Origin of the sequence: Adlercreutzia equolifaciens (assembly GCF_029076695.1) — a bacterium.
Classification (GTDB): domain Bacteria; phylum Actinomycetota; class Coriobacteriia; order Coriobacteriales; family Eggerthellaceae; genus Adlercreutzia; species Adlercreutzia equolifaciens_A.
This window is the reverse complement of record NZ_JARFIK010000002.1, coordinates 519,045-749,730: the sequence shown is the minus strand read 5'-3', so window position 1 is coordinate 749,730 and position 230,686 is coordinate 519,045. Positions and strand designations below refer to the sequence as shown.

At 62.9% G+C, this 230,686-nt stretch carries 184 protein-coding genes, 11 tRNA genes and 1 pseudogene (2 of these 196 only partly in view); 40 read left to right on the top strand and 156 right to left on the bottom strand.

What is annotated here, in order from left to right; genetic code table 11:
* Window positions 1-759, bottom strand: partial view of an MFS transporter gene (locus PZH32_RS08935; protein WP_275207640.1) — the 5' portion only. 588 nt of this gene lie to the left of the window's left edge; the window shows 759 of its 1,347 coding nt (coding positions 1-759); it begins with the start codon at window positions 757-759; its stop codon lies off the left edge, out of view.
* Window positions 760-1,124: 365 nt separating this feature from the next.
* Here PZH32_RS08935 and PZH32_RS08930 point away from each other — a divergent pair, with 365 nt between their 5' ends.
* Complete coding sequence (locus PZH32_RS08930) at window positions 1,125-2,588, top strand: LuxR C-terminal-related transcriptional regulator (protein WP_275207638.1); 1,464 nt, start codon at window positions 1,125-1,127, stop codon at window positions 2,586-2,588.
* Between the two features lie 470 nt (window positions 2,589-3,058).
* On the opposite strand, the gene PZH32_RS08925 is transcribed toward PZH32_RS08930, so the two are convergent.
* The 3 genes from PZH32_RS08925 to serC all read right to left on the bottom strand — a co-directional run bounded on the left by PZH32_RS08925 (window position 3,059) and on the right by serC (window position 7,509).
* Window positions 3,059-4,579 (bottom strand): 2-isopropylmalate synthase, encoded by a 1,521-nt coding sequence (locus tag PZH32_RS08925; protein ID WP_275207637.1) that lies wholly within the window; start codon window positions 4,577-4,579, stop codon window positions 3,059-3,061.
* A 106-nt stretch (window positions 4,580-4,685) separates the two neighbouring features.
* A complete protein-coding gene (gene serA / locus PZH32_RS08920; protein ID WP_275207635.1) occupies window positions 4,686-6,263 on the bottom strand; it encodes a phosphoglycerate dehydrogenase in 1,578 nt (525 codons plus the stop codon).
* A 163-nt stretch (window positions 6,264-6,426) separates the two neighbouring features.
* The gene (serC, locus tag PZH32_RS08915; RefSeq protein WP_275207632.1) at window positions 6,427-7,509 is read right to left on the bottom strand and encodes a 3-phosphoserine/phosphohydroxythreonine transaminase; all 1,083 of its coding nucleotides are present in this window, start codon (window positions 7,507-7,509) and stop codon (window positions 6,427-6,429) included.
* Between the two features lie 795 nt (window positions 7,510-8,304).
* On the opposite strand from serC, the gene PZH32_RS08910 reads away from it, so the two are divergent.
* Window positions 8,305-8,559, top strand: a complete 255-nt coding sequence (locus PZH32_RS08910) for a glutaredoxin family protein (protein WP_275207630.1) — start codon at window positions 8,305-8,307, stop codon at window positions 8,557-8,559.
* Window positions 8,560-8,651: 92 nt separating this feature from the next.
* Here the strand turns inward: PZH32_RS08910 and PZH32_RS08905 are convergent, their stop codons facing one another.
* Complete coding sequence (locus PZH32_RS08905) at window positions 8,652-10,169, bottom strand: helix-turn-helix domain-containing protein (RefSeq protein ID WP_275207629.1); 1,518 nt, start codon at window positions 10,167-10,169, stop codon at window positions 8,652-8,654.
* Window positions 10,170-10,343: 174 nt separating this feature from the next.
* Here PZH32_RS08905 and PZH32_RS08900 point away from each other — a divergent pair, with 174 nt between their 5' ends.
* Together PZH32_RS08900 and PZH32_RS08895 are read left to right on the top strand one after the other, a co-directional pair.
* Window positions 10,344-12,263 carry an FAD-dependent oxidoreductase gene (locus PZH32_RS08900; protein ID WP_275207628.1) on the top strand — a complete coding sequence of 640 codons (1,920 nt, stop codon included), beginning with the start codon at window positions 10,344-10,346 and terminating at the stop codon, window positions 12,261-12,263.
* Window positions 12,264-12,451: 188 nt separating this feature from the next.
* Window positions 12,452-13,228, top strand: a complete 777-nt coding sequence (locus PZH32_RS08895) for a dimethylarginine dimethylaminohydrolase family protein (RefSeq protein ID WP_275207625.1) — start codon at window positions 12,452-12,454, stop codon at window positions 13,226-13,228.
* Window positions 13,229-13,304: 76 nt separating this feature from the next.
* Here PZH32_RS08895 and PZH32_RS08890 read toward each other — a convergent pair whose 3' ends face one another.
* From PZH32_RS08890 to PZH32_RS08870, 5 genes are all read right to left on the bottom strand, one after another.
* Window positions 13,305-14,924, bottom strand: a complete 1,620-nt coding sequence (locus PZH32_RS08890; protein WP_275207624.1) for a hypothetical protein — start codon at window positions 14,922-14,924, stop codon at window positions 13,305-13,307.
* Window positions 14,917-15,492: an RNA polymerase sigma factor gene (locus tag PZH32_RS08885; protein ID WP_275207623.1), complete on the bottom strand. Its 576-nt coding sequence runs from the start codon at window positions 15,490-15,492 to the stop codon at window positions 14,917-14,919. Before PZH32_RS08885 ends, PZH32_RS08890 begins: the two co-directional genes overlap by 8 nt.
* Before the next feature lie 115 nt (window positions 15,493-15,607).
* Window positions 15,608-15,913: a hypothetical protein gene (locus tag PZH32_RS08880; RefSeq protein ID WP_275207622.1), complete on the bottom strand. Its 306-nt coding sequence runs from the start codon at window positions 15,911-15,913 to the stop codon at window positions 15,608-15,610.
* Window positions 15,903-19,652: a UvrD-helicase domain-containing protein gene (locus tag PZH32_RS08875; RefSeq protein WP_275207620.1), complete on the bottom strand. Its 3,750-nt coding sequence runs from the start codon at window positions 19,650-19,652 to the stop codon at window positions 15,903-15,905. Before PZH32_RS08875 ends, PZH32_RS08880 begins: the two co-directional genes overlap by 11 nt.
* Window positions 19,649-22,420: a PD-(D/E)XK nuclease family protein gene (locus PZH32_RS08870; protein ID WP_275208225.1), complete on the bottom strand. Its 2,772-nt coding sequence runs from the start codon at window positions 22,418-22,420 to the stop codon at window positions 19,649-19,651. Before PZH32_RS08870 ends, PZH32_RS08875 begins: the two co-directional genes overlap by 4 nt.
* Before the next feature lie 225 nt (window positions 22,421-22,645).
* Between PZH32_RS08870 and PZH32_RS08865 the strand changes: the two genes are divergently transcribed.
* The gene (locus PZH32_RS08865; RefSeq protein WP_275207619.1) at window positions 22,646-22,963 is read left to right on the top strand and encodes a hypothetical protein; all 318 of its coding nucleotides are present in this window, start codon (window positions 22,646-22,648) and stop codon (window positions 22,961-22,963) included.
* Window positions 22,964-23,043: 80 nt separating this feature from the next.
* Here the strand turns inward: PZH32_RS08865 and PZH32_RS08860 are convergent, their stop codons facing one another.
* A complete protein-coding gene (locus tag PZH32_RS08860; RefSeq protein ID WP_275207617.1) occupies window positions 23,044-24,033 on the bottom strand; it encodes a tetratricopeptide repeat protein in 990 nt (329 codons plus the stop codon).
* Window positions 24,026-24,352, bottom strand: a complete 327-nt coding sequence (locus tag PZH32_RS08855) for an HIRAN domain-containing protein (RefSeq protein ID WP_275207616.1) — start codon at window positions 24,350-24,352, stop codon at window positions 24,026-24,028. The genes PZH32_RS08860 and PZH32_RS08855 overlap by 8 nt, the downstream gene beginning before the upstream one ends.
* 168 nt (window positions 24,353-24,520) lie before the next feature.
* Between PZH32_RS08855 and PZH32_RS08850 the strand changes: the two genes are divergently transcribed.
* Window positions 24,521-24,772 (top strand): hypothetical protein, encoded by a 252-nt coding sequence (locus PZH32_RS08850; protein WP_275207615.1) that lies wholly within the window; start codon window positions 24,521-24,523, stop codon window positions 24,770-24,772.
* Window positions 24,773-24,857: 85 nt separating this feature from the next.
* Here the strand turns inward: PZH32_RS08850 and PZH32_RS08845 are convergent, their stop codons facing one another.
* From PZH32_RS08845 to PZH32_RS08835, 3 genes are all read right to left on the bottom strand, one after another.
* The gene (locus PZH32_RS08845) at window positions 24,858-26,480 is read right to left on the bottom strand and encodes a DUF2130 domain-containing protein (protein ID WP_275207614.1); all 1,623 of its coding nucleotides are present in this window, start codon (window positions 26,478-26,480) and stop codon (window positions 24,858-24,860) included.
* A 102-nt stretch (window positions 26,481-26,582) separates the two neighbouring features.
* Complete coding sequence (locus PZH32_RS08840) at window positions 26,583-28,697, bottom strand: beta-propeller domain-containing protein (RefSeq protein WP_275207613.1); 2,115 nt, start codon at window positions 28,695-28,697, stop codon at window positions 26,583-26,585.
* A complete protein-coding gene (locus PZH32_RS08835) occupies window positions 28,697-29,176 on the bottom strand; it encodes an RNA polymerase sigma factor (RefSeq protein ID WP_275207612.1) in 480 nt (159 codons plus the stop codon). The genes PZH32_RS08840 and PZH32_RS08835 overlap by 1 nt, the downstream gene beginning before the upstream one ends.
* 233 nt (window positions 29,177-29,409) lie before the next feature.
* Here PZH32_RS08835 and PZH32_RS08830 point away from each other — a divergent pair, with 233 nt between their 5' ends.
* Window positions 29,410-31,590 carry a lectin like domain-containing protein gene (locus PZH32_RS08830; RefSeq protein WP_275207611.1) on the top strand — a complete coding sequence of 727 codons (2,181 nt, stop codon included), beginning with the start codon at window positions 29,410-29,412 and terminating at the stop codon, window positions 31,588-31,590.
* Here PZH32_RS08830 and PZH32_RS08825 read toward each other — a convergent pair.
* From PZH32_RS08825 to PZH32_RS08755, 15 genes are all read right to left on the bottom strand, one after another.
* Complete coding sequence (locus PZH32_RS08825) at window positions 31,517-31,936, bottom strand: hypothetical protein (RefSeq protein ID WP_275207610.1); 420 nt, start codon at window positions 31,934-31,936, stop codon at window positions 31,517-31,519. The two genes, PZH32_RS08830 and PZH32_RS08825, sit on opposite strands and share 74 nt — an antisense overlap.
* Window positions 31,929-33,308 carry a DNA repair protein gene (locus PZH32_RS08820; protein ID WP_275207609.1) on the bottom strand — a complete coding sequence of 460 codons (1,380 nt, stop codon included), beginning with the start codon at window positions 33,306-33,308 and terminating at the stop codon, window positions 31,929-31,931. Before PZH32_RS08820 ends, PZH32_RS08825 begins: the two co-directional genes overlap by 8 nt.
* Window positions 33,309-33,565: 257 nt before the next feature.
* On the bottom strand, window positions 33,566-35,806 hold the full coding sequence (locus tag PZH32_RS08815) for a BspA family leucine-rich repeat surface protein (RefSeq protein WP_275207608.1): 2,241 nt from the start codon (window positions 35,804-35,806) through the stop codon (window positions 33,566-33,568).
* 334 nt (window positions 35,807-36,140) lie between these two features.
* Window positions 36,141-37,472 (bottom strand): NADP-specific glutamate dehydrogenase, encoded by a 1,332-nt coding sequence (gdhA, locus tag PZH32_RS08810; RefSeq protein WP_343074513.1) that lies wholly within the window; start codon window positions 37,470-37,472, stop codon window positions 36,141-36,143.
* Window positions 37,473-37,652: 180 nt separating this feature from the next.
* Window positions 37,653-38,381, bottom strand: coding sequence for a hypothetical protein (locus tag PZH32_RS08805; protein ID WP_275207606.1), 729 nt, complete (start codon window positions 38,379-38,381; stop codon window positions 37,653-37,655).
* Window positions 38,382-38,461: 80 nt separating this feature from the next.
* Window positions 38,462-41,386: an excinuclease ABC subunit UvrA gene (gene uvrA / locus PZH32_RS08800; RefSeq protein ID WP_275207605.1), complete on the bottom strand. Its 2,925-nt coding sequence runs from the start codon at window positions 41,384-41,386 to the stop codon at window positions 38,462-38,464.
* A gap of 215 nt (window positions 41,387-41,601) precedes the next feature.
* Complete coding sequence (locus PZH32_RS08795) at window positions 41,602-42,912, bottom strand: MFS transporter (protein WP_275207604.1); 1,311 nt, start codon at window positions 42,910-42,912, stop codon at window positions 41,602-41,604.
* Window positions 42,913-43,499: 587 nt separating this feature from the next.
* A complete protein-coding gene (locus PZH32_RS08790; RefSeq protein ID WP_275207603.1) occupies window positions 43,500-44,456 on the bottom strand; it encodes a site-specific tyrosine recombinase XerD in 957 nt (318 codons plus the stop codon).
* An 8-nt stretch (window positions 44,457-44,464) separates the two neighbouring features.
* Window positions 44,465-45,841, bottom strand: a complete 1,377-nt coding sequence (trmFO, locus tag PZH32_RS08785; RefSeq protein ID WP_275207602.1) for a methylenetetrahydrofolate--tRNA-(uracil(54)-C(5))-methyltransferase (FADH(2)-oxidizing) TrmFO — start codon at window positions 45,839-45,841, stop codon at window positions 44,465-44,467.
* An 89-nt stretch (window positions 45,842-45,930) separates the two neighbouring features.
* Entirely contained in the window at window positions 45,931-46,884 is a 954-nt protein-coding gene (dprA, locus tag PZH32_RS08780; protein ID WP_275207601.1) for a DNA-processing protein DprA, read from the bottom strand.
* On the bottom strand, window positions 46,884-48,374 hold the full coding sequence (locus tag PZH32_RS08775) for a YifB family Mg chelatase-like AAA ATPase (protein WP_275207600.1): 1,491 nt from the start codon (window positions 48,372-48,374) through the stop codon (window positions 46,884-46,886). The genes dprA and PZH32_RS08775 overlap by 1 nt, the downstream gene beginning before the upstream one ends.
* Before the next feature lie 27 nt (window positions 48,375-48,401).
* Window positions 48,402-48,953 (bottom strand): YraN family protein, encoded by a 552-nt coding sequence (locus PZH32_RS08770; protein WP_275207599.1) that lies wholly within the window; start codon window positions 48,951-48,953, stop codon window positions 48,402-48,404.
* 235 nt (window positions 48,954-49,188) lie between these two features.
* Window positions 49,189-49,977 carry a ribonuclease HII gene (locus PZH32_RS08765; protein WP_275208224.1) on the bottom strand — a complete coding sequence of 263 codons (789 nt, stop codon included), beginning with the start codon at window positions 49,975-49,977 and terminating at the stop codon, window positions 49,189-49,191.
* An 82-nt stretch (window positions 49,978-50,059) separates the two neighbouring features.
* Entirely contained in the window at window positions 50,060-50,407 is a 348-nt protein-coding gene (rplS, locus tag PZH32_RS08760; RefSeq protein WP_275207598.1) for a 50S ribosomal protein L19, read from the bottom strand.
* A 168-nt stretch (window positions 50,408-50,575) separates the two neighbouring features.
* Complete coding sequence (locus PZH32_RS08755; RefSeq protein ID WP_275207596.1) at window positions 50,576-51,493, bottom strand: SPFH domain-containing protein; 918 nt, start codon at window positions 51,491-51,493, stop codon at window positions 50,576-50,578.
* 213 nt (window positions 51,494-51,706) lie between these two features.
* Between PZH32_RS08755 and PZH32_RS08750 the strand changes: the two genes are divergently transcribed.
* Window positions 51,707-52,981 carry an isochorismatase family protein gene (locus PZH32_RS08750; RefSeq protein WP_275207594.1) on the top strand — a complete coding sequence of 425 codons (1,275 nt, stop codon included), beginning with the start codon at window positions 51,707-51,709 and terminating at the stop codon, window positions 52,979-52,981.
* Between the two features lie 3 nt (window positions 52,982-52,984).
* On the opposite strand, the gene PZH32_RS08745 is transcribed toward PZH32_RS08750, so the two are convergent.
* Window positions 52,985-54,430, bottom strand: a complete 1,446-nt coding sequence (locus tag PZH32_RS08745; protein ID WP_275207592.1) for a helix-turn-helix transcriptional regulator — start codon at window positions 54,428-54,430, stop codon at window positions 52,985-52,987.
* Window positions 54,431-54,697: 267 nt separating this feature from the next.
* Between PZH32_RS08745 and PZH32_RS08740 the strand changes: the two genes are divergently transcribed.
* The 3 genes from PZH32_RS08740 to PZH32_RS08730 are packed head-to-tail and all read left to right on the top strand — an operon-like array spanning window position 54,698 to window position 59,804.
* Window positions 54,698-57,334 (top strand): molybdopterin-dependent oxidoreductase, encoded by a 2,637-nt coding sequence (locus PZH32_RS08740; protein WP_275207590.1) that lies wholly within the window; start codon window positions 54,698-54,700, stop codon window positions 57,332-57,334.
* A gap of 14 nt (window positions 57,335-57,348) precedes the next feature.
* A complete protein-coding gene (locus PZH32_RS08735; protein ID WP_275207588.1) occupies window positions 57,349-57,960 on the top strand; it encodes a DMSO/selenate family reductase complex B subunit in 612 nt (203 codons plus the stop codon).
* A 26-nt stretch (window positions 57,961-57,986) separates the two neighbouring features.
* Complete coding sequence (locus PZH32_RS08730; protein ID WP_275207587.1) at window positions 57,987-59,804, top strand: flavocytochrome c; 1,818 nt, start codon at window positions 57,987-57,989, stop codon at window positions 59,802-59,804.
* Between the two features lie 68 nt (window positions 59,805-59,872).
* Here the strand turns inward: PZH32_RS08730 and PZH32_RS08725 are convergent, their stop codons facing one another.
* The 21 genes from PZH32_RS08725 to rlmD all read right to left on the bottom strand — a co-directional run bounded on the left by PZH32_RS08725 (window position 59,873) and on the right by rlmD (window position 81,110).
* Window positions 59,873-60,811, bottom strand: a complete 939-nt coding sequence (locus tag PZH32_RS08725) for a PLP-dependent cysteine synthase family protein (protein ID WP_275207585.1) — start codon at window positions 60,809-60,811, stop codon at window positions 59,873-59,875.
* A gap of 150 nt (window positions 60,812-60,961) precedes the next feature.
* A tRNA-Asp gene (locus PZH32_RS08720) sits at window positions 60,962-61,038 on the bottom strand.
* 21 nt (window positions 61,039-61,059) lie between these two features.
* Window positions 61,060-61,136 (bottom strand) — tRNA-Asp (locus tag PZH32_RS08715).
* Window positions 61,137-61,389: 253 nt separating this feature from the next.
* Window positions 61,390-61,749 carry a histidine triad nucleotide-binding protein gene (locus PZH32_RS08710; RefSeq protein WP_275207583.1) on the bottom strand — a complete coding sequence of 120 codons (360 nt, stop codon included), beginning with the start codon at window positions 61,747-61,749 and terminating at the stop codon, window positions 61,390-61,392.
* A 112-nt stretch (window positions 61,750-61,861) separates the two neighbouring features.
* Window positions 61,862-62,506, bottom strand: coding sequence for a TIGR03936 family radical SAM-associated protein (locus PZH32_RS08705; RefSeq protein WP_275207582.1), 645 nt, complete (start codon window positions 62,504-62,506; stop codon window positions 61,862-61,864).
* Between the two features lies 1 nt (window position 62,507).
* Window positions 62,508-64,523, bottom strand: a complete 2,016-nt coding sequence (locus PZH32_RS08700) for a TIGR03960 family B12-binding radical SAM protein (RefSeq protein ID WP_275207580.1) — start codon at window positions 64,521-64,523, stop codon at window positions 62,508-62,510.
* Complete coding sequence (locus PZH32_RS08695) at window positions 64,513-65,688, bottom strand: YcjF family protein (RefSeq protein ID WP_275207578.1); 1,176 nt, start codon at window positions 65,686-65,688, stop codon at window positions 64,513-64,515. The genes PZH32_RS08700 and PZH32_RS08695 overlap by 11 nt, the downstream gene beginning before the upstream one ends.
* Window positions 65,685-66,917, bottom strand: coding sequence for a rod shape-determining protein RodA (gene rodA, locus PZH32_RS08690; RefSeq protein ID WP_275207575.1), 1,233 nt, complete (start codon window positions 66,915-66,917; stop codon window positions 65,685-65,687). The genes PZH32_RS08695 and rodA overlap by 4 nt, the downstream gene beginning before the upstream one ends.
* Window positions 66,918-66,926: 9 nt before the next feature.
* Window positions 66,927-69,095: a penicillin-binding protein 2 gene (gene mrdA, locus PZH32_RS08685; RefSeq protein WP_275207573.1), complete on the bottom strand. Its 2,169-nt coding sequence runs from the start codon at window positions 69,093-69,095 to the stop codon at window positions 66,927-66,929.
* A 15-nt stretch (window positions 69,096-69,110) separates the two neighbouring features.
* Window positions 69,111-69,635, bottom strand: coding sequence for a rod shape-determining protein MreD (gene mreD / locus PZH32_RS08680; protein ID WP_275207571.1), 525 nt, complete (start codon window positions 69,633-69,635; stop codon window positions 69,111-69,113).
* Window positions 69,635-70,669 (bottom strand): rod shape-determining protein MreC, encoded by a 1,035-nt coding sequence (gene mreC, locus PZH32_RS08675; RefSeq protein ID WP_275207570.1) that lies wholly within the window; start codon window positions 70,667-70,669, stop codon window positions 69,635-69,637. The genes mreD and mreC overlap by 1 nt, the downstream gene beginning before the upstream one ends.
* A 13-nt stretch (window positions 70,670-70,682) precedes the next feature.
* Complete coding sequence (locus PZH32_RS08670; RefSeq protein WP_275207569.1) at window positions 70,683-71,738, bottom strand: rod shape-determining protein; 1,056 nt, start codon at window positions 71,736-71,738, stop codon at window positions 70,683-70,685.
* Between the two features lie 141 nt (window positions 71,739-71,879).
* Entirely contained in the window at window positions 71,880-73,169 is a 1,290-nt protein-coding gene (locus tag PZH32_RS08665; protein WP_275207568.1) for a Ni/Fe hydrogenase subunit alpha, read from the bottom strand.
* A gap of 3 nt (window positions 73,170-73,172) precedes the next feature.
* Window positions 73,173-73,958 carry an NADH:ubiquinone oxidoreductase gene (locus PZH32_RS08660; RefSeq protein ID WP_275207567.1) on the bottom strand — a complete coding sequence of 262 codons (786 nt, stop codon included), beginning with the start codon at window positions 73,956-73,958 and terminating at the stop codon, window positions 73,173-73,175.
* A 1-nt stretch (window position 73,959) separates the two neighbouring features.
* On the bottom strand, window positions 73,960-74,865 hold the full coding sequence (locus PZH32_RS08655) for an FAD/NAD(P)-binding protein (protein WP_275207566.1): 906 nt from the start codon (window positions 74,863-74,865) through the stop codon (window positions 73,960-73,962).
* A gap of 2 nt (window positions 74,866-74,867) precedes the next feature.
* A complete protein-coding gene (locus tag PZH32_RS08650; protein ID WP_275207565.1) occupies window positions 74,868-75,893 on the bottom strand; it encodes a 4Fe-4S dicluster domain-containing protein in 1,026 nt (341 codons plus the stop codon).
* Between the two features lie 129 nt (window positions 75,894-76,022).
* Window positions 76,023-77,045, bottom strand: coding sequence for a hypothetical protein (locus PZH32_RS08645; protein WP_275207564.1), 1,023 nt, complete (start codon window positions 77,043-77,045; stop codon window positions 76,023-76,025).
* Between the two features lie 167 nt (window positions 77,046-77,212).
* Window positions 77,213-77,617 carry a nucleoside-diphosphate kinase gene (gene ndk, locus PZH32_RS08640; protein WP_275207563.1) on the bottom strand — a complete coding sequence of 135 codons (405 nt, stop codon included), beginning with the start codon at window positions 77,615-77,617 and terminating at the stop codon, window positions 77,213-77,215.
* A gap of 77 nt (window positions 77,618-77,694) precedes the next feature.
* The gene (locus tag PZH32_RS08635) at window positions 77,695-79,077 is read right to left on the bottom strand and encodes a tetratricopeptide repeat protein (RefSeq protein WP_275207562.1); all 1,383 of its coding nucleotides are present in this window, start codon (window positions 79,075-79,077) and stop codon (window positions 77,695-77,697) included.
* A gap of 92 nt (window positions 79,078-79,169) precedes the next feature.
* Window positions 79,170-79,703: a peptidylprolyl isomerase gene (locus PZH32_RS08630; RefSeq protein ID WP_275207561.1), complete on the bottom strand. Its 534-nt coding sequence runs from the start codon at window positions 79,701-79,703 to the stop codon at window positions 79,170-79,172.
* Between the two features lie 90 nt (window positions 79,704-79,793).
* Entirely contained in the window at window positions 79,794-81,110 is a 1,317-nt protein-coding gene (rlmD, locus tag PZH32_RS08625; protein ID WP_275207560.1) for a 23S rRNA (uracil(1939)-C(5))-methyltransferase RlmD, read from the bottom strand.
* A 102-nt stretch (window positions 81,111-81,212) separates the two neighbouring features.
* Between rlmD and PZH32_RS08620 the strand changes: the two genes are divergently transcribed.
* Both PZH32_RS08620 and PZH32_RS08615 read left to right on the top strand, forming a co-directional pair.
* Window positions 81,213-81,288, top strand: a tRNA-Arg gene (locus tag PZH32_RS08620).
* A 74-nt stretch (window positions 81,289-81,362) separates the two neighbouring features.
* On the top strand, window positions 81,363-82,433 hold the full coding sequence (locus tag PZH32_RS08615; protein WP_275207559.1) for a chitosanase: 1,071 nt from the start codon (window positions 81,363-81,365) through the stop codon (window positions 82,431-82,433).
* Between the two features lie 53 nt (window positions 82,434-82,486).
* On the opposite strand, the gene PZH32_RS08610 is transcribed toward PZH32_RS08615, so the two are convergent.
* On the bottom strand, window positions 82,487-83,440 hold the full coding sequence (locus PZH32_RS08610; RefSeq protein WP_275207558.1) for a diacylglycerol/lipid kinase family protein: 954 nt from the start codon (window positions 83,438-83,440) through the stop codon (window positions 82,487-82,489).
* A gap of 155 nt (window positions 83,441-83,595) precedes the next feature.
* A complete protein-coding gene (locus PZH32_RS08605) occupies window positions 83,596-84,000 on the bottom strand; it encodes a GtrA family protein (RefSeq protein ID WP_275207557.1) in 405 nt (134 codons plus the stop codon).
* Between the two features lie 105 nt (window positions 84,001-84,105).
* Here PZH32_RS08605 and PZH32_RS08600 point away from each other — a divergent pair.
* Window positions 84,106-84,180: transfer RNA gene (locus PZH32_RS08600), tRNA-Glu, on the top strand.
* A 152-nt stretch (window positions 84,181-84,332) separates the two neighbouring features.
* Here PZH32_RS08600 and PZH32_RS08595 read toward each other — a convergent pair.
* Entirely contained in the window at window positions 84,333-85,334 is a 1,002-nt protein-coding gene (locus tag PZH32_RS08595) for a glycosyltransferase family 2 protein (protein WP_428994023.1), read from the bottom strand.
* Window positions 85,335-85,461: 127 nt separating this feature from the next.
* On the opposite strand from PZH32_RS08595, the gene PZH32_RS08590 reads away from it, so the two are divergent.
* The 3 genes from PZH32_RS08590 (at window position 85,462) to PZH32_RS08580 (ending at window position 89,234) form a co-directional block, all read left to right on the top strand.
* Window positions 85,462-86,856, top strand: coding sequence for a glycosyltransferase (locus tag PZH32_RS08590; RefSeq protein WP_275207556.1), 1,395 nt, complete (start codon window positions 85,462-85,464; stop codon window positions 86,854-86,856).
* Window positions 86,857-87,067: 211 nt separating this feature from the next.
* A complete protein-coding gene (locus tag PZH32_RS08585; RefSeq protein WP_275207555.1) occupies window positions 87,068-88,552 on the top strand; it encodes a DEAD/DEAH box helicase in 1,485 nt (494 codons plus the stop codon).
* A gap of 274 nt (window positions 88,553-88,826) precedes the next feature.
* Window positions 88,827-89,234, top strand: coding sequence for a NifB/NifX family molybdenum-iron cluster-binding protein (locus tag PZH32_RS08580; protein ID WP_275207554.1), 408 nt, complete (start codon window positions 88,827-88,829; stop codon window positions 89,232-89,234).
* Window positions 89,235-89,365: 131 nt separating this feature from the next.
* On the opposite strand, the gene rplT is transcribed toward PZH32_RS08580, so the two are convergent.
* The 6 genes from rplT to PZH32_RS08550 all read right to left on the bottom strand — a co-directional run bounded on the left by rplT (window position 89,366) and on the right by PZH32_RS08550 (window position 95,329).
* Complete coding sequence (rplT, locus tag PZH32_RS08575; RefSeq protein WP_275207553.1) at window positions 89,366-89,719, bottom strand: 50S ribosomal protein L20; 354 nt, start codon at window positions 89,717-89,719, stop codon at window positions 89,366-89,368.
* 27 nt (window positions 89,720-89,746) lie between these two features.
* Window positions 89,747-89,944, bottom strand: coding sequence for a 50S ribosomal protein L35 (rpmI, locus tag PZH32_RS08570; protein WP_275207552.1), 198 nt, complete (start codon window positions 89,942-89,944; stop codon window positions 89,747-89,749).
* Entirely contained in the window at window positions 89,944-90,516 is a 573-nt protein-coding gene (infC, locus tag PZH32_RS08565) for a translation initiation factor IF-3 (protein WP_275207551.1), read from the bottom strand. Before infC ends, rpmI begins: the two co-directional genes overlap by 1 nt.
* A 266-nt stretch (window positions 90,517-90,782) precedes the next feature.
* Window positions 90,783-91,937, bottom strand: a complete 1,155-nt coding sequence (locus PZH32_RS08560; protein ID WP_275207550.1) for a histone-lysine N-methyltransferase — start codon at window positions 91,935-91,937, stop codon at window positions 90,783-90,785.
* Between the two features lie 47 nt (window positions 91,938-91,984).
* Complete coding sequence (locus PZH32_RS08555; protein WP_275207549.1) at window positions 91,985-92,338, bottom strand: hypothetical protein; 354 nt, start codon at window positions 92,336-92,338, stop codon at window positions 91,985-91,987.
* Between the two features lie 75 nt (window positions 92,339-92,413).
* Window positions 92,414-95,329: an insulinase family protein gene (locus PZH32_RS08550; RefSeq protein WP_275207547.1), complete on the bottom strand. Its 2,916-nt coding sequence runs from the start codon at window positions 95,327-95,329 to the stop codon at window positions 92,414-92,416.
* 159 nt (window positions 95,330-95,488) lie between these two features.
* On the opposite strand from PZH32_RS08550, the gene PZH32_RS08545 reads away from it, so the two are divergent.
* Window positions 95,489-96,265, top strand: coding sequence for an ABC transporter ATP-binding protein (locus tag PZH32_RS08545; RefSeq protein WP_275207546.1), 777 nt, complete (start codon window positions 95,489-95,491; stop codon window positions 96,263-96,265).
* Between the two features lie 170 nt (window positions 96,266-96,435).
* Window positions 96,436-97,365, top strand: coding sequence for a SufB/SufD family protein (locus PZH32_RS08540; protein WP_275207545.1), 930 nt, complete (start codon window positions 96,436-96,438; stop codon window positions 97,363-97,365).
* Between the two features lie 114 nt (window positions 97,366-97,479).
* On the opposite strand, the gene PZH32_RS08535 is transcribed toward PZH32_RS08540, so the two are convergent.
* Window positions 97,480-98,526: a substrate-binding periplasmic protein gene (locus PZH32_RS08535; protein ID WP_275207544.1), complete on the bottom strand. Its 1,047-nt coding sequence runs from the start codon at window positions 98,524-98,526 to the stop codon at window positions 97,480-97,482.
* Window positions 98,527-98,954: 428 nt separating this feature from the next.
* Here PZH32_RS08535 and PZH32_RS08530 point away from each other — a divergent pair, with 428 nt between their 5' ends.
* Window positions 98,955-99,716 (top strand): ComF family protein, encoded by a 762-nt coding sequence (locus PZH32_RS08530; RefSeq protein ID WP_275207542.1) that lies wholly within the window; start codon window positions 98,955-98,957, stop codon window positions 99,714-99,716.
* Window positions 99,717-99,775: 59 nt separating this feature from the next.
* Here the strand turns inward: PZH32_RS08530 and PZH32_RS08525 are convergent, their stop codons facing one another.
* From PZH32_RS08525 to rpe, 29 genes are all read right to left on the bottom strand, one after another.
* On the bottom strand, window positions 99,776-101,101 hold the full coding sequence (locus PZH32_RS08525; protein WP_275207541.1) for a glycosyltransferase family 2 protein: 1,326 nt from the start codon (window positions 101,099-101,101) through the stop codon (window positions 99,776-99,778).
* A gap of 221 nt (window positions 101,102-101,322) precedes the next feature.
* Window positions 101,323-101,895 carry a rhodanese-like domain-containing protein gene (locus PZH32_RS08520; RefSeq protein ID WP_275208222.1) on the bottom strand — a complete coding sequence of 191 codons (573 nt, stop codon included), beginning with the start codon at window positions 101,893-101,895 and terminating at the stop codon, window positions 101,323-101,325.
* 72 nt (window positions 101,896-101,967) lie between these two features.
* Window positions 101,968-103,272 carry an XdhC family protein gene (locus PZH32_RS08515; protein WP_275207540.1) on the bottom strand — a complete coding sequence of 435 codons (1,305 nt, stop codon included), beginning with the start codon at window positions 103,270-103,272 and terminating at the stop codon, window positions 101,968-101,970.
* 209 nt (window positions 103,273-103,481) lie between these two features.
* A complete protein-coding gene (locus PZH32_RS08510; RefSeq protein WP_275207538.1) occupies window positions 103,482-103,979 on the bottom strand; it encodes a hypothetical protein in 498 nt (165 codons plus the stop codon).
* 19 nt (window positions 103,980-103,998) lie between these two features.
* Window positions 103,999-105,081, bottom strand: coding sequence for a hypothetical protein (locus tag PZH32_RS08505; protein WP_275207536.1), 1,083 nt, complete (start codon window positions 105,079-105,081; stop codon window positions 103,999-104,001).
* A 24-nt stretch (window positions 105,082-105,105) separates the two neighbouring features.
* Complete coding sequence (locus tag PZH32_RS08500; protein WP_275207535.1) at window positions 105,106-106,044, bottom strand: FAD binding domain-containing protein; 939 nt, start codon at window positions 106,042-106,044, stop codon at window positions 105,106-105,108.
* A gap of 15 nt (window positions 106,045-106,059) precedes the next feature.
* Window positions 106,060-108,354, bottom strand: coding sequence for a xanthine dehydrogenase family protein molybdopterin-binding subunit (locus tag PZH32_RS08495; RefSeq protein WP_275207534.1), 2,295 nt, complete (start codon window positions 108,352-108,354; stop codon window positions 106,060-106,062).
* Window positions 108,354-109,073, bottom strand: a complete 720-nt coding sequence (locus tag PZH32_RS08490) for a 2Fe-2S iron-sulfur cluster-binding protein (RefSeq protein ID WP_275207533.1) — start codon at window positions 109,071-109,073, stop codon at window positions 108,354-108,356. Before PZH32_RS08490 ends, PZH32_RS08495 begins: the two co-directional genes overlap by 1 nt.
* 141 nt (window positions 109,074-109,214) lie before the next feature.
* Entirely contained in the window at window positions 109,215-111,860 is a 2,646-nt protein-coding gene (locus PZH32_RS08485) for a LuxR C-terminal-related transcriptional regulator (protein ID WP_275207532.1), read from the bottom strand.
* A 32-nt stretch (window positions 111,861-111,892) separates the two neighbouring features.
* Window positions 111,893-112,408, bottom strand: a complete 516-nt coding sequence (locus PZH32_RS08480) for an iron-sulfur cluster assembly scaffold protein (RefSeq protein WP_275207530.1) — start codon at window positions 112,406-112,408, stop codon at window positions 111,893-111,895.
* Between the two features lie 5 nt (window positions 112,409-112,413).
* Window positions 112,414-113,658 carry an aminotransferase class V-fold PLP-dependent enzyme gene (locus tag PZH32_RS08475; protein ID WP_275207528.1) on the bottom strand — a complete coding sequence of 415 codons (1,245 nt, stop codon included), beginning with the start codon at window positions 113,656-113,658 and terminating at the stop codon, window positions 112,414-112,416.
* Entirely contained in the window at window positions 113,651-114,328 is a 678-nt protein-coding gene (locus PZH32_RS08470) for a nucleotidyltransferase family protein (protein ID WP_275207526.1), read from the bottom strand. Before PZH32_RS08470 ends, PZH32_RS08475 begins: the two co-directional genes overlap by 8 nt.
* Window positions 114,329-114,448: 120 nt before the next feature.
* Complete coding sequence (smc, locus tag PZH32_RS08465; protein WP_275207524.1) at window positions 114,449-118,027, bottom strand: chromosome segregation protein SMC; 3,579 nt, start codon at window positions 118,025-118,027, stop codon at window positions 114,449-114,451.
* 5 nt (window positions 118,028-118,032) lie between these two features.
* A complete protein-coding gene (gene rnc, locus PZH32_RS08460) occupies window positions 118,033-118,872 on the bottom strand; it encodes a ribonuclease III (protein ID WP_275207522.1) in 840 nt (279 codons plus the stop codon).
* Window positions 118,873-118,892: 20 nt separating this feature from the next.
* Complete coding sequence (gene plsX / locus PZH32_RS08455) at window positions 118,893-119,981, bottom strand: phosphate acyltransferase PlsX (RefSeq protein WP_275207520.1); 1,089 nt, start codon at window positions 119,979-119,981, stop codon at window positions 118,893-118,895.
* Window positions 119,982-120,179: 198 nt separating this feature from the next.
* Complete coding sequence (gene rpmF / locus PZH32_RS08450; RefSeq protein ID WP_275207518.1) at window positions 120,180-120,359, bottom strand: 50S ribosomal protein L32; 180 nt, start codon at window positions 120,357-120,359, stop codon at window positions 120,180-120,182.
* A gap of 128 nt (window positions 120,360-120,487) precedes the next feature.
* Complete coding sequence (locus PZH32_RS08445) at window positions 120,488-121,759, bottom strand: chloride channel protein (RefSeq protein WP_275207517.1); 1,272 nt, start codon at window positions 121,757-121,759, stop codon at window positions 120,488-120,490.
* A gap of 111 nt (window positions 121,760-121,870) precedes the next feature.
* Window positions 121,871-122,413 carry a YceD family protein gene (locus tag PZH32_RS08440; RefSeq protein ID WP_275207516.1) on the bottom strand — a complete coding sequence of 181 codons (543 nt, stop codon included), beginning with the start codon at window positions 122,411-122,413 and terminating at the stop codon, window positions 121,871-121,873.
* A 70-nt stretch (window positions 122,414-122,483) separates the two neighbouring features.
* Window positions 122,484-122,954 (bottom strand): ATPase, encoded by a 471-nt coding sequence (locus tag PZH32_RS08435; protein WP_275207514.1) that lies wholly within the window; start codon window positions 122,952-122,954, stop codon window positions 122,484-122,486.
* 120 nt (window positions 122,955-123,074) lie between these two features.
* Window positions 123,075-123,680: a 16S rRNA (guanine(966)-N(2))-methyltransferase RsmD gene (gene rsmD / locus PZH32_RS08430; protein ID WP_275208219.1), complete on the bottom strand. Its 606-nt coding sequence runs from the start codon at window positions 123,678-123,680 to the stop codon at window positions 123,075-123,077.
* Window positions 123,681-123,830: 150 nt separating this feature from the next.
* A complete protein-coding gene (locus tag PZH32_RS08425) occupies window positions 123,831-126,017 on the bottom strand; it encodes an ATP-dependent DNA helicase RecG (protein WP_275207512.1) in 2,187 nt (728 codons plus the stop codon).
* Window positions 126,018-126,351: 334 nt separating this feature from the next.
* Window positions 126,352-127,983 carry a DAK2 domain-containing protein gene (locus PZH32_RS08420; protein WP_275207510.1) on the bottom strand — a complete coding sequence of 544 codons (1,632 nt, stop codon included), beginning with the start codon at window positions 127,981-127,983 and terminating at the stop codon, window positions 126,352-126,354.
* A 66-nt stretch (window positions 127,984-128,049) separates the two neighbouring features.
* Complete coding sequence (locus PZH32_RS08415; protein ID WP_275207508.1) at window positions 128,050-128,397, bottom strand: Asp23/Gls24 family envelope stress response protein; 348 nt, start codon at window positions 128,395-128,397, stop codon at window positions 128,050-128,052.
* Between the two features lie 193 nt (window positions 128,398-128,590).
* Window positions 128,591-128,782 (bottom strand): 50S ribosomal protein L28, encoded by a 192-nt coding sequence (rpmB, locus tag PZH32_RS08410; RefSeq protein WP_028027152.1) that lies wholly within the window; start codon window positions 128,780-128,782, stop codon window positions 128,591-128,593.
* A gap of 89 nt (window positions 128,783-128,871) precedes the next feature.
* Window positions 128,872-129,591 carry a zinc ribbon domain-containing protein gene (locus PZH32_RS08405; RefSeq protein ID WP_275207506.1) on the bottom strand — a complete coding sequence of 240 codons (720 nt, stop codon included), beginning with the start codon at window positions 129,589-129,591 and terminating at the stop codon, window positions 128,872-128,874.
* Between the two features lie 176 nt (window positions 129,592-129,767).
* Window positions 129,768-130,691, bottom strand: a complete 924-nt coding sequence (locus PZH32_RS08400) for a Nif3-like dinuclear metal center hexameric protein (RefSeq protein ID WP_275207505.1) — start codon at window positions 130,689-130,691, stop codon at window positions 129,768-129,770.
* Window positions 130,692-130,833: 142 nt separating this feature from the next.
* On the bottom strand, window positions 130,834-131,649 hold the full coding sequence (locus tag PZH32_RS08395; RefSeq protein ID WP_275207504.1) for a histidinol-phosphatase HisJ family protein: 816 nt from the start codon (window positions 131,647-131,649) through the stop codon (window positions 130,834-130,836).
* 8 nt (window positions 131,650-131,657) lie between these two features.
* Complete coding sequence (locus PZH32_RS08390; protein WP_275207503.1) at window positions 131,658-132,863, bottom strand: cysteine desulfurase family protein; 1,206 nt, start codon at window positions 132,861-132,863, stop codon at window positions 131,658-131,660.
* A gap of 77 nt (window positions 132,864-132,940) precedes the next feature.
* The gene (gene rpe / locus PZH32_RS08385) at window positions 132,941-133,645 is read right to left on the bottom strand and encodes a ribulose-phosphate 3-epimerase (RefSeq protein WP_275207502.1); all 705 of its coding nucleotides are present in this window, start codon (window positions 133,643-133,645) and stop codon (window positions 132,941-132,943) included.
* Between the two features lie 121 nt (window positions 133,646-133,766).
* Between rpe and PZH32_RS08380 the strand changes: the two genes are divergently transcribed.
* Window positions 133,767-134,243 (top strand): methylated-DNA--[protein]-cysteine S-methyltransferase, encoded by a 477-nt coding sequence (locus tag PZH32_RS08380; protein ID WP_275207501.1) that lies wholly within the window; start codon window positions 133,767-133,769, stop codon window positions 134,241-134,243.
* Window positions 134,244-134,652: 409 nt separating this feature from the next.
* Here the strand turns inward: PZH32_RS08380 and PZH32_RS08375 are convergent, their stop codons facing one another.
* From PZH32_RS08375 to PZH32_RS08270, 22 genes are all read right to left on the bottom strand, one after another.
* A complete protein-coding gene (locus PZH32_RS08375; protein WP_275207500.1) occupies window positions 134,653-135,651 on the bottom strand; it encodes an NAD(P)H-dependent glycerol-3-phosphate dehydrogenase in 999 nt (332 codons plus the stop codon).
* Window positions 135,652-135,821: 170 nt separating this feature from the next.
* Window positions 135,822-136,520, bottom strand: a complete 699-nt coding sequence (locus PZH32_RS08370) for a glycerol-3-phosphate acyltransferase (RefSeq protein WP_275207499.1) — start codon at window positions 136,518-136,520, stop codon at window positions 135,822-135,824.
* A gap of 3 nt (window positions 136,521-136,523) precedes the next feature.
* Entirely contained in the window at window positions 136,524-137,837 is a 1,314-nt protein-coding gene (gene der, locus PZH32_RS08365; RefSeq protein ID WP_275207498.1) for a ribosome biogenesis GTPase Der, read from the bottom strand.
* Between the two features lie 19 nt (window positions 137,838-137,856).
* A complete protein-coding gene (locus PZH32_RS08360; RefSeq protein ID WP_275207497.1) occupies window positions 137,857-139,443 on the bottom strand; it encodes a DUF512 domain-containing protein in 1,587 nt (528 codons plus the stop codon).
* Between the two features lie 3 nt (window positions 139,444-139,446).
* Window positions 139,447-140,313, bottom strand: a complete 867-nt coding sequence (ispH, locus tag PZH32_RS08355) for a 4-hydroxy-3-methylbut-2-enyl diphosphate reductase (RefSeq protein WP_275207496.1) — start codon at window positions 140,311-140,313, stop codon at window positions 139,447-139,449.
* A 2-nt stretch (window positions 140,314-140,315) separates the two neighbouring features.
* The gene (locus PZH32_RS08350) at window positions 140,316-141,227 is read right to left on the bottom strand and encodes a lysophospholipid acyltransferase family protein (RefSeq protein ID WP_275207495.1); all 912 of its coding nucleotides are present in this window, start codon (window positions 141,225-141,227) and stop codon (window positions 140,316-140,318) included.
* Window positions 141,228-141,382: 155 nt separating this feature from the next.
* On the bottom strand, window positions 141,383-142,057 hold the full coding sequence (gene cmk, locus PZH32_RS08345) for a (d)CMP kinase (protein ID WP_275207493.1): 675 nt from the start codon (window positions 142,055-142,057) through the stop codon (window positions 141,383-141,385).
* The gene (gene aroA, locus PZH32_RS08340; RefSeq protein ID WP_275207492.1) at window positions 142,057-143,400 is read right to left on the bottom strand and encodes a 3-phosphoshikimate 1-carboxyvinyltransferase; all 1,344 of its coding nucleotides are present in this window, start codon (window positions 143,398-143,400) and stop codon (window positions 142,057-142,059) included. Before aroA ends, cmk begins: the two co-directional genes overlap by 1 nt.
* Window positions 143,387-144,577, bottom strand: a complete 1,191-nt coding sequence (locus PZH32_RS08335) for a prephenate dehydrogenase (protein ID WP_275207491.1) — start codon at window positions 144,575-144,577, stop codon at window positions 143,387-143,389. The genes aroA and PZH32_RS08335 overlap by 14 nt, the downstream gene beginning before the upstream one ends.
* A gap of 186 nt (window positions 144,578-144,763) precedes the next feature.
* Entirely contained in the window at window positions 144,764-146,116 is a 1,353-nt protein-coding gene (locus PZH32_RS08330; RefSeq protein WP_275207490.1) for an ABC transporter substrate-binding protein, read from the bottom strand.
* Window positions 146,113-148,413: a hybrid sensor histidine kinase/response regulator gene (locus tag PZH32_RS08325; RefSeq protein ID WP_275207489.1), complete on the bottom strand. Its 2,301-nt coding sequence runs from the start codon at window positions 148,411-148,413 to the stop codon at window positions 146,113-146,115. The genes PZH32_RS08330 and PZH32_RS08325 overlap by 4 nt, the downstream gene beginning before the upstream one ends.
* A gap of 150 nt (window positions 148,414-148,563) precedes the next feature.
* A complete protein-coding gene (locus PZH32_RS08320) occupies window positions 148,564-149,505 on the bottom strand; it encodes a ketopantoate reductase family protein (RefSeq protein ID WP_275207488.1) in 942 nt (313 codons plus the stop codon).
* A gap of 288 nt (window positions 149,506-149,793) precedes the next feature.
* A complete protein-coding gene (gene panD, locus PZH32_RS08315) occupies window positions 149,794-150,192 on the bottom strand; it encodes an aspartate 1-decarboxylase (protein ID WP_275207487.1) in 399 nt (132 codons plus the stop codon).
* 3 nt (window positions 150,193-150,195) lie between these two features.
* A complete protein-coding gene (panC, locus tag PZH32_RS08310; protein ID WP_275207485.1) occupies window positions 150,196-151,047 on the bottom strand; it encodes a pantoate--beta-alanine ligase in 852 nt (283 codons plus the stop codon).
* Between the two features lie 9 nt (window positions 151,048-151,056).
* The gene (gene panB / locus PZH32_RS08305; protein ID WP_275207483.1) at window positions 151,057-151,881 is read right to left on the bottom strand and encodes a 3-methyl-2-oxobutanoate hydroxymethyltransferase; all 825 of its coding nucleotides are present in this window, start codon (window positions 151,879-151,881) and stop codon (window positions 151,057-151,059) included.
* Between the two features lie 147 nt (window positions 151,882-152,028).
* The gene (locus PZH32_RS08300; protein WP_275207482.1) at window positions 152,029-152,868 is read right to left on the bottom strand and encodes a pseudouridine synthase; all 840 of its coding nucleotides are present in this window, start codon (window positions 152,866-152,868) and stop codon (window positions 152,029-152,031) included.
* 144 nt (window positions 152,869-153,012) lie between these two features.
* On the bottom strand, window positions 153,013-153,957 hold the full coding sequence (scpB, locus tag PZH32_RS08295; protein ID WP_275207481.1) for an SMC-Scp complex subunit ScpB: 945 nt from the start codon (window positions 153,955-153,957) through the stop codon (window positions 153,013-153,015).
* 67 nt (window positions 153,958-154,024) lie between these two features.
* Window positions 154,025-154,816: a segregation and condensation protein A gene (locus PZH32_RS08290; RefSeq protein WP_275207479.1), complete on the bottom strand. Its 792-nt coding sequence runs from the start codon at window positions 154,814-154,816 to the stop codon at window positions 154,025-154,027.
* A 15-nt stretch (window positions 154,817-154,831) separates the two neighbouring features.
* Entirely contained in the window at window positions 154,832-155,509 is a 678-nt protein-coding gene (locus PZH32_RS08285; RefSeq protein WP_275207477.1) for a site-2 protease family protein, read from the bottom strand.
* A gap of 178 nt (window positions 155,510-155,687) precedes the next feature.
* Window positions 155,688-157,634 carry a cation:proton antiporter gene (locus tag PZH32_RS08280; protein ID WP_275207476.1) on the bottom strand — a complete coding sequence of 649 codons (1,947 nt, stop codon included), beginning with the start codon at window positions 157,632-157,634 and terminating at the stop codon, window positions 155,688-155,690.
* A 240-nt stretch (window positions 157,635-157,874) separates the two neighbouring features.
* Entirely contained in the window at window positions 157,875-158,336 is a 462-nt protein-coding gene (locus PZH32_RS08275) for a tRNA (cytidine(34)-2'-O)-methyltransferase (protein WP_275207475.1), read from the bottom strand.
* 192 nt (window positions 158,337-158,528) lie between these two features.
* Window positions 158,529-160,676, bottom strand: coding sequence for an ABC-F family ATP-binding cassette domain-containing protein (locus PZH32_RS08270; RefSeq protein ID WP_275207474.1), 2,148 nt, complete (start codon window positions 160,674-160,676; stop codon window positions 158,529-158,531).
* A gap of 208 nt (window positions 160,677-160,884) precedes the next feature.
* On the opposite strand from PZH32_RS08270, the gene PZH32_RS08265 reads away from it, so the two are divergent.
* A complete protein-coding gene (locus PZH32_RS08265) occupies window positions 160,885-161,931 on the top strand; it encodes an inorganic phosphate transporter (protein ID WP_275207473.1) in 1,047 nt (348 codons plus the stop codon).
* A 572-nt stretch (window positions 161,932-162,503) separates the two neighbouring features.
* On the opposite strand, the gene PZH32_RS08260 is transcribed toward PZH32_RS08265, so the two are convergent.
* Window positions 162,504-162,578: transfer RNA gene (locus tag PZH32_RS08260), tRNA-Val, on the bottom strand.
* Between the two features lie 181 nt (window positions 162,579-162,759).
* Between PZH32_RS08260 and trpS the strand changes: the two genes are divergently transcribed.
* Window positions 162,760-163,773: a tryptophan--tRNA ligase gene (gene trpS / locus PZH32_RS08255; RefSeq protein ID WP_428994028.1), complete on the top strand. Its 1,014-nt coding sequence runs from the start codon at window positions 162,760-162,762 to the stop codon at window positions 163,771-163,773.
* Between the two features lie 120 nt (window positions 163,774-163,893).
* Here trpS and PZH32_RS08250 read toward each other — a convergent pair whose 3' ends face one another.
* From PZH32_RS08250 to PZH32_RS08225, 6 genes are all read right to left on the bottom strand, one after another.
* Window positions 163,894-164,337 carry a hypothetical protein gene (locus tag PZH32_RS08250; RefSeq protein WP_275207471.1) on the bottom strand — a complete coding sequence of 148 codons (444 nt, stop codon included), beginning with the start codon at window positions 164,335-164,337 and terminating at the stop codon, window positions 163,894-163,896.
* 165 nt (window positions 164,338-164,502) lie between these two features.
* A complete protein-coding gene (locus tag PZH32_RS08245) occupies window positions 164,503-166,542 on the bottom strand; it encodes a cation:proton antiporter (protein ID WP_343074508.1) in 2,040 nt (679 codons plus the stop codon).
* Between the two features lie 205 nt (window positions 166,543-166,747).
* The gene (locus PZH32_RS08240) at window positions 166,748-168,601 is read right to left on the bottom strand and encodes an NYN domain-containing protein (RefSeq protein ID WP_275207470.1); all 1,854 of its coding nucleotides are present in this window, start codon (window positions 168,599-168,601) and stop codon (window positions 166,748-166,750) included.
* A 315-nt stretch (window positions 168,602-168,916) separates the two neighbouring features.
* Window positions 168,917-168,992 (bottom strand) — tRNA-Lys (locus tag PZH32_RS08235).
* 78 nt (window positions 168,993-169,070) lie between these two features.
* Window positions 169,071-169,147 (bottom strand) — tRNA-His (locus PZH32_RS08230).
* A 239-nt stretch (window positions 169,148-169,386) separates the two neighbouring features.
* Window positions 169,387-170,118: a tRNA threonylcarbamoyladenosine dehydratase gene (locus PZH32_RS08225; RefSeq protein ID WP_275207469.1), complete on the bottom strand. Its 732-nt coding sequence runs from the start codon at window positions 170,116-170,118 to the stop codon at window positions 169,387-169,389.
* Window positions 170,119-171,071: 953 nt separating this feature from the next.
* Here PZH32_RS08225 and PZH32_RS08220 point away from each other — a divergent pair.
* A complete protein-coding gene (locus tag PZH32_RS08220) occupies window positions 171,072-172,364 on the top strand; it encodes a DNA/RNA non-specific endonuclease (RefSeq protein WP_275207468.1) in 1,293 nt (430 codons plus the stop codon).
* A 125-nt stretch (window positions 172,365-172,489) separates the two neighbouring features.
* Here the strand turns inward: PZH32_RS08220 and PZH32_RS08215 are convergent.
* The 5 genes from PZH32_RS08215 to arcA form a co-directional block, all read right to left on the bottom strand.
* Window positions 172,490-172,564: transfer RNA gene (locus PZH32_RS08215), tRNA-Ile, on the bottom strand.
* A gap of 262 nt (window positions 172,565-172,826) precedes the next feature.
* Window positions 172,827-174,554 carry an arginine--tRNA ligase gene (gene argS / locus PZH32_RS08210; protein ID WP_275207467.1) on the bottom strand — a complete coding sequence of 576 codons (1,728 nt, stop codon included), beginning with the start codon at window positions 174,552-174,554 and terminating at the stop codon, window positions 172,827-172,829.
* A gap of 205 nt (window positions 174,555-174,759) precedes the next feature.
* Window positions 174,760-176,361: a YfcC family protein gene (locus PZH32_RS08205; protein WP_275207465.1), complete on the bottom strand. Its 1,602-nt coding sequence runs from the start codon at window positions 176,359-176,361 to the stop codon at window positions 174,760-174,762.
* 261 nt (window positions 176,362-176,622) lie between these two features.
* The gene (argF, locus tag PZH32_RS08200; protein WP_275207463.1) at window positions 176,623-177,618 is read right to left on the bottom strand and encodes an ornithine carbamoyltransferase; all 996 of its coding nucleotides are present in this window, start codon (window positions 177,616-177,618) and stop codon (window positions 176,623-176,625) included.
* Between the two features lie 97 nt (window positions 177,619-177,715).
* A complete protein-coding gene (gene arcA, locus PZH32_RS08195) occupies window positions 177,716-178,939 on the bottom strand; it encodes an arginine deiminase (protein WP_275207462.1) in 1,224 nt (407 codons plus the stop codon).
* Between the two features lie 422 nt (window positions 178,940-179,361).
* On the opposite strand from arcA, the gene PZH32_RS08190 reads away from it, so the two are divergent.
* Window positions 179,362-179,438 (top strand) — tRNA-Pro (locus tag PZH32_RS08190).
* A 273-nt stretch (window positions 179,439-179,711) separates the two neighbouring features.
* Entirely contained in the window at window positions 179,712-180,767 is a 1,056-nt protein-coding gene (locus PZH32_RS08185; protein WP_275208216.1) for a DUF3810 domain-containing protein, read from the top strand.
* Here PZH32_RS08185 and PZH32_RS08180 read toward each other — a convergent pair.
* On the bottom strand, window positions 180,764-182,281 hold the full coding sequence (locus PZH32_RS08180) for a response regulator transcription factor (RefSeq protein ID WP_275207461.1): 1,518 nt from the start codon (window positions 182,279-182,281) through the stop codon (window positions 180,764-180,766). The genes PZH32_RS08185 and PZH32_RS08180 overlap by 4 nt on opposite strands.
* A 206-nt stretch (window positions 182,282-182,487) precedes the next feature.
* Here PZH32_RS08180 and PZH32_RS08175 point away from each other — a divergent pair, with 206 nt between their 5' ends.
* Complete coding sequence (locus tag PZH32_RS08175) at window positions 182,488-184,245, top strand: FAD-dependent oxidoreductase (RefSeq protein WP_275207459.1); 1,758 nt, start codon at window positions 182,488-182,490, stop codon at window positions 184,243-184,245.
* Window positions 184,246-184,344: 99 nt separating this feature from the next.
* Here PZH32_RS08175 and cimA read toward each other — a convergent pair whose 3' ends face one another.
* Window positions 184,345-185,931: a citramalate synthase gene (cimA, locus tag PZH32_RS08170; protein ID WP_275207458.1), complete on the bottom strand. Its 1,587-nt coding sequence runs from the start codon at window positions 185,929-185,931 to the stop codon at window positions 184,345-184,347.
* A 168-nt stretch (window positions 185,932-186,099) separates the two neighbouring features.
* Here cimA and PZH32_RS08165 point away from each other — a divergent pair, with 168 nt between their 5' ends.
* From PZH32_RS08165 to PZH32_RS08155, 3 genes are all read left to right on the top strand, one after another.
* Window positions 186,100-187,566 carry a helix-turn-helix transcriptional regulator gene (locus tag PZH32_RS08165; protein ID WP_275207457.1) on the top strand — a complete coding sequence of 489 codons (1,467 nt, stop codon included), beginning with the start codon at window positions 186,100-186,102 and terminating at the stop codon, window positions 187,564-187,566.
* Window positions 187,567-187,718: 152 nt separating this feature from the next.
* On the top strand, window positions 187,719-189,278 hold the full coding sequence (locus PZH32_RS08160) for a flavocytochrome c (RefSeq protein ID WP_275207456.1): 1,560 nt from the start codon (window positions 187,719-187,721) through the stop codon (window positions 189,276-189,278).
* Between the two features lie 251 nt (window positions 189,279-189,529).
* Window positions 189,530-190,576 carry a hypothetical protein gene (locus PZH32_RS08155; protein WP_275207455.1) on the top strand — a complete coding sequence of 349 codons (1,047 nt, stop codon included), beginning with the start codon at window positions 189,530-189,532 and terminating at the stop codon, window positions 190,574-190,576.
* Here the strand turns inward: PZH32_RS08155 and PZH32_RS08150 are convergent.
* On the bottom strand, window positions 190,573-191,085 hold the full coding sequence (locus PZH32_RS08150) for a GNAT family N-acetyltransferase (RefSeq protein WP_275207454.1): 513 nt from the start codon (window positions 191,083-191,085) through the stop codon (window positions 190,573-190,575). The two genes, PZH32_RS08155 and PZH32_RS08150, sit on opposite strands and share 4 nt — an antisense overlap.
* Window positions 191,086-191,447: 362 nt before the next feature.
* On the opposite strand from PZH32_RS08150, the gene PZH32_RS08145 reads away from it, so the two are divergent.
* Window positions 191,448-192,365, top strand: coding sequence for a DMT family transporter (locus tag PZH32_RS08145; RefSeq protein WP_275207453.1), 918 nt, complete (start codon window positions 191,448-191,450; stop codon window positions 192,363-192,365).
* 58 nt (window positions 192,366-192,423) lie between these two features.
* Here the strand turns inward: PZH32_RS08145 and PZH32_RS08140 are convergent, their stop codons facing one another.
* The gene (locus PZH32_RS08140) at window positions 192,424-193,209 is read right to left on the bottom strand and encodes an aminoglycoside 3'-phosphotransferase (protein WP_275207452.1); all 786 of its coding nucleotides are present in this window, start codon (window positions 193,207-193,209) and stop codon (window positions 192,424-192,426) included.
* Between the two features lie 116 nt (window positions 193,210-193,325).
* Between PZH32_RS08140 and PZH32_RS08135 the strand changes: the two genes are divergently transcribed.
* On the top strand, window positions 193,326-193,544 hold the full coding sequence (locus PZH32_RS08135; RefSeq protein ID WP_275207451.1) for a hypothetical protein: 219 nt from the start codon (window positions 193,326-193,328) through the stop codon (window positions 193,542-193,544).
* Between the two features lie 14 nt (window positions 193,545-193,558).
* Here the strand turns inward: PZH32_RS08135 and PZH32_RS08130 are convergent, their stop codons facing one another.
* On the bottom strand, window positions 193,559-194,434 hold the full coding sequence (locus tag PZH32_RS08130; RefSeq protein WP_275207450.1) for a LysR family transcriptional regulator: 876 nt from the start codon (window positions 194,432-194,434) through the stop codon (window positions 193,559-193,561).
* Window positions 194,435-194,549: 115 nt separating this feature from the next.
* Here PZH32_RS08130 and PZH32_RS08125 point away from each other — a divergent pair, with 115 nt between their 5' ends.
* A complete protein-coding gene (locus tag PZH32_RS08125; RefSeq protein WP_275207449.1) occupies window positions 194,550-195,788 on the top strand; it encodes an MFS transporter in 1,239 nt (412 codons plus the stop codon).
* Between the two features lie 91 nt (window positions 195,789-195,879).
* Window positions 195,880-196,644, top strand: a complete 765-nt coding sequence (locus PZH32_RS08120) for a GTP pyrophosphokinase (RefSeq protein ID WP_275207448.1) — start codon at window positions 195,880-195,882, stop codon at window positions 196,642-196,644.
* A 9-nt stretch (window positions 196,645-196,653) separates the two neighbouring features.
* On the opposite strand, the gene PZH32_RS08115 is transcribed toward PZH32_RS08120, so the two are convergent.
* Window positions 196,654-199,095, bottom strand: coding sequence for a hypothetical protein (locus PZH32_RS08115; RefSeq protein ID WP_275207447.1), 2,442 nt, complete (start codon window positions 199,093-199,095; stop codon window positions 196,654-196,656).
* 220 nt (window positions 199,096-199,315) lie between these two features.
* Between PZH32_RS08115 and PZH32_RS08110 the strand changes: the two genes are divergently transcribed.
* The 3 genes from PZH32_RS08110 to PZH32_RS08100 all read left to right on the top strand — a co-directional run bounded on the left by PZH32_RS08110 (window position 199,316) and on the right by PZH32_RS08100 (window position 201,648).
* Window positions 199,316-199,389, top strand: a tRNA-Gly gene (locus PZH32_RS08110).
* A 222-nt stretch (window positions 199,390-199,611) separates the two neighbouring features.
* Window positions 199,612-200,247, top strand: a complete 636-nt coding sequence (locus PZH32_RS08105) for a DUF2318 domain-containing protein (protein WP_275207445.1) — start codon at window positions 199,612-199,614, stop codon at window positions 200,245-200,247.
* 3 nt (window positions 200,248-200,250) lie between these two features.
* On the top strand, window positions 200,251-201,648 hold the full coding sequence (locus PZH32_RS08100) for a sulfite exporter TauE/SafE family protein (protein ID WP_275207443.1): 1,398 nt from the start codon (window positions 200,251-200,253) through the stop codon (window positions 201,646-201,648).
* A gap of 152 nt (window positions 201,649-201,800) precedes the next feature.
* Here the strand turns inward: PZH32_RS08100 and PZH32_RS08095 are convergent.
* From PZH32_RS08095 to PZH32_RS08025, 15 genes are all read right to left on the bottom strand, one after another.
* Window positions 201,801-201,876, bottom strand: a tRNA-Arg gene (locus PZH32_RS08095).
* 144 nt (window positions 201,877-202,020) lie between these two features.
* On the bottom strand, window positions 202,021-202,938 hold the full coding sequence (locus PZH32_RS08090; RefSeq protein WP_275207442.1) for a thiamine pyrophosphate-dependent enzyme: 918 nt from the start codon (window positions 202,936-202,938) through the stop codon (window positions 202,021-202,023).
* Window positions 202,935-204,152, bottom strand: a complete 1,218-nt coding sequence (porA, locus tag PZH32_RS08085; RefSeq protein WP_275207441.1) for a pyruvate ferredoxin oxidoreductase — start codon at window positions 204,150-204,152, stop codon at window positions 202,935-202,937. Before porA ends, PZH32_RS08090 begins: the two co-directional genes overlap by 4 nt.
* Entirely contained in the window at window positions 204,153-204,575 is a 423-nt protein-coding gene (locus tag PZH32_RS08080) for a 4Fe-4S dicluster domain-containing protein (RefSeq protein ID WP_275207439.1), read from the bottom strand. It abuts the gene before it with no gap.
* On the bottom strand, window positions 204,559-205,248 hold the full coding sequence (locus tag PZH32_RS08075) for a 2-oxoacid:acceptor oxidoreductase family protein (protein WP_275207437.1): 690 nt from the start codon (window positions 205,246-205,248) through the stop codon (window positions 204,559-204,561). The genes PZH32_RS08080 and PZH32_RS08075 overlap by 17 nt, the downstream gene beginning before the upstream one ends.
* A 113-nt stretch (window positions 205,249-205,361) precedes the next feature.
* On the bottom strand, window positions 205,362-206,042 hold the full coding sequence (locus PZH32_RS08070; protein ID WP_275207436.1) for a molecular chaperone TorD family protein: 681 nt from the start codon (window positions 206,040-206,042) through the stop codon (window positions 205,362-205,364).
* An 8-nt stretch (window positions 206,043-206,050) separates the two neighbouring features.
* Window positions 206,051-206,893, bottom strand: coding sequence for a hypothetical protein (locus PZH32_RS08065; protein ID WP_275207435.1), 843 nt, complete (start codon window positions 206,891-206,893; stop codon window positions 206,051-206,053).
* Window positions 206,890-208,137, bottom strand: coding sequence for a 4Fe-4S binding protein (locus PZH32_RS08060; protein WP_275207434.1), 1,248 nt, complete (start codon window positions 208,135-208,137; stop codon window positions 206,890-206,892). The genes PZH32_RS08065 and PZH32_RS08060 overlap by 4 nt, the downstream gene beginning before the upstream one ends.
* 94 nt (window positions 208,138-208,231) lie before the next feature.
* Window positions 208,232-208,852, bottom strand: a complete 621-nt coding sequence (locus PZH32_RS08055) for a TorD/DmsD family molecular chaperone (protein ID WP_275207433.1) — start codon at window positions 208,850-208,852, stop codon at window positions 208,232-208,234.
* A 135-nt stretch (window positions 208,853-208,987) separates the two neighbouring features.
* Window positions 208,988-209,611 carry a 4Fe-4S dicluster domain-containing protein gene (locus tag PZH32_RS08050; protein WP_275207432.1) on the bottom strand — a complete coding sequence of 208 codons (624 nt, stop codon included), beginning with the start codon at window positions 209,609-209,611 and terminating at the stop codon, window positions 208,988-208,990.
* Between the two features lie 3 nt (window positions 209,612-209,614).
* Window positions 209,615-212,098 carry a molybdopterin-containing oxidoreductase family protein gene (locus PZH32_RS08045; protein ID WP_275207431.1) on the bottom strand — a complete coding sequence of 828 codons (2,484 nt, stop codon included), beginning with the start codon at window positions 212,096-212,098 and terminating at the stop codon, window positions 209,615-209,617.
* 110 nt (window positions 212,099-212,208) lie between these two features.
* Window positions 212,209-212,871 (bottom strand): MarR family winged helix-turn-helix transcriptional regulator, encoded by a 663-nt coding sequence (locus tag PZH32_RS08040; protein ID WP_275207430.1) that lies wholly within the window; start codon window positions 212,869-212,871, stop codon window positions 212,209-212,211.
* 3 nt (window positions 212,872-212,874) lie between these two features.
* Window positions 212,875-213,531 carry a LysR substrate-binding domain-containing protein gene (locus PZH32_RS08035; protein ID WP_275207429.1) on the bottom strand — a complete coding sequence of 219 codons (657 nt, stop codon included), beginning with the start codon at window positions 213,529-213,531 and terminating at the stop codon, window positions 212,875-212,877.
* Window positions 213,532-213,686: 155 nt separating this feature from the next.
* A complete protein-coding gene (locus tag PZH32_RS08030; protein WP_275207428.1) occupies window positions 213,687-215,030 on the bottom strand; it encodes a phenylacetate--CoA ligase family protein in 1,344 nt (447 codons plus the stop codon).
* 221 nt (window positions 215,031-215,251) lie between these two features.
* Window positions 215,252-216,727: a response regulator transcription factor gene (locus PZH32_RS08025; protein ID WP_275207427.1), complete on the bottom strand. Its 1,476-nt coding sequence runs from the start codon at window positions 216,725-216,727 to the stop codon at window positions 215,252-215,254.
* A gap of 191 nt (window positions 216,728-216,918) precedes the next feature.
* Here PZH32_RS08025 and PZH32_RS08020 point away from each other — a divergent pair, with 191 nt between their 5' ends.
* Window positions 216,919-218,682 carry an FAD-binding protein gene (locus tag PZH32_RS08020; protein ID WP_275207426.1) on the top strand — a complete coding sequence of 588 codons (1,764 nt, stop codon included), beginning with the start codon at window positions 216,919-216,921 and terminating at the stop codon, window positions 218,680-218,682.
* A gap of 120 nt (window positions 218,683-218,802) precedes the next feature.
* Here PZH32_RS08020 and PZH32_RS08015 read toward each other — a convergent pair whose 3' ends face one another.
* Window positions 218,803-219,114 carry a holotricin-3 gene (locus tag PZH32_RS08015; protein ID WP_275207425.1) on the bottom strand — a complete coding sequence of 104 codons (312 nt, stop codon included), beginning with the start codon at window positions 219,112-219,114 and terminating at the stop codon, window positions 218,803-218,805.
* A gap of 562 nt (window positions 219,115-219,676) precedes the next feature.
* Here PZH32_RS08015 and PZH32_RS08010 point away from each other — a divergent pair.
* Window positions 219,677-220,348, top strand: coding sequence for a hypothetical protein (locus PZH32_RS08010; protein WP_275207424.1), 672 nt, complete (start codon window positions 219,677-219,679; stop codon window positions 220,346-220,348).
* A 90-nt stretch (window positions 220,349-220,438) separates the two neighbouring features.
* On the opposite strand, the gene gatB is transcribed toward PZH32_RS08010, so the two are convergent.
* The 9 genes from gatB to PZH32_RS07965 form a co-directional block, all read right to left on the bottom strand.
* Window positions 220,439-222,019, bottom strand: coding sequence for an Asp-tRNA(Asn)/Glu-tRNA(Gln) amidotransferase subunit GatB (gene gatB, locus PZH32_RS08005; protein WP_275207423.1), 1,581 nt, complete (start codon window positions 222,017-222,019; stop codon window positions 220,439-220,441).
* Window positions 222,020-223,513 carry an Asp-tRNA(Asn)/Glu-tRNA(Gln) amidotransferase subunit GatA gene (gene gatA, locus PZH32_RS08000; protein WP_275207422.1) on the bottom strand — a complete coding sequence of 498 codons (1,494 nt, stop codon included), beginning with the start codon at window positions 223,511-223,513 and terminating at the stop codon, window positions 222,020-222,022. It abuts the gene before it with no gap.
* Complete coding sequence (gatC, locus tag PZH32_RS07995) at window positions 223,513-223,824, bottom strand: Asp-tRNA(Asn)/Glu-tRNA(Gln) amidotransferase subunit GatC (RefSeq protein WP_275207421.1); 312 nt, start codon at window positions 223,822-223,824, stop codon at window positions 223,513-223,515. The genes gatA and gatC overlap by 1 nt, the downstream gene beginning before the upstream one ends.
* Window positions 223,825-224,097: 273 nt before the next feature.
* On the bottom strand, window positions 224,098-225,009 hold the full coding sequence (locus tag PZH32_RS07990; protein WP_275207420.1) for a proline iminopeptidase-family hydrolase: 912 nt from the start codon (window positions 225,007-225,009) through the stop codon (window positions 224,098-224,100).
* 81 nt (window positions 225,010-225,090) lie between these two features.
* A complete protein-coding gene (locus PZH32_RS07985) occupies window positions 225,091-226,611 on the bottom strand; it encodes an APC family permease (RefSeq protein WP_275207419.1) in 1,521 nt (506 codons plus the stop codon).
* A gap of 251 nt (window positions 226,612-226,862) precedes the next feature.
* Complete coding sequence (locus PZH32_RS07980; protein WP_275207418.1) at window positions 226,863-227,537, bottom strand: 7-cyano-7-deazaguanine synthase; 675 nt, start codon at window positions 227,535-227,537, stop codon at window positions 226,863-226,865.
* Complete coding sequence (locus tag PZH32_RS07975; RefSeq protein ID WP_343074530.1) at window positions 227,534-228,286, bottom strand: TIGR02452 family protein; 753 nt, start codon at window positions 228,284-228,286, stop codon at window positions 227,534-227,536. Before PZH32_RS07975 ends, PZH32_RS07980 begins: the two co-directional genes overlap by 4 nt.
* A gap of 251 nt (window positions 228,287-228,537) precedes the next feature.
* A complete protein-coding gene (gene crcB / locus PZH32_RS07970; RefSeq protein WP_275207415.1) occupies window positions 228,538-228,918 on the bottom strand; it encodes a fluoride efflux transporter CrcB in 381 nt (126 codons plus the stop codon).
* Between the two features lie 11 nt (window positions 228,919-228,929).
* Complete coding sequence (locus PZH32_RS07965) at window positions 228,930-230,111, bottom strand: MFS transporter (protein WP_275207414.1); 1,182 nt, start codon at window positions 230,109-230,111, stop codon at window positions 228,930-228,932.
* 296 nt (window positions 230,112-230,407) lie between these two features.
* Here PZH32_RS07965 and PZH32_RS07960 point away from each other — a divergent pair.
* Window positions 230,408-230,686: pseudogene (locus PZH32_RS07960) on the top strand (DUF6020 family protein); its annotated part runs 1,332 nt beyond the window's last position; the annotation flags it as partial.

Here is a 230,686-nt window from a genome sequence, read left to right as displayed (position 1 = left end):
GGTGGTGTAGGTAGCGCCCTGGTACACGGCGTACACGCAGAAGTAGGCAATGCAGGCCCAGATAACGCCCGGGTGCTTGATGGCCTCGACGGCCTCCTTCAGGCTGAACAGCTTGGCGTCCTTGTTGATCTCGCCCTTGAAGTCGGGGATCAGGAAGATGGAGGCCACGCCCAGCACGGCAATGATGACGGCCAGGAAGATGAGCATGACCTGAACGCCCTGCACCACGTTGGAGATAGCGGCAATAATGGCAGCATTGATGAGGCCGATAACCAGACCGGTAACACCATAGATGGAGTAGCTGATACCGATCTTGCTAGCGTACTCGTCTTCCTCGCAGCACAGGCGGATTACCTTGAAGCGGGTGCCCCACCATACCAGAATAGAGGTCACGCCCATGAGCACGAACAGCACCAGGCAGATGGTCACCGACGGCAGCATGGCGTAGACGCCCACCAGCACGGCCGTGGCCAGGAAGCCGCCCGTCGCCAGGGTGCGCATGCGGAACTTGTCAGCCACAATGCCCGAGGGCAGGTAGCAGATCATGGCGGCAATGCCGTAGGCCGACACCATGAGGCCCAAGTCGGCGTTGGTGCAGCCAAGGGCCTGCATCAGCGGATCGTAGAACACGTTCTTCAGATACATGGGCGCGTAAATGATCGACGAGCCCATGGAAATGAGCACCACGAGGGCCCATTTGTGGAGCGACGTCAGATCCTTGTACGTCACTTCCCCTTTGCTTTTCGCAAGCAACGACATGACAGTGCTTCCTTTCTCTCAGGACACCCGACCCTTCGTCGGGCTTCGCCGGTGCCTGCGACCCCCGCCGCAACACCGACTGAACTGATGAGAATTTTGCCGACCTGTCAACAAGTCGCCATCACTCGTTGTCTGCGAAAACCCACTTACCTAAATTCTTGCGACTCCCCGTTTCAGGAACTACACCGCTCTTTTTCATCGCAAAATCGGCGGTAAAACGTCGCTACTTAAAAACGTGCGATGCCTCGATGAGGCTCACCACCCTATACTCAACTCAAGACATGGCTGGTATGATCTCATCGGGTACCTCGGCGTACCAGAATCGCCCCAGCCGCGTGAACGAGCTTGAGCGTGAAGGAAGATATATGAATGCCAGCGCTGCCGAACCTGCTATTCAGTCCCCCGTACCCCGCGTTTTTCAAGGAACCGTCCTCGACCGACCTCTCTTCAAATACGTAGGATTCGCGCTGCTTCTCTCGTGGCACTATGTATTCTGGTTCGTTCCCTCCATCTTTGCCGCGGTTAATCTCATGGACGACCGCGTCACCTACTCGTGGCTCACCAACTTGCTGGCCACCGCTGTGTTCGCCTTCGCTTTTGCCCTTATTTTGGGACGCAAGCGCCATCTCTCATCCTGCCTGCCCATTGTGGTGGCCGCTCCCCTCACCTTGGCCCTGGGCTCCTTTGCCCTAGCCGTGCTGCCCTTCGATCTGGTTCCCAGCTTCCTGTGGTATGCCTTGGTAATTGCCCTCGGTGCCTGCGAGGCCATCTTCTGGATCCTGTGGGGCGAGCGCTTCGCCTGCGAAAAGGCCAACTTCACCATCCGCCACATCGGCACCACCTTTGGTCTTACCCTGCTGGGCTCCATCGCTATCGCCCACTTCCTGCCCGCTTCGCTCACGGCTCCCTTCGCAAGCCTTCTTTTGGTGGCCTCCGGGGCTCTGCTCTTCGCCGCCTGCCGCAACGGCAGCACCACCTTCCCCGTGCTCCTGCCGCGCAATGCGGCCATGGGCGGCGTGCGGAACATGCTCATGGTGGGCTTTCTCACGCTGTTCGCCACCGCAGCCTGCTACTTCCTGGTTGCCATCATCCCCTGGGAGGAGCTGCCCTTCGGCGACCATTCGTTCACCGTTGGCATACTCCTGGGCGCTTTGTTCATGCTTGCCATTGGCGGTGTGGCGTTCCTGGCCAAAGATCGCCTGAACGCCTTCAAGATCTACCCCTGGCTTTTCGTGGGCGTCATCCTCGCCTTCGCCCTCTTCCTTGCCGATCACCACTTCTTTGTCGGAGCCTTCGACATCGGTGTGGGCCTCTCCTCCATCTTCGAGGTACTGCTCATCATGTACTTCGGCATCCTGATCACCAAAGGCTACGTGACAGCCTCCATGGGCTTCGCCTGCGCCTGCGGGTTCTCGCGCCTGGGTATCTGCCTGGGCAACGCCATGGCCGTCACCTACGAGAACATGCCCGAGGTGGCCCTTGCCATCACGCCCGAAACAGCCCTTGCCTTCATGTGCCTTCTGGCCGCGCTGCTCATTCCTCTGGTGCGCCAGGAGTTCAGCATCATCGCCTTGACTACGTTGGCACCTACGAAAAGCGAGATCGAGGAGATCTGCGCCGAAGCTGCCAAGGAGTTCAGCCTGTCCGGCCGCGAAGAGGACGTGCTGCTGCTTATCGCCCGCGGGTACACCACGAAGGCCATTGCCGACAAGCTGGTTCTGTCCCCCTATACCGTGAACACCCACATCCGCCACATCTACGACAAGATGCAAATCCACAAGCGCAGCGAGCTCATCAACTACCTCAACATGCAGCGCAGCGACTTCTAAGCGGGTTGCTCCACTGGTCCGCGGGCGGGGGCGCCATCCCGCTCCAGGCACGCGCCGCTCCGCTGCTCGCTTCGCTCGTGCGCTGCGCTCCCTCATGCTTTTACCTGGCGGCCTACGGCCGCCTTTTCTTTTTGGTGTTCAGACGGTGCCCTCCGGGGATACTGCCCCCGCCCGCTGCTCTGCCTCGACAGCTTGGGACTTCAACGTCGAAGCGGTTAGCATCTGAGACTCGCAATCAGGCCAATCCCTCGGTTCCAGAATTGAGCGGTTTGGTTCCCACGCGCAATGCTGATACGAGCGTCCGACCTGGTATTTTGTCGAGAACTAATACCAAATCGCCCAGTTTTGACATGCGGCACGAAACCAAACTAGCGGTTCTCGGAACCTGTAATCTTACCGACCGTAAAGCAAGGAAGGGACGGCCTCGGCCGCCCCTTCCTCAAGCTCTTCAATTTGTAGCGAGACGCTCTCTAGCGCTTCTCCCCCAGCAGACGGTTCAAAGCGTTCAGGTAGGCCTTGGCCGAGGAGACGATGATGTCGCCGTCGGCGCCGCGACCCGTGTACACTTCGCCGCCCGCGGCCTTTACGCGCACCGTTACCTCACCCAGTGCATCGATACCGCGGGTGACGGCGGTCACCGCGAACTCGGACAGGTCGTTGTCCACCTGGACGATCTTGTCGATGGCCTTGTACACGGCGTCGATGGGGCCGGTACCCCACTCGCATACCGTGCGGTCGATACCATCGGGGCCCTTCAGCGTGACCGTGGCCGTGGGCTTCAGCGGGAAGCCGCAGCTTACCTGCACGCCGTCCAAGCTGTAGATGGCCGTCTCCTCGCGGTCGCGCTCGTTGACCAGCGCCTCCAGGTCCTCGTCGTAGACTTCCTTCTTCTTGTCAGCCACGTCGAGGAAGGCGGTGTACAGACGGTCGAGCTCTTCGCCCTCGTAGTTGTAGCCCAGCTCCTCCAGACGGTGCTTCAGGGCCGCATGGCCGCTGCGCGCCGTCAGTACAATCTGGCTGGCGCCCACGCCCACCTCGGCCGGATCGATGATCTCGTAGGTGTCGCGTTTCTTCAGCACGCCGTCCTGGTGGATGCCAGAGGAATGCGCGAAGGCGTTGGCGCCCACAATGGCCTTGTTGGCCTGGACGTTCATGCCCGTGATAGAGCTGACCAGGCGGCTGGCCTTAATGAACTCGCGCGTGTTGATGTCCGTATGGGCATCCAGCTCCTCGCCGTGCATGCGCATGGCCATGACCACTTCCTCCATGGCCGTGTTGCCCGCGCGCTCGCCCAGACCGTTGATGGTGCACTCGATCTGCGTGGCGCCGTTGCGCACGCCGGCCAGCGACAACGCCGTGGCCATGCCAAGGTCGTTGTGGCAGTGCACCGACACCGTGACGTCGTCGATGCCCTTCACGTTGTCCATCAGATACTTGATGCGGGCACCGAAGTCCTCGGGCAGCGAGTAGCCCGTCGTGTCGGGGATGTTCACCACCGTGGCACCGGCGCCGATAACGGCCTCGATGACGCGAGCCAGGAAGGCGAAGTCGGAACGGCCGGCATCCTCGGCGTAGAACTGCACGTCGTCGACGAACGTCTTCGCGTAGCTTACGCACTTTACCGCGCGCTCGATGCATTCCTCCTCGGTGATGCGCAGCTTGTCGCGCATGTGCGAGGGCGACACGCCGATGCCCGTGTGGATACGGGGGCGCTTGGCGTACTTAAGGGCATCGGCGGCGGAGTCGATGTCCTTCTCCACAGCACGGGTGAGGGCGCAGACCGTAGCCTGATCGCCAGCCAGCTCGGCAATGCGGCGCACGCTCTCGAAATCGCCGGGGCTGGAGATGGGGAAACCGGCCTCGATGACGTCCACGTTCAGGCGAAGCAGCTGACGCGCGATAACCAGTTTCTCTTCCGTATTCATAGACGCGCCGGGCGACTGCTCGCCATCGCGCAAGGTAGTGTCAAAGATGGCAATCTTGCGAGTCATAGGCTCCTTCTTTCTCTCAAACTAACTGGAAGCATCATAACAAAACAAAACGGCGCCCCCTACCAGGGCGCCGCTAAAAAATTTCCTATCGGACCCTCAGCCCTGCCTACAGCACAATCTTCCACAGATTGCGCAGGTCGATGGTCTCGCGAAGACGTGCGAGCACCGCGTCATCCACGTCGCCCTCAACGTTGATGTACACGAGCGCGCAACCCTCTCCCGCCTTAGTGCCAATCTGCATAGTGGTGATGTTCACCCCGGCGTCGCCCAAAATGGTGCCGATGACACCGATGCGGCCCGGCGCATCCACGTACTCGAACACCAGCGAGCACTTGGCCGGGGCAATGTCGATCTTGTAGCCCATAAGCGACACGATGCGCGGAGCATGGTCGGTACCGTACAGCGTGGCGGCCACCTCCACGTCGTCGGCCACAATGCGCACCGCCGAGGCGTACTCCTGGGCATCGTGAACCGCCGAGGTAGTGACGGCGATGCCATGGCGCGACGCGATGGACTCGGCGTTGGCCGCAGTGAAGGAGCCGATGCGACGGTAGGACAGACCACCATCGAGCACGGCCGCCACCAGCGGCGCCGGGTCGGCATCGCGAATGGAGCCGGCCAGCTCCACCTTGAGCGTCTTGGGGGTGCCGGAAAGAATCTGGCTGATCATGTGCCCCATCATTTTGCAGGCGGGCACATAGGGACCCACGGAATCGAGCACCTCGGGCGGCAGCGGCGACAGATTCACCGCCGTGGCCACCATGGCCCCCTCCAGGCCAGCGCTGACGTAGTCGGCAATCTGCGTGCTGGCGCGGCGCTGGGCCTCGAAGGTCATGGGCGACAGATGCGGCGTGAGAATGGCGTTCTCGAACTCGTGGAGCGGCGAGTCGGTGCAAGGCTCCACCTCGAAGGAGTCCAGAGCCACGGCGTTGATCTTACCCGCCGCCACGAAATCGGCCAGGGAATCCACATCGAAGATGCCGCCGCGAGCGGCATTCACCACCACAACGCCGTCCTTCATGGCCGCGAACTCATCGGCGCCGAACATACCCAGGGTGTCCACGGTACGGGGCAGGTGCACCGTGATGAAATCGGCCATGGCCAGCACTTTCTCTACGTCCTCGTAGAGCGTGACGCCCAGATGGAGGGCGCGCTCCGGCGAGCAGTAGGGATCATGGCCAATGAGGTTCATACCGAAGGCCGCCGCGCGCTCGGCCACCAGGCCGCCCACGCGGCCCAAGCCGAAGATGGCCAGGGTCTTGCCATAGAGCTCGGTGCCCATGAACTGCCCGCGGTTCCATTCGCCGCGATGCATGGAGGCGCTGGCGGCGGGAATATGGCGCGCCGCCGACAGCAGCAGCGCCATGGTGTGCTCGGCAGCGCTGATGATGTTGGACGTGGGCGCGTTGCAGACGATAATGCCGCGCTCGGAGGCCGCGTCGATGTCGATGTTGTCCACGGTCACGCCAGCGCGACCGATGATCTTGAGATTTTTGGCCGCGTCGAGAAGCTCGGGCGTCACGCGCGTGTTCGGATGCACAATCAGCGCCTCGTAGGGTTCGATGGCCGCCACCAGCTGCTCGGCCGAGGGGTCGATCAGCACGTCCACCTCGTAGCCGCGCTCGCGCAGGGCGTCGATGCCCTCCTGCACCAAATCTTCCGTGACCAGAATCTTCTTCGTCATATGCGCCGCCTTCCCGAAAGAGCGCCCCAGCGCTCCCCCGTTGCCAGAACAGAAGCCTCGCCCCCCTACCAGGGCCGATGACCCCGTCCTCTCGGTCATCAAAGAAGGGCGGCGCGCACTCCCAGAGCCGCAACCGCCCTTTTCTCGCTGAAAGCAGGATACCTTACCCGTTGTTCTTTTCAAACTCGGCCATGAAGGCAACCAGCGCCTCGACGCCGGCCTTGGGCATGGCGTTGTAGATGGAGGCGCGCATGCCGCCCACGGAGCGATGACCCTTGATGGACTCGATGCCGTGGCTCTTCGCCTCGGCCACGAACAGGGCATCCAGCTCGTCGGAGCCCGTGACGAAAGGCACGTTCATGAGCGAACGGTCCTCCTTGCGGGCCGTGCCCTTGAACAGCTTCGATTGATCCAGGTAATCGTAGAGAATGGCGGCCTTCTCGACGTTGCGCTCCTTCATGACGGACAGCCCGCCCATGTTCTTCAACCACTTGAACACAAGGCCGCAGATGTAGATACCGTAGGCCGGCGGGGTGTTGGACAGCGACTTGGCCTCCACCTGAGTGGTGTAGCGCATGATGGAGGGCGTAAAGGGCAGCACGTCCTCGCGCACCAGGTCATCGCGCACAATGACAATGGTAACACCGGCCGGGCCGATGTTCTTCTGCACGCCGCCGTAGATGAGGCCGAACTTCGACACATCCATGGGCTCGGACAGGAACATGGAGCTGACGTCGGTGACCAGCGGGATGTTGCCGGTGTCGGGCAGCTTCGGATAGGTGGTGCCGTAGATGGTCTCGTTCTGGCAGATGTAGACGTAGTCGGCATCGGGCGAGAACGTGAGGCCATCCACGTCGGGGACGTAGGAGAAGTTCTCGTCCTCGGAGGAGGCCACGCAGTTGGCGGTGCCGTAGAGCTTCGCTTCCTTCCAAGCTTTCTTCGACCAGGAGCCGGACACAATGTAGTCAGCCACCTTGTTCTGCATGAGGTTCATGGGGATGGCGGCAAACTGCTGGGTGGCGCCTCCCTGAAGGAACAGCACCTGGTAGTTGTCGGGGATGGCCAGAAGGTCGCGCAGATCGGCCTCGGCGGTCTCGATGATCTTCGCGAAGGGCTTGGAGCGGTGACTCATCTCCATGACGGACATGCCCGTGCCGTCGTAGTCGAGCATCTCGGCAGCTGCCTGGCGCAGCACCTCCTCGGGAAGTACGGCCGGACCGGCAGAAAAGTTGTAAACCCTACCCATGGAGCAGTTCTCCTTCGTAACGCGTCCCGGGTCGCCGTGCCAGCAGACCCCGCGGACAGCTTTCATTCACGGCCCCATTGTACTCCCAACCCTGACCACCAGGCTGAACATAAGAGCCGAGCGGCGCCCCCGCCTAAAGCGGCGGCTCTGCGACGACAGCCCCAGGCCGAGACCCAAGCTGTCGCCACCGTCCCACCCCCAGATCGAAATCAAGGCCGCTGTCACCCGCGCCCCTTCGCTCCGCCACCCGACGCCCCACATCCACTGGCCGCCGTTGGTCCCATTGCTCACTTCTGGCTCAACCCCAACAGCCGTCCCCCGCTGGTCAAAATCAGCGCGAAGCGGGGGTTTTGCCCGAAACGAGGGTTTTAAGGTCGAAAACGGCCCGAGGCGGGGTTTTTGCCCAAGGGCGCGATGGAAACCACGCCCTGATTGACCACTTCCGCAAATTCAACGCTCTAGCAAAAAATTTGACCTGGGCTTTTGCCCTTCAAGAGCCCTCGATACACTAATGCGTGCGGGCAAAAACATTGAAACGAGCCGTTTTTGACCTTAAAACCCTCGTTTCGGGCAAAAGCATCAACCTCGAGCCCAAAATGACCACGCCCGCGACAGCGATCAGCGCGCTCCGTCTCGCAGCTTACGCCCGCGGCGAACGCCTCGATCGTGGAAGCAAACGGACGCCACCCGCATCCCTGCGTGCGACGCCCACACCTGGACACGCCAGCATTTGCCGCAAGCGTCCGCACTCCGGCCCGCGGCGAACGCCCGCGCATTTTACGGAAAGGATCCCCTATGTACTTCGACAATATGGTTCTGTATTACAAACCCACCTGCCCCTATTGCCACAAAGTGCTGGCCTACATGGAGCAGGAAGACATCGCCATGCCCATGCGCAACACCCTGGAGCCCGGCGTGAAAGACGACCTCATTCGCATTGCCGGCAAAGGCCAGGTCCCCTGTCTGGTGGTAGACGGCGTGCCCATGTTCGAGTCCGACGACATCATCCGCTTCCTGGCCGACCTCATCCTCGAGCGCGAAGAAGGATAGAACAACCCATCAAGCCATAAAAGTACCTACACCGCCGAACACTCATCACCGAAGTCGCACCCTTCCCCGAAGCCCGCGACCACCGAGAACCGCTAACCACGAGGAGGCTCGCCCACAAGACGCCGAAGCTCATCGCGACTATGCACGTTGAGCTTCTGATAGATCCTCCGCGTGTGCGATTTGAGCGTTCCGTTAGCTATGCAAAGCTCATGCTCGATGGACGCTGGACTTTTGCCCAGCGCAAGCAACTGAAACACCTCGCTCTCGCGTGGACTAAGACGATAAGCGTCTGCCATGGACGCGCAACGCGCCAGAAAACGATCGCGCTCATCGGCCTCCGCAGAAAGACCGCCGACGCCAAAGAACGTCAACCCCCAGCGTCGCTCCCCAAACAAGGTGCAAGCGCTAGCCAGCAGAACCACAACCACCAGCGCCACGCGAAGCGCAGACTCATCCACGAAACCAACCAGCGCGCCATCCTCCAGAGCCAACGCGCATCGATGCCCCGCGATCATGAAAATCGCCATGAGTTCTTCAACGCCGCAAAGCACAAGGACGGAAATGCCATAACGATGGGATAAATCGCAAAGAAGAATAGTGATCAGAAGAAACATCAAGCTGTAGCCCAAGGCAACCAAAAACACCGAGAAGGCTCCAGGAGAGCCCATCGAAAGAAACGTAGCAAGCAGCCCGCACGCCACGAAAAGGAAAGGCGTGCGAAACATCTGGGCGAAATCAAATCGATGAGAGAGAAGAAACGTAGTCAGAAACACCAGGGCGGCAGCTGTGGACGCGCCCAAAAGAAAGGCAGCCCCCTCATCCGCTGGCGCCATCGCCTCGTTGAAGCCCAGGACAAACTCGTAGACCCCGAGGACCAGAACGAGACGCCACGGAAATCTCAACGTACCCCAATCACTCGGCGGCCTCTCGTCGTTAGGAATAGAGCGATAGGAAGCCACCAGGCACCCAAGCGACAGAAGGGGAAGCGCTCCCACCCCCAACACACGCCGAAAACCCTCCAAATCTTGCAGCACCCATCCAAGTGCATCTCCGAAGAGAAATGCACCGCTGACGTATAGAACAATGCGCAGCGTATTAAGGCAGCTTTCTAATTCAGCCCACAGCAAAATTGATACGGCGCCACCCGCAGCCCCAAGAACAACAAAGAGAGCGGCAACGTTCGACGGTACAGCAGACCCCCACCCTTGTCCCAGCGCCGATACCACCATGGCCATAGTCGCAACTCCTACAAGAAGGCGATGGGACCAAAGAGGCGCGAGCTTGCGAGCGAAAACGACACCCAGAAAAAAGAGGGCGATCATGGTTGCGCTCAAAATGTCTTGGCCAAACCAGATATCGACCCCAAACGCCTCAGCGGAAAACGCCAGCGTTGCACCATTAAAAGCACGCACGAAAGCAAACCCGAAGAATGGCATAAAGAGACGACCCAGCTCTTTTATCCGTCTCTGACGAAAGAGCTGAAAACCCCCGCACTCGCGTTGATTGCCGGAGCCGCCTTCCTGTTGTTTGTTGCGTGGTGTCATGATCGGGATTGTAGCGCAGATACGCTCCCTATGCGTGGAGCAAACCCTGGGAATTACCGAAAGCAAATTCCGTTTCTCCTTTTCAGAGCACGGTTACAAAGTGCGGGTTACAAAGATCATCCCCTGATTTCTCTCGAGGAGATGGCAGCTGAGCTCATTTTTTCTAGGCTTGTCAACGTCAATCGGCGCCAGCCCCTCCCCGCTTCGGCGTCCCAGCCCCATAATCCTCAAGGAGAAAAAATGAAGCATCTTCCCTCTCTGTCGCGTCGCTCGTTTGTGCGAAGCGCCACCATCGCTGGTGTTGGCGTGGCCCTCTTCGGGTTGCACGGTTGCGCTCCTGGCGGTTCCGATACCGTTAGCGCCACCTACACCCCCGGAACCTACACAGCCCAAAGCCAGGGCAAGTTCGGGCCTATCACGGTAGAAACCGTGTTCAGCGATCACGCCATCGAATCGGTTTCGGTGGTTGACCACGAAGAGACAGCGCTTATCTCGGACCGCGCCTTGGAGGAGATACCCGCGTCCATCGCCGAGCATCAGAGTCTTGCCGTTGACACCATCACAGGAGCAACGCTGTCATCCATGGCCGTCCTGGCCGCCACTGAAGACTGCGTAATCCAGGCAGGCGGCGATCCCGCTCAGCTGCAGGAGGCACCGCTGCGTACCGCATCCACGGGAACTGAAGCGCTTGAAGCCGAAATCGTTATCGTAGGCGCCGGCGGTTCCGGCATGGCCTGCGCTGTGGCAGCAGCAAAACTAGGCGTCGACAACATCATTGTGCTGGAGAAAAGCTGCACCATGGGAGGAAACGCCCTGGTTTCAGGCGGCTACCTGGAATACGTCAACGCTCCTGAATCGCTACGAGAGACCATGACCGATAGCCAGCGTGCCCAACTTGAAGACGACCTGGCCGCCGCCGAAGGCCTCGTCCCTAACGATGCCATTGACCTCATTCGCTCTCAATGGGCGCAGTGGCAAGCCGACGGCAAAGAGACCTGCTTCGACAGCATTGAATTGCAGGCATTGCAGTACACGATTGCCGGCGAGGGCGACTTTGAGGGCAATATGCTGTTCTGCCAGAACATCGCCGATCTCGATAGCTGGCTGTGCGAGGACGGCTTCGAGTTCAAAGAACTTGTGGGTATTGTCGGCTACTCGTGGCCCCGCTGGGCCTCTCCCGCCTCAGGCCGCTGCGGTCAAGGCTACTTCCAACACTACCGCTCCGTACTCGAAGACCAGGATCTTCCCGTCAGCATTATGCTCAACACACCCGCTACCGAGCTGCTGACGGAAGGCGATACCGTCGTGGGCGTCAAAGCCCAAGGAGAGGATGGGACCGCCTACGAAATTCGCGCCAAGCGCGGCGTAGTGCTAGCCACGGGCGGCTTCTCCGGCAACCCCGACATGCTGCGCCAGTACAACACCCAATGGCCTTTTGATGAGAATTCACCCATTCCCACCACCAACACGTACGGGCACACCGGCGACGGCATCAATATGGCGCTAAGTCTGGGGGCCGGCGTGGCGCTCATGGATGACCAAATGCCCTTCCCTATGGCCGACTGCAAGAATTCAAGCGACGAAACCACTGTTGGAGACGACATCGACTGCATGATGGTAAACAAAAACGGCCTTCGCTTCATGGATGAGGTGCGCGATCGGTATTCCATGACTGCCGACATCATGCAGCAACCCGAGCAGATGATGTTCATGATCACGGACGCCGACACTTGCCGCGTAGAGGGCGACCTGAATCGTTATGGTCACCGCCTGCAAAGCCTCATCGACCAAGGGCAGCTGTTTGTCGCCGACACCATTGAGGAGCTGGCCCAGCAGATCGAATGCGATCCCCAAACGCTGGAAAGCACTGTGCAAGCCTACAACCAGGCAGCACGCTCTGGCAAAGATGAGGAGTTCGGACGAACGAGCTTCAGCGATATCTCGCCTATCGAAAATCCGCCCTTCTATGCCTCTCCGCGCACCTGGGCGATGCACATCACAGTCGGCGGCCTTCTTTACGACGACAACTTCAACGTAACCACGGAAGACGGCACCCCCATTCCTGGGCTCTACGCCGTGGGTGAAACCATCGTCGGAAGCAGCGGCGTGGGTACCCAAGGCGAGGGTCTAGCGGTAGCGCACCTTTTGGCCCAAGGCTAACCACGGCGCCTTCACGATGCCCGCGCATGGTCCGTCGTAGCCCATCACGCTCAATCACCCCCAAGGGGGTCGCGCTCAGGCGCGGCCCCCTCTTTGCTGCCCTTGCAAAACGTCCCCTGTTGACTCTCTGTTCGTGATACCCTGTTGCCAAGCGCACAAAGCGTGTCAACGACGACAAGGAGTCATCCATGACCAAGTTCGAAAACGTCATTGTCCGCCGCCCCGGCAAGTCGCTCTGCGACGGCATCACCAGCGCCCCTGAACTGGGCCAGCCCATCTACGAGCGCGCCATCGAGGAGCACGACGACTACATCGAGGCCCTGAAGCAGTGCGGCGTGGCCGTCACGGTGCTGCCGGCCCTGGAGGAGTTCCCCGACTCCTGCTTCGTGGAGGACCCGGCGGTCATCACGCGCTGCGGCGCCATCATCACCAACCCCGGCGCCGACAGCCGCAACGGCGAGAAGGAGGCCATCGAGCCCACCATCCGCCTGTTCTTCGACGACGACAAGGTCAAGCACATCGTGGCACCCGGCACCCTGGACGGCGGCGACGTCATGATGGTGGGCGACCACTTCTACGTGGGACGCTCTGCGCGCACCAACGAGGAGGGCATCCGCCAGTTTATCGAGATCCTGGAAGGCTGGGGCCTCGAGGGCTCCGAGGTGCCGCTGGAGGAAGTGCTGCACCTGAAGACCGGCGTGAACTACCTAGAGGACGGCAACATGCTGGTATCCGGCGAGTTCATCGACAAGCCCGACTTCGCCGAGTACAACAAAGTGGTCGTGCCTGAGGACGAGGCCTACGGCGCCAACTGCATCTGGGTGAACGGCACCGTCATTGTGCCCGAGGGCTATCCCACGGTGCTCAAGGCCGTGCAGGATCTGGGCTATAAGACCCTGGTGGTGGACACCTCCGAGTACCGCAAGGTGGATGGCGGCCTGTCCTGCCTGAGCCTGCGCTTCTAAACCACCCTGCCGCAAACGCACCGAGGCCCGCGATCCATCGCGGGCCTCGTTTTATATCACGAGGGCATCTTCCAGCCTAGCTGCGCTCGAGATCCACCCGCGTGCCGTTGATGATCAAGGCCGCTATATCCTCGTAATCCTCGAACGAGCCAATGGAGGAAAGCGTCACGTTCCCCCGCTCTAAAAGCGCCTCGGAATCCCAGGTCTGCTCGTGAAACACCCCGGGATACTCCACGGTCCTCCCATCTTGGTAGACAATGCTCACGTGAGGGCTGTTGTCCCAGAACTTCTCTTCGACCAGGTCGTGCACTAAGAACCCGATGGAGAACGGCGTGACCGTCACGGATTCAATGGTGCCGAAATTCTCACAGGAAATGTGAGTAGTGGCCTCAAGAGCATCACTGGCCACCGTCGAGGGCATCGTGAAGGACAGGTTCCAGGTACCCTTGGTTTGCCAGGCCGAATAGGACGAGCGCACGCACAGCTCCATGCGGTCGAGCTTGTCCAGCGATGCAGGATAGAACGCCGAGTCAGTGTAAGTCCAGGTAGGAGCATCGTCGATACGGGCCAGACCGCCTCCTGCCTTCGTGCCGTCCTCGCCGTAATAGTAGGAAATGGAGTACTCCCGTTCCAGCATCTCGCCCGTCGTGGGGTCCTGCAAGTAAGGATACTCGTTGCCGGGGTCCACACCGCCACAGCGCGTGAGCACGTGCAGCACACCGTCGCGCAGATCCACCCCTACCACCGACAAGGTGGGATCGCCCTCAACGGGCAGGTTGAGATCGCCGCTGGTCAGAACATCGGCAATACCCGTCAGACCGCCCCTGTCGGGATCGAAGAGCCTGCCCTGCATGCTCTCGCCCCACAGACCCAGCTCGCCATCACGGGCCTGAAGCGTCGTCGGCCTCTTACGGTACGTGCCCGGCGTATCCCCTACCAGCTCGGACACCGGCTGCGAGCTCACCACCACATCGAGTTCCTCGTCCTGATCGCGAAGAGCCTCGATAGGCAGCTCCACGTGGGCGCCGGGCTCGATGGCTCCCTCGCTAGTCAGCACATAGGAAACGGTCTTCCGCTCCTCGTCATAGCTGATAGCCGTTTGGTTCGTGCCCAATGCTCTGCCATTAGCCCAGAGCAACGCCCAAGCCAGTTCAGTGTGGTCGTCGAGAAGCCCCTGGCCCTCGTCATGAGCCTCCACCAGGAAATAGGCGTGGTTCGCATCGGAGATGGCCGACACCACTTCGACGGTGACGCCCGCATCCGTAGCCTGCACGCCCACGGCAGCCGCCCGTTCGGCGGCATCGCTTGAGTGAAACCACTGGCGCCACAGGTCCTGTCCTTGCGCGGCCACGGTAAAGCCCGTCAGCAACACAAAACCTGCCGCCGCCAGGGCCACCGCCCAACGCAGCGGTCGGTGTGCCCGCGGTTGACGCGCACGCGCTCCGTCGCTCCTCCCAGAGGAAGCAACCTTTGCAGGCGAAGCAAACGGTAGCGGCCTGACGTCAGACGCGGCCGACGCAACCGACGCAGGAGGCATGGCTGCCCCGTCCGCCGCAGACGCCATCTCGACCACCGTCGCCTGGGCAAGCACACGCTCCTTCAGGGCCTCCTTCGCCTCATGGTCCAGAGCCACTCTGTCCATCTCGCAGCGATAGACGCGCCCCACGTCCTTGTCATTGTTCTTCCCGTTATTCATGGCACACCCCTTCCAGCGCCGCGCGCATCTTCTTGCGCGCTCGGCTCAAACGCGCGCGAACGGCCACTTCGGAACTGTCCGTCAGAGCGGCAATTTCGCGCGTGGAATATTCTTCGTAGTAGTAGAGATAAACGACTTCCCGATAGGCCGGAGGAAGGGCCAGCACGGCCTCAGTCACGGGGCCGGGCGCCTCACAAGATGAGGCCACAGAATCAGTCGCCTCGGGAAAGGGCGCGGCCCCAGCATCGGGAGCGCGCTCATCGAGCGCCACGGGCACCGCGCGGCGCTTCCGCGCTCGCAGCGCGTCTTTGCTGGCATTGGCCGTCACGCGGATGAGCCACGCCTTCTCGTGCTCCCTATCGCTGAACGACGGAGCGCTGGCAAAGGCTTTGAGAAACACCGTCTGCACCAGATCCTCGGCATCGGCGCGATTGCCCAGGTAGGTGTAAGCCAGGCGAAGCACCAGATCGGCGTAGCGATCCATCAGCTGCTCAAGGGCCGCCTCGGTCATAGGCGCCGCCATACAGACGTCGCCTCCTGGGTTGTGATCCCGTTTTACCACCGACATGCACCTCCTTCGGTTGCCGGGTTTCGCAAGTTGCAACTCACCCGACAACACGATGGAAGGCACCGTTTCGTGACAAGGGGAAGAATATTTTTCAGAAAAGGGCGAGCGAGCGCCGTTAGACCACCGTGCCGTAGACCTGCCCCCAGGCATGGCCGGCCAGGGCGCTGTTCAACTGGGTGCACAGGCGCTCGCGGGTGTACTCGCCCGGCGGCAGCAAGGTCACAATGCGCAGCAGCTCTTCGGGCAGATCGGCCGCTTCGGCCGCCAGCACCACATCAAGACGGCGCACCTTCGCCCCGATGGCCTCGGCAATAAGCGGATCCAAATCGCCATACTCCGAGAACAGGCTGTCAACCACATCCTGGAGCGCCCCGTAGTACTCGCTGCGCTCGATATTCGTTCCCGTATGCTCACGCGCCATAGACGGCCTCCTGTTGCTTCTGGATGATCAGCGCCTCAAGCGCCGGCAGATCAGTGTGCTCGAAATGATAGGGCACAATCTGCGGATCGCGCGGGTTGGTCGCCGAAACGTGCTCGATGCGCAGAAAATGCGCATCCACCGAGGTGTAGCCCGCGCGCATGAGCGCATAGGCGTAGCAGCTGGCCTGCAGACGATGCTTGGCATCCAAGGCCTCGGGGGTCTCCTCCGCGCTGCCGCCGGTCTTGTAGTCGATGAGGAACGCCGCACCATCGCCATTGTCGGCCAGGCCGTCGATCTCGCCCTCCAGGAAGAAGGAGCCAGGCGCAGCGCCATCCTCCCCTGCCGGGGCCTCCAGTTCCACCATGAACGGCACCTCGGCGCCGCGGTGGGCAAAGCCGGCGAACCGCGCGGCCTCGTCGCTGGCAAGCCAGCGTGCCAAGGCCGTGCGCAACCGATCCTGCTGGCCCGCGGACAGCCCCTCTTTCTGGATTTGCGCCGCAACGGCGGCCTCGTCGGGGCGGAAGAGCGCCCCGTTCGCACTGCGCTCGATAGCCTGCTGAGCCAGACGATGGAAGGCCGTGCCCAGGGCCGTGGCGCTCTCGGCGGAATCAGTTTCACGGGCGCCCCCGATCGGCATGGGTTCCCGCAACGGCTCGGAGCCCGTTCGCATCTCGTCCACCGCGCCCGTCTCGTCGGCCAGCACGACGCCGTCCTCGCTCTCGACCACTGGCTCGTCGCTGTGCTCGTGGACGCCCGAAAGCGACGTATAGGAGTACAAGCCTTCCCGGGCGAAGTTGTGCGGCAGCATGAGCGGTTCGGGCAGCGGCTCGCGCACGGGCACCAGGAAGGGCGCCGGGGCCGCGGCGTCGACGGGCACCTCAGTTTCCTCAGCATCCACGGCAGCTTCCCAGGCCGCCCTCGCTTCGGCTTCCGCCGCGTCCGAGCCGCCCGCGCCGGCGCCTTCCCCCTCATCAGGCTGCTCGCCTCTCAGGTAGCGCATCGATACCCGCGCCGGAGCCGTACCGCCGTAGTCGGCCATGGTCACCGAGTGGTCCGCCGTCACATCCCATTGCAGCGCTTGGTACAGGTCGTTGAAGATCCCGGTCTTCTCGTAGCCTTTGGACGGGTCGCTTGCTCCGCCCAGCACGGCCACGAACAGCGACTTACTAGCGCGCGTCAGCGCCACGTACAGCAGGCGACGCGCCTCGGCCAGGGCCTGATCCTGGGCAAAGGCCGCCAGCGCTCCATGGCGGGCCCCCGGCTCGAGTGTTTCCAGGCACTTGACCAGCTCGTCGGGAGTCAGGTTCGATACCTCGAAAGGCTCGCCGTCCTCGACCTTGGCGGCCTTTTCGCTGATTTTCCTAGCAGCATCCTTCCACTCCTCGGGCACGAACCGCGCGCTGGCGTAGGTGGCCTGGCCGATATTCTCCACTACCAAGCGGTCGGCACTTTCGCGACCGGTCTTCAGCTCGGCCACGGCCACATGGGGAAACTCCAAACCCTTGGAGGCATGGACGGTCATGATGCGCACGAAATCGCCCTCAGCGGTGGCCAAGGCGCCCGGCGCCTCCTTGGCCGTGGCCAAATGTGCATCGAAGGCCAGGGAGGTCGAGGCCAGCCCCGTGGCATCCTGCTCGAAGGAGCGCACCAGACGCAGGGCCTTCGCGTAATTCGCCGCCGCCGCCAGGCCGTCTACCCCCTGGGCTTGCAGTCGGTCGAGGACGCCCGTGGCCACCAACAACTGCCGCAGGGCTACCGACGGCGAGCCCCGATGAGCCTGCACGGTGAAACGGCGCAGCGCATCGCGGCAGTCAAGCACCGCCCGGCCCTCGTCCTCGGAAAGCCCCATGGCGCGCATCTCGTCCTCCAGCTGCGGCGAGCGGAAGCCCCGCGAGAGCCCGCGGCGCACCCAGCCGCCCTCTTCGGCCGGTCGCGAGGCCAGGGCCAAAAGCCCGTCGTCGGATACGGCGAACAAGGGCGACGCCAGCACCGCGTACAGGGCCTCCTCGTCCTCCACGTTCACCGCCAGACGCAGCAGCGCCGACACCAGCGCCGGCTCGGGCATGGAGGCGAAAACCGAGCCGCCGGCAATCATCGAGGCAATGCCCCGCTCGCGCAGGGCGGCCGCATAGACATCGGCGCGGGACATAGCGCCCAGCAAGATAACCATATCCCCCGCCGAGGCTCCCTCATCGCGCAGGGCCGCAAAATGCTCGGCAATGGCGGCGGCACTGGCGGCGCGGGCCTCGTCCCGCGACACCTTGCGGTTCTCGTTGTGAACCACGTCCACCGACACGCGCGGGCGCGCGGCGAACAGCGGGTCCTCCACCATGTTCACCGCGCCGCCGGCCTCAAGGCGCAGGAATGCGTCGCCGAACACCTCGGGCTGGCTGAACACGTGCTCCACAAAGGCCAGCACGTCGCCGTGACTGCGGAAATTGCGGGCCATGGACACCACCGGGTCACCCGCAATCTGGCTCTCCAAGTTCGCCCGATACTCGGTGAACACGTTCACGTCAGCGCCGCGGAACCGGTAGATGCTCTGCTGGGCATCGCCCACGGTGCACACGTTCGCCAACCCCGGTTGGGCCAGGTGGCTGATGGCCTCCACCTGCAAGCGATCGGTGTCCTGGAACTCGTCCACCATAATGAGCTTGAACTTGTCGCGGTATGCCGCGGCGATGGCGGGATAATCGCTCAGGGCCTGGGCGCAGCGCACCAGCATGTCGGTGTTATCCAGGCGCGTCGGCCCCTTTAGCTCCCGGAAGGCCTCCTCCACCAGCAGCGCCACCTTCAGGATGGCACGCTGCCAGCGCAGGGCAAGCCCCGCTTGGGCCTCCCCGTCAAGCTCCGCTAGGGTGCTCCACCAAAGGTCGAAGTCCTCCTGGCATTCCTCCCGTATCTTCGAGCTCAGCGAAACCGGCAGCCCGTACAGCGCGGCGCAGAAAGCCTCGGAGTCGAAGTCGGCCTGATCGAACGCCGTATCTCCCGCAGTCTCGAACCAAGAGCGCAGCCCCTCGATGCCGTCTTCCAGCTGCCCCTGGAACCGCGTCATGGTGGCCGTGGGCTTGGCCCATCCCGCAGCCGCGGCCGCCATGGCCTCAGCGGCCGCCAGCGCACGGCGCAGTATCGACGACGGCGAAGCGGCCGCCTCGCTCATCTGCAGCGTAGCGAAGCCCCCCGGCATGGCGTGCACGCGCTCGAGCACCGCCTTCACGTAGTCCACCACGCCCTTTCCGCCCAACTTCGATCCCCGCAGCTTCTCGGTGGTCAAAAGCTCGGTCACCTCGGGGTCGTTCGACTCCCGTGACCGAACAATAACCTGCTCAAGCGCTTCGTCCAGCAACTCCTCGGCCTCGGCGTCCTCCACCACCTCGAAGGCCGGATCAATGCCGATCTCCAGGGCGTGCTCGCGCAAAATGCGGGACGCCATACCGTGGATGGTGGTCACCCAGGCCTCATCGGTCTTGAGCGCCTCCTCGGTCAGACCCTCCGCCAAAAGCAGCCCCTTGATGCGGCTTTTCAGCTCGGCGGCGGCCTTTTTGGTGAAGGTGATGGCCAGAAGCTCGTCAACCGAGGTCAAATAAGGAGCCTCGGACCCCTGGGGCGAAAGCGCATAGGCCACGCGCTGGGTCAGGGTAAACGTCTTGCCCGAGCCGGCCCCTGCGGCCACCATAAGCGGCGCATCCAGCGTGGTCACGACGCGACGCTGGGCATCGGTGCACTGATCCAAGTTCACGAGAGCCTCCTTTCGCAATCGGGCACCGGACAGTAGGTGCAAGCTCCGGCGTAGCGCGGCTGCTGGGGAATGCGCCCCTCAGCCAGACCGGCGATGCCCTCGGCCACCAGATCCTCTATGGCGTCAAGAAGCGCGTCGAAGGAAAGCGACGCGCAATCGTTCTTCTTGATAAAGGACGCGTCTTCGAACACGGTGCCATCCACCGCCCCTCGGACCAGGTCCTTGTCCGTCTTGGCGCGGTATCCCAGATACAGGGCGCCGGCGCAGTGCAGAGCATCCATGCGACCGCGCAGGGCCTGGGCGTACATGAGCGCCTGGGGGTGCTTGGGCAGCGTCGGATCGGCGTCCTTCTTCGCCCCCAGACCGTAGTCGGAACCCACCGATCCCTTGTAATCGACCACGGCGAAACGGCCGGCCTCCTCGTTCACGTCGACGCGATCGGCCCTACCGCGCAGTCGCACGCCGGCGTACTCCACACCGTCCTGCTCGTCGATAACCACCTCGTGGGCCGCCACGGCAAAGCCCGGGGCGAAGCGCGCCTGGTGACAGAGGCTCTCGGCCATAAGTTGGTACAGGCGTTGCAGATGCAGTTCCTCCGCAGAAGACACCGCCACGTAGCGCCCACGGCCCGGAGCCGCTTGCTTCTCGCGCTGCACCTGGTCGCGGAAAACCTCGTCGAGCAGACGCTGGTCTTCGACCCAGGGGCGCTCCCCCACGCGACGGCAGCCCTCCTTGGCCAGCGCCTCGTAGAAGGCGGCGAACACGGCATGGACGAAGCTGCCCTCCTCGCGCGGCCCGAACTGCTCGTCGAGCGTGGCCGGCGCCACGCGGCTCTGTATGAACCAGGTGTAGGGGCAGTCCAAATAGCGCTCGATGGCCGAGGGCGACAGCACCAGCAGGGTGCGTCCCTCTTCGCGCACGCGGCGCAGAAAGTCGACAAGGTGCAGCCGCTGCAATCGTCCGCGCTGAACGGCCGGCAGCGCAACGGTGGCGACGGGCTCCTGGAACGCGTCGCCCACGGTTTCCACCAGACAGTCCTCGCCAAGGCGGCAAGCCACGGCGCTCAAAGCCCGAGGCAAGTCGAACAGCGCGCGATCAGTTTGCTCCCAGGCAGCGCGCTCGGCAGCATCGGGGGGCTGCGCTTCCAGGGCGGCCTTGGCCAGGGCCTCTCCGTATTCCTTCAGCAGGAAGGCGGGATAGGCCTCCTCGCCCTCGGGCGTGCGGCAGGGCACCACGCAGGCGAACTGGCGCCGCGCAGCCGCCATGGCGCCGGCGAAGAGGCGACGCTGCTCGTCGAAGAGCGAGAACGGCTGCGCCCAGCCAAGCTTCTCGGCCAGCTCATCGAGGGCCGTGGCCCCCGCGCGGGCCCCGAAGCCCGCGTCGCTCACATCGGAGAGGAGCACAAGATCGTAGCTTGACGGCCCAAGCGACTTCAGTCGATAGGGCGACGCGAACTCCACCGAAGGGCCTGCGCCCTCGGCCGCCGCCTCGGTGCGCACCGCGCCTTCAAGCCATAAGACCGGCACCAGATCGGGAGATCCTCCCAACGCCTGCGTCACCTCCAGGACCTCGCGCAGAGCCGCCACCACTGCCGATTCGCACCGGCGCGCCAGCGGGGACAGCGCGGCCGCCTCGGCCACCGCCGCCTCCAGGGCATCGGCGCAGGCCGCCAGCGACGCAAACGCCGCCTGGCCCCCGCCAAAGGCTCCCGTCGCTTCCCCGTCCAGTGCCTGAACCGCGCGCGCCACGGCAGCGCACAGCGGCGAGGCCTCGGCCAGCTGGCCCAGCATCTCCTCGGCCGTCAGCGTGCGGTCTCGCCGCAAAGCGCCGTTGAAGTCGCTCACTTCTCGTAGACCAATGCCAACGAGGGGATTTGCCAGAGCATCGGTGGCCGCGGCCACGCCGTGATGCCCCGCGGCCACCGCCTGCACGCTGCGCCACAGGCGCGCGGCGGCCGTGGACTCCACCGGCGACTCCAAACGCTCGGCGCAGCTGAGGCCCTCGGCCGCCAACGAGGGCGCCAGAGCTTCGCACAGCACGGGAGCGTTCGGCCCGCACACCAGCACCGAGCGGGCGCCGTCGGCCACAGCCTCCAGCACGCTGGCGCGTACCAGCGCCGCGGTGGCCGTTGACCCTGCCGGCACCAGGAACTGCGGCTCAACTCCCGCCGCAAGGGGCGGCATAACTACGGAGCCGCCAGCCGCTCCAGCCATGGGCACGGGCATGTCACCGGCAGCGTCGGCGGTAGCAGCCGCCGCAGCCACCAGCGCCCGCATACCAGGCGTTCCATCGATCGCGTCCACCATGTGCACCGGCGGCAACGGCACCGCGCCCGCGGCCGCTGCAGCAGCCAGGAGGGCCGCCGCCTGATCGGGCTCCACCAAATGCGCCTGACTCAACGCGGCCTCATAGGCTTGCGCCAGGGCTAAGACGGCCTCTTCGTGACTTGAGAGATTCCCAGCCGCCGCGTTTCCGCCCATCGACGCCAGGCAGCTGGCGTAGCGGCGGAAAAACGATGCCAGCTGACGGGCAGCTCCGGGCGAGGCTGTCAAGGCCTGCTGGTTCGCCAGCAGGCGCGATACCAGCACGGTGCGCTGCGTGGCATCGACCAGCGCCCGTCCATCGCCCCACAGCTCCCACAGCTCTTGCACCCAAGCCGCGGCCGTCATACGGCGCACGCCCAGGCTGGCTCCGGCCCCTGCTCCTTTCGCCGCACGCTTGGCCTGGTCGTTTGCCCGCTCGATGGTGCGGTACAACTCCACGCTCATCTCAAACAATGACGCCTCTTTCCTCGTTTCTTTCAGCGCCTATTCTACCGTGAAAGCGACGGCTCTTCCCCACCGTGAACGCTCGGCAACAAATTCCCCTCCATCCGTTGACCCGTCGCCGCCACGGCGCTTCAAAAACCGAACTCCTTCTACCATAGAACCAGGTTATCGCGCAGGGTCGCCCCTTGCCGACACCCGCATACCGCATTTGCTAGGAGGCACGTTATGACGTATCAAGAACTGGTGACCAAGCTCATCGAAATCCAGAAGCACATGATGCCCGACCTGGAGAAGTACGATCACGAGGATCGTCTCCCCGAGGGCCTGCGCGTCGCCAAGGCCGAAATCATCGAGTGGGAGCACAAGGTCGACGGCTGGGGAGGCCTGGAGGAGGCCCCCGAGATCTGGCCTGTGGAGAAGTTCGCCCGCGAGCTGCGCGAGAACGAGGACATCTTCAACGACTTCATGCGCCGCAACATCGCCGAGTACGAGTCTCTGGCAGCCCAGCTTCCCGCCGCCTACGATCATCCGCTCGGCCAGTAGCTCGGCAGAGCCCATCGGCTCACCCCGCCTATAAACCACCTGATGGCCGCTTTCCCAAGCGGCCATTTTTATTTTGCGGCTTAGTAGCGGCCATCCAGCTCTTGGGCCATGCGGGCCACCCCGCGGCGGGCCTCGGCCCGCTCGCGCTTGTAGTGCCACTGCCCTTGGTCGAAGGCGGCCCCCAAACTGCAGGCGGCCACCCGGTACCAGGTGCGGGCGCGTCGGAAGCTCTGCGCGCAGCCGCGCCCCAGTTCGAAGGCACGGGCTAAACGAAGTGCTGCATTGCCCGTGCTGGCCCGATCCTCGTCGAAGGCCCCGTTTTCCAGCTCGAAGGCTCGCCGATACAGCTGCCAGGCCCGTCCGACATCGGCAACGCAGCCGCGTCCGGCCGCCACCATGTCGCCCAAACGCCAGCAGGCCTCGCCGTGGCCGTGATAGGCCGCATAGGAGAAGTGCCGCCAGGCCCGCTCGTCGCAGGGAGTTTTCGCGCTATGGAGGGCACGGCTCTCCAACAGGCCCTCCCAGTAGCGTCCCTCGCCCAAATCGCCCTCGTAGATGATGCCGAGGCGCCAATGGGCCGCCACGTGGCCCCGAGAGGCGGCATGGAGCAGCAGGATCTCGGCCGCCCGATAGCACTCGACGCGCTGAGCGCGGTGCTCCTCGCCCGCCAGCGAGAGCGCTTCGGCGAAGTAGATCTCGGCTAAATCGAAGGCGCGCCAGCCGCCCTTGTCGGGGCCCGAGGGATAGGAGGCCACAAAGGCACGGCCGCACCCGTCGCCGCCTTGGGCGCGTTCGGTAATCCAAATGCGCGGCAGTCGCTCGGCCGCCTCAGGCCCCTTGCGGTCCACGGCGAACACCGAGGTGGTTTCCTGACGGCGACGCCACTGCGGGCCGCGCAGCACCCGCGGCACAAAACTGGCCTCGGCGCCTCCGTTGGCGCGCCGGGCGCTGGGGGCGCCGAACACCGTGTTGACCGCCCGCTGCATCCAGGACACCTCGGAGGCGCGGCGCGCCGGGACGGGCGTTGCCACGGTTTGCTCGGCCACAGCACAAGTAGCGATGCTAGTCATTGAGATGCACCTCCATCACCAGGCGCGTCCACGCACCGATCTGCTCCTTGGCCGCAAGGCGCCCCTCCACGCTTTTGCCGCCGTCCAGCAAACGGCCGATGAACTCGTTGCACTCGCAGGACACGTAGCCAATGCGCTCGTTGCCGCCATCGCGCACTTCCACGGCCCACGGATCGAAGGGGTTGCCGTCGTCCCGAACCAGGGCAAAGCGCTCGCCGGTCTGGTAGGCGGCTGCGCGCTCAGCCATGGCGGGAATATGGCGCGTGCCGGCCACGGTAGTGTTCTCCACGACGCAGATGGATTGAGGTGCGGTTGTCATGGGTCCTCCTTTGGTTCGTTGCTGGATCCCATGATACGGACGCCGTCCAGATTAAGTGTCCCTAAGAAGGGACACTTAATAGAAGGAATCGCCGTGGGGCAGTTGTGCGTCGCCCGCGAAGCTGGTAGGCTTGTCTCCTCTGCGAAGCTTCCATCACGAGGGGGAACCATGGGCAAGCACAAAGACAAGAAAGCCAAGAAGGCCAAAGAGGACAAGAAGGCCGATCAGCTCAAGCGTAAGAAGAAGCACACCGGCTGCAAGGGCGAGAAGAACGCCCAGGACTGCAAGGGCTGCGCGAAGGCGAAAAGCGCCCTGAAGCTGGAGCACTGCACCTGCTGCAAGAAACATTGCCCGCTCTCGAAGCCCAAGTGCGGCAAAGGCCGTCGCTTGGCCGCCGCCCTCAAACGGCGCAAGGGCTAGGAGCCCCGAGCACACCAAAAAACGGTGCCCCTGCAGTCATCGGGCTGCAGGGGCACCGTTGCGGTAGAGCGGGGTGCGGCTGGCGCTAGTCCTCGTCAAGAATCTCCGTTTCGGCGACCGCTGGCTGGCCAGCGTCGACCTCCGACAACGCCGACCCATCGCCCTCCCTCGCCTCGCGCGCCTCGTCAAAGAGCGCCTTCATGGTGGGGTTTTTCCGCGTGAGCTTCTTCACCGTCAAATCCTCGGCCTTGTCGTTGGCCAGGCGCAGCTGGTTCTCGCTGCCCAGCAGGTTGTCCTTGATCTTCTGCAAATGGTCAATGGACTTGTCGATCTCCTCGATGGCCTTGCGGAACTTATCCGAGGCAATGCGATAGTTGCGGCCGAACTTGTCCTTGAAATCGGCCAGCTGGTCCTCGAAGGTCGTCACGTCGATGTTCTGCTGACGCACCAGCGCCAGCTCCTTGCGGTACTCCAGCGATGAGAGCGCCGCGTTGCGCAGCAGCGTGATCAAGGGAATGAAGAACTGCGGACGAATGACGTACATCTTATCGTAGCGGTAGGACACGTCGGTGATGCCATTGTTGTACAGCTCGTTCTCGGGCTCCAGCAGCGACACGAGCACCGCGTACTCGCAGCCCTTCTTCGTGCGGTCGGCATCAAGCTTCTTGAAGTGCGACTCGTTGGTCTTCTTATGGACGGAGTCGTCGGCTTCGTTTTTCATCTCGAACATGATGGACACAATCTCGTTGCCGTCGGCATCAAAGTCGCGGAACACGAAGTCGCCCTTGGTGCCCCCCACCACCTCATTGTCCTTCTCGAAGTACGCATGGGGAAAGGCCGTGGGCCGCAAGCGGTTGAACTCGATCTCGCAGTGCTGCTCCAAGGTCTCGCCGAGCATCTTCGTGGACAGACGCGCCTTCATGTCGCGAATGCGCTCGATCTCGCGATCGCGGTCGGCAATGAGCTCGTCCTTAGCCGCCAGCTTCTCGGCAAGACTGGCCTTGTGCTCGGCCTCCACGCGTACCAGGGCCTCCCGCTCGCGCTCCAGGCGCGCCGCCAGGTCGTCACGCTGCCGCTCCACGGCCACCTGGGCGTCCTTGGCCTCAGCCTGGGCCTGCTGCACGGCCAGACGGGTTTCCACAGAAGCCTGCTGGCGCTGGGACTCCAGCTGCTGGGCCAAGCCGTCGCGCTCCCGCTCCACCGCACGGCGCTTCTCCTCCTCAGCCGAGAGCGCCTCGTTGACCGCCAGCTTTCGCGCCGCCTCCGCTTCGGCGGCCTGAGCGTTCAGCTGGGCGCGCAAGCCCTCCAGCTGCTTTTCCAGCTCGGCCCGCTCCGCGGCGGCCTTCAGTTGGAAATCCTTCGCCTGGGTTTTGAACTGCTCGGTGTGGGCTACCAGCTTCTGCTGCTCTTCGGCCAGCGCCGCGGCGTCGGCCGCCTGCCGGTCGGCCATTTGCTGCGTCAGCTTCTCACGCTCGGCGGCTACGGCCAGCTCGATGGCCGTAGCGCGGCTCTCTTCCAGCAGGCGCTCGCGCTCGGCCAGCTCGCGCTGGAACTCCTGGTCGCGCACTTGGCTGAGGATGGCCGAGTAGCCGCTTTCATCGACGGTGAAAGGCGTGTGGCAATGGGGGCAGATAATCTCGCTCATAGCAGGCTCGCTCTCGCTGGTAGGCGCCATCCCATCGGTGGCGCAGGGCCGCAGGAGCGCCACTTGCGCCCCTGCTCGTCAGTCTGCCTCTATCCTACCCAACCTCGTGTCCCAAAAGAAACCCAACGAGGCATTTTCTTGCAATTTCGCGCAAGAACAAGCGGACTACAGCGCCACGGACTCGATCTCGCGATAGCCCTTCAGGTGATAACTGGTCGCCTGATCTTCAGCCACCACATAGAAGATCTCGCCGATGCGCACGCCGCGCGCGCTCTGGTACCCCCACCGAGCCTGCCGCTCTGCCAGCTCTTCTCGGAAGCCACGCTTGTCGCTATAGGAGAACAGCAAGTAGCAATCATCGCTGCCCTCGATAGAAAAGCCCACCAACCCCCGTTCGGCATCGACGAAAGCAGCGCGGTAATCGGAGAGCACGGCGCCCCAGAACGTGCCCTCAAGAGCATAGCTTGCCACTTCGCGCACGTTCGCGGGATCGGACGTGTCAAACATACTCAGCTTGAAGCCGGTGGTCACCGAACTGCCCGGCTCCGTGGTCATGCCAATGCCCAGCAGCCGCCCCTCTCCAAAGGGGTGCAGATACTCGGAGAACCCGGGCACCTTCAGCTGACCGGCAATGCGCGGATGGCGCGGATCGGAAAAATCTACCGTGAACAGCGGGTCGACATCCCGGTAGGTGACGAAGAAGCCGACATCGCCCATGAGGCGCGCCGCATAGATGCGCTCGCCAGGGGCCAGGTCCTTCACTTCGCCGATAAGTTGCAGCTGCTCGTCAAGCACCGATACGCGATTGGAGACGGGCAAGAACTCCCCCTTTTGATACAGGGTAGTCAGCACGCGCGTCGTCCCCTCGTACTCGTCGATGGAAAAGCTGTCATCGATCACGCCCGTCACAATGGTCTCCCCCACCGCCTCGATGCTGCCCTCCTGGTAAGCGAGCTTGCAGATGACCGTCTGATCGGATTTATACGAACTGGCCTGAGAAGAGGGCGCTACCACATAGTCATCTGCCATATTATCGGCGTCATCGCCCGTCGAGCTATTTTGATTGCCATCAGCCCCATCAGCTGCTGCGCCCCCGGTTTCTTCCCCCGCGTCGTCCTCAACCGTCGTGACAACCTCGTCGTCCTCCAGCTCCTGCGGCCCATACACATAGATGCTCTGAGAACCGACGTACACATCGTCCACATTGCAGAGCACGGCTTTCTGATCGGTTGTGACCGAAGGATCTTTGGTGTCCACTGCGCTGATTACCAGACAGTCTGGCGATGTTGTTTCATTCGGAAGGTAAATGTCGCCGTGGGCCAGCGTTTCGCCATTCACGGAGGGAACGTACCCTTCAGTCTGCTCCGCCGAAACAGCGGGATCGGCCATGAAGCCGGTGAACAAGTAGAGGAATCCCCCGGTAAGGCGAGCGCTGTGGTAGTAACCCTCCTGCTGCATGGCAGCCACCACCTGGGGAGAAGAGGGATCGCTCACATCGTAGGTGGTCACTACGGTCCGAGGATTCACCACCATCGGAACGCCCGGCAGGTTGTCCACTTCGGGATAGGTTTCCGCGATGGCGTAGAGCCGCTCACCTTCCAGAAACAACTCGCACCACGTTCCATCCTCGGGCTTCATGGATCCCACCAATTCCATGGCCCCGTCACGAGTCTCAACGATCACGATTCTGTTGCCGTTATCCTGCAGAGCATAGAGCCGCGAGCCATCGGTCTTCACCACGTCCGCCTCGTCCACTCCCGCAGTGCGCACGTTCGTCGTCGAAAAAGCACTGCTGACTTGGGCGGAAGAAGAGGCATCTGCGGCAGCTGCATCGCCCGCCTCAAGCGCTTCGGTGATGGAGAGCTCATCGCCCTGGGGTCGCTCCCCCGCCCCCTGCAGACGCTGATAGAGCTCCTCGTAGCTCCCGGCCACGGGCACCGCCCTCACGACGGAGGCATCGAGCGGCCCATCGTCTTCCTCAGCGCCTGAATCCTCAGCAGGGTCAGCAACCGTCGTCAAAGAGGACAAGCTCGGCGTGGTCACCCCGCCAGCGGCCACGGCCATGACACCGAGCCCCGCCACCAATGCAAGGCAGGCTGCGGCAGCCAAAGCCGGCACCCAACGCCGGCGTTTCGGTCGGAGCACACGGGCGGTTGCCTCTTCCGTCTCCAGAGTCTGAAGCCGAGCCTCTATCGCCGCCGGCGCCACCGACGCAGGCACGCCAATCGACTCGGCTGCGCGGGCCAGAGCTTCGAGAGTTTTTTTCTCATGGGCATCCATTAGTTCGCACCTCCCAAGAAAGCCGCCATGCGCTCCAGGGCGCGCTTGCGCCGCGACCGCACCGTGCTGGGATTCATCGTCAAAAGCGCGCCAATTTCCCGGCTGCGATAGCCGCCGAATACCGCCAGTCCCACTATGAGGCGATCCTCTTCGCAGAGTTGCGCGAAGGCCTCGCGCACCGCCAGCGCCTCGGCCGCATCAAGCGTGCCATCCTCTGGACGCTCGAAGGTCGCATCCTCGGCGGGCTGAGTGCGCTGCGCCTGCCGCAAACGGCGCCGACAGGCATTCGCCGTAATTTGAAAGAGCCACGACTTGAAGGCCTCTTCGCGACGCAGCTGCGCACGCTTCTCCCACGCGGCCAGCACTGCTTCGCCCAGCACGTCCTCGGCCTCCACCGCATCGCCCATTATTGAGAGAGCAAAGCGGTACAGGTCCCGATGGATGAGTCCATAGCGTTCAGCGAATTGACGCGCATTCATCGTTCTCGTTCCTTACCTAACAAAAGACGTCTCGCCCATAAGAGTCCCCAAGATGCGCCTTTGTTGCAAAATTTTTCTGTATTCAGCATCGACGCGGTCATTTCATCGACGGTCCTCGCGCTCTGGCTTCCGCAGCACGCACTTGCTATACTGCTCGGACACACTGACCGCTCTTATCGGAGCCGCCCGTGCCCACCAGCGCACGGCACGACATCATAGAACGGGGTGCTTTTATGCCTCAGCGACTATCTGCTCTTCTTCTTACCGCCCTACTGGTCTGCGGCCTTTCCCTTCCGCCCGCCGCCTTCGCCGACAATTCCGACGACGCATCATCCGACCCCGCCGTCGCGGCCCGAGCCGCATCGGCCCGGGAGCTTCTCCGCGACGTCCAATCCGACTCGCCCTTGCTGGCCCCCTCGTTCGACACGCGCCCTGTTGAGGGAGCGGCGGAGAACGCCTCGTCAGACGGCACTTCCGTGCTTGCCCTCTTGGCTGACAATGATCCGCTGCCGGCTCGCTACGACCTGCGCGAACAGGGACTTTCCACTCCGGTAAGAAGCCAGAACTACTTTAACACCTGCTGGGCCTTTGGCGCGATGGCCACCATGGAAAGCGGCCTGCTGCGCCAACGCGGAGGCAATCCCGACACCCTGAACCTCTCCGAGTTGCAGATTGCCTACTTCCAAAATTGGCAGGCCACCGAGGAAGAGGCCTCCGTTCTCGGCGCCCCGAACCAAGCCGGCGAAGGCCTCACCACCGAGGGCAACATCCTCGATGCTGGGGGCGGTACGTTCACGGCCGCCTCTATTATGGTCCGTGGCACGGGCGCCATCGATGAAGCCGAGGCACCCTACGCCAACGCCGAACAGAAGCAAGTGACCTTTTTAGCTCCTGGATGGGACGGAGAATCCCACGAAGCCAACTTCTGGTGGTGGGAAGGAGACTGGAGCGTTCCGCGGCCCCTGGCCACGCGCAGCACCTATCAGCTTGACCGATTCGGCGTCCTGCAAATAAGCCCCGTTGCCGCCTCATCGGTTTTCGGCGATGCCTACGAAGCCGAAAACTCTGGTGCCCTCATCGCTGACCCTTCCTATATCGACAAGGCGAAATCGGTAATCATGAACAGAGGCGCAGTGAGCATGATCTATTGCACCCTTAACGACCCCGAAACGGCCCTTCCCGATGCGAGCATCTTCAACCTGGCCACGGGCGCCCAATTCATCGATAGCGAGGCGGCAGCCAACCATGAGGTCACTGTCGTGGGATGGGACGACAATTTCAGCCGTCACAATTTCGTGCGATCGGCCCCCGCCGATGGTGCCTGGATCGTCAAGAACAGTTTCGGCAGCATGGACGCGCCCTTAGGCGATCGATATCCTTGGGGCATCGACAATTCAGGCTACTTCTACTTGTCTTACTACGACGCCTCCATCGCCGAAATAGACTGGATCGATCCCGTTGCTCCTGAAGACGAGACACAGATCGTCCAGCAATACGACCTGCTCGGATACACTCTGGGGCCCTCCCTCAATCTCCTCAGCCCCGACCCCTTGAAAGCCGCCAATGTCTTTACCGCTCCCGAGGACATGACGCTGGAATCGGTGACGGCATTCCCCGCTTACCTCCAGTGCAACGTCAACGTGCAGGTATACCTGCTGAAAGACAACAACACAACTCCGGAAGACGGCAACTTGGTTGCCAGTCAAACCTTTTTCATGGGCGACCATTACTATGCCCGTATTCCCCTGGACGAACCCGTCAAAATTGCGAAGGGGCAGCGCTATGCCGTGGTCCAATCCGTAGAGGTCACGCTTGAAAACCAGCACGTCTGGGTGGCAGCGGTCGAGGCCAGCGCCCAAGCCGAGTCCTTCGATGGCTCGATAGCCACGGCCACAGCCGTGGTCAACCCGGGAGAAAGCTTTATGTTCTACGAAGAAGAGTGGACCGACCTGGCCGATCTCAACCAAGAAACCGACGACTCCGAGAACGAGCCTCCCGTGGGCAATATCATGATCAAAGCCTTCGGCAATCCCGCCCAGCTGGCCGACGGCGAAGGCGTCTACGTAGCCGAAACCGATGACAACCCCGCCCAGCCCGAACAACCGGCAGGAACGGACAGCCCCGATGCCTCAAGCCCGGACGCGGCCGATCCCACGGCCCCTGGCTCCCAAGACTCCGCGGCCGTGGGGGCAGCCTCCACCACCCCCGATGAGCGCCAAAAGGGAGAACCCCTGGCGGCCACGGGCGACAACACTCCTGCAGCGCCGCTGGGCGCCGCGGCCCTTGGGGCTGCCGTCGTTCTAGCTCTCTCGCTTGCATCAAGGCGCCGAAACGCCGCTGCTACAGCACTTCCAGTCCGTGAATGCAGTCGAACGGAACGGCCGTGCGCACAATCCAAAGCGTGCGATAAATAGTATCTACCTGGCTTACCGCTCCCGTGCAGGTACGGTAAGCTCCCTCGGCATAGTAGGTGCAGCGCACCACGGCCCCGCGCTCTACCTGGCCGATTAACTCGTTGAGCTCCCGCGCCTCCTCTTCCGTGAGGGGGCGTTCCTCTTCGGGCACAACTTCTTGATTGCGCACCAGATCGTAGTAGCCGCGCAAAGCGGCGAAGGGCATGAACTGCCGCGCCCGATCCGGATGGGGACGGCCGATGGTGTGGCGCTGCACGTACTGGCGACGGGCTCCTTCCTCGGAGGGACCCCCGGTCCGATGGCTACGCCGCGCCGAGGCTCCGCCAGATGCTCCTCCCCTAACCACGGTGGCCTCCTACCAGGTTGTTGCGCTCGCGGCCCATGGCATGCTCCTGCAAACTGGTGCCCTTGATAAGGGCGTTCTTGCCGAACTTCTCCTTGATGGCCAGCACGGCCTCCTGAGTGCGGCGCTCACGGCCCTCGGCCTCGTGATCGGTGAACAAATCGAAGGTGGCGAAATCCTCGTCCACCAAGTTGCCGAAGCCCAAGCTGATCTTGCGAATGAGCCGCGTTGGGTCAACGGTTTCACGATAGAGCGCCTCCAAGTAACCGTGCAGCTTCTTGAACGAGTTCGTGCGCTCGGGAATTTTTCGAGAGCCCCCACCGTGGCCGAAGGGGTCGCGCCGCAGACTCCGCACTCCGTGCTCGGCTTGGAAGAAGCCTTCTTCGGGCAAGACATCGTGCCCTGAGACGCTCGCAGCCCCCGGGGACTCAGCGCGGCCGGCCGCATCTGCGCCATCGGCAGCAGCGGCACCCTCCCCTCGCTGGTAGCTCACATGCAGCGACACATGATCGGTGACCAGCTGCTTCTCCACCAGTTCGAGCACCGTGTCGTCGCACATCTCCCGCATGACGATAAGCCCGTCGTCAAAGGAATAACCGCAGGGCAGCACCTGGCCGTTCATCAGTGAGCTGGATTCCGGCTCGTAGGCCTTGATCTCGGCAATGGTGCAGGGTTCCACACCCCAGGCATGGTCGATCAGATACTCGGCATTCACCCCGAACTCATCGTAGAGCACATCAGGGTCCAGCTCCGTAACGCCCTTGAGGTCGAACACATGGTACTTCGCCAGACGACGGGCAATACCCGGCCCAATGTTCCAGATGTCCGTGATCGGCCGATGACGCCAAATACTGGCGCGGAACGACTCGTCGTTCAGTTCGCCAATGCCGTCAGGTGCATGCTTGGCCGAAATATCCAGAGCCACTTTCGCCAAAAACAGGTTCGGCCCGATGCCCGCCGTGGCCGGGATGTCCGTTTGCGCCCGCACGGCATCGCGCAGCATCTCAGCGAACTGGCGCGCCGTCACGTCGTAGAGCGACAAGTAGGCCGTGGCATCGATGAAGCATTCGTCGATGGAATACGGGTGGATGTCCTCCGGCGACACGTAGCGCAGGTAGATGCCGTAAATTTCCGCCGAGGCCGCCATATAGGCGCGCATGCGAGGGCGCGCCATGATGTAGTCGATCTCCGGGGGAATCTCAAATACGCGACAGCGGTTGCGCACCCCGGCCGCCTTCATGGCGGGGCTGACCGCCAGGCAAATGGTGGTAACCGTACGCTCGGGATCGGCCACTACCAAGCGCGTAGTCATAGGGTCAAGCCCCCGCGCCGCGCACTCCACCGAAGCGTAGAAGCTCTTCAAATCAATGCACACATATGTCCGCTGCCGTTCCATGCCCCCAGTGTAACATGGAACATCGGTTCTATATTTAAATTCGTCCGTCATTCCGGCGCGCAATCATCAGTTCTTGCCTGCGCTCTACGCGTTGCTGCTCTAGTCGCATTCTTAACACTGCTTTGTTGCTCATCGCTGCGCAGAAGGATCTTGCCCTTTCCAAAGCAAAAGCCCTCGTTCCCTGCAATCGGAAACGAGGGCAGCTTACTTGCGAGAGGATCTCTCCCAAATATCCCTTACTTCACTTTTACGGATTTGGCCTTTGACCAACTTGAATAGTAATTTGTTCCACCAACTTTTTTATAGGTACGCACTTGGATGTAGTACGTCTTGCCACTCTTAAGACTCGAGACCTTTACCGATGACTTGGTGGCCTTTTTAACAGTGACCGTCTGAGCCTTTTTCATCGATTTATCAGTGGAGAGTCGTACCTGATAGCCGGTCACTGTTTTCTTGATTGTCGATGTTGGTTTCCACGACACTGTGCAGCTTTTTTTCGCAGCCTTTACCTTAGATAGGGCCACAGGCTGAGGGAGTATCTTGAACTGAACAGTTCTCGACCCGCTATACGCGCCCTTGCCCGCAATCAAAATCTTACCCGTCCCAATATTCTTATTGTTCTTATACGTGACAGTGTAGTCGGTCCCCTGCTTGAGAACCTTCCCCTTCCACGTTAGCGTTACCGATGGCTTTTGGGATTTTGCGTTGTAGACCAAAGAGCTCTTGCCAAGCTTAACAGTCACCTTAGACAAACTCGTAGGAGCTGGCTTTGGGCTAGCTGGCGAGTCACCGACTTTGGTATAGGTATCCGCTACGCCGACGGGAACGGCATTCCACGTAAACTTCGCTCCAGCTTCGTTGCGCCAAACACCATCGGGGAAAAGGTTCGGGAGGGTAAGTTTTGTTCCAGTTTTAATTGTCGACAACGAGGAACAGCCGCCAAGGATTTCGTGATAGTCAACAGACTGCACCATGTAATCATCCCAGCTTTCCACATGAGTGGTGTCGAAGCTTGAAAGATCGAGCGCCTCCAAGCTTGAACAGCCCTGAAACATCACGGCCATTTTAGTCACTTTAGATGTATCAAAACGGGAAACATCAAGCCTTTTCAGGCTGGAACAACCGCCGAACATGTACCGCATGTTCGTCACGTTTGAAGTGTCGAAGCCAGAGACGTCGAGATGGGTAAGACCGGAGCAGCCTTCAAACATCATCCACATATTCGTTACGTTCGACGTATCGAACCCAGAAACATCGAGATCGGTAAGACCAGAGCAGCCGCCGAACATGCCGCTCATATCAGTAACCTTAGAAGTGTCGAAGCCAGAGACGTCGAGATGGGTAAGACCGGAGCAGCGCATAAACATTACCCACATATCTGTTACGTTGGATGTATCGAAATGAGAGACATCCAACTCCTTTAAGTTTGAACAGTCAACAAACAAGTTATCCATATCAGTAACTTTGGATGTATCCCATTTTGATACATCCAAAACCTTCAAGGATTTGCACCCATCGAACATGTTACGCATGTTAACGGCGCTTCCCGTATCAAATCGAGACACATCAAGGTTCTCCAGCTTCGAGCAGCCAGTAAACATGCTATCGAAATTACTGACCGACGACGTATCGAAGCCAGAAACGTCAAGAGAGGAGATCGATAGCAACCGGAAGAACATGCCATCCATGTCAGTGACGCTGGACGTATCGAAGCCAGAGACATCGAGAGTTTTTAAATTCGAGCAACCGGAAAACATGTCCGACATGTTGGTGGTGCTCGACGTATCAAATCCAGAAACATCAACCGACGCAAGGCTCGAGCAATTATGGAACATAGAGGCCATGCTTACGACGTTCGATGTGTCGAAACCCGAAAGGTTAAGCGAGACAAGGCTCGAACAGCCCTGAAACATATACGACATATATCCCACGCCTGAAGTATCGAAACCCGAGAGGTCTAGCGTGGTAAGGCTCGAGCAACCGGCAAACATACCCGACATACTAGTAATGCCCGATGTGTCGAAGCCAGTAAAATCAACAGAAGTGAGACTGGCGCACGAAACAAACATCTGGTCTAGATTCTGGGTATTAGTCAAATCGAGATTTGCTAGACCGATTACTTCTTGAAGCGAGGATAGAAAACGAAAATTCAACTGGCGGCCACAATCGATTGCGCCCTCAAAGACAATTTTGACTAAATCGGTCCGACCCTCCCATGGAAGGCTATCCAGGCTTCCGTACTTCCCGTCAGCCGGACGAACAGTCATCGTACCCGATCCATCGACTTTCCATTCACAGGTTCCATTGACAGTCCAACCAGTTTCAGCGAAAGGAGCAATGGAGAGTTCTTGCGCTTCAGCCGTGCTTCTTGCCCCTACAACAGTAAAAGACAATGCACACATAAGCATCGCCAACAAAGCAAGCCCCAAAACACAAAACTGCCTCCCGCGCCTACTCGCACTATCAATGCTTTTCATAGCCACCACTCCTCTATTGGCCCAGATAAAGGCGACTTTCATACCTGACCCATCATATCAAATTTAGCGCTATAGCTTCCGAAATCAGCGAGACCGACGAGCAGCACCTTACGTACTCGGTCAAAAAAAGAAGACCCCGAAGGGTCTTCTAAAAAAGAGAAGTCGCCGGTTTGCCCAAGGAAGTCAGCGAGGGTCCGACAGGCGTCTGGAATTGCCCCGCCTTGGGGCCAAGTTGGCTTCGGCCAACGCCGTGCCCCAAACAAGGGGCAAGGCCAGGTGCCTGTCGGAGCCGCAGCGTCGACGTTCCCGTTCGTCCCGTCAGGGCGAACGGAACTTAAACGATACCCTCGGCCATCATGGCGTCGGCCACCTTCTCGAAGCCGGCGATGTTGGCGCCCATGACGTAGTTGCCCTCATGGCCGTAGCGCTTGGCGGCGTCGTCGATGGCATGGTAGATGCTCACCATGATGCCGTTGAGCTTCGCGTCCACCTCTTCGAAGGTCCAGGACAGACGCTCGGAGTTCTGGGACATCTCCAGACCGGAGGTAGCCACGCCGCCGGCGTTGGCCGCCTTGCCGGGGAAGAACACCACGCCGTTGTTCTGCAGGTACTCGGTGGCCTCCAGGGTGGTGGGCATGTTGGCGCCCTCGGCCAGGATCTTGCAGCCGTTCTTCACCAGGTTCTGCACGTCCTCCATGTGCACCTCGTTCTGGGTGGCGCAGGGCAGGGCGATGTCGCAGGGGGTGACCCACACGCCGCGGCCCTCGTGGTACTCCACGCCCTCGCGGCGCTTCGCGTACTCGGTGAGGCGCGCGCGCTCCACTTCCTTGACCTGCTTGAGCAAAGCCACGTCGATGCCGTTGGGATCGTACACCCAGCCGGTGGAGTCGGACACGGTAACCACCTTGGCGCCCAGCTGCTGAGCCTTCTGGGTGGCGTAGATGGCCACGTTGCCGGAGCCGGAAATGCAGACGGTCTTGCCCTCGAAGGAGTCGTCATGGCACTTCAGGTACTCCTGTACCAGGTACACCACACCGTAGCCGGTGGCCTCGGTACGGGCCAGGGAGCCGCCGAAGGACAGACCCTTGCCGGTCAGCACGCCCTCGAACACGTTCTTGATCTTCTTGTACTGGCCGAACATGAAGCCGATCTCGCGGCCGCCCACGCCGATGTCGCCGGCAGGAACGTCAGTGTCGGCGCCAATGTGACGCTGCAGCTCGGTCATAAAGGCCTGGCAGAAGCGCATGACCTCCATGTCGGACTTGCCCTTCGGGTCGAAGTCGCTGCCACCCTTGCCGCCGCCCATGGGCAGCGTGGTCAGGCTGTTCTTGAAGATCTGCTCGAAGCCCAGGAACTTGATGATGCCCAGGTTCACGGACGGATGGAAGCGCAGACCGCCCTTGTAGGGGCCGATGGCGCTGTTGAACTGCACGCGGAAGCCGCGGTTCACCTGCACCTTGCCGTTGTCGTCGACCCACGGCACGCGGAACATGATGACGCGCTCGGGCTCTACGATGCGCTCCAGGAGGCTGGCGGCCTCGTACTCGGGATGGGCCTCGATGACCGGCTCGAGGGACTGCAGTACCTCGGTGACGGCCTGGATGAACTCGGGCTGCTCGGCGTTCTTCGCCTTAACCTGCTCGATGACGTTGTCGACGTAACTCAATGCGGACCTCCTAGTTGCTCGGACGGCGAAAAACCGTCGCATCCTGCACGACGTCCCGTGCGTTGCGGTCATTATAAGACGGCGTTTTTCGAAACGATGACTTATTAACTGACCAGAAACAAAAGGAGAAACAAGGGGGTGAAACCGAGGGTCAGCGGCGGCAACAGGCCGCAGAAACCCTTAGAGCGACGAATACACCTTGGAGGAGGGCACGTTGAGGGCCGTCAGCAGCAAGACGCCTACCTGCTCCTTTTCGGGAGCGTAGATCACCAGCGTGCCGTTGCCGTTGTCCACCGCCTCCCCTGCCGTAGCCTGGGAGTCATCGGCAACAATGACCGCCTGGAACCCGTCAGTGGTGGCCAGGCACGAAAGCCGCGGCACCAGGCACACGAAGGACTCGGCGCCCAAGTCGACCAGCTGTTGGCGCAGTTGGGCCACGCGCTTTTTGGTGGCGTAGTAATCCACCGCCACCACCCCGATCTTCCGATCGCCGGCCCGCAGCACCGCCGGCTCGGCGTAACGCTGCAGATCGTCAAGATCCAGCGTGATGACTCCGGAGCCCTTCTCCTCGTAGGACGAGCGCACGTCCGAGGCATACACAGGCCGCTCGATCATGTCCAAGGGCAAACGGGAAAGCTCTGCGGCCACCATGGCGCCAATGGTCTCGGGGGCCTTGGTTTCCTCGTCGGTGGGGTCCACCGCCGGGCGCAGGGCGTCGAGCGGATCGTAGGTGCCGTCGTAGACAATGGTGGTGTAGCCCTGCATCTGCCCGAACACGTCGTCCACCGCCGAGGCCGCCACATTCCACGATCGCCCCGTCTCGAAGTAGCGCATAAGCACAGCACCCCCCAGGATGACCAGGAGGGCGAAGACCAAAAGAGCTACTTTTTCGCGGGTTCGCTTCTTCATACTGCCCGCTATTATACCGTGGCCCCGCCCCCGACTGGGGACAGGGCCACAGCTTCACTATTTCCTTGGGGACTCGGCCGCTACTCCGCCAGTTCCACCACCGGCTGCTTGGCCGCCTCCAGCATGCGTTTCACGAAATGCCCGGTGAAGGAGCCCTCCACCTCGGCCACCTCCTCGGGCGTGCCCTGGGCGATAATCTGGCCGCCGCGGTCGCCGCCCTCGGGGCCCAGGTCGATGATATGGTCGGCGCACTTGATGACGTCCAGGTTATGCTCGATGACCAGCACCGTGTTGCCGGCATCCACCAAGCGCTCGAGCACCTCGAGCAGCTGGCGCACATCCTCGAAGTGCAGGCCCGTGGTGGGCTCGTCCAGGATGTAGAAGGTCTTGCCGCTCTGGCGCTTCTGCAGCTCGCTGGCCAGCTTCACGCGCTGGGCCTCGCCGCCGGAAAGGGTGGTAGCCGGCTGGCCCAGACGCACGTAGCCCAGACCCACATCGTAGAGCGTCTGCAGCTTGCGCTTGATGCCGGGGATGTTCTCGAAGAACGCCAGGGCGTCCTCCACCGTCATGTCGAGCACCTGGGCGATGTTCTTGCCGCGATAGGTGACCTGCAGCGTCTCGCGATTGTAGCGCTCGCCGTTGCACACCTCGCAAGGCACGTAGACGTCCGGCAGGAAGTGCATCTCGATTTTGATTTGGCCGTCGCCCTTGCAGGCCTCGCAGCGGCCGCCGCTGACATTGAACGAGAAGCGTCCCGGCGAGTAGCCGCGGGCCTTGGACTCGCTGGTGCTGGCGAACAGGGCGCGGATGTCGTCCCACAGGCCAATATAGGTGGCCGGGTTCGAGCGCGGCGTGCGGCCGATGGGGCTCTGGTCGATGTTGATGACCTTGTCGAGCTTGTCCAGGCCGGTTATCTTGCGGTACGGGCCCGTGCGGCGGTGCGCATGATTCAGGCGGTTGGCCAACGCCGGCGCCAGGGTATCGGTGACCAGCGACGACTTACCCGAGCCCGACACGCCCGTGACCACCGTCAGCGTGCCGATGGGCACTTCCAGGGTGACGTTCTGCAGGTTGTTCTCGGTAGCGCCCGTCATCTTGAGCGAACCGCGACCGGGCTTGCGGCGCTCGGCCGGCACCTCGATACGCCGACGGCCCGCCAGATAATCGGCGGTGATGGAGCCCTTGGTGGCCATGACCTCGGCCGGAGTGCCGGCGGCAATGACCTCGCCACCGTGCTCGCCGGCGCGCGGCCCCATGTCCACCACGAAATCGGCAGCGCGAATAGTATCCTCGTCATGTTCGACCACTACCACCGTATTGCCCAAATCGCGCAGGCGCTCCAGAGTGGCAATAAGGCGCTCGTTATCGCGCTGGTGCAAGCCAATGGAGGGCTCGTCCAGAATATAGAGGACGCCCATGAGGCCCGCGCCAATTTGCGTGGCCAGGCGAATACGCTGAGCCTCGCCGCCCGACAGCGTGGCCGTGGCGCGCTCCAGCGTCAGATAGTCCAGGCCCACGTCCACCAAAAAGCGCAGACGCTCGCGAATCTCCTTGACAATGGGCAGGGCGATGACGGCTGCCTGGCCCTTGAAGTCCAGGTCATCGAAGAAGCGCAGGGAGTCGACGGCGGCCATCTCGGTAACATCGTGAATAGAGCGGCCGTTCACCGTGACGGCCAGAATTTCCGGCTTCAGGCGCTTGCCGCCGCAGGTCTCGCAGGGCACCGTGGCGAAGTAGGCGCCCAGCTTCTCGCGCTGAGCGTCGGACTGGGCCTCGGTGTAACGGCGCTTGACCGCGGCCAGAGCGCCCTCCCACTCGATGTACCAATAGGTATCGCGCCCGTCCACCGTGCGGTAATCCACCCGCACTTTCTCTTTTCCCAAGCCGTTCAGCAGCGCTTTCTGGGCCTTTTTGGGCATGTCCTCCCACGGCGTGGAAGAATCCACCCCCATATGCTTGGCCACGGCCCGTAGAACCTGCGGGTAATAGTTGCCGCTCTTGAACGGCGCGATGGCGCCCTCGTCCAAAGACAGCGACGGATCGGGCACCACCAGCGACGGGTCCACCTCGTCGCGGCTGCCAATGCCCAGACAGTCGGGGCAGGCACCGTAAGGTGCGTTGAAGGAGAAGTCGCGCGGCTGCAGCTCGTCCATGGAGTGGCCGTGCTCCGGACACGCCAGGGCCAGCGAGAACAAATGCTCGCCCTCGCCCAGGCCGCCCGTGGCGCCCGAAGAGGTACCCCCGGCAGCCCCCAGAGGCTTGCCGTCGGAGCCCAGCACCTGCACAAGCACGCGGCCCTCGGCCAAACGAGTGGCCAGTTCCACCGCCTCGGCAATACGGCTGGTGGCCGACTCCTTGAGCGTGACGCGGTCCACCACCACATCGATGAAGTGCTTGATCTTCTTGTTGAGCGTAATGGGCTCGCCGGTGAGCTTCACAATCTCGCCGTCGATGCGCACGCGGGAGAAGCCCTCCTTCTGCAGGTCGGCGAAGAGCTTCGTGAACTCGCCCTTGCGACCAGCCACCACCGGCGCCAGGATGATGGCCTTGGTGGCCTCGCCCTGGGCCCCGTCGCCCAGGCGCAGGATCTCGTCAGTAACCTGATCGGTGGTTTGCTTCTTGATTTCCCGACCGCACTCCGGGCAGTGGGGCACGCCCACGCGGGCGAAGAGCAGACGCAGATAGTCGTAGATTTCCGTCGTAGTGCCCACCGTGGAGCGCGGGTTTTTCGAGGTAGTTTTCTGGTCGATGGACACTGCCGGCGACAGGCCGTCGATGGAATCCAGGTCGGGCTTCGACATTTGCCCCAGGAACATGCGCGCGTAGCTGGACAGACTTTCCACGTAACGGCGCTGGCCCTCGGCGTACATGGTATCGAAGGCAAGGCTGGACTTGCCCGAGCCGGAAAGACCGGTGATGACCACTAGCTGGTCGCGCGGAATGGTAAGGTCGATGTCCTTCAGGTTGTGCTCGCGAGCGCCCTTGATGACAATTTCATTGGCCATAATGTGCTGTTGTTCCCTCTCAGACGTAAAGCAACGGACGCCCTGAGGCCGCCCGTTGCCGTATAAGTTGTTTTCGTCTGCGTATTCTATCGGGAACGAAGGCGAAAGACCATTAATTTATCAAACTTTTGTTCGTGTTCATGAATTTCGCATAGATGAGCCCTGAGATAATCTCAGCGCTGGCCGCGAATGATCGGCAAGCCCGACCCAGGACCCTAAAGCGCAGCTGCCGCCGGCTCGTCGGGCAGCGCTACCGCGCCCTCGGCCTCGGCTGTCGCGGGCTCGTCGCTCCCCTTCATCTTATGAAACGCCTTAAGGGTAAGGCGATGGCTTTTGCGCTGCTCCTGCGGTGCGCGCAGCGAGGCGAACACAAAGCTGCTGGCCGCCACCAGCAGCACCACCATGGCAAAGAACACCACCGGGTAGCTGGAAGCATCCAGAAGCGCGCCCGTTCCCAAGCCCGTCAGCGCGGACCCAGCGTAGGCCACAAGATTCACCGAGGACAGAATGGCCGACACCTGCAGCACGCTCACCTCAAGCAGCAGCATGCGCAGCGATGTGGCCACGCACACGCCCATGGCCACGCTGAACACCGCGCACACGGCCATAAACGCATACTCCTGCCCCACGCCCACCAGAACGCCCAGGGCCGCCGTGGTCAACGTCACCACCACCAGGCTCGCCATCAAAGCACGCCGCGGATCCATGCGCGCCACCAAAGGCGATCCCAAAAGCGACGGCGCCATGACCAGAGCCAAAATTAAAGAGCCCGCCATGGGAGACGTCTCCCCGAAACACTGATAGGCAATGGGTGCCGCGAAGGACTGGAAGAAGTTGCTCACCGTCCAGGTAACCACATAGCACACGCCCACCACGGCAAAAAGACGGCGATGGTGCAGAGGAATAAACAGGCGCGGCTTGATGGAGGCGCGCAGAGACACCGTGCGGTCGAGAGGCTCGTGAACAATGGGCAGCAGGAACAGGCACACGGCCAGAATGGCAATCATCACGCCGTAGATGACGCTCAGGCGGGGAACAAGCCCGTAGAGAATGCCCACGCCCACCGAGCCGATCATGATGCCGAACATCGAGCCGCAACTGGCCACGGTAGAGCCCCAGCTCAAATGCTTCTCCCCTACGCAGTCGATGACCAGGGCCGACACGGCACTCATGCCGAAACCGGCGGCCAAGCCCTGCACAAAGCGCGCCGTCAGCACATCGGCGCCGCTTTCCGCACGCAGAAACAGGATGCAGCCGAGAATGGCCAGCATCACCGTCAGGCTGGTAATAGGCGTGCGCCCGAAGGAATCCGAGATGCGACCGGCGAAGAGCAGCGTCAAGGCCACCGCCGTCAGATAGGTGAACATCGTGTTCGAGATATCCGCCGTGGTAAGCCCGATAGTGGCTTGATAGTCGGCGTACAGCGGAATGGGAACCGCGGTCGACGCGAAAATCGCCATGAACGTGACGGTTGCCAAGATAAAACCGCGCAGGGACTGAGCGTCCGAGAGCTGTGCCTTCTGCATCCTTTCCTCCGTGAGAACGAAACTGCCAGCCATCCTTCGCAGGAACGGAACATCCCGAGAAGGTGAGCGCAGTATGAACCCCTTGAACGGGGAATTCAAGAGGAAAGGTCAACTTTTCCGTTCGGCGATGAAACCCCTCCACTGGACGCGCCACGCATCGGCAGTCGTCACGGTTCCTTCACGGATTTTCGGACAGAACGAACGGAATGAGGAAAGCGGGCCCACGGCCCACCGAACGAAATCATGGGCTTCAAGCCCTGACAGTCCCGTTGGCGTCGCCATCAGAAACCGCCGCCAAAGCACCACTACATGATGGCGTGGCTGGCTGTTTGCATAAGGTAAGGGATATAGGCGAGCACAACGAGGGCCGCCCAGAACAACATCTTTGCCTTCTTGCGACTCATGGCTCCTCCCTTCACCTGCGGTCTCGGCATGATCAACACCGACGAACCCTCTAAAAATTCAATTAGCATTTTGAGGGAAGCAGTCCGCGCTCAAAGGCGCAGAAAGAAAGCGTGAGAACAGTGCAACCGCCTTGAAACGCGGCCGCCGCCTCACTGTTCACGAGCCGTCAAAAAAGATGAACCCTAGGCGCGAGGATGGGCCTGGCCGTGCACGTTTTTCAGACGGTCCACCGATACGTGAGTATAGATTTGGGTGGTGGACAAGCTGGCATGGCCCAACATGTCCTGCACGCTGCGCAAATCGGCTCCGCCCTCCAAAAGCGTGGTGGCAAACGAATGGCGCACCGCATGGGGCGAGAGGCTTTCATCGAGCCCCGCTAAAGCCAAGGCGCGCTTGAAGCGCTTGCGCAGGCTGTCGGCGCTCATGGGGTTGCCCCGATTCGAGATAAAGAACCGATCGCTCTGCTTCTCCCCCAGCAGCTGAGGACGAGCCTCGCGCAGGTACCGCTCCATGACCTCGGCCGCTCCCCGACTCAGAGGGATAAGGCGCTCCTTGGCGCGCTTGCCGAACACCTTGACTTCCAGCGCGGGAAAATCCACCCATTCCACCAGCAGCCCCGAAGCCTCGGAAATACGGGCGCCGCAGGAGAAGAGAAATTCAAGCAGGGCCTGGTCTCGCAGGTCATCGGGCGTTTGGGGACGCGGGTTGCCCTCTCGATCCACCGGACCCATCACCGAGAGCAGCGCCTTCATGTCGTCCACCGTCATCACTTTCGGCAGTCGATGGGCGCTCTTCGGCGCTTGCATGACGCTGACGGGATCGTTGTCAGTGCGGCCCTCCGCATTGAGCCAGCGGAAGAAGGACCGCAGAGCCGACAGATGACGCTTGATGGTGGTGCGGGCATAGCGCGCCTGATCGAGCTCGGCCAAATAGCGGCGCAACTGGCGATAGGTAACCGCCAGCGGATCGAGCCCCATACGCGCCGCCCAGCGCAGATAAGCCAGCAAATCGTCGCGATAGGCACGAACCGTATGATCGGACGCCCCCTGCTCCACCACGAGCATGGCACAGAAATCGTCGACGTCCGCCCTATGGGGAAGCGCCGCATCGTCCAACACGGCCGCCTGCCTGCCCACCACGGCGCCCCCTAGGCCGGCAGCGGCGTCATAAGACCCGCCGCCTCAAGAGCCGACCGGTAGTCGGCCAAAGCCGCATTGGCGCGATCGGCGTAGGCGCGATAGCGCTCCTTCTTGTTGCGGATACGCTGCTCGAACGGACACATAATACCGAAATTCACATGCATGGGCTGATAGTCAACGGTAGCCTCGTCGGTCGCGTAGTTCAAGAGCGCTCCGTAAACCGTGTCCACAGAAAGCTCCGGCAAAGCCACGCCCCGCAGATCGGCCGTCACCGCCAGGGCACCGTGCAGCCCCGATCGGATGGCCTCGCAGTAGCCCTCGGTGCCAGCCAGCTGCCCCACCACGTACACCGGCACGCCCAAAGCCTCGGCCTGAGGCGTGCGAAGACGATTGTGGTTGTCCAGCAGGCGCGGCGCGTCAATGAAGGTATTGCGATGCATGACCCCATAGCGCGCAAACTCGGCCTGCTCCAGGCCGGGAATCATCGAGAACACCCGACGCTGCTCGGGGAAGGTCAAATTCGTCTGGAAACCCACCAAGTTGTAGCTGGTGCCGAAGGCGTCCTCGGCCCGCAGCTGCAACGCAGCCCAGGGGCGACGCCCCGTGCGTGGATCCGTGAGCCCGACGGGCTTCAAGGTACCGAAGCGCGGCGCGTCGTGACCGGCCCGGGCAATCTCCTCGATAGGCTGACAGGCCTGGAAGAGATCCTTCGACTCGAAGTCCTTCTTGATAACGCGCTCGGCCCCCAGCAGCTCCTCGATGAACGCATCGTACTCCTCGCGCGTAAACGGCGCGTTCAGATAGTCGCCGCCGCTCTCGGCATCCTCATAACGGCTCTGGCGAAACACCTTGTCCATGTCGATGGAGTCCGCCATGACCACCGGCGCCGCTGCGTCGTAGAAGGCAAGGGCGTCGCGCCCCGTCAGGTCCATAAGCGCGGACGAGAGTCCGTCGGACGTAAGGGGACCCGACGCCAGTACCAGGGCGTCGCTTTGACGGGCAAGGGCGCCCAGATCCGTGGCCTCCTCGCGTATCACCTCGATAAGCGGATGCGCTGTTATTTGCTCGGTGACGGCGGCGGCGAACTGCACGCGGTCGACGGCCAGGGCACCCCCGGCCGCCACGGCGTGGCGCTTCGCGGCGGCCAGCACCGGCGAGCCCAACACCGTCAGCTCTTCCTTCAGAAGACCCGCGGCACTGTCCGGCTTCATGCTCTTCAGGGAGTTCGAGCACACGAGCTCGGCGAAGTCCCCGCTGTGATGCACTGCCGTCTGCTGGACGGGACGCATCTCCCACAGACGCACGGCAATGCCGCGGTCCGCCAAACTCAAAGCCGCCTCGCTGCCCGCCAGACCGCCGCCGATTATGGTTACGTGTTGTGTCATGGCTCAACAGGATACCAAATAACAGGGTTTCCACGGCAGTCAAATCGGAACGGGACGGCCGCCGTTCACAAACCGATGCGCTCATAGCGCTACCTCCTTCTTCCCGCCGTCAAAGCGGGGCCGTAACGACCATCGGGATACTGGGCGATAAGTCCATCGCGTTGAGCGGTGGCCAGCCAGACCATGAGCCATGTGAACGAGTCTTCCCCGGGACGCGCCGCTTGGGCCAGATTGCGCAGCGCCTCCATGCCCAGCGGCTCAGCGCGCAATGCCTCGAGCAAAGTCTCCGTCGGTGTCTCCACCCCCGGCCGGGCCGGCGCGGGCGCTTCCTTTTCAGCCTCCTCGTCGGGAAAGCGCAGGCATCCGAAGGTTTGGAGCAGCGCATCGTCAAAGGCATCGTCGTCGACGATGGGCAGCGCGCCCTGGTAGAGCAGGCGGTTCGATCCGCGCGAGCTGGCAGAGGTGATGGCCCCGGGTACCACCCACACCTCGCGCCCAGCCGTCAGCGCCTCATCGGCCGTAGAGAAGGTGCCTGAGGGCAAGCCCGCCTCCACAATGAGCGTCGCCCGGGCCAAACCGGCAATCAGGCGATTGCGCGCCCGAAACGTGTAGCCCTGGGGCGGGAAATCCCACGGATGCTCGGACACCACCGCTCCTCCCCCGCCTATGATGCGCTGAAAGAGCCCAGCGTTCTCGGCCGGGTAGATCTGATTGCAGCCGCCGCCGAGAAACGCCACCGTGGGCGCGCCAGCTGCCAGAGCTGCCTCGTGGGCCACGGCATCGCAGCCCCGCGCGCCGCCCGAGATGATCACCACGCCGCGCTCGGCCGCTCGACCCGCAAAGCGCTTGGCCGCCGAGCGCCCGTAGGGCGTGGCCCTCCGGGCGCCCACCACGGCCAAACCCTCGCGCAGCACGTCGGGGTTTCCCACCCCGAAGAGCCGCTCGGGCGGATTGGATATGGCGGCAAGAGCGGCGGGAAACGCCGCATCGTCGCGACCAATCTCGAATCGCGGCCCCTCCAAAACCATCGTCCGCACTCCCATCAGCTGCCTCCCACTCCTTCCCGCACGCGAAAGTTGATTGCTTCCGCCACATGCTCTTCCAAAACTTCAGACGACTCCGCCATATCGGCAATGGTGCGCGCCACCAGCGCCGTGCGCACCATTGCGCGACCGCTCATCGCACGGAGCTCGGCCACCGACACCAGAAACTGCCGGGCGCTATCGGCCAGAGCGCACGTCTCCAACGGCGATCGGGATCCGTGCGTCCCCACCGCGTCCTCCTGCGCTCTGCGCCAAGCGGCAAAGGCGCGGCCGCGCACCACCGCCTCCCGCAGCTGGGCCGACGAGGTGCCCCGCCCCGCTTCAAGCACCCGGCCAGGCGGGATGCGCCGCACATCCAGGTGCAAATCGATGCGGTCCATCAGCGGCCCTCCGATGCGATTCTGGTATCCGTGAATCTGAGGGACCGTGCAGTGGCATTCGTGCTGATCGTCACCGTAATAGCCGCAGGGACACGGGTTGGTGGCCGCCACCAGCATGAAGCGTGCCGGAAAGGTGACATTGCCGTCGGCCCGGGTCAAGCTGACGGCACCAGACTCAAGGGGCTGACGAATGCTTTGCAGCGCCGACACGCGAAACTCCGCCAGCTCGTCCAAGAACAGCACGCCGTGATGAGCCAGTGAAATTTCACCCGGGCGGATTGGGTTGCCCCCGCCCACCAGTCCGGCCTGCGTGGCGCTGTGGTGGGGGCTGCGGAAGGGCCGACGACCCGCAATGATGCCCTCAATGGGCTCGTTGGCTACCGAGTGAACCACGGCCGCCTCGATGGCCTCATCCTCCGTCAGGGGCGGCAGAATGGTGGCGATGCGAGAGGCCAGCATGGTTTTCCCCGATCCCGGAGGGCCCATCATGAGCAGTCCGTGAGAGCCTGCAGCGGCAATCTGAAAGGCACGTTTCGCCACCTCATGGCCAGCCACATCGGAGAAGTCGAGCGACGGGAGCGCCGCAGCCTGCCGCGGCGCTGAGTCATGGGCGGAAAGCACCCGGACGGCTCCACCTTCCTGGACCAGCTGACCCAAATGCCGCAAGGAGAACGTCGCCACCCCCTCCAAGGGAACGGGATCGCTCTCTTGGGCGCAAACAAAGGCGCAGCCGCGCTCCCGCGCGCAAATAGCGCAGGGAAGCGTACCCGAGACGGGGCGCACGCGCCCTTCCAGGGACAGCTCCCCCACGTACAACGTGTCCTTTACCCAGGCGGGGTCAATCTGCTGGCTCGCCGCCAAGATACCCACGGCCATGGGCACATCGAAGCCCGATCCCGTCTTTCGCACATTGCTCGGCGCCAGGTTGATGACAATCTTCTCGTTGGGAACGGTGAAACCCGCCGCGCGAATGGCGGCCTTCACGCGCTCCCGCGCCTCCTGAATGGCCGCATCGGGCATACCCACAATGGAAATGCCCGGAAGGCCACCCGATACGACCACCTCTACGGCAACGGGAATGACATCTACCCCGCGCACTGTGGCGCTCATGACGGCGCATTGCCCGTGTTGCATGGTCTAGCACCCGCAGAAGGCGCCGGGATGGTGGCGGATAAGGGCGCGACCCCCGTCCACGGCCACCACCGAGACGACGTCGAAGCGCACCGCCACTTCGCCGACATAGTGCTGCTGGACGTAGGCCAGGGCGATGTTCTCGTATTTGCGGCGCTTCTTCTCGTTAACGGCATCGGCGGGAAAGCCCTTGTCGACGCCTCGACGCGTCTTTACCTCCACAAACACCAGGGCGTCGCCGTCCATGGCCACGATATCGGCCTCTCCGGCAAAGCAGGTCCAATTGCGATCGAGGATGAGAAAACCGCGACGACGCAGAAAATCGGCCGCCGCCTCCTCGCCGCGCCGGCCAAGCTCCTTGTTGCGCTTGCCTGCCGACTTCTTCCCCGAAGCGTTCTTGCTCTTTTTCGAGGCCGGCTCTTTATCGGTGCCCTTACGGCCCTTGCGCTCCTTGCGCTTTTCCCCTTCGGGGAAATCGTCCCAGCAAGGACGATCGTCCCAAACAGGAATATCGCTTTCGAACTCGAAAAACTCCTCATAGCAACGCGGTTGATCCATAGGTTTGCTCCTTTCGTCAAAGCGAAGGGCAACCTTATGGACCGAGCGTCCAAAACAATTCGGATCAAAGTCGCATTGCGTTCGCAGCAGCGTCGCACGTGCGCCACGCCGCTCCCTCAAACGGCAGATCAGCGACGGTCAGTCAGAAAACGCCTGCGAAAACGAACTGCCTCCCATTTCTCGTGGTCCAAGAAAGGGGAGGCAGTTCAAAACTCGCCAGAAGCAACTCGAAAGACTAGAAAAGCGATTCCTGCGTAAAGGCCGTGCAGAAGCTGCGACGGTGCAGCGGGGTAAGTCCCTTCTGCCTAATGGCCTCAGTGTGATCGGCTGAGCCATAGCCTTTGTTCGAGGCAAAGCCATAGCCGGGATACTGCCGATCGTAGGCTTCCATAAGCTCATCGCGGGCCACTTTCGCCACCAGCGACGCCGCGGCAATGGCAGCGCATTTACTGTCGCCCTTGACCACGTTGATCTCGCGCTCGTCCAAATGGAGCGGATTGCCGTCCAGCAGGATGATGTCTACCGTCACACCCTGGCGTTCCACCTCGGCAATGGCGGCCCGGAAGGCCTGGCGCAGCGAGGCAGTCATGCCCTGGCGGTCGATGACGGCAGGCTCGATATACTGCACGGCCCAAGCCACGGCCTGCTCGCGCACCTGGGCCGCAATGGCCGTGCGATTCTCGGGCTTCACCTGCTTCGAGTCGTTGAGGCCGGCAATCAGCGGCTCGGCAGGCAGCACTACGCCGCCCACGGCCAAGGGACCGGCCAAAGGCCCGCGCCCTACCTCGTCGAGCCCGAGCACCACCCTACCGCCGCGCTCGGCCGCCAGAGCCTGCTGATAGGCGTAGAGCCCCTGCAGACGGTCGGCCTCGGCCCGCTCGGCCTCCAGACGGCGCCGCGCCACTTCGACTGCGCTGCGCACGCCCTTGCGGGTGTCGGCCACCAGGGAGCGCTCCAACACGGCGAACTGGGCCTCGTCGGCCTCCTGCAGCTTGCGGCGAATCTCGGGGACGGTGAGGTCGATCACCGGGGCTCCTTTCCAAAGGGTGCACTACCATGAAAAAAAGGCCCCCGAAGGAGCCTTTTCAAAACAAGAGAAATAAGGCCTAGCGGAAAGCCTTCTCCTTGATCTTGGCAGCCTTGCCCACCTTGTTGCGCAGGTAGTACAGCTTGGCGCGACGCACATCGCCCTTACGAGTGACCTCGATCTTCTCGATCTTCGGGGAGTGCACGGGGAAGGTACGCTCAACGCCCACGGAGAAGCTGATCTTGCGCACGGTGAAGGTCTCGCGGGAAGAGGCGCCCTGACGACGGATGACGTCGCCCTGGAACACCTGAATACGCTCGCGGTTGCCCTCGGTAATACGGTAGTGGACCTTAACGTTGTCGCCCACGTTGAACTCGGGGAGGTCCTGCTTGATCTGCTGCTGCTCGATAGCGCGAATGATATCCATTGCCATGTCCTTCTATATTCACCGTTGGTCTTGCATCAAATTTGGTTTGGACGCGATTTGACAGTATATCGCCCTGCCGCACCCCGTGCAAGGGGAAATTTCCCCTCCTTCGAGGAATGTCCACGAACGGCCTGCGCGGCGCGGCGGCCGTTTTCGGGAGCCCGCAGCCTACTGACGATTCGGATCCTCGGTATCGGTTTCCTGGGCCACGAGCATCTGCTCGAACATAGAAGCCGTGGCCGTGAAATCGCTGGGCAGCACCACCGTGGACTGGCGGCCGTTGCGGGCGAACTCGCTCATCATGTCGGTCCACTGGGTAAAGATGAACAGCTGGTTGGCCTCGGCCGCCGACACCCCGGAGCTCTTGATAACGGCCAGGGACTCGGAAATGCCGTCGGCAATGGCCTTGCGCTGGGCGGCAATGCCGCGGCCCGCCTGCTCCATGGCCTCGGCGCGGGCGCGGGCCTCGGTGACCACTTTGATGCGCTCGGCCTCGGCCAGCGACTGGGCCGCTTCCTTCTCGCGCTGGGCGGAGTTGATGCGGTTCATGGACTGCTCCACATCGGCGGGAAGATCAATGGAGGTGATCAGCGTGGACACCACGTCGTAGCCGTAGGCCACCATGAGACTGGAAACCGTCTGGTTCACATCGGAGGCAATGGCATCCTTCTTGTCGAACACCTCGTCAAGGGTGTACTGGGGCACGCTGGAACGCAGCGCGTCGATGAGGTAGGAGCGCATCTGAGCCGTGGGATTGGCCAGCATATAGTAGCTGCGCCACACGCCGGAAGGCTGGCCCTGGGAGGCCGGCTGGGTGCTCACGCGGTACTGGGCGGCAATGGCCATGGTGACGGTCACGTTGTCGCGGGTCTTCGCGTCGATGCCGAACTGTTCCTGGCGCGTGCGCATGTCCACCTTGGCGGCGATGGTCTCGAAGAAGGGAATCTTCACGTTGAGGCCGGCGCTCACTGAGCGGTTGAACTTGCCCAGACGCTCGATGATGTACACGTTCTGCTGCGGCACGATGAACAGCGCCTGAGGCAGCAGAAGAACGACGAGAACGACAATGATGGCCAGCAAGATCATAGGGACTCCTTTCCGATTGCGCCCGGGCCGCAGGAGCGGAACAGCAGATCGCATCCCCGTGGTTCCGACTTGAGCGCACGCCAATACCCAGAGGCTTTTCCAGCAGTATAGCATTGAGGCAACGGCCCTGCTCAATTCGCGCGCCTTCAGCCAAGTCGCAGTAAAATGAAGCGGAAACATCCGCACCATCAACCCTGACAGCGAGGAGCCCCCATGATCGATCCCCAGCGCGCCGCCCTTATTCTCATTGACATGCAGGAGGGCTTTATCGATACCGCCTCTCCCCTCTGCATTGCCGGCGCCGCCGCAACGGTGCCTGCCTGCGCCCGCGCCCTGGAGGGCGCCCGAGCCCATGGTATGACCGTCGTACACGTGCGCCGCCAGTACGCCGCGGACGGCAGCAACGTGGAGGCAGTGCGCTGGGAGGCCTGGGCCGAGGGCGGCCGCCCCCTGTCCACGGCGTGGCCCGAGAGCCTTGGCTGCCCCAAGGAGCTGGCTCCCCTTTCCGGCGAGCCCGTCATCTTCAAGCCCAGCTTCTCGGCTTTCTTCGGCACCGAGCTGGCGGCGCTCCTGCGTCAGAAGGGCATCACCACCGTGGTGCTGGCCGGCACCACCACTCCCAACTGCGTGCGCTCTACCGCTTACGACGGGCTGTCCCTGGGCTTCAACGTGGCCGTGGTGCGCGACGCCACCTCTTCGCGCACGCCCGAGGTGCAAGAGGCCAACCTGGCCGATATGGAGTTTATCGGAGTGTCGCTTATCCACGCCGACGAGCTGGCCTCAGGGGGCCTTGAGTACGTACGGGACACCGAAGACGAGGTCGCCCGCGCCGTGGCCCTCGAGCGCAAAATAGCCGGCGAAGAGGCCGATGCGGCAAGCGCCCCCGAGCCAGTGCCCCACCTTGACTCCATTGAGACCGTGTCCACGGGCTGGATCAACAAGTACCTGCTGCACTACATCACCGTCGACGGCAAGCCCTATACCTACGAGGCTGCCTCGCGCAAGGGACCCGAGGCCTTTGCCGCCCAGCTTGCCCATCTGGGCGCCGGTGAGGCGCCGCGCACGGACGCCGTGGGCATGGTGCCCATTCTGCCCGACGGCTCCATCCTGCTCATTCGCGAGTTCCGCTATCCGCTGAACTCGTGGTGCATCTCCTTCCCCGCTGGGCTCATCGACGGCGACGAGTCGCTTCGGGAGGCCGTGGCCCGCGAGCTGGCCGAAGAGACGGGCTACCGCCTGCGCGAGGATTTGGGCGAAGAGGCCGTGCGCGTACTGCCGCAGACCGGCTTCTCATCGACGGGCATGTCGGAAGAAAGCGTACAGGTGGTGTACGCTTTCGTGGAGCCAGCCGGCGAAGCGCGGCCCGAGGATGCGGAGCTCATTCGCCCCTTCGTGCTGAAGCGCAGCGAGATTCGCCCCTTCCTGGAGAGCAACCGCACCCCCATCGGCACCCGCGCCCAGCTCATTCTGGAGTCGCTGGCGCTGTAGGTCTTAGCCGGCCAGTCGACGCTCGGCCGCTTCGAGCGCGGCGTAGAATTCGTTGCGGCTATGCACGTCTAGCTTCGTATAGATATGGCTGACATGGGCCTTAAGCGTGCCCTGGGCAATAACAAGGTGCTTCTCTATTTGCAGGTTGGTTCTCTTCTGAGCCAAGAGCAGTGCTATTTCCTGCTCGCGCGCCGTGAGCCCGAATTCCTTCGCAAGGGACTCGCAGGCCAGGGCGCGCAAGGCCTGGTCATCATAGTCGATGCGCACCTCCGGCTCGCCGGCGCCCTCCGACGGCCGAACCACCTGCACGCCCCAGCGGGCGAACATGTCGCTATTGCCCATGAAGAGCACGACGAACAGAGCCACGGATATCACGGAGAGCGCCACACGCAGGCCGAAAACCTGATCATCGGTTAAAGCCGGCAGCATCAACTCGCCCAGAAGCCAGCCGACAATGTAGGCCGCGTAGCGAGCCCCGCGCTCGATGCCGTTCAAACGCACCGCACTCAATCCGTACCGGTAGCTGATGCCGGAAAACACAATCATCACGACGATGGCAAATCCGATATCGCCCGCGCTAAAAAGACCCGCGGACAGGCCACCATGCACCCCCAAGCCCGGCATGAGTGTAATCATCGCCACAATGACGAGTGGCACCACCACGCGGTAGACGCGATCCACGCGAAAGCGTGTCGATCCGCTCAACACGGCAACGACAATAAGGCAAGGTAGCGCCACGCTGCACAAAAGCACAAACACTGACGACGGGTCCTCCGAGACAAGATAGAAACTCTCGGCAAAGGAGACCACGGCCATGAGCACCACCAGCTTGACCGGATAGGTCACGCGCCCGGATTTGCCGTCCCCGAAGAGCGGGGCATCAATACGAGAACCTGGCTCGCGGGCCGAGCGCACGCAGCTGTCCCAGGCCCATACTATGTTGAACAACGGCATGACGATCATCAAAGGCCAAAGACGCTCGGCCGGCATACTCGAGAGGAAGAACGTCAGCAGCTCGCCGAGCACCAGAGCCGCTGAGTAAAAGAGCGCGACGCGGGTCACGTTGAGGGAGCCGAAGAACTCGCACCACACAAGCATGCTCGCGCCCGTGGCCGTCATGGCCAGCATCGTGCCCGCGAACGACAGCACGCCCCGACCTATCAGCAACGTATCCACCACAATGAGCGCCGATCCCAAGCAGGCAAACCCCGCCACGGCACCAATGAGCCACGAACGACGGTAGAGCGGGCACAGGCGCGGCGCAAAAGCAGCCAGCAGAACATTCACCACTACCGTGCAGGCCATGCCAGCCACATAGGCCTCGACGCTCGAAGTAGCGAAGATGCTCCCATCGAAGAGCAGGGCGGCCCAGGCGCGCTGCACGCCAATGCCCAGGAACACGAGCGGTATGCCCGCCAGCCCTCGATAGAGCTTCTCCAGCCGGTTCATGCGCATCCTCCCCCTCGCTGTTTCGCTGGTATCAGCATACTTCATTTTCGAAAAATATCGGTCCGCTCGCAAGGATCGGTCTATCTATATCTAACTGAAAATAATTTTGATCAGGAGTTTCAGAGGACTATCTTTCGGGTTATCAAAGATAACCCCTTCTTTTTCCCACGGCTGATGCGCCCTGCACCGCCGCTGCGCACAATGGGGCCCATCGATGGGGGCCTTGAGGCACCCATGAGCAGCAAAGCCCTAACGGGAGGAGAGGACATGACCAAACTCGTTGACAAACTTATGGAAAGCCGTCTCACGCGACGCGGCTTCACAGCAGCGGCTGCTGGCGCGGCTACGCTCGCCCTCACAAGCTGCGCGCCCAAAAATGCGCAGGACACCCTGGCCGAGACCGGCTCGACGGAAAGTGCCTGGAAACCCGCAAGCTTGGAAGGCGGCGAATGGAAGACAGCGGCCTGCTGGCTTACCTGCCACTGCGGCTGCAAGAACATGGCCTACGTGCAGGACGGAAAGGTGGTGCGCCAGAAGACCGATGACGGCCATGCCGACACGCTGGAATGCCCCCAGCAGCGCGGCTGTGTGAAGGGCCGTTCGCTGCGCCAGTTCGTCTATGGCGCCGATCGCATCAAGTACCCCCTGAAGCGCGCCCATTGGGAGCCGGGCGGGGGCGACGTCACCCTGCGCGGAAGGGACGAGTGGGTGCGCATCAGCTGGGACGAGGCCCTGGACTTGACGGCTGCGGAGCTCAAGCGCATCAAGGAGACCTATGGCAACGAAGCCTTCGGCAACGTCGAGCTGGTGCCGGCTCCCCTGCTGGCGGCCTACGGCGGCTACGTCTCCATGTGGGGCCAGCAATCCAAGGGCGCCTGGCCGCTGGTGGCCAACACCATCAAGGGCAGCTTCTTCTCTGCGGCCAATGATCGCTTCTCCCTCATGGATGCCCAGCTGGTAGTGCTGTGGGGCTACAACCCCATCTGGGGCGCAGGCGGCTCGAACACCTACTATATCCAGCAGGCCCGCGAAGCCGGCGCGCGCGTCATTATCGTCGACTCGTGGTTCAGCCCCTCCTGCCAGGCCCTGGGCGCCGAATGGGTACCCTGCCGTCCCACCACTGACGGCGCCCTTTTGGCTGCCATTGCCTATCATATGATCGAGAACAACCTGCAAGACCAGGACTTCCTCGACACCTATTGCGTTGGCTTCGACGCCGACCACATGCCCGAAGGGGAAGACACCAAGGGCAACTTCAAAGACTACATCCTGGGCACCTACGACGGCACACCGAAGACCCCGGAATGGGCCAGTGCGCTGTGCGGCACGGCACCGTCGGTCATTCGCGAGCTTGCCGAGGCTATGGCCACCGTGAAGCCCATGACCCTCAAGGCCGGTCAGGCTCCGGCCCGCAACGGCAACGGAGACGAATTCGCCCATATGCTCTACACCGTGGGCTGGATGACCGGCAACGTGGGCCGCATGGGCGCCGAGGTGTCCTGCGCCGACGGCTCCCAGGGCGTCCAAGGCGGTCCGGGTATCGTCGAGGAAGGCTGGGGCACCTGCGATTACTTCGGCGTTGAAAATGTGGGCTGCACGGGACCGCGCGGCGATTACACCCTGGAGAAGGGCGGTTACGACTCCAGCGTTTACTACGGCATTCCCGGAGCCCAGTGGTGGAAAGCCATCAAAGAGGGCAAGCACACCGACTTCGTCAACGGCGAGCACCCCGTGAACATCAAGTGCATCTACAAGATCGGCCTCGGGGCGCAGTTCAACCAGAACAACGATCAGACCACGGCCATTGAAGTGCTGCGCACGCCCGGCCTTATCGAGTTCATGGTGTGCTCCGAGCTGGTCATGTCGCCCGACGCGCAGTTCAGCGACATCGTCCTTCCCGCCATCTCGCCCTGGGAGCAGAAGGGCGGCTACACCCGCACGCTCAACCGCGAGACCATCGTCTTTTCCGAACAGCTCATCGAGCCGCTCTACGAGGGTCGCTTCGACTTCGACATCATGAAGGACCTGGCCGATCGTTTGGGCATCGACTCCTCGGGGTTCATCACGGGCAGCACCGAAGCCGACGGTTACACCATCATGGCCGATGCCGTCTACTGCGACCCCGAGACGGGCGAGTACAGCCCGCTCGTTACCGTCACTCAAGAAGATGTGGACACCTATCAGCTGGGCATCGAGCCCCACGAGGGCATGGTTTCCTTCGGCGACGTCATCAAGAACGGTGGCTACCAGGTCGAGCGCTCCAAGGGCGATGCCCACACCTATATTGCTATGAAGGACTTCGTCGACGACCCCGAGGCAAACCCACTGCCCACGGCTACGGGCAAGCTGGAGATCTTCTCGCGCGCCCTAGTGGACAACTTCGCCGTGTTCCACACCACCCCGAAAGAGCCCATTGCCACCTACAAGCCGTCCGTTGAGGGCTTCGAAGAAGCGGCAGCCAATCGCGAGCGCGACGGTCTTGAGGGCGCGGTGTTCCAGATGATCTCGCTGCACCATGTTCGTCAGGCCCATTCCCATTCGGCGGAAGTGAAGTCATTGAACGAGATGTTCGCCAATGCCGCGCTGATAAGCAGCTACGACGCCGAGCAACTGGGACTCGCCACGGGAGACATCGCGCTTATTGCCAACAGCCACGGCCAGACCGTGCGCACCGTGCAAGCGTCGAGCCGCGTCATGCCCGGCGTGGTGATCATCGGCCAGGGCAATTGGACGCGCCTCAACGAGGAAACCGGCATCGACGAGGGCTGCAACGTCAACACCTTGACGGGCGATCATCTGGGCGGCCAGGGCCAGTGCCAGTTCAACAACGTGCTCGTCAGCATCAAGAAATGGGACGGCGAACTTGAGCTCGACCATCTGCGTCCGTCTGTCGTCGTCGCTTAATCAGGAGGAAGATCATGCAATACGGTTTTTATTTCGACGCCGATCGCTGCGGCAGCTGCAAGGCCTGCGTCATGGCCTGCCGCGACAAGAACGATACCCTGCTTGGCCTGAAGCTGCGCAACGTCATCGACTACGGTGGGGGCACCTGGACCGAGAAGGACGGGATCATGCAACCGGACGGCGTGTTCGTGTACGCCGTGTCCCTTTCCTGCAACCATTGCGCAAACCCGGCCTGCGTGGCCAACTGCCCCACCGGCGCTATGACCAAGCGCGAGGAGGACGGCATCGTCTACGTGGACGAATCGGTCTGCATCGGCTGCGGCACCTGCGCCCAAAGCTGCCCCTACGGCGCACCGCGCCTCGACACCGAACGCGGCGTGTCGCGCAAGTGCAATTTGTGCATGGACTACCTGGAGGAGGGCGGTCGGCCGGCCTGCGTCGACGCCTGCCTCATGCGCTGCCTGGATTTCGGCGACATCGATGAGCTGCGCGCCCAATATGGCGACACCTGCGATATCGCCCCCTTGCCCGAATCCAGCGCCACCAACCCTTCGCTGGTAATCAACCCCTCCCCGCACGCCGGCAAAGAGGGAGTCATCATCAACCTCGACTGCGAGCTTGCCTAAGCCGCTCCAACGAAAGGAAATCAACCATGTCTGAAAATCGCATCTCGCGTCGCAGCTTCCTTACCATGGCGACGCTCACCGCCGGCGGCGCGCTCCTTGCTTCAGGATGTTCGCCCGAGGAAAAGGCCGAGAAGAGCCTTGCAAGCACGGGCAGCGCTCAAGCCGTAGCCGGCACGGGAACTGCCCAGGGACGCAACGGCGAGCTCACCGTGCGCGCCATTGTCGAGGGCGACCAGCTGGCCGATATCCAGATTGTGCGCTCCCATGAGACCCTGAGCGTAGGAGACACGGCGCAAGACCTTCTGAAAGAGGACATCATCGAGCACCAGACCCTGGATGTAGACACCGTCTCGGGCGCCACGCTCACGTCCATGGCCTATCTGAGCGCTGTACAACAGGCCCTGGAAGCCGCCGGCCAAGACGCGGCAGCATGGAGCAGCCGCCCGCACGGTGAGCGAACGCGCGAGGAGGCCCTCCCCTCCTCTGCCGACGTGATTGTCGTAGGCTCGGGCGGCGCCGCCCTCTGCGCCGCCATCACCGCGGCCCAGGAGGAGAAGAGCGTCGTCGTTCTTGAGAAGATGGATATCTTCGGAGGAAGCACCGCGCTGTCCGGCTTCGGCTTCGCGGCTCCGGGCTGCTGGCCGCAACAGCAAATCGGCGTCGAGGACAGCCCTGAGAAACTGGCGGAGGACATGCTTGCCGGCGGCGACTACGAAGGCGACCCGGAACTTGTCCGCACCTTGTGCGACCATGCGCTCGATGCGTTCAACTGGCTGTCCTACGACATGATGGTAGCCTGGTACCCGGGCGTGGTCCAAGACGGCGGTCACAGCTGCAAGCGCTCCCTCTGCCCCGAGGACTACGGCGCTGGCACCGTGCAGAAGCTCCTGGCCGGCGCGCGCTCGGCCGGCGCCCAGCTCTTCGCCAGTGCGCAAGTGGACGAACTGCTGCAGGATGATTCCGGCGCCGTGGTCGGCGTTCGCGGTACCGACCTTCTCACCGGCAAGGCTTTTGAGATGGCCGCTTCCTCCGTGGTGCTCGCAACGGGCGGCTTCGGCCGCAACGTCGACATGCGCGTAAAGTACAACGCCGAATTCGATGATTCCTATCTGTGCACGGACGCCCCCGGCGTAACGGGCGACGGCATTGTCATGGCCGAAGCCGCCGGGGCCGAATTGCTGGACATGGCATTCATCCAAACCCACCCCACGGGCAATCCTTCCACGGGATCGATGCTCGACGTCGGCGGCATCCGGGCCTATGGTTGCGCCATTATGGTCAACAAAGAGGGCAACCGCTTCGTCGAAGAGCTCGAGCGTCGCGACGTGGCAAGCAAGGCCACGCTCGCCCAGACGGACGGCCTTGGCTACTTCGTCTTCACACGCCAGGCCGCCGAAGACGACGACATGTACGGCTGGGCCGGGGATGAGATCGACTCTATGAAAGCCGCTGGTCTGTGGGCCGAAGGAGACACCCTGGAGGAAGCCTGTGCAGCCTTCGGCATCAACACCGAGGCCGTGGCCGCGGCCATTGCCCAGTGGAACGCCGATTGCGAGACGGGCACTGACACCGCCTTCAACTACCGCGGGGACATGTTCCCCATCGGCGAAGGCCCCTACTGCATCTTCGCCACCACGCCGACGGTGCACTACACCATGGGCGGTGTCGCCATCGACACCGCGGCGCGCGTCCTGAAGGACGACGGCTCCCCTCTTCCGGGCCTCTATGCGGCCGGAGAGGTCACGGGCAACATCATGGGAACCAACCGCCTGGGAACTACCGCTGTCGCCGACATCGTCGTCTTCGGACGCATCGCCGGCAAGAGTGCCGCAACGCAGGCCTAACCCATTTGCCTCCCCTCCCTTAGGAAGGTCCGGTCGCTTCGGCGCACCGGGCCTTCTTTTTTGGGCCTCTAGTTCTTGAACAAGGGCGTGGAGAAGTAACGCTCACCGGTGTCGGGAGCCAGAGTGACCACGGTTTTGCCCGGACCCAGCTTGCGGGCCAGCTGCAGGGCGCAGGCTACGTTCGTGCCCGAGGAGATGCCGCAGAACAGACCTTCCTCACGAGCCAGACGGCGAGCAACATCCAGGGCCTCATCGTCCGAGACCACCACGATCTCGTCAATGAGCTCCGTGTCCATGATGGCCGGCAGGATACCGTCGCCGATGCCCATTTGCACATGGGTACCGATGGCACCTCCGGACAGAAGCGCCGCATGCTCGGGCTCGGCGGCCCAAATCTGCACAGCCGGGTTGACGCGACGCAGCTCGGAGCCAATGCCCGTAATGGTGCCGCCTGTGCCGAAGCCCGAGCAGAAGCCGTCGATGACGAGGCCAGCTTCGGCCGCATCGGCCAGAATCTCGGCCGCCGTACCGGCCACATGGGCCGCCAGGTTGTCGCGGTTCACGAACTGCTGGGGCACGAAGACCCGCGGGTCCTCGGCGGCCAGCTGCTGCGCCAGGGCAATGCATTCCTCGATGCAGGCACCGATATCGCCCTCGTCGTGCACAAGGATGACCTCGGCACCGTAATGCTCCATGATCTTACGGCGCTCCTCCGAGCAGGAATCGGGCATGATGATGCGCGCCTTCAGCCCCTTTACCGCGCAGACCAGGGCCAAACCTACGCCCTGATTGCCGCTGGTGGGCTCCACAATGATGGAGTCGGGCGTGACCTCGCCCCGAGCCTCGGCCTCTTCGATCATCTTCAGCGCCGTGCGCGTCTTCACCGAGCCGCCCACGTTGACGCCCTCGAACTTCACCAGTACCTGAGCGTCGTTAGGTCCCGTCAAGTGATTCAGGCGCACGAGCGGTGTTGAGCCGACGGCTTCCAGAACGTTATCGCAGATCATAGCTTCCCCTTATCTTCGGGGTCATTGTTTCTCGCTGGAATTCTAACATGGATGCACGACGCCGCTGGAGCGCCGCTTCAAGGACGCTCAAAGTTCGGGGGTTATCGGAAATGAAAAAGCCGCAGCTGATGCTGCGGCTCTCAATGCAAATGGCGGGATGTACGAGACTCGAACTCGCGACCTCCGACGTGACAGGCCGGCGCTCTAACCAACTGAGCTAACACCCCGAATGGTGTGCATGCTAAAAATGGCGGGATGTACGAGACTCGAACTCGCGACCTCCGACGTGACAGGCCGGCGCTCTAACCAACTGAGCTAACACCCCGTTTTCAGCAGCTCGTCTATTATACAGAGAACCCGAGCGGTGGCAAGCCGTTTTTTCGAGAAATTTCCGAACCGTCGGCCAGAGAAAGAGCCATCTGCGGAAATACGGGTAAACAACTCACATAATGCCCCTCGCCGGAACGCCGATAAACCAACGGGACGCCGGTCAAACCGGCGTCCCGTTCGAACTCGCTGGCATCAGAGGCGCTGCGCCTCCGACGTGACAGGCCGGCGCTCTTCTGCGCGCCCGCCCCTTACGCCTGGCGGGCAGAACCCTCGAAGGTGAAGCGGCCCATCTTGGTGCCTCCCAGCAAATGCACGTGGAGGTGATCCACCGTGGCCGCAGAATCGGGGCCGGTGTTCACCACGGTGCGGTAGCCGGACTCGGCCACGCCCTTCAGGCGCGCCACCTCGGGCACCACCGACATAATGTGGCCGATAACCTCGGCCGGCACGTTGTCGGCCAGATTATCGAAATGCTGCTTCGGCACGATAAGGGTGTGCACCGGCGCCTCGGGCTCGATGTCGTCGAAGGCGTAGCAGATATCGTCCTCGTACACCTTGGCGGACGGAATGTCGCCGGCAACGATCTTGCAGAACAGGCAATCGCTCATGAAAGTTCCTTTCGTTGACTTACGTGTTCCATAATAGCGGTTCGCCAGCGCTCCTACGCGGATTTCACGGCAAAGTGCGCCGAGGACCGTCTTGGCGTGCCGGCGCCCCTGCTCATTCGGCGGCGCGCTGATCCACGCGCATGAAATTTACAGGATGGAGCCCGTCGGCAGCATGGCCCGCGGCCACGGTGGCGGCAATGAGCTCCCGTACGAAGGCATCGGCGCGCAAGCTGCCCGTGGGCTTCGCTTCCAGCGTGAAGCGCAGGGTGTCCCCCTCGTGGCTCACCGGACCTACCAGGAACTCCTCTACCACCAGGGTCTTTTCCTTCTTCTTGCGCACCACGGTAATGGTCTCGGGCACCACCAGAGCAGTGGGCGCCTCGGAGAGCCGCACCTCGTAGGTGCTGATGGGGCACGCCACCGAAGCAGCGGCATCCCGCGCCTCGATGTAGCGGGCGTCCGTGGGATACAAGTCGGCCGGGCTGGCGGCCTGCAAAGCCGCCAGGGCCTTAGGGGCCGCCACGTACTTGGTCAGGAACAGGTCGAAGAACTCCGCCGTACCCCCTACCCCCACGGGCAGCGCAGCTCCGAAGGCGATGCGCATGTGGGGCGAAAAGCCCTGGCTGACGGCGTAGGGCAAGTTGGCGCGACGCACGGCGCGCTCTAAGGCACGGGCTACCTCCAAGTGCGACAGCAGGGCCAGACGCCCCGTCTCGCGAAACGTCACCCGCAGGCGGAACAAACGAGGATCGGCCATGCTAGCGCACCTCCTGGGAATCGGTCGCGGTCGAACCGTCCGCAGCAGCGACTGCCGGAGCGGCGGCCTCGACAGCGTCCCCGCCCTCGGCGGCCGACTCGATCACGCGATAGGGATTCGCCGCTCGCGTCTCCCCTTCCTTCAACGGACGCTCCTCCTGCAGCTCGATATCGGCTCCCAGCGTGGGACAGGCCCCGCAGGCCGAGCACTGATCGAAGGTACAGTCCGGCGTGGTGACGCCCTCGGCGGCACGGCGACGCTCCCGCGCCAGGAAGCGCGGCGAAACAGCGGCCGTAATATGGGTCCAGGGCAACACGTAGTCGGTAGGATACTCCGCCTGGGCAATGGCAGCCGAATCGATGCCCAGGGCCTCGGCAGCCCCGTTCCAGGCCTCCTCGTTGAACAGCTCGGTCCAGGCATCGAAGCGCGCCCCGCGCTTCCACGCCTCTTCCACCCAGTCGGCCACCTCGCGGCCGCCGCGGCTCATGACCGCCTCCACGAACGACGTCTTCGGATCGTGGTAGTGCACGTCCACGGCCTTGTACTTCACCGAGCGCTTGAGCAGCCCCACGCGGCGCAGCGTCTCCTCGGGGGAAATCTGGCCGTCCCACTGGAAGGGCGTCTGGGCCTTGGGCACGAACACGGCGCAGGACACGCTCATGCGAATGGAGCCGCGCTGCTCGGGCGGCACGGCGGCCTTGGCGCGGTCGTAGGCGCGCTGGGCCAGGCTCGCGATGCCCTTGATGTCGTCATCGGTTTCCGTGGGCAGACCCACCATGAAGTACAGCTTGCAGCGGCGCCATCCCGCCGCGAAGGCGGCGTCGATGGCGGAGAACAGGTCGTCCTCGGTGACGTTCTTGTTGATAACGTCGCGCAGGCGCTGAGTACCGGCCTCCGGAGCGAAGGTCAGTCCGCCCTTCTTCTGCCCGGCCACCAATTCGGCCATCTCCACGCCGAAGGAATCGAGACGCTGCGAGGGCACCGAGATGCGAATGCCCTGGCCGGCGCAGGCGCCGTTCACCCGCGTGAGAATCTCGGCAATTTGGGAATGGTCCGTCGACGAAAGCGAGGTCAGGCTCACCTCGTCATAGCCCGTTTCGGCCAGACCGCGCGTGACCGCGGACACGATGTTGTCGGCCGAGCGCTCGCGCACGGGGCGGTACATCATGCCCGCCTGGCAGAAACGGCAGCCGCGGGCGCAGCCGCGCAGGATCTCCACGTTCAGCCGATCGTGCACCACCTCGGTATAGGGCACGATCATGGGCTCGAAGGCGTCGCTGTCGGCGAAGCCCTCGAACACGCGCTTGTGCACCACCGGGGGCACGTCCTCGAACAAGGGCTCCACCCAACTGCCCGCCTCCTGGGCCTCCTCCTCGGAGCGCCAACGGTACAGCGACGGCACGTAGACGCCGCCCACTTGGGCAAGGGCTCGCAGAATGGCCGCACGCGGGGCGCCCTCGGCCCGCAGCGTGCGAATAACGCCCAGCACTTCGGGCAGCTGCTCCTCGCCCTCACCCACCATGATGGCGTCAAAGAACGGCGCGTAGGGCTCGGGGTTATAGGCGCAGGGGCCGCCACCCAGCACCAGCGGATCGTCCTCGGCGCGATCCTCGGTGCGCAGCGGAATGCCCGCCAGGTCCAGGGTTTCCAGAACGTTGGTGGCAGCCAGCTCGTGGGGCAGCGTGATGCCCACGGCGTCGAACTCGCGCACCGGGGCGCAGCTTTCCAGCGAGAACAGCGGCACCTGCTCCTGGCGCATGAGGTCGGCCATGTCCACCGCCGGCAGGAAGGCGCGCTCGGCCCCCATGCCCTCGGTAGCGTTCACCGCGTTCACCAAAATGCGGACGGCCTGGTTGGCCTGGCCCAGCTCGTAGGTATCGGGATAGATCATGCAGAAGGAGAAGTCGTCCTCGGCAGGCCCGGGGGCACAGCCCCACTCATGATTGAGATAGCGCGCAGGCCGCTCGATGCGAGACAGCAGCGGCTCTACCACCGGCCACAGATTGCTAAGCGCCACGAGACTCCTTCCCGCCGTTCTTGCCCTTGCCGCGCAGGGCGCGGAAGGCGGAGAGCCCGGCGTCCTTGGCGCCGGCCGCTACCTTCTGTCCCACAGGCGTGTCCGCGGCCTTCGAGGCGGCCTCCACGGCCTCGTCGCGAGCCTTCTGCACCACGTTGGCCACGCCGACGATATCACCGCCGGCCTCGAAGTACTCGATGGCCGCACGGCCCATGGCCTCGGTGCCCGCAAAGCCCACGGCGCCCTTGACCGCCCAGCCGAGCACCGGCACCACGCCGGCCACGGAACGGGCGATGTTGCGGAACAGGAAGGCGCCGCCCACCACGGCGGCCAGCTCCTTGATGCGCTCGGCCGACAGGGGCTGCCCGTAGGCCGCGGCAATCTGCAGGAGCATCTTCGCCTGGTTGAGCGTCATGATGGGCATATCGGCCCCGGGGATGAACACTACCACGCCGATGCCGGCATTCTGAAGCGAGGTGGCGCGCACCGCATCCAGGGAAAGCGGGCGGCGCACAAAGGGGAAGGCCAGGGCGAAGGCAAGCTTCTTGTCCTTGCAGGCGGCGATGATCCACTCGCCCATGCGGCGGTCGAGCGTGGCAGCGGCCTGGTCATCCAAAGGCAGGGGCTCGGCGGAGGCCGGCTGCGTCTCCACCGGCAGCGCGTGCTCCACCGCTTCGATAACTTGGGCACTTTGCGGCTCGCCGTCCTCGGTGCTGCCGGCCGTCACACGGCGCTCGAAAGAGGCCAGGGCGTCCCCCAAAGGCGACGGCGCGGTCATGTCCGGCGCCACGATATCGCCGTCGGGAATGGCAAAGCCGGCCGCCTCGGCCGCGGCCGCCACGTGATGCGGCATGGTAGTGGCCACCATGACGGGAATGCCCGCGTTGCGAATATGGGCCGCCTGCTCGCCGATGGCCGTGGATGAGCCGGCCACAATGACGGCCATGTCGTCGCCGCCATAGGGCTCCACCAGCCCGTCGCCCAAATAACCCAAGGTAACGCGGGTATGGGCGCCGGCGCTAGCGAAGGCGCTGCGCACGTGGCCCACCACATCGCCGGGCGCCGTGTCGTCGATGTAGACGGACACGGCCAGAGGCGTATTGCGGGCACTGTCGATATCGGTGGCCGCCTTCAGCAGGGCGGGGATGTCGAGGGGGATGTTCATGGGGTGGCCTTCCTTCCTGAAACGCTGTTGTGGCTCCCCACGGAGCCGATGAGTCCGACCAACACAAAGTTCACGATCATAAACGAGGAGCCGTAGCTCACAAAGGGCAGCGGAATGCCGGTAATGGGCATGAGGCCGCAGTCCATGCCGATGTTCTCCAAAATTTGGAAGAGCCACATGCCGATGACGCCCATGACGATGAGCATGCCGTAGAGGTTATCGGCGCCGCGCGCCACGGACAGGCAGACGGCAATGAGCGCGCCGTAGAGCGCGATGAGGGCCACCACGCCCACGAAGCCGAACTCCTCGGCCAGCACGCAGAACACGAAATCGGTGGGCGCCTCGGGAAGAAAGCCATGGGTGGACTGAGTGGCGTTCAAAAGCCCCTTGCCGAACAGGCCGCCCGAACCGATGGCAATCTTCGCCTGGGCCAGGTTGTAGCCGTCGCCGGACAAGTCGGCATCGGGGTTCAAGAACACGAAAAGACGGCTGCGCTGGTAGTTCTTCAGAAGACGATACTCGTACTGCCCCGGCGAGGTTTCGTACTTGAGCAACTCGTCCACGGCGAACACCGCGGCAATGGCGGCAATGCCCAGAGCCAAGGTGATGAGCAGATACCGGGCCTTCGCGCCGCCCATAACCAGGACGGCCGCCGAAATGGCCAGGTACACCAGGCCCGTGCCCAGGTCGGGCTGGGTCATCACACAGAGGAAGGGCACGAGCAAGAGCCCGACCACCTTGCAGTACTCGCGCACGTCATCGAGGGTACCTCCGTAGCGGGCCACCAAGCTGGCCGCGTACAAGATGACGGTGACCTTCGCGAACTCGCCGGGCTGCACCTGCATGCCCACCTTGATCCACGACTTCGCCCCCATACCGGCGTCGGTGCCCAAGCCCGGTATATGGGGAGACAGAATGAGGATGACGTTGAGCGCCAGCAGCGCCGTGGTGAGGTTGGCCAGACGCCGATAGTCGAAGCGCCACACGATGACCATGAGCACCAGACCGATGAGCACGCACATCAGCTGGCGGTTGAAGCTGTACTTCTCAAGGCCCTGCACGGCCGACCAGCACACCAAAAGGCCGTAGCTGACCAGCAGCCCCACCACAATGAGCAGCGGCGGATTGAGCCACGAGAACAGCGAGGGACGCTCGGAGCGCGACGAGGCGCCATGGGCCGCATGGGAGGCGTGATGGTGCACCGAATGAATCTGAGGAAGTTCTGCCATGGCGCTCCCCTAGTCCGTTCGCGCGCCGGAGTCGACGCTGATCTCCACGGACTCGCCCGTCGAGCCGGGCAACCGCTCGATGCTCACATCTGACTTGCCGTTTTCGGAATCGAACAGGGCACCCATGACCTCGGCCACGATGGGGGCCGCCGTATCGGAACCGCCGCCGCCATCCTCGATAACGCAGGCTACCACGTACTTCGGATCATCATAGGGCGCGTAGGCCACGAACCAGGCCGTATCGTTGCGGTCCTGGCGCTCGCCGGTGCCCGACTTGCCCGCCGCATCGATGCCCTCCTCGGCGAAGAGGGGCGCCACGCTGTGGGATTCCTTGATCATGTCGTGCAGGGAGTCGCGCACGTAATTGAGGTGCGACTCGGTCACTTCGGGGGTGCGGGACACCTCGGGCTGGTAGGTGACGACGGTGTCGCCCTGGCCGTTGCGCACTTCTTCCAGCAGGTGCGGCTTCATCACGTGACCCGTGGCAATGGCCGCATAGGCGCAGGCTACCTGCATGGGCGTGACCAGCAGATCGCCCTGGCCGATGACCAGGTTCGTGTAATCGCCGCCGCGCCACACGCCGTCGGCGGGGCGATTGCGGAACGTCTCGGCCTTCCACGCCGGGGTGGGCACCACGCCCGAAGCCTCACCGCCCAAATCGACGCCAGTTTGGCTGCCGAAACCGAACTGCGACACATAGTCCTGCATAGCGGTCTCGGATACCTCGCCAGAGCCCTCGGGGCCGTGATCGTAGAAGGCCTTGCCGATTTCGTAGAAGACGGTGTCGCAGGAGTTCACGATGCCGCCATGCAAATCCAGGGTGCCGTGGCCATCGTGGTTCCAGCATTTCTGCACGTCACCGGAGCCGAAGCCGTCCCACTTGCCCGTGCAGTTCCAGGTGCTGCCCTCATTGGCGTAGCCATATTCGAGCCCGGCCAAAGAGGTGAAGGCCTTAAAGGTGGAGGCGGCCATGAACTGGCCGCTGATGCAGTTGTTGTTGAGCGGCGCATAGGCGGTGGGGCGCCGGTAGATTTCCCAAAGCTCATCGGGAATGGAGCCGGTGAAGTTGGTGGGGTCGAAGGTGGGAAAGCTGGACATGACCAGCACCGCGCCATCGCGCACGTCCAGGGCCACTACGGCGCCCTTCGTGCCCTTGCCCCCGCCGATAACACCGTAGGGGGCAATCAGATCGGCCAGAGCCTTGTCGGCTACGTACTGGGCCTTGGCATCCAGGGTGAGATATATGTCGGAGCCCTTGGAGGGCTGCGTCTCGCTCATGACCGACACCACGGCTCCCCCGGCGTCTACCATGACCAGCCGCTCACCGTGATCCCCCGAAAGCACGTCGTCGTAGGTGGCCTCGATGCCTGCGGCGCCCACCGTGTCGATGGCCAACAGGTCGCGGCCCTCGCGCTTCTCTTCCAGTTGGTTTTTCGTCGGAGAGCCCGTGTAGCCCAGCACGTGAGCGGCCAGAGCCCCGTAGGGATACTCGCGCTCGCTGCGCTCCTCCACGGTGATACCGGGGAAGGCATCGGCGTGCTCGGCAATGAAGGCCACGTCGCGCAGCCGCACATCGTCGGCTACCACGCGCAGGCTTTGAGCGCCGGCCGACGAATCGGCAATGCGCTGGGCCACCACGTTAGCGGGCAGCCCGAGCACCGTGGCCAGCCGGCGAATGACATCGCGGTTGTCGGCCACCTCGGGGTCGGCCAGCACGGCCTGGGTGGAGCGATTGATCACCAGCGGCACGCCGTTGCGATCGTAGATGCAGCCGCGCGGTGCCGGCGTGTTCACGGTGGTGTAGAGGTTCTCCTCGGCCGCATGGGCGTATTCGGAGTTATCGAGAATCTGCATGGACCAGAGCTTCGTGGTGAGCACGCCCAAAATGCCGGCGGACAAGATGCCCAGGCCGAAGAAGCGGCGCGTCATGCCGTCGGAGGGCTTGGCGTTGGCCGAGGTTTCCGAGGAAGACACCGTCACCTCGCCGTCGCGGGCCGCCTTGGCCGCGCTCTGCCGCGCGAACGAGGACGAGCCCACGCCCACGGTGTCCACCTGGCTCACGCCCTTCTTCGCCCCTACTTGAGGGGTGGAGCGGCGCGCGCGCACCACAAACACCGCGGCAATGACCACCACGGCAATGAGGGCAGCGATAAGAGCCGTAACGACGGCAACCAGCACGGGGCAACCCCTTCCCTAGCGCAGGATCGGCGTCCCCGGCTGTCCCAAGGGCTTTCCGACCATCACGCGAATAGCAATCGGATAGAGCAGCAGGGCGATAATGCCGTCGTAGAGCATGCAGGGCAGCGCGCGATAGAGCAGCGCCTCGCCGAGGGGCACCCCGGCGCCGCAGGCCACCACGATAATGCCGTAGAGCAGCTCGACCACGACGATCGAGAGCAGCATAATCGCCACGGGCATGAACAGCGTATCGTTGTTCAGGGCCATAAAGGCGCGGGAAGCGGCAAATGTTACCAGCACGAGCACAAGCGCCATGCCTCCCACCGGGCCTCCCCCGATCAGATCGAAGAGAAGTCCGAGCACGAACGGTAACACCGCGCCCGCCTGATGGGGGCACACAACGGCCCGCACCACACAAAACGCAACGATAAAATTGGGAATCGCCGCAAACAGGGTAAGGGCCGGCGCCACAATGATTTGCAGCAGCACCGCAATAAGGCCGCCGATGATGCCGGCCACGGTCTCACGGGAAAGAATCATCAGGCCTCCCCTCCCTCGTCGCCAGCGGTATCGCCCGAGCCTTCAGCGTCGCCCTCTTGGGAGCCCTCGGACCCGGCATCGCCCTCTTGAGAGGCACCGTCATCCTGGCCGTCGCCGCCATTGGCGTCGTCCTGGCCGTTCTCCCCTTCGGCGCCTTCGCCATCAGAGGGCGTGGCCAAGGTGCGCTCGGCGGCGTCAGAGGCCGCGCTGAACACCACGAGGGCCTCCTGAAGCAGCGTCACCGAGTCATTGGGGGCCACCACAATGCGGCGGGAATCGTTGCCGGCGCTGCCCTCCACGCGGGCCACGGTGCCGATGAGCAGGCCGCGGGTGTAGCTGCCGCCCAAGCCGCTGGTGAGCACCACATCGCCCACCTGGATGTTCACGTCGGCGCCGATGTTCTCCAGATAGAGCAGACCGTCGAGCGAGCCGCGCACAATGCCCTCGGCGCGGCTTTGCTGCACCAGGGCGGCCGCCCCCGACTGCGGGTCGGTGAGCAGGCGCACCCGGCAGTTGCCGCCGGACACGGAAATAACCTGGCCGATTACGCCGTAGGGGCCCATCACGGTCAGGCCCGTCTCCACCCCGTCGGAGGTACCCATATCCAAGGTGATGGTCTGGTTCCAAGCATCGGTGCTGCGCCCGATAACGCGGGCCGCCACGCCGTCGATGTCGTAGGTGTCCTTCAAGTTGAGCAGGGCCTGCAGGCGCTGGGCCTCGAGGCGATACTCCTCGGCCTGGGTAAGGGCCTGGGTAAGCTCGGCGTTCTGAGCCCGCAAAGTGGCCAGGGTCTCTTCGTCGGCCCCCTGCTCTTCGGCAGCCTGCTCGGCGCCTTCTACCGCGCTTCCCAAGGGGGCGCCGGCCAGCTGCAGCGGAGCCACCAGCCCCTCCACGGTGGCCTGCACGCGGTGAAGCGGTCCCTCGGCGCCCTCGCTTCCGTAGATGCCAAGGCACACGAGCGAAAGCACGAGGGTGATAATAAGGGGAAGCCGGCCCCCAGGGGCCGGCGCGTTGTTCTGAAAGTTAAGAGCCATGAAAGCGGAAGACCTACTTGGAGCGCATGAGGGTCTGCTTCAGGGCCGTGGGGGTTTCCAGCACCTTCAGGCAGCCGGACACCACGTTGGTAAGCGCCGTCTCGGACACCCACACGGGAATTTCCAACTTGTCGGTAAGATAGCGGTCCAGACCCGACAGCAGGCCGCCGCCGCCCGTCAGCAGAATGCCGTTCTGGATGATATCGGAGGCCAGATCGGGGTTAGTGGTCTTGAAGGTGTCCTTGATGTGGAGCACCATTTCCTCGATAGGCGCCTGCAGAGCCGCGCGCACGTCCTCGGACTGGATGGTAACCTCTTTGGGCTGCTCGGTGTAGACGTCCTGGCCCGAGATGATCATATCGCGCTCGCGGCCGTCCTCGAAGGGCAGGATGGAGCCGATCTTGATCTTGATGACCTCGGCCGTGCGCTCGCCGATCTTGATGCCCAGCAGGTCGCGCAGGTGCATGGCGATGGCCTCGTCCAGGCGATTGCCCGCCAAGCGCAGCGAGCTGGAAGTAACGATACCGCCCAGGGAGATGACGGCCACCTCGGTGGTGCCGCCGCCGATGTCCACCACCATGGAGCCCGTGGGCTCGGTAACGGGCAGATCGGCACCCATGGCCGCCGCCATGGGCTCCTCGATGAGGTAGGCCTGGCGCGCGCCGGCCTGAATGGCCGCCTCGAACACCGCGCGCTTCTCCACCGAGGTGGCACCGCAGGGAATGCAGATGACGATGCGGGGCTTGGGCTGCCAGGGGTACTTGCGCTCGGAAGCCTTGTTGATGAAGGCCGAGAGCATGGCCTCGGTCACATCGTAGTCGGCAATGACGCCGTCTTTCAGGGGATGCTCGGCCGAGAACGCATCGGGCGTGTGGTTGATCATGTTCTTGGCCTCGTGGCCGACCGCCAGCACGCGATGGGTGGATTTCTCAATGGCAACGACGGAAGGCTCGTTGATGACGATGCCCTCGCCGGTAATGGCAACAAGGGTATTGGCAGTTCCCAGGTCGATGGCCATGTCCGCCGACATTTGGCCCGTCAGACTCGAAAACACATCAAGGAATGACATACAGGCAAACCCTTCGGGTACGTTTTGATTACAGTCAGCCTTAGATTTTAGCACAGGCCCTGAAAAGACGCTGAAACTCCATAGGTGTAAGGGAGCCTCCTTTGAGCCAGCGGAGACTCCCCTTTTTCGCCGTGGACGGCCCTAATGCACGCTGCAGGAGAGGCAGGGGTCGTAGGCGCGGACGAGCTTCTCTACCTCCAGGCGGATGAGGTCGGCGTCGTAGCCGCCGGCGATCATCTTCTCGGCCAGCTGGCGCATGTCGGCCTCAAGGTTGGCGATGTTCTGGGCCGTGGGCGTCATGATGCTGGCCCGCTCCACCCGGCCCTCGTCGTTCAGCTCGAGCAGATGGAAGAGCGCGCCGCGGGGCGCCTCGGTAAAGCCCACGCCCTTGCCGCCCCGCACCGTGAAGGCCACCGGCTCGCTGGTGTCGGCGAACTCGTCGGCAGCCAGGCGGCGACAGAGCGCCGCACAGCGGTCGAGCACGTCCACCAGCTCCACCGCCTGGGCAATGTTGTTGGCGAAGGGGTTGTACTCGGGCGGGCGCAGACCCGCCTTGGCGGCGGCATAGCGGGCTTCTTGGCACAGACTGTTCCAAGAAGCATTAACGCGGGCCAGGGCCGCCGTCAGATAGGGCTTGCCCGTGCGGCGGGCGCGAGCCAGGAAGGCCGCCGAGGAGGCCTGCGGATACTCCTCGATCTCCTCCTCCACGTTCTGGCAATCGAACTCGTAGTTGGCCCGCACGAACCGCGCCGTGTCCGAGGTGCACACCGGATAGCTGCCCGGCTGCACCATGGCCAAAAGATCGCCCTCGGTCTGCACGTCGATGGTGTCGAAATCGCGGAACAAGTCCACGGCCTGCAGGGCGAAGCCGCGCGCCTCGTCCATGGCGTCGGCCAGGCGGCGGTACTCGGCGGCGTCGATCTCGTGGGTGAAACCGCCCACCACGGCCGTGATGGGATGGATAGAGCGGCCGCCCACCAAAGTGCACAGTTCGTTGCCCAGGGCTTTCAGCCCCAAGGCGCGCTCCAGCAGCTCCGGGTTCGTCTCGGCCAGGGGAAACACCGACTGATGCCCCAGGAAATCGGGAGCGGCGAACACGAACAGGTGCGTCGCGTGGTTCTGCAGGAAGGACCCGTAGACGAGCAGCTCGCGCAGAGCATCGGTGCGGTCGGTTACCTCAACGCCGAAAATGCTCTCGATGGCGCGGATGTCGGTGACCACATGGCTCGACGAGCAGATGCCGCATACGCGCGAGGCAATGTAGGGCACCTCCTCGAAGGAGCGGCCGCGCACCATGGACTCGAACAGGCGCGCCGGCTCGACCACGGACATTTCGCAGGTGGTAACCTGGCCGTCCTCGATGGTCAGGCGAATGTCGCCATGGCCCTCGACGCGGGCCACGTGGTCGACGGTGATGGATGCAGTGGCCATGGGCTATTCCTCCCCTTCAGCCGTAAGGGATACGGTGTTGAACATGCCGAGGGCTTCGTCGAAGCGCTGAGGATCGATGCCCTTCTTCCCCGCGAAGTAACGGGCCGAGGCCACATTGGCATCGGGAGACAGCCCTGCGCAGCCGTTGCAGGCGCGGCCGAGGGCCGGGCACTTCGCACCGCAGCCCGACCGGGTGACCAGGCCCAGGCACATCTGCCCCTGCGCGTACAGACAGCCACGCTCGTTGCGGGAGCACTCGCCGCAGAGCGCCGATGTGGCCGGCAGGTAGTTGCTGCCGTACAGGGCACTGTCCAGCACGCGGACGAACTCGTAGGGATCGATGGGACAGCAGGGCACCTCGAAATCCACCGCGATGACGTTCTTCACCGGCACGGGCGCCTGCAGGGTGCCGCAGGCATCGGGGGCCCCATCGCCGTAGACCGCGGCCAGCTGGGCCGGAAAGTCCACCGACGCCATGCCGGGGATGCCCGCCGTGTTGGCGCAGGCACCGATGGTGATGACCGTCTTCGCCTTTTCGCGGGCCTCGCGCACGGTGGCTTCGGCCTCGGCTGTGGTCACAGCGCCCTCGATGACGGCCACGTCGAACTCCTCGGGCATGGGCTTGGAAGAGGTGAGCTGCCAGTAGCCCAGATCGATCTGACCGAGCACCTCCAGCAGGTGCGCCTCGATGTTGGTAATGTTGATCTGACAGCCGAAGCAGCTGGCCAGGCCGATGAACACGACGCGGGGCGGCCGCGCGTTCTCGGGCGTTTCGCGAATATCGTTCATGTCACATCGACTCCTGGATGTTCTTGGCCTCCCAGTAGTTGAAGACCGGTCCGTCAATGCAGCAGTACTGGTGTCCGATCTGGCAGTGGCCGCACTTCCCCACGCCGCACTTCATGTGACGCTCGAAGCTCATGTAGATGCGGTCATAGGAGATGTTCTTCTTGCGCATCTCCTGCACCACGAAGCGGTACATGACCGGCGGCCCGCACAAGGCACCGAAGGTGTTGTCGGCATCGATTTCCAAATGCTCGAAGGGCTTGGTGACCAGGCCCACTTCCCCATCCCAGGTGTCGTCGGGCACGTCGACAGTCAGATAGAGATCGAAGTCCTTGCGGTGCTTCCACATCTCGAACTGATGGCGGAACATAACCTCGGAAGGGTTCTTGGAGCCGTAGATGATAGTGACCTTGCCGAACTCCGAGCGCTCGTCGTGAATGTTGTTGATAAGCGAGCGCAGAGGAGCAATCCCTAAGCCGCCCGCTACCAGCAGCACGTCGTGGCCGCGCATGTCGTTGATGGGAAAGCCGCGGCCGAAGGGCCCGCGGATGCCCACGATGTCGCCGCACTGCATTTGGTGGAGCCGCTCGGTGAAGCGGCCCGTGCGGCGCACGCACAGCTCGATGAACCCCTCTTTCGTGGGCGAGCTGGAAATAGAGATGGGCGCCTCGCCCACGCCGAAGATGGACAGTTCCACGAACTGGCCCGGCTGCTGATGGAAGGCCGCGCGAATGCGGTCGTCGATGAAGCGGAACTCGAAGAGCTTCTCGGTGGCCGTCAGCTCGGTGATGGACGTGATGCGCGCAGGCCACGGACGATAGGGGTTCGCGTGCATAAGCTGGGCGCCGGTTTGCTCGGGGCCCGGATCGGAAAACGGATGGATGGCCACCTTGGTTGCGGGTGCGTGCATCCCTAGGCCCCCTTTCTCTCGAAGAACTTCAGCACCTCGATGGGGCTGATGTCCACCTTGCAGGCCAGAGCGCAGCGGCCGCAGCCCACGCAGAGGCTGCGGTCGTGGGTGGCCAGGAAACCGTTGAGCTTGTGGTACATGCGATGGCGCACGCGCTCCACGGGCGTAGGACGGAAGTTGTGGCCGCCGGCCACCATGGCGAACTGAGGCGAGGTGCAGGCATCCCACACGCGTTCGCGACGCCCCGTGGCGCCGCCCGGATCAAGCGTGTCGCGAATATCGAAGCAGTAGCAGGTGGGGCACACGTTGGCACAGGCATTGCAGGACAGGCAGCGGCCGCCCAGCTCTTCCCAGAAGGGATCCTCGTGGAAGGCGTCCATGAGCATGGGAATTTCCTGCACGTCGGGAATGTCCTGGTTGAAGGCCTTCTGACGAGCGCGGGTAACGGCGCGGAAGGCAATACGGTCGGCATCGGTGGCCTCGCGCACGGTGCAAGCGCCCTCCAGAATATTGGCCGCCACCACCGAGCCGATGGACACCAGATACTTCTCGCCGATATCCGTCAGGAACAAGTCGTAGCTGGGACGCGCCTCTTCGCTGTCCATCAGGTTGCAGAAGCAGAACTCCGAGGGCGTGCAGCCGATGCCCACAATGAGCGTGGCGTCGTTGCGCGCCTGGAAGTACGGATCGGGATAGCGCGGATCGGTGAAGACGCTGTTCAGGTTGAGCATGCCGTTGATGTCGCAGGCGTGAACGCCGAACAGCACGCGCGCCGGCACCTCGCAGGTATAGTCGGTCACGGCATTCTCTTCGGCGTTGAACTCGAAGAGGGTTTCCTTGGCCGGCATCAGGTACTTCTTCGGCGAGGCAATGGTGGTGGGATAATCCAGCACGATGTCGTCGAAGGAGTCGACGGCCGCAAACACGTACTTGCTTCCCCTTTGCACCGGAGCGATGACCTCGTAGCGCTCCATAAACGCCGCAACCAGCGAAGGCAGCTCGTCACGGTCGATAACGCGATACAGCATACGCGATGGGTTCCTTCTCTTCTTGGGGCCCCTCAGGGCACCGCGTTGGTAAGGCCTCTTCCATGGTAAAGGGTGAGCGGCCAAACCTGCAACCCACTTCGATATTCGGCTAAAAAACCAGATAGTAGCCTAGGACTTGGTGGTCACCGATTTAACGGCCGTCCACTTCGAATAGTACTTCTTGCCGCTGACGGTCTTATAGGCGCGCACTCTCACGTAGTAGCGCTTCTTGGCGTAGCGGGCCTTCAGGGATACCGAGGTGGCCGACGCCTTCACCGTCTTCGTAAGGGACAGTTTGAACTGCTTGTTCGCAGCGTACTGGACCTGATAGCCCGTCACGCCCGCCACTTTCTTCCACGCCACTTTGATCACGCGCTTCTTGGCCGTCTTGAGCGACTTCCATTTCGGGGCTGTCGGGTTTTTGACCGTCGCGGGCTTGGGAGCCGGCGCGGCGGGCTCTTCCGCTGGCTCGGACGGCGCCACGGGCGGCGTGCCCTCCACGGGGCTCGGGTTCGCCTCGTCGGTCGTCGGCGGCGTGTATCCCGGCGGCAGGTAGTTCGGCACTGAGCCCACTGATGGGTACTCCGGCGCCGTGCCGTGGGTGGTAGCGGCCACATCGGCCTTCATCTTTACACCGCCATGGGCGGCATAGCCCACGTAGTCCATGGATTTGAAGTTGTGAAGCGTCACCACCTTGTCTTTGGCGATGCGGTTGTTCATGGCATGGATGACATAGCCGCCGCCCACGTAAATGCCCACGTGGCCGGCGTACCACTTCTCGGTGCCGTTTCCGTACTTGTTCGTACAGGTGCTGCATACGGTGGACTCGCTAGTGAAGAACACGTCGGAGCCGATGGGCACCGAGTTGATGGTCAGAATGGAACCCTCGGCGCCGCGCAAACGGCCGTACTCGGCCGCGCAACAGGCGCTGCTGCGGACCGCTCCCATTTCGGCAAACTGGTCAGCCACAAAGGCCAGGCACCAGCTTTTGTATTGTTTTCCCAAGTCGGGGTTGCCCACCTTGGCGTTAAGGGAGGTCTGCAGCGCTTTGGCAGAGATGGTCTTATCGGCGGCAAAGGCCTGCAATGGCACGGCAACGGCCAGCGAAAACGAGAGAATGACGGCCAATGCAGCCTGCAAAGGTTTTCTCATGAGGCTCTCCCCTAGTTCGTTACGGCGGTATCTGGAAGAACAGGGCACAAGAATAGCACCAATCCGGTCCCCTCGCCAGATTCAGCCCTGGGCGCTAAGAGCCATCGGCCATAAAAAGAGGGCACCAGAAGGTGCCCTCAGAAAAATCGATGCAACGGCTTTCGCTTTTAGGCGAAGAAGATGCCAATCTCACGCTCGGCGGACTCGGGAGAGTCGGAGCCGTGGATGACGTTCTCGTCCATGATGAGACCGAAGTCGCCGCGGATGGTGCCCGGGGCAGCCTCGGCGGGGTTGGTGGCGCCCATGAGAGAGCGGCACTTGGCCACGGCGCCCTCGCCGGAGATGACCATCTTCACCACGGGGCCGGAGGTGATGTAGGCAATGAGGCCGTCGTAGAAGGGCTTGCCCTCGTGCTCGGCGTAGTTGGCCTTGGCCTGCTCGGGGGTAACCATGCCCAGCTCCATGCGCTCGACGGTCAGGCCGGCGCGCTCGAAGCGGTTGATAATCTCGCCGATGTGGCCGTTGCGCACGCCGTCGGGCTTGATCATGGAATAGGTCTGCTGGATAGCCATAGGGATCCTTTCAGGTTCTGGGGTTTTGCACTGCAAACGACCCGGGCGCAGGCCGCGGGCCGAAAATGCCGGATAACTTAGCTTTGGCTGGGGAAGTACAGCTCTACGTTGGAAATCTTCCAGCCAATGCCGTCGCGCACCATCGAGATTTTGTACTGGACGCTGCCGCCGCCCTCGGTCGTAGCCGTGGCATAGACCGTCGAGTCGCTCATGGAGCGGTTGACGCCGTCGATGGTGACGTTGCTGTCGGCAACCACCGGATCGAGCATGGCGTTGATCTTGCCCTCGTCCAAATCGGAGGAAAGCACCGTGTCCTTCGCTGCCGACGGATCGGCGAACAGCTGCTTGGTTACCTCGTCTTGGGTGGGATAGCCGTAGCCCTGGGTGTAGGCGAAGACGCCCGCAGCCGCAGCCAGCACAATGACGATGACGAAGAACAGCAGGATTTTCAAGCCGACGTTACGGCGCTTGCGATCCTGCTTGGCCAAACCGCGCGACCACTGCTCAAGCTCGGCGTCGGTGGCGTTGAAGAAGCGGTCGTTGTCCACGTTCTCGTAGGCCCCCACATAGCCGGGGAAGCTGGCCGGATCGGCCTCGTAGGGCTCGTCGTAGTAGAAGGGCTCGGAGGCCTCGCCCTCGTAGGCCATGGCTTCGTCGTAGACGCTGGTGCCGTCGGCGGCTACATCCAGACCGGACATGTCGGCCAGCTGCAGCACCTGAGTGGCCTGGCTGGACTCCGCCGTGCCCTGGGCCACGGCGCCCACGGCGCGCTGATAGTCGACGCTAGCGGAGTCGGACAGGAAGTAGGACTTGTCGGCAATGGCCTCCTCGAAGGCGTGCACGGCCTTCTCCATCTGGCCGCAGGCCACGTAAGCCTGGCCCAAACTGGCCTGCAGCTTGTTGCGCGTCGAGGGCTGCATGTCGAACTGCATGGCACTTTCATAAGAGGCCACCGCATCAGCGGGGCGATTGAGGGCCATGAAGCACACACCAAGGTTGAGCAGGGCCTTCGTGGGATCGGGGTTCGACTCGTCCAGAGCCGCCTCGCGGAAGGCCACACCGGCCTCGGCGGACTTGCCCAGCTTCATGAGCGCGTTGCCCATGCCCATGTAGGACTTGTAGGGCGTGGGGTTGGCCTCGTCCTGCACGGCCTGCTCGAAATAGCGGATGGCGTTCTCGTAATCGCGCAGCGAGGCGTAGGCCATGCCCAGGTTGCACTCCACGGTGCCCATGGCCCCGTAGGCCGTGTCGGCCGTGGCCTGGCTGTAGGCCTGGATGGCCTCGGTGGGGTTCTTCAGCTTCACCAGGCAGTTGCCAATTTGGTGATAGAGAAGACCCATCTCGCCCGGAGCCAAAGGATTTTGGGTGTCCTGCAAGCATTCCGTGAAAGCCATCAGCGCGCCGCGGTAGTCACGCAGGCGGTAGCGCTCATTTGCTCGATCGAATAACTCGTTGTTCATAGACTTCCTTCACTAGACTTTTCTTGCAGGGGCCCCGAAGGGCCGCGGCGCCCCCGCGAAGAGGCGCCGAAGGGAGCGAATGCCCCGCGCGGCTACTCGGCCGCGTTCTCGATAACGATGGACTCGATGACATCGCCGGCGCGCAGCTGGCCGATGACGTCCTTGCCCTCGATGGTCTGGCCGAACACCGTGTAACCGGAGTCCAGGTTGTGCTGGGGACCCAGGCACAGGTAGAACTGGGAGCCGGCGGAGTTGGGATCCATGGAGCGAGCCATGGCCAGCGCGCCGTCCTCATGCTTGTTGTTGGGGTTGGTGGTGTACTCCTCTTTGATGGAGTAGCCGGGGTTGCCGGTGCCGAAGGGGGCGAAGCCGGGGGCGCGGCCAGCAGCCACCTGCTCGGGCGTGGCCTCGCGGGTGTTGGGGCAGCCGCCCTGAATGACAAAGCCGGGCACGTAGCGATGGAACTTCAGGCCGTCGTAGAAGCCCTTCTGGGCCAGCTCGACGAAGTTGCCCACGTGGATGGGGGCGTCGTTGCCCGCCAGCTGCACGCGAACGGTGCCCTTCGAGGTGTTGATGACGGCGATTTCCTGGCCCGTGGGCTGATATTCAGGGGTGTAGAGAGCCATGGGGCTCCTCCTTTTCCGTTAGAGGCCCGCTGCGCGTGAGCGCTGAACGGGTCGTTCGGTTCATTGCATACGGTGATTAATTCTAACAGGTTAGCCGCTGACGCGCTCGAAAATGCTAACCACTTCCACATGGTAGGTCTGGGGAAACAGGTCGACGGGCGTGGCGCGCACCAGCCGATAGCCCTCCTGCTCGAAAAGCGCCACATCGCGCGCCCAGGTTTGAGGATCGCAGCTGACATAGGCCACGCGGCGCGGGGCGGCCTGGGCAATGGAGCTTACCACGCCCGGCGCAAGACCTGCTCGAGGGGGATCCACTACCAGAGCATCGAGTTCGCCCAACTCGGGCAATTCGCGAGCCGCGTCTCCCCCCACTACCTCGATATCCACGCCGGCGCGCTCGGCGTTGCGACGCAGATCGCGTACCGAGGAGCCGGCCGATTCCACGGCCACAACCTCGGCCCCGGCCGCGGCCAAGGGCAGCGAGAAGGTACCCGCTCCGGAGTAGAGGTCGGCCACATAGTCGCCCTCTTCCACTTCCAGCCCCTCCAGCACAAGCCCGATGAGCTTTTCGGCCTGAGCAGTGTTCACCTGAAAAAACGAAGGCGCACTGATAAGGAAGCGCTCTTCGGCCAAGTCCTCCTCCCAGCACCCTTTGCCCGAGAGTGCCTCCACCTTCTTCACTTTGCGGGCACGGCCCGGCTCGGCCACCACGCGCACGAGCGAGGTGTTCTTGAGAGCGCTTCCCAAGGTTTTTGCCGCCGCGGCCCGGGGAAAGGCCCCGGGGCTCGTCCACAGGGCGATCTCCACGTCGCGGGTGCGTAGGCTGCCGCGCACACCCACCCGGAAGATGCCCAGATCCTCGGCGCCCGACAAGTAGCGCAGCGCCCCGCGCAAGGCCTTCGGGGCATTCTCTATGTTACGGTGGGCCAAGGGGCACGTCTCCAGCGGCACCAGCTGATCGGTGCCGGCGGCGCGCATGCCCAGCACCAGTCGGCCAGCAGCGTCGGCCCCGCAGGCCAGCTCCAACTTGTTGCGGTACCCCCACTGACGCTTGGAGGGCACACAGGGGGCCACCAGCGCTTCAGCGCGCTCAGTCGGCAGCTTCGCCGTGCGCACCAGGGCGCTTACCACCGCATCGCGCTTGGCAGTCAACTGGGCGTCATAGGCCAGCGGCGCCCAGGGGCAGCCGCCGCATCCCGCCGCGCAGGGCACCGCCACGCGCGCCGGCGAGGGCTCGAGCACCTCCACGGCGCGCCCTCGGGCGAAGCGGGGCTTCTCCTCGGTCAGCTCCACGGCCACCGTATCTCCGGTGACCGCGCCTTCGACGAAAACCGTCTTGCCGTTCTCCAGGTGACCGATGCCCTCGGGGCCGTAGGCCATGCGCTCAATGGCAACCGTCTCACTCACCGGCGCGTCCTTTCATCTGTGGGGTATTTCGCCGTTTTCGAGCAACGGCACGTCAATTGATCTATAATAGCGCAGCGCCCCGCCGTCGGGGCCGACGAGCGTGCCCTCGTAGCTCAGGGGATAGAGCACTTGCCTCCGGAGCAAGGTGCCGCAGGTTCGAATCCTGTCGAGGGCACCATTTTTTCCTTGCACTTCCCTCTTGCGCCCCGTACTATAGCCTCTTCCCAAGAGTCCAAAACCTAAGCGGGGATCATGAAACCATTCCGTCTCTTTCTTATCGCCCTAGTCGCCAGCGCTCTTTGCTCGCCGGCGTTGCCTTTGACGCCCCTTGGCAATCCCGATCAGGCCTACGCCGCTTCCGCCAGCACCACCGCTAAGAAAGCGAACATCGTCAAGCTCAAGGCGCGCACGCTTACCGCGGGCAAGACCCTCACCCTTAAGCTGCCCCGCAGCGCGAAGAAGGCCCGCTGGACTTCCAGCAATAAAAAGGTGGCCACCGTCAGCGCCAAGGGCACGGTGAAGGCGATGAAGGCCGGGCGCTGCACCCTCAAGGCCAAGGTGGGCAGAAAAGTCTACACCTGCGCGCTTACGGTGAAAAAAGCGCCGAAGAAGGCTGCCACCATCGCCTCGGGCACGCTGCGCTCCACGGCCTTCTCCCTGGTTTCAAGTGCCGAGAACTCCACCACCAACTATCGCAGCACCTATGGCTATATCGAGGATATCGGCGACGGGCGCGGCTACACTTGCGGCATCATCGGCTTCACCTCGGCCACGGGAGATTTGCTGGACGTGGTGGAAACCTACGTGGCCCTCAAGCCGAAAGGCAACGGCCTGAAGCGCTTTCTGCCCGCGCTGCGCGCCGTTAACGGCACCGCCTCCCACCGAGGGCTCGGTGCTCCGTTCGTAAGCGCCTGGACGAAGGCGGCCAAAGATCCGAACATGATAGAGGCGCAGGATCGCATCTTGAAAGAGCAGTACCTCGACCCGGCCCTCAAGGCGGCCCGCGCTGACGGACTGGGGCCCTTGGGCCAGTTCATCTACTACGATGCTTTGGTCGTGCACGGCCCGGGTCCTGACAGCACCAGCTTCCACGGCATGCGTGCCAAGGCGATGAAAAAGGCGAAGACACCGGCGCGAGGCGGCAGCGAAGGTGCCTATCTGAAAGCCTTCCTGGCCGTGCGCAGCGCGGTCATGCTGCAGGAGGAGGCCCACAGTGACCTCTCCCGCATCAAAGCCCAGCGCTCCTTCATCGACGCGAAAAACTTCTCTCTATCGCGCCCGCTCACCTGGACCATGTACGGCGACCGCTTCTCCTTGAAGTAACGAGGGGCGGCATCATTGCGCCCGCGGCGCTTTCCGAAGCGACACGTCCTCGCTTACCGCCGCGGCTCCCCCAACACTACGGTCAGGGCATCGGGAATGCACTCGATGACAAAGTGCGTGCCGGTAATCTTCTCGCCGTCGATTTGAGCCGGCGGCTCTTTCGCGAAATCAAGCTCCACCTTTTTTGCCTGGGCAAAATGCACATGGGAGCTGCCCACGTGCTTGCCGGCACGGGCCCGCAGCAAGATGGCCAAAGCGCGCATGGGAATGAGCTTCGGCGTGGCCCAGCACAGATCGAGCAGTCCGTCCTCGATAGAGGCCTGGGGCGTAATACGGAAATGACCGCCATAGGTGGGGCCGATCTGCGATGCCACCAGGTAAGCTTCGTCCTCGATGGTCTGCGGCCCCTCCCCCTCGGCCGGATCGGTGACGCGCAGCGTGAAGCGGTAGGTGTCCAAGTGGTTGAACAGCTGGTCCACCGCACTTTCCAGATAAAGCATGGTGCCCGCCCGCCCCGAGCGCTTGCGTCGCTCCATGGTGTCCAGCGCAATGGCCGCATCCAGACCGAACGAGAGCGTTTCCACGAAGTAGCGGCCGTTCACGCAGCCCACATCGGCCCGCACGGTGCGGAAGTGCAGAATTTGGCTGATGGCCGGCACCACCGAGTAGGCCATGCCCAGCGTGGCCGCGTAGTCGTTGCCAGAGCCCACGGGAATGACGGCCAAGGCGGGACGCTCGTCAGCCGGGCGCTCCATCAGGCCGCAAGCCACCTCATTCACCAAGCCGTCGCCGCCGAGAGCGATGACGCAGCCCACTTCAGGGCCCAGCTGCTTCGCCAGTTCGGTGGCATGGCGCGGACGCGCGGTATAGAACACTTCGACGCGCTCCTCCCCCACGCGCGACCACAGAAGACGCGTGGCCTCGTCGGCCGCGGCAGCTCCTCGGCCACTTTTAGCCACGGGATTGGCAATGAGGGCAATTTTTCCGGTTTCAGGAGCGGGAACCACGGCAGGCCTCCTCGTCGACGGGAATGTTAGCCTCATTTTACCAGTCGTACTCCCAGGCCTTTTGCACCCCCAGGGCTTGGAAGGGTTCCGTTAAAAAGAAAGCGCTCCACGCTGAGGGCGGCAGGCCACGCGAAAGATCCAGCCGGTTGCTGACGCTATTCCAGCACCGCCCCCGTATCGCCATCGAGAAAGATCTTGCGCGTAATGAAGTTGTAGATGGTAACCAGAGCCGTGGCGCCGATCTTGACGATAAGGTAGCTGATGTCCCATAGCGAGGCACCGATCCACATGAGCAGGTCGTTGAGCCCCAGGCCGATAACGGAAAGCACCACGAAGATGATGAATTCACGGCGCCGTGAAAGCCCTTCTTTGTGCGTGAACACATAGCGCATGGAGGCCGCGTAATTGAACACCACCGACACCGTGAAGGAGATGGTGGCGCTGACAAGGTAGTTGATGCCGGCCAACTCGGTGAGGGCCACCATCAAGCCATAGTCGATGGCGAAGGCGATGAGACCCACCACGCCGAACTTCATGAATTGTCGAACAAGCTTCTCCATGGTCCCTTCCGTTTCTCGGGACGCCGCGGCGTCCGTCGAGTTTTCCCAAGTTTGTTCTTGCAAAGCCGGGGCTGCTCTGCCATACTAAGCAAGCTGTTTTGAACCGTCCCCATAGTCTAACGGTTAGGACGCGGCCCTTTCAAGGCTGAAATACGGGTTCGATTCCCGTTGGGGGCACCATGATTGACCTGGGAGAACTTCGGTTCTCCTTTTTTTATTTTCCCAAGAAATGGGTGCCATCGTGGGCCATCTTGCGCCCGTGCGCTTGTAGGCTCGTGGGCCCTGAGGGGCAAACCCTGCCGACACCCGTTTATCCAGGGAGTCAGGCACGCTTAATCGCGCTTTTGGGCCTCCATGACCCGGTACACGCTCATTTCCCACTGGCGCCGATGGGATTTCGCCACGGTATCCAGGATAAGGCCGGCGGTCAACGACAGCGCCGCCACAATCATGAAGGCCACCGCCAGCACCGCGCTGGGCAGTTTGGACACAAAGCCCGTGGCCAGGTACTCGCCGATGACCGGCACGCCCGCTGCCAGGCCGCACAGAGCCAGCAGCACCGCCAGCCAGCCGAAGAAAGCCATGGGGCGATAGTCGCGGAACAGGCTGGCAATGGCGGCCAGCACCAGCATGCCGTCGGAGAAGGTGGACAGCTTCGATTCGGAACCGGCCGGACGATCGCGGTAGTCGATGGGCACGTCGGCCACGCGCCAGCGCCGATCCACGGCCCAGATGGAAATTTCAGTCTCAATTTGGAAGCCCTCGCTCATGACGGGCATGGTCTTCACGAACGCCCGCGAAAAGGCGCGGTAGCCGGTCATGACGTCGTTGAACGCATAGCCGTAGATGATCTTGATGAGACGGCGCACCAGGTTGTTGCCGAACCCGTGGAACGGCCGGTCGTTCTCCTCGCCGTAGCTGCCGTTGGACAGGCGATCGCCCACGGTCATGTCGGCCTCGTCGGCGGCCAAAGGAGCAATGAGCTGGTCGACGGCCTCGGCCGGATAGGTGTCGTCGCCGTCCACCATGACGTAGAAATCGGCGTCGATGTCGCGGAACATGGAGCGCACCACGTTGCCCTTGCCCTGACGGCTTTCCGTGCGCACCACAGCGCCGTGCTCGGCGGCAATGCGAGCCGTGTCGTCGGTGGAGTTGTTGTCGTACACGTAGATAACGGCCTTCGGCAGCGCCGCCTTGAAGTCGTCCACCACCTTGCCCACGGTGACCGCCTCGTTGTAACACGGCACGAGCACGGCCACTCCCTCGCCGGTACAGGCAGCTTGAACGGCAGCGGCACGGGCCTCGGGATTGGAAAGAGTGGGCAGTTCAGTCACGAAAAAGCTCCTCGATAATTGTTGACAGACCCTATCATCCTAACCGAAATCGATGGAGGAAACCACTGGTTTGAAGGAAAATGACCCCCTATCCGTTACCATCGGCGAAATAGGGTATGATGAGCCCATGGAATTACAGCAGACACAGCCCGAGGGCTTCTCATCCCCGGACCATCTCTCCCCCGCCTCCGATACGAACGACACCACGGCTTCGCTGGCCGTCTCCGAAGCACCGTCTTCCCTCGTCGCAAAGCGCACCGACGACGATTCGGTGGTGCTCATCGTGCACGCCTCCGTGGGCTCGGGCCACCGAAGCGCCGCCTACGCCATCGCCGAGGCCCTTGAAGAGCTCAGCGAGCAGGCAGCCGAAAACCCCGATACGCCCGAAAAGCAGCTCGAGGCCCGTACGCGCACCGAGGTGCTCGACATCCTGGACTTCGGCCGCATTGTATTCGACGGCGACAAGACCGCTTCCATGTTCACGGGCTGGACGCGGCCCTTCTACGACCTCACCTGGCGCTACACCCTCACTGGACGCCTTCTATGGGGCGGCGGCACCATATGGGCGCGCGTCATGTACCCGAAGTTCGTCGAGTACGTGCGCGAGGTGAAGCCCAAGGCCATCGTGTGCACCCATATCACGGCGGCCAACGTGGCCGTCAGCGCCCGCATGCTCACCGGCTTGGGCTTCCCCATCATCTGCGTGCCCACCGACTACGAAGCCGAGGGACTGTGGCCCCATTTGCACACCGACCTGTTCTGCGTAGCCAACGAGCACATGGCCGAGACCCTGCGACCGCGCCGCGTCCCCGAGGACCGCATCCTCATTACCGGCATTCCCGCCAGCCCCGCCTTCAGCCGTCGCTACGACCGCGTCGCACCCCGAGAGCGGCTGGGCATTCCCGACGACAAGCAGATGGTGCTGGCCCTAGCTGGAGCGAAGTTGCCCCAGCCCTACGTGCACTTCCGCGACCAGCTGGATCAGATCCTGCCCTTCATGCACACCATGAACACCCTGCATCTGGTCATTGTGGCCGGAGCCGACGAGGACTATGCCGCTGCAGTGCGCCGGCGCGTCAGCGACCTGGGACTGACCAACGTCACCGTGCTCAACTACGTGAACAACATGGCCGAGCTCATGGAAGCCAGCGATCTGGTTATCTGCAAATCCGGCGGCCTGACCGTCACCGAGTGCCTGTGCGCCAAAGCCCCCATGATCTTGCTGGGTCGCGCCTACGGCCAGGAAAAGGCGAACGTGCGCATGCTGACTGGCGCCGGCGCGGCCATGTCGGCTACCACGCCCCGCGAGCTTTTAGACACCCTGCGCCACATCGACGACCACACCGCCTCGGCCGACGCCATGCTCATCAACGCGTCCCTGCTGCGTCGCCCCCATGCCGCCCAGGACATCGCCCAGGCCACCTTCGACCTCATCATGAAGGAGCCGCCCCGCGATCCGAAACTGCGCGCCAAGCACTTCCTGCACTTCTATTGGGGTCACAAGCCAGCTCACACCCGCTAGCTTCGCCCCGGGTGCACCAACGCCCTGGCAACAAAGTTACACCGCTACGGGCAAAAAGAAGGTGGATTGATGCATCGTGCGCCTATTTTTATGGCAAACGTGGCATCATGAAGCAAGAAACTGCATCAAACCTCGGATTTATCGCTGACGGCTGCATCAAATCTCTCTGTTTTGGCCGTCGCGTTCTTTATGAATAGCTGAAAGGAATTCAATGACCGCTTTTGCCGACCTCGGCCTTTCTGACAACGCCCTTGCCGCCGTGAAGAAGCTGGGCTACACCGAGCCCACCCCCGTCCAGGCCCAGGCCATCCCGTTGGCCCTCGAAGGACGCGATATCATTGCCGCTGCTAAAACGGGCACGGGCAAGACGGCGGCCTTTTCGCTGCCTTCCCTGGACCGTCTGGGCAAGGCCCAGCGCAAGAAGAGCCCGGCGATGCTCGTCATCACGCCCACGCGCGAGCTTGCCATGCAAATCCAGGAGGTGTGCCAGACCATCGCCCGCACCCGTGGCCTGCGCGTTGCCACGGTAGTGGGCGGCGTGAAGATCGATCCGCAGATCGACCGCTTGGCTCGCGGCGTCGACGTGCTCATCGCCACCCCCGGACGCCTCATTGATCTCATGAACCAGAAGGCCGTGGATCTGTCAGACGTGCAGATCCTCGTGCTCGACGAGGCCGATCGCATGCTGGACATGGGCTTTCTGCCCTCCGTGCGCCGCATCGTCGAGGCCACACCGGCCACGCGCCAGACGCTCCTCTTCTCAGCCACCATCGACGACTCGGTCCTCGGTCAGGTGGACGCCATGCTCAATGATCCGGCCATCGTGCAAATTGCCGCCAAGGGCGAGACGGCCGACACCGTCGAGCAGTACCTGGTCCACGTGCCCCACTCCCTGAAGCCCGACTTGCTGGCCGCCCTGCTGAAGGAACGCGGCCACAAGCGCGTCATCGTCTTCGCCCGCACGCGCCATCGCGCCGATGCGGCCTGCCGCAAGCTCAAGCGCGCCGGCTACCACGCCGAGGCCATCCACTCCGACCGCTCCCAGAACCAGCGCAAACGCGCCCTGGACAACTTCGCCTCCGGCGAGACCGATATTCTGGTGGCCACCGACGTGCTGGCCCGCGGCATCGACGTGGACGAGGTGGCCTACGTGGTGAACTACGACGTGCCCACCCAGGCCGAGGATTACGTGCACCGCATCGGACGCACGGGCCGCGCCGGCGCCGAGGGCTTCGCCGTTACCTTCGCCTGCCCCGAGAACAAAGACGAGCTGGCCGCCATCGAGAAGCTCATCAAGCGCCCCATCCCCGAAATCGAGGTGCCCGGATTCGATCTGGAGGAATCAGCCGCCAAGGCAGCGGAGCGCGCCACGCGGGCCAATGCCAAGAAAGATCCCGAACTGGCCCAGGCCGCCCGCGAGCTCAAGAAGAAGGAGAAGCGGAAGGCCAAGGCCAAGGAGCGCGCCGAGGAGGAGGCCGCCGAGGCCCGTCAGCGCGGCACCCGCAAGAAGAAGCCCGTTAAGAATGCCTCGGCCGCCAAAAGCGCCACTACCGCCCGAGCGAAGAGCGCCGCATCCAAGAGCGGCTCCCGCTCCAAGGGCGGTTCCTCCGCCGGAGGTCGCGCGGGCGGCGATCTGCGCCCGGGCCGCGCCCATCGCGCCGCCGTGGCTGCCAAGCGATCGGGCCGGCGCAAGTAGGCCCTGGGCCGAACCTCGCTCATTTCACCCACAACCTGGAGCGCCTCTGGGTGCTCTTTCCCGCCAAGAAGTCCCCTCTCGGGACTTCTTCCTTTTTTAGGCACGGGCTCAAATACCACCAGCTAGAAGGGGTTATTGGACAGGAAAAACGGCGAGCGGCATGAGGGCCGAAAAATCAATTCCGCTCCTGTGCGAAAAGTTCCGCTGACCGCTCTCCACATTCCTTCGTGGCAAAAACGGGTATGGTTTGTTTGGTTAAAAGGGAAGGGAAAGTATGAAGATTGCCGTAGCATGCACGGGGTTGGAGGTCGCGCCTCAAGCAAGCCTGTGCTCCAGCTTCACCTGCTATACGGTGACCAATGGCGTTATCTCCGGCTGCTGCAATGTTCCCAATATGGGAACTACCATCAGCGAATGCGTCGCCACCCTGGCGAAAATGGAGGCCAATGCACTTCTGGCGGGCACCCTCAGCGAAGAACTGGGCCGCGCCCTGGGCGCCGCCTCCATCGACTACGCCCAAGCCGCCAGCACCGTTCCTGCCGAAGCGGCCCAAAGTTATCTGCATCGCACGCTTGTGGGCGATGCCTCCTTGGCCGAAGCCTATCAGGACGACGGCCCCCTCGACGAGTTCGACGACCTGTTCGCCCATATCGAGCGCAAGCTCGTCGCCCCTCACGCCTAGAGATCGCGCAAACCCCGACGCGCGCCAGAAATCGAACACGAGCACGGCGCCGTTTTGCCAGCCCATTAAAAAAGACCCGTCAAGCGGGTCTTTTTTAATGCATAGGCTGGTGATTTCTCACCATGGTTGGCTTAGAGAGCCTTCTTGGCAACCTCCACCAGAGCGGCGAACGCCGGGGCGTCGTTGACGGCCATGTCGGCGAGCACCTTGCGGTCGAGCACCACGCCGGCCTTCTTCAGGCCGTTCATGAACACCGAGTAGGACAGACCGTTGATACGGGCCGCAGCGTTGATGCGGGTGATCCACAGACGACGGATCTCGCGCTTCTTGTTGCGACGATCGCGGTACATGTACTGAAGCGAATGCTGCACCTGCTCCTTCGCGGCACGATAGGAACGGGATTTCGCGCCATAGTAGCCCTTCGCGCGATTGAGGACGGTACGACGCTTCTTGCGGGCATGAACGGAACGCTTTACACGAGGCATATCTTAATCACTCCTTGGAAACGAATACTAGCGAAGGCCGAGCTGACGCTTGACGACCTTGGTGTCGGCGGGGGCAACCTCGGTCTCGTGACGGAAGTTGCGCTTGCGCTTCTGGCTCTTCTTGGTCATGATGTGGCTCTTGTAGGCCTTGGCGCGCATAAGCTTGCCGGAACCGGTCACACGGACGCGCTTGGCGGTACCGCGATGGGTCTTCATCTTGGGCATTAGTTGTCCTTTCCTTCGTCGTTCTTGGTTTCCTTCTTCTTCTTAGCCGATGCAGGCAGAGGAGCAATGAGCATGTGCATGTTGCGGCCCTCCATCTTGGGCTGGTTCTCGATGACCGCTACATCCTTCAAGTCGTCGGCAAGACGCTCGAGGATGGAAAGACCCTGCTCGGGATGGGCCATCTCGCGACCGCGGAACATGATGGTGATCTTCACCTTGTTACCGGCCTCGAGGAAGCGAAGAACATGCTTCTTCTTGGTGGTGTAGTCCCCGATGTCAATCTTCGGGCGGAACTTCATTTCCTTGACTTCGATCTTGTTCTGGTTTTTGCGCGCCTGCTTCGCCTTGATGGCCTGGTCGTACTTGAACTTACCGTAGTCCATAATGCGGCAGACAGGCGGATCGGCGTTCGGAGCGATCTCGACCAGATCGAGATTCATGTCGTCGGCGATTCGCTGGGCTTGGGCCGTGGGATACACGCCCATCTGGTTTCCATCGAAATCGATCAGACGGCACTCACGCGTGGTGATCGCGTCGTTGAGCCGGGGCTCTTGAGCAGCTATCGTGCTCACCTCCTTCTGTGTTTTCACACATAAAAACCCGCCGGGCCAAGGGCACGCGGCGGGTTTGCACACAACTGTTGTTCAGTATGCTTGGAACCCATCAGCTACCCGAAGGCGCCGAACCAGGTGGAAGACCGGAAAGCCTTCACTTGATTACACAGCCTGATTACTATACAACCCTTCCTGCAGCATTGCAAGTACTTTTTCGTACTTGTGCGCCTCAGGAAGTCAGCGGGTCCGACAGGCACCGGAAGCACTCCGGGACGAAAAGAGTCCTACGAGTTCACGTAAACGAAAATAGTGCGCACGGTATCGGCCAAATTGCCGGAGGCGTTGGCCATGGAGTAGTCGTAGGACAGCACCGCCGACCAGCTGTAGGCCTTGTCGTCCATGGTGACCTCGCCGGAGAAGGAGCAGTACTCCTTGGTGCGCGTCTTGCCGTCGGTGTCGAAGGTGGTGTAGGCCGAGGAATCCTCAGGCAGCTCCACCGCATCTTCGGGCACCGTCATGCCGGCCTCGGCCAGGGTCTTCTCGATAATTTGCTCGTTGCGCACGGCATCGGCGAAGCTCAGCGAGCCATAGCCGAGCGATGCCGTGGAAGCCGAGTAGCCCGCCTGGATGATCTTGCCCTTCTTGTCGAGCCCCAGATACACCGTAGGCGTGCCCGTGCGGCTATCGGCCGGCTCGGTGGTAAGGGCAATGCGCGATTCCTTGCGAATGGGGTTGCCCTTCTCCTTCACATCGCGCGTGCTGGACACCTGGGCCCCATGCTGAAGTTTTTCGACCGCCTCGTCCTGGGTCAGACCCAAAAGCGAGACCAGATCGGGCACGGTGGTGGTTTTAGCCGTTTCCGTGGAGGCGTCCTTGGCCTCGTCGGGCTGAATCTCGGCCACTTGCTGCTCGGCGGTTTTGGCCTGCTGCACCGCCGTGTTGCCGGACTCTTTGTACATCTGAATGCCGAAGTAGCCTACCGCGCCCAGCAGCGCTATCAGCAGAATGATGACGACGATGAGGATGCGGCGCATGCGGCGGGACTTGCGCATGTACTCGGGCATGTCCTTGCCCTTCTTGCCCTTTCCACCCTTTTTGCCCGCGGCATCGGGAGCCGCATGGCGCCCGTGGCGACCGGCGCCCTTCTTCGTTGCCGGCGTAGCCCCGGGGGTTTCCGTGATATGGCCCACAACAGGCTCGGGCAGCGCTTCGCTCGGCTCCGGCGCCCCGGCACCGTCAACGCCAAAGGACTCCTCTTCAGCCACCAGGGCCGTTTCCTCGAAGTCGATGCCATCGGCGGCTTCGGGCTCATCGAAGGAGCCGTCGACGGGGCGAAACGCCTCGGTATAGCTGTCGTCGGAAACCGGCGAAAACGCCTCGGTCAGGCCGATGGCGTTCCCGTCGAAATCATCAGGAGTGCGATTGTGCTTCTTCGCCATAATCTGTCTTTCTCGTTTCAGGCTTCGTTCATTAATGGCTGTACCGGTTAGCGAGCGACCAGGAACCACACCACAAAGGCCACAATGCCCAAAAGTGCCACGACGATGACGGCCTTTTGCACCGAGTTCATCTTCGAGCTCTCGATGTCCTCGAGCGTCGTCTCCCGGTACCCGTCATCGGCCCGCAGGGGCGCAGCCGGCGCCTCTTCGGCAACCGGAACGGTCTCGGCCGTCGAAGCCTCTACCACTTCCTCGGTCTTGACGGCTTCGGGCGCTGCATCAGCCGAAGAAACGGCCTCGGGCTCATCGGCCGGCGCCTCGACGATGCCGGCCTGAATGACGATATCGTCATCCTCATCGGCGGAAACCGTGATATGGGAGAACTCCCGCTCCTTCGCCATGGCGCAGATCCTTTCGTTCGCGAATGCCTATTATAACTTACGGGGTCGGCCATCGCCGATTCCGCACAAACCGCCCTACCCTACCAGGTCGACGACGGTAAAGCCGCCCTTCGACTCGGCGATGATGTCGCGGCTGCCGAAGACGCAGGACAGCCCCTGATCGGCCAGGGCGTCCACTGCCGGGCCCAGGGCCTGGACATCCGCCAGCGTGGCGGCCACCACCTGGGCGCGCACCGCGGCGCGATCGGCCAAAGTGACGCCGGCAAAGTACTGGGAGTCCTGACGGCGCAGAAGCTCGCGCGCCTTGACCGGCGCATCAAGGGAGGCCGTCGTGGACACCACGTAGCCGTCCATCTCGGCCTCGGTGGGGGCAAAGGTGGCCGCCAGCCACGAGCCCGCAGCATCAAAACGCGCCAGGGTCTCGTCGATACGCGGATCGCGATAGGAGTAGAAGCGGCTGGAACCGGCGCGCAGGGCCTTGAAGCCGGCACCGTAGGCACCGCCCTTCACGCGCACCTCGGTCCACAGGTAGTCGTAGGACAGGATGCGCGCGGCCAGAAGCCAGGTGCCGTTATAGGGCAGCCCCAGCAGGGAGCGATCCCATCCGGCAGCGCAGAACACCACATCGGCCGGCACGGCGAAGGCCTCGTGACGGTTCTGGGGCGCCGGCACCACCAGCGCGGCCGGTGCCGCCGCGCCGCCCAGGGCCGGGCCTGCGGCCGCAAACCACGCCAGGTCCTCGTCGCTGCCTGCAAAGGACAAGGTGCAGCCGCCGTCGACGAACAGGCGCTGAGCCAAGGCGGCCAGCTTGGCGGACAGATCGGAGGCGCGATCCTCGTAATGCTCGAGCAGCTCCTTCAAGAAACGATAGAAGTCCACGCCGCCCAAGGCCTCGCGCAGCACTCCGGCCGGCAGGTAGTAGGAGGCCACGCGAGCCATGGCCGCCGTATGGCCCGCCGTGGCGAAGGACTGCTCCAGCGCCAGGCGCCATTGGGCCAAGATGTCGCGAATGCGGGCCGTATCGGAGAAATCGGTTTCGGTGAGCACTTCGTTCACCAGGCTCACCGTCCACTCCACGTTCTCGGACAGGGCCGAGGCGCCCGCCACCACCATCGGCGTGAGCCGCTCGCGGTCCTGGGCATCCTCGTGGACCTCGCAGCCGAAGCCCAGATTGCCCAGATGGGCCTGGACCAGCGTGTCGAGCTCGGCCGCGCTATGGCGCGCCGTGTCGAGCTTGCCCAGCACAAAGGCAAGGACGGTGACATAGGGAAGCTCCTCGAACGTCACGCCGTCCAGCGAGAAATAACGGTAGGCATAGGCAATGCCGCGCGTGGAGATGTGGTGGCGCAAGCAGGGCATACCGGCCAGCTCGGTGACCTCCCAGGGCTCTTCGGCGGGCGCCGGGCCGATGTCGGCGCGCGTCAGCTGAGGCAGCTTCGCCACCGCCGCCGGGTCGTCGGGCGCCTCCTGGGCAGCCCGCAAGGCGTCCACCTGGGCCTGGACCGCGTCAAAGCCGCCCACCGCCTCAAGCGCCGTGGTTACGGCCGCTTCCTCGGCCTGCTCGGACGCGTTCTCGTCGGCGGCCGTGGGCACCACTTCGGCACAGGCCCAGTGGTCGTTCTCCAGGAACAGCGAGCGCAGCAGCGCCTCGAAATAGCCCTCGTCGATCTTCGCGCGCAAATCGGCGAAGGCGTCCTCGTAGCGCAGGTAGGCCGCGGGGTCATCATTCTGATAGAGCCAGCCGGCCATCACACTCATGGACAGCACCACGCCGTCGGGATAGCCGAAGTTGCGCTCGCGCATGACGAACTCCGCATGGGAGAGCGCGGCCGCCACCAGATCGCGATCGAGACCGCCCTCGGCCAGCCGCGCCGCTTCGCGAGCCACGACGGCCTTCAGGCGCTCGGCCGCCCCTTCCTTGGCGCCCTTCAGGCACACCATGGCAAAGGGCTGAGCAATGGCATCGGCCAGGTAGGCCACCACATCGTCAGCCACGCCCTCGTTCAGCAGCACGCGCTTGAGCGGCGCCTCGTTGGATCCGAGAATGGCGTCGATGAGAATATCCGTGGCAATCAGCCGCTCGCGATCGGCCGCGCGGCCGGCCACATAGCCCACGGCGGCGCAGGCGTTCTCGGGCGCCGTGGCCATGCCGGTGCGCTTCAACGGGCACACCACCGGCGCCTGCAGGGCCAGCGGGTTCGGCTCCCCTGCCGACGAGTCGACCTCTTTGGCCAAGGGCGCCAAGTAATGCTCGTCGATGAAGCCGAGGAAGCGCTTAAGGTCCAAGTTGCCGTACAGAATCAGATAGGCGTTGTCGGGGCGGTAATGGCGGCGATGGTTGTCCAGAAAGCCCTCATAGGTCAGGCTCGGAATGGCCTCGGGCGTGCCACCGGACTCGAAGCGATAGGTGGTGTCGGGGAACAGCGCCGCCGACAAGGTGTCGTAGAGCACCGAATCGGGGTCGGACAGGGCGCCCTTCATCTCGTTATACACCACGCCGTTGTACACCAGCGAGCGCTCGTCCCCCTGGCCCTCCACCTCCCAGTGCCAGCCTTCCTGCTGGAAGATCTGGGGACGGCGGTAGATGTCGGGGTGAAACACCGCATCCAGGTACACGTCCATGAGGTTCTCGAGATCCTGCTCGTTGGTGGAGGCCACCGGGTACATGGTCTTGTCCGGGAAGGTCATGGCGTTCAGGAACGTTTGCATGGAGGTTTTCAGCAGGTTGACGAAGGGCTCCTTCACCGGGTACTTCTTCGACCCGCAGAGCACCGAGTGCTCCAGAATGTGAAAGACGCCGGTGTCGTCGGCGGCCGGCGTTTTGAAGGTGATGGAGAAGGCCTTGTTGGCATCGGCGTTCTCGATCCACATAAGGCGCGCCCCCGAGGTCGTGTGGCGGAAAAGGTGGACGGTTCCCTCCACCTCGGCCACAGACTCGGAGCTTTCCCACGTAAAGCCGCAGGCTGCGGCCGTAGCTGCGATATCGGTCATGGAATTCCTTCCTGTTGTTTTTCCCTATTCTACCAAGGCGCTCGACATTCCCTGCATCCTTCATTGTGTCGTTATTATTTCTCCGCGAAGAGGAGCACTTTCGCTATAATCAGCCCGAAAAGCAAAGACGAGCTTCCGAGACGAGAGACGGAGTAATCCATGCTTGAACTGAAGAACCTGGTGTTCGAGGTGCCGGCCGACGACGGCGGCACCAAGCGCATCATCGACGACTTGTCGCTGACCATCCCCGACGACCGCTTCACGGTCATCACGGGTCCCAACGGCGGTGGCAAATCCACCTTGGCCAAGCTCATCATGGGCATCGAGGAGCCCACCAGCGGCACCATCGAGTTCGACGGCCAGGCCATCACGAACCTGTCCATTACCGAGCGCGCCCGTCTGGGCATCGGCTACGGCTTCCAGCAACCGGCCCGCTTCCGCGGCATGAAGGTGAAGAAGCTGCTCGACATTGCCGCCGGCAAGAAGCTTCCCATGCTGGCCTGCAACGAGTACCTGTCCAAGGTGGGCCTGTGCTCGGCCAGCTACCTTACCCGCGAAGTGGACAAGTCCCTGTCGGGCGGCGAGGTAAAGCGCATCGAGATCGCCACCATCCTGGCCCGCGATCCGAAGCTGGCCATCTACGACGAGCCCGAGGCCGGCATCGACCTGTGGAGCTTCGACCGTCTTACCGAGACGTTCCGCGACATCCACGAGGCCCGCGACGGCCGCTCCATCGTCATCATCTCCCACCAGGAGCGCATCATCTCCCTGGCCGACGAAATTGTGCTTCTGCAGGCCGGCAAAGTGGCGGCCACGGGCACGCCGGCCGAGCTCATGCCGCAGCTGGGCTTCGCCGCCCGCAGCCTGGACGACCACGGCTGCCCCCTGTCGGTGCCCACCGAGCTGCACCTCACCGAAATCCCCACCACCTGCTAGAACAGCGTAAGAGCGTAGAGGGAGCATCGGGTGCCTTGACCGAGCGAGTTCCGCAGCGACGAAAACAGTCCAGTGGACTGTTTTCCAAAGCGAGGACTGTTTGAGCGAATCAAGGTACCCGATGATCCCGACCGGCGGCGAGCCGCAACCAAGAAATAAGGAGAGCTGAAATGGCTGTAGACCTTTCCCCTATCGACGAGAACCTGCTGGCAGAAATTGCCGGCATGCACGGCATGCCCAAGGGCGCCTTCAACGTGCGCAAGGACGGCGAACTGGTAGAGCGCCACTCGTCGGCCTACATCGACATTGAAACCAAGACCGACAACCCCGGCATCGACATTCGCATTGCCCCGGGCACCAAGGGCGAGACGGTGTACATCCCCGTCATTGTCACGAAGAGCGGCCTGAAGGACGTGGTGTACAACACCTTCTACATCGGCGACGACTGCGACGTCACCATTATTGCCGGCTGCGGCATCCACAACGATTCCCACGACGCCTCCGAGCACGACGGCATTCACAGCTTCTACCTGGGCAAGAACAGCCGCGTGCGCTACGTGGAGAAGCACTACGGCGAAGGCGAGGGCACGGGCGAGCGCATCCTGAACCCCACCACCAACGTCTACATGGAAGAGGGCTCTTCCTGCGAGATGGAAATGGTGCAGCTGCGCGGCGTTACCTCCACCGAGCGCGACACCAATGCCGAGCTGGGCGCCAACGCCAAGCTGGTGCTCACCGAGAAGCTGCTCACCCACGGCACCCAGACGGCCGTCTCCAACATGAAGGTGGAACTCAAGGGCGAGGGCTCTAGCGTGCAGGTCATTTCCCGCTCGGTGGCCCAGGACGACTCGGTGCAGGTGTTCAACCCTCTGGTTATCGGCGAGTGCGCTTGCCGCGGCCACGTGCAGTGCGACGCCATCATCATGGGCAACGCCAAGGTGAAGGCCATTCCGGGCATCGAGGCGGCCAGCGAGGACGCCATGCTGGTGCACGAGGCCGCCATCGGCAAGATTGCCGGCGACCAGATTGTGAAGCTTATGACGCTGGGCCTTACCGAGGAGGAGGCCGAGGCTGAGATCCTCGACGACTTCCTCAGCTAAATTCACCAACGCCTTCCAGCAAACGACCCCCGGAAGAGATTCTTCCGGGGGTCGTTCTCATTGGTGCTCAATTGGCAGTGCGCCAGCCGCGACCGCCGGCTTGGTGCCGCAGCCTTACTCGGTGCCCTCGTCGCCAGTATCGGTATCGTCCATGCCGGGCACGGTGCCCACGCCCTCGTCGCTGTCGCCGGTATCCGTGCTGTTGGCATCACCGGTGTCGCTCGCGTCGCCGGTGTCATCAGTATCGCCAGAGCCGTCATCAGCGCCCGTGCTGTCGTCAGCCGCTTCGCCGGCATCGGAAGAAGTGCCCTCATCGGAAGTCGAGGTGTCACCAATGACCGTCAAGCTGTCCAGGACCAGGCTGGTGCCGAGCCACTTCCGCTCAATCACCTCGATGGTGCCGTTTTCCACCAAGCGGGCCAGGACGTCGCCCGCTGCCGTTTGCAGGTCAGTGTTGTCGGAGGACACGCCCATGCTGTAGCCGCTGGGCTTCATGAGCATGGCCACAATGGACACATCCATGCCTTGACCGTCGTTCGCACCATGAGCCGCATAAAGACCGATGATGGCATCGGCGGCCACATACTGCACCTCGCCGTTCTGGAGAGCGGCAAAGGCATCGCTCAGGCTATCGGTGGACTTAAGGGCGTCCTCGCCGAACTCGTTGCTGACGGCCCAGGCGCTCTTCGAGGACGTTTGGGCAGCGAACGTAGCATCAGAACCCGGCTCGGGAATACCCGCATCGGCACTGGTGGCGAAGATGGCAATGCCCGTGGGAAGGTAAGACGGAGAGACCCAGAAATCACTCTCGCTGTTGGCGCTGTCAATGCCCATGACAATGTCGACCTTGTCTTCGGCCAGGGCCGAGGCCGGATCGGACCCCACGTCCACCACCGAGATCTTCAGGCCCATCTCGTCGGCAATAGCTGCGGCAATGTCCACATCGATGCCGATAATTTTGCCGGAGCCCATGCCGGCCAGCGGCGGGTTCTCGGTATTCACGCCGACGCGCAGCGTGCCTTCCTCATCGATAACCGGCGGGGCCACTTCCGCGGACTTCAAAGCAGGTTGGTAATCGTTGGCGCCCGAGCAGCCGGCAAGCACGAACATCATGCACGCCACCGTGGCTGCCATAACAGCAAGAACGAACTTCTTCTTCACGCGATTCCTCCGTTAAAACGCTTATAGTATGCCTCTTCCGACTGACCTAGTCTTTGACCCCACACTCGCGCACTGGGGTTTTTGCTTGCGCTCATCACCCTCTCGCCCGTCGCGGCATCGGTGCCGCGAAATGTCAGCGGGCGGTGCGACTTACCTCTAGGATACGCCATGCTCACGTCGGATGACTCCGAGCGCTTACGTGGATCCTTTCGACCGCATCTGCCATGGACTAGGAAGCGCTGGCGCTTCCGCAACTACAGACCCGAAAGAAGCACGCCCTAGTGTATCAGAAGGGCCGACCTTCGCGGCAAAAGCCCAGAGAACCTTCGCCTTTGAGGGCGAATCATTACCTTCGAAGGAGCAAGGACGACGCGAAAGCGCGACTGGGACACGACTCTTCTGCGACAAGCGAGCGCTACCGTGCCCCCATGACTGTTTCTTCGCCCTCATCGACGCATCCACTTTGGCCCGCCCTTGCCGCGGCACGCGACGTCGCGCTCGAGGCCGTGGCGGAAACGCTCTGGCCCACCCGCTGCGTGCTCTGCGACGCCCCCGGCGCCACCCTGTGCCCTCGCTGCGCGCAGACGCTCCCCTACATCGATGCGCTCACGGCCTGCTCTCGCTGCGGCGCTCCCCATGGGGCTGTCCAGTGCACCGAGTGCAACCCCGTGATGCTCGAGGGCGCGGGCTATGAGGCCTTCCCCTTAGATGCAGCCGTCAGCGCCGTGCTGCTCACTGCCCGCACCCGGCGCATCGTCACCACCTTCAAGGATCAAGGCGAGCGGCGCCTCGCCCATGACATGGCCGCCATCGTGGCGCGCTACCTCCCCCCGCAGTGGCTTGCCGAGGACTGCGCCATTTCCTACGTTCCCGCCACCGCCGCCGCCCGGCGACGGCGCGGCTTCGACCACGCCGAGCTGCTGGCGCGCGAACTTTCCTGGCACGCATCCTGCGAGTACGCTCCTTTGCTGCGGGCGCCGCACCATCGCGACCAACGCAAGCTCTCGCGCCACGAGCGCGCCCTCAACGCCGCCCGCAGCATGGAGGTGCTGCCGGGCGCCAGCGTGCCGTCACGGCTCGTCGTGGTAGACGACGTCTGCACCACGGGCGCCACGCTCTACGCCGCCGCCACGGCCCTCCGAGCGGCGGGGGCCGCCACCGTCTTCGGCGCCACCTTCGCCCGGGCATAAAACGAGCCCCGAAAACGGGGCTCGTCTCAAGCTATACCAAACAGAGCACCGTGCGGCCGCTACTTCGTCAGGCGGGCGCCCTCCACCTCGGAGAACTCCGCCACATCCACGGAAATGGAGTGCTTGATGGGCTTCCAGGCCGCCTTCTTCACCAGCGCGATGAGCGCGATGGGGATGTAGGTGAGCATGAAGAACGGGAAGGTGAACATGTAGCGCACCTTCTTCGCCGTGGTGGTGCGGATGGAATCCCACTCCACGAAGGTGGTGAGCACGCCGAAGACGAACATGAACACAATATAGTTGAACAGGCAGAAGAAAATGGAGGACAGCGAGCTGGCCACAGCCACGCCTGTGGACATGGCGCCGGTCAGGGCCAAAGCCACGATGACCGAGTTGAAGATAATGGAGATGATGGATAGCAGCATGCCGGGGGCAATGGTCATGAGCATATCGTAGCAGGCGAAGCGGTAGCCGCGGGGATTGGTGACCGCGCCCTTCACCAGGCCGCCAGCGTAGTGGGCGAACACCTGGTAGAAACCCTTGGCCCAGCGGAAGCGCTGGTTCCAGGAATCACGGAAGGTGATGGGCTGCTCGTCGTAGAGGATGGCCGTGGGGCAATAGGAGATGCGCACGCCGTCGATGATGGACGAGGCGGAGAACTCGATGTCCTCGGTGAGCAAGTGCCACTTCCAGCCGCCCGCCTTCTTGAGGATGTCGGCGGCAATGAAAAAGCCCGTGCCCGATACGGCGCAGGAGGTGCTCAGCGTCAGGCGCGCCTGGTTCAAAAACTTGGCCTCGCGCAGGAACCACACGCCGTAGCCCGCGGAAATCCAATTGCTGCCGAAATTCTTGGAGTTGCGGTAGGACGTGGAGGCCTGGGCGCCGGCATCGAAGGTGGCGTTCATCTCGCGGAAGTAGTTCACGTCGAGCACGTTGTCGGCGTCGAACACGAAGTAGGCCTCGTAGTCGCGGTCGGCGTACTGCTCCCAAATGGCCTTCAGGCCGTAATCGAGGGCATAGCCCTTCCCCACCAGCTTGTCGTTCTGGCGGGGGAATACAATGGCGCCGGCTTCGCGGGCCACTTGCGCAGTGTTGTCGGTGCAGTTGTCGGCAATGACGAAGATATCGATGAGCTCGGCAGGATACTTCTGCACCTTGATAGAGTGGATGAGGTCGGCGATGACCGTTTCCTCGTTGCGGGCGGCCACCATGACCGCGTAGCGGTGGTTGCGCTTGGCCACGCGCTTAGGAGCCCTGCGCGTGAGCACCACCAACACGTAGTAAAGCTGATAGGTGTAGCAAATAGTGAACGTGATAAAAACGCAGATGTTGAATATGTCGACGAACGAGAGGTTCGTCACTTGCGAGGCCATGGTATCGAACACCGAAACGTTGCTCCTAGGTCAGCGCCCCACGGGGCGCAACTTCACAAACGACTGAAGTATAGCCGTTTGTTATGAGAAGGCAGGTCACGGTTTGGTCAGCATTACCAATTTGATGCCATTTCGCCCAAAACAGCAGCCGACCACCCCATTTCCCCCACACCCCCTCCATATCCGTAAGGTTGCCGTAAGGTTTGGGAGCCCCGAAAGACTGACAGCCGCCTTTACTTTGCTGCCGACGACTCCTCGGGCAGCGACTTCGTCTGACCGCAAACCACTTTCACACCGACAGGCAGCTGATCGGCAGCAAGACCGCTCTGGACAGTGTCGGCGCCCCCGACCGTAGCATAGGGCCAGTCGACAATACCGCCAAAATCGTAAATTTGCCTATAGCCGAGCGCTGCCAGCTTTTGCGAAGCTTCGGCCGAGCGCACACCCGTGCGGCAGTAGACGAGCACGGGCGCATCCTTGTCGGGGGCCGCCTCGCCAGCAGTAGATTCGTCAATAGTGTCCAGGGGAAGCAGACGGGCGTTCACAATGTGCTTCTCGGCGTATTCCTCAGGCGTGCGCACATCGAGAACTGCCACCTCATTGGAGGTCATCAACTCGTGGGCCTCATCAGCGGTAATCTTCTGAACAGCGCTTTCGGTCTGGGCCCCTGACGGGCTTTCGCCAGCTGCCGAGTCGAGCCGATCCGCACTCAGGCCCGCGCATCCCGTCAACCAGGCACCTGACAGCGCCACCAGCAAAATTGCAACAACGTTGATCGGCAGCCTGCTCTTCGATATCACACTCATCACCTCTTCTTCCCTTGAACTTTCTGACACGATGAGCGAGATCGCGGCGAAGGTCAAGGGGCATCTGCGGAACTACTTCGCCAACAGCTGCCGGGCGGTCTCGAGCATGGTGGAAAGCTTATAGGGGCTGCCATGGCGTACGGCACAGATTTCCGCCATGACCGACAGAGCAATTTCCGCCGGTTCCCGTCCGCGCAAGTCCAATCCGATGGGGCCGTAGATACGCGCAATCTGCTCGTCGTCGTAGCCCTCCTCCACTAGTTGACGGTAACGCGAAAGCTGGGTCGTGGAGCGCCCGAGCGAGCCAATATAGAAGGCCTGCGAGGCCAGAGCTGCCGCCAAAGCCGGCCCGTCGATCTTCGGATCATGGGTCAGTGCGCACACTGCGGTATTGGCCGTGAGCTTAACGGCACCATCCTCGGCGAAGGCCTCCTGAGGCCAGGCGTGCACTAGCTCATCCACCCCCGGGAAGCGCTCCCCCGTGGCGAAGACGCGGCGCGGGTCCACCACTACAGTGCGGAACCCCATGATGTGGGCGAGCTCCGCTAAGCGCATGGCAATATGCACGCCACCGATGCACACCAGATGAGGCTTAGGGCGCACACGGGAGAAGAACCAGTCCACCCCCTCCGCTATGACGTGACCTGCGTCCTCGAAAGCGGGGCGGCTTGCTACAGCCTCGGCCACAGCCAGATACTCCTCGGCCTCTCGCGTCGTGAGACGGCCAACCGTCTGGCTTGTCTCTTCGGCAACTTCGGAAGCATCAATGAGACAAGTCAGACGGTTGGTTGTCTCACACGCCATGGCAATGGCCACGCCGTCGCCCTGGGCTATTGCCAAAGCTTCGCGGTCGGTGGGCGCAAGGAAGGCCAGGGCCTGCTCCAGAACGGCGGGTTCTGCCGCTAGGGCCATGATGCCCGCCGCCGTCTCTGCGCTTTCCCGGGCGGCCGCTATGCGCGGGGAGGGATCGGCAGCGCAGCCGTCCGGGGAAACCGTCTCCACTGCCGTCAGGCGCATGTAGGCCTCGTCGCTGCGCAGCAAAGACTCCTCAAGGGCAAACAGCGGGCGTGGCAGGTTGGCCACGAACACCTCGATATTACCCCCGCAGGACAAGCCCACCTCCTGGGCTCGACGCGTGGAGGCGTGGAACTTTTCCAAGGAGGAGAGCGGCGTGCCGGCGCATTCCAGGGCCACCTGGGCGACAGCGCCCTCGATGCAGCCGCCCGACACTGAGCCGACCAGACGGCCATCGCCAGCCACTGCCATAACCGATCCCGGCACGCGAGGCGAGGAGCCCCAGGTCTTCGTCACCTGGGCCAAGGCCACCGCCTGTCCCTCGTCGAACCATCGACGCACATCGCCCGAAATCTCCCGCATGATCTCTCCTCCTTCAAGAATATTTCTTATACCAACTCCCCGGTTCGCCCAAGGAAGTCAGCGAGGGTCCGACAGGTGCCTGGAATTGCCCCGCCTTTGGGCCAAGTTGGCTTAGGCCAACGCCGTGCCCAAAACAAGGGGCAAGACCAGGTGCCTGTCGGATCCGCAGCGTCGGCGTGAACGTCGTTGCATCAGCAACGACGGAACCCCTACATCTCGTGGCACGTCAGGCAATCCTCGTCGCTCATATTCTGATCAACGTGGCTAGCGGGAATTTGCGTACCCGTGCCAGAGCCGTCGGCCGTGTGGCAGGTGGTGCAGGTGGTTCCCTTGGAGTCGCCATGAACCACCTCGGGGATGTCGCAGGCAATGCCGTAGACGGGCACATACTCGCCCGCGCTGTAGTCCGTAATGCCCTCGAGCGGCTCCAAATTCTGGGATACCACGCCACCCGCGGCACCGCCGGCAATACGCTCCTGCTGAAGCTGCTCCTCCTCGGAGCCCTCGATGGCCGATCCCGCCGTCACTTCTGCCTCGGCTGCCGGGTCATAGGGGGTGTACTCGCCCCTGACGACCATATCGTTCGAAAGAAGCCCGTCAGTCGGCGCGGGCTCCGTTTGCTGGGGCGCGCAGCCAGCACCGGCCAGCGCCAACGTCGCCACGCAAAGCACCGCTGCGGCCATGCCCCTTCTTTTCACTACCTTCATCTCTTTTTCTCCTTTGCAACTAGCGCGAAACCAGGTTGATAGTCGAATTGCTTGCCACTGTTGTCGCCACAGGAGCCAGGGCTCCTCGATCGAGGGCCGCGGCGTGGACCGCAACACGGGGCGCATCCTTGTCCTTGGCCATAGCCGAGGGGAACGCCGCCTCGGCGCCGAAGGCCACTACCTGCAACGGCCGCCTTGTGCGCAGCTTGCGTGCCCGGGCGATAAACGCTCCCAAGTACGAGGGCGTGCTCATCTCCTCGGGGGCCAGCACCGTCACCGCAAGGTCGCAGGGAACCTGCACCTTCTTCCTGCGGTCGACCAGCGGGCCGGCTGCTGCAAGGCCGTCCAGGCGATAGAGCAGAAGCACGCGATGGGCGATCATCTCGTGGGTATCGCCGCCGGCCGACGTGTCCCGAGCCAGCGGAGCGAGGGCATCGTAGTAGTCGATCTCCCGCGCGCACTCCATCTTGAGGGCGTAGGTGACGCCGTCGTCCGTCTCGAACACCGCCTCCGGCATGCGCAGCTCACGCAGCGGCACTTGCCAGCCAGCACGCACCTCGTCAGTAGCCACTAGCCGAACTCCGCCGTCTTCCTCGGGCACGACGGCCCAAAAGCGCGCCGGAGCCAGCTCGGCCACCACACCAAGGAACACCCAAGCCTCGTAGGCCGCGCGAAGAAGGGAGTCGAACGTCGGCCGCACAGCCTGACGAGCTCTTCCATCCACCTCGGCCAGCGGCACGGCACCGGCCACCGCGTCCAGCACGAGCCCCTGCAAGGGCCGGACTGCCATGGCCCGGCTGTCGGCAATGAACTGCTCGAGGCGCGGCGCTAGCGCATAGCGGGAAAGTCCGCTATGCTCGCAGATCTCCCGACGCACCGCGTCCACAGCGCCCGCAAGATGTTCGGCCTCCTTCAGACGACTGCCGAGCACCGCACCCGCCAGCGCCTCCTGCACCGCCGCCACGCGACCGTAGAAATCCTCGCGCACCGATGCGTCCACCGACACCCGCGTCTGGGTGAGAACTACCCCATCGGCTTGCTGCGCCCACTGGCGCAGCGCCTCAAGGGCGGCGCCCCAACGCTCTTCGATCTTCGCGTCCATGGCTTCGCTCCGCCCTATCCGTGTCTAGACAAGATCCGTTAGCGTGCGCTTCACCAGGGTACGGGCAATGTCCACCTTGTAGGCGTTTTTACCCAACGGCTTGGCCACCGAGACGGCCGCCTCCCCTGCTTTGGCGGCGCTCTCAGCCGTCACGCCGCCCGCTACGGCCTCTTCGGCCTCCTTCGAGCGCCACGGCGCCGCGTAGACTCCGCCGAGCACCACCCGCGTGGCCCTATCGGAGCCTTGGGCCACGGCGCAGTTCACCACGGGAAAGTCGATGGACTTGCGCAGCGCGAACTTCTGAAAGGCGCTCTTAGCCGTCTTGGGCACGCGGAATTCCTTCACCACTTCCCCATCTTCCAGCACGTTGGAGCGATGGCCATGGGCGCCGAAGAACTCCTCGGCGGGAATTTCGCGCTTCGTCGTGACCACCGTGGCGCCCAAGGCCACCAGGGCCGGTGCTGTGTCATGGGAGGACACGGCATAGCACCCGTTGTCGTCGCCGAAAATAGAGTGATAGCGATTGTCGCCGATACGGGCCGGGCAGGTCTTGCCGCCCTTGCGACGGCAATGGAAGCGGTCGTCCGGCACGCGGAAGTACCAGCAGCGGTGCATCTGGCACACGTTGCCGCCCAAAGTGCCCATGTGGCGAATGGTGGGCGACGCCACGCGTTCCGCCGCCTGGGCCAGCGCCTGGGCGTGCTGGCGCACTAGCTCGCTCTCGGCCACAGCTGACAGCTTCGCCAGGGCGCCGATGCGCAGCGCGTCGCCGTCCTCCTCGATGCTGTCCATCCCCTCAATGGTCTTCAGATCGATAACCGTCTCGGGATACTCGGGAAAAATCTCGTCTTTCAACGTGCCCAGAAGATCCGTGCCGCCGGCCATGACCCAGGCCGTTCCGCCGGCAGCCTCCTTGGCGGCCTGATCGGCCGAAGTGGCCTGAAGGTGCTTGAAATGCTTCATCGTCGTTCCTCCTTATTAGGCCTGCTTGGAAGCAAGGGCCGCCAGAACCTTATCGGGGGTGAAGGGCTGCAGGTTGACCCAGGCGCCGATGGCGTTCTGGATGGCCAGGCCCACCAGGCCCGCGTTGGTATGCGCGTGGGCCACGCCGGTCGAGCCATAGGCGCCGCCGCCCATGCGCGTCTCCACCGGCACTGGCTCGATCTTGGGCTGATCGAGCGCCGTGGGCACCTTGTAGTCGTACATGTTGCCGTTCAGCAGCACGCCGGTGTTCTCGTCCCAGATCAGCTCTTCGCGCAGGGCGCGACCCTCGGCCTGGGTAAGGGCCATTTCAATCTGGCCCAACGCCGAGGCCGGGCGGATCACCTTGCCGAAGTCATGGGCCGACACATAGTCGGTCACTTCCACCAAGCCCGTTTCGGGGTCGACGGCCACTTCGCAGAAGTCCACGTTCATGGTGCGCACCACGTCGTTCTGGAAGGGAATCTCGGGCTTGCCGCAGAATCCCACCGCCAGCTGCCCGGTGCCGGTAATAGGCATCTGTTGGGAGGGATCGGCCTTCAGCGTGATCATGGAGTCCACCAGATCCACCTCATCGGGCGTTACGCCGAACAATGCCGCGCCGGTAGCCAGGATCTGGGCCTTCAGCTGCACGGCCGCCTCTTTGGCCGCCCAGGTGCAGGTGCTGCCGCGGTCGGCGGCGTCACCGTTCTGCCAGTTGTTGTAGTTGGGCGCGTAGTAGACGATGACATCCTCCAGCTTCATGCCCATCTCCTCGGCGATGACCAGCTGCACCGCATCGGGCCAGTAGGTGCCGATAAGGGCCTCGGAGTAAGGCATGTAAATCTTGCCGTCCACGCCCATGCGCAAATTGATGTTGTAGGAGATCATGCCCCAGGTCATCGACCAGCAAGCACGGGCAGCCACGCCGTGCAAACGGCCGTCCTCCAGCGTCTTTTCGCCGGCCTTGTGCCATTTGGCATCCCAGTCGAAAGCCTTCTTGCCCGCCTCCATACAGGCCGAAAGCGAGGGATCAGTCACGCTCACGTTCTTCATGATGACATCGGTGATAGGCATGCCCAAGGCATCGGCGATATGAGCGAAGGCCAAGTTCACCGGCTCCCACATGTCCTTGCCCGGATCGGCCGTGGTGCAGGCGCCGTTCGTGACGTAGTAAGCCATTTCGGAATAGATGTTCGGGCATGAGGTCGACTTAAAGGCCTGGGCGTTGGGCGGAAGCACCAAGTGGCCGTGGGTCTTGTCGCCGTAGCCGCCGCGCGCGCCGGACTGATGCACGTTCTTCGACTGCACCGCGTGCAAGGTGCCGTCATTGTTGTAGCCGATGCGCGCCGTGATGTAGGTCTGGGGCACGGCGGCATCGAAGGACTGGCGACGGGTATTCACGAAGCGCACCGGCACGCCGCCCAGACGCTTGGAGAGCAAAGGCGCCAACTGGGCACCGCGCTTCTCCACGAAGTCGCAATAGCGCGAGGCCATGTAGGGCGTGAGCGCGCGGAATTTGTCCGCATAGCTGCCGAAGCCCATGTAGGCCGACACGAGCGGACCGTTGGACGGGAAGTGGGCGTGGTTCGTGACATAGCACATCTTCTCGCCATCGGGGTTGCCCCAGGGATCGTCGTCCCAGTAGCTGAAGTACGCCGGCGGCATGGAGCGGAACTGGCTCCACATAGGGCGGCCGTACTCGATGACCTCCACGTGATCGGACTCCTTCAGGCCCTGCTCCACGTTGCCGATCTCCCACTCCACCGGTGCCCCGAAGGTGTTGCCGGTCATATTGGAGTCCGGGTTCATCTCGGGGCGCAGAATAGGAGCGCCCGGCTTGGCGGCCTCTCGGCAGTCGGTGATGAAGGGCAGCGCTTCCCACTCCACCGCCACGGCATCCAGGGCGCGCTTGCAGGCCTCCTCATTGTCGGCCACCACCACGACGCCCACCTCGTCGCCCTCGAACTCGGCCTCGTCGCCCAGAAGCGGGCTGGCGCCGAACTCGTAGTAGGACGGGCGGTACTTCGGCATGGAGGCAATCTCCTCGTCCTCGTAGGTGAGCACGAGATGCACGCCCTCCACCTTCTCGGCCTCGGAAATATCAAGGCTCTTGATCTTCGCGTGGCCGTAGGGAGAATGCAGGGCCATGGCCGTCAAGGTGCCGGGCATCCACAGGTCGGTGGGGTACTTCGCCGCACCCGAGATCATGTCCCACGATTGGCGACCGGGATGGTCCCACGTTCCCACGTACTTGAAGTCGGTGCGGTCGTCATTGACGCCCGACAGAATAGATTCGCACTTGGCTCCCATTAGTTGCCTCCCTTCATGGCCGCGGCGGCCTCCTGGATGGCCTTGACGTGGCGGCTGTAGGTACCGCAACGGCAGATATTGCCCGCCAGCTCTTCGCGGATCTGCTCTTCCGTGGGTTCGCCGTACTTCTCGATGATGTATTTGGCCACAGTGAACTGCCCCGGCGTGCAATAGCCGCACTGGGCGGTGTCATGCTTGGCGTAGGACTCCACCAAGGGACGGAAGCGCTCGTCGGCCGCAATGCCCTCCGAGGTCTCGATGGCCTTGCCCTCGCACTGAACGGCCAGGGTAGTGCAAGCCAGAGCCGGCACGCCGTCGATGAGCACCGTGCAGCTACCGCAGCCGCCGCGGTCGCACATCTCCTTGGCGCCGCCGGAAAGCCCCACGGCCTTCAGCAGTGTCTCGCGCAGGGTCCACTGGGGCTCCACCTGAACCTTCAGCTCGTTGCCGTTGATATTCAAGGTGGCGCACTGGGGAACCCCGCAGTTGGCATCGGGGTGCTCGGCCTCGAAATGCTTTACCAAGGCGTCGTAATCCACGGCCTTCGCCCCGCACACGGGGCAGGTGTACACGAAATCGGTCACGGTGACGGTCTCGGCCACAGCCTCTTCCGGCACGCCCAGCACCGAGCCGATGCCCAGGCCCGCCACACCAGCGGCCAAACCGGCAATGCTGCCGACCTTGAAGAAGTCTCGGCGAGAGACGTTGTCGATCGCCATGCTCCTCCTCCTTCTCTTCTCTGTCTTACTGACAATTTGAAGATTACGGGGGAATCAGGAGGAGCACATTACGCAAAGGGGGTATACCCCGGGGGTATTTTGAGGTAGAAGGAGAGCGAAAAGGCAGGCGGCAGACGCCGCCTACAGCACGCCCTCTTCGCGCAGAAGGGCCACAGCGGCCATCTTGGAGTGAACGCCCAGCTTGGTGTAGATATTTCCCAGATGCTTCTTCACCGTCTCGCGGGACACCACCAGCAGCTCGGCCGCCTGGGCCACCGAGGCGCCATCGGCCACCGCGCGCAGCACATCAAGCTCGCGATCAGTGAGCACATCCGCAGCCCGACGGCCGCCGCGAAGCGCGTCCTCGAGAACTTGCAGGGCGGCGCGATCGTCGGCGGCTTCCGCTTTCCCTCCGCCACGCTCGCTCTTTGCCGTCTCGGCACGCAACAAGGCCGCCAAGGGCTGCATATCGGCAGCGTTTTCAGCAAAAGCGCCCATCAGCCCGTAGAACCGGGCCACAGAAAACGCCTCGCGCACCAGAGAAAGAGCTCCCTGGACCCGACCGGCCCGTTCGGCTGCCACCGCAGCCAACACGCACGCGCGCACCTTGAGCGCCGCATCGTCAGCGGAAACACCCTCGGCGAAAGCCGGCGCCTCTTCAGCAATATCTTCGCCGCGTACCAGCCGCACGGCCAGACAGAACCACGCAAGGCGCCCACTGCAATCCGCCCCTTGAAGCCCCTCCCCCGTCGGCACCTGACGCTCAGCGCACCAGTCGCGCACCAGGGCAAGCGTAGGCATCATGGACAGTGCCGCCGATTCTTCCAAGGCAAAGGCACGGCCAAAGAGCGCCCTCGCCTCCGAGGCGCTCCTCTGGGCAGCCTGCTTCGCCCGAAGCACAAGAAGTTCCGCCTGACGGGCCGCCACCGACCCATGGGAGGCCAGCGACTCGAAATGCTCGCAGGCCTCGGCAAAGGCTGTTTCGTCGCCCCGATCGTAGGCCACTTCCGCCAAAGCACGCCAGGCGAAGGAAAGCATGGGCTTGCAGGAACGCACTTCAGGCGGATATAACTCGAAGGCCTCCCGCGCCAGCTGCTCAGCCGCATTCAGGTGACCCACCGCGGCCTGGAAGACCGCCAAATTGCACAACGCCGAGGCCAGAAGATTAACGTTGCCCACGGTGCGCTGCAAAGGAAGTGCCTGGGTGTAGCCGGCAATGGCCGCCAGCGGGTCGGCAGCCCACAGCGCAGAGGCAGCTACCTGCATCATCATGCCGCGAAGATAGCGCTCCTCGTCGGGAAGAAAGCGCAGGGCCTTCTCGGCAAACTGAGCGCTTTCGGCCTGCTTTCCCTCAAAGGAGGAGAGGTAAGCCTTCTGCACCATACAGAAGGCGAAGAGGAAGTCATCACCTTCCTCCAACCGGAGCAGCGCTTGCTGAATAAGCTCGTGGGCTCGCAACGCATTGCCCGCATAGACTGTGGGCAACGCTGCCACGGCGCACAAAAAAGGGTGAGCCTCCAGCAGTCCCGGCGGCAACAGGTCGATCCAGCGCAGCACCACCTCGAGCTCGTCGTTCATATAGAGCGACTTCCACCGTTGCTCGACAATGGCGCAGATGGCCTCGTAGTCGCGCATCCAATAGGACAGTCCCACGGCGGCATCGTCGAACCCTTCATCAAGCAGCCAAGCTCGGGCGCGATCGACAAGAGTCCGCAGGTCGTCCTCTTCCATGCGGTGCAAGCGGACGTGCAGCACCTCCTGCAGCATGGCATGGTAGCGATACCAGGGATCGCCCTCCTCCCGCTCCAGACGCTGCACGAAGAGCCCCGCGTCGATCAGTTGATCGACGCGCCGACGCACCTCTGCCTCGGTCAGCCCCGTGATACGGGCCGCCAAAGGAGCACTGAACGATTCGACAACGGCCGTTTCGGTCATGAAGCGCAACAGCTCGGCTGGAACGTCCTCAAGCACCTCCTCGAACAGGTAGTCGCTCACACTCGCCCGTGCCTGGCGCATGATTTCAGTGATTTCAGAAGCGCTTGAGCGCCGACAGCGCATTTCCAAAAGTCGACACCCGGCCGGCCAGCCCTGGGTCGCCTCCTCCAGAAGAGCCTCGTCCTCACGGGAGAGCGCCAAGGAGGCCTCACGAAACAGCTTTGCCTGCTCATGGGCGCTCAGGCGCAAATCATCTTGATCGATCTCGACCAAATCGCCCCGCACGCGCATTTTGGCCAGGGGAATCCTCACCGGCGTGCGCGAGGTGAGCACCATATGGATATGCGGAGGAAGATTACGCAGGAAGAAGGCCAGGGTATCGCCCACCACCGGCGCATCTTGAACCGCATGAACATCCTCCAAGATGAGCACTGCGGGCTCGGGGAAAGAGGCGAGGTGCACCAGCAGCTCCGTAAGGGCCTCGCGCGCCTCAACGGCCTGGGCCCAGCCCACCTCTGCCAAATTCCGAAGGCCGTCGAGGCGCTCATCGGCGCGGGCCAACGCACGAGAGACGGCGTACCAGAAGCGCGCCGGATCGCCGTCGTCCTCATCGAGGGCGCACCAAGCAACCGGAAGCGCAAGAGCGTCCGCCCACGCTGCCACCGCCGTCGTCTTGCCGAATCCAGCAGGGGCCGTCACCGTAGTCACAGGGCGCGTTTTCGAGAGCTCGAGTTTTTCGCGCACGCGCGACCGCACAACCACGCCCTGCTCGGGCCGCGGGCAGGTGATCTTCGACGGCAGCAGCAAAAACGATCGCCCTCGACCCGCCGCCTCGCTATCGCGCTCTCTCATAACGCCCCCTCTGATCCCCCAGCCTTCGATTCCTAATATGACAGGCTCGCAAGCCGTCTGTCAACCGCTTTCTCCCCTGGCATTCCCGCACTTTTAGCATAAATGTCAACTGACGGAGGGCCTGCCAAGAGGCACGTTTCTCGCGCCTCATCAAGGGCGACGCGCAGGACGCGGGCGGCCAAGTCGACGCAGCCCTTGCGGGTTCTTCCCACTTCCAACCCGCCCAGCAACGCGCAGGTTCGCTCGAAATCAACAGCAGCAGCTTCGTCAACCGAGCGGCCCGTCACATACTCAATCACCGCATCGGCAGCGGCCAGGCACAAGGTGCACCCGTAGCCGTCGAAAGCCGCCTGGGCGATGCGCCACTCCCCCGCTTCGGCGCGGCAAAGAGCCAGCCGCACTTCTAGCTCGTCCCCGCAGAAGGGATTTTCTCCCGCGGCCGTTGCCAGCATCTCGGGAGTCTTTCCGCCCTGCAGCAAATCGAAGCCCCGATAATGCGGATGCTTCGCTCTCAGCTCAATGGATGGATCGTCGATACGTATTCCCATAGCTTCTAAGCCCGGACCGCCGCAGACAGCTGTGCCACTGCGCTCACCAGGGCTTCCACCTCCTCTTCCGTTGAGTAGCCGGCAAAACTGGCCCGCACCGAGGCCCGTGCTCCGCACGCTTGATGCACGGGACGGGCGCAATGGTGTCCCGCGCGCACCATGACGCCGGCGGCATCGAGCGCTTGCCCCACATCATGAGGGTGCACTTCGCCCACCGTGAAGCTGACCAGCGATTCGAAGGGCCGTGGCACTCGATGGCCCAGCACCGACACCCCGGGAAGCGCGGACAGACCGGCCCGTGCGCGCTCGGCCAAAGCGCGGGTATGGGCCGCAACGGCCTCCAGTCCTGCCGCCTTCAGCTGATCGATCGCCGCCGACCAAGCCACGGCCGCAGCAATGGGCGGCGTGCCCGCCTCGAACGCCTCGGGTCCGGGAGCCGCCCGCCAACCGCTGGCGTCAACGCGAGCCGCCATGCCGCCGCCTCCGTACACCGGGCGCAGATCTTCCATCACGCGAGAAGAGCATAACAGCGCCCCCACCCCCGTCAGGCCGCCCATCTTATGGGCCGACATCGCGTAGAAATCAACACCGAGCTCTTCGAAGTCCACAGGCTCGTGGCCCGCGGATTGGGCGCCGTCCATGACCACCACCGCCCCGGCCTCTCGAGCTTCAGCCGCAATGCGCGCCAAGGACGGCTGACGAAACCCCAGCACATTCGACTGCTGGCATAGGGCCACCAGCTTGGGAGCGCGCACAAGCAGACGCGCCCAAGCGTCCTCGTCGAGTAGACCCTCCTCGGTGAGGGGGATCCACGCCACGGAAAGCCCCTTGCGCTCGGCCAGCATCTGCCAGGGCACGATATTCGAGTGGTGATTGTCGGCCGCTATCACGATCAGGTCGCCCTCGCACAGGGAGCCCTCGGCCCAGCCCCGCGCCGCTAAGTTCAAGGACTCGGTGGCACCATGGGTGAGCACAACGCGTTCGGGCTCGACAACGCCGAAAAACGTCGCCAGCTGCTCACGCGTACGCTCGAAGGCATCGGTAGCCTCCTCGGCCAGCTGATGGGCGCCCCGATGAATGTTGGCGCAACTGGTTTGCAGAAAACGCACCTGAGCGTCGATGACCGGCTGGGACACCAGCGCCGTGGCCGCGCTGTCCAGATAGATCAGCGGACGACCGCCGTGAACCCCGACACGACGCTTGAGAATGGGATACCGAGCCCGATCAAAGGGGCGGGAACCGTTATCCATGGAGCACCGCCTCCTCGAGCCGAGTAAAATCCTCGGGCGTATCAACATCATCGAGCAGAGAGGGTTCGTCGAAATACACGGGGCGGACGGCAATGTCGCGACGGGAGCGCAGCAGCTTCCGCGCGCCCTCATCACCTGTCAAGGCAAGAAGATCATCGAATAGAGCGCGATCGAAGAGACATGGGTTGCCGCAACCACGATCCGTGGAGGTCAGGTACGATTGGACTGTTCCCATTTTAAACTCGCCGATGAGCGCATCGAGATGCCGCGCCTGAACAAACGGCTGGTCGGCTACGAGCATGAGCACCGCCGCGCAGTCGCAGTTGCGGGCGAATCGCACAGCAGCCTGCACCGACGACGCCTGCCCCGTGCGCCAGCGAGCATTATGCACGGCAGCCAGACGTCCGGAGCCCTCGGTTGGCCACGACCCAGGGGTCCCCTGCTGCACCTGCGCCCACTCCATGGCTCCCCGTCGCGCCAGCACCGGCGCCATCTGGTCCCGATAGGCGCCCGTCACCACGCACACTGCATCCGAAGCGCAGCCAAGGGCTGCATCGAGAGCTCGATCAAGCAGCGTCGTGCCAGCAAAGGGCTCCACCAACTTCGGAAACCCCATGCGTTGGGACTGCCCCGCCGCCAGCACTGCCACGCAAACCTTCGGAAACGTCACCGCCAACCTCCTTTCGCTCTGAAAGAAAGTCTAAAAGGAACGTCGACGCTGGGCATTCCCCAAAAGGGGTATTGCCTATGTAGGGTGAGACGGTTGGCCGTCTCACTCCGGGCCGCTACCTTATTCTGCGTGCTTGAGGGCTTGATCGAGCTTTTGGCTGATGACCTTGGTGACGCCATCGCCTTGCATGGACACGCCGAACAGCACGTCGGCCATTTCCATGGTGCGGCGCTGGTGGGTGATCATGATGAGCTGGGTCTCGTCGCGCAGCGTGTTGATGTAGGCCGCCAGACGACGGAGGTTCGAGTCGTCCAGTGCTGCCTCCACCTCATCCAAGATGTAGAACGGCGTGGAGCGGATGCGGTACACGGCAAACAGAAGCGCCAGAGCCGTGAGCGACTTCTCGCCACCGGAAAGCAGCATCATCTTGGCGATGCGCTTGCCCTTGGGCTGGGCGTTCACCTCCACGCCGGTGTTCTCCAGATCATCGGGATCCACCAGCGACAAGTTGGCGTTGCCGCCGGGGAACAGCGTGGCGAAAATCTCCTGGAAGTTCGCGTTCACTGTTTCGTAGGTGCGGATGAAGTCGTCCTTCATGCGGGCGTCGATGACGCGGTTGATCTTCGCCAGAGCCTTGCGAGCGCTGTCGAGGTCCTCCAGCTGGGCGGCCAGATAGTCGTAGCGCACCTTCAGCTCGTCGTATTCCTCGGCCGCATCGGGATTGATGGTGCCCAGATTGGCAATGCGGCGATTGATCTTGAACAACGCGTCCTCCACCTCGGGACGGTTCTCCAAAGGCGGTGTGGCCAGAGCCGTCTCCAAAGGGGTCTTGCAGTCGGCGGTAATGTGGTTGATAGCCGCCTCTACCTGCAACTCCAGACGACCCTTCTGCACCCGGGCCTCGGACAGGCGCTCGGTAACACCGTCGAAGAGCGCATGGGCCTCGTGGGCCTTCTGGCGCGCCTCCGTGACCGAGGCGTGCAGCCCTGTGGAGGAATCCTGGGCCGCGGCGGCCTGCTCCTCGAGGGACTGGGTCCAGCGCTGGGCGGAACGGGTCAGCTCGTCGAAAAGCACCAGCAGCGGCTCTAAACGGGCGGCGGACACGCGCTTCACCTTCAAAGAAGCCCGGGCCTCGTCGCTTTGCTGCGAAAGCGACGTCAAATCGCGCTCGCGGGCGTCACGCACGCGCTCGGCGTAGGTGGTGCGCTCCACCAGAGTGGCGGCGGCCAGCTTCGCCTCGGACAGCTTGTCGGCTACCTTATGGGCCTCGCGGCGCAGAGGCGCCAGCTCTTCCTGAATGGCGTCCTGCTTCTGCTTGGCCGCATCGATCTGCTGGGTAAGATCGGCGATCTGCTTCTCGAGGTTCTCCACGTTCGGGCGCGCCTCGGAGATGATGGCCTCGGCCTCCTGGCGCTGACGCTCAACGCCCTCCAGCTCGCGACGCGTGGCCCCCAGCTTCTCGGCCGCGCCGTCGGCGGCGTCGCGGGCAGCCTGGGCGCGACCCTTCAAAGCCGCCAGCTGCTGGGACAGCTCCAAGCTAGTGGCCTGGGCGGCACGCAAAGCCTCCTCGGCCAGACGATGGGCCTCCTCGGCCTTTTCCATGGCCATCAGGGCCGCCCCCAGCTGGCCGCGCAGCTCTTCCAGGCGCCGCACGCGGGCAAGCACGCCCGTGCCCTCGTCGATAACCGAGGCGCCCACGGACACCTTGCCCGAGGGCCACACCACCGAGCCGTCGGGCGTGGCAAAGCGCACACCGAAGGCATCGCGGCTATGGGCCGCCAGGGCATCGTCCAGCGTGGGACAGACCACCACATCGCCCAGCAGGGCCTCGACGGCGCCTTGGGCCTCCAGCGGGAAAGACAACTCGTCGACCAGAGGCACGCCCTCGTCACCCGTGGCGCGCTCCTGCCACAAAAGCGCCACGCCGCGGCTGCGCGCCGGACTGGCATCATCGCGAATGAGAAACACCGCCTCGCCCTCGGCCTCCACGGCGTTCAACTGGCCGACAATGGCCTCGACCGCAGCGGGGCTTTCCACCAACAGCGTGGCCACATCGCCGCCGAGCAGCGTTTCTACCAAAGCCTCGAAACCCGGGTTGGCGTGCACCACGTGGGACAGCGGCTCGCACAGGCCCAGCAGCTCGTCGGCGTGCTCTACCAACCAGGCCCGCGCCTCGCCGGCCGAGACGGCGCTGGTGCGCTCCACCTCCTCCAGCGTGGCAATTTCCACCTCCAGAGCACGGTGGGCATCGCGCGCCTCATCGAAGGCCGCACGAGCGGCGTCGCGAGACTGCAGCGCCGTGCCCACGGCCTGACGGGCCGCCGATTCGTCGGCCGTCAGGGACTCCAAAGCGCCTTGGGCCTCCCCTGCCGCCGCGGCCGCCTCTTCGGCCTCGGCCTGGGCGCGCTCCAGCTCCAGCGCCAGTTCGGCCCCGTGGCTTTCAATAACCTGGACATGGGCCAGGCCATGGGTAAGCGCCTCTTGGCTGGAAGCCTGCTTGCGCTGGGCCGTCTCGCGCTCGCGCACGAACCGCTCGGCGTCCTTGCCCAAGGCGTTGAACTCGCGCTCGAGCGTACCGCGCTTCACCCCCAGATCGCGGTAGACCAGCTCGAGATCGGCCACAGTTTTCTCGGCCGTCTCGCGCTCGGCGCGCGCTTCCTCGAACAGCTCGCGCGCCCGCTCCAGCTCGGCCACGGCCTCGGCCGCCTTCACCGCGTTAGCCTCCAGGGAAAGCTCCAGCTCGGCCGCGCGGGCCAAGGCGCCGCGCCGGCGCTCGCGCACCATCATGACCGTGGAATCGAAGCGCTCGACGGCAGCAGCCGCCGCGCGATGGCGCCGGGACAAGTCGCCCGCGTCCAGGGTTTCCACGCGAATGCGCTCCTGCAGCTCCTCGACGGCTTTCTCAGCGGCCTGAATGGCGGCGCGCTTTTCCTCCATATCGGCCACCAGCGCGGCCTCCTGCTGCTGAGCCGCCTCCCACTGGGCCTGGAGAGTGCGCAGGTCGTCTACGGCAATGCTCAGGGCAAGTTCGGCCTGCTGACCAGCCAGTTCCTGATAGGTGCGGGCCTTTTTCGCCTTGCGCTCCAAAGGACCCAGCTGACGGGCCACCTCGCCCACCACGTCGCGGGCACGCAGCAAGTGCTGATCCATGTTGGCCAGCTTGCGCTCGCTTTTCGCCTTGCGCTGCTTGTGCTTGAGGACGCCGGCCGCCTCCTCGATAAGCGCGCGCCGATCTTCCGGCTTGCTTTGAAGGATGGAATCGAGCGATCCCTGGGAAATAATGGAGTGGGTGCCCGTGCCCAGACCCGAGTCATGAAGAATGTCGAGTACGTCCATGCGGCGCGCCACGGTGCCGTTGATGAGGTACTCGCTCTCGCCGTTGCGGTACATGCGGCGCGTTACGGCCACTTCGTCGTAATCCACCGGCAAGGTGCCGTCGGAGTTATCGAGCACCAGATCCACTTCGGCCAGACCCGTGGCCTTGCGCGCCGAAGAGCCGGCGAAGATGACGTCTTCCATGGCCTGGCCGCGCAGGTTCTTCGCGTTGCGCTCGCCCAGCACCCACAGTACTGCATCGGAGATGTTGGACTTGCCCGAACCGTTGGGGCCCACAATGGCCGTAATACCGGGCTCCAAGGACAGAACGCTGCGATCGGCGAAGGACTTGAAGCCCTTGAGCACGAGGGATTTCAGATGCATGGGCCTTAGTCCTGCTTCCTCTTCGCGGCGTCGCGCTCGTTCTTCTTGCGCGCCTTCTCCTCGGCGCGGGCGGCGCGGGCCGCGGCCTTTTCCTCGGCACGGGCCGCCTTCTCCTCGGCACGGGCCGCGGCCTTCTCGGCCGCCTGCTCCTCGGTAATGCCGATGCCGAAGAACTCGGACAGACGGGCCAGCGTGGACTTCGCCGCCTGGCTCTCGGCCTCCTTCTTTGTGCGGCCCACACCCTGGGCCAGACCCTTGTCGCCGGCGTACACCTGGGCCACGAAAGTGCGGTCGTGAGGCGGACCCTGGGTTTCCACTAGCTTGTAGGTGGGGGTAATGCCGCCCTCTTGCAACTTCTCCTGCAGTGCGCTCTTGGGATTTTCCGGCTCGCGGGCCAAATCGAGCGACATGCGCGGAATGAGCGTGCGGTCGACGAAGGCCGAGGCCGCCGGCAGGCCGCCATCCAGGTACAAAGCCGCTACCACGGCCTCGTAGACGTTCTCCAAAGCCGAGTGAAGCCCGCGGCGCCCGGTGCCCGTCTCGGAAGAGCCGAACACGATGATATCGGCAAAGCCCAGCTTCTCGGCCGCATCGGAAAGACTGGCGCCCGACACCAACGCTACCTTGATGCGCGTCAGGCCGCCCTCGTCCAGATCGGGGAAGCGATGGAAGGCCGTGGTGGCCACAATGGCCCCCAGGATGGAGTCGCCCAGAAACTCCAGGCGCTCGTAGGAGTACTTCACTGCGCGCCCCTCGGTGGCCGAAGGGTGGGTAATGGCCGACAGCAGGTACTGGGTGTTGCGGAAATCATGGGCGATGATCTCCTGGGCCCGGGCCAGCTTCATTTCTTGCTCTTGCGTGAGCGTCATTGAGCATCCGAGGCCGAGGCCTCCCCTTTCTGCGCAGCGTTGTCGGTATGGGCGGACGCAGCGTCCGCGGTTTTGTCGGCGGAAGCCTTGGCCGCACCGGCGCCTACCAGCGAGGCGATGATGCCGGCCACGTCGGCGCGGGCCGTTTGGGCCGCCACGGCGATGCCGTTTTTCACCGCCGTCTCATTGGAAGAGCCATGGCCCACAATGACCGCGCCCTTCACACCGAGCAGCGGCGTGCCGCCGTAGGTGTCGGGCGAGAGCTTCTCTTTCAGCTGGCCCAGGCTACCCTTCACCAGAAGAGCTCCCACCTTTGACAGAGCGGTGGACATAAGGCCATCTTTCACATATTTGAACAGGGTTTTCGCGGTGCCCTCGATGGTTTTCAGGCACACATTGCCCGTAAACCCGTCGGTGACCACCACGTCGAAATCGCCGGCCATAAGGTTGCCGCCTTCGCAGTTGCCCGCGAATTGGGGCACCTGTTTGGATAAAAGCCCATAGGCTTCCTGAGCGAAGGCGTCGCCCTTGGTGTCCTCGGAGCCGATGTTGAGCAGGCCCACCCGCGGACGGGCGACCCCCATGAGCGCCTCCATGTAGGCAACGCCCATCTGGGCGAACTGCACCAGATACTCGGGCTTGCAGTCGGCATTGGCCCCTACATCGATGAGCATGGTGGGGCGAGCGTAGGCGGGAAGGATTTGGCCGAGGGCCGGGCGCTTCACGCCCTTTATGCGACCCACCACCAAGGTGGCGGCCGCCAGGCAGGCCCCCGTCGACCCAGCGGAGAAAAAGCCGGCCACGGCGCCCTCCTTCACCAGGCGACAGCCCACTACAATGGAGGAATCCTTCTTGGCGCGCACGGCCCCGGCGGGGTGCTCGCCCATCTCGATAACCTCAGTGGCTACCTGGGCACGGGCACGGTCGTGGGCGGCCGCGAAAGGCTCGACGTACTCGGCGGGGCCGACGAGCACCACATGGAGCTGAGGGTCGGCCTCAAGGGCCTGGAGCGTCCCGCGCAAAACAACGTCAGGGCCGCGGTCGCCACCCATGACGTCCACGGCGATAGTGACGGGTGTGGTCACAGCTTCTCCTTACTTCAAGAGATGAGCGGGCCCATGGGCCTGCCCCACACCAACGGCACGGGCAGGCCCATGAGCGCTATGGTATATAGCCAAAAAGCCCCCTGGCAAACCAGCGTGACGCTTGGCATGCAAGGAGGCTTTGCCGACACCATGCGAGATGAATCCACCTCGCATGATCGTCAACAGCATAAGGACAAGCTACTCGGTCTCGATGACCTCGCGGTCGCGATAGTAGCCGCAGTTGCCGCACACGCGGTGGGGAAGCTTCACTTCGCCGCACTGCGGGCAAATGGAACGGGCGGGCATGGAAATCTTGTCGTTGGTGCTGCGACGGGCATGGGTGCGGGCGCGACCCATTTTGCGCTTAGGTACTGCCATCTCGATTACTCCTTCTATAGCTGGAACGACGGGTGCCGTTCACAACTTCATGTGTAAACGCACGATCTGATATGATACCGAAGGCTCGAAGCCCCTGCAAGAGGTATTATCCCCAAATTCGCCAACGGTCACGACCTCTTCAAATTGCGCCAATGACCGATGGTCTGGCGCAGCACCGTCGTGGCTCCTTCGCCATAATAGCCTACATCGCGGCCAAGGCTAAAAGAAATCACGGTTCCCAGGGCGAACAACGGCGCTCCGGCCCAACCGAAGATCTCGCACCCCATAAGGAAGGCCGCCAGAGGACAACGACTCATGGACGCGAAAAAGGCCACCAGGCCCACGGCCGCCGACCAACCGGCGTCTCCCCCGGTCATGACCGTACAGGAGGCGCCCAAAAGCGCGCCCACGGTAAAGGTGGGCATAATCTCACCGCCGCGGAACCACAGGCCCAAGCAAATAATGGTCAGAAGCGCCTTGATGGCAAAGACCCAGGTTTCCTGCTTCCCCGCCAAGGCCAAGGCCAGCTGGTTGCCGCCCGTGCCCTCGAAGGCCTGCCAACCGAAAAGCGTCACCAGCACCATCATGATCACGCCGCCCAGGACCACCCAGGCATAATAGTTGGTAGAAAGGCGCTTCGTTACCTGCTGCAAGCCATCAATGGCCTTGATGTACAGCGATCCTACCACCGAGCAGCACACCGCAATAACGATGCACTGCCCTACCAAAGGCCACGAGAGCGCCGGCAGCGCCACCTTGGGGATAATATCGCCAATGCCCACCGCACTGGCCGCGGCCCAGGCGACAAAACAGGCCAAGAGCATGGTAGGGAGATGCTTCACCACTTCGCGCTTATAGCGGGACAGCTCCATCACGAAGGCCGCCGATCCCAGCGGAGCAAAGAACAGCGCCGAGAAGGCCGCCGCCATGCCCACCGAGGCCGCATAGGCGTTCATGCCAGTGCGCCCACCGTCGGAGGCGTCCTGATCGGCCTTCCATACCGAGCGCAGCTTGAAGGGGCGCCCCACCAGATCGCCCAGGGAGGCGCCCATGTGAAGGGCTCCGGCCTCCTTGCCCACCGAAGCGCCGCCCAGAATAGAAAGCGTCGTGCCAAGCAGGATACCGGGGGCGAGCCCGGGAGAGATCTCGCGGTCCTCGCGAATGTCCGTGACCACGGTGTGCGTGGTGGTATCGAGGGGCAGCTTCAGCGCGCGGTACAAAAGCAGGCTGACCACGCCCAGCACCGGCAAGGTGTACAGCAGCCAGCCATGGGCCACCACCACGCCGTAGGCGAAGTTCACCAGCAGGCACAGCACCACCGAGGCCACGGCTCCCACCACGCCGACGACAAGCGCAAAGAGACCATGGCGAACTACCTGGCTTCCGTCGAGCACTGCCATCATCGCCTCCTTGCGTGTTCCTCCTGCTTGCCTCTACGATAAAACACCAAGGGGGAAGGTCGACGAAAGCGTAACCGCCCCGCCGACCATCGTTACGAAGTCGTTGAACGCCTAGTCGTCGAAGTGGAGGTTCTTGAGCGCGGCAAAGGGGTTGTCGTCGGTCGACGAGGCCTTCTCATCACAGTCGCAGGGCCCTTCGTTCAGGTTCTTGCCGCAGTGCGGGCAGAGGCCCTTGCAGTCGTCGTCGCACAACGGCACCAGCGGCAATTCCAGCAGCAGCGCCTGCTCGATAAGCGGGGCGATGTCGATCACGTGATTATCGGGCACGTACTCGAACTCGTCGTCCTCCAGGTCCTCGGGGGTCTCGGCCTCTTCGCCGCCGACAAGGTAGTAGCCCTCGATGTCACCGGACAGATCGTAGGACACGTCCTCCAAGCAACGGGCGCACTGAGTGGTGGCCTGGGCCTGGGCACGGCCCATGACTAGCAGCCCATCGCCGGTGTTCGTCACCTCTACCGACCAGGCCACGGGACCCTCGAACGTATAGGTGTCGGGGCCGGCCTCAAGACGGTCGCAGGCAACCGTTCCCTCATAGGGCCGCATCTCGGCGGACTCGAACAATTCCTGGGGAAGATGAATCTTTACGGCTTCCATGAAACCCTCCTTTGAAAACAAAGGGCGCGCCCAGACGGCGCGCCCCCGCAATGCTGTATGCTGCCCGGCCTTAGTGCACGTTGATGGACGTGGCGTTCAGGCGATCGCGGCAACGGCGCGTGTTGTTGAGCAGCGTGTCGAGGCTCTGCTCGATATGGCCGAACACCTCATCGGCGTAGTCCTCGGCGCCGGCGCGGGTCTGGCGCTCCAGCTCGCGCGCATCGGCCAGGATGGTATCGGCCTGCTGTTGGGAGATGCGTACAATTTCCTGCTCGGAAGCAATGGTAATAGCCTGGCTGCGCGCATCCTCGATCATGCGGTTGGCCTCCACCTCGGCATCGTCCAACAGGCTCTGGCGCTCGCGCACAATCTGGCGAGCCTGGGAAAACTCGGCGGGGAACAGGTCGCGGATCTCGTCCATGATGTCGAAAGCGGCGGCGATGTCCACCTGGCGAAGATTGCCCTTGCCGAAGACGGGCTTCGAATCCTCCAACAGGATAGAGAGCTCTTCGAGCAATCCCAAAACTCCGGTTTCGTCCATGTTGATCCTTCCTGACTTTCAAATCGCACTGCCCTACCCTGCAAAAGGGCATCAGCACGTAAGACATCCACGATGAGTTTTTTCATTCTAACATGATGGAGAAGCTATGGAATACCGTGGTTATTCAGGACACAAACGCTCCATGAGGTCGATGCTCGTGTCACCGAAGTGTCGATGAGATGCAATCTGGAAGCCCGCCGCCGCAGCCCCATCGGCCACGGCCCCGTCGGCAGCTGCGTCATGCTCATAGGAGATGATGACGTCTTCGGCCAGCTGCCCCTGCTCGTCCAAACGGCCGATGAGCCCAAAAACCTCGCTGGCCTCAACGGCATAGGGAGGATCGAGAAACACCAAGTCAAAGGGATCCTTCTGAGCCGGCACGCCGCGCTTGAGCACATCGGTACGCACCAGGCGCGCCTCGGCGGGCGTCAGCTTCATGGTGGCGATGTTGCGCTCGATGACCGCCGCGGCCTCCCGATCGCGCTCGCAGAACACCGCCCGATCGGCCCCGCGCGAAAGCGCTTCCAGGCCCAGGGCCCCCGAGCCCGCAAAGGCATCGAGCACTACGGCATCGTCAAGGCCGTCGCGGGCCGAAATAAGCGCACTCATGAGGGACTCGCGTACGCGATCCGTGGTGGGGCGGGTGCCCTGCCCCTTCGGCGCCTCCAAGCGACGCCCTCGATGTTCTCCAGCAATGATGCGCATAGCGGTACTCCTTTTACTGATCGTCTCCCGAGGGCGCAGCCACGGGGTACCTTGATTCGCTCAAACAGTCCTCGCTTGGTGAAACAGCCCACTGGGCTGTTTCAGTCGCTGCGGAACTCGCTCGGTCAAGGCACCCCGTGCCTGCGCCGAACGTTATCGAGGCAGCTTCAGTTAGCCTCCTGCGATGGTCGATTCGTTCTTGAAGGCCAGGCGGACTTCGCGGGCGAGGGCCCGGTGGTCGGGCTCCTCCAGGTTGGGATCGAGGTCGAGAATGGCCTGGGCGTCTTTATGGGCCGCCTCGATGACGGCGCCGTCGCGCATGATGTTCACCAGTTTGAGCCCGCTGGCGCCATGCTGGCGATTGCCGAGGATATCGCCCTCGCGGCGCAGGGACAAGTCGTAGGCCGCCAGCTCGAAGCCGTCGTCGGTAGTTTCCATGGCCGCCAGACGCGCCAGGGATTCCTCGCGCTTGGAGGCGGACACCAGGTACACCTCGGCGGATTTCTCACCACGGCCCACGCGACCGCGCAGCTGATGGAGCTGAGCCAGGCCGAAGCGGTCGGCGTCTTCCACAATCATAACCGTGGCGTTGGGCACGTCCACACCCACCTCGATAACGGTCGTGGCCACCAAAACGTCGATCTCCCCCGCACGGAAGCGCTCCATGACGTCCTGCTTCGCCTCGGTGCCCATGCCGCCGTGGAGCAGCTCGACCCGATACTCCGAGAACGTGGAGTTCTGCAGAATCTGGGCCTCCTTGGTAGCCGCTGTCACGTCGGCGGCGTCGAAATCGGTTTCGGCATCGATGGCCACGGCGGGATGGTAGGCCTCGTCGCCAGCGGCATCGGCGGCGCTGCTCTTCCCCGCCGCCTTCTCATCGCGCTCTTCGGACGAGCACCCTACCAGTGGGCACACCACGTACACCTGCTCACCGCGGGCCAGGGCCTCGCGAGCCGCATCGAAGGCGAAGCCCTGATCCTGCTTGGACAGCACCTTGGTGGTGCGCTGGACCTTGTCATGGGGGCGGTGCTTGATATAGGACAGCGACAAGTTGCCGTACAGAGCCAAGGCCAGCGTTCGCGGAATGGGCGTGGCCGTCAGGTACAAGGCGTCCGGCGCCTCCCCCTTGGCCAGCAGCTTCGCCCGCTGGTCGACGCCGAAGCGCTGCTGCTCGTCGATGACGGCCAAGGTCAAGTGCGCCGGCTGCACGTCATCGGACAAGAGCGCGTGCGTGCCGATGAGCACGTCCAGCTCGCCGGCGGCGAAGAGCTCCAACATCGCCGCCCGCTCGGACGCCGTCGTGGAGCCCGTCAGCAGCCCGTGGCTCACGCCGGCGGCCTCTAGCAGCGCACCGAGGCCCTTGTGGTGTTGCTCGGCCAGCACCTCGGTAGGCGCAAGCAAGAGGGCCTGGCCACCGCTGTCGGCAGCAGCGGCCAAGGCAAAGCCGGCCACCACCGTCTTGCCCGTACCCACATCGCCCAACAGCATGTGGTTGGCCGTGCTGGGAGCCGCCATGGCCTCGAGAATCTCATCCCGCGCGCGCTCCTGCTCGCCGGTAAGCGCAAAGGGCAGTGCGTCAGCAAAGGCCCGCAAACGACCGCCGTCCACCACGTGGGCCGTGGGCTCGCAGCCCGCCGCGCGGGCCGCCCCCTCCTGCATGAGGAACAGCTCCAAATACAGCAGCTCCTCATAGACCAGACGCCGCCGGGCCTCGTCGGCCTCAGCCCGCAGCTCGGGAAAATGAATGGCCTGCAAAGCGGCATCGCGGCTCATCAGGCGATAGCGCAGACGCAGCCCCAAGGGCAGCGGATCGAAGGCGCCCCGCACCAACTCGAGCCCGTTGGCCACAATGCGGCGCACCCAAGCGGCCGAGAGCTTCTCGGTGGCCGGGTGCACCGGCACCACCGAGCCTGTGACCGTCTGGCCCTCCCCCAGCACCTCGATGAAGGGATTGGTCATGCGCTTGAAGCCATAATCGAAGCTTACCTTGCCCGACACCGCCACGGCATCGCCGGCCTTGATCTGGTCCATCAGCCACGGCTGCCGAAACGCCGTCACCATAAGAAGCCCCGTCTCATCAAGCAGGGCAATTTCCACCAGGGACAAATTGCGTTTGGGCTTCTTCAATTTGATCTCATGCACCGTGCCGCGAATAGTGCACATCTCCCCAATGCGCGCCCCCGCCACCGTCTCCACCGCGGACAAATCGATATACGACCGCGGAAAATGAGTAACCAAATCCCGCACGGTACGAATGCCCAGTTTCTCCAAAGCCCGCGCGCGAGCAGGACTAACAAGACGAACCCGAGAAACGGGTTCGTCCAAAGCCAACGTAGCCTGTTCACGATTCAAAGGCATCGCCAAATCCGCTCTTCCTTACATCAATTTATTTAACCTTTTGTATCAGAGGTTCGCCCAAGGAAGTCAGCGAGAGTCCGACAGGTGCCTGATATCGCGCCGCCTTTGGGCCAAGCGGCCTTCGCGCCGCGCCGCGCCCAAAACAAGGTGCGAGATCAGGTGCCTGTCGGACTCGCAGCATCGAGTCGTTCCGTTCGCTCCGTCAGGACGAACGGAACATCGCAGCGAGTTCCGCAGCGAACGAAAATGTCCAGTGGACATTTTCGCCGAGCGAGGACTGTCTGAGCGACTGAGCATACCCGGAGTCTCGCCCCCGAGGATTTACAAGCAGAATTTATTCGACCGAGAAAATGATCGGGTAGAGCGGTTGCCCGCCACGCTGAGCGTCAATCTCCAGGTCCTCGTAAGCCTCCTCGATGCGCGCCACCAGCGCCTCCAGCTGCTCGTCGGTGTAATCCTCGCCAGCCAGGATGGTGCAGGTGTCGGCGTCGTCGGCGTCCATCTTCTCAAGCAGCGTGAGCACCGCGCCCTCGACCGTGGAATCCACCGCGTCGATGGAGCCGTCGGCAATGCCGATGACATCGCCCTCGTGGATGGGATTGCCCTCGGCGTCCTTGGAGTCCTTGATAGCCCAGGTTACCTCGCCGCTCTGCACGGCCTGAGCCGCCTCGGTCATCTCCTCGACGTTGGTTTCCAGGGAAGCATCCTGATCCACAGCGAACAGCGCCGAGAACGCCTGAGGCACCGACTTCGTAGGCACCACAGCACAGGGGAACTCGGCCAAATCGGCGGCAGAATTGGCTGCCATGATAATGTTGGAGTTGTTCGGCAGGATGATGACGGCATCGGCGTTCACCGACTGGGCCGCCTCAAGCAGGTCCTTGGTGGAGGGGTTCATGGTCTGACCGCCGGACACCACCACGTTCACGCCGAGGCTCTTCAGGATATCGGCGTTGCCCTCGCCGGCCGCCACGGCCACAAAGCCGAGGGGCTTCTTCTCGGCCTCTTCCTCGGCCGCCAGCTTCTCGGTACGCTCGGCGCTTTGGAGCTCCATGTTGTGGATGAACACCTCAGAGACCTGGCCGCGCTCCAAGAAGTAGGCAAGCACCTGGTCGGGATGATCGGAATGCACGTGCACCTTGAACTTGGGCACCTCGCCCACGCACAGCTCGCAATCGCCCATGGTGCCGAGGAACTTCAGGGCCTCGTCCTTGTCAAGCGTGTCGGAATCGACCAGGAACTCGTTGCAGTAACGGAAGTTGGAGCCTTCCCAGTCGTTCACCTGCTCGATTTCCACCTTCGGATGGGCGTTGCGCAGGAAGGACATCTCGTCGACCATGGTACCCGAACGGCCCAGCAAGGCCGCCACGAAGGCGTCGAACAGAATGGCCAGGCCAAAGCCGCCGGCATCGACTACGCCGTGCTCCTTCAGCACCGGCAGCAAATCCGGCGTGCGCTGCACCGAAGCGTAGGCTTCGGCCACGATGGCATCGAGAGCCGCCTCGGTATCGAGGCCCTCATCGGCCGCGTTCTTCGCCGCCGCGGCGGCATCGCGCAGCACGGTGAGGATGGTGCCCTCGACGGGCTTGCGCACCGCCTGGAACGCCACCTCCTGCGCCTTGGCAAAAGCCGAGGCCAGCGACTCGGTGGACAGCGTGTCGAACCCCTGGCTACCCTCGCACAGACCGCGCAGGATCTGGGAGGTAATGACGCCGGAGTTGCCGCGCGCGCCCATAAGAGCACCCGTGGTGATGGCCTTGCGAATGTCGGCACCGGACGCGCCGATGGGCAGATTGGCCACGTTGCCCACCACGCTCTCGATGGTAAGCGACATGTTCGTGCCGGTGTCGCCGTCGGGAACGGGGAACACGTTCAGACGGTTGACTTCCTCTTTGCGGTCGCCGAGCGTCTTGGCGGCAGCGGCCACCGCGTTGAGGATGTTGTTGGAAGAATAAGTAGTAGACATGAGAAACCAATTTCTCCTTCAGGGGCAGCCGACGCCCAGGGGCGGGCGGCCCATCCCGCGATGAGCCTAGCGGCGCACCTTGACGTCCATGACATGCACGTCGACGCCTGCCAGAGGCACTCGTGCGTATTCCTTAAGGGCGAAGCTGACCTGATCGATCAGGTTGCGCGAAACCGTGGCGATGTTGGTGCCGTACTCGACGATGATGTACAAATCAACATGGACGCCCTCTTCGAGGCTGTTGACCACCACACCGCGGCGCAGGCGGGAGGCGGGAAGAATCTTCGCGATGCCGTCGGCGGCGTTGGGGGCGCACACCCCTACCACGCCGTAGCATTCCATGGCGGCATTGCCCACCATGTCGGCCAGCACGTCGTTGGCGACATGCAGGTTGCCGGGAATCACAGAACTCATGGGAGGTTTCCTTTCCGCTGAGTTGTTAAGGACTGTATTGGGGAAAGTATACCGCATGGGGTGGCAAAGCACCGTTACCCCCTGTTGACAGTGGGCATATTCCACAACCGAACTGTTCCCCAAACGCAGAAAAGCCCGCACTGCGGGCTTTCAACGCTCTACTAAGAAGAGTAGGTCAGAGCTGGTGCAACGCTTAGGCGCGCTCGACCTTGCCGGCCTTCATGCAGGAGGTGCACACGTTGGCGCGACGGACATGGCCCTTCGCGTCACGGATGGTGACCTTCTGGATGTTGGGACGGAACATACGATTGGACACGCGGTGGGAGTGGCTGATGCTACGACCAGCAACCGGGTGCTTACCGCAAACTTCGCAAACCTTCGACATTACAATCAACTCCATTAATACCAGTAAAACTGTTTTGGGACAAAAAGCCTTGATACTATATCACAGGATTTCAGGCGGAATCAACCACTTTATTCGATTATGAGCAGTCGTTTACACGAAGGGCACGTTCCCAGCGGTGCCTGGGCGCGCAAATCGATGAGACGACCGCTATCGATGGTGACGCGGCACACGCCGCAGCGGTTGCCGTCAAGAGCGCCGATGGCCACGCCGCCCGCTCGAGCCGACGTGCGGTCGTAGACCTTCACCAGATCGGCGTCGATCTTGCCCACCAGCTGGTTGCGGGAGGCCTCCAGCTTGGCGATGGCCAGCTTGAGGTCTCCGCCCTGCTTTTGGAACGAGTCGATAGCCTCCTGCTCTTTGGCGTTCACCTCTTCAAGGGCCAGCGTGATCTGGGCCTCGATGTTGCCGATCTTGTCGAGCTCGGCCTGGACGGCAGCGCGATCCTCGGCCAGGGTGCCGCGGCGGCGCACAATGCCGGCCAGCTCCTTGGTACGGGCCTCCACATTGCGGAAGTCGCCATGGGCGGCGTCGATGGCCGCCTGAACGCCGGCCTCCTTCTTGGCCAGCGAGGCATCCTCGTCGTCGATGCGGGTGATTTTGCGGGACGTGGCGCGCTTCAGCTCGGCCACCTTGGCGCTTTGGGCCTCAATGGCGCCGCGCTTCTCGCGCGCGGCCACAATGATGCCGCGCTGGGGCAGCTCGTCGAGCTCTTTGGTACGGCGCATGATCTCGAGGTCGATGCGCTGCAGTTCGAACAGACCATCAATGTCTTCGCGGGTTGCTTCCATGGGCATCTCCTTCGATCATTATTCTCTCGGTGACAATAATAGACGAAAAGTTAGCCCCTGGAGCCACAGGATGGAAAAACCTCATTTGATCGGGCGTGAAAGGAACGCGCCCCAGCACCCTTCCCCGCCCGCAAGGCTCATCGGAAGGACGCCGGGGCGCTGCTCAATCCCTTGGCTTAGACGCGCACCGCTTCGGGATGCCACCAGTTGTCGGATTGATCGATCATGACAACGGCGCTCTCGGGAACACCCGCCTTGCAGAGCGCCTCGGCCAGCACCGCGGTAAGGGGCAGCTCGCTGGCGTCGTGACCCAGCTCGATAATGGCCAGACCGGCCTGGGAAAGATCGAGGGCGTCGTGGTACTTGATCTCGCCGCAAATAAGGACGTCAGCTCCCGCAGCCAGGGCGGCCTTGCCCGTGGGGCCCGCCGAGCCCGTGGCAGTAACGGCGGTTTTAACCGGTTTGTCGGGCGCGCCCCACACCCGCGGCGAGCGGCCGAACACCGCCGTGCAGCGAGCCGCCAGGCGCGCCAGGGTTTCAGGAGCATCGTCATTGGCCGGCACGTCGCTGATCTGGCCGTAGCCCTTGCGGCGCGACCCCGCCAGCGGCTCGGCGAAGCGTCCCGTAAAGCGCAGGCCCAACATGCCGGGAAGCACGCGCGCGGCCTGCGGGCTGACGTCGAGGGCCGTATGGAAGTCCATGAGCGCCACTTGATGGCGAATGGCGGCCCATACGCCGGCACCCGGACTGAGGGCCACACTGGCCTCGGGGGCAAACCCGTCAGGGGCGGCCAGGAAGGCGGGATGATGGGTGACGAGCACGTTGGCGCCCGCGGCAGCAGCCTCGCCAATGGCCTTGACCGTGGGGTCGAGAGCCACGGCCACCTTCGTCACCGGCAGCGCGCGCTCCCCCACCGTGAGCCCCGTACGGTCCCAGGACTCGGCGTCCTCAGCGGGAAACTCCTTGAGCAGCGCCTCTTCCAGCGCGCCCACGGTCATCGAGAACGTGCGCGGCGCCAGCGCCGAGGCGCCGCGCTTCGAGAGCGCCCCGCTTTTCGCCGTGGAGCGCTCGGCGCGCTCCCCTTTGTTGAACAGACCCATAGCTATCAGCTTCTTCCCAAATCGAGTTCTGCCGAGAGGCAGAAAGAGCAGGCGTCTCAACGCCGAAGCGCCCTCCAAGGCACGCCGCGGCGCTGCGGTGGCGCCAAGGAACCGCCCGATGAAAATCAGGCCTTGGCACACCCTATTCGATGGTAATGCTTCGGCGATCGCCTGTGGCCGTCGGCACGGTAACGCTTCGGTACCCCGCCTGGTACATAAGGTCGTAGGCCGCGCGGATATCGCGAGCCACGTTGGCCGGATCATGGGAATCGCAGCCCACCGTGCAGGGCACGCCGGCACGGCAGAAGGCAGCCAGCAGTGCCGGGGCCGGGAACATCTCGGCGCAGGCGTAATAGCCGCCCGAGGTGTTCACCTCCACCATGCGCTCGCCGGCGCGAGCCGCCTCGGCCATGGCCTCGTAGAGCGGCTCTCGGTCGAAGCTGGGCGCATAGCCGAACTTCTTCGCCAGGTCCGGATGGGCCATGCAGTCATAGGGGTTGGCCCTATCGGAGGCCGCCTGACACCACAGCTCGCCGTAGCGGCGCCAGATGGCATCGGGGGCGCCGTCCTCTTCCCAGCGCGCCTTCTGCGCCGGGTCGTCGAAGGCCCAGCCGTCGATGAAATGCACACTGCCCAGCTTGAAGCGATACGGGGTCAGGTCGGCCTCGGTGATGACGCGGTCCTCCAAGCTGCCCAGATAGTCCATTTCCGTGCCCACAATGAACTCGATGCGAGGATGGGCCGCCCGCGCCTCCTCGATTTCGGCCAGGTAGCGCTCAACATATTCGGGACGCATGGACAGGTACTGGTCGGGATCGAAGGCCGCCGACAACGGATAATGCTCGGTGAAAGCCAGGGTGGTGAGGCCGGCGGCATCGGCCGCTTGGGCGTACTCGGCCACCGAGCCGACGCCGTGGCCCGAGTAAACGCAATGACAGTGGGTGTTAACCAGTTCCATAGCTTCTCCTACCAGTTCAGAACTTTTTTCAGCGCCTCGAGAAAAGCCTCGACGTCGGCGCGCGTGGTATAGCGGCCCATAGAGACGCGCAGAGCGTTGTAGGCCTCGTCGCCCGTGACGCCCATGGCCTTCAACACATGGCTCGGCTCCAGCGAGTGCGACGAGCAGGCGCTGCCCCCGGCCACGCACAGTCCCAGCTGGTCGAAGCGCAGCACCATGGTCTCGCTTTCCAGGTTGTCGGCGAGAAGATGAACGATGTTGGGCAGATAATCCTCGCTGCCCGCCTCCACGTCCACCGTGGCCTGCACGCCATCGAGGGGCATGATCTCGGCATAGAGCGTGTCGCGCAGCGCGCGCAGGCGCCCGGACTCTTCCTCCTGAGCCGCCTGCACGGCCTCGAGCGCTGCCGCAAAGCCCTCGATGCCGGCTACATTCTGCGTTCCGCTCCGCCGTCCCGATTCCTGGCCGCCGCCCAGCAAAAACGCCTCGAAAGGCGTGCGGGCGCGCAGATAGAGGGCGCCCACCCCTTTAGGGCCGCCAATCTTGTGGGCCGAGAAGGAGGCCGCGTCCACATCCAGCTGCTGAAGATCGAGCGGCGTCTTGCCCAGAGCCTGAACAGCGTCGGTATGGAACAGAGCCCCAGCCTCGTGGGCCACGGCTGCCAGCTCGCGAATGGGCTGAATGGAGCCTACCTCGGAGTTGGCCGCCTGCACCGACACGAGCACGGTATCCTCGGTAAGGGCGGCTTCCAAGGCGCGCACCTCCACGAAGCCATCGCGATTGGGGCGCAGATAAGTGACGCTCACCCCTTCGGCCTCCAGACGCTTGCAGGGGGCCAGCACGGCATCGTGCTCGATGGCCGAGGTGATGACGTGCAGCGGGCGATCCCCCTGGCCGGCCAGGCGCCGTTGCTGGGCCGCACCGCGCACCAGCCCGAAGAGCGCCGCATCGTCGGCCTCGGTGGCGCCCGAGGTGAAGACGATCTCATCGGGGCGACGCGCCCCCAAGGCCCGAGCCACGCGGCGACGTGCGTTTTCCATCAGATCGAAGGCACCGCGACCCAGCCGATAGAGCGCATTGGCGTTGGCGTTCACCGCCAGGTTCATGGGGCCGGCCACCTGGAAGGGCTCCATGGCCAGAGCCGCCTCTTCGCACAACGGCGCCGTGGCGGCATAGTCGAGATAGATAAAGGAATCAGATGCTTGATCGGTCACGATAGGATGTCTCCTCGTTCTATTGGTACCTATGGCGAGCAGCGTCGCGTTCGGGCGGACGGAGCCGCTCGAGCCGCCTAGGCGCAGGCGTCCAAAGCAGCCAAGCGCGCCGCATCGGCGGCATCGCGCACGGCCGCCAGGGCCTCGGCGGGGTCAGGCGCGGCGAAGACGGCATTGCCGCACACGAGCACGTCAGCGCCGGCAGCCGCCACCAAGGGGGCCGTAGCGGTGCCGATGCCGCCATCCACCTGGATGAGCATGGCCTCGTTGCCGGCAGCCCGGGCCATGGCGGCCACCTCGGCCACCTTGGCCTCGGAACCGGCTATATAGCTTTGTCCCGAGAAACCCGGCTCCACGGACATGACCAGGGCCATATCCAGATCGCCAATAACCGGCGCCAGCGCCGATGCCGGCGTCTTCGGCTTCAAGGCCGCCGCAGCCAGCAGACCCGCTTCGTGGATTTGGGCGATGGCGCGCACCAGATCGGCCTCGCTTAAGGCCTCGACGTGCACATTGAGCAGATCGGCGCCGGCATCGATGAACCAGGGCAACTCCACCAGCGGATTGTCGATCATGAGGTGCACATCGCACACCAGGCTGGTGGCCGGCTTCAGCTGCTTGAGCAGCGGTACGCCCATAGTCAGGTTGGGCACGAAATGGCCGTCCATGACGTCGATGTGGACGAACGCCGCGCCGGCGCGCTCGATGAGCGCAATGTCGGCACCGAGATCCATGAAGTTGGCGGACAGAATGGAAGGGGCAATCTTCACCGGTTGAAACATAAGGCCGTCCTTGCTCGCGGAATTCCGATGGCCCCATTCTACAGGTTTGACCCGACGTCAAGGCCGTATAATAAAGCGACAGCGGCAAACGCTCACGCCAGGAGCAGAAAGGTGGTCGTCGATGCCCTCCGATGCGCGCACGTTCTACACCTATCCCACCACCTTCGGCCCCATCACCATCGGCAGCAACGGCACCGCCGTCACCGCGGTCATCCTCGGCGAGTCTTCTCTGCCGGGGCTTCGCAAGCCCTGCGCCCTTACCACCCAGGCCGCCAACGAGATCATGGAATACCTGGCCGGCAAGCGCACCGCCTTCACCGTGCCCTGTAAGCTGGCCGGCACAGCGTTTCAGCAGCAAGTGTGGCGTGCCGTGGCGAATATCCCCTACGGTCAAACGCGCACGGCCCGCGATCTGGCCGAAACCCTCGGTGCTCCCGATTCGTTTCGCGCCGTAGGAGCCGCCCTCAAGAAGTGCCCCACTCCCCTTTTGGTGCCCATCCATCGCGTCGTAAGCGCTACGGGCAAGCCCCTGGGCAGCGGCCAGGCGGCCGCCGTGGCGCGCGCGCTCCTTCATCTGGAAGCTCCAGCCCATTCCTAAGGCGGCCGACGCATAAAAAAAGCTCCTCCGGCAGGGGAACCGGAGGAGCTTGCTCAATACGCACGGAGGAGAAGGGGAACGTGCGCATGGTCTTGGTTTCCGCCGCGAGGGTTTGAGAGAGAGGAGAGAGGAGGGTTCACGCAGGAGACGGTGCGACGGAAGCTCGGGATAGGTTGTCAAGGAGCTGAACGGTGCGGGACGGTTGCTTGCGGTCCATGAAAGGCTTTCGTATACGGCAAGGCTGCCTTGCCATCCTCTCAGATTTGCCGCTCATCCCTTCCGATCGGCTGATGACAACAATAAAGCCTCCCCTGCTCCAAGGAAACAAGGAAGGCCTTTCGGTTAAATCCGCGTATGCACTTCGTTTACCAGGCGAAACCTGATAATGCAGGTGAACAATAAGCGTTGCTTAGTAGAACTCCGCCTTGAGCGGGCGATCGATGAGAGCTGCTGCGGCCTCGCGGGGCGGAACCTGTTCCCACACCACGCTGCGCACCGTGTCCGTCAGGGGCAGCTCCACCTGATAGCGCTCTTCCAAGGTTTTAAGCGTTTTGCAGGCAATGGCCCCCTCCACCACCATGTGGGTCTGGGCCGTGAAGTCGGCCAGGGTAAGGCCGCGGGCCACGTACTGCTCGCCGAAACGGCGGTTGCGCGAATGCTGGGACATGCAGGTAACCACCATGTCGCCCGCACCGCCCAGGCCCATGCAGGTGAGCGCCTGACCGCCGCAGGCCACCACCATGCGGCTCATCTCGGCCAGACCGCGCGTAATGAGCAGCGCCGCCGTGTTGTCGCCAAAGCCCATACCGTAGGACACGCCCACGGCAATGGCAATGACGTTCTTGAACGCCGCGCACAGCTCCACACCCACCGGATCATCGGAGGTGTAGGTGCGGAAGGCCCGCGTGGCGAACAGGTCGCGGAAGAACAGAGCGGTCTCCTCATGGGTGCTGGCCACTACCGCCGCCGAGGGCTTGCGGCAGATGACCTCTTCGGCGTGGGTGGGGCCGGACAGCACGGCGAAGCGATCCGGATTGCCCAGTTCGTCGGCGAAGGTGTCGATGGGCAGCAGCCCCGTCTCCTCCTCCACGCCCTTCGAGCAGATGACGATGGGGGTTTCGGGAGCAATGAGCGTGCGCAGGTCGGCCGCCACCGAGCGCAGCGCTGCCGACGGCGTGACGATGACCACCGCTTCGGCGCCCTCCACGGCCTCGGCGTAGTTGCTGGTGGCGCGGATGCACGCGGGCAGTCGGTAGTCGGACAGGTAGCGCGGGTTGCGGTGATCGGCGTTGATGGCCTCGGCCACCTCGGGCGTGCGCGCCCACAGCATGACGTCGTGACCGGCCTCGGCCAGCACGAGTGCCAGCGCCGTGCCCCAGCTGCCTGCTCCGATAACTGCTACGTTCATGAGATTCTCCTTGCAAGTCTTCGGGGGACGGGGCCACGGGGTACCCCGATTCGCTCAAACAGTCCTCGCTTGGTGAAACAGCCCACTGGGCTGTTTCAGTCGCTGCGGAACTCGCTCGGTCGGGGCACCCCGCGTCCCCGTCGAACTCAACTAAAGCAGAACGCTAACGGCTACTTCTTCTTGCTTCCAATCTTGTTTTCGGTGCCGGCGCGCAGGCGGGCGATGTTCTCGCGGTGGGCCCAGATAACCACGGCGGCGGTGGCCGTGATGATGAGCCAGGCCACCCAGTGACCGCCCAGGCCGTAATAGTAGAGGCCCAGCAGCGGGCAGACCACGGCGGCGGCCAGGGAGCCCACGGACACGCAGCGCGTCAGCGCAATGCCGAGGGCGAAGACGATGATCTCGATGAGAAAGCCCACGGGCCCGTAGACGAACACCAGGCAGGCAGCCGCCACGGCAATGCCCTTGCCGCCGTGCCAGCCGAGCCAAGGGCTGAACACATGACCCAAGGTGCAGCCGGCGAAGGCCAGGGCCGCCACCAGCGTCACGGCGTTCAGCGCCGGGGTGGCGAAAGCCCCGTAGAGCCCGTCGCTCACCGCCAGGTCAGCGGGAAGGGCGGCCACCATCGGAGCGATGACCCACACCGCCAGCCAGCCCGCCAGCAGACCCTTGCCGAAGTCGAGCACGAACACCGCCGCTCCCCCGGCTTTGCCCAGGGTGCGCATGGCGTTGGTGGTGCCGATGTTGCCGGAGCCCTCATCGCGCAGGTCCTTCTTGTAGGCCAGCTTGGAGACGATAACGCCCCAGGGAATGGAGCCGAGCAGGAACGTGACGACGAAGGTAAGGACAAGATAGCCGAGAACGATCATGGACTAGTCTTTCTTCTTGAACTTCAGGCGGATGGGCGTACCGGTGAGGTCGAAGGCCTCGCGCATGCGATTCTCCAGGTAGCGCTCGTAGTTATCGTCCACGACATCGGGACGGTTCACGAAGAAGGTGAAGTGCGGCGGGCAGGTTCCCGTCTGCGTGACGTACTTCATGCGCAGGATGGCTTTGCCCTTGGATACGGTGTGGCCTGTCTCGCGAATACCCGCCAGCCAGCTGTTCAGCTGGTTGGTGGGAATGGTACGGCTGTAGTTGGCGTACACCGAGTCGATGGCGTCCCAGATGCGGTCGACCTTCTTGCCCGTCAGCGCGCTGATGGCAATAACCGGGGCATAGCCCACGAAGGTCATGCGGTCGGCAATGCGCTCGCGGATCTTCTCCTTGGCCTCGGGGCCCTCTACGATGTCCCACTTGTTGAGCACGATGACCATGGCGCATCCGCGCTCGGCGGCGTAGCCGGCCACGCGCTGGTCCTCGTTGGTGAGGCCCAGGGTGCCGTCGATGACCAGCAGCGCCACATCGGCGCGGTCGATGGCACGCATGGCGCGCACGAAGCCGTAGTACTCCACGTCCTCGTCGATCTGGCTCTTGCGGCGCAGACCCGCCGTGTCCACGATGCGGTACATGGTGCCGTCGTGCTCCACCAGCGTGTCGATGGCATCGCGGGTGGTGCCGGCCACGTCGGACACGATGGAGCGATCGTTGTTGGTCAGCTTGTTGGTAAGCGAGGACTTGCCGGCGTTCGGACGGCCGATGATGGCCACGTTGATGGCATCTACTTCCTCTTCCGGCGTCCAGTCGGTCTTGCGCAGCACGTTCACTACGTCGTCGAGCAAGTCGCCCGTGCCGCTGCCGTGCTGAGCGGAAACGGGCCACGGATCGCCCAGACCCAGGGCGTAGAACTCCCACACCTCGTCCATGCGCGCCGGGTTGTCCATCTTGTTCACCACGGGGAACACCGGCTTGCCGGACTTCTGCAGAATGCGCGCCACTTCTTCGTCGTCGGCGTTGATGCCGGTTTTGCCGTCCACCAGGAAGATGATGACGTCGGCCTCGCGCGTGGCCTCGAAGGCCTGGGCGCGGATGGAGCCCTGGAAGGCGTCCTCGTTGCCCATTTCGATACCGCCGGTGTCGATGAGCATGAACTCCATGCCGTTCCAGTCGGCCTTGTGGTAGCTGCGGTCGCGGGTGACGCCGCGCATTTCGTGCACGATGGCATCGCCGGTTTGGGCGATGCGGTTGACCAAGGTGGACTTGCCCACGTTGGGGCGGCCCACGATGGCGACGATGGGAAGAGCCATGATGTGTTCCTCGCGTTTCTTACAGCGCCGGCGGGGCGGCCAGCGCGATGATCTCAGGAAGAAAATCCAGTGGGTTACAGGATACCACGTGTATACGGGTCGCCGTCTCCGTTTCCATATCCTGCACGGTAGCATCGTCAAGCGTCACGCCGTTGTCATTCAGAATCACCCTTGGGAGGAGGAAAAGCTGAGGCTCACCGGGAGGCGGAGCCACGGGGTACCCTGATTCGCTCAAACAGTCCTCGCTTGGTGAAACAGCCCACTGGGCTGTTTCAGTCGCTGCGGAACTCGCTCGGTCAGGGCACCCCGTGTCTCCGCCGGACTCTGCCGTGGTTGAGATTTTGGCGGCTTGCTCTTCCTTTATTGCCTTCTCGATGTCGCAGGCGCAGAGGAGGCCGGTTACGTTTACGTTGCCGCCGAAGTAGTCGTTCTTCACCGTAAGGGGGATCAGGTGGCCGGCTAAGGGGCTTTTGGCAATCATGGCGTCGAGGAAGGGCTGCATGGCTTCGCCGATGATGTAGCGGGCGGCGAGGCCGGCGGTCTTGAGGGCCTCGGCGGTGCTTGCGGCCAAGCCGCTCGCGACGGCTTCGTTGAACTCGTCGACGTAGCTGCGGACGATGCCGATGCCGTCCTCGAACATCTCGTAGTCACCGTAGTCGCTGGCGGGCGGGATGTGCTCAGGGGTGTCCACACCGAAAGCGTTCACATAGAACTCGTCGGCGGCGAAGACCCAGGGGGTGCCGCGCTCGGCGCGGGCGCGCTCCTGGAAGGGGCGGATGACTTCGATGACGCCGCGGGCCGCCTCGGGCGTGGTGAAACTCTCGTGGAGCTCGGTCTGGTGCTTGGTGAAGCCGAGGGGCACGATGCCCACGCCACTCAAGCCCGGGCGCTCCCAGGCCCATTCCAGCGTCTCGCGCAGGGCGTCGCCGTCGTTGATGCCGGGCATGAGCACAATTTGCGCGTGGGCCTGGATGCCCGCGTCCAGCAGGCGATCCAGCGCGTCAAGGCCGTGCTGGGCATGGCGACCGATCATGCGACGGCGCAGATCGGGGTTGCTGGCGTGCAAACTCACGCGCAAAGGGCTGATGTGCTGCTCGATGATGCGAGCCTCGTCCTCGGACTTCAGGTTCGTCAGCGTGACGAAGGTGCCCGAGAGGAAACTGAGGCGGAAGTCGTCGTCGCGCAGGGAAAGCGAGGCGCGGGCGTCGTCGGGCAGCTGGCGCATGAAGCAGAAGATGCAGGCGTTGCGGCAGAGCTTCACGCGGTCGAAGAGCACGCCGTCGAAGGTAAAGCCCCAGTCCTCGCCGGGATAACGCTCCAGCTCCACCTCCCCCGCCTCACCGTCAAGGTCGATGTAGCCCACGGTGATAACGTCGTCGGCGGAAAGCCAGCGCCAATCGATGATGTCGCGCAGAGGCGCGCCGTCCACGCTGGTAAGGTAGCAGCCGGGCTCGAACCCTGCGTCGTCGGCAGGGCTTTCCGCATCCACGGCTGCAATACGCGCCGCTGGACCATCCCACGCTGCGACCGCAGCATCGACCGGCGCCACGGCGCAAGCCGCGCAGGCGGCATCGCGTTCAATTTCTTTTCCAGGGTAAACAGCCATGGCCTACAGCGTCTTCAGAAACGCCTCTACAGCGGCAATTTGGTTCTCCGGGGTACTTGCACCGGCCGTCACGCCTACGCGGGCGCAGCCCTCGAAAGCGGGCGGCTCCAGCTCGTCGGCCGACTCGATGTGGAAGGTACGCGGGCACGTGAGCGCACACACCTCGGCGAGGCGGGTGGTGTTCGACGAGTTGCGGCCGCCGATGACCACCATGGCGTCCACGTTGGCCGCCAGCTCGGCAGCGGCTTCCTGGCGCTGACGTGTGGCTGAGCAGATGGTATTCTTCACCTGGGGGTCAAGGCCGGCTTCGCGCAGGGTCTCCACCACGGCCTCTAGGTTCTCGCGACGCTGGGTAGTCTGGGCTACGACGCCCACCGGGTCGTACAGGCCCGCAGGAATGTCAGCGGGGCTGGCCACCACGTCCACCTTGCCGCCGGCCTGGCGGGCCCAGGCGGTCAGGCCCTCCACTTCCGGATGGCCCTCCTCTCCCACCACAATGACGCGACAGCCCTCGCGGGCTAACTCGGCCGCCGCCTTCTGCGCACGCGACACATGGGGGCACGTGGCGTCGACCACCGCGAAGCCCCGTTCGCGCACGGCATCCAGCACCTGGGGGGTCACGCCATGGGAACGAATGACCACTGACGGGATCTCCCCCTCCCCTTCTCTCGCGGGTGTCCACTCAATAGCCGCAACATCGTCCACGGGCTCGGCGCCGCGCTCGGCCAAGTCGGCTACTACCTGGGGATTATGGATGAGCGGCCCCAGGGTGTAGGCAATGCTGCCGTCGGCAATGACCTCGTCGGCCATGTCCAGCGCGCGCTGCACGCCATAGCAGGCGCCGGCCCGCTTCGCACGAACGACCTCCATGGCTACTCCTTATCCGCGCCGGCAGCGTCGGCGTCCTTCGACGCCTTCTCGGCCTTGGCCGCCTCTTTTGCCGCCTTCGCCGCCGCTTTGGCGCGGGCGGCCTCAGCCAGCTCCTCGCTGGTATGGCGGGGCATCGGATGCTCGGCGAAGACTGCCGTGTAGTCCTTCGCATCGGGAAACAGCGCCGACATGTCCACCGCTTCGGGCTTCACGTTGTAGAACAGCGCGAAGCACTCGCGCAGCGCGTACCAGGAACAAGCTTCCAGGCGGTCGTCCTTGGGCAGAAAGTCGAAATCGCTGACCAAGATGGGGTCGCCGTAGTCAACCGTCACCTTCGGAAAATGCACACGCTCGCCCTTGTTCTTGATCTTCTCCACCCCGCGCACCGTCATGGGCAGAATGGGCACCTTCGCCATACGGGCGATCATAGCCACGCCGGCGTGAATGTCAGGCTTGCGGTTGCTCTTGCCGCGGCGCGTGCCCTCGGGCAGAATGCCCACCAGCTCTTGGCGCTTCAGCATGCGCACCGCGCGCTTGATGGAGGTCATGTCGGCAGTGTCGCGTTTCACCGGGAAGGCACCAACGCGCGAGAGGATCTGACCCAGCAGACCGCCAGCGTTGTCGAACAGCGAGTCGCGGCCCATGAGGCGCACCCACTGCGACGGGCGCGCAGCCAGGTACATGAACACCACGTCGAAAAACGAGGTGTGGTTGCAGATGACAATGGCGCCCTCGGCGTTTTGGAAGGCGCGCAGCTTCTGGCGGTTGTCCACCCGATAGCGGAACAGCAGCTTGCACAGACCGCCGATGACAATCCAAGCCAGGTTGCCAAACCAATGCGGGATCTCCTTCTTGCTGGGCTCGCCGCCCAGATCCATATCCCACATATCCTCGTATTTCAGGAATAAACTCATTGAGAAGCACTCCTACAAGAGTTGAGCGAAGAGGAGCACGGGGTGGTGCTCACCAAGCGAGTTCCGCAGCGAACGAAACAGCCCAGTGGGCTGTTTCGCCGAGCGAGAACTGTCTGAGCGACTGAGCACTACCCCGTGATCCGACTTTGGCAGAGTTACGACTGCGCCTCGCGGGCCAACGCGCAGATATCCTCGATGACCTCTTCAATGTAGCGACCGGTGGAATCCATCTGCACCGCATCCTCGGCCGCTCGCAGCGGCGCCGTCTCGCGGGAGGCATCGGCCTCGTCGCGGCGCCGCAGATCGGCCAGCACCTCTTCGTAGTCGATGGAGCCGATGCCGCGATCGACGTTCTGGCGAACGCGACGATGGGCGCGCTCTTCGTCGGAGGCCGTCAGGAACACCTTCACGGCCGCGTCGGGAAACACCACGGTGCCGATGTCGCGACCCTCCACCACGTAGTTGCCGGCGTTGCCGATGCGGCGCTGCTGGTCGAGCAGGGCCGCGCGCACGGCGGGCACCGCGGAGACGGGGCTGACAGCGCGGTCGATTTCAGCGGTGCGAATGGCGTCGGTGACCTCGTCGTCGCCGATGAACACGCGACGGGGCACCGGGTCGCCCTCCACATGGCCGAAGGCAATGTCGTAGGTGCGGGCGATAGCCCCTAGGCCCTCCTCATCGTCAAGCGCAACGCCGTCCTGCAGCGCGCGCCAGGCGATGGAGCGGTACATGGCCCCGGTGTCGAGGCAGGAGAAGCCCAGCTCCTTGGCCACCGCTTTGGCCACGGTGGACTTGCCGGCCCCCGAGGGGCCGTCGATGGCGACGATCACTATTTCACCAGGCCTTTCAGGTCAGCGAGGAAATCGGGGTAACTTACCGCCACGCAGGTGAACTCCGTAACGTTGACCGGCACACGGCCGCAGGCACCTACCAGCGCCCAGGTCATGGCTAGACGATGGTCGCCATGGGAGTCGAATACGAGACCCGCAGGCACCTGCAGGTTGGGGTTGCCCTCCACATAGAGGTCGTCCCCCTCTTCCCAGGCGTCGATGCCCAGCTGGCCTAAACCCTCGATGATGGCGGCCAGACGGTCGGATTCCTTCACACGCAGCTCGCCCACCTCGTGGAACACCGTGATGCCGCGGGCATGGGCAGCCACCAGGGCCAGCACGGGAATCTCGTCGATGACCGAGGCGATATGCTGCGAGGGAATCTCGCAGCCGCGCAGCGTAGGCGTGTAGTTGATGGTGATGGCGCCCCGAGGCTCCTTGCCCTCGGCGCCCTCGTAGCTCTCGCGAATGTCGGCGCCCATGCGCTCCAGGGTGCGCACAAAGCCGATGCGGGCCGGGTTGAGCGAGACGTTCTCGATGCGCACCGAGCTGCCGCGGGCCAGAAGCGCCGCCGCAGCCACGAAGGCGGCCGAGGACGGATCGCCCGGCACCACCACGTCGGAAGCCAGCATCTCGGCCGGCCCCTGCACCGAGGCCACGCGGGTACCGGCCGTGGTGGGCACATTGAACTCGGGGAGCATGAGCTCGGTATGGTTGCGGGAAGGCGCCGGCTCATTCACCGTGGTAGTGCCCTCGGCGAAGGTGCCGGCCAGCAGCACGGCGGTTTTGAGCTGGGCCGAGGCCATGGGCGACGTGTAGTCGATAGCCCGCAGCTCGCGGCTGCCGCACACGGTGATGGGCAGATGCTCCGGCGTTTCCGGTTCGAAGTCGCAGCCCATCTTCGCCAGGGGCGCCACAATGCGGCGCATGGGGCGCTTTTGCAAGCTGGCATCGCCGGTGATGGTGACCTTGATGTCCCACGGCGCCACAATACCCATGAGCAGGCGCGCCGTAGTGCCGGAGTTGCCGCAGTCGATGGGAGCATCGGGCTGGGCCGGGCCCTGCTGGCCCCAGCCGGTTACCGTGCCGGCCAGCGTGCCGTCGGCCTGACGGTCCAGCAGCACCGAAGCGCCCAGAGCCTCAACGGCGCGAATGGAGGCGCGCACGTCCTCGGAATCGAGCACCCCCGTCAAATGCGAGGTGCCCTCGGCCATGGCGGCGAACAGCACGGCGCGGTGGGAAATGGACTTATCGCCGGGAACCGTGAGGGATCCCTCAAGCGGACCTCCCAACGGTTCGATGATGGTGTACGGCGGCAGCGTGACCGATTCACTCGTCGACATGAGCGTACTCCTTCGGCATAAGGGGACTGAACGATACAGAGAAGCCGGCGTTGATCAGCTGCAACGACAGCTGACCCACATCGCCCTCATCGGTGAGGATGAGGGACAAAACGGCGTTGCCCTCGCTAATATGGTCGATGTCAATGGATTGTATATTGCATCCCACCGAGCTTGCAATAGTGCAGACCTCGGCCACCACGCCGGTACGGTTGACCATGGGGATGCGCACCTCCAGCAGCTTCTCGGTGGAGGGCACCCAGGCGGCGGGCAGAGCGCGCCGGGCCTCGGCGGCCTCGGCCAGAAGACGGGTGAAGGTCTCGCGGTCGCCCTCGGCCAGGGCGGCGGAGAAGGAGCCGATGATGCCGGCCATCTCATCGAGCCCGGCGCGCAGGGCGTCGGCGTTGTCGAAGGCGATGCCGCACCACAACTTGGGGCTGCCCGCGGCAATGCGCGTGGAGTCCTTGAAACCGCCGGCGGCCAGGCGCATGATGGAGCGCGAATCGTCGGCATGGGCGTTGGCCAGCTGCATGAGCGAGCTTGCCACCATATGGGGCACGTGGCTCACAATAGCCACGGCCTGGTCGTGCTCCTCGCGATGGAGCGACACCACGCGGGCGTCGATGCCGGTGACCAACTCGTGCAGGTGCTGGAAATCCTCGGGCAGCGTGGTCTCGTCGGGGCAGAGAATCCAGTTCGCGCCCTCGAAGAGGTCGGCGCGGGCGCCGGCAATGCCATTCTGCTCGGAGCCGGCCATGGGATGCCCCGGCACGTAGCGCTCGGGCGCCGGCAGAATCTCGGCAGCTGCGGCCAGAATATGGCCCTTGGTGGAGATGGTGTCGGTAACCACGCCCCGGTAGTCCCACGCGCGCAGACGCTCCAGGTAGTCGTCCACCGCCGCCACGGGCGTAGCGATGACCACCAGCTGGCAGGGGCCCTGGATAAAGGCACGGAAGGCCTCATCGTCGGGACCCGAGGCGGCGGACACCCAGCCGCGCTCAACGGCCGTGGCGCAGGTGGCTGGATCGGTATCGACGCCGAAGACGGTAGCGTCGGGCATCTTCGCCGCCAGCGTGGCCGCCAGCGACGCGCCGATAAGGCCCAGGCCGATAACGGCCACGGCGGAGAAGGGGGCGGCAGCCGAAACGTCGACCGACGCCTCCTCGTTTACTTGTTCCATAGCTTCACTCATAGGATGCGATTCGTTCCTCACGTGATCTGCGAATAAATCGCCTCCCATTGTATACGAACGAGCCGCCCCCGCGCCCAAGCACCCGACAGCGGCACGGAATTCCGCACAAGTTGAGAGTCGCCTGCGCTCATTGGCGCCGGACCCTCTTCTGCCTCCCGCGCCCCTCACGCTCCCCTACTCGTGCAAGGTGCTAGTGGCTACGCCCTCGTCGATGGCCTGGTTACACAGGTTGTCGATCTTCTCGGCGGTTTCCTCCGGGGTGGCGTTGCCCATGAGCAGGTCGTGGATGCAGGGGTAGAACACCTCGCGTACGGCGCGCGTGTCGGGATTGTTGCCCGTGAAGTCCACCACGTTGTCGGCGTTCTCGCGGAACAGGTCGAAGGCGAGAATCTGATCGCCGTAGCGTTCGGCCACCGCCTTCGAGGCCGGCAACGTGCCCGCGGCGTAGTCGAGCCATTTCTCGCTGCCGTACACAAACGAGATGAAATCCTTCGCCACCTGCATTTTCTCGGGGTCTCCGTTGTCGAATACCTCGAAGCCCGAGGCGAAGGTGGTGGCGCAGCCGTCGGCATCGGGACCGGGGAAGTTCACCAGGCCGATGGTGTCGCCGTAGCGCCCGATGGAGGCGTTGTTCACCATGTAGATGCCCAGCTGGTTGTTCTTGAACAAGCTGGAGCAGTCCTCGATCTCCAGGTTTTCCGCATGGGGCGGGAACCAGCCGCGGCCCACGCCGTCCTGAATCCAGCGCAGCGCAGCAATGCCCTCGGGCGTGGACAGGTTGAAATGCCCGTCCTCGTCGAAGAACGACGAGCCGGCCGAGCGCAGCAGCGTCATAATGTGCGTGTCGCCCTGGGAGCTGCCCGCATACATCATCATGGGGAAGCTGCCCTCGGGCAGACTGGCCGCCAGAGCGTCCAAGATTTCAGTCCATTCGTCCAAGGACCAGGCGGTAATTTCGCCATCGGCTATATAGCGCTCGAGCCCGGCATCGCGGAACATCTGCTTGTTGTAGGCCAGTACGTTCTGCCGCGAGAGATAGGGCATCATGTACACGCGGCCCTCAATCGTGCTCGTCTCCCACAGATGGTCGAAGATGTCATCGCGAATAGCCGTGGTGATGATGTCGTCCAGAGGCACCACGCGTCCGGTGTGGATATAGGTGGACATGTTGAAGTAGTCGCCGTAGAGCACATCGGGGGCTTTCGCCGTGTCGAAGCTGCCTACTACCGCATCGTCGTACTGGTTCTGCTCGAACACCACCACTTCCGCTTCAACGGGCGCCCCTTGGTAGGTGGCGACGAAATCGTCGACCATAGCCTGGATGACCGTTTCCACCTGGCTAATATCCTCATCGAACACCACGTCGTGGCCGGTGCGGGGCACCTTGACCACCAAATGCACGGCATCCTTCGAAGAGGACGAGCAGCCCGAAAGAGGCAGCAGCGATGCCGCTACGGCCGCCGCGCCCAAAGCCACCGCCGAGCGACGAGTCAGTGAACAGGCGAGCATCTGGTCAAACGTTGTCATGACAGCTCCTCCTTGACGGCCTGCAGCTTCTGCAGCATGACCGTAACATTGAGCGGTTTAGTCAGGAAGTCGTCCATGCCGCTTTCCAGGGCGCGATTGCGATCCTCGGTAAAGGTTGAGGCGGTACAGGCGAAGATGCGCACCGTCTTGGCATCGGTGCGCTTAAGGGCGCGGATCTCACGGGCGGCTTCGTAGCCGTCCATCACGGGCATTTGGGCATCCATGAGGATGGCGGCGAAGAAGCCCTCGGGCGAGGCCTCGAAGGCGCGCACCGCCTCCTCGCCGTTCTCGGCAATGGTGATGGCGTAGCCCTCCTCCGTAAGGATGCTGGAGATAATGTCGGCGTTCAGCTCGTTGTCTTCCGCCACCAACAGCTGGACGGGGCCTTCCTGGGGCGCATCCACCGGGACGTCTGCGCGCACGTCCGTATCAGCGGCGCCGGTGCTCACGGACACGTTCGGTGCTGCGTCAACGGCATCAGCATTCGCTGGGGCGTCACCGCCCGGAGTCACGCCGCCTTCGCTTGCCGAAGCCCGGACCCCCCCAAGAGCCGCCGCGCTCTCGCCGCCAGTCAGCCCCTCAACCTCGCCGGCCTCTTCCGGCACGTCATCCAAGTGCGCCGGATCGATGGGCAGCGTGACCACCATGGTGAAGCACGATCCCTCGTTGAGCACGCTCTCCACCTTCAGCAGGCCGCCCATCTGCTCCACCAGCAAATGGCTGATGGACATGCCCAGGCCCGTTCCCTTTTGGCTCTCGCTATTGCGATTGCGCTCCTGGGTGAACACGTCGAAGATGTGGGCCTGGAACTCCGGGGTCATGCCGCACCCGGTGTCGGCAATGGAGATGGTCGTGGTGGCCTGGCGCCCCGACGCCACCACCGTCTGGGACACGTTCATCGAGATGGTGCCCCCTGGCGGAGTGAACTTTACCGCGTTGGACAGGATGTTCATGAGCACCTGGCTGATGCGTACCTCGTCGCCCACCAGGAACGGACGGGGCAGGCCCTTTGTCGTCAGGTCGAAGAGGATACCGCGATCGGCCATGGGCTCGCGCTGCATCTGGCAAACGTTGTCGATAAGCGCCCGCACGTCGAAGGGCTCGTGCACCAGCTCCACCTTGCCCGCCTGCAGCTTCGACATATCGAGAATGTCGTTGACCAGCGACAGCAGGTACTGGGCGGCCTTGCCCAGCTTCCCCACATAGCCCGCCATAGCCTCTCGGTCGTCAAGATGGCGCTCCATCAGGTGATTCAAGCCGATAATACCGTTGAGCGGTGTGCGAATCTCGTGGCTCATATTGGAGAGGAACTCGGTGCGGGCCGCGGCCTCGGCCTGGGCCTGCATCGATTGCTTGATGAAGCGATAGATGAGAGCCAGCATAATGGTGACCACGCACACCATGGCGCCCAGCATACCCGCCGTCATGGTGATGAACGGGGCAAAGCGCTCGTCGAACACCTCGGTGGGCACCGCCATAATGAACGACCAGGAGGTGCCTTCCACGGGGGCAAAGCTCATGACCAGATCTTCCCCGTTGGCGGTCACGCAGTTGATAACGAAGTCCTTGCCATCGGCGATATTCTGGCGCACGTCCTGAATGGTCACGCCGTCCTCGATGCGCCCCGCTTCCAGCGTATCGTAGAAATTGTCGCGGCCGTCCAAATCGGTGGCAGGGCTGGCGCTCACAATATAGTAGCCCTGCGAGTTCACCACACTGGAGACGCCCTCGCCGTTGAAGCTCTCGATGACCAGCTGGTTGGAGATAGCAGACAAGTCACTGCGGCCGAGCATAGCCACAAACGTGCGGTCGCCAATGACCAGCGGCTCCAGGCGAATGCCGAAGATAAGCGACTCCTTGGTGGTTTCCAACTTGCCGTTGGCATCATCGTAGAGCATGACGAAATGCTCACGCCCGTCGGCCATGAGCTCATCATAGGTATGGGCATCGGCATCGATGCGCACGTAGGAGCTGCTGTAGAGCGTTCCGTCGTCCTCCAGCAAGTAAATGGCGTTGAACAGCGCCGATGAAGCGGCTTCCAGATTCAGCTGCTCCTGGGCCTCGTGAACGTTGTTGACGTCATAGACCGCCATGCGGTCGGCCACCGACCCCAGGCGTGCATAGGAATCATCAAGAGAGCCCTCGATAGTCTCGACATCGTGACGGGAAATTTCCTCGACGGAGTCCATGAGGTTGCCCGCCACTGTGGAAGACAGCTGCATCAGGTACACACAGACCGCAATGATCATAGCCGCCGCGGCGACAGCGATGATGCCTATGGTCTTCTTGCGGTTCACGGACGGGTCCTTTTTCGCAGAATGGTTACAGTCTTCCCACGTCAGTTTAACACTTATATGAAGAGGTCATGAAACCGTAACCTGCCAGCGACCGCGAAAACACTGGGTCGATAATGGGGCACGAATCCGCCAGACCGTGCCCCGCTCGTCCTAATAGCGGCTCTCAATATCCTTGATGGCGGTATAGAAACGCTCGTTCACCGGCGTCGGCACCCCATGGGCCGCACCCAGGCGATTGATGGTGCCGCTGAACAGCTCCACCTCCGTGGGACGGCCCGCCAGCACATCCTGACGCAAGCTGGGAAGTCCCGCCGGATTGAGGTGGTCGATGATATCGAGCCAGTAGGACACATCGGCATCGGTCAGGTTGATGCCGCAGGCCTGCCCTACGGCCGCCACCTCGTTCATGGCGCCGATCATGGCCTGGCGCGCCTCCCCTTCTCGATGAATGCCGTCAAAGCAGCACTCGTAGACGGCGCAGGCCTGATTTACGCCCACGTTGCAAATGAGCTTGCCCCACAGCTGATGCTGAATGTCCTCGGGGCAGATATAGGGCTGGTCGATGGCATCGAGCCACGCAGTCACCCGGGCCAGGTTGGCCTGCTGAACCGGGTCGTCGGCATCGTGCACGCCCAGTGCCATGACGCCCACGCAACCAGCGACCACGGTGAAGCCTACCTTCCGCGAGTCCATCTGCTGGGCCACGCACAGCAGCACTCGGTCCCACCCGAAGCGCTCGGCCAGCACCTCCTCGCTGGTAATGCCGTTCAGCACCGAGATCACCGCCGTATCCGGCCCCACCAACGGCGCACTCTGGGTCATGGCCTCCTCCAGCGCGCCGTACTTCACCGCATAGAGCACCACATCAAAGGGCGCCACGAGCGCCCGCTCAGCCGCCTCCTCGTAGGTAAGATAGGTAGCCGCAATGGGCTCACCGTTGAACACCGTCGGCTCGCTGCGGTACACCGCGGTGCGCGCCTCATCGGCCACCACAAACACCCCGTCAGCCCCCATAGCACGCCCAAAGCACCCCGCATACATAGCCCCAAGGGATCCAAATCCCACAATAGCCACCCGTTTTACTTCGTTCATAAGAATCCCTTCCAAGGATAGGCGTTAGAAATTCAACAAGAGTTGAGCCAGGCGGGGACACCGGGTGCCTCGACCAGGCGAGTTCCGCACCAGTAACCTCAACTAAGGCTGAGTCCGGCGGAGACACGGGGTGCCCTGACCGAGCGAGTTCCGCAGCGACGAGAACAGCCCAGTGGGCTGTTCTCCAAAGCGAGGACTGTCTGAGCGAATCAGGGTACCCCGTGGCTCCGCCCCCGAGCGAGCTTCAGCTGCAAGAGCGCCCCGCGTCCCCGCCCCCCGGGAGACTTTCTACGCCATATCCTCCAGTCGTCCATGCTTCTCATAACGCGTAAGCCGCGCGATGCGGTTGTCATCGTCCACGAACACAACGCGCGGAGCATTGGCCGGATCGGCGAACTCCTCGGGGGTCATTTGCGCGTAGCACATAATGATCACCTTGTGGTTCGGCTCGACGCAGTGGGCCGCGGCGCCGTTCACGCAGATCATGCCGCTGCCCGGCTCACCAGAGATGACATAGGTCTCGAAACGGTTGCCGTTGTCGATGTCCACCACCTGCACCTTCTCGTACTCCAAGATGCCAGCGGCCGCAGAAAGCTCCGGATCGATGGTGATGGAGCCCACGTAGTCCAGCTCGGCCTGCACCACGGTGGCGCGGTGAATCTTCCCCTTCAGCACGTTCAACAGCACGGGTTACTCCCCTTCTTCGTAGATGAAATTGTCGATGAGGCGCGTGGAGCCGATGTACACGGCCATGGCCGTCAGCACCGAGGACCCCAGGGTCTCCACCGGCTGCATCGTGGCACCGTCCACCACTTCGATGTAGTCGACGCGGGCCAGAGGCTCAGCGGCAATGATGTCGCCCATGTGACGCTTGAGTGCGGCCGCATTACGCTCCCCCGCGCGCACCGCCTGCTCGCCGGCGAAGATGGCCCGAGACAGCACCAAGGCCGCCTGGCGCTCCTCGGCCGACAGGTAGGTGTTGCGCGAGCTTTTAGCCAGACCGTCCTCTTCGCGCACGATGGGACAGCCCACTACCTGCAAATTCATATTCAAGTCGGCCACCATGCGCTTGATGATGGCCAGCTGCTGGGCATCCTTCTGGCCGAAGAAGGCCTTATCGGGCTGGGCGATGTTGAAGAGCTTGTTCACCACCGTGCACACCCCGCGGAAGTGCCCCGGCCGCGAGGCGCCGCACAGGGCGTCGGTCAGGGTCTCCATCACCACGTAGGTGTTGTAGTTCGGACCGTACATTTCCTCGGGCGTAGGGTGAAACACCACGTCCACGCCGTGAGCCTCGCAAATGGCGCCGTCTCGCTCAATGTCGCGCGGATAGTTGTCGTAGTCCTCGTCGGGACCGAACTGCAAGGGATTCACGAACACGGATACCACCACTTTGTCGCAAGCGGCGCGGGCGGCGTCCATCAGGCTCTCGTGGCCCTCGTGAAGCGATCCCATGGTGGGCACAAGCCCGATGGTAAGCCCTGCGGCCTTCCAAGCGGCCACCTGTTCCTTGACGCCGGCAACGGTTTCGATCAGCTGCATGACGGCCTCCTACAGGCTCTCGAGAATGCCCTCGGGGGCGGCGTAGGTGTGCTCGGCGGCCGGGAAGCTGCCGTCCTTCACGCAACGGTCGTATTCCGCATAGGCCTCGCGCATGATGTCGCCCACCTCGGCGAAGCGACGCACGAACTTCGGCGTGAAGTCGTGGAACATGCCCAGCATGTCCTGGTTCACCAGCACCTGGCCGTCGCACCCGGCTCCGGCGCCAATGCCGATGGTGGGAATGGTCAGCTCTTCGGACACGCGGGCAGCCAATGCGGCGGGAATGGCCTCGAGCACCACGGCGAAGGCGCAGGCCTCCTCCACGGCATGGGCGTCCTCCAGCAACTTGCGGGCGGAATCGGCCGTCTTGCCCTGCACCTTGAAACCGCCGAGGGCGTTGATGCCCTGGGGCGTCAGGCCGATATGGGCGCACACGGGAATCTGGGCGTTCACGATGGCGCGAATATGCTCGGCCACCTCTACGCCGCCCTCCAGCTTCACGGCATTCGCCCGCCCCTCCTTCATGAGCCGCCCGGCGTTCACCACCGCGTCGTAGACGCTGGCCTGGTAGGACATAAAGGGCATGTCGCAGACGACCAGCGCGTTCTTGGTGCCGCGTGCCACGGCGGCGCAGTGATGGATCATGTCCTCCATGGTGACGGAGACGGTATCGCCCAGGCCGAGCATGACGTTGCCGAGCGAATCGCCCACCAAAATAGTGTCGATGCCCGCCTCGTCCACCAAGCGCGCAGTGGTGTAATCGTAGGCGGTGATCATGGAGATCTTCTTGCCCTCGGCCTTCATTTTGAGACACGTAGACACAGTAACAGCCATAGTTACTTCCTTTCGATCCTGCCGCCCGGGGCCTCTCCCCGGTGCAACGGTATCCTCTCTGGCGCGTATTATAGGCGCGCCACGCCAAGCCGCGCTACTAAAAATGAGCGGTTTCCATAGGTATTTGCGATCAACGGAAGACGCAGGCTATGAGACCTTCGCGCGGTTAAGTTCGATGCCGGCCGCCTGGCGCAGGACCGCCACGTCCTCCTCAGTAAGGATGCGCTGGGCTCCGCGGGGAAGATCCGCCAGATCAAGGGGGCCGAAGGACTGTCGATGCAGAGCGATGACCGGATGCCCCACCGCCTCGAGCATGCGGCGCACCTGGCGCTTGCGACCCTCGCGCAGGCCTACCTCCACATAGGTGCCGTCCGCCTCCAAAGCCGCCCGACTGCGCTTGCCGCCGTGACGCTGGCGCGTGCCGCTGGCTGCCTCGTCGCTGCCGATGAGGCGCGCGGCCACCTGGGCATCCTTCCCCTTAAGAATGCGCACGTCAGCTGGCAGCGTAAGGCCGTCTTCAAGTTCAACGCCCGCTCGCAGCAACGCAGCCTGCTCCTCGGAAAGAGCGCCCTCCACCAGGGCCACGTAACGCTTCGTTACGTGATGGCGCGGGTGCAGGAGCCCGTGGCCCAGCTCGCCATCGGTGGTGAAGAGCAGCAGCCCCGTGGTGTCCGTATCCAAACGGCCCACGGGAAAAAGCCCCGGGTAAGCCTCTGCGTCAACCAACTCGGCCACCGTAGGACGACCCTGGGGATCGCTCATGGTGGTTACATACCCCGCTGGCTTGTGCAGCATCAGCGTGACGTTCTCTACGGGCAGTTCCGCGGGAACGCCGTCTACCGTCACCCGATCGACCCCAGGCGTTACCTTCACGCCCATCTCGGTGACCACCTGACCGTTTACTGCGACGCGCCCCTCCGCGATCAGCTCCTCGGAGTGGCGGCGCGAAGCTACGCCGGCCCGCGCCAGATATTTCTGCAGTCTCATCTCCACAATCAGCACCCTTTTACATAATCGGCAAAGTCATCGAGCGGCTCTGAGGCGCTTCAGATTGCCCCGCTTTGGGGCCACGTGTCCTTCGGTTGAGCCACGTCGGCCTGTCCGTCCGCTCCGTCAGAACGGACGAAACACTTACTCGTCGTCGGTCTCGAAGGTAAGGCTGTCGAAGTCGATCTTGTCCACGACACCCAAGGTACTGGCGATAGCCTGGGCAAACAGGGCCTCCTCCTTGCGCTGGCGCTCGGCGGCCTCTGCGGGATCGTCCTCGACCTGCGTCTGGGAACTCGCGTCGCCCATCGACTCTTCCCCATCGAGCGCTTCCGCTTCCGCGGCGGCACGCTCCTGGGCCACGGCCTCGGCCAGCGAAGCGGCGGCCGCGTCGAGGCCCACGTAGGCCTCCTCGTCGAACAGCAGCGCCTCGCCATCATGATCGGCCAGATCGGCTTCCATAAGAGCGCCGGCCATCAACTGGGCCTGCTCGTCGGTAACGCCCACGTCCTGGCGGCTGGCGCTCAAGCGCTCGGTGATCAGGCGGCGCGTTTCCTCGTCGGGGGCGAAGTCGGCCAGATCAGGCAGATCGGCCGGGCTGCGCAGGCCGAACTTCTCCAGAAAGCCGCGAGTAGTGCCGTACAGCGTGGGGTTGCCCGGCGTGTCGGCGGTACCCACTTCGCGCACCAGCCCCTTCTCCACCAGCGAGTTCAGGGGACTGTCCGAGTTCACGCCGCGCACCGACGCCAGCGAGGCGCGGGTTACCGGCTGCAGGTAGGCCACAATGGCCAGGGTTTCCATGGCGGCGCCGGACAGTTTGCGCGTGTCCCAGGACAGGACGTACTTCTCGATAAGCTCGTGGTAGGCCGGATGGGTGAACAGGCGCCAACCACCCGCCACCTCGCGCAGCTGGATGCCGGATCCGCGGGCCTCCAAATCGGCCCGAAGCTCCACCAGCGCCGCCTCGACCAGGGCCACGTCGCACTCCAACATCTCGGCCAGGGTAATGGTGCCCACCGGCTCGTCGGTGACGAACAGCATGGCCTCAACGGCTCCCTTGAGCTGATCCTCTTGCAATCCTTCGAACATAGTCCCTCTCACTGTCTCTTTCCGGCTTCGCGAACCGGCGCGCCCAAGCCCCGGCCCATGCGGTTTCCTAACCCTCGCCCACCGAGGTCAGCGCGTCATCGCCGTCCAAGATAAGCTCGCCGGAACCCTCGATGTAGTCGATGGCAATGTCGCCGAAATCTTCCGCCTGCTCCAGGCGCACCATAACGCGCTTGTAAAGCTCCAGAATGGCCAGGAACGTAACGACTATCACTTCCGTGGGCGTTTCGGCATTCACCAGATCGGAGAACCGCAGATGCTTGCGGTTCATAATGCGCTGGTGGATGGCGCGCACGTGCACCTCTACGGGAATGGGCTTCGCGGCAATGTGCTCCGATTCCAGCAGGAACACCTCGCGTCGCGCCAGGGCGGCCGCCGCCTGGTAGGCCAGGGCGTCGATGGACACGCCGCGCAGAAAGTCGGGCATGAGTCCCAAGAAGCACGCATCGGGTCCGAAGGGGCGCGTATGCATGCGGCCCTCGGCCAAGAACCGATTGTGCAGCACCGTCGCGGCGTTCTTGAACTTCTTGTACTCCATAAGGCGGTCGACCAGGATGTCGCGGGCCTCGCTGGGAGCCAGCTCGGCAAACTCGTCGTCCAGATCGGTGCGCTCGCGCGGGATGAGGCTGGCCGCCTTGATCTCCAGCAGCGTGGAGGCCACCAGCAGGAAGTCGCTGGCCACGTCCAAGTCCAGCGTCTTCATGCGCGAGACTTCCTCGAGGTACTGATCGGCAATCTCGGTGATGGAGATGGCGCCGATATCCACCTTCTGACGGCTGACCAGGTAAAGCAGCAGGTCGAAGGGACCCTCGAAGCTTTCGATGCGCACCTTGTAGGACATGGGACTCCGCGCTTCCTAGTAAATTTGGAAGGGGAACAACAGGTTGCCCAAGTTGCCCGCCGTCAGCCCCAGATACCACGAGAAGGGGTTGAAGTTGAACACGTAGGGAACCACCACCACGGCAATCATGAAGATGGGGAACGCGTACTGCTGGATTTGGTAGTACTTCGGCAGGTACTTCGCCGGAATGAGAATGGCGAAGATGGACGAGCCGTCCAGCGGCGGAATGGGCAGCAGGTTGAAGAACATGAGGAACAAGTTGATGAGCGCAAAGGTGGGCAGGAACATCAAATAGAAGTAAGCGAAGAACTCGTTGTCGATGAGACCGTTCAAAGCCGGCTGGTACAAGGCCCAGGCCACCGCCCCCGCAACCGCCGCCATGACCAGGTTGGCCGCCGGACCGGCCAGGCCCACGATAACGTCGTCGCGGCGCGGATCCTTGAAGTAGCGGGGATTGTAGGGCACGGGCTTCGCGTAGCCGAACACCGGCCAGCCCATGACCATCAGCAACAACGGCAAGATAACCGTACCGAAGGGGTCGATGTGCTTGAGCGGATTGAGCGACAGGCGCCCCGAGGCCTTGGCCGTGGGATCGCCCAGCTTGTAGGCGGCATAGCCGTGGGCCACCTCGTGGAGCACGAGGGCCGGAATGAAGCTGAGTACCGCGCAAATGATGTAAGGAATGTTAACCATAGCCTGGTAGTGTAGCGCACCGCCGACCGTCCCGCGCTACCCTGCGTCGCAAACCCACAGAAACCGCCGACGAGAGGGAGCGGGAGTGCTCCGTCGAATGGGGCGCCCCGCCCGCGTCGGAACGCTTCCCTGGAAGTGGCACGAAAAGCAGGCCGGCCACGGACTGGGCTTGAGCGCCTTAGTCGAGCACCAATTGCTGGATGTAGACGGTGTTGCGCAGCTCCTTGGCATGGGAGGCGGAAATCTTCCCCTCGGCCACCAGCTCCTTGATAAGCTGCAGTTCGCGCACCAAGGCCTGCTCCTGCACATTCTCGATGGCGTCATGGGTGGCGCGCATGGCGCGGAAGTGAGCCGAGATGCTGCGCGGTCCTTCTCCCGCCAGCGCCACCACGCTTCCGTCGGCGCCCTCGCCATCGCCGTCGTCCTCTTCCCCATCCCAGAGCACGGCGTCGCGGGCCACTTGGTCGAGCTGGTCGAAGAGGGCGTCCACCCGAGCGGCCTCAGCCCGAGCGCGGCGCGCAGCTGGAGCGCTGGCCGCCGGCGCCAGATCCTGCAGCAGGTCGGCGTAGCGCTTCATGACAATGGCCGTGGCCGGCTCATCGATGACCGACTGGCCCGCAGCCGGGACTGCGGCCTCGGCCTCAGCCCCGGCCTCGATCTCAGCGCCCTCCCCTTCCGCATGCCGCGCCTCTGCCACCGTTGTGCCAACCTCCCCGGGCGCCTGACTGGCACACGCACTTTCCGCACCCGATGCCCCGTCTGCCGTCCCTGCCGCGGAACGCACGGCGCCCGTAAAGTGCGCGTCGGCCTCGATGGAGGCAATGACCTGGCACACCAAGTCGATTTCCGCGTCCACGAGCTCGCGGGTACGCCGCGCCGATCGCTTCGAAGGTACCAGCGCCGGCACCGCGAAATTTGCCAGCAGCAGCGTGAGCACAATCACGCCCGAGGCCACTGAGATGAGCTCGGCGCGATCGGGCACCGCGGCCCCCATGGTCAGCATGAGCGAAAGGGTGATGCCGCCCTTAGCGCCGGCGAAAGCCATGGCCAGGGTGCTTTTCAGGTGGGCGCGATCAAGACAGCTGGTCAGGGAGCGTCCTTCGCGAGCGGCGGCGTGCAGATCCATCCCCAGGATCCACAGGAAGCGCACCGCCTCCAGCACGAGCGTCAGTACCACCACAATGGCCAGCAGGCCCCAAGGATCGCTGAGCGCGCCATCGGCGGCCGGGCGCAGAAGACGCGGCAGCTGCATGCCCAGGATAACGAAGATGATACCGTTCAGCACGAATTCGATGGTCTCCCACACGCTTTTGGCCTGCAACTTAGTACGGGCCGCTTCGGCGCTGTGGCGCTGCGGCAGAAGCGACATCATCAGGCCCGACGCCACCACGGCAATGACCGCCCCGATATGAAGCGACTTCGCCGCCAAGTAGATGACGAAGGGCAGCAGCAGCTCCAGCATCACGTGGAGGGTGGGATTGTCGAGGCCGGCGCGGCGAATGAGCTCCAGCAGCCCCCAGGCCAACGCGCCCATGATGAACCCGCCGAACAAACCGCCGAAGAGGTCGAGGGCGAACTCCTCGCCGGCGTGCATGACCGAAAATGCGCCGACCGCGATGATATTCATGCAGCACTGGAACACCACCGTACCAGTCACATCGTTGAACAGCGCCTCGCCCTTGAGCAGCGCCTCGTGACGGCGGCCGAACCGGCGATCGTGGGTCAACGCCGTTACGGCCACGGCATCGGTGGAGCCCATAGCGGCGCCCAGAGCCACAGCAGCGGCCAGCGGAATAGCCGGCACCAGAGCGTGCAGAGCAAGCCCGCAGCCAAAGGCGATGGCGAACACAAGGCCCACCGACAGCGAGGCGATGCCCCAGCGGTTGTTCCACAACGCCCCGGAATCAACATGGCGCGACTCGTTGAAGTGCAACGGCGCGATGAACAGAATGAGGAGAAGTTCCGTATCGATGCCCCACTCCAGCGGCGTGGTCACTGCCAGCGCAATGCCCACGCCCAGTGCCACCTGCACCAGCGGCAGGGACACCCGCGGCAAGAACTTCTCCAAGATGCTGGAGGCAATAACCGCCGCCAGCAGGAACAAAATCAACTCGAAAGTTTGCACGAAAGCCAGCTCCTCGTCGTCGCTCAGTTTCGCAGTACCTTAGCGAATGACGAGGGAGCCGAACCCCAGGCATCGGGTAGGAGCCCGAGCCTTTAGACCGACGGCGCTGGCAGCAGGTGGAGGGCGACCCAGGGGCGACGGCGACCCGGAGAGGACGGTCGAAGGCGACCCAGGACCGACGACCCGGAGAGGACGACTCGATGGCGGTGCACCGGAAACGGCGGTTCGGGGGCGACAGCGTTACGAGAGTCCCGGGAAGCCCTGCTGGCGAAGGGCCTCGTAGGCGGCAATGGCGGCGGCGTTGGACACGTTGAGCGAATCGAGCTCCGGCCGCATGGGAATGCGCACGCAGGCATCGGCGAAGCGTTCGATGAGCGTCGGATCGAGGCCCCGGCTCTCGCGCCCGAACAGCAGAAACGCCTCGGAGCCGTAGGCCACCTCGGTATACAGACGGGGCGCGCCCCCCGTGAACAGGTGCAACTCGTCGGCGCCGTGAACCTCCAGAAACGCCTCCACACAGGGCCAGCGCACAATGTCCACGTCGTTCCAATAGTTGCATCCAGCCCGCTTGAGGTTCTTCTCCGTGGGCCGAAAGCCCATCGGCTCGATAAGATGCAACCGCGACCCCGTCACCGCGCACGTACGCGCAATATTCCCCGCATTCTGCGGAATCTCCGGTTCAACTAGGACAATGTTCAGCATATCAACTCCCTAAGAGCAGGCGGTCGACACGGGGCATGCCAACCGAGCGAGTTCCGCAGCGACGAAAACAGTCCAGTGGACTGTTTTCCAAAGCGAGGACTGTCTGAGCGAATTGGCATGCCCCGTGGCGATCGCCGAACAAATCAGGATGCCCCCTGGCGCGGGCCGGACAAAGCAGCACGCACGGCTCAGTTACAGTTGCTCCTGCTGCCGGGCCATTTCCTCTTCCAGCTCCTCGGTGAGCATAAACCATTCTTCCTCAGCTGCCGCCAGGCGCTGCTTGAGCTTCGCATGCTCGGCAATGGCGTCGGAGGAGGCGTCCTCGTTCACGTAGAAGTCGGGGTCGGCCATCAGAGCCAGCAGTTCCTCCATGCGCGCGTTGTCGCGCTCCATCTGCTCGTCCAGCTGGGCGATGCGCTTGCGATGGTTCTTCAGCGCGGCATAGGCGCGGTTGCGGGCCTCGGCCTCGCGGCGCTTCTGCTCCTTGGTCTTGGGGGCGCTGCCCTTGGGCGCTGTGAGCTGCGTGGGATCTGCCGCCAGCTGGGCTGCACGGGTCGACGCAGCCGGCGCACCCGCCGTTGCCCCTCCCTCGCGGTCGCGGCGCCGGTTCACCGTGATCTTGCCCGCCGCCGCACCGCCGGGCTTGCGCTTCTCTACCGCACCGGCGCTCCCCTTCCCGTGGATGCCCGTATCCTCCAGCACCTCGTCCACCACTGAGCGATCGGCCGTATCGGGATTGTCCAGCTGGCCCGACTTGTACAGATAGTAGTCGTAGTCGCCATCGTAGTTGGTAATCTTGCCGTCCTTCACCTCGACAATGCGATTGGCCACGCCGCGGATAAGATGGCGGTCGTGGGTGATGAACAGGATAGTGCCCTCAAAATGCTGAAGCGCCTGCTCCAGCACATCGGCGCTGGAGATATCCAGGTGGTTGGTGGGCTCGTCCAGGCACAGCAAGGGCTTGGGCGCCACCAGCATCTTCGCCAAAGCCAAGCGGCCCTTCTCACCACCGGACAGCACGCCCACCTTCTTGTCCACGGCATCACCCGTGAACAAGAACGCGCCCAGCAAGCTGCGCACCTGGGAAATCGACCAGCCCGGAGCCGCGTGGTCCAGCTCTTCGAACACAGTGTTGCCCGCATGCAGCTCTTCCAGCTGATGCTGGGCATAGTACGTCAGGTCGACGTTCACGCCATAGTCGATGGTGCCCGCATCGGGCTTTTCCACCCCGGCGATCATCTTGAGCAGCGTGGACTTGCCCGCGCCGTTGGGCCCGACCAGGGCCACCTTGTCGCCGCGGTACATCGTGAAGTCCACACCGTCGTACACCGTGTGATCGCCATAGCGCTTCACCAGGCCACGGGCACGCACTACCTCATCGCCGGTGCGCGGCGGCTGCACGAAGTTGAAATGCACCGTCTTCTTCTCTTCGGGAATGACGGGCAGCGTCTCTTTGATCTTCTCGATGCGGCGCTCGCGCTCCTGGGCCTGCTTGGCCTTGGTGGCCTTGTAGCGGAAGCGATCGACGAAGGCCTGCAAGTGGGCAATTTCCTCCAGCGACTTCGCGCGCTCTACCTTCAGCCGCTCCAGGCGCTCCTCGCGCTCCTTCAGGTACTTCGAGTAGTTGCCCTTGTACAGGTTGACCTCGCCGTTGTCGATCTCGGCCACACGGTCCACCATGTTGTCCATGAAGGCGCGGTCATGGGACACCACGATGACAGTGCCGGCATAGCCGCGCAAAAAGCCCTCGAGCCACTTCACCGATTCCAGGTCCAGATGGTTGGTCGGCTCGTCGAGCAGCAGCACCTCCGGATTGCGGATGAGAAGCTTCGCCAGGGCGATGCGCATCTGCCAACCGCCGGAGAACTCAGTGGTGGAGCGCTCCATGTCCTTCTCGGCGAAGCCCAGCCCGAAGAGCACGCTGCGCACCTTCGACTCCAGGGTGTAGCCGCCCATCATCTCGTAGGCGTCGCGGGCACGACCCACGGCCGCCAGCTGGGCCTCCGTGGGATTCGTGCCCAGTTCGGCCTCCAGCTTATGCAGGCGGCGCTCGGCCTCGAGCACCTCGGTCTGCGACGAGATGACCTCCTCGAACACCGGCAGGTCGCCCATTTCAATGGCCTCCTGCTCCAGGTAGCCCACGCGGGCCCCTTTGGCAAAGAGCACGCGGCCCTCGTCCGGGTCGTCCTCGCCCGAGATGATGTTCAGCAGCGTGGTCTTACCGGCGCCGTTCGGGCCCACCAAGGCCAGACGGTCGTATTCTTCCAAACGGAAGGTGACGTCGTGGAAAAGTTGGCGGCCACCGTAGGATTTCGAAATATGTTCAGTCTGAAGGATCATGAAAACGTCCTGGTATATCGCTGTGAAAATAAGGGCCGGCGACAACAGAGCAGCCGCCAAGCCACGAAGGTAGTTTAGTGCATCGAGTCGTATCCTGACGAGAGCTTTCCCGATCATTTTCGCTCAACGCCGTTTAATGAGCCAGAGTGTTATAGAATAGGAGCACTGCGCTTTCGCGCGAAGTCTGTGAAGAGACGGAGCCGTATCTATGGACTTGACCCTTCTGACCTTCGTTGATCAGGCCGGATCTCACCCGGTGTTGCTCGTTATCCTGGCCCTTGTTGTGGGCGTGACGGTTATTTCGGGCGCCACCGACGCCCCCAACGCCATTGCCTCGGCGGTGTCGACACGCTGTCTTAAACCCGGCGTGGCCCTTGGCTTGGCGGCCGTCTTCAACTTCGTGGGACTTTTGGGCATGACCTACATCTCCACCGCCGTAGCCCACACCATGTTCAACATGGTCAATTTCTCGGGCAACACGCACCAGGCCCTGATGGCGCTGATGGCAGCCATGATAGCCTCCATAGGCTGGGGCATCTTCTGCTGGTTCCGCGGCATTCCGGCCTCCAAGTCCCATTCGCTTATTGCCGGCATCACTGGTGGCGCCATTGCCATGAACGGCCTTGCCGGCGTGGTGCTCAGCGAGTGGATGCTGGTTATCTACGGCATGGTGTTCTCCCTGGTGGCTGGCTTTATTCTGGGCTGGCTTGCCACGCGGCTCATCGAGTTCCTCTTCGATACCGTCGAACTTTCCACCACCAACAAAATCTGCATCGTGTTCCAGGACATCTGCGCCTGCGCTCTGTCCTTTCTTCACGGTGCCCAAGACGGCCAGAAGTTCATGTCCATCGGCCTTCTGGGCATCGCCTTGGCCTTCGGCATGGAATCCAGCGGCGAGACGAACTTCCCCCTGTGGCTCATGATCCTGTGCTCGCTGGCCATCTCGCTGGGCACCCTGGTCGGCGGCAAGCGCATCATCAAATCCGTAGCCATGGACATGGTGAAGCTCGAGAAATACCAGGGCCTGGCCGCCTCCATCTCTACGGTGATCACCCTGTTCGTGGCTTCCATCACAGGCATGCCGGTTTCCACGTCCCACTGCTCCACGGCTGCCATTATGGGCGTAGGCGCCTCGAAGAATCTGAAGCGTGTGAACTGGTCCATCGCCAAGAACATGGTGGTGGCCTGGGTCATCACCTTCCCCTGCTGTGGCCTCATCGGCTTTCTGCTGGCCAAGTTGTTCATGGGGCTGTAAGGGCACGAGCGCCGCAACGCCCCGGTCGCCATCGGGCGTCGGCCCCAGCGGGTTGATGCGCCGAGCCGAAGGCTGCCCCAGCAAGCTGCGAACCCCCTAAACCCATCCACACCAGCGTTACGCAGCCCTCACGATGGAAACCGGCGCTCGATTGACCAGCCCGTGGTCAATTACCGCCCGTTTTCCATCCGTCCCTCAAAAAAGAGCGATTTCTGGTCAAATCAGGGGCGGTTTCCATCATTTTGCAAGAGAGCCCTCCAAACCGTTCCAAGCCGCACTCCTCTGACCTGGTAAAACAGATTGCGGAATTCGCCTCGATGGAAAACACCCTCTTATTGACCACCGAATCGATGGAAAACGCCCTCCCATTGACCAAAAACTCCCGGTTTTCAACCCTCGGATGGAAAACACGGCCTATTTGACCAGGGCGCTGAGAACCAAGTGATAGCCGCTCGTCATCTAGCGCAATTGGGAGCGGACGCATTTTTGCCCCATAACCCCGTCTTGCCATTTGAGCCAGCTCCGAAAGCAAAACAGGTCGGAAGCTTTTCAACTTCCGACCTGCGAATTCATGGTGGTCGCTACAGGATTTGAACCTGTGACCCCCGCCGTGTGAAGGCGATGCTCTCCCGCTGAGCCAAGCGACCGAAAGGTTGTGCAAGTGACTTAGCAACTTGCGACGGCTAAATATAATACACGGCTTCCAAGGAACATGCAAGAGGGAATCTTGTATACTAGAGCAATATATTCACAACTTTAGTTTTCGACCCAAAGGACGGCTCCATGGCAAGTGATTTCACCAGCGAAACTTTCCTCGCGCAGAAGAAGATGAGCGACGAGGTCAACGCCGACTTGGCAATCCATCCCGAGAAGTACACCATGCTCTCGGGCGATCGCCCCACGGGACGCTTGCATATGGGCCATTACTTCGGCACCTTGAAGGAGCGCGTCAAGCATCAGGACATGGGCATCAAGACCCGCGTGCTCATTGCCGACTACCAGGTCATCACCGACCGCGACACCACGGCCAACATTGCCGACAACGTGTACAACATGGTCATCGACTACCTGGCCTGCGGCATCGACCCCGAGAAGACCATCATCTTCACCCACTCCGCGGTGCCAGCCCTGAACCAGCTCATGCTCCCCTTCCTGTCGCTGGTCACCGAGGCGGAGCTTTTGCGCAACCCCACGGTGAAGGCCGAGCAGGAGGCTTCGGGTCATGCGCTCACGGGTCTTTTGCTCAGCTATCCGGTGCACCAAGCCTGCGACATCTTATTCTGCAAGGGCAACATCGTGCCCGTGGGCAAGGACCAGCTGCCCCACATCGAGCAGACCCGCCAGATTGCCCGTCGCTTCAACGAGCGCTACGGCCACGTGTTCCCCGAACCGGTGGCGCTGCTCACCGAAGCCGTGGAAATCCCCGGCCTCGACGGCCGCAAGATGTCGAAGAGCTACGGCAACGCCATTGCGCTTTCCGCCACGGAAGAGGAAACCGCCAAGCTTATCAAGAAGAGCCAGACCGATTCCGAGCGCTTCATCACCTTCGACAAGGAGAACCGCCCGGGCGTGTCGGCCCTGCTCACCACCGCGGCCCTGACCACCGGCCGCACCGAGGAGGACATCGCCGCTGAAATTGGCAACGACGGCGCCGGCGCCCTGAAGCGCTACGTCACCGAGTCGGTCAACAACTACCTGGCCCCTATCCGCGAGCGTCGTCGCGAGCTGGAGGGCAATACCGAGTATGTGCGCGAGATCCTCCATGAGGGCAATCGCAAGGCCAACGAAATTGCCAACGCCACTTTGAATGAAGTGCGCGAGGCCATGGGCATGGTGTACTAGCCACCCAATCCAGCACTAGCGTAGGTACCAGAAGGACCCCTCAATGAGGGGTCCTTTGCATGTAAGGGAACGCGAACAATTCAACCAGCGAGCCCTCTGGCCGCAGATCCTACTCGAGTCCTAGTCCAGCTCGCTGGCGGGGCACTCCTCCAGCTCGGGCGGCTCCTCATCAACGCGCTCGCTTTGAGCCTCGTCCACCAGCTCCACCGTGCCGTCGGCGGGCATCTCCACCGTCATGGCGTCAACGCCCTCCGAGGGCTCCCCTGCCATCAGCTCAACAGCTTCGTCGCCTTTGCTTGTCGCCGCAGCGTCTAACTCCTGCTTACCCGCAGAAGCGGTGTCCTCGCCGGTCGGCTGCTCGGCCTCGCCTCCGTCCACGACTGCTTCGTCAACGGCATCCGCCTTCTTATCGTCAACCGCTACGGCTGCCGGCGTCTCGCCCTCAACCTCCTCGAGGTCGGCCGCGTTCGCCTGGGCAACGCCAACACCGACAAAGGCGGCAGCTGCCAGAGCCATGGCGCAGCAGAAAAGCACGCCTTTGCGCTTGAGCATCAGTTCCTTCATGGGATCCTCCTTTTCCGGGACACAGGGACCAGAGCCGCATCCGCTGCGGGCGGCTCCTTCCCCACCATAAAGGAGAACGTCCCTCGGGCCGGACCCGAGGGACGAAACTTAAACTTTCGCTCAGCAAATCTTAAAGCGCCGTTAAGAGATAGGCCGCATGGCCCGCTACACCGTGTCTTCGAGGTCCATCTGCATGAGCTGCACGTTCTCGCGCAGGCGACGGGCTTGGATGCGCGAGAGGCGATCCTCCTCGTAGGCCTCCTGAATTTGCTCGAGCTCGTAGCGATAGGCCAGACGCTTCATATCGTCGGTGCGATCCTCCACCTTAATGACCGCCGTCACCGTGGGCACCGTGTTGTGGAGCGCGCCCAGACTGCGCTGGTACTCCAGCAGCAGCGCCGCCGCGTCCTCGGTGGACACCTGGCTGGAAGCCACGGCGTCCTCCAAATGCTGAATGGCATACACGCGGCACTTCACCTGCAGCTGCCGCATTTCCTCGGTACGGGCGGCCATGGTGTGGCCGGGAAGCTCGCGCAGCACGGCGTTCACGCCCCGATGCAGGAACGCGCGCAGGCGGATACGGAAGGCGTGCATGCCGCCGATCTGCCCGCTGTGCTCAAGCAGATGCATCATGCGCTCGAGGCGGCTGAGGTATTGGTAGCCCACCACTGCGGATACATCGCCGCTTTCCATGAGCTCGATGGCGCGCTCGTGCTCCCAGCCGAGCGCCTTCAAGCGCAGCGCCACGTTGGGCTCGTCCTCAATGCCGTTCGTCTCCTTAATGCGCGCCACGCGATCGTTGTACGAGCGAATGACGGCGCGCGTCTCCACGTGATTTTCGGCCGTCTGCTGCGCCGTCAGCATCTCGATGACGTTGCGCATGATCTCCAGGGTGGTCTCGGCATCCCGCTCCTGGCGAAGGCGCTCCCCCTCCCCTTCGTCGCGCTTCGGCGCCAAAAGCGGCACCACGAACGTGGCCAGCAACAGCGTGCACACAATAACGCCGCAGGCCAGGAAGATAAGCAGGTCGCGCTGAGGGAACGGCACGGCGTAGGGGCGCAACATGATATTGGGAGCAATGGAGAACATGATGGACAGCGTGATGGTGCCTTTGGCCCCCGAGAACGTGGTGATGAGCACACTGCGCAGGTCGTCGGTAGAAAACCACCGCCGCTCTTTGCGCCGCACGTGCAGGTAGTCCATCACCAGCACCCACACAAAGCGCGTAAACAGCAGCAGGAACGTGAGCCCGAACACCAAAAGAATAAGCGTGCTGTTCTGGATGGCCACGTTGTCCCAGGTGTCGTGCATGGCGTTGGGAAGCTGCGTGCCCAGCATGACGAATACAATGCCGTTCAGGGCATAGGTAAGCACATGCCACACGCTGGACGAGACGATGTTCATGCGCGATACCGAGGGCCCGATGGTGCCGCGCGGCGACGTGACGTTGATAAGCCCCGCCACCACCACGGCGATAACGCCGCTGACGTGGCAGGCGTCGGAGATGAGATAGACGAGGAACGGGATGAGCACCTCGAACAGCACGTGGAAGTTCGTGTTCTCGACGCCGATGTCGCGGGCCTTGCGCACCACCCAGTTGCCCACAAATCCCAGCACAGCGCCGAACAGCAGGCCGCCCAAGAACTCAATGAGGAAGTCCTCGCTGGCGTGAAGCAGCGAGAAGGTGCCCGTGGTGACCGCGCCCACGGCGAACTGGAATGACACAATGCCCGAGGCGTCATTGAGCAGAAGCTCGCCCTTCAACATGCTGGCCTGGCGCTTCGGAATGTCCACCTGCTTGGACAACGAGGATACCGCCACGGCGTCGGTGGGCCCCAGGGCCGCACCCAAAGCGAAGGCCGCTGCCAGCGGAATAGAGGGGACGAGCGCATTCAGCGAGAAACCGATGACGAGTGTGGTGGCCACCACCAGGCCGATAGCCAGGGACAGCACGGGTTTTCGCTCGCGCCAAAGAGCTTCTTTGTCGGCGCGTTTTGCCTCATCGTAAAGGAGCGGGGCAATGAAGAACACCAGGAACAACTCGGGATCGAGGGTGATTTCGATATCGCCGCCGGCCACAATGGCAATGAGCAGGCCCAGACCGATTTGCACCAAGGGCAGCGACACGCGGGGGATGATTTGATCGATGAGCGAGGAGGCCAGCACGGCGGCCAACATGAACAGCCCAAGGGTCAATGTCTCCACAGAGCGCGCCTCGCTTCCCCGTAATCGTCGTCGAATGAATGCATCATTCTAGAATATGAGGGCAAAACCCCTTATTTGCAAGGGGGCTTTTTCAGAAAAAGAGCGGGGGCGCTCGGTGAACGCCCCCGCAGAATGCACGGGATAGTCGAATCGCTGCCTTGGAGGTTCTGCAAAGACGCTACGGAGCCACGGCCGATGTCAGACCCTAGGCCAGACGCACGCGGAAGTTGCGCCCGCTCTTCTCCAGCTGGTACTGGCCTGTTGAAGCCATGTACTGGCGCATTTGGGCAAAACCGAGGTCGCGCACCTTGAAGTCCTTGAACTTTGCGCGCACGCCATCGGTGACGGTGGAGAGCAGGATGCCCTCGCTGCCCGCATCGGCCACCAGCTGATGGATGTAGCCCTGGGGCGTATCGGGCGAAGGAGCCTTTTTGGTCGCGCGCTTCTTGGACGTGCCGGCCGCGGCCTTTTTGGCCGGCTGCTTTTTGGCGGTCGTCTTGGCGGTCGCAGCAGGCTCCTTGGCGGAGCGCTTCTCGGCCGTCGAAGCCGCAGAAGAGGTGGCAGAGGTTTTGGCGTCCTTCGAGGAAGACGCTTCGTCCTTCGAGGCCGCGTTCTTCTTCGACGGCGCCGCAGACTGGCTCTTCTTCGGAGTTGCAGACTTCTTGGGAGCTTGCTTCTTGGAGGCCTGCTTTTTAGCCGCAGCTTCCTTCGGCTGCTCGGAGTCCTCGCTCTTGACAGCAGTCTCCGTGGCCTCTTGCTGCGCCGCCTTGCGCTGGGCACGCGCCTTGCGACCGGGCTTTACGTCCCGCGGCTCTTCGCTTGAGGCATCCGCAGCAGGCGCAACCGTCTCGGCAGCAGCGACTGACGCCTCAGATGCGGCATCCTTCCCGGCGTGAGCGGCTTGCTCGCCAGCGGCGGCAGCCTTGTCGGCGACGGCCTTGTCAGCGGCGGGCTCCTTCAGCAACCCCACCGGCATGGAGGCACCCTCAGTCAGACGCGCAGGCTTCTTGGCCACGACGCGGCGCGTACCACGGTGGTTGCGCACCCGTCGAGCAGGCGCTTCATCGATGGCAGGCTCAGAGGCCGGTTCACCAGTCGACTCACCAGCAGTTTCCTCAACCACCACTTCCGTCACGGTCTCGCGCGGCTCGGCGGCTTCTTCGGAAGCAGCCGGATCAGGGACAGCCTGCTCAAAAACTTCAACGGTGCGCTCCTCGCCCGCCGATTCCGCACTCTTCTCGGCCTTGTCGTTGCGCCCATTGCGGCGATTGCGCGACTTGCGCGGCGAGCGATCCTCGGAGGCCTCGGAGGATCGCTCCTCCTTGCGCTCCGCAGGCTCCTCGCCCTCGGCCAGCTCCACCGTGACCGAGCTGTGATCCTTGGTGATGCGCACGCGGGTGAATTCCTCCAGCAGCTTGGACAGCAGGTTCGTGCCGTAGCTGCGCACGTCGAAATCGGGGTAGCGCTTCTGCAGACGGCTGCCGATCTCGCCTAGGCCCGTGGCCTTGCCGTTGTTCTGATTATCGGTGATGATGTCCACCACGGCCTGCTCCACCGAATCCTTCGGCACGGCGTTGCCGCTGCCGCCGTTGCGCTCGTTCTTCTTCTGCACCAGCAGCTCCAACGTGGTGAACACGTCGCAGGCGCGGCGGAAGGGCGTCGGAGTCTTCTTCTCGCCCATGCCGATGACCATGCGACCGCTCTCGCGTAGACGACTGGCCAAGCGCGTGAAGTCGGAATCGCTGGACACCAGGCAGAACCCGTCGACGTTGTCGGTGTAGAGGATGTCCATGGCATCAATGATCATGGCCGAGTCCGTGGCGTTTTTACCCTGGGTGTAACCGAATTGCTGGATGGGCGTAATGGAGTTTTCCAGCAGGGCGTCCTTCCACTTGGCGTGCAAGGTGAGCGTCCAGTCGCCGTAGATGCGTTTAATGGTGACCGTGCCGTACTTCGAAAGCTCGTTCAGGATGGGCTTCAAGTAGCGGGCCGACACGTTGTCGGCGTCAATGAGCAGCGCCAGACGGCGGTCGGACGTTTCAATGATTGTTTTTTCCATAAGGGAATAAGGTCCTTACCAGTAATAAGATACGTTGCCTTCAAGTATGGCACATTTCTCCTTGTTGCGCAGGCGCGGAAACCAAGCGTAAGAATTGGGAAACGCCAGAGAGAGCGCCGCGGCGTCGGACAAACGCCGGAGAGGGCACCGACGACGCCGGACAACGCCGAGCCGTGTCTTAGCTTGTCTTATCTTTGGCGAAACATCCCGAATTTTTGACCGACATGCCACCAAAGCTAAGACAAACCTTTGCCGCCCCAGTGGGTTCAAGAAAATAAAAAAGGTCAGGATTCATACCCTGACCTGCAATTTCAGTGGTGCACCAGGAAGGACTCGAACCTTCGACCTTGGGATTAAGAGTCCCCTGCTCTACCAACTAAGCTACTGGTGCACTTGGTTGCTGCGCAAAGCGCTTGAATAGTTTAGACCAAACAAAACCGGTTTGCAAGACCTAATTTTTCAAGCGCGCTGGGGTGGATGATGGGACTCGAACCCACGATCTCCAGAGCCACAATCTGGCGCCTTAGCCAACTAGGCCACACCCACCATTTCGCGCAAGGTTGAATTATAGGGATGTCGGTGCTTGGGCGCAAGCATTATTTTTCAGAAGCCACTGGCACGTCATCCTCTGCCGCTGGCACCCTTCGCGCACTGAGAGTTGAGAGCACGAAACGTCACTCGGCATCGGGGCGGCGCGTCGCCAAGGCGTTCCTCGCCTTCCCACAGCACCGCTGCGCCATCGAAGGAACATGCATCGGCCGGAAGCGCCTCAAGGGAGAGAGCTGCTATCCACGCGCAACACCCGCGATATCGCGCACCACTTCCCCACCGATAATGAGGCCCACCACCGAGGGAACGAACGCCACCGATCCTGGGGCCGGGCGGGAACCTTCTTTCACCCGCTCTCCGTCGGGAAAAGGCTCGCGCGGCGGCTCGGTGGAGTACACCACCTTGAGGGAATCGATGCCTCGTTTGCGCAGTTCTTTGCGCATAACGCGGGCCAGCGGATCCACGGAAGTATGCGCAATATCGACCACTTGGAAGGCCGTCGGGTCGAGCTTGTTGCCCGCGCCCATGCTGGAAATAATGGGGACGCCCGCAGCGTGAGCCGCTTCCACCAAAGCCAGTTTGGCGCTTACCGTATCCACCGCATCCACAATATAGTCGCAGGCCGCGAAATCGAACTGACCAGCCGTTTCGGGCAGGAAGAAGCACTGGTGCGTGGCTACCTGGCATGCGGGATTGATGGAGGCCACGCGCTCGGCGGCCACCACCACCTTGGGACGCCCCACGCTATCAAGCGTAGCGATAATCTGTCGGTTGAGGTTCGTCGGATCCACGTCATCGGAATCGACAAGATCAATCGCCCCCACCCCGCTGCGTGCCAGGGCTTCAACCACGTAACCGCCAACGCCGCCCACACCGAACACAGCCACCCGGGCTTTTGCTAAGCGATCAAGGCCCTCCTGCCCCAGCAAAAGGCGGGTGCGGGCAAACGTATCAGACGAGGAGCTCATAGGTGGCAGCTTTCTCTTAAGACGTACGGATAAGGCGGACGGCGGCTAACGCACGGCTAGAGCATTCTAGCTGAACGAACGGCTCGATGCGAGACGGGCATCCGACTGCGGCCGGGAGGCACACAAGACGAACGAGATAGGCAGAGCAGAAGGAAAGGTCGAACCGACGAGCAAAGCGGACGGAAGTCGGAGAATGGACGGGGGCCGACGATCGGGCAGAAAGCCATCGAACGCGAGATTGGCGGACGCGGCGCGGATGGCTGCTGCCGAGCACAATGCAGGCGTTAGCTGACGAAGCGGATAGAAGTTGACGGGCACGGGTGGAAGCTGACAGATGCGGGCGGCCAGGAGGGTCAAAATCAGCTTGAAGTTGATGCTTTTGCCCGAATCGAGGCTTTTAAGGTCACGATTCCGTCGAGGCGGGGTTTTTGCCCGAACTTCGCCCGCTTTTTGACCCGTAGGTGGTCAAATGGAGATTGTTTTCCATCCGAACGCCCTATGGCGTGCGGCAAAAGCATCAACCTCGAACGATTTTCGACCTTAATCGGCCGTTTTCGGGCAAAAGCCCCGCTTGGAATGAATTTTGACCATCCCCCACTCTCTTATGCTATAAACAAACACGAGAGCAAAGCAGGGCGCGAGGACCGCTGCGACCAGGGGGTCTGGCTTTACGCACCAAGGGCCGCCGTTGGGGTAATCGATGTCGTGAGCAAAGGCCGCTGCGATCGGGGAATCTGACGTCCCGCACCAAAAGCCGCCATCATCGGGGAGCCCAACGTCGCGCGCAAAATCCCCTGCGAACAGGGGTTTTGCTCCAGTCGCGAGGGTCGCTGTAGCCAGGGGGTCTGACGCTAGCCGTTAACATCCACCTCGCCCGGAGCCAAGGGCAAAGACCGCGGCTCTTTGGGAACCTGACACAGGGCGCCCATGTTTTTGGGCACGAAAGGGTCATCATGATCGAACACAACATCCGCCGCGATGGGCGCACAGCATCAAGCAACCGAAGATCGCAAGGGCGGCCAAAAGGAACGCAGCGCTCCAAGCAGAAGCCGGTCCTTGCGACCCTTTTGCTCAGCGCGCTTCTTGCCCTGGCACTTACCGCCTGCAGCAACGCCTCGTCGGCAGACGCCGAAACCAACTCCGGCACTTCCACTGAAGAGCAAACGCCCCTTGCGGACACTTCTCAAGGAGTGGACGAGAGCGAAGCCAACCAACAGGCGGCAGACAGCGAAGCCGCGGACACCGAAGGCGCAGAGGGGCCAGCGGCAGCCGACTCCGACAGCGCGCCTGACGGCAACCCCGAAACTGCCGGCACTGAGAGCACTTCCCCGTCAGCCTCCGCCGGCAGCTCCAACAGCACCTCCCCCACCACCACGCTCACCTGGGATGCTCTCCCGGCCTACGACGGCAGCCCCTACATCTACGTAAACGACGGTGAGCCGACATTCTCCTCGGCAGACCGCAAGGCGGCCTACGGCACCGAGATCTACGGGGACTTGGACAAGCTAGGACGCTGCACCGATGCCTTCGCCGTGGTGGGACCCGAGACACAGCCCACGGAGAAGCGAGGCTCCATCGGAAGCGTCAAGCCCTCTGGCTGGCAACTGGCGAAGTACGACTTCGTGGACGGAAAATACCTGTTCAACCGCTGCCACTTGCTGGGATATCAGCTGACGGGCGAGAACGCCAATGTCTGCAACCTTATCACCGGCACTCGTTACCTGAACATCGACGGCATGCTGCCCTTCGAGAACGCCGTAGACGACTACGTCGACGCTACGGGCAATCACGTGCTCATGCGCGTAACGCCCATCTTTGTCAAAAAAGAACTGGTGGCGCGCGGCGTGCAGATGCAAGCCGAATCGCTCGAAGACCAGGGCGATGGCATTAGCTTCAACGTCTTCTGCTACAACGTGCAGCCCGGCGTCGTCATCGACTACGCCACGGGCGACAATAAAGCTGCCGCAGATGCTCCTGGCAGCAAGATAAGCTCCGATAGCAAGAAGTCGTCCTCAAGCAGCAAAAACAGCTCAAGCTCCAGCAACAAGGGGAACTCCAGCAAAGACGATGCCGGCGCCTCTAAGAGCAAGCAAGACTACGTGCTGAACACCAATACCAAGAAGTTCCACGTTCCCAGCTGCTCCTCGGTCAAGCAGATGGCCGACAAGAATCGCGAGGACGTGAAAGACACGCGCGAGAATATCCTCAACCGCGGCTACGACCCCTGCAAGCGCTGCAACCCGTAGGGCATGGAACGCGGCAGGCGCACGTTCCTCTATCACGATCCCTCGGGGGCATCGCCCTGTAGCAACCCAGGCAACCCAGGCACCAAAAAGGCCCCCGCCAACACTGGCGGGGGCCTTCTCATTGCTGGTAGGGCCACCCGGACTCGAACCGAGAACCAAGGGATTATGAGTCCCCTGCTCCACCATTGAGCTATAGCCCCAAGTAAACCACTACATATTATCGCATAGGTTAGGCAAAGTCAGCGAGGTTTCGACAGGTGCCTGCAATTGCCCCGCCTTTCGCCCAAGCGTACTTCGGTACGCGCCGCGGCGAAAACAGTCAACAATCCAGTGGATTGTTGAGGACTGCCTATGCGCCCGTGAGGGCGCGCCCTGAGCAGCGGAGCTGCTCAGGGCTCCAGGTGCCTGTCGGAACCGCAGCGTCGACAGGTCCGTTCGTCCCGTCAGGGCGAACGGAACTAACTACATCTTCACCGGCGCGCTTACGCCCAGCAGGTTCAGGCTGAGGGCCAGCACGATGCGCGTGGCGTCGCACAGGGCCAGACGGGCCGTCTGCACGTCGGCGTCCTCGGTAAGCACGTGGCAGTTGGTGTAGAACTGGTGGAACAGCGCAGCCAGATCCTGGGCGTAGTGCGTCAGGCGGAACGGAGCGCGGTCGCGGGCCGCCAGGGCGATCAAGTTGCCGAAGTCGCCCATCTTGCGCATGAGCGCCAGCTCGGAAGCGTGCGTGAGCGGCGAGAGATCGCAATTCTCGGGCACCACCTTCGCGGCCAGCTCAGCCATGGTGATGTCGCCGGCCTCGGCAGCCGCGGCGTCGGCCGGATCGGCCGCCTTGCGCAGGATGGAGCAAATGCGCGCATGAGCGTACTGCACGTAGTACACCGGGTTCGATGCGTCCTTCTTCTTCGCTACCTCGATGTCGAAGTCGATGGGCTGGTCAGCCGAACGGGACAGCATGAGGTAACGGGTGGCATCCACGCCCACCTCGTCGATGAGCTCCTCAAAGGTGACCATCTCGCCGGTACGCTTGGACATACGCACGGCCTTGCCGTCGCGGAACAAGTTCACCAGCTGGCCGAGCTGCACTTCCAGCGCTCCGGGCCAGCCCCAGGCCTCCAGCATGCACTCGCAGCGCTTGATGTAGCCGTGGTGATCGGCGCCCCACAGGTCGATGAGGTGGTCGAAGCCGCGCATCATCTTGTCGTAGTGGTAGGCCACGTCGGACATAAAATAGGTGGCCTCGCCATCGCCCTTGATGAGCACGCGGTCCTTGTCGTCGCCCAGATCGGTGGAGCGGAACCACAGGGCACCGTCCTTCTCGTACAGGTAGCCCTTCTCGCGCATGGCGTCCAGCGAGCGGGACACGGCGCTCTCGCCGTTCTCGTCCTCCACGTACAGCGAGCGCTCCGAGAACCACTTGTCGAAGGTGGTGCCGAAGTTGGCCAGCACCTCGCGCTGGTTCTTCAGAGTCATGTCGTAGGCCATCTCGCGGAAGGCGTCTACGCGCTCCTCGTCGGACACGTTCAGCCACTTGTCGCCGTCGGAATCGATGATCTCCTGGGCGATGTCCTTCACGTAGGCGCCGCCGTAGCAAGCCTCGGGCATTTCAACGTCGCGGCCCAGCAGCTGCTGGTAGCGCACATTCACGGAGTTACCGAACACGTCCATCTGGTTGCCGTGGTCGTTGATGTAGTACTCCTCGTACACGTCGTAGCCGCCGTGACGCATGACGCGGGCCATGGCGTCGCCCAGCGAGGCCCAACGGCCGTGACCCACATGGAAGGGGCCGGTGGGATTGGCGGACACGTACTCCAGGTTGACGTAGCGCTCGCCCTCGGGAATGGTGCCCTTGCCGAAGTTCTCGGCCTCTTCACGCACCTCGCGCACGATGCCCTGCAGCACGGTGTCGGACAAGCGGATATTGATGAAGCCGGGGCCGGCAATCTCAACCGCGGCAATCATGTCGTTAGCGGGAATGTGATCCACAATGATCTGGGCGATCTCGCGGGGATTCTTGTGAGCGAGCTTGGCGCTGCGCATGGCCACGGTACTGGCCCAGTCGCCGTTGGCCTCGTCGCGGGGTCGCTCCAGGGCGGCTTCCGGGGCCTCCGAAAGCTCGAGGGAGCCGTCGGCACGGGCCGCTTCGATGGCGGCGTCGATGATCGCTTCCAGGGATTCGCGAATTTCCATATCCTATTCCTTTTCTTTCGCCAGCTTTTCAATGGCAGTCGAGCTGTGCCGTACCCGCCTGCGCTTATAAGCGCTCATCTTACCATCAAAAAGCCCGAAAATACAGAAGTACCTGGGCAGAGCCCAGGTACTTCCGTCTGCGGTCGCGCAGCGAGGGTAGCCGCGCGCTCTTATCGCAAAAGCAATGGCGTCGAAGCGCGAAGCGCTACGACAGGATGACCATCGCCGCGGTCAAGATGACTACCAGGACCACGCCCAGGACCACGAACAGCTTCGCGCCGAACTTGAGCCAGGTGGAGTACTCGATCTTGGCCAGGGCCAGACCGCCCATGATGGCGCCGCTGGTAGGCGTGAACAGGTTCACGAGGCCGTTGCCGGCGGAGTAGATCATGACCATGGTCTCAACGGAGAACCCAAGGTGGCTGGCCAAACCGCCCATGATCGGGATGGACACCGTGGCCATGCCCGAGGAGGACGGGATGAGGAAGGACAGGACGATGTAGAGCAGGAACGACAACGGGGCGAACACAATGGCCGACATGCCGGTCAGAGCCGCCGCGGCGTTGTTCAGGATCCACATATCGAGGCCCGTCTTCGCCATAAGCACCGTAATGGAACGGGCCAGGGCGATGATGAGCACGACGGACATCATGTCGGCAGCGCCGTTGATGAAGGCCTTGACGAAGCGGCTCTCGGACACGCCGCCGATAACGCCGATGACGATGGCCATCAGCAGGAACCAGGTGGAGGCCTCGTCGAAGTACCAGCCGCCCACCGGCACGCCGGTCAGGAAGCTCGACCAAGCGGGCTGCACGGTGACCTCGGCGGTGTCGACGCCCTCGGTACCCTCGGGCAGGGCCAGGGAGGTGTCGGTCTGCTGGTCGTAGGCAGCCACAATGTCATCGGCACCGACGGTGGTGGTTACCTCTTCGGTCACCTGGCCGGCCTCGAACACGTCAACACCCAGATCGGCCCAGGGAATGAAGGCGGCGATCATCACGACGAAGGTCAGGCCGAAGACGATGAGCGACCACTTCTGGCGGCCCGTCATCTTCTCGACGGGAGCCTCGTCATTGTCGGCAGCCTCGACCTTGGACTCGGTCATGCCCCACTCGTTCATCATGTCTTCCTGCTCCTGCAGGGACAGGAACGTGGAGCCCTTGTCGGCCTTCACCTTCTTGGCGTAGCGCATGACGAATACGATGGAAATGGCCAGGGTGACAATCCAGAGAATGAGACCCAGCACAATAATGATGGCCTGGTTGGCCTGAATGCCGATACCGGACAGCGCGTCCACGGCCACGCCCACGGCGAAGGGGTTCACCGTAGAGCCGATAACGCCGCAACCAGCGCCCAGCAGGACGACGGCGGCGCCGGTGAGGCTGTCGAAGCCCGCGGCCACCATGGTGGCGGCCAGCAGCAGGTAGAACGGCACGGTTTCCTCGCACATGCCGTAGGTGGTGCCGCCGATGGAGAAGATGAACATCAAGATGGGGATGAGCACCAGCTCATTGCCGTGCAACTTGCGCACGAGGGCGGCAATGCCGGCGTCAAGAGCGCCGGTCTCAGTGATGATGCCCAAGAAGCCGCCGAGGATCATCACGAACAAACACACGCCGATGGCGTCCTGGAAGCCGAACACCGGGGCGGTGAGCACCTGCGACAAGGTGGCGCCTTCAACGCCCTCCACGCCGCAAGCGGACATAATAACGGTTACGATGGCGAGAACGACAAGAATGATAAGCAAGATGGTGAATGAAGAAAGACTCGCCCTTTTCTTTTTCTTGCCCTTTTCAGCAGCTGCCATAGTAATCCCTCCTTAATTCCGATTTGTCATGCTCGGATTGGTTCCTGCCTCTGAACCCTCGTACGGCTGAGCAGGCCGTCTCTGAGGCAAGCTGGCAATCCTCAAAGGCGTGACGGGTCTGCCGTCCCGCGACGCCCGCCTTGCTGGGTGGCAACAAGACTAGAAGCACCAATCGGTAGTAGGCGAAGGAGCACCCCTCCCCCGCTCAAAACACAAGGGGCGGCCCGAAAGCCGCCCCCCTCTTGAACAGCTCTCCGCAGGTTACTGCAGGGTGGCGTACATGACAGCCTTGATGGTGTGCATGCGGTTCTCGGCCTCGTCGAAGACCTTGGACTGCTTGGACTCGAAGACCTCGTCCTCGACCTCCATCTCGGTGACGCCGAAGCGCTTAGCGATGTCGGCACCAGTGGTGGTGTTGGTGTCGTGGAAGGCCGGCAGGCAGTGCAGGAAGATGGCCGTCGGCTTCGCCATGGCCATGATCTCCTTGGTCACGCGGTAGGGCTCCAGCGCCTTGATGCGCTGCTCCCACACCTCGTCGGGCTCGCCCATGGACACCCATACGTCGGTGTAGATGACGTCGGCGTCGGTAGCGGCCTCCTTGACGTCCTCGGTGCACTTCACGGTGCAGCCGTTCTCGGCAGCAATCTTCTCGCAAGTCTCGATGAGCTCCTGGTCCATCCAGCAGCTCTTCGGGCCGCAGCCGACGAAGTTCATGCCCAGCTTGGCGCACATAACCATGAGCGAACGACCCATGTTGTTCTGCAGATCGCCGAAGAAGACGAACTTCAGGCCCTTGATGTCGTAGTTGAAGTTCTCCTGAACCGTCAGGGCGTCAGCCAGCATCTGGGTGGGATGCCACATGTCGGTCAGGCCGTTCCACACCGGCACGCCGGCCTTCTCGGCCAGCTCCTCGACGTCGGACTGAGCGAAGCCGCGGAACTCGATGCCGTCGTAGAAGCGGCCGAGCACGCGGGCGGTGTCCTCGATGGACTCCTTCTTGCCCATCTGGGAGCTGCCGGGATCAAGGTAGGTCACGCCCATGCCCAGGTCCATGGCGCCCACTTCAAAGGCGCAACGGGTACGGGTGGACGTCTTCTGGAACAGCAGCACGATGTTCTTGCCCTCGAGGTAGCGGTGAGGGGTACCAGTGCGCTTAAGATCCTTGAAGTTCTTGGAGAGCTTCAGCAGGTACTCGATCTGCTCGGTCGAGAAGTCAAGAAGACGGAGATAGGACTTGCCGGAAAGATTCACAGGCATAATGTTTTCCTTTCAGTGAAAACGTATCAGGTGAGGCGGCCGACGGGATGCCGGCCGCCCGAAAGTGCTAACGCTCAAGCCGCGTCAGGCAGCGTGCTTAGATAGCCTCGCGCCAGGCCGGCATGGACATGCAGCGCGGGCCGCCGCGGCCGCGGGACAGCTCGGCCGACGGCATCTCGAGCACGTTGATGCCCGCCTTGTACAGGATGTCGTTGGTGACGTTGTTGCGCTGGTACACCACGACGGTGCCGGGGCGCACGCACAGGGTGTTGGAGCCGTCGTTCCACTGCTCGCGCTCGGCCGCGATGCGGTCGCCGCCGCCGCAGGGGATCAGCGTGACCTTCTCGCCGACGTACTCGGACAGAACGCTCTCGAGGTCCTCGTTGCGCTCGCGGATCTTGGTGCCGCCCTTGCCGTCCGGGGTGATCTCGAACACCGTCAGCGGGCCCATGATGCCGGGGTGGATGGTGAACTTGTCGCGGTCGATCTGGGTGAACACCGTGTCCAGGTGCATGAAGGCGCGGGACACCGGGATGTTGAAGGCCAGGATGGTGTGAACCTTGCTGGTCTCGTCGTTGAAGATGTTGTGAGCGATGGCGTCGATGGCGTCGGGCTCGGTGCGCTGGGAGATGCCGATGGCCAGCACGTGCTCGTTGATGTTCAGGATGTCGCCGCCCTCGATATGGAAGGTCATGTCGCGGTGGTAGTACTCCGGCGTACCCTGGAAGTCCGGATGATACTTGAAGATGTAGTCGCCGTAGATGGTCTCGCGGTTACGCGTCTGGCTGTACATGCGGTTGATGGACACGCCGTTGCCGATCATCGCGAACGGGTCACGGGTGAAGTACAGGTTCGGCATGGGGGCGCAGACCAGCTTGCTGCGGTCGGACACCATGTCCACCAGCAGATGCGTGTTCTGCTGCGGCAGCTCCTGCAGGTTGATGCCGGCCATGGTCTTCATGACCATGTCCTTGGTGCCCGCGTAGTTGGAGTTGATGTAGTCCTTGATGATGTCCTTGTAGGTGTCGGTGCGGATGCCCGCCTCGAAGATCCACTGATCCAGGAACTTCTCGCGCAGCTCGGGATGAGCATCGATAACCTCAGCCATGAGGTCCTCGAGGTACACGACCTCGACGCCCTCGCCGCGAAGAATCTTCGCGAAGGTGTCATGCTCCTCCTGGGCCACAGGCAGGAACGGGATGTCGTCGAACAGCAGCTCTTCCAAGGTGTTCGGGGTGAGGTTCAGCAGCTCATCGCCGGGGCGGTGAAGGATGACCTTTTTGAGGTCGCCGATCTCACTTTTGACGTTTACTCCTTGCATAAAGCTCTCCTATCCTAATCGGATGATAGAAACTTTGCCAGCCACACAAGATCGTCCGCCGCCTCGAAGTGAAAACCCGGAGTCGGTGAGGTGGTCTGTTGTGTTTGGGCTGCAATAAACATCCCACATCATGGGGTTCGACAGCCGTCAAGAAGGCTTTGTTTGACGGCACGGTATCGAGATGACACCGTTTCGTCACTTAAATATAAGCAAAAAGGTTTTCTTTTTAATGAGCCGAGAAGTATTCGTTATATAAGCTGGTAAACGATGATATCTTCCGTTGGAAATGCCCGGGGAACAAAGCCGCTCGCACCGTCGAAACCTCTGCTATAATCAACGGCTGCGGCACGCATCGCTTTCACTTGCCTGCCGGTTTCGCGCACGAGTCGCTTTCGGGCCCGTCGCGCAGCTTTTGTTTACGTCGGGACGTGGCGCAGTCTGGTAGCGCGCCTGCTTTGGGAGCAGGATGTCGCAGGTTCGAATCCTGTCGTCCCGACCATCTTTTTGTTCCGCCGTTGCTGACGCAACGTCGTTCACGCCGATGCTGCGGGTTCGACAGGCACCTGGCCTTGCCCCTTGTTTTGCCCACGGCGCGTACCGAAGTACGCTTGGGGCAAAGGCGGGGCAATTCCAGGCACCTGTCGAACCCTCGCTGACTTCCTTGGGCGCACTTGTGCGACAAAAGTTTATTAATTGTATTTGGATTTGACAGGCCTCCTGTTCTACTCTGTCTTCTATGGAAAAACTGAAGCTCAAAAGATTGTGGTTGTTGGTGCCGGGCGTTGTTGCCTTGGTGCTGACGTGGCTAGCGCAGATTAGCCCCGCTGTCACCGACGCTGTGTTCAGTCGGGGCTTGTACCCCTGGTTGTCTTCGGCTTGGGGCCTTCTTCCCTCTCTGGTGCCGTGGTCGGTGGCCCAGTGGGTGGTGGTGGCGTTTCTGCTCTTCTGCGTGGGCTTTGTGGTGTGGTACGTGCGTGCCTTCGTGAAGGAGAAAGGCGCACGCCGTTTCGTGCTATGGCGCGCGCTGGGCACGGCGCTGGCCGTCGTGTCGATCGGGTTCACCATCTTCGCCCTTATGTGCGGCCTCAACTACTACCGCCTCACCTTTGCGGAAGATGCGGGGTTCGAGTTGCGCGAGTCCACCACCGAGGAGCTGACCGCGCTGTGCGAGAGCCTGGCCGCCGACACCAACGAGGCCCGAGCGGAAATCGACGGCAGTCCCGACGACTACGCCGCTAGCCAAGGCGGCTTCGAAGCCTACGCCCAAGCCGCGGTTGCCAACATGGAGGCGCTGGCCCAGACCTATCCGGCCCTCGAACGGCCGCTGTACTCCCCGCCCAAGCCGGTGCTGTTCTCGGAAGCGCTCAGCTACCTGGACATTGCCGGGATGTACTTCCCCTTCACCGTCGAGTCGAACATCAACGTGGACGGCCCCTTTTTCACCATCCCCGCCACCATGGGCCACGAGCTAGCCCACCAATGTGGCTTCATGCGCGAAGACGAGGCCAACTTCATCGGGTATCTGGCCTGCAAGAACGCCTCTGATCCCCTTACCCGCTACAGCGGCTACTCGCTGGCCTACGACTACGCCATCTCGGCGCTGGTGCGGGCCGACCGGGAGCGCGCCGTTGCCGTCAACGACACGCTGTCGGAGGCAGTGAAGGAAGACCGTCGCGCCCGCAGTGAGTTCCTGAAGAAATACGAAGGCCCCGTGGCCCAGGCCTCGAACGCCGCCAACAACGCCTACTTGAAGGCCAATCAGCAGCAGGACGGCACCCGCAGCTACGGCCGCATGGTAGATCTGCTGTTGGCCGAGGCACGGAGCTAGGATGACCAGGAACGCACGAGCGTGATAAGATCCTGCTTGGAGTGAATGCCCAACTTCTCATACACGTTTCGCGTATGAGAGCGTGCGGTGTTGTACGAAATGACCAGTTCCTCCGCAATGAACCGAGCACTTCGGCCTTCGACAATCAGCCGTAGCACATCTGCCTCACGGGCTGTTAAGCGATACTCGTCGCTCATCTCCTGATAGGCCTTCTCCAAGACCTCATCAGAACTTGCCGGTTCCAATGAATCTTCCGCCGTCGCAGGCGCGTCCGTCTCCATCGACTCGCTCTCTTTCGAGCAAACGTCGGGGCAAGCTTCTTCCAAGGGCACCGCGGCAGCTCCGCCCTCGGCGGCCACCTGGTACCCCATCGGCCGATACAGGAGAACAAGGGTTGAAGCTAGGTATATTCCCAGCAAGCCTGCAAGCACCGCACTATTCCAGACCGTCTCCGCTCCAGCAGACAAAGCCGCGCAAAGGGCAAGCGACTGCCCAACACACCAAGCAGCAAACAATACACCTACGGGCATACCACAAACAAGGTAGAGCGACGTCCTCATTCCCAATGCCAAAGCTGCAAGCACCAGCACCCACACGGACGCCTCCCACAAAAGACCATTACCACCGTTCGCCGCCAACGAGAAACCCGAGACCGCCCCAAGAACAAGAAGAATAGCTATTGCAGTGCCGATGAGCACCAATCCCGATCGTCCCGCAATAAACCTTCTGCCTCTCAGTATCCTCCCTCCCGCTATGCAGCACAGACAGAGAGTCACCGCACCCACAATCTCGACAACCAGATAGGGGGTGAACGGAGCACACGCGGCACTCCCCGGATAACCGCACAAGTAAGCAAAGAGGCCTCCTCCCGTGGCTAAAATGGCTGCAACGCAGCCCAGCAGAGTGAAGGGTCGAACCATCCGCCCCTTGTCGACATTGGTGTACTCAGGCGAAAAGGCCATGAGAAGCGCCAACATGCCCACTACCCCCACCGTCACATGCCACCCGTCAGCCGCTGTCAACGAGAGAAACGAAAGAGCACGGTAAACGAGGTAACACGCAACTGCCACTAAAAGCGACGAGGGCACCTCGAACAAATCCCTTCGAACAGGCATGCGAGATAAGCTCCGCTCCCACGACACGACCATCCCCGCGCAAGCGATCCCGGTAAATAAGGCGCATACGTAAAGGAGCAACTTAAGAGGGGAAAGCATCGAGAGGCAAGCGCACAGCATGGCGCACAGAACAATGGCCACTGAAGGCACTCCCTGCCATTCAGCTAAATAATCTCGAAAGACCGGTATCGCCGCAGCCGCCACCTTCGTCGCCAAGAAAGACACTCCCAGCACACCGAAGAACGTCATGAGCTCACGTGGGCTGCAGCCAACGCCAGCATAGTCCATTACGCCGATAACCGCTGTCGAAGCAATGTAGTAGAAGGCCCCTACGCCAATCTGCTCCAAGTTCAAGACGCTGTGCCAGCTACGACGAATCCGACGCGTTTCACACCCCATCGCTTTCCCTCCCTTGAGCGCAGGTCACAAACAAGACTCATACCACGACCCCACCAGCCACACATGGTACATTTTGTACGGTTTGCCTTAAATTACCAGATCAGAGAAACATATCTCCAATTTGCCGCATTTTGTACCATGCGGTTTTTCCCACCTCGCCCTAAGGTAAAAGTCGTCATGAACGACAATATCAGAAGGAGGAGGACATGACACACTCATCGGAATCCCGCGGATCAATGGATCGCCGAAGCTTCCTCAAAGGCGCCGTCGGTGCAAGTGCCCTGGCCGCCATCGGCACGGGAGCTGCTGGCACACTGGCAGGGTGCTCGCCTATGGCGAAAACTGGCAACAGCTCCTCAGAAGTGGTGCTGGATGCCGATACCTACACCGAGGCTAAGTGGAGCTTCGAGATTCCCCCTGAGCCCATCCCCGAAAGCGAAATCACCGAAACCATCGACGCCGAAGTGGTCATCATCGGCGCCGGAACCTCCGGCCTCGTGACGGGCATGGCCGCCGCCGAAGAAGGCGTCGACGTTTGCATTATCGCCTCAAGCGAAAAACCCGTTTCCCGCGGCGGCTCGAATGCTGCCTTCAATTCCAAGCTGCAGAAGCAGCTGGGACGGGAGTTCCCGCTCGAAGAGGCGAAAGCCTACTTCCAGGAAGAGTTCGCTGCTGCTAGCTGGCGCCTGGATCAAGACAAATGGTGGGACTTCTATAACTATAGTGGCGAGGCCATGGATTGGCTCATGGACAAGATGGCCGAGTACGGCATCCGAACCGTTATCGAAAACACCCGCACCGATCCTACGGGCAATATGAGCATTCCCTCGTTCTCCCATACGTTCATCACCGAGGAGAACCCCGCCGCTGGCGCGTCGCAGCAGGTAGCCGTCGAGGCTATGGCCGAGGAAATCCTCAAGCTCGGCGGCCGTATCGACTATCAGACCACAGCCGAGCAACTTGAGAAGGATGACTCTGGGCGCGTGGTGGCCGCCATCGCCAAACGCGACGGAAAGTACGTTCGCTATCGCGGCTCCAAGGGCGTCGTGCTGGCTACGGGCGACTTCTCCATGGATAAGGACATGGTGGCTAAATACGCACCCATCGCCCTGCCCTTCGGGCTCGGCGGCGTCTTCGATGGATCAGGCCACAAGATGGGCCTATGGGCGGGGGCTGCCTGGCAGAAGTACACACCCAATGCGCCTATGATCGTTACCATGGGCGACGAGGTACTTCCCTGCCGCTGGTGGGCCGACGGTGCCGGCACCACTTTCCCCGGCCTACTGGTCAACAACAAGGGGCTTCGCTATGCCGACGAAGACAGTCTTTACGGTTACGCCTGCTGGCCCCAGAAGGTACAGCCGGGCGGCTACACCTTCCTTATTTGGGACGACAAGTGGGTCGAAGGTTCGGCGCCTTGGGTGGGCGACTACATCGGCGCGCCTGATCGCGATACGCAAGAGGTATACGACCAGATGAAGAGTATTTTCACCAGCGATGCGGGCAGCGAGGCCACTAAAGAGTACGAGGGATTCAACGCCTCCATGGGCGTGGCAGTCATGGCCGACACTCTTGAAGAACTCGCTGACGGACTGGGCTTCGAGGGCGAAGCGAAGCAAGCTTTTCTCGATCAGGTGGAACGCTACAACGGTTACTGCGAGACGGGCGTAGATGAGGAGTTCCACAAGACAGAACGCTATCTGCTGCCCGTGAAAACGCCTCCGTTCTACGGCGTAAAGAACGAGCCCTACACGCTGTGCATGACTGGTGGCCTGAACGTGAACCGAGTACAGGAGGTCTGCGACGAGAACAGCGACCCCATCCCCGGTCTTTATGGCGTAGGCACCATTATCGGTGACGTAATCGGCGACACCTACAACTTCCGCATCTGGGGCCATAACCTGGGATGCAACTGCGTGACGGCCGGATATCGCCTGGGTAAGCGCTTTCCGAGCATCTCCTAAATTCCAGCCCTAACCCTCCCTTTGATTGGCTCACCAGCCTCCCTCCCTCTGGTGAGCCAGTCTTTTTTCGATCCCTTTCAGCGCCCGCCCTGCGAACGCTTACTCCTGCACCAGGTACAGCCCGTACTCCAGAGCATCCACCAGGGCGTTCCAGGAGGCCTCGATAACGTTTTCCGACACGCCGACGCTGCCCCAGGTGTCGCTGCCATTGGTGGTGGTGATGGTAACACGCGTGATGGCGTCGGTGCCCTGGCTCTCGTCCAGCAAACGCACCTTGTAGTCGATAAGCTCCATAGACGCCACCTGCGGATACGATGCCGCAATGGCCATGCGCAGCGCCGCGTCGAGCGCTCCCACGGGGCCGGCGCTCTCGCCCGTGGCCACGAAACGCTCCGGCCCCACATGGATCTTCACCGTGGCCTCGGACAGCGCATCTTTGGCCAGCGCCCCCGTATCTTCCCGATCGTCCACAATCACGCGGAAGCTTTCCAGTGTGAACGACGGGCGGTACAAGCCCAGATGACGCAGCAGGAGCAAGCCCAGCGAACCGTCGGCCACCTCGTAGGCGAAACCGTGGGCCTCGCGCTCTTTGATGTCGTCGAGCACCGCCTGCACGTCGACGCCGGCCCCTTCCAAGTCGAACCCCAGGCTGCGGGCCTTGGCCAGAAGCGAGGCCTTGCCGGCCAGCTCACTGACCAGCATGCGATTAGTATTGCCCACCAGCGCCGGGTTCACATGCTCGTAAGCCTCGGGGAAGCGGGCGATAGCACTGGCGTGCAGGCCGCCCTTGTGAGCGAAAGCGCTGGCGCCCGTATAAGGGTGATGCGGCGAGACGGACAAGTTGCACAGCTCGGCCACATACTGGGAGAGACTCGTGAGCTGTGCCAGGCTGTGGGCGCCCACGCATTCCACGCCCATCTTCAGCTCCAAGTCGGCAATGACCGTGCAGAGGTCCGCATTGCCCACGCGCTCGCCGATGCCGTTCACCGTGCCCTGCACCTGGGTGGCGCCTCCACGCACCGCAGCCAGGGTGTTGGCCACCGCGCAGCCGGAATCGTTGTGGCAGTGGATACCGAAGCGGGCCTGCGGGAAGGCGGCCACCACCTCGCGCACTACCTCCTCTACCTGGAACGGCAGCGCGCCGCCGTTGGTTTCGCACAGGTCCACCGACGAGGCCCCCGCCTCCACAGCGGCCCGTACGCAGGCCAGAGCGTAGTCGCGATTGGCGCGATAGCCGTCGAAGAAGTGCTCGGCGTCGAACACCACCTCGCGTCCGGCGGCTGCCAAATAAGCCACCGATTCGGCAATCATCCGCAGGTTCTCCTCAAGCGAAGTGCGCAGGGCGCGCTCCACCTGGGCATCCCAGGTTTTTCCCACAATGGTGACCACGGGCGCGCCGCAGACAAGCAGGTCGGCCAAACCGGCATCATCGGCCGGCGCCACGCCCTTTTTGCAGGTGCTGCCGAAAGCCGCAATGCGCGCATGGCGCAGGTCCATGGCCGCCACCTGCTGGAAGAACGCCACATCCTTGGGGTTCGATCCCGGGAAGCCGCCCTCGATGATGTCGATGCCGAATTCGTCGAGCCGTGCCACAATGGCCAGCTTGTCCTCCAGCGACAGTGTCACGCCCTCGCACTGCTCGCCATCCCGCAAGGTGGTGTCATAGGTGAAAACGCGCTGGCCCATTGCGACTTCCTTCCGTTGATTTCTCCTGGCGTCATTATAGAAGTTTCCCGCGCCCGGCGAACGAACTCCCTGACGGGAGGAGCGCTGCCGCCACAAGCGAGGCGATTATCTCTGTCAGGCCCAGGCATTCATGGCATAATTCCTTTCGAGACATTTCAGGAGGGGACCATGAAAGCCGCAGAAACCGACCAGAGTCTTTCCAGGCAGCGCGCCCTGCTTGTTGCCACGGTAGGATTCTCGCTTTTCTACGCTGTCTGCGTTTCCTTCTTCTATTCAACGTGGCTGGTAGGTCATGCCGAAGAAGCCGTGCAAGGCTTCGACAATGTGCTCAACTTGGCTATGCTCGCTGCCGCCGCCCTCTTCTTTCTGCTGGTCCGCCACTGGAGCGATGCCACGCAAAAAGCCTGTCTCCTCCTTGGCTACCTCGCCTTGGCCGCGGGCATCATCGTGCTTTTCTTCAATACGGTCACGCCTCTGAGTCGCGCCCTTGTTCTCTTCTCCGCCGTCTGCGCGGGCGCCGGTATGAGTCTCACGGCTCCCTTCTTCTTCGCCTCCCTGGCTTCCTTTTCGCCGAAGCAGATCGCTCTCGGCTGCGGCGCCATGGCCCTCGTGGGCATGGCCCTGGACATGGCCTGGTCCTTCGCAGCACCCCCGCTCTTGCTGGCCGTTCAGCTAGTCGCCCTTGCTCTCTCGGCGCTGTGTCTGAAGCGCTCGTTTCAAGACTGCCCTTCCGAAGCGACGCCTGAAGCAACCGCCTCAGGACCCGACCCGCTTACCGCTTCGGGACAGCGCGACTTCTTCAACGTCTTTCTGGTGTCGATTATCGGCACCTTCGCCCTTTCGGTGGTTTACGGCATCATCGATACCACGGCCGCCGGCATTGGGCCTTCCGTTAAGGCAACCGCTGGTATTTCCCAAGTAGGCGGCTTGGCGGCGGCGCTGGTATTTCTGGGATACTTCGCCCTAGCCAAGCGTACCTCGGCGACGTTTCTCTTCAACCTGGTTTTCGGACTCTTGGCCTCCGGCATGCTGCTCATCCCCTTTTTGCCGAACGACTACATGGTCACGCTGAACATTGTGGCCGCAGCGGGCTGGAAGCTTGTCATGCTCTCGCTGTTTTACCTGGTTGTCATCACCTACGCCCATGCGCGAACGCAGCTGCTGGCTGCCATGGCCATGACCTACGCGCTTCCCCGCTTTGGCCTGTTCATCGGCCTCAACGTCGCCCTGCTCTTTAACGTTGGCGACGGCACGGACATTGCCCGCACCACCACCGTAGCCTTCTTCCTGCTCTACCTTATTTTCATGGCAGTGTGGTTTGCCAACACCCACGAACGTCGACGAGCGCTTAAGGAGATGCAGGCCGCCTACGAGGAGCTCGGCCGCTTCACCAAAGAGTCCGGCGACTATCGTAAGAACCTTGCCGAAGAGCTGGCGGCAGAGCACGGCCTGACCAACCGCGAAAGCGACATCCTTCAACTTCTGGCCCAAGGACGCGATGCAGCCTATATCAGCGAGACGCTGTATCTTTCGCGCAACACGGTCAAAAGCTACCAGAAGAGCATCTACGCCAAGCTCGGCGTCCACTCCAAACAAGAGATCATCGAGTTGTTCACTCCCAAGGAAGCCTCATAGGCGCCTCGCGTTTCCCCAGATGAGCATCCCCACCCCAAGGGGGGTTTCGGCTTTTCCCTCTTCAGGCGGGGTGCGCCGAGACACCGTTTCCTCCTATGCTGCAAGCGTCGAAACGACCAATGCGAGCAACAAAGCATACCAAGGAGGAACTTATGAGGGAGATCACCACGAACGTATCGCGCCGCCGCTTCATCACGGGCACCGCCATGGCCGGCGCCCTGACTGCGCTGGGTCTGGCCGGCTGCGCCCCGAAGGCATCGGGCGCCGACGAGCTGCCGCAGACGGGATTCACTCAGGATATGAACTGGGACGAAGAGTGCGAGGTGCTGGTGGTGGGCAGCGGCTATGCCGGACTGGCCGCCGCCATCGAGGCCAAGACAGCTGGCGCCGACGTTAAGATCATCGAGAAGACGAATCGCGTGGGCGGCAACTCGGCTTTTGCTGCCGGCGACATGGCCGTCTATGGCTCCAAGGTGCAGGAGCGCGAGGGCATCACCGACTCCATCGACGCCTTTGTTAACGATATGCTGGTGGCGGGCTTGTACCTGAACGACGAAGAGAAGTGCCGCCTCATTGCCGAAAAGTCCAACGAAACCTGGGAGTGGTCCGTCGAGATGGGCGCCACCTGGGACCAGGACGAAAACGGTGAGCCCTATCTGTACCCCTACGGCGGCCACAGCATCATGCGCACTATCTGCCAAGGCGCCGGCGGCGGCTCCAATGTGACCGGCCCGCTGTCGGAGCGCCTGAGCGAGATGGGCGTTACCGTGGAAACCGAGCGCATGCTTGTCGAGCTGGTGCAAAACGGTGAAGGACGTGTTATCGGAGCCATTGTACGCGACGGTGCCATGGACAACGATGTTGAGAGCGGAACCGCCGTCGCCATTCACGCCACCAAGGCCGTGGTTCTGGCAACGGGCGGCTTCGGACGCGACTTGGAGTTCCGCATGGCCCAGGATCCGCGCCTGGATGAAACCGTCGACTGCACGAACCAGGAAGGCGCCACGGCCGAGGCTCTCAAGGCCTCGATCAAGGCCGGCGCCATGGCGGTTCACACGGACTGGATCCAGCTCCTTCCGTTCATGAGCCCCGACGAGCAGGGCTATGGTGTGGCGGCCTTCTACACCGACGGACAGGCCAGTTACGCCCCCACTTTGTCGAAGGCCACGGGCAAGCGCATCGTCAACGAGCTAACGGACCGCAAGCGCTACGCCGACGCCATCCTTGAAACGGGCGAGCCCTGCATCCAGATTACCTGCGCGAAGGCGCTCTATGGCAACGGACTCCAGGATGCCATCGACGCCGGCATCACCAAAGAGTTCGCCTCCGTGGAAGAGGCCGCTGCCTTCTACGAGATGCCCGTGGACGCTGTTGTGGAAGAAATCAAACGCTACAACTCGTTTGTGGCCAGCAAGGTGGACGAGGACTTCGAAAAGCCCATCCCCGATGACGCCCAGCCCATCGACGAGGCACCGTACTACGGCGTGCGCCTGTGGCCGAAGGTACACCACTGCATGGGCGGCGTGAAGACCGATCTGGATTGCCGCGTCCTGGATATGGACCTCACTCCCATTCCGGGGCTCTTTGCGGCCGGCGAGGCCGCGGGCGGCGTTCACGGCGCCTGCCGCTTGGGCTCTTGCGCCACCACCGACTGCTTGGTCAACGGACGCATCGCCGGCCAAATGGCAGCAGCCGAAACGGCCGAGGCCTAACCTGGCCGACAACCCAACCCTCCCCCTCGGCTTGAGCGCGCTTTTGCACCTTGGCAGAAGCGCGCTTGCCGTTTTCAGAGCATCGCCTCTTGGCAGAAACGTTTCCCTCAAACGAACAACAGAAGACTCACAGGACGGTGGCTCCGCAGCCGCCAATTCGCCGATCGCACGATAATGAAGGGGTCAACTAATTACGACCCTGGCCCGGGACGCCCCCTCAAGTCGGTGCCCCTCTTCAAAGGCGGTATTCCATGAACGGCACTTCTTCGCGCAGATCCTCCTCTTCACGTCCCTGGGAAAAAGCACTGGGCGCCGCGGGCACCGTAGCCGCTGCGCCCCTGGGAGCGGCCGCGGCATACCGCCACTACGTGCACCATCGCTGCGCGCGTTTTCTGGCAACCGCCGAAGCGGCTTTCGACGCGCCCGGCCTTGCAGAGAATTTCGTGCCCCAGGACCTCGACTATCTTTCTGCCTGCGACGGTTTTGTCTTCAGCGGCTACAACGGCAAAGGCGGTCCTTCGCCCCTCTATGTGTGCCCGAAGGGAAAGGATCCCTTCCCTGTTTTCATTGAGCTGCCCGACGGCTCGCTTTACTGCGGGCACGGGGCGGCCGTGGCCGTCGACGGACAGCGGGTGCTGGTCACCACGGCAACGGGCTTTATGGCCCTTGAGGCCGCCGATCTTGCCTCTGCCGAACCCAATGCGCGGCTTCGCCCCGTCGACCATCGCTTTGTCGACCTGACGCCGGCCTTCATGGGCATTTACGACGATATCCTCTACCTGGGCGCCTATTACTATCCCGTGCTGTTCAACACCCCGGGGCGCATGCACGTCACCACCCCCGACGGCCAAAAGGACAAGGCGGTCATGTACGCCTTCCGCCGAGACGAAACAGAGCCTTGCGGGTTTGCATCCGAGCCTTTCGCCGTGTACGCATTGCCGAAAGAGGTGCAGGGCATGGCGGCGCTGCCCGACGGACGCTTCGTTTTTTCATGCTCCGTGGGGTTCGTCAACTCCCACCTGCGCGTCTACGACCCGCGCTCGCTGGCCGCTGACGGCACCTACCTGGCCCAATGGCGCGTCGTGCCACGCTACGATCTGGACGATCGAACCCTGGTGGACACATGGACCGTGCCGCCCATGAGCGAGGGCATCACCCTGCACGACGACGCTCTGTACCTGCCGTTCGAGGCCGCTAGCACCCGCTACCGCATCGGCGCCCTGACGGGAGGCAAGCACGTCTACCGCCTTCCGCTTTCTGCATTTGACGGGCAGACGTCCCCCAATGATGCGTCCTAGAGCACTTTCTCGAAGGCGATGCGCGCTCCCCCGGCTTCGGGGCCTTCGGTAAGCGTGATGGTGCCGCAGTACGTGAAGCCGAACTTCTCCACGGCGCGGCCCATGGGAGCATTGTCGGCATGGGTGTCGATGCGCATCGAAGCCATACCCTCAGCCGCCGCCTTGTCGCAAGCGAACTGGAAGAGCTCGGCGATAAGGCCGCGCCCGCGCTCGTCCGGATCGACGGCGCAGCGGTGGATGGTTGCGTAGGGGCCGGCCGTCAGCCACTCCCCTTCCAGCGTGTCATAAGCCGCCTCAGGGGTATTGCTGTAGCGGAACACCGCAACGACGCGGCCCCCTTCCAGCCCCACGTAGGCCATGCCCTCGGCTACGTCGGCTTCCCACGTAGCACGATCGGGATAGCCCGCCTGCCACTGGTCGATACCCATAGCCGCCATGTTGACCTTGGCACGGTCGGTGATAACCGTCATAGCCTCCACGTGCTCCGGCCGCGCAACGATGATGTCCACAACGCCCTCCTTGTTCCTTTTCAGCGGACTATAGCATATAGGAGCGAGAGCGCGGCTAATTCGAGATATCGCACTCGACGATAAAGTCGAAGCCCTCATGCCAAATACTCTCGGATTGATGCATGCGAGTGGCAAAAAGGTCTAATTTGATGCACCAGTGCAGCGACAACCTCCCATTTCCGCTGGATCGCGCGGCCCACTTTTGAATAGAATGCAGCAATTCAGCTGAATTTGACATCATCGGTCAAAATTCTAGGCTTCAACGTCGTCTCACGCACCCGCTCGCAATCCTGTTCAAGATCGCCCGCTGCGAATGCGGTAGAGTAGGCTGACACATCAAGGAGAAAGGGAGCGAAGAAGCGGTGCGGTACCACCTGATTGCGTTGTTCACGGTGTTCGTGTGGGGCATCACCTTCGTGTCCACGAAGGTGCTTCTGGCGGATTTCTCGCCCTTCTGGATTCTGCTCCTACGCTTCGCCGTGGGCTTTTTGGGCCTCTGCGCGCTGCGACCCCGCATCCTCACGCTGAAGGAGCGCCGCCATGAGCTGCTTTTCGTGGCTGCGGGGGCTACAGGCGTGGCCGCCTACTTTTTGATGGAGAACATTGCCCTGCAGTGGGCCACGGCCACCGCTGTAGGCGTCATCGTGGCCGCTGCTCCCCTGTTCACCGCTCTGTTCCAGGTCATCCTCGGTGATCGATCCGCCCTGAACGCCCGGTTCTTCCTCGGTTTCGTCGTGGCCATGATGGGCCTTTTCGCCGTGGGGCTTGGCAGCACCGGAACCGTAACACTGCTCTGTCTGGACGCCGCAAGCGTACTGGGTTACCTGCTTGCCTTAGGCGCGGCAGTGGTGTGGGCCATCTATTCATTGCTGGTCAAACGCATTGGCGATCTCGGCTATGAAACCGTAGCGGCCACCAAGCGCATTTTCCTCTGGGGCCTCGTCTTCATCGTACCCGTCACGTTGTTGTTCGGCGGCAGCATCCCCGCCGCAAGCAGCTTCGCCAATCCCGCTAACACGGCGAACCTGCTGTTCCTGGGCGCGGTGGCCTCGGCGGCCTGCTTCGTCACCTGGGGCGCTGCCGTCAAGCACCTGGGCGCTACCACCACAACAGCCTATATTTACCTGGTGCCCGCCATCACCGCCACCGCCTCGATTCTCATCCTCGGCGAGCCGCTGAACGCTCTTATCGTCAGCGGTATCGCCCTCACCATCGTCGGCCTGGCACTTTCGCAGAGCAAGAAAACGAAGAGGGCATCCGTGAGACGGCCAACCGTCTGACTCGTCTCATCCCAGTGCCCGCGAGACAACCAACCGCAGCGACGGAGGCCTGGTGCGCTTAGCCGAACACCTCGGCGGCGGCTACGACGCGCAGTAGCTCCTCGTTTACCTTGTCTCTTCCGTAGGCATCGAGGAAACGGGCGCGGTAGCGATCGGTTTTCAGATTGAAGGCAAAGGTCCAAACGCCCCAGAACAGATCGATATGGCGGTCTCCCACGCCCCCGCAGCCTACATCGATGAAACCGGACACCCTCCATGCGTTCAGCATGATGTTCGGCAGACAGTAGTCGCCGTGCAGCAGCACACGGCTCTGCAACTCGCCCCTCCCCTCTTCCAGCACGTCATGCGCCTCCTTAGCTGAGGAGAAAGCGAAGCCTCCCGTGAAGAGCGAGGCGTCAAAGCGTCCCGCACGATAGCCTTCTTCGGCAAAAGCAAGGTATTCGGCTGTGCGGTCTTGCACGGGACATGCGGAGAAGTCGTACTCGTGGAGCGCCCGCAACGCCGTGGCCGTCACGTCGCACAGCTGCTGCGGGTCGGCCAAATGCGTATCGCTTACCCCGTCTTCCCCCGGCACGGCCGCCGTAACCAGCCAATCGTCCTCGCCCGAAAGATACAGCAGCACTTCGGCGCCGAGGCCCAGTTCGTGAAAATAGCGCGCCATGGCCGCCTCGCGCGCCAGCGAACCCCTCGCAGCGCGCTTCACATAGCAGCCGCCTGCGCGCTCCACATAGTACACGCGAGCCTCGGGCGAGCAAGAGCTATCCCATACGGGAGCCTTGCCCACCAGCTCACGTACCTCCCATGGCACTTCGCCGGGAATAACCGCTAACAACTGCTTCTGCATACGCCCTCCCCAAGCACGGGTCTTCCTCTGCTGCGCTCGCACCTAACCGCCTTTGCCACGCCCGAGCACTTTCCTATAATAGCCTGATCCGCACCGGCCGCACGAAAGAGACAGCCATGTCCTACACCGAGAAAGAATTGAACGAGGCGCTACGCCAGATCGACTCCACGCTGCATAAACTACGCGAGACGAAGAAGACCCTGGAGGCCAAAGACGAGCCCGCGCGCTACAAGTCTCAGATTACCCTGGCAACGCGGCGTATCGAGGCCTTCGGCATCGCCCGCGACCTAATAGCACGCGAGATGGAACAGACGAACGAGAGCGAAATGGCCTGAGACGGTTGGCTGTCTCACGGCAGCGTGTCGGCTGCGGCTTCGATGTGGGCCATGAAGCGCTTGGCGGCTATGGGGAGGCGGCCCTCGTCCTTGTAGGCCAGCGCCAGAGTGCGGGTGATGGGCGGATCGGTGGGCCGCACCTCCAAGGGGTACGGGCACTTCTCCATGATGAGGTTGGCCAGCACGGTGACACCCAAACCCTCGTGCACCATGGCCATGATGGAGTAATCGTCGTGGATGGTGAATTTCACCTGCGGCTCAAGACCGCAAGCAGCGAAGGCTTCCAAGGGCTCGTAGTAGCCGCCCTCTTCCAGCAAGATGAACGGCTCGCGCGCCAGCTCTTCCAACGGCACCCGTTGCCGCCGCGCCAACGGATGGCCGGCGGGCAGCACCGCTGACATGGCCCCGGTCTTCAGTACGCGCGTCTGCAGCCCGGTGACCGCCGCCGGGTTCACGAAGCCGAAATCCACCAGACCGCTGCGAATCCATTCAGGAATGAGCGTGTAGTCGCCCTGATGGATGACGAAGCGCACGCCCGGGTGCTCCTCCTCGAAGGATCGGATGAGACTCGGCAGCCAATGGGCGGAAATACTGGCGATGGTGCCCATACGCACCACGCCCGTCTCCAGGCCATTGATGGCCGCCGCTCGCTCGGCCACAGCGCGCTGGGCGTTCAGCACCTGCTCCATCAGGGGAAACAACTCCTGGCCCTCCAGGGTAAGGCGGCTGCCCGTGCGCGTGCGGTCGATAAGCTTCAGGCCCAGCTCCGCTTCCAGCCCGGCTATCATCTGACTGAGTGCCGATTGGGTGTAGCCTAGATCTTGCGCCGCCTTCGAGAACTGCCCTCGCTCCACGATGCGCTTGAGCGCCTCGTACTTTCGCGTATCCACCGATGAGCCTCCCCTCATTATTAGAAAATCTGAACACCACATAAGATAGTTTCGTTTTACTAATGGTATCGCATCTTCGAGAATAAACCTCCGAAAGTTGACCAAGGAGGTTCCCGTGCAATCAAGACAACGTGCGCCGCAGCGCCAGAATGCGTCGATGGGCCTGGCGGCCGCCATCGGTTTCGGCCTGGTTGCCTGCGTGCTCTACGGCGTCGGCGCCGGCCTGCGAGGCGATATCGGCATTCTGCTCACACCGCTTTCAGAGCACTGCGGTCTGCCCTACGCCGACGTGAGCTTCTGCATCGCCGTGATGAACCTGGTGTTCGGGGCAGCCCAGCCGGCCTTCGGCTTGCTGGCGGCGCGGCGCTCCAATCGGTTCGTTCTGCTGTGCGGCACCGCTCTTTTGGCAGCCAGCCTGGTGGGCATGAGCGCTGCCCGCAACTTCTGGGCGCTCTTTTGCTCGCTGGGGCTCTTGTTCGGCCTGGGAGCCGGCGCCCTGGCCTTCGGACTCATCCTCAGTTCGGCCATGCGCCGCGTGGGGCCCGAGCGGGCCATGATGATCTCCGGCATGCTCAACGCCGCCGCCGGCCTGGGCGCCTTCGTCCTCTCCCCCACCATCCAGGGGCTCCTGGATGCCGGCGGCACCTCGTTCGCCCTCACCACGCTGCTTGTACCCGTGGCAGCGCTTGTGCCCATCGCCTTCGTGGTGACGAGCGCTGACGGGAGAAGTGATGCGCCCGAAGATTCGCAATCGCCCCGCACCGCCGACCAATCCAGCCCCGGCCTGTTCCGCCGCGCCTTCTCCAACCGCACGTTCCTACTGCTGGTGGCCGGGTTCAGCACTTGCGGGTTCCATATGGTCATCATCGAGTCCCATCTGTTCTCCCAATATCTCTCCTACGGCATCCCCGCCACCAGCGCCTCCTGGGCCTTCTCGCTCTACGGCATCGCCACCATCTTCGGCGCGCTTCTGTCCGGCTGGCTGTCGGTGAAGGTGCCGAAGGGGCGACTGCTTGTGTTCTACTACGGGTTTCGAGCCCTGTGGGTGCTGGCGTTCATTTTCCTCATGCCGAAGACGCTCGCCACGGCCATCTTGTTCAGCACTGGCCTTGGCCTCACCGGCGACGCCACCGTGTCCCCCACGGCGGGCCTCGTCAACCAGCAGTTCTCGCTGGCCGAGGCAGCTACCCTTATTGGCGTGCTGTTCTTCGGGCACCAGATCGGCGGCTTCCTCAGCGCGTGGCTCGGCGGGGTGCTCCTGGGAGCCACAGGCAGCTACACGGTGCTCTGGGTGCTGGACGCCGCACTGTGCGCCCTGGCTGCCCTCGCCTCGGCGAACATACGGAACCGATAGAAAGGCAGGTTCCGCATAAACCGAGGAGTTTGCGCCACCCCTTCCCGTCCTGTGCGTTAATGGGTTCAAGCAACGCGGAGAAGGAGAACCTATGGCCCTGCTTGATGATGCTCTCGGAAGCACCCGTTTCAGCGACAGCACTCCTATGCTCGATCTGGTGCGGCGGCATCGCGAGGAGATTGCCTCGCAGATGGTGGCGCGGCTTGCCGAAAGCGACGAGTTCGCGCAGATGATGGAGCGCAACTTCGGCCCCTACCAGCGGCTCATGACTTACTACGAATGCGCCATGATGGAGGTGGAGACGAAGTTTCGCGTACTGGACGCCGAATACGGCCTGCAGCACGACCGCAACCCCATCGAGTCCATCAAAACGCGCCTGAAGAGCACCGACAGTCTGGCGAAGAAGCTGGTGCGCAAGGGATTCCCTCTGTCAGTGGAGTCGGTGGAGCGCAACATCTACGACGTGGCCGGCGTGCGCGTGGTGTGCACCTTCCCCGAGGACATGTTCACCCTGGCCGAAGCCCTGCTGGCCCAAGACGACGCGACGCTTATCGAGCGGCGCGACTATGTGGCGAATCCCAAGCCGAGCGGATATCGCAGCCTGCACCTCATCATCGAGACCCCTATCTTCCTCCAAAAGGAGAAGCGCCTGGTGAAGGTGGAGGTGCAGCTGCGCACCATCTCCATGAACTTCTGGGCTTCGCTGGAACACCAGCTGCGCTACAAGAAGGACCTCGACGAAGAAACGGCCGCCGCCGTGGCCGCGGAGCTGGCCGACCTGGCCGAAGTGGCCGCCGACATGGACGCCCGCATGCAGGCCCTGCGCAACTATCTGGACGGAATGGAAGAGGAGTAGGCCAAACCCCTATCGCTCTTGCTTGCGGTTTCGACGACCCAGGAGCAACGCCGCACCGGCCGCCGCGCTTGCCAGAGCTGCCGTCCCAAGGGCCACCGCCCCCGCTACGGGAGCGGTATCGCCGGTCTGCAGAAGCGTCCTTTGTCCCCCAGCGGCAGAAGCACTCTTGGAGGTTGTCTGGCGCTGCTGCCCAGCGGTCTCCGAGGCACTCCCCGTACTCGCCGAACTTTCGTCCTCGTGAGTCGCGGGCTCATCCTCGGTGTTTGCGTCTGGCTCCGCCGGTGCTTCATTGCCCGGGTCAGCGCTGGGCGTACTCGGATCCGCCGCCTCGCTGTCATCCGTTGGCGGCGTCGGATCCGTCCCCGGATCAGTGCCAGGATCCACATGCGAGTCGGTCGAATCGCCATCGCCTGCCGGCGGCGTCGGATCAACGGGATCGGTATCTCCCGTTGACGGCGTCGGATCGGGATTCTGGGGCGCTGTTGGATCCTCGCTCGACGGGGCCGCCACCACGGCCAGCGAGTAATCGGGGATGCTGCCCGTGTAGTTTCCGATACCCTCGATATCCAGGGGATAGGTTCCTACTTGCGTGTGGTCTCCGGTGTAATGAACCACGTAATCAGTGCCTTCCACCAGCGAACGCCCATCGAGTGCTACCTGTATATCGGCTACTTGGGGCTTACCGTTGTAAGTCTTCTGGAAGGTGCCGCTCACCTCGGCGTCCGCCAGCGATTCAGGCAAAATGCACACGTCGTAGGTGCGCGCTATCCTGCAGCCCGCCTTCCCGAGGAGCATGGTGGTGATAGTCAGCTTGTAGTTGCCGGCATCCGTCGCTTCCTCCACCGTATTGCCGGCGCTATCGGTAATCACAATGGTGTAATCAGTCTTGCTCATATCCGTATTGAAGGCCAGCGGCTCTCCCTTATAGGTAACATCGAGGTTCTGGAAGGTATAAGGCTCGCCGGTGTAGGTAAGGTGCGACAGCGCCTCGGAGTCGGCCACCTCGATCGGCTGATAGGGAGGCCAATCGGTCTGCGCAGGCGAACCTGCGGGCAGGTTGTTCAAGAGAGGCGCATGCGCGGGCTCAATAGTCCATACATTGGTGCTCCAAGTATCCATGGGCTCCGGCACGACCGCAGCATCGTAGAGCTGGCAACGGCCGATTTCCTCTCCGTTCTGACTACTGACGCCGCCTGTCACAACCTCGGATCCATTCAGCAGCATATGGCGCCAAGTGTAGTTCCATGATGGCTTGTTGATGCCGTCATCCGAACCGCCCCATACCGCGCCCGCATGCACCGCGTCATCCGCGTTGGCTCCTCCTGTTACGCTATCCAGAATAATGGCATTGAAGGAGGGGGTGGCGCCTCTGTTCTTGCTGGCGCCGGTGACCGCGTATCCGACGATGCCACCCGCATAACCGCTCGTCGCGTCCGTCGCCGTCACGGTTCCCTGGAGAAGATTATCGTCGATAGTGGTGGACATGCCCGCACTTCCCGCATCGTTATAGCCGAGCACACCACCGACATCGGTCGTCCCCGTGACATCGGCCTGAATACGGCAATTGCTTATTGTGAGGTCGGACGACGAGCGCTGCTGATCGCCAGAGGCAGATCCGATGACTCCACCGACTTTTGCGCCTCCCGCAATGGTGCCCTCGACGTATGAGGCAGACACAGAAAAAGCGGACTCGCTCCTCAACGCTCCCTCTACCGAGCCAACAAGACCGCCAACATTGTCGCCGGCTGCCGTGATAGTGCCCGTCCAGGTGCAGGAGGTAAGCCAAGGGGCAGGAGCCAAACCCACAATGCCGCCCACGTTGGCATTGCCGGAGGCGGTGGATGTGATGGAGCAGTCGGCCAGACACGACGAGATGGGCACATGGGCCTGCACGTTGCCCGCGATACCGCCGATATTGGCGTGGGTGCCCCCATTCACCGTGCCCCGGGCGGTGCATTGGGCAACAACGCCGTCCAAATTGGAGCCCACGCCGTCCACGACACTGCCGACAATCATGCCCGCATTATCGGCCCGGGCGTTCACCGTGCCTTCGACGGTCAGATTCTTTATGTGCGCAAGATCGCTCACGCACGCGAAGAGCCCCTGGTCGAGCGTGAGCCCGCTCAACGTGTGTCCGGCGCCGTCGAACGTGGCGCTGAACGGCGTAGCGGTGGTGGGATCTGAATTGCTGCCCACACCGCGGAAGTCATTCCAACCCGACGAGATGTCGTCGGTCAGCTTGAAGTACTCGTCTTTGAACCCGTTGCCTCTCTCAACCGCCTCGTCCAGCGCGGCGAGATCATCCACCGTGCTGATAAGGAACGGGTCGTCCTCAGTGCCGCTGCCGCCCGAGAACGTAGGATTAGCTGCGTCTGCCAAAGCCGTCGCGGGAACAAACATCGCCATCATCAGCACCGTGAGGATGGTGGCGATTATTTTCGTCGATCGCATGATCAGTCATCTCCTTCAAGAGCTCTGTGATGACTTGATTATGCGCAAGCTAATATAATGATCCACGGGCAATAAAACTCTGACAATTCCCAGTTGATACCGCGATTCCAATTGGTCAAAAACTGAGACAGCCAACCGTCTCACAGGGCGTCCTGCAACGCAGTTCTGTTTTCTCGTTGCGCAGGGGGCGCGATGCGCTATACTGTTCAGGCTACATTTTGCGGGTGTAGTTCAATGGTAGAACTCCAGCCTTCCAAGCTGATAACGCGGGTTCGATTCCCGTCACCCGCTCCAGAAAACCTCGCAACTCCGTCAATCTGGCGGAGTTGTTTTTGTTTCAGCGCCGCACGAAGCGTCAACCCGAGGACGCGAAATCGCCCCCTATCGCCCCACCCCTCTTCCGGCGTTCGGTTTTTTCCATAACCGCTCTTGTGGAATTCTTCTTGACGTCCTGTCATATTGTCTACTTATTCACTAGACTTTGACTGCCCTACAAGTTAGTACGAAAGGACGATCATGCCCTCGGTTTCCCACGAGAACGTCTCTTCCCCGCAAAAGACCGGACATCCCCTCCTGCGGCCCCTGCCCTTGGCAGCTATCGTCATCGCTCTTGCTGCCGTCGTAAGCGTCGCTTTGCCGCTCGCAAACGGAGGCACCGCGCCTGCTGATCTGACCGCTTCCGAAGCCTCAGCTGCTCCTAAGACGGCCACCACCGCGTCGAACTCGGCCGCTGCCTCCCCGTCGACTGAGGGCGACCCGAGCGCCATCGTGCTCCAGCCCGTCAACGGCACCGTCTCCATCGACACCTCAACGCTCTCCCATACTCCTCAGTTCTTCGATTACGATGCCAACGGCACCACCGTCGAGTTTATGGCTCTCAAAGCCTCCGACGGCACAACTCGGGCAGCCCTCAACACCTGCCAGGTCTGCAATGGATCGCCCTACGCGTACTTCGTGGAAACCGCCGACGGCCTCCAATGCCAAAACTGCGGAAGCGTCTTCTCCCTCGATCAGGTAGGCATTGCCAGCGGCGGTTGCAATCCAGCGCCCATCAGCGCCTCTTCTTTTACGGAATCCGATGGCGTTCTTTCATTCGACACCTCAGTGCTCGACGGCTTCGTCAGCGCCTTCAATAATTGGAAGAACTTCTAAGCCATGACAGCGTCTTTCGCCCCCGCGGCGTCGAAAAACTCCAAAAGCATTGTCGTCTCCGTCGAAGGAATGATGTGCACAGCCTGCGAGAATACCGTTGAACAGGCCCTCACCGCCCTTGAGGGCGTGCATGAGGCTCATGCGGACACGGCCTCGAAAACAGCGCACATCACCTACAGCGCCCCCTGCACGCTTGCCGACATCCATGGCGCCATCGAGAAAGCCGGCTACACTATCGCCGTTCCCACGCGCTCCTCCCGAACCAACCTGCTGGCAGTGGTTGTCATCGTTGCAGGCCTTATGGTCATCGCCCATCAACTGGGTCTCGGCGCCATCTTCCAGGCTGTGCCGCTGGTTGATGCCGAAGAGACCGGCTTCGTCGCCCTCTTTCTGCTGGGCGTGGCAACCTCGGTCCACTGCGTTGCCATGTGCGGTGGCATCAATTTGGCTCAGAGCATTTCGGCTGTCGAGAAGGCTCCCTCGTCGACCGCGCCTTCTCGACGACGCACATGGGGGCACTGCGGACTATCGAGCCTGGCCTACAACGCTGGCCGCTTAGCAAGCTACACCGCCGTGGGAGCCCTTCTGGGCCTCCTGGGCTCGGCTCTCGTCATCGCCGTGCCTGTCAAGGGGGCCGTTGCCTCCCTTGCCGGCATTGCCATGGTGGTTATGGGTCTCTCCTTCGCTCTGGGAGTCTCCCCTTTTCGCAAGCTTGAGCCCCTGCTCCCCCGTCAACTTGCCCGCCGCATGGCCGCCCTGGCTCGCGGATTCCGCTCGCGAGGCCCCTTCGCTTTGGGCCTTGCGAACGGGTTCATGCCCTGCGGCCCGCTGCAGGCCATGCAGCTCTACGCCGTCTCGACCGGCAGTCCCGTCGAAGGGGCCCTCTCGCTCTTTTTCTTCTGTCTGGGCACCATCCCCCTCGTCCTCGTCGTCGGCATCGCCGCCTCCGCCCTTAAGAGCCAAGCACGGCGCCTCATGATGCAGGCCGGGGGCATTTTGCTGGTGGCCTTTGGTCTTTTCATGGCCGGCAACGGCCTGGCGCTCTCGGGCCTTAACCTGCCGGCAACTCCGACGGTTTCCCTGGCAGCTACCGGCACCGAGGCCCCCGAAGGCGTTCAGGTGGCCGCCGTGCAGGGAGACGCCCAGTATCTAACAACCCACGTGCAGCCCGGCAGCTACGAAGATGTGCAGGTTAAGGCAGATATTCCTGTCACCTGGACTTTTATTGCCGAGGAAGCCGCCCTCAATGGCTGCAACAGCGAGATACTTATCACGCCTTTCGACATTGATCTGCCTTTGACGGCGGGCAGCAACACCGTCACGTTCACGCCCACCGAGCCGGGCACCTACACCTACAGTTGTTGGATGGGCATGATTCGCAACACCATCACCGTCGTGTAGGGGGCTTTGCCCTGGGAGAAGGAAACTGCGAACAGGCACGCTCCGCGCGCGATCCCTGCCGCGTTCTCCCCTTCTTGCCCCGTCTTCGCCCGCTGCGCCCCTCGTTAAAATAAAAAGGCCAGAGGACTTTACCCCTCTGGCCTGCAATTCCCTGGTGCGCCCAGCAGGAATCGAACCTGCAACCGTCGGATTAGAAGTCCGATGCTCTATCCGTTGAGCCATGGGCGCCTGTGGTCGAGCCGTCTCGACGGTTTGCCATTATAGCGCATCGCCGCCCTTCGCGGACGCAGCGCGCTCTCGGACGGCGATCCTCCTTCTCCGGCCAACGTGCCACGGGCCGCACCTGTGATCAGCACGGTCCGCAGCAGGGGCTTACACCCACCGCTCGCGCATGAAGGCCCATTGGGCGTCCCGAACGGCCTCGAGGGCGGCCAAGTCCGCCTCATCATCGGCGCTGAAACGGCCCTGACGACGCAGATAGGGCTCGATAGGCTTGAACTGCTTCGGGTTGCGATTCAGGCGGAACACGCCGCCGGGAACGCCGCTTACCGCGTCGCCCTCGTACTCGGCCAGGTACCACAGGCCCGTGTCCACAATCTCCTTCGCCACATCCACCATGTCGGCGCTGGGGAAGCCCCACCCCACCGGGCACGGCGCCATCACGTGGATAAAGCGGGTTCCCTTGATGTCGCGAGCGCGCTCCACCTTCTTGATGAAGTCGTTCAGATAGCCCACACTCGCCGTGGCAGCATAGGGAATATGATGGGCGGCCACAATCTCGAAAAGGCTCTTCTTGTTGGTGAGGCAGCCGTGGGCGTTCTTACCCGCCGGCGTGGTAGTGGTGGATGCGCCCCGCGGCGTGAGGCTCGACTTCTGAATGCCCGTGTTCATGTAGGCCTCGTTGTCGTAGCAGATATAGAGCACGTCGTCGTTGCGATCGATGGCGCCGGACAGCGCCTGCAGCCCGATGTCAGCCGTGCCGCCGTCACCGGCGAAGCCCACCACGGTGCACTCCTCGGGCTTTTTCCCCTGAGCACGCAAGCCTGCCTCAATGCCCGAAAGCACCGAGGCCGTGGCGGCGAAGGGCGTGATCATGGCGTTGTTGCCGAAGGCCAGCTGCGGGAAGTTGAAACCCGTGGCACTCATACAGCCGGCGGGCAGCGCGGCCACGGCTTGCGGTCCCAGCACCTTCAGCGCCTGGCGCACCACCAGGGCACCGCCGCAGCCCGGACAGGCCTTATGACCGTAGAAGAATTCCTCGTCGGTAATGGTACGGGCGTTGACGCTCATCGCGCACCTCCTTCCGTTGCCGACGCCGAAACAACCTGCGCGTCGTCGATGCCTAGGAACCGCACGGGGTCGGCCAGGCGCTCCTGAGTGCCGGCCAGCTGCTCCAAGGCGGCAAAGGCGTCCTCCATCTGGGCGCGGGAGATATCGTCGCCGCCCAAGCCCCCAATGAAGTTCAGAGCCGGCGGACAAGCCCCGTGCCGGGCCAAGGCCGACAGAACATTGGTGAACACGGTGCCCTCGGCGCCGAAGGAGATATCCTGCTCCAGCACGCCCACGGCGCGCACGCCGGCCAGGGCCTGCGCAATCAGGCGGTCGGGCATCGGGCGCAGATAGCGGATGCGCAGCATGCCGGCGCGCTTCCCCGCCGCCCGCAGGCCGTCTACCACATCGCGAGCCAAACCCGCCGCCGAGCCCAGCGTGACCAGCACGAACTCCGCGTCGTCGCACTGGTAGGTCTCAACCATGCCCGGATACTGACGCCCCACGGTTTCCGCAAACCGCGCCTCCACTTCCGCAACGACCGCTTCCGCCGCGCGCATGTCGCGGTGGTGCTGGTACTGGTAGAAGCGGTTGTACTCGGGACCGGCGGAGTAACCGATGTTCTTCGGGGCGCCGAAGTCGAACTGATTGTCAGTGCGATACGGCGGCAGGAAGGCATCGGCCTCCTCGGCCGTGGGAATTTCCACCGACTCGTAGGTATGGGTAAGCGCGAAGCCGTCCACATTCACCATCACTGGCAGCGACACGCGCTCGTCCTCGGCCACGGCATAGGCCATGAGCGCCAGATCCAGCGCCTCCTGGTTGTTCTCGGCATACACCTGAATCCAGCCGTGGTCCAAAAGCGACAGCGAGTCGCGCTGGTCGCCGTAGATGTTCCACGGCAGCGCCAGTGCGCGGTTGGCGTTCATCATCACAATGGGGAACCGGCCTCCCGAGGCATAGGTCAGACACTCGGCCATGTACAGCAGACCCTGGGAAGATGTGGCCGTAAAGGTGCGCGCACCCGTGGCCGCCGCGCCGATGGCCGCCGACAGGGCCGTGTGCTCGCTTTCCACGTGCAGGTACTCGCAATCCAGCGAGCCCTCTTCCACCATCACCGAAAGCGCTTCCACCACGGTAGTTTGGGGCGTAATGGGGTACGCGCTGATCACCTGGGGACGCGCCAGGCGCACGCCCTCGGCAAAGGCCTCGTTGCCCGAAAGAAACTTCCGCATCTATGCCACCTCCCCAACGGGTCCGTCGACGGACGGCAGTCCCGCGGCTGTTTCCTCGTCAACGGGGGCACCCTCGTTCTCACCGGCATGCTCGTCCACCATGGCAATGCAGTCGGCGGGACACACCTTGGCGCACACCCCGCAGCCCTTGCAGAAATCGTAGTCGATGGCCACGGCCGTGAGCACGCCCTCTTCGTCGCGCACCTTGAACACGGTGCCGTCGGGGCAGTACATGTAGCAGTTCAGGCAGAGCGTGCACTGCACCGGGTCGATAAGGGGCTTCTCGCTACGCCAACCGGCATTGATCGAGGTCAGGAAGCCGGCGGTATAGCAAGTGCTGCGCGCGTACTCCTCGGGCGGTGTTGACAGCCCGTCGCGCAGAAACGGCGTGAAGGGCCGTCGCGGGCTAGAAATCGCGTCCATTGGCACTCCTCTCCTCTCCGTCGGCCAGGGAATCGCCCTCGACCAGAATCTCGGCAGCCAAGTTGAACAGCGGGTCCTTTTCATTCAGGGACTGGGTGACCTCCACGGCCGGCTGCTCGCCCTCGACGAACGAGCGCGCGCCCGCAATTTCCCGCTCGGCCACCTGCCCGTAAGCTGCCTCCACAATGGCCAGATTCTTCTCGTGAAGCTTGGCCGGCATGGTGGCGCAGATGCCCTCCTGAATGTCAGCCAAGTTAACTACGTCGGTCAGGGCCGGAATGACGCCCAGGAACACAGTGTTGGGAATGGGGCGCTTCAGCACCGCTTGGGAAATGCCGTCGGCGTCCACCGCCACGATGCGCGGATCATCGATGGCGCGGCGCGTATTCAACAGCACGAGACCGCCCTCTTTCAGCTCGGATTCCCAACCGTCCTCCAGCAGCGTCTCATCCAGATACACCACGAAATCGGCCTTCTGCACCGCGCTGCGGTCGCCGATGGGCGCGTCCGAGATCTTCGTGAAGGCCCGCATGGGCGCGCCGCGCCGCTCGGGACCGAACGTGGGAAACGCCAGCGCCGAGTGCCCCGCGGAAAGCGCCGCCGCGGCCCCCAGGCACCGAGCCGCCGTAAAGGCGCCCTGACCCCCGCGGGCATGCCAAATAACTTCCACCATAGGTTTGTCCTTTGTAATTGCCCTTTAAAACGCGCGCCGCTCAAGCGCACCACGTTCAGTATAGTTGACCGCACAGCCTGCGGGGCTCCCCAATGGACGAAAGGCGACCAGGCCTAGTAGCCGCACCGATGCACGGCAATTTGCAGCAGCGCCGTCCACAGCAGCAACGGCGGCCAGGTGCTGAGGCGCTCAATGCCCTGGCCCACGGCGCGGGCCAGAGGCCCCAAGTGCCGCTCGGCGAACACGGTGCGGCGACGCTTCCAGACAAGCGCCTGGGCACCGTTGCCCTCGCGCCCGAAAGCAAGCTCCTGGCCCAGCACCGCAGCAAGAAAGTCCAGCTCAGTGGGAAGAGCATCGGACCCCTCCACCACTCCGACGCGCAGCTTCAGGCCGGCGGCACGGTAACTCTGCGCCACGCTGGCCGACTCCCCCAGACGCGCCTCGGGCTCGGCGGGATCGCGACGCACCCAGCGCCGGCCCTCCAGCGGCACGGGGGCCTCGGGGCGATAGCACAGGCGCGTCAGCTCGCGGCGCATCGTCTGGCCCCGCTCATCGGCGGGCTTGGCGGCCCAGGCCAGAGCCTGGGAAGCCCGCTGCTCCAAGAGGGCGTCGGGCGCCTGGATACGAGCAGCCAAGCCCATGAGAAACTGCACCGACTCGCCGTCGGTGAACACCCGGGCCTCCTCGACGGAGGGATAGGAGAACAGGCGCGCCAAACTGGAGGCCAGAAGGCGCAGGGCCTCCAGTTCCTCCTCGTCGGCCGGGCCGAAATCAAGCAGCGCCTCGTCTACCATGGGCGCCCCTAGGAGAACAGGTACAGGACGTACTGCAACAGCTTACCCAGGGCCGTGCGCTCCGGCACGGACAATGCCTCCCACTTCTCGGCCTGAGCAGCCGCCAAGCGCTGGGTGAAGTCGGTGATGCGCTGGAACCCTGCCTCGGTGCAGCCCAGGACATCGCCCTCAAGAACCAGCCCGCGGTCGCGCAAGCCCTCCATCTGCACGTCTAGAAAACGCTCGGACAGCCCCAGGTCCTCGGCCCGCGTCCCCGCGGAAAGCCCCGGACGACTGACGCACACCCGGCCCAGCACCACCACCTGCAGCGACGTCATGCCGAACCGCGCGGCAATGAGCACCACCCGATGCCAGAATGCGACCAGCTGACGCAACACCGGCGCCGGGAACAGGCCCGCGGCCGCGGCAGGATGCCCCACAGCCCGGGCGTAGCCGTAGCCCAATTCGACCAGTTGATCGAAGCTCTCCTCCGTCAAGCCCGGAAACGTCTCCACCATCCGGGCCCCGAGCGCACGATCGATCAGCGCCGAGCGCTCCGCCCCCTTGGCCGTGGCGCACAGGGCCAGGGCGCGGCGGTCCTCGGCGCTGCGCCCCAGCGCCGCCAGCTCACGCTCGGCCAGGGGCCGAACGAACGGCGCCGTCCCCTCGGCGGCCTCGGCGCAGAACCCGTAGTCCTCGCGCAGCTTCCGCAGGGAAAGGCCTTGGCTGCGGGCGGTCACATCAGCCAGCACGGCCGCGCCGGGCAAGTCAAGGTCGCTCGCCCTGCGGCAGGCATCGTCCATCAGCTCGTACAGCCGATGCAGCACCGCCACGGTGGCGGGATCGGACAACCGGGCCGGAGTCGCGCTCATGGCCGCTCCCCCTCTCCGTTGACCTTGGGGGCATCATCCCGGGCTTCGGGCACGACCTCCCAGGCCCGACCGCCCTCGCGCGCAGAGCGCTCAGCGGGCGATTCCACGCCCAGTTGGGCCCGGATGCGCGACACCAGACTGGGGCGCGCCGCCTCGGCGGCGCAGGGCGGGCACAAACGGTCGTCGGCGCCGCTCAGCACGGGCATGCCGCAGCGCTCGCAGCGGTGGGCGTCGCGCGAGAAGCACTCCACTCCCTGGAAGGGGTGAGCGAACGCACGGTAGTCGCGGGAAAGCGCGCCCTCGGGGCACACCGCCAGACACAGCCCGCAGTTCACGCAGGTGCCGGGCACGAACACGTGGGAGAACACGCCATCCTCGAGGTAATGGCTGATGGAGCCCGTGGGGCACATCTGCATGCACACACCGCAGGCCCGGCACTTCTCAGGGTCGGCCACCAGCTCGGGCCACGCGAAGTCGCAGGCTCCCGAGGCGGAAAATCCCTGGCGCGTCCACAGCTCGGCCGCACGGCGGCGCCAAACGGGCACGTGCTTGCTGCGCTGACGCAGGGCCAGCGGCGAGCGCTTCTTCGCCGGCGACGCCTGGCGACGCACCCCGCCGAACAGCGCGCGAATGCTGGCTCGGGCCGAGGGCGCTGCCAAAGGCGAATCTCCCTGGGGCACGGTCAAGCGCGGCAGGAACAGCGGCGCCGACTCCGTAAGGTTCGCCGAGGCGCGCACGCCGTGCAGCATGCGGAAAGCGGCCGTCACGTTGGCCTCGAAGGTGGGGCGCAAGCGCGCGAACAGGCCGCAGCTCTCGCAGCGCTCGGTGCGCAGCTCACAAGGACGGGAGAGGGCCAGTTCGAACAGGACGCCGGGGCTCAGCGAAGCCAGGCAGGCGCCCAACTGGTAGGTGCGCGGCCCCTGGCCGAGGGCCTCCAGTTGCCCGTAGGGCAGAAAGCACCGCAGACTCACCGGCTCCTCGCCTTTAATGCGGTTCACCAGCTGACGCTCGGTGAAACTGGGGGACTCGAACACCTCCAGGGGACACGCCGTCAGGCACTGGCCGCACTGCATACAGCGCGCCGGGTTGATGACGGGCGCACCGCCGGGCCCCTCGAGCCGCAGAGCGGTGCCAGGGCACGAGTCGGCGCACAACGAACAGGCGCTGCCCACGCTGCGCGCGTGCAGGCAGCGCTCGCCGTGCAGCTCGATGACGATCTTGTTCGTGCGGTCGCCGGTGGCCATGCCCCTCCCCTCTCCAACGCGGCCGATGCACCCTATGATAGCGAAGCCGGGGCTTCGGCGCACGGGCCGCGCCCGCCGCTGCCAGCCCCGCGCGCTACAAGGCTTCGACCAGCTTTTTCTGCAGTTGGGCCAAGGCGCGGTAATAGGGAATGCGCGACTGTTCGATTACCTGGTCGCTGAATCCGGGCACCCACTGGCGCATATGCTCGTCCACGAACTCCGTCAGCTTCTCCTCGGCCGACAGCCCGTGCTCGGCCAGATAGGCCGGGTCTTCGGCCAGAATGCTGCAGAAGTACCACTCGTTGTCGATCATATCCACACTGTCGTTGTAGCCTGCGGGCCGCACCACACCGCAAGCGCGCATGAAGTCCTGCACGCCGGTAGAGATGTCGTTGATCATGTAGAACACCGTGTCCTGCCCGTTGGCCTTCTTGCGCCACGGCCCCTCCGTGTGCTCGATCAGGTGATCAACCAGGAACAGCCGTGTGTACTCGCAGCGAATCTCGTGGAGCACCTCTTCGGCATCGCGCCCCTCGTAGGCAGCCATGGCCTCGACAAAGGCCGTGGCATCTGCCTCGTCAAGTTCGAGCGCCCGCCACGTTTCCCCTACCTCACGGGCGAAAGTGCCCTCGGTCATCAGCCGTGCTCGCTCGAGGGTGGGCGCAGCAAAGCCCACAGACAGCAGCGAGAACATATTCGAAAGGTTGGTAGCCACAGCGGCCTCCTTCACAACAATGCACCGACCGGCGAAAAACCGACGCGCGCATCGACCCGGTTCGGTCGATGCGCGGTCATGATACCATCGCGCGGGCCGGCCCCGTGGGAGGGGTCGGGACCGGCCGGCGATTACCTAGGACAGGTAGTAGATGTTGGGACCGGTGCCCTCTTCGGGCAGCAGCGTGAAGTTCTCGCGCTCGGCCAGAAGCTTTGACACCTCGGAGTTCGGATCGTCCAAATCGCCGAAGAAGCGGGCGCGGCCCGGGCAGCCCTCGACGCAGGCCGGGTCCTTGCCCTCGGCCACGCGGAAATAGCACAGGTTGCACTTCTCCACGGTGTTGCCGCGGTGCTCTTGGGCCAGCTGGTTGCCCACGGGGAAGTCCACGTAGTACTGGGGCTCGGCATCAAGCAAGGTGCGCACGCCCTCATAGGGGCAGGCTTGCACGCAGCTCTGGCAGCCGATGCACTCATCGGTGGTCTGCATGACGATGCCCGTCTCGGTATCCTTGTAGGTAGAGCCCGTGGGGCACACCTCCACACAAGCCGGGTTGTCGCAGTGGTTGCACTGCACGGGTGTGAAGGACATCTGGCAGTTGCCGTAGGTACCGGATGGGGTGTTCGGCTGGTCGCCGCCCACGGTCAGGGTGCGATTCCAAAACACATCATTGGGAATATTGTGCTCCAGCTTGCAGGCCACGCCGCAGGACCAGCAGCCGATGCAGCGCTTCGTATCGACGACGATTGCGTAATGTGCCATGATTTACTCCTCCACCGTTCCGTCCCAAGGCTCCACGGCCACGCGGTTGTCGAAGAACGAGCAGTTCACCGCGTAGGGATCGACGTAGTCGGTCGTGATGGCGCCCATGGAGCCGGACTTGCTCTCGTTTTCAGCGTACCCCTTGAAGTAGCAGGTCATACCCGGTCGCATACCCACATGGTAGGCGGCCTTCATAACGCAGTGACCCAGCCAGTTGTGCACCTTGATGTCCTGGCCGTCCTCGATGCCGTACTTCTTGGCATCGTCGGGGTTGATGAACAGCATGGGCTCGGGTGCCACTTCCTTGGCCCAGCTGCCCATGAACTGGGTCATGTGCACGCGGGTGGGGTTGCGCCACGAGATGCACACGAGCGGGTAGTCCTTCGCATACTCGGAGTTCTCGCCGGCAATCTTGTTCTCGAAGTAAGTGGGCATCTTCTCGCGATCGAAGGCGGACTCCACGTCGAAATTCGAGGGCGTACGGGGCATCGGAGTATCCACGTAGAAGTACAGGCGGCCGGTGGTGGTGATGAAGTTATTCAGGCCCTTGTTGCCGATGTAGGGCTGTTCCTTCACGTAGCGCATCTCCTTGTTCTGGCGCAGCGTCTCCAGCGTGATGCCGCACTCCACGGCTGCCGGCACGTCGTCGAAGGTGCCCTTCCACCAGTCCTCGTCGGTGACGTCGCACACGGCGTCCTCAACACCCAGGTAGGGTGCCAGGAAGCGGGCGATCTCGGCGTCGGGCTTCGCCTCGTACATGGGGTCGATGCACTTCTCGGACAGGCGCACATTGTGCTCATGGGACAGCGGCACCACGTCCTCGAACTCGTACATGTCGCAGGCGGGCAGCACAATATCGGCCATCTTGCAGGTGTCGGTCATCCACGGGTCGATGACGACTACCTGCTCCAGCTTGCGCAGGAACTCGTCCTTCACGCGGTTGGAGTTCACCGAGCCGCCGATCATGCCGCCATGGGAGATGATGATGTCCTTCACCGGGTAGTCCTCGCCCATGAGCTTGCCGGAGCTCATCACGTCGCAGGCCGCCAGGAAGGTCACCGACGACACCATCTTACCGTTGGAGGGCGCGCACAGGGCATGGCCGAAGAAGTTGCCGTACATGGCGTCGAAGCCGCCGACGGAACGGCCGGGCTCGCCGAAGTTGCCCGTCATGGCAATGAGAGCCGACATGGCGTAGGCCTGATGCAGGCCGTTCTCATAGGCACCGCCGCCGAAGTTGATGTAGTGGGCAATCTTGTTGGCCGGCTGCAGCATGTCATAGAGGAAGTTGAAGTCCTCCTCGGAGATGCCGGTCACCTGCATCACGTAGTCCAGGGTGTAGGACTGCACGTGCTCCTTGAACATATCCCAAGCGGTCACGTACTTGTCGTCACCGGAGGACCAGGCGGGGTTCGTGGATTCCTGGTAGGACACAGGCTTCTTCTGATCGGCGTCCCACACCAGGTTCGGCTTGATCATCTGCGGCTCGCCTGTTACCCAGAACGGCGCGCCCTCCACCTCGGTGTCGCCGGTCAGGTAGGTGCCGTCGGCCTTGTTGATGAGGAAGGGAGCGCAGGTGTGGTTCAACACGAAGTCGGCGTTGTAGGTCTCCTCGTCCATGAACTTCTTGATGAGACCGAGGAACAGCGCCGGGTCGGTGCCAGGCTTCACGGGAATCCACTTATCGGCCTTGGCCACGGTGGGGCTGAACAGCGGGTCGACGCACACCAGCTTGGTGCCGGCCTCCTGGGCGTTGGCGATGTGCTGCCACATCTGAATCTGGGCGCCCACAGGATTCGCGCCGCACAGGAAGATGTAGTCGGAATTCACGAAGTCCTGGGGCTCGGACTGGTCGAACCACTGGATGCCCGCACGGGTCAGGCCCGTGTTGGTGGCGTTGTCGAAGGAGTAGTCCCACTTCGTGCAACCCGTGGCGTTGAACAGGCGCATGATAAGGCCCGCATTGCCGTTGAGCGAGCCCTGGGCACCGCCGCCGCCCTGATAGTAGGTATTGGCCAGATCGCCGTACTTCTCGGCCGTACGCTTCCACTGCTCGCCGATGAGCTCGCCGGCCTCTTCCCAGGTGATGCGCTCCCACTCGTCCTTGCCGCGCATCTCGCCGTTGGGGTTGTCCAGGCTGTAGCCGGCGCGTTTCATGGGATACTGCACACGAGAGGGCGAATAGGCGCGCAGAATGCGCGAACGGCCCTTCAGGCAGGTACGATAGGTGTAGTCGGGCTTCGGCAGCATATGGCTCACGTTGCCGTTGCGCGTGTAGATGTTGTACTGGCAGAACGAGCAGCTCCACGAGCAGGTGCAGAAGAATTCCTGTTCATCAACGAGCGACGTGTTGGCCAGCTCGGTGTCTACCTCCAGATTGGCATTCTCGGTGTTCTGGGCGCACGAGCTCAGCGAAAACGCCGCCGCGGTGCCAGCGGCCACAGCGCCGGCCTTGAGGAAATTGCGACGGGTAAGACTCTCTCCCATAACTCCCCCTTCAAATCTCTCCCCCGCACGTTGCGGGACTCCTGATAACGTTGTTCCGGAACGTTACCGAGAAGTATAGAGGGCGAAAAAAGACCGTGCACGACAGAGTGTCAATTGGCAAAACTATTTTCATTTACGATGGAGTTATAACAGTCACATACGGTATCCTGAAGCAGTTTTCCCTGATGAGTTAGGGTGTAACGGCGGTAGCGGCCATCCTGCTCTCCCCCACGGTCCATCGGCTGCATCATATGGGCTACCGCCAATGCCTTGAGGGCCGTCGATGTGCTCGACTGCCGAAGGCCCGCGGCTCGGGACAGCTCGCCGACCGTGGCACCACCTTGCGGAGATGCCGCCGCAACACGGCACGCCGCAGGAGAGATCCCCGTCTGCCGCGCCGTGCGCGCCAAGACGCTCTGAAGCGCCAGCGCCTCGTCCAAGCCGTGGGGCAGCAGGGATTTTCGCAGCTCGAAGAGAATGGCGTGGGCCTGCACCTCCAAGCGGAAGAGATTGCGCCGCAAGTCCGTCGGATCGATGGACGTCCTCACGAGACCCACCGCCCCCAAACGCTCCACGAGCCTGCTCACTGTAGGCGCAGACAAGCCCAGGGCTTCGCCGATGGCGCGATTGCCAAGACCCTCGCGCACGCTCAGCAGCTGCAGCACAGCCATATGGGAGGGCGTAAAACCAGTCGGCGCCACCAAGCGCTCCGTCTCAGACAGAGCCTCGATGGCGCCGATCAAGGTATTCTCGGTATGCAGCGGCCGCGGCAAAAGCTACGCCTGAGCGTAGTAGTCCAAACTGCGCTTCAGATGACTGACGAAACGCTCGCCCATGACGGTGAGCTCGCGGTTGTCGGCGGTCACGTAGCCCAAGTGCAGCTGCACGGAGGTCTTCAGCGGAATGGTGGTCAGCGCACTGCCGTCGGTAATGCCCACCAGAATGCCGCTCGTGATGGTGTAGCCGTTGATAGCCATGATGAGCTCGGTGAGCGAAGCGCGGTCGGTGCAGGCCACCTTCTTGGCACGCGGCACCTCGGCCAGGGCCTCCTCGTAGAAGGCGATGGGGGCGTCTTCTCCCTGAGCGAAGTACACATAGGGGTAGTCGGCCAGCTGCTCGATGGCCAGGGACTTGGCATTCACCAGCGGATGGCTGGCCGGCAGGGCCACCAGGGGCGCCGAGACAGCCAGTTCGTGGAAGCTCAGGCCGGCCTCGGCCAGCGCGGCGTTCAGCGCATCGGCCGTGGCCGACGTCTGCATGATGACGCCCAACTCGGACGTGCCGGACACCACGTCGTCGATGACGCCCTGGGTGGTGCGGTCAAGCAGGCCGTAGGAATAAGCGTCGCCGCCGGCAGCAAGCACGGTATGGGCGAAGGACTGCACGTCGAACAGGTAGTGCTGTCCGGAAATGGCGAAGTCGTAAGCGGTCATAAAGGCATCCCTTTCGAAATGGTCGATACGTTATCTTAGCACGAGCAATAGGTCAGCGGAGCAACGTCGCGAAGCGACGGTCCCGCCATGAGACAAGTCAGACGGTCGGCCGTCTCAGAGACAGGCAACCTGCCGACTTGTCTCATTTCGCTTTCCTACTTCGCGCTGTCGCGCTCGTCGATGAAGCGGCTGGCCTTGTGCTCGGAGGAGGTGCCCAGCTTGCCAGCGTCGAACACCAGCACCTTGGCCGGCTTCACGCCGGTGTGGGCCTTCAGGGCTGCCGACACGCGGGCCGCCACGGCGTCGAAGGGCTCGTCGGAACCCTGGGCGCGCTCGACGGACACCTCGTAGCGCGTGGAGAAGTTCTCGTCGTACACGCGGATGAGGTACTCACCCGTCAGACCCTTCTCGGCGCGCACCACGTACTCCACGTCGGAGGGGAACACGTTCACGGCGCCCACGATGAACATCTCGTCCTTGCGGCCGGTAATGTGAATGCGGCCCAGGGTACGGCCGCAGGAGCACTTCTCGGTGGAGAAGTAACCAATGTCGCCCGTGCGGAAGCGGATCATGGGCCGGGCCTTCTTCATAAGCGTGGTGTAAACCAGCTCGCCCACCTGGCCAGGCTCGAGCACCTCGCCCGTGGCCGGATCGACGGTTTCCACGAGGATCTGGTCCTCCACGATGTGCAGGCCGTCCTTCGCCTCGCACATGGCCGCGCAGGCGCCGTAGATGTCGGACAGGCCGAAGAAGTCGACCACCTTCGCGTCCCACAGGTCCTCGATGGCCTCACGAGTGGACTGGATGGAACCGCCCGGCTCGCCGGCCACAATGATGGTGTGGATGGAGAAGTCGGTGCGCGGGTCGAGGCCCTTCTCCTTGATCTTCTCGCCCAGGGTCCACGCATAGGACGGCGACGTCCAGATGATGGTGGGCTGGTACTGCTGCAGTACGAAGATGAGGCGGTCGGAGGGCACGGCACCCACCCAGATGGCCAGCGCGCCCAGACGCTGGGCGCCGATGACGTCGGGGCCGCCCACGTACAGAGCGAAGTTCAGACCGTGCACGTAGCGGTCGGTGGGACGCATGCCGGCCTGCCAGAACAGACGGGCCTCAGTGTCCTGCCACAAGTCGAAGTCCTCCTGGGTAAACGGCGACACCGTAGGCACGCCGGTGGAACCGGAGGAGGTGGCCATGAAAATGACGTCTTCCTCGGGCACCGAGCACATCTCGCCGAAGAACGAGCCCACGTGCTGGGTCTCGCGCTCGGTCTTCTTGTCGATGAAGGGGAACTTCTGCAGATCCTCGAGCGTCTTGATGTCCTCGGGCTTCACGCCGGCCTCATCGAAGGAGCGCTTGTAGTACACCGTGTTGTCGTAGGCGTACTGGACCATCTCCTGCAGGCGCTCGAGCTGCATAGCCTCAAGCTCGGGGCGCGGCATGCACTCGATTTCCGGATCGTAGTACTTCTGGTCGTAGGGGATGTTCTTCTTCGCCATCACTGCTCCTTCGTGTCTCTCGGGCGCCCCGCTGGGCAAGCGCCGGCGCCACGGCGCGCGAACCCACGGCGCCGTTTATTTCACGATGAAGTATGAAACCAGAAACACCCGATCAGAGCAAGGGAAAACGGCATACGGAAACAAGCCCGCCCGCCATCGCGCAAACCGATGGCGGTAAAAGCAGCCCCGATCCGCCGCGCGGACAGCCCCCCAGCAATGCCTTAACGGTCACGCGCCTGACGCTCTTTTTCCACCAAGTCGATAAGCTCTTGCTGAGAATGCACGAGCAGTTTGCGGTAAATATTACCCATGTGGGTCTTTACCGTTTCTTCAGAAAGATCCAGTTCTTGACTGATATAGCGCTTGTTGCGCCCTCGCGCCAAATACTCGGTAATCTCATGCTCCCGCGCGGTGAGCTGGTAGTCGCTGGCAATTTTCGCGAAGAGTGCGCGATCCCCCTCCTCCCCGCGTTGATCGGGCCGCATGGCGCCCCAACCCGACACAGGATTGTCGTTGCTCAGCAAGAGCAGCGCCGCAACCGGCAGAAGGAAGGTCATAACCCCGGAGAGCCCCATCGCGGTCATCGGCAAAAGCGAAAGCGCGCCCGCGATCTCCACAAGAAGCACCCCCACCAGCTGCCCTCCCACCATGCAGAGCGTGGTGAGCGCCACAATCCATACAGGCGAACATTTCAAGCAGTTGCTGAAATAGGAGCAGATGCACGTCATCAGCACATAGACATAGCAGTGGGCCAGACCGAAAAGAAACTCTGACACTCCGACGTTACCCGGCAGGCACACGTGCCCCAGAAAGCCAAGCGCCATAAGAGGAAAGCCTATCTGATAGAGCAGGTGGTTAAAGTCCATGCTCAGAAGCCCCGCCGTGGCCAAGAGGACCAGCGCCCCTAGGGCAAAAGCCGTCGCGGTCAAAAACGACCCCTGCATCCCCGAAGAAGCACTGGGGTCCAAGGCTGACATGATCCCGAGCGCTGCGCCCTGCACGAAACAGGTGACCAAAAGCTTGATCGGTTTTCGCATTGCGGTGTCCTGACCCCAGGAAAACAATCGCTTGCGAGGAAACTGAGATCGCGCGCGGGAAAGGAACACCAGAGCCCCCACTGCCGCCCCGACAAGCACCGCACCTTGCCCAGCGAAAGGAAGTAGAGAAACCAGTCCGAGCCCTAGCGCTGCGAGAAGTAAGCTTCCCACGCCCAAGAAAAGCGCGAAGCGGGGACCGAGCTGAGAGAAAAGACGGCTCATCTCAATGATATAGAGAGCAGCCGCCGCACCCATAGCTATCGAGCCCGCAAGGGCAAGTGTCCAAGAGAGCACAGGGAAGAGGACCAAGCTCGGTGCCAAGCAAAAGCACACCGTTCCCCCCGCAAGCGCGGTCCCGACAAAAACGAGGTAAAACCGTCGTTCGGCGGCTGACGAGAGGAGCACCTCCCAACGTTGGGCCAAACCATAGGTTACAAGGCTTGTCCCCAAAAGACAGATCTCGGGCACGCCCGTCACCAGAACACCGGCTTTATCCAACCCCGAAAAAGGACTTTGGAAAAAGAACAGCTGCCATACCCAGTAGCAGACCAGCGCGGCAAAAACCTGCTTCTGGGACCGCGCAGTCTCTACGACGTCCCAGCAAACCCGTCTCCCCCTGTCAAGGCTAGCCGACCATGCCCCCAAGGCTGCACTTTTCACGTTCCTCCCCCTTCCCTCTTACAAAAAGCATCGTTGATGTGGCCAAAGATTGCATCCCCCCAGAAGGGCTAATTCGAGAAAACAGAGTATTTGGCGGTCTTCGGGTGTTTCCTCGGGGCTCCGATCCGCGTTGAATAGGTTGCGTTACGCCAGTATGGCACCAATCACGTTCAATCGGGAAGGGGATCGACATGACTCACCATGCAATGGGACGACGTTCGTTTCTGAAAGGAGCGCTGGCTTCAGGAGCACTTGTGGCTGGAGGCGCCTTAGTTGGATGCGCTCCGCAGGCACAGGACACGTCTTCCGCCGCGGAAGCTACCGAAGGCACCTCTGCGCCCCAGGGGGCGCAGACAGCTGAAACCTGTCAAAAGGAATGGGCCTTCGAGATTGCCCCCGACCCTATTCCAGAGAGCGACATCGCAGAAACCATCGAAGCAGAAATCGTGGTGGTAGGCGCTGGAACATCGGGCTTGGTAACCGCAGCATCGGCCGCCGAAGAGGGTGCGAACGTGGTGGTTGTTTCCGCCTCCACCAAACCTGTCGCCCGCGGCGGCTCCAACAATGCCGTCTTCTGCAAGGCTATGCAGCAGGAGGGATTCGAGCGCTTGACTCCCTTCATGTTCCAGAAAGAGATCTTCTACGCGGGGAATCAAGTCGACGAGCGCAAGTGGTACAAACACTATAACCATAGCGAAACGGCCATGAACTGGGTGATCGACCTCATGGAGGACGCCGGCTACAAGGTGAAGGTGGAGAAAGGAACGCCGGGCAGCCCCACAAGCCTGTACTACGAAACCTGCTCGGTGGGTTGGGAATACGGCGACGGCATGGAACCCGACCCCGAGATCCCTTCGGGCACGGGCATGATGCAGCCGCTCCTCGTGGGCGAGCTGGCGCGCCATCTGACGGAGGACCTGGGCGCCCGTATCGAGTTCAACAACAAGGCCGAGCAACTTGTTCGCGACGACAACAACACCGGCCGCGTAAGCGCCGTCATCTGCTCTCGCGAGGACGGAACCTACGCCAAGTATGTTGCCTCCAAGGCCGTTGTGCTGGCCACAGGCGACTTCTCGGCCAACCGCGACATGATGTACCGCTACGCGCCTAACTATGCCCCCTATATTGCCGACGAAGTCTACGACGGGGAGACCAACTACGATGCCGGCTTCCAGTACGGCGGTCTTTTCAAGGGCGACGGCCAGCGCATGGGCCTCTGGGTGGGCGCCGGGTGGCAAAAAGTGTTCCCCAATTGCGTCATGGGCGGTTTCTTCGGCCCGGGACCGCGAAACCTGTACAGCAACTTCCTCGGTCTGCTCGTCAACATGAACGGTGAGCGCTTCATGAACGAGAACTGCCTCTCCCCCTGCGCGGGCATGAACAACTACGGCCAGCCGGGCAAAACCGTCTTCGCCCTCTGGGGAGCAGATTACGCCAAAGATGAGACCGTCTCGGGCAGCTGGAACAACGACTCCATGCATGAGGGCGACAAGGACGCCATCGCCAGGGCCGTCGTCGAGTCCTGGGATGCCGACGTTGAAGCCGGCGCGATGGTGAAAGCCGATACCCTCGAAGGGGTGATCGAGCAGCTCGGTCTTCCCGCAGAGACCATTGACACCGTCAATCACTACAATGAACTGTGCCTGGCCGGAGAGGACACAGACTTCCACAAAGACCCCGCATGCCTGCACCCCTTCGGAGACGGGCCTTACTATGGCCAATCAAGCGGCGGCATGCTTATCTTCCTTACCGTCCTAGGAGGCCTTGCCACCGACGCCCATATGCGCGTATGCGACAAGGAAGACAAGCCCATTCCCGGGCTGTACAACGTAGGCACCATGGTGGGCGACATGTTCGCCACAAATTACACCTTCATGGTTGAAGGAGCCAACTACGGCGCCAACTGCATTACCTTCGGCTACCTGACCGGCAAGCATATCGCTGCCAACGAATAGGCACCGGGAAGGTTCGGCCTTCTGCGCTCATCGGGTGTGCGGAAACTCCCTCCCTGCTCCGCGCACCCGACGCGCTCGGTGCTGCCAGCAGTCCCTGCCGCCAGCACGTAGTCTCTTTTGCTAGCTGATTGTCCCTTGAGCAGCCAGTACCGCCTGGCTCATCTGGTAAGACAGGATGACGACAAAGGCCAGCACAATGGTGACAATTACCTTCACCGGCGTTTTCCACGTGCAGGCGCTGCGCCACATGAGCACCAAGCCCACCGGCCAAATGACCACTAGGAAGAAGATGATCCAGAAGGTTTGGTTGTACCACTTCGGACCCTCGTCGTCGTGAGTGGCAATTTGATTGGCGTTCTCGCGCGTACGCCCTTGACCGCGATGGCTCCAGTCGCCATAACTGCGTCCGTTTTCGTCTTTGAAGATGCCCATAGGGGTGTGCCTCCTTGCACAGCAGGCTTTCGCAGAAACCGCTGCTCGTCTTTAGAAAGATGATCTTCTTGCTTTTGTTTGGCATTCTAGCACGACCTTGCACGACCCCCTGAAGGACCCCAGGCCTGTAACGCATACGTCACGGGAGCCTCCACGTCCCGCGAGATTCCAAGAGCGGCCGGTTTGGCACCCCCTCGGCTGCGACGGGACGACATAGTCGACTCTCGTCTTCGTCCTCGTCCCTCTCCCCGTTCGGTCCCCTTGCTAAATGTAGGAGCTTTGGTTCCCGAAGCTGGCAGAATCACTGCAAAGGTTCCAGGATCGGCTGGTTTGGTACCCTCGAGGCTGCCAAAAGAAGGCGGTCTGGTACCGCGCTTTGACGTTTTCCCAGCTCGGAACAATCAATCTCAAGATTCAGGGGAACCAAAGCAGCCGTTTTTGGCAACTTGGCTTCAGTTCGCGTCAGAATCCAGGAGTTTGGTCCCCTCCCCCTACAATGGAAGGCGCCGGCGCGCCATCACCGCGGCCCAGCGCCACACATCAACCAAAACGGAGGGACACCATGAATCGGTTCGCAGAAGAAGACACGCGCATCACCCTGGAGCATGCGCATCAAGACCAGCGGGCCGAGGCCATTCCCGTCAGCGATTGGGCCATCATCCCCGATCACTGGTATACCGCCTACGTGCTTTTCAATCTGGAGGCGGCTTTTGACGAAGGCCACGCCATTTTAGCCCTGGGCCCCGTGGGCGGCCCGCTGGAAACCTACTCGTTCTATCGTCAGGGCAACGCCGTGAAAGCGCCGGCCCTTATGGCGCAGCTGGAAAAGCCCGTGCCGTTCTCCGCCATCCAGAAGGCCTCGGGCTGGATTCAGCACGGACAGCCGGGCAACTACTGGAACGAGCACGTGGACGCGGCGTTGGCCCTGGCCATGCCCCAAGGCACCTACGAGCCCATCCGCGCCTTTGCCGACGCCAAGGCAAAGCAGCCGGGCACCTACGATCTTTTCACCTACAACTGCCTGCACTTCGTTGAAGATGCCCTGGCCGCAGGTGACGTGCATATCGACACCCACAGCGGTCGCGCACTGCACACCATCATCCCCAAGGACGCCTTCAAAGACGCGCGCACGGTCAGCGGCGATCACGCCCAGCGCTACCAAACTTGGAAGTATTGGTTCCCCTTGGCCCCCGAGCCCAAAAACGGCCTGCGCTCCATTCCCGACGCTCTGTAGGTCACAGCGCCACTTATCCCCATAAGAAAAGGCGGTTTCGCAGCCGTCGCCGCGAAACCGCCCCAAAGCAATCAGCGGATTAACGCTTCCCTACCCCAGCTTCTTCGCCAGAAGTTCGTTGATGATCTTGGGATTGCCCTGGCCGCGCATGGCCTTCATGCACTGGCCCACGAAGAAACCGATGAGCTTGTCGTTGCCGTCGCGGTAGCGGGCTACCTCGTCGGGGTTGGCGGCGATAACTTGATCCACCACGGCCTCAATGGCGCCGGTGTCGGACACCTGCTTCATGCCGCGATCCTCCACAATGGCGTCGGGATCCTTGTCCTCGTCCATGATGGCGGCGAATACCTCCTTCGCCTGCTTCGACGAAATGGTATCGGCGGTAAGCAGCTTCACCAGAGCCAGCGCGCGGGCGGCCGTCAGCGGCGTGTCAGACAGCGCGTCGCCCTCGTGGGCGTTCAGATAGGCCGTCACGTCGTTGATGATGAGGTTGGCCAACGGCTTGGCGAACTTCGACCCGTCGGCCTCGGCGGCGGCCAAAGCCATGCACTCGTCGAAGAAGTCGGCCGTGGCACGGTGGTCCACCAAGTGACGTGCGTCGTAGGCCGAAAGCCCGAAATCGGCGCTGTAGCGGGCCGCCTTCTGATCGGGCAGCTCGGGCAGCTTGGCGCGCACGCCTTCGATGAACTCGTCGGACAGATCGTAGGGCGCCAGGTCGGGCTCGGGGAACAGACGGTAGTCGTCGGCCGTCTCCTTCACGCGCATGACGATAGTGCGCTTGGCCGACGGATCCCAGTGACGGGTTTCCTGATAGATGGTACCGCCCTCTTCCAGCACCTCGGCCTGACGGCAGATCTCGTAGGCCAGACCGTCGTGGAGGTTCTTGAAGGAGTTCATGTTCTTGAGCTCGGTCTTCGTGCCCAGGCCCGTGGAACCGCGACGACGCAGCGACACGTTGCCATCGCAGCGCAAGGAGCCCTCCTCCATGGAGCAGTCGGAAATGCCGATGGCCAGGTAGATCTGGCGCAGCTTCTGCATGAACAGGCGCGCCTCCTCCGGCGTGCGCAGATCCGGCTCGGTGACCAGCTCGATCAGCGGCGTACCGGCGCGGTTGTAGTCCACCAGGGACTGGGTGGCGCCAGCAATGCGCCCCTCGCCGCCGCCCAGATGGATCATCTTGCCCGCATCCTCTTCCATGTGGATGCGCGTAATGCCCACATGGGCTACGTAACCGTCCTCGGTACGGGTGATGTTGCCGTCTGTATCGCCGGGCTTGAGCGCATCCAGGCGGTAGCGCTCGTTGGCCCCGCGGCCGTCAACGTCCAGGTCCAGATGGCCGCGCATGCAGAAGGCGATGGGACCCTGAGTGGTTTGGAAGTTCTTCGCCATATCGGGATACATGTAGTTCTTGCGGTAGAACATGGAGTGCTTCTCGATATCGCAGTTGGTGGCCAGGCCGGCCAGCACAATGGACTCGATGGCCGCGCGGTTGGGCACGGGCAGCGCGCCGGGCAGCCCCAGGCACACCGGGCAGGTGTGGGTGTTCGGATCGGCGCCGAACTCCAGCTTGCAGCCGCAGAACATCTTGGTTTCCAGGGTGGTCAGCTCCGCGTGGATTTCCAGGCCGATGACGGCCTCCCAGGTTTCGAATACTTCTTCCAGCGTTTTCATTTAGGCACCCGCCTTTCCGTCGGCGAAGCCAGGGGCAACGGGCGCCGCGCCGTACACGGTCTCCAGAGCCGCGGCCGCACGCAGCATGTTCTTGTCCTTGAACGCCGGGGCGATAAGCTGCACGCCCACCGGCAGCCCCGTGTCGGCCCCCAGGCCCACGGGCAGCGACATGCCGCCATTACCCGCAATGTTGATGGAGATGGTGAACATGTCCGACAGGTACATTTCCGTGGGGTCGCCGATCTCGCCGAACTTGAAGGCGGTGCGCGGCGCCACGGGCGTCAGGATGCAGTCCACCGACTCGAAGGCGCGCGTGTAATCCTGGGTGATGAGGGTGCGCACCTGCTGAGCCGGGTAGTAGTACTTGTCGTACACGCCCGCAGACAGCAGATAGCTGCCCAGCATGATGCGGCGGCGCGCCTCGGGACCGAAGCCCTCGTGGCGGCTGGCCTCGTACTGGCTGCCCAGATCCTTGTGGCCCGGATCGCAATAGCCGTAGCGCACGGAATCGAAGCGGGCCAGGTTGCTGAAGGCCTCGCAGGGGCCCAGCACGTAGTAGGCGCTCATGGCTGCCTGGGCGTGGGGCAGCTCCACTTCCACAATTTCGGCTCCCAGCTTGCGCAGCTGGTCGGCGGCCTCGGCCACCTTGGCCTTCACCTCGGCGGTCAGACCTTCGGCTTCCATGAATGCCGGCACAATGCCGATCTTCATGCCAGCCGCGCCCTCGGCCAGGTTAGCGGTGAAGTCCACATCGCAGGGCTGGCTCGTGCAGTCCAGCTCGTCGCGGCCGGACAGCGCATTCAACGTGAGCGCCGCATCCTCCACCGTACGGGCGAAAGGACCCACCTGGTCCAGCGAGCTGCCGAAAGCCACCACGCCGTAGCGAGACACCACGCCGTAGGTGGGCTTCACGGCCACCAAACCGCAGAAGCTGCCGGGCTGGCGAATGGAGCCGCCGGTGTCGGAGCCTAGAGTAACGGGCACGAGACCCGCTGCCACGGCCGCCGCGGAACCGCCCGAAGAGCCGCCGGGCACGCGCTCCACGTCCCACGGATTGCGGGTGGGGCCGAAGGCGCTCGTCTCGGTGGAGCTGCCGAAGGCGAACTCGTCCATGTTCAGCTTGCCGATGGGCAAAGCGCCGGCGCGCAGGGTGTTCTCCACGCAGGTGGCGGTATAGGGCGACACGTAGTTGCGCAGCATGTTCGACGAGCACGTGGTGTGGGTGCCCGTGAGGTTCATGTTGTCCTTGTAGCCCACCGGAATGCCAGCAAGCGGGCCCATCTCGGTCAAACGATCCTCGGCAATGGCCTTGTCGATGCGAGCCGCCGCATCCAAGGCCAGCTCCTGGGTGGTTTCCAGAAACGAGTGCACCGTCTCATCAGCCGTGGCAATGCGCTCGAAGGTGCCGCGGGCCACATCGACCGCCGAGAACTCCTTGGCCGCCAGGCCGCTCTGGATCTCGCGGATGCTCATTTCTCCGAAGGTGCGTGCCATTAGCGGTCACCCCCCTCGCCCAGGATGGACGGGATGAGGAAGCTGCCGTCCTCTTGCTTGGGGGCGTTCTCCAGCGCTACTTCCTGGGTGAAGCTGCCGCGAATCTTGTCCTCGCGCATGACGTTGGACAAGTCGCCGATGGGATGGAAGGTGGGCTCGACGCCGTCGAGGTCGAACTCGGTGATGGGCGCCAGACTGTCGATAATGGCGTTGAGGTCGGCGGTCATGGTGACCACTTCCTCGGCCGTGAGACCTATGCGCGTGTACTCGGCAATGCCGCGCACATCGGCCTCGGAAAGATGCTGCGTCATGGAAACGGGCTCCTTCTCTCGGGACGTTTCAACCGCGGCGCTGAAGCCGCCAAGCTGAACCGTTCCGCTGTCGGAAAGTTAACCGTTCCATGATAGCAAAAGCCAACCCGATCGGCGTCGCCGTCGCCTGCGGAAGCGAGGTTTTAACACGGGACGAGCAGCGGCTCCCCCGCGCCGTCGACCACAGGCCGGAAGCGCAGCGCGTCCGCGGCTCCCGCCACGAAAAAGGGCCACACCGAAGTGCGGCCCTTCAAGCATTGGCGCGAACGGCGGTTACTCAAAGCGAGCAATAAAGTTCTCAACCGCCTCGCAGGTCTCATCGGGATGGGTGATAGAGCAAATATGGGGGGCGCCCTGGATGAGCGTCCACTCGCACCCGGGAATCAGATCGACGCCCTCCTTGATAACCCAGGGCGTACCCTCGTCATCAGTGCCCGAAAGCGCCATGCAGGGCACTTTGATCTCCTTGACGCCCTCGCGGATGTCCCAATCGCGCATCTTGCCCGTTACCACGAATTCGGACGCGCCCTGCATGATCATGTAGCACTCGCCGACCCCGCTGAACGAATCAATCAGATGCTGGGGGTAGTCCTTCTCGTACATGCCGCACACGTGGCGCTTGTAGTACTCGTCGAACGCAGCCTTGGCCTGCACGGTCTCGTAGTTGCCCGTCCGCTCCGCCTCGGCCAGCGCGTTTTGCATCTCAAGCGGCAGGAACGTGATCAGGTGGTTGGCAGCGTCGAGCCATGACTGAATAAGCACCGGAGAGGAGTTGATAACGAAGGAGTTCACGCCCTTGTCGTCCTTCATCATGCAGAGCATGCCCAGCATGCCGCCCCAGGAGTTGCCGAACAGATGGAAGTCGTCGAGGCCCAACGCCTCGCAAACCGCGTAGTACTCGTTGATCCACAGATCATAGGTGTAAAAGTCCTCGCCCATGTTCTCTACCATGGACTTGCCGCAGCCGATCTGATCGTAGAAAATCACCTGGCGATCGTACTTATCGGCGATACGAGCAAGATCGAGCAGGTAGTTATGGCAATCGCCGGGACCGCCATGAAGCACGAGCAGCGGCTTTTTGCCGTTGTCCTTGCGTTCGCCGACAATTTTCACATAGGTCTTGTGGCCGTTATAGTCCACATAGCGCTCCTCAATAGGGGCGTTGATTACCAGTTCCTCAGCCATGTTCAACCTTTCTCTCGGAGATCCTCGTCATGGGAGACCCACTGCGACCTCCCACGGTATCCACCTGCCGTCGCGCAGGGACTAGCCCATGCCGATGTTGAAATCGCCGGGGCCAATCTCCTTCCCCTGCTCGGTGATCTCTTCGTCGACGTCGATATCCACCGGATCGACCAGCGTGCCCTTCTTGTCCTTGACCACGGCAATGATGTAGCCAATGATACCGACAATGATCATCAGACCGCCGATGAATGTGTTGATGAAGGGGTCCTCGTAGCCCGTCAGCAGGTTGAAGTTGCTCAACACCAGGAACAGCACGTAGGCCATGCCGATAAACGCCAGGATGGGCGCAATGGTGGTCTGGAACACATTGTGGCCAAAGCCGGCGTCGTTATTGTGCTTGCGCATGAACACGATCACGGCCACGGACACGATAAGCTCGATCATCATGATGCCGACGATGGCAATCGAGGAGCAGATAGCGCCCACCTCGGAATACGGGTCAAGACCGCACAATGCCATCACGAAGGAAATGCCCAAGCCGAGCACCATGTTCACACAGCACGCCACGAAGGGGGACTTCGCCTTGTTCGTCTTCTCCATGGCCTTCGGCAACAGGTTGGCGCGACTGAACGAGAACAGATAGCGGGAGGCCATGCCGTGGGCCGCCATCCAAGAGGCGAAGTTGGAGATGAGCAAGAACCAGTTGAAAAGGTGGCCAATGATGTCGCCGCAGTACATGACCGCCACGTCATGGTACATGGAGTCGTAGGCGGTCTGGGAAACCGTCACCACGTCGGTGCCCATGGCATTGTAGGCCGCCGTGATCGACCAGGCGCTCAGCGAGTACACCAAGCCGATGACAATGACGGCGGCGAAGGTGGCACGGGGGATGATCTTGCGAGGATTGCGCGTTTCCTCGCCAAAGATAGCCGTGGCCTCGAAGCCGATAAAGCACAGGAACGCAAAGCATACGCCCAGGCCGATGCCGCCCGGCACGCCGCCGTTGAACAGCATGTCGATGGAGAACACGTCGAGGGGGTAGGCACCCGGACCGTCCTGTACCAGCACCGAGATGTCGACAATAGCCAGAATGGCCACCTCGCACACAAGGCACACCATGAGGAACTTGGTGCCGCCCTCAATGCCGAAGTACGAGAACGTGAGGATAATAGCCGCGAACACCAGTGAGATGACCCACCAGGGAATGGAAATTCCCAGCTCCATCTCGATAATGGAGGACGCGAACGTGCCGCCGGCCGAAACCAGATAGACCGACAGCAGGTTATAAGCCGCCACAGCCACGAAGCCAGCGGCCGTGCCGAACCGTTTTCCCAAGCCCATGGAAATATAGGCGTAGAAAGCGCCAGCATTGGTGATGTGGGTCGACATTGCCGTAAATCCCACGCTGAACAGAAGCAGCAGGACGGCGATGATGACGAAGTCGAAAGCCGCAGCCGAGCCGTTGCCCAACATGAAGATCAGCGGGGTGTTGGTTGCGGAGGCGCCCAGGGGCGCCGCCGCGGCGATAACCAGAAACACCAGCGCGATGCCGCCAATGGCGCCCCGCTTCAGTTGGTTATCGCCAGAATTGTTTCCAGCCATAAAGTTGTCCTTCCTTCTCTTTCCCCCGCTCAATGATCAGAATCATCAGGAGTCTTTGATCACTGAGCGCATCTCCCACGTTTCGGAAGATACGCGCATAGTACTACTTATTGACACTCTGCGAGTGAAAAATGAGTTGGAAGCATATATTTATCTAGCCAAGAGAACAATCTGGGGACGGAAGACAGCGCAGCGCGGGGCGGCATCGGTCGCCGAGCTCCTGCGACCGCCGCTCCACCAGAGGCGCCCCCCTAGGCCACTCCCCGCCTCTGCGCCGCCTCGTCGAGTCCCTTCTGCGTTATGCGCTCTCCAGCGGGCACGTAGACCGCCAGACAGGGAAAGCTGGGCTTAGCGGACAGGAGGGCGCCCGGCGCCAGATCGAACGACTCCTCCAAATGTGTCAGCACCGCGCGCACGTTAGCCTTGCTCATGCCGGCGCGGCGCAGAGGCGAGACGACGGCCGCCTCGTCCAGGGCCGCAAAGCCCGGGCGCCGCTCGGGATCGTCGGTGGCATTGGTGCCGTCAACCAGCACAGTAAAGCCGTCAGCTGTCGCCGCCTTACGAATCGCACGGAAGATGAAGGCCTTGCACAAGCGACAGCGGTCGGGCGGATTCGCGCAAATGGTCTCTTCGGCTAGCACATCGGCCTCGATTACCGTAAGCGGCACCCCCAGCGCGTCCGCAACGCGCCGGGCATCTTCCAGCTCGAATGTCGGCTGGAAGGCCGTCTTCACCAGGTAAGCGTGCACCTCGTTGCCGGCCAGCTTCGCGGCCGCCAGCAGCAGCGACGAGTCGCAGCCTCCGGAAAAAGCCACGGCGAAACGAGGCTCGCGGGACAGGAACACTTCAAGCGGCTCCACCGCCGAGCGCTGCCCCGGCCCAACGATATCGGTATCCGGGGCAAGACGATTCTCGAAATCGGTCATCGCAGCGTAATGCCCTCGGGCAGTTCGATGTCGCGCCAGTCCTCGCGCTCCTCGTCGGGTTCTTCCTCGGCCACCTCAACCACTTCCTCGACCTTGGGCTGACCGAAGGCGTCATCGAAGGCGTCAAACTGGGCGCGGGGCACGGCAAACACCACGCGTGGCACCGCACCCGGGTGCTCGGCGAACCACGCCTGGAACAACGCGATGACCTGATCGGGCTCGTAACCGTTGCGCCCGCAGCCGAACGCGCCCACCACCAGGGTTTCCACCTCGTTGGCCGCAGCAATGCGCAGCAGCGTCTCGATGCGGTCGCGCAGGGCGCGCTCCACCTCGGCCTCGGGACGATGGTTTTCCAGCGCGAAAGCCCGCACGGGCTCGGCCACGGCAATGACGCCGGCGCGGCGCACGTCGCCCGAGCGCGAGAACAGCACCTCGGGCAGCCACAGCGCGCGATCGGTAAACAGCGAGCCGCGACGATAGTCCTTGTTCTTGCGATGGTACTCGTCGGCGACGCCTTGGAGCACCGGATACAGGTTGCTCTCGGAGCACAGAATTTGCTCGGGGCCAAAGGCGCCATCCTCGTAGGCGCCACCAGGGCGCGTAAAGTTGGCCGGGTCTACCACCGCGCACTTTCCCTTGCCGTCGCGATAGAGCGCCTCAGGGGCAAAAGAGGTGACCACTAGGGTTTCCGTAGCCTCGGCCACAGGCTCAGGCAGGGGCAGCTCGCGGCCCTCCCCTTCCTCGTAGATAACCGCATGCTCGACGGTTTCCGCCGTCTCGGCGGCAAAGGCGGCCTTCATCAGGCCGTTGTGACGCACCGCTTCGGCGCGGCGCTGCTCGCGCTGCTCCTCGCGGCTCGGGCGTCGCTCTTCGCGACCCCCGCGCCCACCGCGGCCCTCGCGACCGCCTCTCTGATCACGTCCGTCGCGACCAGTGCCGCGCTCCTCGTAATTCGCCATAAAAGCCTCCTTCGGCACGTAGTTTCCGCCGCTATCTTAATCTACTCCCCCAGCAGGCGCAACGCCGCGCAGCGACCCAAAAGCACCCCTGCTACGCAGCACGCAAGACTTGCCGCGGCATAGGCACCGCCGAGCGCCCATGCGCCGCGCTCGAAAAGCTGAAGCGTCTCCAGGGAAAAGGTGGAGAACGTGGTAAACCCGCCACAGACACCGGTCTTCAAAAACAGCACCATCTCCGAGGAGAGGGCGCCGGGGCGCGCCTCCACCGCCCCCACTATGAACCCGATGGCAAACGAGCCCACCAAGTTCACGGCAAACGTGGCCACGGGGAACGTCCCCTCACCCACCGGCAACGCCAGGCCTACCAGGTAGCGCAGCACTGCGCCAACGAATCCACCCAGGCCAACCCAAAGCACACCCACGGCAGATCCCCCTAGCCCTTCGCGCGGCGAAAGCACCAGAACAGCGCAATAATCAGGGTGCCCATGGCCGGCACCAGCATGATGAGCCACATCGAGCTGTAAGCCGACACCTGCGACCCCAGGGAAAGCGCCAGGGACTCCACGACGGCGCCGCCTATCAGAGGACCGGCCATCGTGCCCAGATCAAGCCCCGTGAACATGGTGTTGCTGGCCGCGCCGCGATGCTCCACCGACACCGAGGCGAGCCCCATGGACTGGAGCAGCGGCGCGCAACAGCCGAATCCCGCCGAGCCGAAGACAGCCGCCGCCAAGAAGCCCCCCAAGTCGTGCGCTTGGGACAGCAGTCCGTAAGATACCGCAAAGCACACCACGCCCAGCACGAGCACCTTCGGCGTCCCCACACGATCGGCCATGGTGCCGAACACCGGCCGCGTTACCACCAGGCACAGCGCATACACAATGAAGAAGACGCCCATGTCGGCCACGCCTCGCTCGTAGCCGTACAGCACCACATAGGAAGCCATGCACGAAAAGGAGGTTCCCAGCAGCATAAGGGCCGCGGCCTTGCTGACGGCCTCACGGGCGAACATACGCGACAGCTTCAGCTGATAGGGCAGGTGCTCGCGATAGGGCTCGCGAATGAGGAAGATACCGCCCATGGCCACCAACAACAGCGCGGCCGCCAGAAAATACGCCGCCGAGAAACCCACGAAATTCACGAGATAGAGCCCCGTAGCAGGACCGATGACCTGGGCAAAGGACTGAGCGAGCGCGTAAATGCTAATACCGCTGGCAAACTTGTTCGCCGGCAGGAATTCCGACACCAGCGACATGGCCAGAGGACCGCCGCAGCCAATGCCCACGCCGTGCAGCAAACGCACCGCGCACAGCGCGCCCAAATCGTCCACCACGCCATAGAGAAACAAAGACAGGCAGATAATGCCCTGAGCGCCCAAAAGCAGCTTCTTGCGCGAGAAGCTGTCGAACGCCGGCCCCGCAAAGGGACGCACCAGCAACGCCGAAAGTGTGAAGGTGCTGACCACCACGCCCACCATGGAGGCCGAGGCGCCCAGGGAATCGGCGAACACCGGCAGCGTGGCATTGGCCATGAACGCCGCCATGGACTGAAAGAAGTTCACCGCCATGAGCACCACAAAGGGCACACTCCAAATGGTGTCTTTCCCGTTAGCCACGATTCCTCCGAAATCACTCTTCAAATAAATAGCAGTATGGCGATTCCCATTATTATAGATTTCAGCGTTGACGGCCCCTGTTTTTTCACAAGCTTTAGAAGAGACGCGCCGCAAAGATTGCTCGATCGCGCCCGCCTAAGCGAGGCCTCCGAGATCTACCGTCAAAGTAGTTGCCCCCTATATTTCGCTGAGTGCGTTATCCTGTTGCAGATAAGTTGGTGAGAACACCTCAGAGAACGAAAGCCGCTCTGCGTTTCTCTTGCCGAGCGGTGCACATAGCAAGGTACGAAACAATTATGACACTCGATGACAGCCAGTCAGCCATACTTAGCGTTCGCACAGCACGGAAGCCCTCCGCAAACTCTACTCGACCTCCTAGGCCGTCCATAGGGCAGCACGCTCGAGTCGGAAACACCTCGGTACAGCTTGATAGCCGCCGAATCGTCAAAGTGGCGGCTCTCTTATTCGTGCTGTGGGTCCCCTGGCTTGTTGCGCTGTATCCCGGATCAATGATTTGGGACACCTATTACCAGATTTGGCAGTGCTATCCCGAAGGCCATCCGATCTATTTCATC

Coding starts and splice junctions, on each gene's coding strand:
- PZH32_RS08870 (WP_275208225.1), bottom strand. CDS start 22,420: ATGAGCGTGGAGTTGTACCGCACCATCGAGCGGGCAAACGACCAGGCC.
- PZH32_RS08500 (WP_275207535.1), bottom strand. CDS start 106,044: ATGAAGCATTTCAAGCACCTTCAGGCCACTTCGGCCGATCAGGCCGCC.
- PZH32_RS08725 (WP_275207585.1), bottom strand. CDS start 60,811: ATGATCTGCGATAACGTTCTGGAAGCCGTCGGCTCAACACCGCTCGTG.
- PZH32_RS08545 (WP_275207546.1), top strand. CDS start 95,489: ATGCTTGAACTGAAGAACCTGGTGTTCGAGGTGCCGGCCGACGACGGC.
- PZH32_RS08440 (WP_275207516.1), bottom strand. CDS start 122,413: ATGGAAGCCGTAAAGATTCATCTTCCCCAGGAATTGTTCGAGTCCGCC.
- PZH32_RS08120 (WP_275207448.1), top strand. CDS start 195,880: ATGGCCCTGCTTGATGATGCTCTCGGAAGCACCCGTTTCAGCGACAGC.
- PZH32_RS08585 (WP_275207555.1), top strand. CDS start 87,068: ATGACCGCTTTTGCCGACCTCGGCCTTTCTGACAACGCCCTTGCCGCC.
- rplT (WP_275207553.1), bottom strand. CDS start 89,719: ATGCCTCGTGTAAAGCGTTCCGTTCATGCCCGCAAGAAGCGTCGTACC.
- PZH32_RS08105 (WP_275207445.1), top strand. CDS start 199,612: ATGCCCTCGGTTTCCCACGAGAACGTCTCTTCCCCGCAAAAGACCGGA.
- der (WP_275207498.1), bottom strand. CDS start 137,837: ATGGCTCTTCCCATCGTCGCCATCGTGGGCCGCCCCAACGTGGGCAAG.
- PZH32_RS08880 (WP_275207622.1), bottom strand. CDS start 15,913: ATGGCGCGTGAGCATACGGGAACGAATATCGAGCGCAGCGAGTACTAC.
- PZH32_RS08560 (WP_275207550.1), bottom strand. CDS start 91,937: ATGGCGAAGAAGCACAATCGCACTCCTGATGATTTCGACGGGAACGCC.
- PZH32_RS08335 (WP_275207491.1), bottom strand. CDS start 144,577: ATGGAACAAGTAAACGAGGAGGCGTCGGTCGACGTTTCGGCTGCCGCC.
- PZH32_RS08420 (WP_275207510.1), bottom strand. CDS start 127,983: ATGTCTACTACTTATTCTTCCAACAACATCCTCAACGCGGTGGCCGCT.
- PZH32_RS08350 (WP_275207495.1), bottom strand. CDS start 141,227: ATGAGTTTATTCCTGAAATACGAGGATATGTGGGATATGGATCTGGGC.
- PZH32_RS08590 (WP_275207556.1), top strand. CDS start 85,462: ATGGAATTACAGCAGACACAGCCCGAGGGCTTCTCATCCCCGGACCAT.
- PZH32_RS08860 (WP_275207617.1), bottom strand. CDS start 24,033: ATGACTAGCATCGCTACTTGTGCTGTGGCCGAGCAAACCGTGGCAACG.
- uvrA (WP_275207605.1), bottom strand. CDS start 41,386: ATGGCCAATGAAATTGTCATCAAGGGCGCTCGCGAGCACAACCTGAAG.
- rodA (WP_275207575.1), bottom strand. CDS start 66,917: ATGGCAGAACTTCCTCAGATTCATTCGGTGCACCATCACGCCTCCCAT.
- PZH32_RS08655 (WP_275207566.1), bottom strand. CDS start 74,865: ATGCACGCACCCGCAACCAAGGTGGCCATCCATCCGTTTTCCGATCCG.
- trpS (WP_428994028.1), top strand. CDS start 162,760: ATGAGCGACGAGGTCAACGCCGACTTGGCAATCCATCCCGAGAAGTAC.
- PZH32_RS08740 (WP_275207590.1), top strand. CDS start 54,698: ATGACCAAACTCGTTGACAAACTTATGGAAAGCCGTCTCACGCGACGC.
- PZH32_RS08490 (WP_275207533.1), bottom strand. CDS start 109,073: ATGGCGATCGACAACGTCTCTCGCCGAGACTTCTTCAAGGTCGGCAGC.
- PZH32_RS08240 (WP_275207470.1), bottom strand. CDS start 168,601: ATGGAAAAAACAATCATTGAAACGTCCGACCGCCGTCTGGCGCTGCTC.
- PZH32_RS08840 (WP_275207613.1), bottom strand. CDS start 28,697: ATGGATGCCCATGAGAAAAAAACTCTCGAAGCTCTGGCCCGCGCAGCC.
- mreD (WP_275207571.1), bottom strand. CDS start 69,635: ATGATTCTTTCCCGTGAGACCGTGGCCGGCATCATCGGCGGCCTTATT.
- PZH32_RS08475 (WP_275207528.1), bottom strand. CDS start 113,658: ATGGATAACGGTTCCCGCCCCTTTGATCGGGCTCGGTATCCCATTCTC.
- PZH32_RS08285 (WP_275207477.1), bottom strand. CDS start 155,509: ATGGTTAACATTCCTTACATCATTTGCGCGGTACTCAGCTTCATTCCG.
- ispH (WP_275207496.1), bottom strand. CDS start 140,313: ATGGAGGTCGTTCGTGCGAAGCGGGCCGGCGCCTGCTATGGCGTGCAG.
- PZH32_RS08250 (WP_275207471.1), bottom strand. CDS start 164,337: ATGAAGGAACTGATGCTCAAGCGCAAAGGCGTGCTTTTCTGCTGCGCC.
- PZH32_RS08270 (WP_275207474.1), bottom strand. CDS start 160,676: ATGATCCTTCAGACTGAACATATTTCGAAATCCTACGGTGGCCGCCAA.
- PZH32_RS08140 (WP_275207452.1), bottom strand. CDS start 193,209: ATGCAGAAGCAGTTGTTAGCGGTTATTCCCGGCGAAGTGCCATGGGAG.
- PZH32_RS08290 (WP_275207479.1), bottom strand. CDS start 154,816: ATGTCCTACAAGGTGCGCATCGAAAGCTTCGAGGGTCCCTTCGACCTG.
- gatA (WP_275207422.1), bottom strand. CDS start 223,513: ATGGCACGCACCTTCGGAGAAATGAGCATCCGCGAGATCCAGAGCGGC.
- gatB (WP_275207423.1), bottom strand. CDS start 222,019: ATGAAAACGCTGGAAGAAGTATTCGAAACCTGGGAGGCCGTCATCGGC.
- panB (WP_275207483.1), bottom strand. CDS start 151,881: ATGGCTGTTACTGTGTCTACGTGTCTCAAAATGAAGGCCGAGGGCAAG.
- PZH32_RS08710 (WP_275207583.1), bottom strand. CDS start 61,749: ATGAGCGATTGCCTGTTCTGCAAGATCGTTGCCGGCGACATTCCGTCC.
- trmFO (WP_275207602.1), bottom strand. CDS start 45,841: ATGACACAACACGTAACCATAATCGGCGGCGGTCTGGCGGGCAGCGAG.
- PZH32_RS08360 (WP_275207497.1), bottom strand. CDS start 139,443: ATGGCTGTTTACCCTGGAAAAGAAATTGAACGCGATGCCGCCTGCGCG.
- PZH32_RS08115 (WP_275207447.1), bottom strand. CDS start 199,095: ATGCGATCGACGAAAATAATCGCCACCATCCTCACGGTGCTGATGATG.
- PZH32_RS08035 (WP_275207429.1), bottom strand. CDS start 213,531: ATGACCGCTTACGACTTCGCCATTTCCGGACAGCACTACCTGTTCGAC.
- PZH32_RS08135 (WP_275207451.1), top strand. CDS start 193,326: ATGTCCTACACCGAGAAAGAATTGAACGAGGCGCTACGCCAGATCGAC.
- PZH32_RS08380 (WP_275207501.1), top strand. CDS start 133,767: ATGCCCTCCGATGCGCGCACGTTCTACACCTATCCCACCACCTTCGGC.
- PZH32_RS08485 (WP_275207532.1), bottom strand. CDS start 111,860: ATGAGAGAGCGCGATAGCGAGGCGGCGGGTCGAGGGCGATCGTTTTTG.
- PZH32_RS08795 (WP_275207604.1), bottom strand. CDS start 42,912: ATGCAGAAGGCACAGCTCTCGGACGCTCAGTCCCTGCGCGGTTTTATC.
- PZH32_RS08530 (WP_275207542.1), top strand. CDS start 98,955: ATGACTGTTTCTTCGCCCTCATCGACGCATCCACTTTGGCCCGCCCTT.
- arcA (WP_275207462.1), bottom strand. CDS start 178,939: ATGCAAGGAGTAAACGTCAAAAGTGAGATCGGCGACCTCAAAAAGGTC.
- cimA (WP_275207458.1), bottom strand. CDS start 185,931: ATGGGCCAGCGCGTTTTCACCTATGACACCACCTTGCGGGATGGCGAG.
- PZH32_RS08805 (WP_275207606.1), bottom strand. CDS start 38,381: ATGAAGAAGCGAACCCGCGAAAAAGTAGCTCTTTTGGTCTTCGCCCTC.
- PZH32_RS08895 (WP_275207625.1), top strand. CDS start 12,452: ATGACCAAGTTCGAAAACGTCATTGTCCGCCGCCCCGGCAAGTCGCTC.
- PZH32_RS08505 (WP_275207536.1), bottom strand. CDS start 105,081: ATGGACGCGAAGATCGAAGAGCGTTGGGGCGCCGCCCTTGAGGCGCTG.
- PZH32_RS08755 (WP_275207596.1), bottom strand. CDS start 51,493: ATGATCTTGCTGGCCATCATTGTCGTTCTCGTCGTTCTTCTGCTGCCT.
- PZH32_RS08555 (WP_275207549.1), bottom strand. CDS start 92,338: ATGGCGAAGGAGCGGGAGTTCTCCCATATCACGGTTTCCGCCGATGAG.
- PZH32_RS08100 (WP_275207443.1), top strand. CDS start 200,251: ATGACAGCGTCTTTCGCCCCCGCGGCGTCGAAAAACTCCAAAAGCATT.
- PZH32_RS08415 (WP_275207508.1), bottom strand. CDS start 128,397: ATGAGTTCTGTGATTCCCGGCAACCTGCATGTCGCCAACGACGTGCTG.
- argS (WP_275207467.1), bottom strand. CDS start 174,554: ATGGAAATTCGCGAATCCCTGGAAGCGATCATCGACGCCGCCATCGAA.
- PZH32_RS08865 (WP_275207619.1), top strand. CDS start 22,646: ATGACGTATCAAGAACTGGTGACCAAGCTCATCGAAATCCAGAAGCAC.
- PZH32_RS08320 (WP_275207488.1), bottom strand. CDS start 149,505: ATGAACGAAGTAAAACGGGTGGCTATTGTGGGATTTGGATCCCTTGGG.
- PZH32_RS08540 (WP_275207545.1), top strand. CDS start 96,436: ATGGCTGTAGACCTTTCCCCTATCGACGAGAACCTGCTGGCAGAAATT.
- rpmI (WP_275207552.1), bottom strand. CDS start 89,944: ATGCCCAAGATGAAGACCCATCGCGGTACCGCCAAGCGCGTCCGTGTG.
- serA (WP_275207635.1), bottom strand. CDS start 6,263: ATGACGAAGAAGATTCTGGTCACGGAAGATTTGGTGCAGGAGGGCATC.
- PZH32_RS08225 (WP_275207469.1), bottom strand. CDS start 170,118: ATGAGCTCCTCGTCTGATACGTTTGCCCGCACCCGCCTTTTGCTGGGG.
- rpmF (WP_275207518.1), bottom strand. CDS start 120,359: ATGGCAGTACCTAAGCGCAAAATGGGTCGCGCCCGCACCCATGCCCGT.
- PZH32_RS08645 (WP_275207564.1), bottom strand. CDS start 77,045: ATGAGAAAACCTTTGCAGGCTGCATTGGCCGTCATTCTCTCGTTTTCG.
- PZH32_RS08705 (WP_275207582.1), bottom strand. CDS start 62,506: ATGGCCGATCCTCGTTTGTTCCGCCTGCGGGTGACGTTTCGCGAGACG.
- argF (WP_275207463.1), bottom strand. CDS start 177,618: ATGCCTGTGAATCTTTCCGGCAAGTCCTATCTCCGTCTTCTTGACTTC.
- PZH32_RS08205 (WP_275207465.1), bottom strand. CDS start 176,361: ATGGCAGCTGCTGAAAAGGGCAAGAAAAAGAAAAGGGCGAGTCTTTCT.
- rplS (WP_275207598.1), bottom strand. CDS start 50,407: ATGGATATCATTCGCGCTATCGAGCAGCAGCAGATCAAGCAGGACCTC.
- PZH32_RS08220 (WP_275207468.1), top strand. CDS start 171,072: ATGATCGAACACAACATCCGCCGCGATGGGCGCACAGCATCAAGCAAC.
- PZH32_RS08495 (WP_275207534.1), bottom strand. CDS start 108,354: ATGGGAGCCAAGTGCGAATCTATTCTGTCGGGCGTCAATGACGACCGC.
- PZH32_RS08400 (WP_275207505.1), bottom strand. CDS start 130,691: ATGGGTCTGTTCAACAAAGGGGAGCGCGCCGAGCGCTCCACGGCGAAA.
- PZH32_RS07990 (WP_275207420.1), bottom strand. CDS start 225,009: ATGGCTGAGGAACTGGTAATCAACGCCCCTATTGAGGAGCGCTATGTG.
- PZH32_RS08070 (WP_275207436.1), bottom strand. CDS start 206,042: ATGGTAGACGAGGCGCTGCTTGATTTCGGCCCGGCCGACGAGGAGGAA.
- PZH32_RS08510 (WP_275207538.1), bottom strand. CDS start 103,979: ATGAAGGTAGTGAAAAGAAGGGGCATGGCCGCAGCGGTGCTTTGCGTG.
- PZH32_RS08010 (WP_275207424.1), top strand. CDS start 219,677: ATGAATCGGTTCGCAGAAGAAGACACGCGCATCACCCTGGAGCATGCG.
- PZH32_RS08670 (WP_275207569.1), bottom strand. CDS start 71,738: ATGTCATTCCTTGATGTGTTTTCGAGTCTGACGGGCCAAATGTCGGCG.
- PZH32_RS08735 (WP_275207588.1), top strand. CDS start 57,349: ATGCAATACGGTTTTTATTTCGACGCCGATCGCTGCGGCAGCTGCAAG.
- panC (WP_275207485.1), bottom strand. CDS start 151,047: ATGCAGCTGATCGAAACCGTTGCCGGCGTCAAGGAACAGGTGGCCGCT.
- PZH32_RS08635 (WP_275207562.1), bottom strand. CDS start 79,077: ATGAACAACGAGTTATTCGATCGAGCAAATGAGCGCTACCGCCTGCGT.
- PZH32_RS08370 (WP_275207499.1), bottom strand. CDS start 136,520: ATGATCGTTCTCGGCTATCTTGTCCTTACCTTCGTCGTCACGTTCCTG.
- PZH32_RS08265 (WP_275207473.1), top strand. CDS start 160,885: ATGGACTTGACCCTTCTGACCTTCGTTGATCAGGCCGGATCTCACCCG.
- PZH32_RS08925 (WP_275207637.1), bottom strand. CDS start 4,579: ATGACTCGCAAGATTGCCATCTTTGACACTACCTTGCGCGATGGCGAG.
- PZH32_RS08695 (WP_275207578.1), bottom strand. CDS start 65,688: ATGAACATCCCCCTCGACATCCCCGCCCTGCTGAAGGCGGCCACCGAT.
- PZH32_RS08330 (WP_275207490.1), bottom strand. CDS start 146,116: ATGACAACGTTTGACCAGATGCTCGCCTGTTCACTGACTCGTCGCTCG.
- PZH32_RS08090 (WP_275207442.1), bottom strand. CDS start 202,938: ATGAGCGTCAACGCCCGTACCATTACCGACGAGGAATTCTTCTACGGT.
- PZH32_RS08665 (WP_275207568.1), bottom strand. CDS start 73,169: ATGGCCACTGCATCCATCACCGTCGACCACGTGGCCCGCGTCGAGGGC.
- ndk (WP_275207563.1), bottom strand. CDS start 77,617: ATGGCTATCCAGCAGACCTATTCCATGATCAAGCCCGACGGCGTGCGC.
- PZH32_RS08445 (WP_275207517.1), bottom strand. CDS start 121,759: ATGGCAGTGCTCGACGGAAGCCAGGTAGTTCGCCATGGTCTCTTTGCG.
- PZH32_RS08900 (WP_275207628.1), top strand. CDS start 10,344: ATGAAGCATCTTCCCTCTCTGTCGCGTCGCTCGTTTGTGCGAAGCGCC.
- PZH32_RS08750 (WP_275207594.1), top strand. CDS start 51,707: ATGATCGATCCCCAGCGCGCCGCCCTTATTCTCATTGACATGCAGGAG.
- PZH32_RS08815 (WP_275207608.1), bottom strand. CDS start 35,806: ATGAAAAGCATTGATAGTGCGAGTAGGCGCGGGAGGCAGTTTTGTGTT.
- PZH32_RS08155 (WP_275207455.1), top strand. CDS start 189,530: ATGAACGGCACTTCTTCGCGCAGATCCTCCTCTTCACGTCCCTGGGAA.
- PZH32_RS08080 (WP_275207439.1), bottom strand. CDS start 204,575: ATGGACGCGATTTCTAGCCCGCGACGGCCCTTCACGCCGTTTCTGCGC.
- serC (WP_275207632.1), bottom strand. CDS start 7,509: ATGGGTAGGGTTTACAACTTTTCTGCCGGTCCGGCCGTACTTCCCGAG.
- PZH32_RS08630 (WP_275207561.1), bottom strand. CDS start 79,703: ATGGCTCTCTACACCCCTGAATATCAGCCCACGGGCCAGGAAATCGCC.
- PZH32_RS08835 (WP_275207612.1), bottom strand. CDS start 29,176: ATGAATGCGCGTCAATTCGCTGAACGCTATGGACTCATCCATCGGGAC.
- PZH32_RS08930 (WP_275207638.1), top strand. CDS start 1,125: ATGAATGCCAGCGCTGCCGAACCTGCTATTCAGTCCCCCGTACCCCGC.
- PZH32_RS08020 (WP_275207426.1), top strand. CDS start 216,919: ATGACTCACCATGCAATGGGACGACGTTCGTTTCTGAAAGGAGCGCTG.
- smc (WP_275207524.1), bottom strand. CDS start 118,027: ATGCATCTGAAATCCCTCGTGCTCAAGGGCTTCAAGTCCTTCGCCGAT.
- scpB (WP_275207481.1), bottom strand. CDS start 153,957: ATGTTCGAAGGATTGCAAGAGGATCAGCTCAAGGGAGCCGTTGAGGCC.
- PZH32_RS08660 (WP_275207567.1), bottom strand. CDS start 73,958: ATGAACGATATTCGCGAAACGCCCGAGAACGCGCGGCCGCCCCGCGTC.
- PZH32_RS07980 (WP_275207418.1), bottom strand. CDS start 227,537: ATGACCGATTTCGAGAATCGTCTTGCCCCGGATACCGATATCGTTGGG.
- PZH32_RS08770 (WP_275207599.1), bottom strand. CDS start 48,953: ATGGATCAACCGCGTTGCTATGAGGAGTTTTTCGAGTTCGAAAGCGAT.
- PZH32_RS08650 (WP_275207565.1), bottom strand. CDS start 75,893: ATGCTGTATCGCGTTATCGACCGTGACGAGCTGCCTTCGCTGGTTGCG.
- PZH32_RS08890 (WP_275207624.1), bottom strand. CDS start 14,924: ATGAATAACGGGAAGAACAATGACAAGGACGTGGGGCGCGTCTATCGC.
- aroA (WP_275207492.1), bottom strand. CDS start 143,400: ATGTCGACGAGTGAATCGGTCACGCTGCCGCCGTACACCATCATCGAA.
- PZH32_RS08480 (WP_275207530.1), bottom strand. CDS start 112,408: ATGGGAATACGTATCGACGATCCATCCATTGAGCTGAGAGCGAAGCAT.
- mreC (WP_275207570.1), bottom strand. CDS start 70,669: ATGGCTCTTAACTTTCAGAACAACGCGCCGGCCCCTGGGGGCCGGCTT.
- PZH32_RS08015 (WP_275207425.1), bottom strand. CDS start 219,114: ATGGGCATCTTCAAAGACGAAAACGGACGCAGTTATGGCGACTGGAGC.
- PZH32_RS08300 (WP_275207482.1), bottom strand. CDS start 152,868: ATGAGACTGCAGAAATATCTGGCGCGGGCCGGCGTAGCTTCGCGCCGC.
- gatC (WP_275207421.1), bottom strand. CDS start 223,824: ATGACGCAGCATCTTTCCGAGGCCGATGTGCGCGGCATTGCCGAGTAC.
- PZH32_RS07985 (WP_275207419.1), bottom strand. CDS start 226,611: ATGGCTGGAAACAATTCTGGCGATAACCAACTGAAGCGGGGCGCCATT.
- PZH32_RS08605 (WP_275207557.1), bottom strand. CDS start 84,000: ATGGAGAAGCTTGTTCGACAATTCATGAAGTTCGGCGTGGTGGGTCTC.
- PZH32_RS08580 (WP_275207554.1), top strand. CDS start 88,827: ATGAAGATTGCCGTAGCATGCACGGGGTTGGAGGTCGCGCCTCAAGCA.
- dprA (WP_275207601.1), bottom strand. CDS start 46,884: ATGGGAGTGCGGACGATGGTTTTGGAGGGGCCGCGATTCGAGATTGGT.
- PZH32_RS08730 (WP_275207587.1), top strand. CDS start 57,987: ATGTCTGAAAATCGCATCTCGCGTCGCAGCTTCCTTACCATGGCGACG.
- PZH32_RS08850 (WP_275207615.1), top strand. CDS start 24,521: ATGGGCAAGCACAAAGACAAGAAAGCCAAGAAGGCCAAAGAGGACAAG.
- PZH32_RS08550 (WP_275207547.1), bottom strand. CDS start 95,329: ATGACCGATATCGCAGCTACGGCCGCAGCCTGCGGCTTTACGTGGGAA.
- PZH32_RS08830 (WP_275207611.1), top strand. CDS start 29,410: ATGCCTCAGCGACTATCTGCTCTTCTTCTTACCGCCCTACTGGTCTGC.
- PZH32_RS08275 (WP_275207475.1), bottom strand. CDS start 158,336: ATGCTGAACATTGTCCTAGTTGAACCGGAGATTCCGCAGAATGCGGGG.
- rpe (WP_275207502.1), bottom strand. CDS start 133,645: ATGTTTCAACCGGTGAAGATTGCCCCTTCCATTCTGTCCGCCAACTTC.
- PZH32_RS08745 (WP_275207592.1), bottom strand. CDS start 54,430: ATGAACCGGCTGGAGAAGCTCTATCGAGGGCTGGCGGGCATACCGCTC.
- PZH32_RS08060 (WP_275207434.1), bottom strand. CDS start 208,137: ATGGCCACCGGCGACCGCACGAACAAGATCGTCATCGAGCTGCACGGC.
- PZH32_RS08165 (WP_275207457.1), top strand. CDS start 186,100: ATGAAAGCCGCAGAAACCGACCAGAGTCTTTCCAGGCAGCGCGCCCTG.
- PZH32_RS08520 (WP_275208222.1), bottom strand. CDS start 101,895: ATGAGTGTGATATCGAAGAGCAGGCTGCCGATCAACGTTGTTGCAATT.
- PZH32_RS08175 (WP_275207459.1), top strand. CDS start 182,488: ATGACACACTCATCGGAATCCCGCGGATCAATGGATCGCCGAAGCTTC.
- PZH32_RS08075 (WP_275207437.1), bottom strand. CDS start 205,248: ATGGTGGAAGTTATTTGGCATGCCCGCGGGGGTCAGGGCGCCTTTACG.
- porA (WP_275207441.1), bottom strand. CDS start 204,152: ATGCGGAAGTTTCTTTCGGGCAACGAGGCCTTTGCCGAGGGCGTGCGC.
- PZH32_RS08050 (WP_275207432.1), bottom strand. CDS start 209,611: ATGGCACATTACGCAATCGTCGTCGATACGAAGCGCTGCATCGGCTGC.
- PZH32_RS08375 (WP_275207500.1), bottom strand. CDS start 135,651: ATGAACGTAGCAGTTATCGGAGCAGGCAGCTGGGGCACGGCGCTGGCA.
- PZH32_RS08395 (WP_275207504.1), bottom strand. CDS start 131,649: ATGGAACTGGTTAACACCCACTGTCATTGCGTTTACTCGGGCCACGGC.
- PZH32_RS08065 (WP_275207435.1), bottom strand. CDS start 206,893: ATGAGCGCGACTCCGGCCCGGTTGTCCGATCCCGCCACCGTGGCGGTG.
- PZH32_RS08425 (WP_275207512.1), bottom strand. CDS start 126,017: ATGCCTTTGAATCGTGAACAGGCTACGTTGGCTTTGGACGAACCCGTT.
- PZH32_RS08160 (WP_275207456.1), top strand. CDS start 187,719: ATGAGGGAGATCACCACGAACGTATCGCGCCGCCGCTTCATCACGGGC.
- PZH32_RS08775 (WP_275207600.1), bottom strand. CDS start 48,374: ATGAGCGCCACAGTGCGCGGGGTAGATGTCATTCCCGTTGCCGTAGAG.
- PZH32_RS08910 (WP_275207630.1), top strand. CDS start 8,305: ATGTACTTCGACAATATGGTTCTGTATTACAAACCCACCTGCCCCTAT.
- rnc (WP_275207522.1), bottom strand. CDS start 118,872: ATGAAGCTGGCCCGGGCCCAGGAGATCATCGCCCATGATTTCCGCAAC.
- PZH32_RS08180 (WP_275207461.1), bottom strand. CDS start 182,281: ATGGGGTGTGAAACGCGTCGGATTCGTCGTAGCTGGCACAGCGTCTTG.
- PZH32_RS08515 (WP_275207540.1), bottom strand. CDS start 103,272: ATGCGGGAGATTTCGGGCGATGTGCGTCGATGGTTCGACGAGGGACAG.
- PZH32_RS08615 (WP_275207559.1), top strand. CDS start 81,363: ATGAAACCATTCCGTCTCTTTCTTATCGCCCTAGTCGCCAGCGCTCTT.
- PZH32_RS08885 (WP_275207623.1), bottom strand. CDS start 15,492: ATGTCGGTGGTAAAACGGGATCACAACCCAGGAGGCGACGTCTGTATG.
- PZH32_RS08045 (WP_275207431.1), bottom strand. CDS start 212,098: ATGGGAGAGAGTCTTACCCGTCGCAATTTCCTCAAGGCCGGCGCTGTG.
- PZH32_RS08030 (WP_275207428.1), bottom strand. CDS start 215,030: ATGGCGAAGAAGAACATCCCCTACGACCAGAAGTACTACGATCCGGAA.
- rpmB (WP_028027152.1), bottom strand. CDS start 128,782: ATGTCGAAGGTTTGCGAAGTTTGCGGTAAGCACCCGGTTGCTGGTCGT.
- PZH32_RS08405 (WP_275207506.1), bottom strand. CDS start 129,591: ATGGAAGCAACCCGCGAAGACATTGATGGTCTGTTCGAACTGCAGCGC.
- PZH32_RS08435 (WP_275207514.1), bottom strand. CDS start 122,954: ATGGACGAAACCGGAGTTTTGGGATTGCTCGAAGAGCTCTCTATCCTG.
- PZH32_RS08855 (WP_275207616.1), bottom strand. CDS start 24,352: ATGACAACCGCACCTCAATCCATCTGCGTCGTGGAGAACACTACCGTG.